The following is a 230,686-nucleotide window of genomic DNA, read 5'->3' as shown; positions in this document are numbered from 1 at the left end:
AGGCCGGTTCAAAAATCCGGTCAAGTTGCCAGTGTGAAGACACTGTCTCAAGGTCGGGCCAGACTCCGCACGCGAGGCCGGCGAGATAGGCTGCGCCCAGTGCGGTGGTTTCGGTCACCTTGGGACGAAACACGGGCAGGCCAGAGAAGTCGGCCTGCATCTGCATCAGCAGATTGTTCCGTGATGCCCCGCCGTCAACTCGAAGCTGCGTGATGGGCTGTCTGGAGTCCGCGCTCATGGCCTGCAGTACATCATTGACCTGCAGTGCTATCGATTCCAGCGCAGCACGCGCGATATGGGCTCGTTCTGTCCCCCGTGTCATGCCGATCATCAGTCCGCGCGCATTGGCGTCCCAATACGGGGCACCCAGACCAGTCAGGGCTGGCACCAGGAACAGATCATCGGTGCTCGTCACGCTTGCGGCCAGCGGCTCGATATCCTCGGTACGGGTAAACAAGCCCAGACCATCTCGTAGCCACTGAACGGTCGCACCAGCCATAAAAATAGAACCCTCCAGGCAGTAGGAAACGGGTGACTTCGGGCCCATTTGCCATCCGATCGTGGTCAGCATGCGATTGTTGCTGGTCACAGCGATATCGCCTGTATTTAGCAACAGAAAGCACCCTGTACCGTATGTATTCTTGACCATGCCTGTCTCAAAACAGGTCTGTCCGAACGTTGCTGCTTGCTGATCCCCCACCATAGAGCCAATCGGAATCGGGTGTCCAAAGATCTCCGCCTCGCTGTGACCAACCACCATCGAACTCGGACATACAACGGGTAAAAGACTGCGGGGAATGTCAAATAGCTCCAGCATTTCATCGTCCCACTGCAGGGTGTGAATATTAAAAAGTAATGTTCTGCTGGCATTGCTGACGTCCGTGACGTGGGCAGCACCCCCCGTCAGTTTGTAGACCAGCCAGCTGTCGATGGTTCCGAATGCCAGTTCGCCTCGATCTGCACGTGATCGTGCGTTCGGTATGTTGTCGAGTAGCCAGCGGAGCTTGGACGCTGAAAAATAGGCGTCCGGTAACAAGCCCGTCGCCGCATGAATTCTGTCGGCATAACCTCGTTCGGTCAGCTCTGCGCAGAACGCGGCTGCTCTTCTGTCCTGCCAGACAATGGCGTTGGCCAATGGTTCACCTGTGCGACGATCCCAGAGAACAGTCGTTTCACGCTGGTTGGTCAGCCCGATTGCCGCGATACTGTCTGCTGGAATTCGACTTTCTTTCAGCACCTGTCGCGATACCTGGACCTGGTCGTCCCATATCGCCCGCGGATCATGTTCAACATACCCACTGTTTGGGAAATATTGCTGGAGTTCCTTCTGGGCGACGCCAACGATTTGACCACTGGCATCAAACAGAATGGCACGGGAACTGGTCGTTCCCTGATCGAGAGCGAGGACGTAGGTCATCTGTGGCGTCTATTGTTTGTTTTAGTGAAAGCCAAGCATAACCGTCCCTCTGAAACGGTGGCAATTTATCCGTTCGAGACCATCATAAATTCTCTTTGTGACCCCGATAAGACAGCGCGCCAAGCTCACCTGTCTTGCCATGGGACAACTTCGTAGCCAAAACCCCTGCGGTTGACATATCCTAGGGGTTTGTCCGTACGATCGGGCGCTCACAAATCAACGGATCTCACCCATCATGGATATCCAGACATTCAACTCGGTTCAACGTAAACCTGTCATGGCACGCAACATGGTTGCGTCTTCCCAGCCGCTCGCTGCTCAGGCGGGTACTTCAGCCTTCGCTAAAGGCGGCAACGCGATTGATGCGGCCCTCGCCACAGCCATCACCCTGACTGTCGTCGAACCGACTATGAATGGACTTGGTGGTGATGCGTTTGCAATTTTGTGGGATGGTGAGAAGCTGCACGGGATGAACGGATCAGGACGTGCCCCTGCAGGTTGGACGCCAGCTCGCTTCAAAGGCCGACAGGCAATGGACGCGCGTGGCTGGGAAACCGTGACAGTTCCAGGTCAGGTTGCGGCCTGGGCTGATCTTTCCGACCGGTTTGGTGACTTGCCGTTCGAGGAGTTGTTTGAAGATGCCATTCGTCACGCGATGGACGGGTTTCCTGTCAGTCCGGTGATCGCCAGGCAATGGGATACTGCGGCAAAGGAGTTGCATTCGATTCCCGGCTTTGAGGCTTTCATGCCGCGTGGGAGAGCACCGCGTGCGGGGGAGATCTGGCGTTTTGCGGACCAGGCGGTCACCTTGCGTGAAATCGCGAGAACCCATGGCCGATCGTTTTACGAAGGGCGCCTGGCGCATCGCATTACAGCCTTTGCTGCCGAGCATGGTGCTGCGCTCTCGATGGACGATCTCGCCGCACATCGTACCGAGTGGGTCGAGCCGATTTCCCAGTCATTCGGTCCCGTTCACGTTCACGAAATTCCACCTAACGGACAGGGAATTGCTGCTTTGATCGCACTGGGCATTCTGGAACACCTGCCGTATGGCGAGACACAGCCAGGTAGCGCGGCCAGAGCTCACCTGGAAATTGAAGCGATGCGTGCAGCCTTCGCCGACTTGCATGCGCACATCACCGATCCAGCCCATATGCGAGTCAAGGCCTCGGATCTGCTTGATCCCGCTTATCTCAAGCATCGTGCCTCACTGATCGATCCGACCAGAGCGGGACAGTACGATCCCGGGCAACCCGAGACCGGCGGAACCATCTATCTCTGTGCGGCAGATGCGCAGGGGCGGATGATTTCCTACATCCAGTCAAACTTCAATGGCTTTGGGTCTGGAGTGGTGGTGCCTGGTACTGGAATCTCCTTGCACAATAGGGGTAAGAGTTTCTCGCTGGACCCGCAGCATCCCAATATCGTGGCACCTGGAAAGAAGACCATGCACACGATCATCCCGGCTTTCATGACGCAGGATGGCAGGCCAGTCATGGCGTTCGGGGTGATGGGTGCCAACATGCAGGCACAAGGGCACGTGCAGATGACGCTCAGAATGGTTGCCGAGGGGCTGAATCCGCAGGCAGCCTCGGACGTGCCGCGCTGGCGCGTCAACGACGTGGGCGAGCTGATCATGGAAGCTGAATGGCCGGAGTCTGTCATTCGTGAACTGGAGGCGATGGGTCATACGCCCCGGGTTGAACCGCGAGACAGTCTGGAGTTTGGCAGTGCGCAACTGATTGCCCGCTTGCCGCAACAGCCTGATACAGAGCCAGGTGAGACTGTCGCTTATATTGGTGGGTCTGATACACGTCGTGATGGACAGGTGATCGGGTACTGAATCCGGTTTGCCCTGCAGGGCAAACGTCTTATCGTCGGTCAGAGGAATCCACGACATGATCGCGAATCATGCCGTAGACCTCATATGCCGGCAAACTAAAGTAATTGGGAGAGTAGGAAATGAAACTTGTGCGTTACGGTTCGCCTGGAGCGGAAAAGCCCGGTCTGATTGATGGACAGGGTGCACTGCGCGACCTGAGCCACGTCGTTCCAGATCTGGGGCCGGCACAATTGAGCCCTGATTCTCTGGCTCAACTGGCCAAGCTGGATATGTCGAGACTGCCATTGGTCGAGGGCACACCTCGCATAGGATGTCCGGTTGCAAATGTTGGCAAGTTTCTGGCCATTGGCCTGAACTATAGCGATCACGCTGAAGAGACAGGGTCCCCCATTCCAAAAGAGCCTATTGTCTTCACCAAGGCGATCAGCTGCATTCAGGGACCTGATGATGATGTCATGCTGCCCAGAGACTCCGTCAAGACTGACTGGGAAGTCGAGCTGGCCATCGTGATGGGTTCGAAGGCTTCTTACGTGGACGAGGCGCAAGCGCTCAACTACGTGGCGGGATATTGCCTGGCCAATGATGTCAGCGAGCGAGAGTATCAGCTGGAGCGTGGAGGTACATGGGACAAAGGAAAAGGCTGCGACACATTCGGACCGCTTGGCCCGTGGCTGGTGACGCGTGATGAGGTCGCAGATCCCCAGAACCTCGACCTCTGGCTGGATGTGAATGGCAAGCGCATGCAGACTGGCAACACCAGCAAGATGATTTTCAACGTGGTGCAGATTGTCAGCTACGTCAGCCGGTTTGTGACACTCATGCCTGGTGATGTGATCGTGACAGGTACACCGCCCGGTGTCGGTCTTGGTATGAAGCCGCCTGTGTTCCTGAAGGCAGGCGACACGATGACGCTTGGCTGCGAATTGCTGGGTACCCAGACCCAGAAAGTGGTGCAATGGAAAGCTGGCTAATCCAGTCGTGACTCGCCGTGCATGGATGGGGATGCCATCACAGAGTGCGGCGTGTAGACAAAAGGGGCTCCTTTCCGGGGCCTCTTTTGATATGCATCCAGATCCAGGCTGTAGAGGATTTGGCGAGTGCAATGCTCAGGCCGGGTTTCGTAAAAAGCACTCATCGCATATAGTGGAAACTTAAAATGATTCAGGATCTCAGGTGTTTCCAGATTCGCCTGACTCCAGATATGTAACCGGGAGGAACGCATGACACTGGAACCGTCGATTCGAAAGTACGTCACATATGCTGAGGAAATACTGCAAGAGCGAGGCGAAGAACTCGGGTCGCCCGTCAGACGGGCCTGGGCTGCCGCAGTAATAGAGGTCGCGGACAAGCGCATTAACCAGATGGGAACACTGTCGGATCTGGGCGAGATGCTGGGTCAGAAACTTGGGGAGATGGCTCTGTCCCGACTCGGTCAGCCAGATGGTGCTCCCATCGCGTATGGCAAGAGCGCCATCATCGGCTCGCATTGCGAGATTGAGCATGGTGCGGCTCTCCTGCATCCGAAACTTGGAAAGCCATTACGTGCGCTTATTGGGCAGGGAAAGGCGTTGATCCCGTCTTCGGTCAAGCGAGGTGGACCCGGGCGGTCGATTGATGTGCCTTTGCATGGCGCAGACAACGAATGGGATTTCACGATGCTCGATGCGATTGAGGCAATGATCCCGGATGCACCGCGAGATGGTGAGGTGGTTGTCGTGGTTGCTCTGGCGGTCGGCGGGCGTGCCGGGGCTGTGATTGGGAAGTAGCAAGCGCCAGAGACTTTACTGGCGATGATTTGTTCTCGTTGGTACAGTGAGCAACACTGACCGGTGTGTTCTTTTGCCAGGTCAGGATAGTTAGTTCATTGCCAGGAGGCGGTCTTCGCCGTCGGGCATCGGTTTATTGTCAACTTCCACAAAAGAACTTACCGGAGAGATTCGCCATGATGAAGCTCTATTGCTCATCGAATTCACCCTACGCACGAAAGGTGCGTGTGATTGCCCATGAACTGGGGATCATTGACCAGATCGAGATGATCAACACGGACCCCCGGGATCCGGACAACGGGTTTCCAGACATCAATCCGGTGACCAAGATACCTGCCCTGATTGCCAGCAATGGTGACCTCATTATCGATTCGCCTGTTATCTGCGAGTATCTGAACGATGTTTACGGACAGGGTCAGCTGCTTGCCGAACATTCAGACAAAGCCTGGAAAATGCGGTCGCTGGTGGGTCTGTCTGATGGGACGCTGGATTCCGGCATGGCTGTCCGGGTCGAGGGTATGCGCCCGCAGGAACTTCAGTCTGAGCAATGGGTAGAGCGCCAGTTCGCCAATGTAAAGCGCGGGGTTGCGCGTCTGGAACAGGAGCTTGATGCCTTTTCAGAGGGCGTCAATCTCGTCGCAATCAGTGTGGCCTGTACGCTAGGCTGGTTGATGTTTCGGTTTGGTCATATCGACTGGCTGGCTCCACATCCAGCGCTTGCGGCCTGGTTCAAGTCGTTTGAGACTCGCGACTCAATGCAGCAGACAGCACCAGGCCAGCCTCTTTAACGGTTACTTTCTGCAACTCCCTGAAGACGAGTCTGGCTCGCCGTCAGGGTTCCGCAGGTCTGCCTGCATTCGTAGACGATTATCTTCTAAAAGCACCGTTTGCTGGCCTTGACCGAAGAACGAATGCTGCTGTCGCCCTGAATGCGAGCGATATGCAAGGTTTTGGTCACGTTTCTGACAATGGCTCGCTTCGTACAGACTGGTCGGTGAGTTTACATGGGTAGGCAAACAAGGGATGCCGCACGGTTTTTCTTGCAGGTTGAGTTGGTTTGTCGTTTCGTTGTTGTGTGGATTCGTCGCAGTCAGTCTCTACGCTGCGATGAAATGGACCTTTCTGATGCGCAGTGGGCCAGATATGGACCAGAGTATCGCGCGAGCGGCTGTTGTCGTGACTGGAGACAGTCGACGGATCCGGTTTGCACTTGATCAGATGGAACAAGGACGTTTTGATCGGTTGCTGATTGCCGGTGCCGGGCTCGATCAAGGTCGCTTTGTGCATCAGTTTGCCCTCTCTGAGCGTTTGCTGCAGGCCATGGAGCGGGGCGAGATCGAACTGGCAGACAGGTCAACCAGTACCCTGGAAAACGCAATTGAGGCGTTTTGCTGGCTCACACGCAATCCATCAATCTCCGAAATCACTCTGATCACATCGCAGTCTCACATGGCTCGTGCTTCGCTGGCGTTTGATCGGGCGCTTGGTCCATACTACCGAGTATCGCGAATGGTGTCGGACGAGCGCAAGGATAGACGTCGTCCGTTAGTTCATACCCCAGAATGGCATAAATTTCTGGCTACCTGGATCATCACGCTGGCTCCGCAGTCAATGTGGGTGACGGGAAGCATCAAACCGTGTACCCGTCTGGGCGATCTGATGGGCTCGAAGTTCTGGGAGCGGTTGCCCTGACCGGGGCGCTCGCCTATGCTGGGCTCTGGTGTCCGGTCTGGGCCGATACCGCGGAATCTGAAAACGGGAGTGTGCCGGATGCATCTCATTCATGCATGTATAAGTTCAGGTCGTTGCCGGTGGCAGCCTGAGTTGAGATCGGTGCGACAGAGTGGACTTGGAAGCCTGATAGATGTCTGTCTTCTGGCTACGCTGTTGTCGGTTGTCGTGTTACTGAGTGCAGATGCGGCGCTTGCGCAGGGTTCCAGGCGCGATTCGAATGCACCCTTCAAGGACGCCTACGATGTGCTGTACGGAGCGGATCTGGTGGGAACCTGGAAGGGTACGGTTCGAGGGAGCTCTTTATCCCAGCGCGATGGTGTGATGTCAGGTCAGGCTGTCTTTCCGCGGCGTGGCTACGAGAACAGAAACACGTTCGGAATCATTTTGCATGACCATCGCCATCGGAAAGGACTGGAATTCTCGCAGGTCCTGATTGGCGATCTGCCCTGTGGACCAAAAGGGCAGATGACGCCCGTGGCTCACGGACTGGAGTTGCAAGGTGGTCGTGCAGGCTTCGGCTCGGTCATGTTCGAGAACTGGCTGGCTGATACGCAGCGTGACGACATGAGCGTCTACCGGAATTATGGTGCGCTCCGTAAGAATCCTGGCGTGGTTCAAACTGAGTGGACATCGGATACCTTCACCTTGCGGCTGACAAGCACCATGGTAGCTGGCGTCGCGCCAGTAAAGAACCACACCTTTGATTATGAACGCCAGAAAGAAGGCTACTTGGATAGCCTGAATATCGATCTCGAATTCACGCTGCGAAAGACTCCCCGGACTCAGGCCATATTTGACTGGACGCAGTGTGATCAGACGGAATTTGAACCCATGCAGGTGGTTGAAACCACGCCGGAGCACGGCCGGGAGAATGTTCTGCTGGAAGGGTCAGAGTTTCTGATCGAGCTTGATGCGCCGCTCTATGCGGGATCGCTGGATGAAACAACGGTGATACTTTCCACGCGAGATCAGGCCAATGGGTATGTATTTGTCGCGACTGATGTTTCTCTGGATGCCCCCGACCGGATTCGGGTTGTGCCGAAAGAGACTTTGTTGCCGGGCACGATCTACGAGATTGAGCTTGTATCTGGCGAAGATGGTGTGCGTGGACGGGATTCAGAAGTGTTGCCCGCCGACTTCAGATTGGCATTTTCGACCGTCGTGGATCCAGATCGTGTTCAGGTTGATCTCTACCAGGTCTCACAGAATGCTGCGATGGTGTACGGGAAACCTGCAGTGGCCCGAGTCGCCACGCAATGGAAAGAACGAGACGATATCCACTCGGCCTGGCAGGTTCTGAGCTATCCGATCCGGATCGAGATCAAAGATGAGTACGAAAAGTCCTTCTTTCCTGAGAAAAAGGGACGTGTGAAGCGCCCTGACTTGCTTGACAAGGAAGAAATTCGGCTAGGCAAGAAGACGCTCGATGTCTACGGATGGAGTCCCTCGTCTGGCCGTTCCCCGACGACTGCCGTTGCGCTAGTGTATCCGGATGAACCGTATCCTGAAGACATTGAGCCCGTGCCGGCTATTGCGGAACAATCGATTGATTATGCGTCACGCCAGGTTGACCGTCTGACGTTCGACTACTACATCGCCGAGCATTCCGAGTGGTTGGAACGAGGTGCCGATCCAGATATGACCAATGCGATTCACGTTGCCGCAATGCGTGACAGGTTGTTCGCAAATCAGATATTTCCTGTAGTTAGCGTCATTGGACGGTTTCAGGGGCGATTCAATGTCCAGGACACGATCTGCAGTGTGCCTGGCGCCAAGTCCTGGATGGTGTGCAAAGAGGGCTTCAACTCCTGGAGCGATCCGAGGCATGCGGCTGCCAATAACGACTTTGGGCCTTTTTTTGAGCTGATGCATGAACAGATTGCTGCACAGTCGTCTGCCGATATTCTGGTGGCTTATCACCCGCCAAGTCTTCAGGGTGGAGGCCAGGCGACCAGTCCTTTTGAGCAGCCACAGTCGCTGACGCGACCTGGTGACGAGCCATACTGGTTTGGCGAGCCAGACTCGCCCGTGATGGAGCGCCTGCATGGAGATCGAACCGGACGCAACATGGTCATCATGACGACATTGACCCGGGGCAATCAGTTCGTTCCGTCCATCATGCTCACTCCTTTAGTCGCGCATGAGTTTGGTCATATTTTCGGGTTGCCCCATACGCCGTATGCCGAAAGTGAAGAGCACCGCGGTCAGGTTTGTCAGAAACACTACAAGACCATCGCTGCCGGTATTGAAGGCATGCGTGTGTCGCTCGACGGGGCATCAGGATGGCAGAAGTCGAGTAAGGACGGAAATGCGCAAAGCAGCGAGCCGTTGCTGAACCTGATGTTTCCCTGTCTGTATGAAACCCGGAACAAGTACTGGATCGATCCGAATCAGTATGACTGGTTGCTCGAGAACATGCCAACCATGGTAAGTCACAGCCGAGCCCGAATGGCTCGCATTGACTCCAGTTCAATCGCACACGTAGAGAGTGCCCGTTCGGTCCGGGATAGTATGCAAGGGCAGACACGGTGGCATGAAATGATGCAGAGCGTCGAGCAAACGGATCACTCAGCGCAAGTGCAGCGGTGGCTACTCATCAGTGGATGGAATGATGGTGAGTCAGGTGGTTTGTTGCCGGCAGTGACGGTAGCAGGGCCGAGGCCGGATCTGACTGAGGTGGACGCCCCGGATGCAGCGCTACAAGTGAGGGTGCTGGGTCTTGATGGGGTGGTGCTGGCGAGTGACCTGGTGGCATCAGGTCATCCAGATAAAGGGGCGAAGCCTTTTGCCCGAACATTCGCGATCCGGGGCGAGCCGGGCAGGATCCAGTTGATGCGCGGTGAGCACGTTCTTGCTGAACGCAAAGTCGTGCCGGGGTTAAAACCCTCAACATTCGTTTCGCACGAGGATGGCGATGTTTTTACAGCAGGTGAAGAACTGGTCTGGCACAACGATCACCAGGGGTCAGGACTGACTCACGCGCTGCGTTACTCTGCAGACGGTGAGCAATGGCGCACACTTGCAATTCTGCTGCCAGGCCAGTCCTTCACCCCGGAAATGTCCAGCCTGACTCCCGGAGACTCCGTCGCATTTGAGCTTGTGACTAGTGATGGTGTCAGATCGTTTGTCACACGTTTGCCTGTCAAACTGTCAGTACCGTTCGCGCCGGTTGCGATGTGGCCGACAGGGCATCCGCAACGTGATGCTGCGGCATTTGCCGGATACGGGTCCGCAACCGTGTTATTGAATGCGCCGATTCAGGTGGATACGCTGGATGCAGTACGCCTGCTGTCAGAAGGGAAGGTCGTTGCGCATGAGGTCATGCTTGATGATACCGGGGCGCAACTGACAGTTGCGCCATCTGATCCCGACCACGAACGTGAATATATGCTGATCGTTGACCCTGGGTTGCAGTCGATCTATGGAGATTCGCTCGTTGCCCAGATACAAATTCAGTTCACCGGAGTAGATGTGCAGGAAGACCCCAGTGTGCTGGCCTGGCCTGCACGGCGCCATGACAAGGCGAGCAAGACCACTGTGGGTTCCACGAAATCACCGGCATCAGAGTCGTACTCGGGGCAATCAGGTCAGGGTGATATCACATTGTCGCTTGGTCAGTCTGTCACGCTCAATATTCAAGTACTGGATTGTCTGCACAATCTGGAGATGCTGGAGTCTGTCCGGATTGAGTTTCAGATCCCTGGTGCCGATTCGATTCAGATCGAAATGACAAGAGAGCAGGGCAACCTTATCTCTGCGAAGGCGTCTCATGGGCCACGTGCAACGGGTGCTGACGGTCAAGACTGGGCGCTTCAGTGGGACGGGGGACAGGTATTTGCCAGAGGGATGCTCGGCGATGACCGGCAAGCGACAGCCTTTGAGTTCAGAGGAACATGTCCTTCGTGAGGGAGTGAAGCTGACGTCGCCAGCCGGTAAACCGGTTCAGATTCGCATGTGGTGTAATTTGAACCAGATTCCTTCAACAACTTCGGGTGCAGCTATGTCGCATTACGGGCAATACTCACCAGGAGCGGCAAATGCGGGGCCGCGATTGCACTCGAAGGCTTCAGCCCGAAAGGCGGCCGGCTGATCGCCACCCATCCCGAAAGTCGCGAGTCTCTGCCACAGCGTTCCGATGGAGTCATCCAGTAGATTGCCCCACCGATAGGCAGCCTCGATGCCAAGGTCTTGTCCCAGATTGGATTCAATCACGGCCTCGATGCTCCAGTCAGGTTGTGCAGGCGCTCCCGCAGGACTATCTGTTTCGATACTGTCGACTTCTCCCAGCAGCTGATTGATGGCGATCACAGGAGAAACCATTTGTTGCGAACCTGTCACGAGCGGAGTGTCAGGCCAGGTCTCGACCGGCTGCATGTCACTCCAGGGCGCCGCATTATCAATGACGGAGGCGACGCCCATGCAAGGGGATCCCAGACACATTTCGTTTTGAGCAGCCTGGTCATCTATCTCTGTGCGACCCGCTGACATGATCATGGCGCGATTGCCCATGACCGGTTGTGTCACAAAGCGCCAGGACGTGTTTGGACCAACACCAAATGCCTCGGCATTAGCGACGTTCTCCTTACCCAGACTATCTATGAGGCCTTCCCGGATAGCCGGACCGATATTGAATCGTGCAACCTCGACGTAACTGACCGGTACAGGTCCGCCCGCACTGCCTTCAGGGGGTGCTACCCAGTTAATGCCGTATCTCACCCGGTATCGTGTGCGTTCCAGAGCGGGCTCAAGTGCGTCAAGTGCAACGACTGATAGCGGAATAGGGCCCAGTTCGGCGCCAGGTTGAAACAGGCTGTCGGCCTTCGCGCGCAGTGCGTTGTTGACTTGCTGCCATACGGTGTCTGCGTCAACGGGCTGATAACCTGACTCACTGACAAACCGGGTGGCTGGGTTAGCTGATACAGATGTTGCTACGCTCATTCCCATCAATAGTGCTGCAGCGCCACTCAGGACCTGTCGCTTAGAAGATTGCCGCATCTTGGTCTCTCCGCAAACGTTGTGGTTCAAGTCCTAAGCTTAGCCGAGAAGATGGTTGACGATACGGATTCTGGTCTGTCAGGCTATGCTGCGTCACTGTTCAGTTGAACGTTGGGAGCAAGAATGGGTTGGTTGTCTGGGTGGTTGACGAGGTCGGGTGATGACCAGTCGCTACACGCAGAGGCGCTTCGCTACGACGCGTCGAGCAGAACACGTATTCGTAAGTGGGTAAACCAGTTTTCCCCTTGGGAAATGGTGGCTGATGCATTCTGGAATACCGTTCAACAACAACGTCTGGAGAGCGGACAGGCTCCTGGCGCTCAGGAGGTGTTGACAGCCCTGCTCAACGAGCGTCGACAATCCGGGTGGGACCAGGGACAGTTGGGCTGGTACCGCAATGACACGCTCGGCTTGTGCAAGTTGGCCGCCCAGAATAATGATCACCGGCCTTGCCTGTCTCTTGCGACGATTGTCTTGATCCTGGATGCCTGCGGTGCAAACAACGATGGCTGGCATGCTCAGACAGGGCCTTTCCGCTCAGGCGCGGCATTTGTCTCCACCAGCGCATTGTTGCTGTTTGCACGATCTGCACGTCATCTTGGATATGACGCCGAGCGCCTGCACACGATATTCGTTGAAGCAGCCGAATCCATCCTGACCCCGCTCGGGTCGGCCAGGCCAGATGTCAGCCATGGCGATCTCTGGAAACTTGTCAGAGTCGATTTGACCAGAGAGCTCAAGTCGCGGTTTACGGAAAGAGCGGTGCCCTCGGTTTGCGAGCCTGTTCTATGAGCGGGATAAGCGATCCAGGATGGCAAGCGATCATAAAATCACAGAAGCTGACAGCGCAGAGGCAGAATCGGAGCAAAAGCGTTTGTGCATGCAGCATCTTCGCACCGGCTAATACCCCCAGGAGGGATAGACTCGGTAGAATTGAGGGGCCTCTATTCAAGATCGATTAGGCTAACAAAAACATGAGAGCCTGATGAGCGAAACGCTGAACCTGAAAGTTCTCTACGCGCTACCCCCTGACGGTGAACCCGTCTGGAGTGCTGCTCTTGCAGATCGTCTCGTCTCTGCCGCGTACGACGACCTCGCTACGACGTGCACCGAGGCTCAGGTTCAGGCCAGCCTGCATCAATTGTGCCGTCTCGGAATGGCGATCAGGCTTGAAGATGGCCGGTTCGTTCGCGCTGATGTTGCGTCAGCTGATACCGGTCCAGACCAGGCCGCATCCCTCGCGGAGTTGATGGCGCAGATTGCCACCACGTTGATTAACAACGACCCGAGAAACGTTGGTCAGTACATTACAAGTGCGTTAGAGCGTGTCACGACATTCACTGGGGCTGACCGCGGCTACGTGTTTGATTACGATCTCGAAGCTGGATTGGCGCATTACCGTTATGAGTGGTGCGCACCAGGAATCAGTCCGCAAATTGAACGATACCCCTCGATCCCGTTGGCGGATCTGGATGAGAGTGACTGGGTCGCACCTCATCGAGAAGGTCGATCGGTCGTCATCGACGATGTCCAGTCGCTTTCCAATTCCAGATTGCGCACGTGGCTCGAATTGCAGGATATTCAAAGTGTCGTAGTGGTACCGATCATGGCCGATGGCGTTTGCCTGGGGTTCATCGGGTTTGACTCGGTCCGGCAGCACAGACATTATGGTCAGGAGGAGGTCCGTCTTCTCGAAACCTTGGCAAGGATGCTTGCCAACCTTCACTGGAAGGAGGTCGATCGACGGGCTCTCGATCGTGCGCATGACAATCTTGACATCATTGTCGAAGGAACACAGGTTGGTACTTGGATCTGGTGGTTGCGTGCAGGCCATCTGGAGATCAACGAGAACTGGGCCTCCATGCTTGGATACACCAGGCGTGAACTTGATCCTGTCACAATTGAAACCTGGGAGAGGCTTTGCCATCCGGATGATCTGGCGCGTGCCAAGGAATTGATCGCCCAGAATATGGACGGGACGCTAACTTATTACGATGCCTTGATCCGGATGCGTCACAAGGATGGACACTGGGTCCTGGTGCAGACCCGGGGACGGCTCATGCAACGTGATCCGAGTGAAGGCATGGTTGCAGTGGGTATTCACCAGGACGTGACCGAGCGTGAGCATGCCAATCATGATTTGAAAATGCTCTCGGACATCATCAGCCGCTCTCCGGTGGTTGCGTTCAGGTGGGCGAATCTGCAAGGCTGGCCTGTCGTATATGTCAGTCCAACAGTCGAGATTCTGGGCTACAAGGCGTCGGACTTCACCGACGGTCGCCGTGTATTCCTGGACCTCATACACCCCGATGATTCGGAGCGGATCGCGCGCGAAGTGTCTCATTACATTGCGCATGGTCCCGACATGTACAAGCAGATCTACCGTTTGCGTCATGGTACGGGTAGCTGGATCTGGGTGGATGACTTTACCTGGCTGACACGTGACAGTACAGGCAATGTTGTCGAGATCAACGGGGTTTTGCAGGACATATCCGGGCGCAAGCAACTTGAGAGGGAACTGCGTTTGTATGCAACGCTGATCGACAACTCTGTCGATGTGGTTGTACTGAGGGATCGTGATCTGCGGTACCGGACTGCAAATAGTGGCTTTATGAGGCTGGCTGGCAAGTCGCTGGATGATGTGATCGGTCGTACGGATGCCGAGGTGTTTGCAGGGCTGATCGATCCCGCCTCCATTGAAACGTATCAGGACAATGCCAGACGCGCATTGAGTCTCGCGCGCGGTGATAGCTTTGTCGTGGAGGATCAGATTGTTGACAAAGCTGGCGAGCTTCACGAGTTTCGTTCGCGACACTTTCCTGTGTTTGATGAAGAGACGAACGATCTATTAGGGGCAGCCACAATCTCGATCGAGATTACAGATCTCAAGCGCACTCAGGTCGCCCTGGAAAACAGTGGGCACCGGTTCAGGGCGCTCTTCGAGAGGTCGCCTGTCGGTATCATGATTCATGACCCTGACACAGGGGATGTGCTTGATGCAAACAACCAGGCATTGAGTTCCTACCAGGTGCAGGACATTGCACAATTGAAAGCGATGCGGGTATGGGGTCAGCCTGCACCCTTCAGTCCGGCTGACGCTCAGACATGGGTGAGGCAGGCTGTGCAGTCTGGTCGCCAGCACTTCGAATGGCGATCGATCAACCCCCAAGGTAAAGTTGTCTGGGAGTCTGTGACGCTTGAGCCGATCCGGGTCGATGGTGCCTTGCGAGTGATGTCAATCAGTATTGATATCACTGAGAAGGTCATCGCCCAGCAGGCGCTGGCTCAGAGCGAAGCCCGCTTCAGAGGGCTTCTGGAACATTTGCCGAATGTTGCCGTTCAGGGATATGACAGGAACAAGCAGGTCATTTTCTGGAACAAAGGAAGTGAGTCGATCTACGGGTACACGGCCAGACAGGCGATGGGGCAGCCAATGAACAGCTTGATCGTTCCGGCGGCCGTGCAGAAGGATCTTTCGGAGAAGATCGACCGATGGCTGGACGGGGGCGAGGCGATTGCGCCGAGCGAGATGGATCTGGTCGACAAGGATGGGGCGACCAAGGTGGTATTTTCGAGCAAAGTGTTGCGGGATTCATCTGATGGGGAACCAGAGCTTTATTGCATCGATGTGGACCTGACTGAACACAGGCAGGCACAAAAGCGGCTCGAACTATTGGCTCGTGTGTTCAGCCATTCCTACGACGGTGTTGTGATTACGGACAGTACCGCCTCGATCATCGAGGTAAACGACCGCTACTGCGAGATGACGGGATATAGCCGTAAAGAGCTGATTGGACAAAATCCTTCCATTCTTCATTCTGGTAGGCAGGACAGAGCATTCTACGAGTCGATGTGGCGTCATCTCAATGAGCATGGCTTCTGGGTCGGTCAGATCTGGAACCGGTCCAGATCGGGTGAGCAATATGCGATCGAAACCCGGATTACCACGCTCAAGAGCACCGACGGTGAAGTCGTCAACTTCATCGCAAACGTCACGGATATCACCGAACGCTTGGATTATGAAGATCGGCTCAAGCGCGTTGCTTTCTATGACCAACTGACGGGCCTGCCAAACCGGGCATCGGTGTCAGATGCGTTGAGGCAGGCTCTTGCCCGACACAAGATGCTGGATTTGCCGCTTGCGGTGGTCTTTATTGATCTTGACGAATTCAAGTTGATCAATGATAGCCATGATCATGAAACCGGTGATCGCTACCTTCAGAATATTGCCAGACGTCTGGAATCGATCATCCGTAAAGGTGATATTGCTGCGAGGTTTGGAGGAGATGAGTTTGTACTTGTCATCCAGAACATGGAACAGGCCTCTGCCGAGCACCCTGTTTTCAGGAGGCTGCTCGATGCCTTGCGTGATCCAGTGGTGCTGGACGGCAAAACGTTGCGCCTGACCGCGAGCTTTGGCGTGACTTTTTATCCTCAGGATGGTGCTGTTGACGCTGACCAGCTTTTACGTCAGGCCGATCAGGCGATGTATTCTGCCAAGCAGCACGGAAAGAACCAGATTGTGTTCTTTGACTCCGCGTTTGAACGGTCCATCATTGAGCGCAATGCTCGCACCGAACAGTTGCGCCGCGCAATCGAGAATGGCGAGATGGTTTTGCACTACCAGCCTCAGGTCGATATGGCGGCGGGAACTGTGTTCGGTGTTGAGGCGCTGGTGCGATGGAATCATCCTTCTGAAGGGCTACTGTATCCCGACAAGTTTCTGGACTTGATCCAGGGGCATGAAAGGCTTGGGTTAATGTTGACCCGGTGGGTGCTAGCACAGGCGTTCACGGATCTGGAAGACTTGCTGGCAAAAGGTCACCGGATTGGGATGAGCGTCAATATCATCATTGCGGCGCGTGAGAGTCTGCGGATCTCGTTTATGAATGAGTTGCGTGATCTGCTTCACCGACATCCGGGCATTTCTCCTGATTTGCTGACGCTGGAAGTGGTGGAGAACATCCTGATCGATGACCTCTCGCTTGCCACCAAAACCATTCAGGAGATACAGAATCTGGGCGTTCAGATCTCCCTGGATGATTTTGGAACGGGGTTTTCTTCGTTGTCCTACTTGAAACACCTCTCATTTAATGAGCTTAAGATCGATCAGGGTTTTGTACGTGACATGCTCGCAGATCGAGAGGATATGACAATCGTGCAGGCCGTTGTCAGCCTTTCGAAGTCGTTCAATGTACCTGTGATCGCAGAAGGGGTGGAAACCAGTCGTCATGCCCTGATGTTGTTACGTCTTGGTTGTCAGCGTGCACAGGGATATGCAATTTCCCGTCCGATGCCGGTCTCGGCATTGATCCCTTGGCTTGAGCAGTGGCAGCCCGATTCCTCCTGGAGAGGTGTCAGACCCATTCCCACAAGCTTTTATCCTGTCGCGTTAATGATGGCAGCCCATGAAGGGTGGGTGGATGCACTGGAGCTTTACTTGCAAGGTGAGCGGTCAGATCCACCGGTGCTCGATTCCCGCTCTTGTGGGTTTGGCGAGCTTGTTTGTCAGTATGCGTCGTCAGACCAGATCTGCGTGATTGTCAGGCAGGCCCAGCAGCACCATATTGCCCTGCACGATGCCGGAAAGGATGCGATCATTGCGTATCAGAAGGGCGATGTCAGTCAGGCGTGGGTGCACTTTTCGAGGGTGCGAGAACAGTCAAAAAGCATGAATTCGATGGTCTGGCAGTGTCTGGAGCAAAGCAGCCAAGCTGGCTGATGGTTTATCCTGCCTGGTGCGTATCCAGGCAGGATAAACTTCCCTTGACGTGCGCCGCCACGGTCATTGCCTCGCGCTGGGCGCTGGCCGATGGTTGTAAGGATAGAGGCGCTGGCTGCACGAAATCCAACTGCTCCCAGAGTGGCTTACCGAAAAAGCCTGCGCTTGATGCCGCTTGAGCCGGGGAACTCACCGCGATCAAGGGCCGGCGGCGTCCCTTCCTCGCGGGCGCAATCCAGCATGCATGCCAGGCTGCCGTCAATCGACAACGCGGGCAGCCTCAGGCAAAACAAGCAACTCTTGACCGATTCAACGCAGAAGCCGCATGTTTCCATTTATCCCGGCTATAAGATTAGTTGCTTTGACCGAGGCAAGCGGCTGCGTCAAGGCTGGTTCGAGTTCCGACGGCAACTGGAGTATAAGCAGGCATGGCGAGGCGGTCAGGTGGTGGCGGTCATTCCACGCAACACCAGCCGTACCTGCTCGTGCTGCGGTCATGTGTCGGCGCAGAACCGCCAGACGCAAGTCCGCTTTGCTTGTGTCGACTGTGGATTCGAGGAAAACGCCGATCTCGTCGGCGCGATCAATATCTTAGCGGCAGGACATGCCGTGTTGGCCTGTGGAGGAACGGTGCAGTCGGGCCGTCCGACGAAGCAGGAACCCGCCGAAGCGACTACGCAGGAGCTTGCTCTTGTTTAGCGCCGTAGGAATCGCCTTTCTTCAGGTGGGCGAGGATGTCAAATGCGATGCAACTGCTTTCAGCAAGTACGGCCATGGTTACGCCAAGCCCTTTTTGCCTTTAGGTAATCTATTGCGAACGGGATATTTGGTTCGTGCTGATAGCGTTCCTGACTTCTGCCAACTTTATTAAGAAAAATTGAGAATTGAAAAATAGTTGTTATTTTTCAATTCCTTGCAATTTCCCAGAAGACGTAAACACGTACTAAATGCTATCTTTTCGCTCATGCGAGGAGATCTCACCGTCAGAAAGACCCGGACCAAATCAGGCGCGACCGCCGTTCAGGTGGTGCGATACAAGGCATCGCGCTGTGAGGTCGTCAAACACATGGGCAGTGCGCACGATGACAGCACCCTCCAAACCCTGCTGGCCGAGGCCCATCGCTACGCAGAGGCACATTGCGTGCAGCCCAGTCTCTTTGCCGAGGAGCTGGCACCACCCCCAGCGGTTGACATGCGTCACGCCAGTGTCATCGGCGTCACCCATCAGTTTGCCCGTTCGGCATTGCTGGCCTGTGCCAAACGTTGCGGTTTGAGCGAACTGCACGAGCTATACCTCGATCTGGCCCTCATGCGGATCATTGAGCCAGCTTCCAAGCTGCGCACTCTACAACGACTACAGGAACACTTTGACGTGCGCTATGCGGAGCGCACCGTCTACCGCTTGTTGCCTCGACTCGTTGAGCAGCAACCGCATATCGAGTCAGCCGCCATTGCCCTGGTGCAGAATGAGCTCAAGGAGCCGTTGAACCTGGTTCTCTATGATGTCACGACGCTGTACTTCGAGTCGTTCAAGGAATATGACTTTCAACGACCCGGTTTCTCCAAAGACAACAAACCCCAGCAACCTCAGATCGTCATCGGTCTGATCACCACCACGTCAGGCTTTCCCGTCATGCACGAAGTCTTCGAGGGCAATACCTTCGAAGGTCACACGATGCTGGACATTCTCAGGCGCTTTGAGCAACGTGTCGGATCGGCTTGCAAACCCGTCATCGTGGCCGATGCTGCCATGCTTTCGACGGAGAACATGCACCAGTTACAGCAACAAGGCTATCGATACATCGTAGGGGCTCGACTGGCCAACCACAGCAAGGCATTCATTGATCAGATCGACGCAAAAATGCCACGCATTGACAAAGCTGTGCGCCGGTTCTCTCACACACTCAGGAATAGCAAAGTTCAAGTTGACGTCAGTATCGTGTGCCAGTTCTCGGACGCACGCTACAAGAAAGACAAGCGAGAGCTCGAAAAACAGGTCAGCCGTGCGCGAGCACTGCTCGATCGCGACGAGCCAGGCAGAAGGGCTCGATTCATCAAGAAGTCCAACAGCAAGGGCCAGTTCGAGTTCAACGATGAACTCAACGAAAAGGCGCAGACGCTGCTTGGCATCAAGGGTTACGTGACCAATATCTCACCACAGGATTTGTCTGATGAGGACGTGGTGCGCCATTATCACGACCTCTGGCATGTCGAACAGGCATTCCGGATCAGCAAGTCAGATTTGCAGGCACGGCCCATTTATCATCGTACGCAGGACGCGATTCGTTCGCACATCGTCACCTGCTTCATGGCCTTGATGATGGCGAAGTATCTGGAAATCAAAACCAGTGTGTCGATCAGGCGAATTCGAGATGAGTTGTGGAAAGTGCATGATGTCCGGATTCGTGACGACCGCACCGGGTTCGTCCACCCCCTGAGGATGCAATCGGAATCCGCCGTGATCAAAAAGCTGACCGAGCTGTTGAAACTCGAAAACACGTACTAAATGGCAGAACTCGGGAGTCCCGGCCTTGGTTACGCCAAGCCCTTTTTGCCTTTAGGTAATCTATTGCGAACGGGATATTTGGTTCGTGCTGATAGCGTTGGAGGTCTGGCAGAGAGGATTGGAATAGATTCCAGTGTGCTGGAGGAGACCATATCGAATTACAACACTCACGCCCAGCGAGGCGAGGATCCCGAGTTCGGCAAGGGCAAGGACCTCTACTGCCATTATCTAGGCGACCCGGGCAATAGCTACAACCCGAATGTGGCCCCTCTTGACAAAGGCCCATATTATGCAGTCTGGATGTACGCCGGTGATATCGGCAATTTTGCTGGTATTCGTACCGACGAACATGCTCGGGTGTTAAGAACCGACTCAAGCGTTATTCCTGGACTTTTTGCGGTTGGCAATGATATGGCCAGCGTGTTTCGAGGTAGTTATCCAGGCGGTGGCTCATTGATTGGGCCAGCAATGACATTCGGCTTCACTGCCGCGCGCTGTCTGGCCAAACAAGAAGGAAACTGAGTTGGCCGAGTAGAACGTTTCGACCATACCGTTGCACACTAAGCTGGCCCGAGATCAGATTGAGCCACGATCCGTGTCTGGGTGTGCCCTGGTTTCACCCTGTCGTCATAAGCTTCTGGCGTGTGAGGTATTTGGTAACTGGCTCACCACGATCAGCGTCATGATTGTGGTTGCAGCCATGAGTGTGAGCAGGCTGGTAAATCCTGCTGTCTTTACAATCGGACCGATCAGCCAGACCGCGAGCGAGCTGCCACCGAAGGCAACTGCTAGGCGCATGCCTGTGACTCGAGATCGCATCGAATCATCTACAAAACGCACAATCATCGCGTCAGTGAAGGGGATGGCACCAAAGATGGCCGCCATGAAAGCGACCTGCAGGATATAGAAAACCCATCCATCCGAGGTCGCAGCAGCGATAAGGGCCACGAACTGAAGGGCGACAATCGATTGGTACAACCTTTTCAAGGGGAATCGGTCCAACAGTTTTCCAACCAGCAGTTGGGTGAAGGACGCGATGACATAGACCAGTGCAAGCATGGCGCCCAGAACGGCTGGATCCTGAAAGATGTTGTTGATCCGGCTGGATAACAGTTCATAGTTACTGTTAACGGAAAAGTTGAACACCATGCTTGCGCTGGTAGCGGCGATCGTCATGATGATCAGTAGCTTTGTCATGGACAGGCCGTGACGAGATCCGGATGCGGTGGACTTCTTCTTTGCGGGTGAGAGTTGGTTTTTGGGGGATAGCAATGTGAAAGCAATGCCACAGGCGATGCTTATGATCCCGGGTACGATAAACGCCGCTCGCCAGTCAAAGAACTTGACGAAGAATCCGGTAACGACCGCAGCTGCCGCCAACCCGAGATTGCCGGCCAGTCCGTTCACGCCAATTGCCCAGCCGGGACGCGTCTCGCCTTCGACCAGCATGGGAATGCCAACAGGATGGTAAATGGACGCTGCACATCCTAGCAAGGCTAGCGCAAATGCCAGTTGCCATGGCGAATTCGAAAATCCCACCAGAATGGATGCGACGCCAAGACTGAAAAAGAACAGGATCATCATGGGTCGACGACCCCAGAGGTCGCCAAGACGGCCTGATGGTATGGATCCTAGTCCGAAGAAAAAGAACGCTCCAACACTGTAGGGCATCAGGTCCTCCCAGCTTTGAAGCCCAAATTCCGATGTGATCGAAACAACCGCAGTCGCAAAGATCAGCAGCATCATGTGGTCCAAGGCGTGGCCGATGTTTAGTAATAGGCGTGTTGCAAAGTTATGTTTGCTGATTTGTGTATCCATCATTCCGGGGCTCGAGACAGTGTCACTCTTGATGCGGTGATTCAAGCAGTTTGATCTAGAGTATGATGGCCTTGTTGTCATGAATCGCCAATAATGATTCCAAAACCGCCATCTCCCTCGCTCGCGTTGCAAACCTTAAGTCATCACCCCGATGCAAAGTCAGCCAACGCGGTTCCTCGCGCAGTCGTCGCATTCGCCAGAACGGATCGAGCTGGTCATGTTATCGCGCGCCATAGTCATGAACGTGACCAGCTTGTTTACGCGATCAAGGGGGTCATGAGCATCGAGGCGCTCAACACGGTGTGGACGATCCCCCCAAGCTATGGCCTCTGGATTCCAGCAACTGTGGAGCATTCGGTTCGTATGGATACGGAAGTGGAAATGCGAACACTGTATATTTCTAGTGGAGTCGTTCCGTTCCCGGATAACGAGTGCCAGGTCCGGGCGATCTCACCTCTGCTTCGTGAATTGATCATACGCGCCGTGACCATTTCACCGCTATATGACGAGTATGGTCCGGATGGCCGACTCATGCAGGTCATCGTGGATGAAATCGCTCAGCAAGTCAGCGCTCCGCTCGGGCTGAGGTTCCCGTCAGACAAGCGCTTGGCCGAGCTCTGCCAGCACGTGCTTGACCATCTTGGTGAGTCAGAGCCTATCGGTCGGCTGGGTAGCCGGGTAGGTTTGTCCGAGAGAAGTGTCATGCGCCTGTTTCCTCAACAGACTGGCATGACGTTTCATGCATGGCGCCAGCAAGCCCGCCTCATGCGTGCGTTCTCCCTGGCCGAGCAGAATCGACCATTGGGCCTGATTGCTTCCGAGTTGGGTTACAGTTCTTCGGCAGCCTTTGCGAAGATGTTCAGAAGGGTTTTTGGTGCCTCGCCTCGCATCCTGCTCAGAGCAACGCAGGGCGCAAGCGTAGGGTCATGGAAAGGTCGACCTTGGGATGATCAGCACCAAGGTGGCGTTTAGCGATCAGATCACTCGCTCCGAAGTCGGGTTGACGCCCAGACGAAACCGTAACGCGTAAAGCGCAGGGACAAATCGAAAGGTAATCGCGATTCCACCCACAACTACCGCTGACCAGTGCGTTGGCGAGAGGCCCCAGGAAGCTGTCTGATTACGCGGAACAAGGGCCAGGACAGCAGTCAGAGCAGTCAGTATGACCGACCGGGGACGATGTTATGGTCCTTCAGGGACATTAGCTTGCTGTGTATAACCGGGGCCCTTTTGAGTGCGGCGGTCGCTTCGGCTACGCGTAAAAGTGAAGCGTAAAAGCTGAGAACCCCGTATAAAAGTCAGCTACGATGAAACGGGCGATGATGAGGGCGTTTTCATGAGACGATCAACTGAAATGATGTGCGATCGGCGCACACCGATTGCAGGTTTGCTGGTGTCGGTGTTTCTGGTTGGCGGTTGTTCTACGACCGGTCCGGATGGAGAGTACCGACCTTTACGTGCCCAGCATGGCAAGGATGTGATGTGGGTGCCGACGCCCGATAAGCTTGTGGACAACATGCTTGAGATGGCCCAGGTCGGACCGGATGATCTTGTGTACGATCTTGGCGCGGGAGACGGAAAAATTGCGATTGAAGCTGCCCGAAAATTTGGTGCGACCGCAGTGGGGATTGAGTACAACCCGGATATGGCTGAGTTTGCCAGGCAGAAGGTCAGGGCTGCCGGTGTCGAGGACAAGGTGACGATCGTGACCGGGGACATCTTCGAAGCGATCTTCTCGAAAGCCGACGTTCTGACGCTCTATTTGCTTGAACGCTTGAACATCCAGTTAAAGCCCCAGATCCTGGCGATGAAACCTGGGACACGGGTGGTGTCGAACACATTCAGAATGGGAGCATGGCAACCGGACGACACCACATCTGTCGAGGATGGCTGGAGTGCCTATTTATGGATTGTTCCAGCAAAGGTTGAGGGTAAATGGCAGTTCTCGGGCGTCCCCGGAATGCCCGACGGTGTGCTGGATATCAGGCAGTCATTTCAGAATGTCACTGGTACCTATACGCCATCGTCTGGCACGGCGCTGCCAGTTCAGGGTCGCTTGGATGGCGCAACTCTGGCACTCGAACCCCAAACCGGTTTCGCGGATGGCATGGGGCGGTCGGTACAGTTCGTGGTTGACGGGCAACAGTGGCGTTTTCCGGGCAGTGAGCGGGCCATCGTCGCGAGAAAAGTGCCCTAATTGGTCACTACCGCGCGTAAGGCGCACAGGATTTGTTGCCCCGCAGTTTTGCTTGTGCGGGGGCTTTCGCGTGGAGCCAGCCTTCCGTTCGCTGGAATCCTGCTTAGAGTGCAAGCCGACCCGAGTCTGCCCCATGATAAGCTCAGGCTCACTAAGCGAGGTGAGTTGGATCGCCGTCTGGCGCAATGGCAATCGCGCTGCGGCGATGGGCGTCGATCTACAAGCTTTAATAATGAACAGGGAGTAGTCATGGCAGTTTCTTTCCATCTTGATGTATTCAAAAAGTCTCTTGTTGGCGCGACTGCTGCGCTAGCCTTGAGTGGCCTGCCAGCCCAGGCGTCTGATGCAACAGACTATCCTGATAGTCCCATTCGTATTGTTGTTCCCTTTGCGGCTGGTGGACCAGCCGATCTGGCTGGCCGTGCATTTGGTCAATATCTCGGCGATGAGCTCAATGGATCAGCCGTGGTTGATAACCGCGGTGGCGGCGGCGGTGTCGTGGCGATCAACTCGGTTGCAGGCGCGAATCCGGACGGTCATACTCTGCTGTTTGCGGCTTCGGGTAACGTCACTGTACAGCCACTGCGAACCAATCCACCCATGCAGATCGATGAGTTGCTACGACCCATCTCCCAGGCGACGTCAAGTCCGCACGGGCTTTTCATTTCTGCGAAGCTACCTGTCGATACGCTTGAGGAGTTCATTGCCTACGCCAAAGAGAATCCGGGCAAACTGAACTTTGCAACACCAGGTGTGGGAGGTCTTGGCCATCTCGGTATTGAATACTTCAAGAATGCTGCCGGTATCGATGCGCAGACCATTCACTACAAGGGATCATCGCAAGCCGTTAAAGACATGATTTCCGGGGAGGTCCATGCCATGCTGAGCAGCCCGGCATCATTGCAGGGCCTGGTGGATCAGGGCATGCTGAAGATGGTTGGCCTGACAGGTCCGACCCAATCCCAAGCCATGAAGGATGTGCCAATGGTCTCGCGTGCCGTCCCGGGATTCGAATACAACACCTGGTATGGTTTTTACGCTCCCAAGGACACACCTGACGCCGTGATTGAAAAAATCACACAAGCTCTCTCGAATATCGATAGTCAGAGCGAGCTTGTCAAGAATCTTCAGGCGCAGGGCGTCGATGTCGTGATCACCAATCCCGCCAAGCTCGATCAGCTTGCCAAGGACGACACGCAGAAGTGGCAGAAGGTAATCAGTGATGCCGGCATCAGCTTTAATTGATCTGGCTACGAGTTGAGGTAGAGAAACATGCAGAAGAGTCTGGTAATTGACTGTCATGGTCACTACACCACCGCACCTAAGCAGCTCAACGAGTTTCGTCAGAAGCAGCTGGCGCGATTTGAGTCGGAAGGGACCTATCTTGATCCACAGGTCAATATCACCGATGATGAAATTCGTGAAAGCCTGGAGAACAATCAGCTAAAGATTCAGGCGGAACGAGGTGTTGATCTGACGATCTTTTCACCGACGGCGGGTGCCATGGCACACCACCACGGAGATGCTCGTATTAGTGCCGACTGGTCAAGGGCGTGCAATGACTTGATTCATCGCGCTGTTTCTCTCTACCCCAGCAGACTGGCAGGTGTTTGTCAGTTGCCGCAGTCGCCTGGTGTCAGTCCAGGCAACTGTGTTGCTGAGCTCACCCGGTGTGTGGAGGAACTCGGGTTCGTGGGTTGCAACCTGAATCCGGATCCTTCCGATGGTTACTGGACGGATCCCCCTCTTACAGCGCGACACTGGTATCCCTTGTTCGAGAAACTGGTGGAACTTGACGTGCCGGCGATGATTCATGTCAGTTGCTCTTGCAACCCGAATTTTCATCACACAGGCGCGCACTATCTTAATGGTGATACGACTGCCTTCATGCAGTTCATTCAGGGCGATGTTTTCAAAGACTTTCCGACACTGCGGTTCATCATTCCCCATGGCGGAGGTGCAGTTCCCTACCATTGGGGCCGATATCGTGGGCTTGCTCAGAACCTCGGTCGGCCTCCGCTGCAGGAACTGCTGAACAATGTCTTTTTTGATACGTGCGTCTACCATCAGCCTGGTGTTGACCTTTTGTTAAACGTCATTCCTGCCGAGAATATCCTTTTTGCATCTGAGATTGTCGGGGCGGTCAAGGGCATTGATCCTACAACTGGCCACTTCTACGATGATACCAAGCGGTATATCGATGCTGTTGCGCATCTATCTGCAGATGATCGCAACAAAATCATGAGTGGCAATGCATTGAGGGTGTATCCAAGGTTGCGCGCACAACTGGAAAAGCACAACGTGTTGTAGAAATCTGGTTGAGACGATTTGCTGATCACTCTGCAATGAGGTTTCAGCGATGAATGCTTGAGCGCACGAGAAGCTCGTAGCAGGAGGTTGTTCGGAGGGCGTCGAGTTGTCCATACCCGAAAACCAGGAGGTCTGATCTGGACTCAACGCCCGTTGGGTCCAATGCCATTGAAGGTGGGAGATTGTCGCACTCCGCTTCGGCTTGATGACACATCCGTGACAGCCTGGTCAGGGTCAGGTGAGCACTGTTACAAATACCGCCAGCATGGGCGGTATCTCAATGAGAAATATGGGACTGCGAACGACAAAAAATCTGAAATCTGATTGATTTGCAGGTTGTTACGTGTCTTTAACCCGAACGTTTCATAAACCGGGCCTGAGTGCTGCGACTTCCCTGGTTCTTCCTGATTTCTGCACCCTTTGACGTTTCCGTTGCGCGTGCCATGCAGATTGGAGAGTGGATTTTGCCAACTTCTTACCTGCTTTCGCCGATTTCGGCCTGAACGGGTCAGCAACAAGCGTGCATCAACCTCCGATGTCTCGGTTTTGAATTTTTAAAGGGTTGTCTGATCGCGTGTCTGCGCTCAGGCCGGTGCGGGTGGCCGCTGTGTCTGGTAGAGCAGTTCGGTCACCCGCTCCAGAATCCCTTTCACCGGACACCCTGTGGGCAAGGACAGACGAATCCGGTCTTTGTACTGCACGACCCGCACGGCGAGCTTGAACAGCTTGAGGATGATGGTCCCGGGCTGCGCTCTGGCCAGCTCCGTGTGTGCCAGCGTATTCTCACGCAGGCTGTGGATCAGCACATACGCTGCACAGGCATAGAACATCCGCATGTGGTTGGCAAGGAAGGTGTGGTCAGAGGTGCGATCGCTGGCCCGATCGTTCTTGATGGCCTTGATGTAGTTCTCGTCCTGGCCGCGAGCGCAGTACAGCTCGCGATAGAGCAACTCGGCTGTGGGCTCGTTCAGTGAGCTCACCACAAACCGGGGGTTCTCGCCCAGCGCCATCACCTCAGCCTTGAGCACGACCCGATAGGCCTTGGGCCAGGTGCCGGCCTGATAGGACAGGTCGTCATACAGGCGGGTTGCACCCGGGGCAGGCAAGCCGAGATGGCGGGCGCTTTCGCAGCGCGACTGGTAATGGGACTTTGCTCGCTCAAGCAACGGTTGCGCCAGGGGTAGCAGCACCTTGTTGCCCGCCAGTCCAAAGATGAAGTCCATTGCGGGGTCCTGCTCACATAACGCCATGAGTTCCGGGTTGGAGAAATGGCCATCACCGCGCAAGATGATGTGGGTGTCGGGCCAGGCCTGGCGCAGCGCGCGCACCACACGCGCGATGATGGCGGCATTTTCCCGACCTGTGGGGCGCTTGCCCGGGCGCAGGATGGCCGTGATCAGCTTGCCCGAGAGTCCCTCGAACAGAAACAACGGCATGTAGCAGTGGTGGCGGTAATGGTGGTTGTAAAAGGCGAGTTCCTGCTGGCCGTGAGTGGGATCCTCGAAGTGATCCATGTCGAGCACGATCAAGGCCGGGGCCTGGGCATAGCTGTCGATAAAGGCGTGGACAAAGCTTTTGGCAAGACGATAGATATCACGACGAGTCAGATTGTTCTCCAGCCGTGACAGCGTCGGGCCTGAGGCGAGGTCGGTGTCTGCGTCCAGCGGTGCACGGCCCGCGGCGAGCTTGAACATCGGGTCTGCACGCAAGGCGTTGGCGTCATTGCCATCGGCATATCCGCATGCGCTCTGGAACACGCGCTGGCGCAGCAGATCGGTCATGGAATGCGAGATATACGACGGATGGCGTTTGTCATGGATTGCGCCAGCCAGACGCGAGATCAGCCCGGTTTGCAGATCCGTACCCCGAAGCAGGATGGCGCCGAAATCGCTCGACAGGGCACCACCATCAAACTGTGCACGCACGGTGAAACCAGCACTGGCAGGAAAGCGAAGCTGGGTTGGGATAGAATCATTCATGGGCGGTTTTGTTTAAGCTTCTTACGAAGCGTTATTGGCGTAATCCCAATTGTATCAATGGGTTAAACAAATACCGCCCATTTCCGTGAAAAATCCGGGCTAGGGAAATCTGAAGAGCGAAAGTACTTGAAGGTGAGTGACGGGCAGGCTACCGTCAATGTGAATCCTTTCTTCATCATGTACGGACCAGTACCGGAAAGAATCTAGGCATCCCGATCACGCAGATCGCACTGTCTTTGACTTGACAAGGAAGAAGACTGTGAGCTGTGGACGCCCTCTGTCCGCCTGGTCAATCCGCAGTAGCCTGGCTGAGCAGCCATCATCGAGTGTAGGTCTCGCTCCTGAAAAGAGGTTGGGGTATCGCCCTTGTCGGGAAGGAAGGTCGAGGATCGACCGGAATACTCACTAGTAGATCGTTTCAACAATACAGTTACAAATCATGAAAGCCCGAGGTCGAACTTGTTCCAGCGAAACACCACGGGCAGCTGATTCATCTCCTCGACTCCTTTCATGATTCTGGTTTTCAACTCTTCGATCGAATCGACCCGAATGTGACGCAAGAAGGTTCTTGCCATCTTCGAGAATGCACATTCGATCAGGTTGAGCCACGATCCATGTTTGGGTGTGTGGACGTACTCGAACCGACCGGGGCACGTGGCCAGATAAGCCATGGTCTCTTTTGAGATGTGCGAAGAGTGATTGTCCAGAACCAGCCGTATGACTGACTCGGGTGGATAGTACGCATCAATTTCCTTGAGCAGAGCAATGAATTCGACACTTCGGTGGCGATCCTCGGTGCGCGCAAAGATATGACCGGAGTGCAAGTCAATGCCGGCCAGAATGGAAACCGTGCCATGGCGGACATACTCGTAGTCGCGCGACACTGTTGCGGCCTTGCCGGGGACCGGCGGTAAATCGGGTGCAGTCAGGCCCAGCGCCTGCACCCCCGGTTTCTCATCCACGCTGACGGTGTAGACCGGGTTTGTGGCAGACTTCCGGGTGTGGCAGTTCTGATAGAGCGAGACCCCCGATAGACAAGCAGCACCTCTTGCATCTTGCGATCAAACTCCGGATCTCGGCGCTCGGGGTAGTACCGAATCTTGTGTGGCTTGATTGCGTTCTCGTTCAGAATTCGCCAGATGGTGCTCTTGCCGGCCTCGGCGAGTCTGGTGTGCCCCACCTCGAGAGCATGCTTGCGGATATGAGCCGCCAGTGCCGAGATGGTCCAGAGCTCCGCAGACAAACCCAGATCTTTCGGCTTGACGCAGGCGATACTCACCACCCACGCTTTTGCTTCGTCAGAGATTTCTGGCTCGTGTGGACGGTGATAGGAGTCTTTCAAGCCTGCGCTGGCCCCGGCAGCCAGTGCCTTGTCAATGCACTTGTAAATCATGGGTCGGCCCACACCGATCTGGCGCATCAAGTCGCTGATCGAAGCCCCATCGGCGTAACCCAAGAGTATCTTGGCCCGTTCAACCTCGCGAATCGGTGCGGTTCGAGAGCCCGCAAGCTGCGTGAGCATTGCGCGCTGTTCTGCTGTCAACACCAGTGCGGCGCGACTGGTTTTTCTGGCCATGATGGTTTCCCTCCAGGAAACATAAAAGTATCATGGCCGTTATACTCTATTTTGTAACTATATTGATGGAACGATCTACTAGTCACTCACGGGCAACCGGCACGGCCGTAGCCGTTCTCGCCACGGCTCGCCCATAGATGGCGCACAGTAGCGTTCGGACGTAAAAATACCGCCAGGTGGCGGTCGTCCGCCTTGAGTAGTTCGGGGTTCCAAGCCCGACTGCTTTTGTCTCAGCAGTGCGGCTTTTACGCGGCATACCTTGAAAATATGCAACATAGGTGTATACGCATGGCGCTTGATAGCGATTGCAAAAGTGTCCCCCATGGGTTACATTTTCGCTATGTATTCGATTCGCACAACTGAATGCTTCGATGACTGGTTTATGGGGCTGCGTGATATCCGCGCTCGGGTACGCATTCAGACTCGTATTGATCGCCTTGAAATGGGCAACCCTGGTGACAGCAAGTCTGTCGGGGGTGGAATTGTTGAATTGCGCATCAACTACGGACCTGGCTACAGGGTGTATTACGTTCAACGTGGTGAGGTGCTTGTAGTGCTGCTTTGTGGTGGGGATAAATCCAGCCAGCAGAACGACATAGCGCGTGCCAAAGAAATTTCCAGCGCTCTTGATTTGGAGTGAGCCATGAAAAAAACACAGACCCGGCCCTGGGATTCTGCCTTTCACCTTCGCACCGAAGAAGAAATTGCCGCCTATCTTGATGCCGCACTTGAGGAGGCTGGCGACGATCCGAAGTTCATTGCCCATGCGCTCGGGGTCATCGCCCGTGCGCACGGGATGAGCCAGCTTGCGAAGGAAAGCGGAATTAAGCGGGAGAGTCTTTACCGTGCTCTCTCGGGAGAAGGAAACCCTGAGTTTGCAACCATCTGGAAAGTGATTAGAGCCTTGGGTATTCGCTTGCACGCTCAGCCTGCTTGATCGAGGTCCGTCAATAGTCGCCATGGTTTCGGTCATCATTGCAGTATCCTCCCGCCTTGATCGCCCCCCGTGCCTCGATGGCTTTAACGCAATCCCGCACATGGGCCGCTGTGAGAGCATCTGCCGGGATGCTGCCAAGTGCCGGAAATGCGTCTAGCTCGAGTCTGCGCCATACCTGCTCCCATCTTGTAGCTGCCGCAAGGCGGTGTGGCGGTCGCTGGAAGATCTGCGGATCAGCTCTGCGGTTTGTTTCATGGCCTGACTCGCCGATGGCCTGGGTGCACCGGGGCGTGTAGTTCTTTAGAGGTCAGTGTTGCTCAGTTCCGGTGTTTCGCAATTGCGAAGAATCCGGGATTTGTGGGCTCGTCCGTTGTTCGTGCAAACACGACTGTGCAGGCTGACCTCAACGGATGGGTAACTCGGCATCTTGTCGCTATTCTCAGGGTGTCCTTCGGGGCACCCTGTTTTGGGTTGACTAGGCGGGACGTGAGGCATCGTCGCCCGTGCCAGCATGCAATGCTGTCTTGTTGTAACAGATGGTACTCTGGCCGATATTAGGTTCTGCTTATGGTCTTTTATGGCGCACCCATCCACTCCAACTAGCGTATTTCGAACAGCCCGTTTAGCATTTACTTACTTTTTTGTGCTGTTGCTCTCGGTACTACTGATCTTTTGGCCGGGGTACAGGTTCGTATGTTGAGCATGCTGCCTCTAACGAGACGGGTTGTTGTTTCCGCACCGGATCAGCACAGAGCCAAGGCTGAGCTAGGTGCCCACTTGTTGCGAGCTGTTGATAGCTTTAACTTTTATAGTCAGCTCAGAATTCTTGACTCAGCAGGGTATGAGATTGTTCGCATCAATCGTGTGGAAGACACCAATGGTGCACAGGCTGGTGCCCAAAAGAGTTCTGTCCGTAGAGCAGGTCTTGATGTCGCGAAAGTTCCTGACGCCGAGCTGCAATTCAAAGATGAAACAGACTACTTCAAAATTGCGATGCGCTTGAAGCCTGGCGAGATCTACGTTTCTGAAATCGATCTGAATGAAGAAAACGGTCGCATCCAGGAGCCTTTGGTTACCACCCTCAGAATCGCCTCTCCGATCACCGACGCACAAGGATCACTGCTGGGAATTGTCGTTGCGAATCTGGATGGTCAACGGATCTTTAACTGGGCTAGAGCCCTGATACAGGGTGGCGCACCGAATTCAATCGATTTCTCCTTGTTAAATCAAAGCGGTTACTGGCTAACAACCGACACACACCGGTCAACCTGGGGCTGGCTGCTTGGACAACCGGATCAAACTCTGGCGCGGCAGGACCCATCACTTTGGCATGTGCTTAAAGCATCTGACAGCAGTGTGGTGCAGGTTAGCGACGGTCTTTATCTGTCCGAGGCAATTTATCCCTTGCAGGCATTTGCTGACGCCCCGTTTCAGGCTGTAACAACAGCACCTTCACAGTCACTGTCGCAAGAACTTACGCGTGATGCCCAGGCACAGCGGTGGATTTCACTCCTGTACCTTCCAGAGTCTGTGTGGCTTGGTGGAACTTTGCTTTACCAGAATTGGGTGCAGCTGCTATTGGCCTTGCTCGTTTTATTCGTTGCGTTCGTAAGCTGGGCTGTCGCAAAGCAGCGGCTGTTGCGTCAGCATATGATGCGTGTGCAAAGCGATCACGCGAAAGAACTCTCGGATCTTTACGAGAACGCGCCTTGCGGTTACCAGTCAGTCGATGGGCAAGGGGTCTATGTCCGAATCAACGACACAGCGCTTGAATGGATCGGCTACGGCCGTGACGAGTTGGTCGGGAAAATGCACTTCTCACAGATACTGGTGCCAGATCCTTCGCGCCCACAAACGCCGTCGGATCAAACTCACCTGGAGATACTCAAGTCCAGAGGTGCAATCGTCGACTATCCGATGCGGATGTGTCGCAAGGACGGTTCAAGCTTTCCAGTGTCGCTCACTGCGAAAGCGGTCTACAGCGAGCAGGGTGAGTTTCTCATGACGCGGACAACGCTATTGGATGTGACTCAGCGTCGGTTGTTAGAGGATCAGTTGCGCGAGCAAGCATTCACAGATCCGTTGACTGGTGCCTTCAATCGCAGAAATTTCTTTTTGCTTGCTGAGCAAGAACTGAGGCATTTGCCGCGATCCGGACAGATCTGCGCGTTGCTTTGTCTGGATATTGATCATTTCAAGCAAATCAACGACAGATTTGGACATGCCGCTGGTGACCTTGTGCTCAAGGCGTTTGCTCAGGCGTGCCAGCAATCAGTTCGAACCGGAGATATTGTCGCGAGGATGGGCGGTGAAGAGCTTGCGATCTTGCTTCGGACCGCAACGCGGCAGGACGCAAAAGAGATTGCCGAACGCATCAGGATGGCGGTGGAGAATCTGGCGATTCAGGCAAGTGAAAGATCGGTGAACGACGGTGGTGTTATTCGACTGACAGTGTCGATTGGTCTTGTGTGTATTGATCCGCACTCTGAGGGGCTGGATCAGGCATTGTCTCGCGCAGATGAGCTACTTTATGAAGCCAAGCGATCTGGCCGAAATCGCGTTGTTTGTGAGCCAGATTGAGACGAAGAAAAGACGGTTTTTCAGGTTACTCTGATAACGACCATCACCCCATGCGTCGAACTGCACGGAGCTGAACTCAGTGTGTTGCAGCCCTTCCAAACGGTGCGGTGGGTTGTCCCATCGAGCTTTGCCGCTATTCTGGCCTGAATCTCCATTGTGATACTGGTCTGAACACCAGGGTCCATTATTGTGAAGTTTTCTACAACTGCGTCATGCTGACTCGTAAACGAAGCTCACAATGCTCGATTCAATGCGGGTGAGCATTGAAGTCAGCATTTGATGCGTTTAATGCTCGCCTCATGCACACATAGTGTCTGGAAACACGACAAGCGAGAGCGATGCGGTCATTGGCAAGAGCTCTGCGAGGTCAGTAGGTGCGAACCGTTATGGTGCCGGTCACGATCGACGGGAATACCCCGTTTCACCTGGTTTCAGCCGGAAAGTTCGATGAGAAGGCGGTCGGAGCCGCGGGCCGTGCAGACGTTGGGAAGGTTCGATACTTCTGCGTAGACGTGATAGTCGTGGTCGGCCTGCTCGACCCGCTGCACCTTGAAGTCAGGGAGGTTCAGGATGTTCGCAGGTATGGCTAAACTTCGCCAAGTTCGTAGTTCGACGCTCTTTCCGGTAAACCGTTATCTGGTGCGGCTTTGCGCAGTGTGTGGCCAATCATTGCCACATTCTGAAGAGCCTGTTCGGTAATGCTTTCAGCGCGCATCTACTGCTCTGCCATATCCGCCAACATGCCCGTCGTGGCAGCGACGACCGGCCCATGTGTTCAGTGCAGAGCACTTTGTCGCCGCCCTTGTGGCGCACACCCGAAATCAGAACCATTGTCTAGCGCCACACCGGCAATCGCCTGCACCTGCTGATACAGCACAGCACCGGCAGATCACCTTGAATTGTATTTCAGACGATTTCCATGTCCACCTTGTCGTAGCCATGCGAGAGGCGATTGCACATGGTGTACAGGACCCGCCAAGGAATATGGTAGTGTTGCGCGGCGAACGCTGGGTCAACTGGGTCAACGCGCTGTATGTTGTTCGATGCCTTCGCCAATGATCTCGATGTTGCGGATCACTGCGTCCTGGACAAGCTCGCTGTTCAGGAATGCCACCTCGTCCATGTCTGCCGTATAGCGGTCGATACGCTCGACGGCCTTGAGGATGTGACTGAGGTGGTCCGAGACGCGCATCGCCCTGGACATACCGGCACCGCCTCAGAGAGAACCCGGCTGCGGAAAGCGTCGGGCAAGGCCCTGGGCGTGAGTACATCGACCGACACCCCAAGCAGGCGCTCCAGTTCTACCTGAATCGCGGCCACATCCATCAGCGTCGTTTCCGGCGTCGGGTCTATGAGGATGTCGAGGTCGCTGCTGTCGGTGTCCTGGCCACACAGCACGGAGCCGAAGACCCGCGCATTGCGCGACTGATGCGTCTGGGCAGAACCTGTCCGGATCTGGATGCCGCCCTGCTGTTTGAAAAGGACGAATGGCAGGCCGCATACATCCTTAACCGCAAGAAGGTTCCGAAGTCACTCCCTAAACTCAATGAAGTGATCCTTCTGATTGCCGTGCTCGGTGGCTTCCTGGGTCGCAAAGATGATGGTGAGCCTGGCGTCAAAACGATCTGGCTCGGATTACAGCGGGTGGTCGACTTTGCAGCCGGACTGAAATTTGCCCGGAAACTGCAGGACGAATGACTTGTGTGTAATGACATGGGCCAAGGGTCCTTTGCAGGGCGCATAGGGCGCACAGAGATTTGTCAGTTTGAGGCATGAGGTCGATGCGACACTCGACTCCAGGAAGCCGTTTCTTGTATAGCGCGGGCGCTGAACTGGCGGTGTGCTCGGGTGTCGAGTGACGGCGCCCGCAGAAATCCATGTCATTTGAAGCCGGAGTGCAGTCGGACCTGTCAAGGTGTAGGTCTGGTGACTGTCGATCCTGTCATAGCGGCTCACGTGGATTCGAGAACCGGGCCTTTACAGGTAACTGCGCTATGCTGCCTTGTAATGGAGTTCGTGTTGTGATGATGTGGTCAAGGTGTTCGGAGGGTTCAATTGCGCAGGTGATGACGGCATGGTCACGATTAGACAGATAGGCTCCAAGCACCGGGGCGCACTTGCCCACTCTTTTCCTTGTCAAGTCAAAATCAGGCCGTGAATTTGCAGGGCCTGCTCTGTCGATAATGTGTGCTCAAACATTGCTCGACATGCTCTTCTTGCCGTACAGGTCTGCGGACATCAGATTCTTGCGCTCAGTTCATGTGCAAGCAATTTCAACACCCTTGTGCACGCGCATGAGCGGTGCTGCTGTTTTGTACAACCACTTTGATGCCAGATCAGTTGTCACGTGGGTGTGCTTTGCACCTGCCCTGGCTGTGACATATGTTGTGATTGCCAGGGGCACGCCACATCAGACAGTTTTTGTTTCCCGTATGCCGTTTGGCTTGGTACATCCAAGAGTGCAGCCAGTATTGGCTATATGTCCATCCATTGCTGTATATACACGGGGGCGCAAAAAAACTCGCAGAAGGAGTGTTTATGCGGGTTTAGTCCATTGTCGGGAATGGTTGTGTACAGGTTGCTGGCGGAGAGGGTGGGATTCGAACCCACGGTACGGGAAAACCGTACGCCTGATTTCGAGTCAGGTACATTCGACCACTCTGCCACCTCTCCCAGCAAGCCAACGATTCTAACAGATTCTGGATCAGAAAACATCTGGCTCCTTGAGCTTCCGGTTACTGCCGATTTCCATCAGGAAACCTTTACACTTGAGATGTAAAAGGTATCCATACGGAGTGGTTCGACCATGCTCTTTTTGCTCTCACCTGCAAAGAAACTTGACTATGACTCGCCACTGGCGACTAGCCTGCATTCCGATCCGTTGTTCGTCGATGAGTCCAAAGGATTGATTGAGGTCCTTAAAGCAAAATCCGCTGACGAGGTTGCCGGTCTCATGTCACTAAGCCAGTCCCTGGCGGAAATGAATGTCGAGCGCTATCAGCAGTGGACACCAAGGTTTTCCTTGCACAATGCAAGGCCGGCTGCTCTTGCCTTTAACGGTGATGTGTACGAGGGTCTTCAGGCCAGTGACCTGTCTGACAAAGATTTGCAATGGGCGCAGGAACATGTGGCGATACTGAGTGGTCTTTACGGCGTGCTGAGACCGTTGGATCTGATGCAGCCATATCGGCTTGAGATGGGCACACGTCTTGAAAACTCAAAGGGCAAGAATCTTTATGAGTACTGGAAGGACGTGGTTTCTCCGTATTTGAACAGCCGTCTTGCGAAAGAGAAAGATCCTGTCATCATTAATCTGGCCTCTGACGAGTACTTCAAGGTGGTCGATCTCAAGACACTCAATGCCCGTGTCATCCAGTGTGTTTTCCAGGACCAGAAAGCAGGGCAGTGGAAGATCATTAGCTTCTACGCAAAGAGAGCGCGTGGACTGATGGCGCGATATGCCATCAAGCATCGCGTTAACAGACCAGAGCAACTGCAAAGCTTTGACAGTGAGGGGTATGTTTTCGCTCCGGATCTTTCCTCGCAAGACAAGTTGGTATTTCGTCGACCAGAAAATTGGGAGTCCCAGTCATGATTAATTCTAGATACGCGAAGAAGATTCAGGAGTACCCCAAAGTTGCCCTGGTGCTTCAAGGAGGTGGTGCACTCGGCTCCTATCAGGCGGGTGTTTATGAAGGACTTGCCCATGCCGGCATTCACCCTAACTGGGTTGCAGGGATTTCAATTGGCGCACTCAATTGCGCGATCATTGCGGGCAATCCCCCGGAGAAACGTGTTGAACGCCTGCATGAATTCTGGGACACCATTTGCAGCCCACCTATGTGTCCGGTCAACTGGATGGAGGGCTTGTTCGGCGGTGTCAGATCCGATGCGGACAAGGCAACCGCCAACCCCTTTGCGAGCATGTTTAGTGTGCACTCCCCGGTGGCGAGCCCTTGGGCCAGCTGGTTTGACGGCGCTGCGCAGACGATGCTTGGTTCTATGTCTGCGATGAGCTCCATCATTAACGGGCAACACGGGTTTTTCAAACCCAGAGTGATGGCGCCGGGTAGCGGATCGCCTGATGTTGCAAGTTTCTACGACACATCTCCGATCATCGAGACACTTGAAAGACTGGCGGATTTTGACCGCATCAATAGCGGCGAGACCAGGGTGTCGCTCGGTGCAACCAATGTTGCGAGTGGCAACTTCGTTTATTTCGATTCCGAAAAGATCAAACTTACTCCCAAACACTTCGTGGCGTCCGGGTCTTTGCCGCCAGGCTTTCCCGCGACAGAAATTGACGGTGAGTTTTACTGGGACGGTGGCTGCGTCTCGAATACGCCGCTGGAGTACGTTCTTGGCAGCTCGCCCCGCAAAGACACGCTGGTATTTCAAGTCGACCTCTGGAGTGCCCAGGGCTCGTTGCCCACGGACATTTTCCAGGTCAATGAGCGGCTCAAGGATATTCAGTACTCAAGTCGTACTCGTACGGTCACCAACGTTGTGCATCTGGCACAGCAGATGCGAAAGGTTCTGATCGATACGGTAGACCGCATCCCGCAAGAAGTGCGTGATAATGACCCCTGGTTTGACGAGATGGTCCGTCGCATGATGGGGGCACGATATAACGTGATTCATCTCATTTATCAGAACAAGTCTACAGAGGGTCACTACAAGGATTACCAGTTCAGTCACGAAACCATGCGTATGCACTGGCAGACCGGTCAGCATGATATGAACGAAACTCTCGAGTACCCGGATTGCCTGGACATGCCTGCAGAAGGTGAGAACTTTGTGACGTTTGACGTTCACACACGCAAGCGCAGCTCGAGTCAGTTTCACGGTAGACCTGGCTCGTCAGAGTCTCGCGGATCAGGAGCTCAGACCCGTAGTGCTGCGGCTGATCATGCGCAAGTTGGTGTGTCGAAGGTGGATGATGAAGAAAATGCGGTCGAACCGGGCTCGAAGGGTGGACGCGCAACACGTGCTGTGAAGGCGGCTGCGCCTGCAAAGGCTGTACGAAAGACAGCGGGTGCAAAAGGCGCCACGACCAGGTCGGCCACTCGGTCAGCTGCAAAGAAGGCTACAAAATCAGCAAGCGAGACCGAGGGCGCCAAGGTAGCAAAGGTGTCTAGTGCAACCCAGGCGGTTACCGATACTGACGTTACGCCTTCAGATAGTCGTACGCCACCTCCCCAAGCCCCAGAGTAAGGTCACAAACAAGGTGCTTGGCCCCGATAATCTCCAGCACTGGGAGGTCTGCGACGGGGGCAAGCGCATGCTTGAAGAGCTCAAGTTGCACCGGACCTGTCCAGGCGCCTTTGACCTTCACGTCTTGCAGGTAGAACCGGACCAGTTCGCAAATCCGGGGCGAACCGTCAACGTGCGGAATGATCTTGAGCAGATAGTTCGGACTCTCTGACATTGCTTTTTGCTGCGCAGCAGCGTCGAGCTCCTCGTACTTGTAACCCATGGTCCCCGTTGCGACCCGGATAGGACCGTAATCAAGTGTGCCGATGAGTGTGTCAGACTCTACTCGCAAAGTTGGGTTTGCCAGCTTTTTGGGGAAGCCCCACAGCTCGCGTCCACCAGCAATCGGTGCCTCATCATCGAGGTACATCATGTGTGTATATCCGCCTTTGCGACCCTGTTCGTCAACGACGGCAATCACTTGTCCGGTTTCGGTGTAGTCTCCAAAACCTGATGAGTCCGGCATACGGATGAACTCATAGTTCACAATCGGCTCTTCAATGCGCAGCGGTTCAGGCACCACGGCACGCAACGCGTCCGGATCGGTGCGATAAGAAATAATGAAGAACTCGCGATTGATGAACTTGTAGGGACCTTTCGGGTACGAAGGGTTGGCGAATGGCATCGAATACGCATTGGCGCGAATGTCAGCGATTTTCAATGTGATCTCCTGATTACGGTTGTAGAAGTGGGCGGTGAATGTTGAAAGACCAAGCGCGCGACCGATGCAAGCGGCTGCCTGCGTGTTTATCAGCCAGTCTTTGAACGAAAGTGGCACTATGGCAGCATTCACCAGATTTGTCGTTTACAAATATCTGAGACGTGCGGTTTTCATATTGGTTCGCCATGGCTATCCGTCTATCCGTTCTCGTCGTGATCCTGATGAATAACATCCCTGAGAGTTGAACGCGATGAATGCACCGCATCAAGATTAACTGAGGCAGGCCTTTGAGGCAATTAGAGCCAGGGTGGTCTGTATGCCCAGGAAAGGATGGTGCGGTGAGTGTGTTGCGCAGGTAACGCAGGTAACGCAAGTAACGCAAGAAACGCACAATACTCGCAATCTATGCTCAGGCGTTCGCAGGCTCTGCCCGAATTGCCATTGATTCGCGGATGATGTTCTGTACAGCACGCTGCAACTGACCAAGAGGGAAGTACCAGTCTGCCGGCTCCGTTTCTGCTGAACGGTTGAGCAGGCTTTGACTGATCTGCTCGAGGGCCCGGTTCTCGAGCGCGGCGTCGATCTGTTTAAGCGAGTCGACCAGTGGGGCCACTTCTGTGCCGGGAAGACTGGAAGCCGTGATCAAGGTACTGATTTGCGCTGCCATGATGTGACTCTGAATCAGAAGATTGTTGAATTCGGATACACAGCGTTGTTGCGAAGCCGGCTCACCCATCATCCGGTAGAAGGCTTGTGCGAAATTGCTGAACGCAACAAGCGCATTTTTTCTGGCAAGTGGCAGGCCGTACTGTTGATAACGATCCCGGCCCGGGTCATCACCAGGCAACTCAAGTAATCGAATCGCGCTGCGCAGATACTCCTGATTCGCACGGATGGCTGCACGGGCAAGCGAAGGCAGGGAATTCGCTTCCCACCAGGGCAGGAAGTAGCTGCAGGCAAACGCGATGATCGAGCCAAGTACTGTATCGAGTGCTCGCTCGGCAACCAGATCATAAGACGAGGGTAACAGGAAGTGCAGGGCGATCAGCAGGGTGACCGTCATAAAAACAGACGCGACCAGGTAGTTGATGATCGTGAAGCTGAATCCGATGATGATGGAGGCGACCATGATCAGGATCAGGGTCCGGGTGTCATCGGTCAGAAAGAAAACTACGAAAGCGATCACGCAGCCGAGCAGTGTGCCAGTCAGTCGTGCGGTGTTGCGCTGCTTGGTCAGTGCAAACGCAGGTTTCATGATGATGATCACGGTCAACACGATCCAGTAACCGTGTGGTCCGAGTTGTGGAAAGACAATGCCTAGCATCAGTGCGATTGCAACCCCCAGGCTGACCCTGAGCGAAAACCTGAAGGTGGGTGAGTCTTTGCGAAGATTGCTCGTGAGCAGACCTGGCCGGAACGACTGTCGTGACAGAAATTCGACCAGGGATGTTTCAAGTTGATCAATGTTAAGCGGCTTCTCATCGCGTGGCATGCTGGTTTGTGCCAGCATGTGTTCGATCAGGCGATTGGAGTTTCGCAGCCTGCGCAGGACTTGAACGCAAATGGCATACGTCTGTGCTTCTTCCTTCTGAAAACCACTACGTTTCATCTGTTCAAGTTCGTACTCAAGCGCTCGTAATTCTGCCTTGACGCTATTGCGGCGATGAACCCGTTTTTCACGGGTGACGGCCTGGGCGATACGTTCAAGCTCGGATGACATTTTCAGGAGTGCATCGCGCATGAAAATGATGGTGTCGGACTCACCGAGTTTTCTGTGCAGCAGTGTGTAGTCAGTATGAGTCGCCACCAGCATCTCGAGCATGTTCACCATGTCGATGTAGATGTTCCATATCATGATCTTTCGAGGAGACTCGACCAGTGCCTCTTTAGACAATCGCCGCATGATCATGTCACGGGCAGACTGGTGCTGGTCGCTCATGACCGCCTGGCTGGCTAGCAGTTTGCGATAGGCTTCATCGATATCAGTGCCCGGGTCGTACATCTCCCCGCGAGCATAGACGTAGTTGGCAGTTGCAAAGAGCGCTACTGACAGAGCCTGCTCTTCTTCACGTACTGACAGTGGGAGACTTGCCAGGGAACTGAACAAGAGATAGAACAGCCCTCCTCCCAGGGTGATGAGTGTGTGCTCAAGCACCTCGTCAGGTGTGAGCGGCGTATGCATGGTCGTTACCGTTACGATGAGACAGCCAAGTCCGATGATCGCACCGCGTTTGCCAAATACCGCAAACATTGAGAAAGCGAAGGTCTGACCGACAACCGATATCAGTAGCAAAAAGGGATGGCTGGATGCGAAGCCGGTCAGACTGACGGCAAGAACGCCCAGAAAGAGTCCACCCGTCATTTCCCTGATGCGTTGCGACAAGGGTCCGGGCTGATCGATGATGCCGACGCAAAGTGCGCCGAGTGCGGCAATCATGCCTGCGTTTGGATTGCCGAGAAGTGCGCTCGCTACGACGAATGCAAGGATGACTCCCGAGCCACGTCTGGCCCCACTGACAAAGTGGTGGCTGTAGATGAAACGTTGCAGGCGAGAAAGTCGGGACTCGGTCATGCTCGAACTCTACCTGATTTTGGGCGAGCTGTTGTGTCTGGTGTGGCAGGTGCGTGTACCGATGTCAGTCAGGTCTGCACTGCCTCGTTTGTGTGTCTTCACGGCAACAGGCGGGGTGGGTGATTTGCGCTGCACTGCGGAAAAAGTTAAATTGGTAGATTCTGCAGAATTATGTACCTCTAATTCTTCCAGTCTCTGTGCCAGGATCAGATGACCTGTCTGACACCGGCATAGTCAATTTTTGCCAAAATTCCCGCCACGAGCGGTGAACCAGGCATCCGTTTCAATCCAATGCGCCAATGGGGCGCGTGCCGAACCGAACGGTGAAGGTGCGTCGGGTTTGTTGTGTGGGTGGGCGGCCAGGCTCCGTGAGTCTGAAAGCGTCAGTCATGTGACAGATGCCAGCGTAGCTTCCATGTGAACTAACCCTGACGGTCAGTCACATATCCGGAAAGGTGAAGCGGGTCATGAAAGGATTTACAACATGGAACTGACAGGCGCCGAAATCGTCGTGCGCTGTCTGGCTGAAGAAGGCGTTGATCACGTCTTTGGGTATCCAGGCGGAGCGGTGCTCTACATCTACGACGCAATTTTCAAACAAAAGAATTTCAAGCACATCCTCGTTCGACACGAGCAGGCTGCTGTTCATGCGGCTGATGCGTATTCGCGTTCGTCTGAGCGGGTTGGTGTGTGTCTGGTGACCAGCGGACCTGGCGTTACCAATGCGGTGACAGGCATTGCGACGGCCTATATGGATTCGATCCCGATGGTCATCATCAGTGGCCAGGTGCCAACTCACGCGATCGGGGAAGATGCTTTCCAGGAGTGCGATACGGTTGGCATCACTCGGCCCTGTGTCAAGCATAACTTCCTGGTCCGAAACGTCAAAGAGCTGGCTGATGTCATGCGCAAGGCCTTCTTTATTGCCAAGTCCGGAAGACCAGGTCCGGTTCTGGTTGATATTCCGAAAGATATTACCGTTGCCAGGACCAAGTACGCGCCACCAGCTTCAGATGTGGTGATGCGCTCCTATGCGCCGGTGGTCAAAGGACATCAAGGCCAGATCAAGAAAGCCGTGCAGATGTTGCTGCAGGCTGAGCGTCCGATGATTTACTCGGGCGGTGGCGTGATCTTGTCGAATGCATCGGAGCAGTTGCGTGCCTTGGTGCGACTACTGGGTGCGCCTTGTACCAATACGCTGATGGGACTCGGTGCCTATCCATCAACTGATCAGCAGTTTGTAGGTATGCCTGGCATGCATGGAACCTACGAGGCCAATATGGCCATGCAGCATTGCGATGTACTGCTTGCGATCGGGGCCAGGTTTGATGACCGGGTCATCGGCAACCCGAAACATTTTGCACAGCATCCTCGCAAGATCATCCACATTGACGTGGATCCTTCTTCGATTTCAAAGCGAGTCAAGGTCGATGTGCCGATCGTCGGGAACGTCAAGGACGTCCTGAATGAGATGATCGCTCAGATTGAGGCTGCGCCCAAGGACGCTGGTTTTGGCGCTGAAGGGATCAAGAAATGGTGGGATCAGATTGAGGTCTGGCGCTCGCGTCAGTGTCTGAAGTATGCTCCCTCGGATGAGCTGATCAAGCCTCAGTTTGTCGTAGAAAAACTCTGGGAAATCACCGAAGGACAGGCGTTCGTGACATCGGATGTTGGACAGCATCAGATGTGGGCTGCGCAGTATTACGGATTTGATGAGCCACGCCGCTGGATCAATTCCGGTGGACTCGGAACGATGGGTGTCGGTCTGCCGTACGCCATGGGTGTCCAGATGGCCAACCCGGATGCGACGGTTGCCTGCATTACTGGTGAAGGCTCTATCCAGATGAACATCCAGGAATTCTCGACCTGCCGTCAGTACGGTCTGACGCCGAAGATTCTTTGTCTGAATAACCGGTATCTTGGCATGGTTCGCCAATGGCAGCAGATTGACTACGGCTCACGTTATTCCGAGTCCTACATGGACGCATTGCCTGATTTTGTTGCACTGGCCGAGGCCTATGGCCACGTCGGGATGCGCATTGACAAGCCAGCGGATGTGGAAGGTGCGCTCAGAGAGGCTTTCGCCAGGAAAGATCGCCTGGTGTTCCTTGACTTCATCACTGATCAGTCCGAGAACGTCTGGCCGATGGTGAAGGCGGGTAAAGGTTTGACCGAGATGCTTCTCGGTTCCGAAGATCTGTAGGAGTGGCGCCATGAAACACATGATTTCTGTCCTCATGGAGAATGAACCTGGTGCGCTGTCGCGTGTAGTGGGTCTGTTTTCCGCCAGGGGATACAACATTGAAACGCTGAGCGTCGCGCCGACTGAGGATCCCACCCTGTCCAGGCTAACCCTCACGACGATTGGTTCAGATGCAATCATCGAGCAGATCACCAAGCACCTGAACAGGTTGATCGATGTGGTCAAGCTCGTGGACCTTTCCGATGGTCCGCACATTGAGCGCGAGCTCATGCTGATCAAGGTTCGTGCGGTCGGTAAAGAACGCGAGGAAATCAAGCGCCTGGCTGACATCTTCCGGGGTCATATTGTGGATGTCACCGACAAGACTTACACCGTCGAGCTCACTGGTGATCAGGAGAAAATGCAGGCGTTCATCAGTTCGCTGGATCGCACTTCAATCCTGGAAACCGTTCGTACGGGGTCTTGTGGTGTCGGACGCGGAGAACGAATCCTCAAATTGTGATGGCGGCTTTGCACGGCCAGCATGGCTACGCAAGTTGTTCGATACACGTATTTTGCAACCAATCCTGTAGCAAAACAAAAATTCGACTGGAGTTGATATGAAGGTTTTTTACGACAAAGATTGTGACCTTTCCCTGATCAAAGGCAAAACAGTTGCCATTATTGGTTACGGCTCGCAAGGCCACGCACACGCTTTGAACCTGCACGAGTCAGGTGTCAATGTTGTGGTGGGTCTGCGCAAGGGCGGTGCGTCATGGTCCAAGGCCGAAAACGCCGGACTCAAAGTGGCCGAAGTGGCCGAAGCCGCCAAGATGGCCGATCTGGTCATGATGCTTCTGCCTGACGAGAACATTGCCCAAGTCTATCGTGACAGCATCCACAGCAACATCAAATCGGGCGCTGCGCTGGCCTTCGCGCACGGTTTCAACGTGCATTACGGTCAAGTTGTGCCTCGCGAAGATGTGGACGTGATCATGGTTGCTCCCAAGGCGCCTGGCCACACCGTGCGTGGCACCTATTCCCAGGGAGGCGGGGTGCCGGCATTGGTGGCTGTGCATCAGGATAACTCCGGTGCTGCCCGTGATGTTGCGCTGTCGTACGCTTGCGCAATTGGTAGCGGCCGCGCTGGCATCATCGAAACCAACTTCCGTGAAGAGACCGAAACCGATCTGTTCGGTGAGCAGGCTGTCCTGTGCGGTGGTACCGTTGAGCTGATCAAGGCCGGCTTTGAAACGCTGGTGGAGGCTGGTTATGCACCTGAGATGGCTTACTTCGAATGCTTGCACGAGCTCAAGTTGATCGTGGATTTGATCTATGAAGGCGGCATTGCCAACATGAACTACTCGATCTCGAACAACGCCGAGTATGGTGAGTACGTGACAGGACCACGCATTGTGACCGACGAGACTCGAGAAGCGATGCGTCAGGCCCTGCGCGACATCCAGACTGGCGAATATGCCAAGAGCTTTATCCTGGAAAATCAGGCTGGTGCACCGACGCTGACATCGCGTCGTCGTATCAATGCAGAGTCACAGATCGAACAGGTCGGTGGCAAACTGCGTGCGATGATGCCCTGGATTGCAGCCAACAAGCTGGTAGACAAGAGCAAGAACTGATCAGATTTGAATCAGATTTGATGGTTTAGTCTACTAAACTGTCTTCAAACGCCCTTCGGGGCGTTTTTTTTCGGTTAACCTTCGGCTTGTTAACCAGTGACCTAATATGAATAAACCGCATTATCCGCATCCCATTATCGCGCGAGAGGGCTGGCCGTTTCTGGCTATTGCAATCGTGATCGCGCTGGCCGTGACCTACTTGTCACCAGGTATCTCAATCATCTTCTGGATCATTGCGCTTTTTGTGCTGCAGTTTTTCAGAGATCCGCCACGTGAAGGCAGTAGTGAGCCAAGAGCCGTCTTGAGTCCGGCCGACGGTCGAATTGTCATGATCGCCGAAGTGGACGATCCATATGCCGAACGCAAGGCACTCAAGATCAGTGTTTTCATGAACGTGTTCAATGTTCACAGTAACCGCAGCCCGGTTGATGGTACTGTGAGGAAAGTAACTTACTTCCCAGGCAAGTTTTTCAACGCTGCTCTGGACAAGGCGTCGCTGGAGAATGAGCGCAATGCAATGGTGATTCACACGCCGGACGGGCATGTAGTCACTGCTGTGCAGGTGGCTGGTTTGGTAGCCAAGCGTATTCTTTGCTACGCTAAAGAGGATCAGACTCTGGCACGTGGTGAGCGATACGGTTTTATACGTTTCGGATCTCGCGTCGATGTCTATCTGCCGATTGGATCGCGACCTCGTGTAGCCATCGGCGACAAAGTCAGCGCGACCAGTACTGTACTGGCGCAATTGCCAAACTGAAGTCAAGGAATATGCCAGAATCCCAGTCTTCGCACGAACAGACCGATCTCGAGAAACGGCGTCGCGCAATCTACCTGTTGCCCAATGCATTCACGACAGCTGCCCTGTTTGCAGGTTTTTTTGCCGTCGTCAAAGCAATGAGTGGCCAGTTCGAGCTGGCGGCGATTGCTATTTTCTGCGCGCTGGTACTTGATGGAATGGATGGTCGGGTTGCTCGCCTGACCAACACCCAGTCAGCATTCGGTGAGCAATATGATTCGCTATCGGACATGACCTCATTTGGCGTTGCACCGGCTTTGGTCGCGTATCAGTTCGCCATGAATGATCTGGGACGATGGGGCTGGCTTGCTGCTTTTGTCTATGTTGCCGGGGCTGCATTGCGACTGGCCCGTTTCAATACCAATATCGGGGTTATCGACAAGCGATTCTTTCAAGGTTTGCCCAGTCCTGCTGCAGCCGCGCTGGTGGCTGGCTTCGTCTGGTTGGTCCAGGACAATCGCCTCGCAGTCGACGAGTCAAGTCTGGCCTGGATCACGTTTGCCATTACGATATACGCCGGTGTGACTATGGTCAGCAATGCGCCGTTTTATAGTGGTAAAACGTTTGCACTGGGAAAAAGTGTGCCTTTCTGGGCCATGTTGGTGTTTGTTGCCATTTTTGTGTTTATCACCAGTAATCCACCTATCGTCCTGTTTGGGCTGTTCGTTGTCTACGGACTGTCCGGGTGGGTAGTGTGGCTCTGGAAAGTCAGGCGTGCGCGAAGTCTGAGCTGGGGCCGAAAGTCCGATCCGGAAGGTTGAGTCATAGGCTGCCAGGAACAACGTTGAAAGAAAAAGGCCTGACGAGTCAGGCCTTTTTCTTTCAACGTTGTTCGATCAGAGTCGAGGGAACGGGTTGTCCTGTTCGAACATCGGGTCAGGTCCTGCGTTGTACTTGAGCACACGGTCTGCGTTCAGGGGAAGTAGATATACATTAGCGAGTACCAGACCCCATTCTGCCGATAGCGATAAGACCAGACCTTGGTTCGGACAGCTGGTAATCCGACTTCATCAATGATGGCTGGCGGGCCGAATGCACAACGTACGTCTTCGGCTGTCCAGATGCCGCGCTGGAGTCGATTGAAGGACTCGTCGGTGAGGACCTGAACCATTTCACCCGTGTCACCTTCCGGCGAAATATCGGTTGCCCAGGCGAAATGGCCGTACGGTTGCTGAGACCAGATGGCGCGCGTTCCACCTGACGGCAATGGGCATGTCAATGTGGGCTTGCCGAACTGGGACTCCACCTCGGTGAACGAACTCCCGGGCGGGACGTTCTTGACTTGTGCACAACCGGCCAGGATCAAGCCAAGCATACTGGCTATCACGGCTTTTCCGGCTCGACCGGTTTTCTTATCCTTCATGTGCGACATTTTGGGTTTGCTCCGGTTTACTGGCTACCGGCCAACAGATTCATTTCTGGATCAGGGCCAATTGAATAGTTGACCACCTGATTGGTGGCCCGGTCAAAGGAAATGAAGAGCATCATGAACTCATTGTCTGCACCACCCATGAATCGATACTCCCAGACGATGCGTCCGGGGCTGTCAGGGAAGGACTGAATCTGCGCTGGCGGACCATAGGCGCAACGGACCTTTGCTGCATCCCAGCTGCCCTCGTTGAGTTGATCGAACATGTTGGGCGCCATGACCTGCTCAAATGAGCTGATGCGGCGGTCACTTCCGACGGTTGTTGCCCAAACCTGTTCGCCCAGTGGCTCTTGAGACCAGATCATTCGTGTGCGCCCGTCAGGCAGTGGGCAGGACACTGCCGGATTGCCAAACTCTTTGACTACCTCGTCATAGCTGGTGCCAGCAGGAACTTCGGAGATGGATGCACAACCGCTCATGATCAGTGCGCCCGCAATCGCTGTGAGTGAGTATCTCGAGAGGTGAAAGAATTTCATGATTTTGCCTACAAGAAAGATGTTGAGCCTGTTTGGGGCGTGAAGATTGATCCGGACAGGGCGCTAACTCCTGAGGGGACTCTGAGTGTATAATTTACGCCTCAAGCCGGTGTTGATCAAACACAAATGCAGCTTTCCCGTGATCATCACGGGTCAGTTTGCGGTAAATCATCCCTTTCTGTCAGTCCGCTTTGGCTTAACTGCGTTCTGATGGGGATGTTGCCGAGTGTCGGATTGCCCGGTGTCTGTTGACCCCTTGGCGGTCTTTTAACCATCACGCTGTTCCTCCTCAGGTTCAGCGCCAGTTTATAGAGGAATTAACATGTCCGTTGCTGACATCAAGAAAGCCGATATCGTTTCACAATTTCAGCGGGCTGCTGGGGACACAGGTTCTCCAGAAGTTCAGGTTGCTCTGTTGACAGCACGCATCAATGAATTGACAGGGCATTTCAAGGCTCACAAGAAAGACCATCACTCACGTCGCGGTCTGCTGCGTATGGTGAGCCGTCGTCGCAAGCTGCTCGATTATCTGAAAGGCCGTAATCCAGACGCCTATCGTGATCTGATCGTGAAGCTTGGCCTGCGCAAGTGATCCAGATTTCAGGGTCATCAAACGCATGAGCGAGCCGTGGTTCTAGCGACAGTAGTCGCAGGAGCCACGGTTTTTAATTTGTAAGGAATCAATTGCAATGTTCAATAAAGTGACACAAACGTTTCAGTATGGTCAGCACACGGTCACGCTGGAAACGGGTGAGATCGCCCGACAGGCATCGGGTGCCGTGGTTGTCTCAGTGGAAGATACTGTGATTCTGGCGACTGTGGTCGGTGCCAAACAGGCCAGATCAGGCCAGGATTTCTTCCCGCTGACTGTTGATTATGTCGAGAAGACATACGCTGCCGGACGGATTCCCGGTGGCTTTTTCAAGCGTGAAGGACGTCTGTCCGAGAAAGAGACATTGACGTCTCGTCTGATCGATCGTCCGTTGCGTCCTCTGTTTCCTGAGGGTTTCTACAACGAAGTTCAGGTCATCATCCATGTTCTGTCGGTCAATCCAGAGATTGAGCCCGACATCCCTGCGATGATCGGCGCATCGGCTGCGTTGGCGATTTCAGGTATTCCTTTCAATGGCCCGATCGGCGCTGCCCGCGTGGGTTATGCAGATGGCCAGTACATTCTGAACCCGACTGCTACCCAGCTCAAGACCTCACAGATGGATCTGGTCGTGGCTGGTACAGAAGCTGCCGTGCTGATGGTAGAGTCCGAAGCCAAGCAACTCTCCGAAGAGCTCATGCTCGGCGGTGTGGTGTTTGGTCATGAGGCCATGCAGGCTGCGATTGGTGCCATCAATGAGCTCGTCCGTCAGGCTGGCAAGCCCGAGTGGGACTGGAAGCCTGCCGCCAAGAATGAAGCGTTAATCGCTGAAGTGACAGCTGCTGGCGAAGCAGGTCTGAAAGAGGCTTATCAGATCCGTCAAAAGCAGGAGCGGACAACTCGTCTGCGTGAAGTCTACGCTTCGGTCAAAGATGCGCTGGCATCTCAGGCTGCCGCCCGTGATGAAGCGGCGCCAGATGCCGTTGCCATCGAAAACATTCTGTTTGATCTCGAGTCCCGGATTGTGCGTCAGCAGATCCTGAGTGGCGAGCCACGTATTGATGGGCGTGACACACGTACAGTGCGTCCGATAGAGATTCGCCTAGGCGTTCTTCCTCGTGCCCACGGTAGTGCGCTCTTTACACGGGGTGAAACCCAGGCATTGGTTGTTGCCACACTTGGTACCAAGCAGGACGAGCAGATCATTGATTCGATCACGGGCGAGTACCGTGACCGTTTCTTGATGCACTACAACATGCCGCCATTCGCGACAGGTGAGGCAGGCCGCTTTGGTGCGCCAAAGCGTCGCGAGATTGGCCACGGCCGACTGGCCAAGCGTGCGCTCATGCCATTGCTGCCGGAGCATTCAAACTTCCAATACACTATTCGTCTCGTATCCGAGATCACTGAATCCAACGGTTCTTCATCGATGGCGTCAGTTTGTGGTGGCGCACTCGCGATGATGGACGCAGGTGTTCCGCTGCAGGATCATGTTGCTGGTGTCGCAATGGGCCTGATTCTGGACGACGGCAAGTTTGCCGTACTGACAGATATTCTGGGTGATGAGGACCATCTGGGCGATATGGACTTCAAGGTTGCTGGTACCGAAAAGGGTATCACCGCCTTGCAGATGGATATCAAGATTCAGGGTATCACCAAGGAAATCATGCAGGTTGCACTGGCTCAGGCCCGTGAAGGTCGTCTGCACATCCTCGGCAAGATGCGTGATTCGATTGATGGTTCACGCACTGAGCTTTCCGAGTTCGCGCCGCGCATGCTGACCATGAAGATCAACCCCGAGAAAATCCGTGATGTCATCGGCAAGGGTGGCGCGACGATTCGTGGTCTGACCGAGGAAACCGGTGCGCAGATTGATATCTCTGAAGACGGTACTATCGTTATTTCGAGCGCTGATCTGGATCGCGCCCGTGAAGCGGAGCGTCGTATCACTGAACTGACAGCGGATGTGGAAGTGGGTCAGGTCTATGAAGGCAGTGTTCTGCGTCTGCTGGACTTCGGTGCCATCGTTCAGGTTTTGCCCGGTCGTGATGGATTACTGCACATTTCCGAGATTGCCAACTATCGCATCGCGAACATCAATGATGTCTTGAAGGTTGGTCAGATGGTTCGTGTCAAAGTCATCGAAGCTGACGACAAGGGCCGTCTGCGCTTGTCGGTCAAGGCAATCGGCGGGATCGAAGAGCAACATCCGGAGCTCGCCAAAAAGCCTGAGTAACGACCACGGATTGCAGGCCAGGTCTGCGCCTGCAATCCGCAGTAGTGAAGTCACTGCTCAGAGCGACTTGCAAGAGTCCTTTCCTGTTCGGGATCGGGCTCTTTTTTATTTTTTGGTGCTCGGGGATTCCGCAGAAGCCGATCCTGGCTTGCGATCATCAGGGCGTGTTTGCACAGGCTGAGTGATCTGTTACTTGCTCTGAGCCAGACGACTGAGCCTATACAGCCTTTCCCGCTTTAAAAATGCCTGTAATGGCTCCGGTTGCCGTCTACCTTGATGAATCAACTCGTCAACTGTTTCCTGCAGGCGGTGCGCGAGATGTGCCTGATTTCTTTGCCACCATTGAGACAGCAATTTATCAGGGTCCAGCACACCAATGCCAAGCCGTTTGAGTTCGGTTTTCTGGAAATCCTTCAGGTTCCAGGTAAGAATGCTGACCTCAGGATGGACTGTCCGACCCAGGCATGCTGTGTGAATGACGTGCCAGTCCTTGGCGTCGCTATAGCGAAGTGGAGGAGGCTTCCAGTCCGGTCGAGTATTCGCCGGGCTGGAAAGGTTTGCGTGTGGGTGCGCAGTTTCCATGTCCAGCCAGGCTTGATCCAGCTTCTCAGGATCGACTGGCCAGATGCGGACGGCGTTACGCTTCCACTCATTTGAGATCTTGTCTGACCAGAGCGGTGTAAACCACCCGTCTCTTGCCAGTGACAGTAACAAGGGGCGTAGAACCCCTGACATCAACACACAGGCGTCAAGAACCAGTGCGGGCCGCACAGGCAATGTGTTCAGCACTGATGCCGAAATAGTCGCGCAAGGCGACACGGGTGTCACTACGTCCAAAGTCATCTGTTCCAAGTGTTACGAAGCGGCGATGCCCCGGCATATGCTGTCTGATCGACTCCGGGAGCGTACGCACATAATCACACGCAGCCACGATGGGGCCATTCCCATTCTCAACCAGCGAACGGGTCCAGCCATTCTGGTCTCGAGCAAGTTCGCTCCAGCTAGTCACACTGATCACGTCAACCGAGTAGCCTTCAGATGCCAGCAAGTCAGCTGCACTGAGCGCCTCGTTCAGGATTGCTCCAGATGCCATGAGGGTGATGGGGTCTTTTCCGGATTGGCCATTGAGTGAACGAAACCTGTACCCGCCCCGAATAACACCCTCTCGCTGTGTCTGATCAACGCTAGGCTGGGCGTAATTTTCGTTCATCATCGTGACGTAGTAGAACACATCCTGCTGTTGCTCCATCATCTCTTTCATGCCGTGATCGATGATGATCGCAAGCTCACCAGCGAAGGCAGGGTCGTATGCCTTGCAGTTCGGGATGGTACTGGCGATCAGGTGACTGGTGCCATCCTGGTGCTGAAGGCCTTCACCGCCGAGGGTCGAACGTCCGGCTGTTGCACCAATGAGAAATCCTCGGGTGCGCTGATCGGCAGCTGCCCAGATCTGGTCGCCCACCCGTTGAAATCCGAACATGGAGTAATAAATGTAGAAAGGCAGCATCGCAAATCCGTGAACACTGTAGCTGGTTGCGGCCGCAGTCCAGCTCGCGAGTGCCCCCGCTTCCGAAATGCCCTCCTCAAGAATCTGGCCATCGTGCGCTTCTCGATAACTCAGAACTGAGCCGATGTCTTCTGGCGCATATCGCTGACCCACACTTGAGTAGATTCCGACCTGCTTGAACAGGTTGGCCATGCCGAAGGTTCTCGCCTCGTCCGCAACGATGGGCACGATGCGAGGACCGAGAGTGGAATCCTTGAGCAGGTTGCCAAGCATCCTCACGAATGCCATGGTGGTGCTCATTTCCTTGCCCTCTGCCTCGAGAGAAAACTTTGCGTATTTTTCAATGGAGGGGCACATCACGGGAACGCAGACCGATTCGCGAGCTGGAAGGTAACCCCCCAGGGCCTTTCTTTTAGCGTGGAGATACTGCATTTCTGGGCTGCTGTCTGCCGGTTTGTAGAAAGCCAGCGACTTTGCCTGCTCATCGGTAAACGGCAGATTGAAGTGGTTGCGAAAGGAAATCAGAGCGTCATGGTCGAGCTTTTTCTGACTGTGTGTCGTCATGCGACCTTGACCCGCTGTTCCCATACCAAAACCTTTTTTGGTCTGTGCAAGGATGACAGTGGGCTGGCCTTTGTGTGAGGCTGCCCGAGAGAACGCTGCATGGATCTTGACGAGATCGTGGCCGCCGCGGCGCAGTCGGTCGATTTGCTCGTCTGTCATGCCCTGCGCAAGACGGCGCAGGGCATCATTCTGCCCAAAAAAGTGTTCTCGATTGTACTGACCATCCTTTGCAGCGAAGGTTTGCATCTGACCATCCACTGTGTGAGCAAATGCCTTGACCAGTGCTCCTTCGGTGTCTCTGGCAAACAGTCCGTCCCAGTCACTTCCCCATACCAGTTTGATTACGTTCCAGCCAGCGCCCTTGAACAGCCTTTCCAGTTCATCAATAATCCGGCCGTTGCCACGAACCGGACCATCAAGCCTTTGCAGATTGCAGTTCACGATCCAGACGAGATTGTCCAGGTTCTCACGGGCGGCCAGCGTCAATGCGCTCATCGACTCTGGTTCGTCCATTTCTCCATCACCAAACATACCCCAGACTTTTCTGTCTTTGCAGTCGAGCAGGTTCCGGTCAGTGAGGTAACGCATGAAGCGTGCGTGATAGATCGAGCTGATTGGACCAATTCCCATGGATCCAGTCGGGAACTGCCAGAAATCTGGCATCAACATCGGGTGTGGGTAACTCGACAACCCCTTGGCTCCCGCCTCCTTTGCAGTGATCTCACGCCGGAAATGCTCCAGGTCTTGTTCGGTAAGTCGCCCTTCAAGAAATGCACGGGCGTAAACGCCTGGTGCGCTGTGTGGCTGCAGGAAAACCAGATCACCTCTATGCTGGCCTTCTTCAAGCCCTTCGCGGGCATGAAAAAAATGATTGAATCCGGTTTCGAAGAGATCCGCGCCACTGGTGTAGCTGGCAATGTGCCCGCCGAGCTCACCGTAGGCGTTGTTTGCCCGCACCACCATGGCCAGTGCATTCCAGCGCATGATGGATGCCAGGCGTTCTTCGATGGCGAGATCGCCCGGGAATGGCACCTGCTCGTCAACATGAATCGTGTTGACGTAGGGCGTGATCAGCTCGGGTTGCCATCCGACATGGTGTGCCTGAGCAACGCGCGTGAGTTCGTCCAGAATCTGGCGTGCGCGTTGTGAGCCAGAGTGCTGCAACACTGACACGAACGCCTCCCGCCATTCCTGAGTTTCTTGCGGGTCGTGATCTTCCTGCTCAAGAAACAGAGCACTCATGCGGGGGTCAATTGGAGCATTCATGGCACACTCGAAATCAGTTTGAACAATCTGTCATTCTAGGATCTGTCAGACAGAATTTGATTGTTTTCTTGTGACCTTATTGGATTGTTTGAAGCATATAATGCTGAGAAAATATCAGGATTCGAAATAAATGGAACTTGATGCTATTGATCTTAGAATTTTGAGAGAATTGCAAGCTGACGGTGGACTGACCAATGTCGAACTGGCCCGCAGGGTCCATCTAAGCCCCTCGCCTTGTTTGGCCAGGGTCAGGGCTCTCGAGGCGAGTGGCGTCATAGACAGGTACGTGGCGATTGCCAACCCCAAGGCGCTCGGACTGGATTTGAACGTTTTTATCAGCATTAGCCTAAAAAGTCAGAGCAAAGAGGCACTTGCGGACTTCGAGAAACGAATTGGCGAGCATGACCAGGTTATGGAGTGCTACTTGATGACCGGCGACAGCGACTATTTGATCAGAGTGGCCGTTACCAATATCGCCGCTCTGGAGCGTTTCATCCTTGAGCAGCTCACACCGATCCCCGGTATTGAAAAAATCCGCTCGGCGTTCGCGCTCAAGCGTGTCCGGTACAAGACCGCATTGCCTCTGCCAGGCGACTCACGCTGAGAGGCTCAGGCAAGTGCGAGCTGGTTCTTGCCTGAGCACTTTGCCTTGTAGAGAGCCTGGTCTGCCCGATGCAGCAGACTCTCTGGCGTTTCCCCATGACTCCGTATCGCGGAAATGCCAATGCTGCCACCGCACTCAGGGGGGAGTACCTCCTGGATTCCCACGAGAACTCGCTGAGCGGTCAACTTTGCAGCATCAATATCCGTATCGGTAAGTAGGACAGCAAACTCGTCTCCACCAAACCTGGCAACAAAATCTGTACTGCGAACACAGGATTGAATCTGCTCGACAACGCTCCGGAGTACCTGGTCGCCATGCAGGTGTCCTTGCCGGTCATTGATTGCCTTGAAGTTGTCGAGGTCGATCATCAACAGACTTAGTGGGTGGCTATAGCGTACCGAACGTGGGATCTCACGTCTGAGTTCCTGGAAAAGTGATGCCTTGTTCAGTGCGCCGGTCAGATCGTCATGGCGAATCATCTGGTTGAGTCGATGGACCAGTTTATCTGACCCCATGAGTATGAATGCAAGTGTCGCGAGAGGGATCAGAACGCTTGGTAGTACCAGCAAAATGAGTTGATATGAAGATGCGTCAAACAATGACTCTGATGTCTGGACGCCGATGAACGCGGCAATCAACTTGATTGCACGAACGACCAGCAGGGCAATGATTGATGTGCCCAGGATCTTCACGCCCACTCCCTGGTGACGATACCGGTATAGCACGCTGATCATGTCAACCAGTACGATCGAGCCCCCCAGCATGTAAACGACGTTACGCCCATCTAAACTCGGATAGATCCACGTGAATGTAACAGCGCAACCGATGAAGGTAGCGATAAACAATAGTAGTGTGAGTGGCGAGTACGGGCCTGGCTCGTCAAAGAAGCGCCGTACCCCGTGATTGGCAATCATGATTGCAATGAGGACCAGCGACTGAGCGATGACCACGCTGAGCATAACGCCAACGGTACTTCTGGCGATAAACGCAATGATGATTGTTGCCGAGGTCAAAAGCAGGCCGGCACCCCATTCAGACATACCGCGGACGTAGTTGTTGTGGTCGCGAGCAAGAAACACCATGAGCAACCCCATTGAACCGATTGTCAGTGCAGAAAACAGCAAGACAACTTGTGGGGCGGTCAGCATGGTGAGTTAGGGAGCTCAGTCCCGCAAAGGAGGCGTCTGCTGTGGTGGAGGATGGCGACTCTCTGTTGGCTGCCCGGGAAAATTCTATACACCGGATTTGATGGATGTGATCCGGATTGTATACGCGCGACACGTGCGGATATCATTTACGAGTTCTGATTGACGATGTTTCAGGGCGACACAATGACAGGCGCCTACCATGGGTCTAGAGTGTGAGGAGCAGGTTACATTAGGTTGCTCAGGGATAAAACTAAAACTAAAGCTAACAGTGAGGGTGTTATGGCATCTGCTTTGAAGTCGTTGCTGGGAATGGAGCTGCCGATCATTCAGGCACCCATGGCGGGCGTTCAGGATAGCGCTTTGTCCCTGGCAGTATCGAACGTGGGAGGAATGGGGACGCTGCCATGCGCAATGCTGGATGCGCGGCAGTGTGAAGAGCAGCTAAAGGAGTTGAGTGCTGGAACGGATCGACCTTATGGTGTGAACTTTTTTGCGCATAAGGCAAGTGATCCTGATTCTGAGCAGGTGCGAATCTGGCGCGATCAGTTTGATGCATATTATCGCGAGTTCGAACTCGAAGCGCCGCAGCTACCGGTTAGTGCATCGCGCAAGCCATTCGACGCTGGCATGGCAACCTTGATCGAGCAGTTCAAGCCACCGGTCGTCAGCTTTCATTTTGGGCTCCCGCCAGTATCCTTGTTGGATAGGGTTCGTAAAACCGGCGCGAAGATCTTGTCGAGCGCCACGACGCTTGAAGAAGCCATCTGGCTTGAGCGCCAGGGGGTTGATGGGATCATTGCGCAGGGATACGAAGCTGGCGGTCATAGAGGTATGTTTCTCACCGATGATTTGAACACGCAGATCGGTACACTGGCACTCGTATCGCAAATTGTGAAGTCGGTGCGCGTGCCAGTGATCGCTGCCGGGGGAATCGCAGATGCAGCAGGTGTACGTGCCGTTCTGGCGCTTGGTGCCGTTGCTGCACAGATCGGGACGACCTATCTGCTGTGTCCGGAGTCGCGAGCTAGCACTGTTCATCGAAAGGCGCTGGCTGAGGCGAGTGAACGCAATACGGCGATCACCAATGTATTTACAGGTCGTCCAGCGCGCGGACTGGTCAATCGAATCATTCGAGAGCAAGGGCCCATGAGTATGACGGCACCGTCGTTTCCGCATGCAACGTTCGCGTCGGCTGGCTTGCGTAGCCGGGCGGAGTCGAATGGTCGTGAGGACTTTTCTCCGTTGTGGTCCGGCCAGAATGCAACAGGTTGCAAGGAAATTGCGGCGGCAGATCTCACCAGAGAGCTTGCAGGGCTGTGAATGTGACTGTCTGCTTCGCTGTCAAAACCTGTTCATTCCGCCCTTTCGCATAATGAGTCGAGCCAGACGAACAGTGGGGAGAATGTGCATCAAGCCTGATGACCGATTCGAGTCGTGTCAACAAGGTTGTTCGGTAGGGGCGTTGGAAGTGGCACGAAGTTTGCTTGCTTTTCATTCAGATGATTGCGAGTAAAAGGAAACAGGAAACGAATGATGAGTTCAGTCGAAAACAAACCTGTGGTTCATGTGCTGACCATGGGGGGAACAATTGCCGGTGTGGCAGAGTCTGCTGTGAGTGCGAGTTATCAGGCTGGTGCACGACCTGGCGCGGATCTGCTGGCATCGATTCCTGGCCTCGAAAACCTGGCAGATGTGCACGTCCAGGACGTTGTTGCCAAGGATAGCTCGGATCTGGAACTTTTCGACTGGACGCAACTATTGCACGCAGTCGAAAAAGCAGTGCAGAGAGAGCAAGTGGCGGGCGTCGTGATTACGCACGGTACTGATACGATGGAAGAGACTGCCTTCTTTCTGAGTCTACTGCTCAGGTCTGACAAGCCGGTCATCCTGGTGGGGGCTATGCGTCCGGCCACAGCACTCAGTGCTGACGGACCGCTGAATCTTTACAACGCGATTGCTGTGGCAGTCGATCCGGCATCCAGATGCCGCGGTGTCCAGATCGTCATGAATGACCGGATCATGCCTGCCCGTCGTGTCACCAAGGGGCATACAACCGCGGTGGAATCTTTTGCGATGCCTGGTCATGGTGGGTTCGGGGCGGGCGACGGAACCGTCACCATGGGTCTGGTCAAGTATTTTGAGACCCCCTGCACTCAGGGATTGCCTGAGGATATTCAATTGACTTGGCCATCCAGTGAGGGGACGGTCACGTATCCTCGCGTCGACATTCTGTATCAGCATGTCGGCATGATGGTTCCGGAAATTGAACAGTTTTTGGGTGGCGGTCCGAACCTTCTGCGAGGTCTGGTTATTGCCGGGACCGGGGCAGGCAACGTGGCTGCCTGTCTGAAGCCTTTGATTGATGGTTTGCGAGCTAAGGATGTCGTTATTGTTCGATCCACGCGAGTCTGGGCCGGAGGTGTCATCGATGACTATCAGCGTCTGGACTCTGAGTGGGGACTGGTTGGCGCGGGAGAATTGAGCGCTCACAAGGCTAGAACGCTACTGATGCTTTTGCTACGACAGGGATATGGTCTGGATGACGTCAGGCGATGCTTTAAGCGCTTCTAGTGGATCTGGGGCGAGTTCTGCTTTTCTCGTGTGCGGGAGTGTATCGCTGCTACCGGAGTTCACCCGTCAACCTGCGTGTTGCTTCAGGCAGGGCAGGGTACGTTGAAAGAGCCAGGGCGGGTAATGGAAACAGGTTTCATGTCCCTTCTCCGATGACCGGTTTGGGGGGTGATTTTCCAGAGATATCCAGTATTTGAAGCAATGATGAGAAACCCGTCTTCCAGCCAAGCATCTACAGCACCTGGGACCGAGAACTTGCGTCGGATGCTGGTGCCTGACTTGACCAGATGAACCGTCTCTTTCTCTGGACAGATTTCTTCAATCAACCATGATGTGTTCATGCCCGAATTGTATTCGTTTTGCTGTTTGTTCATACAGTAAAAGTACGAAAGCGGGCTGTTTTCGGCCTGAATCTGACGAACTTTGTTGTGAACTTGCAACAAAGTGTTACATCAAAGGTTTAGGGACAGTACATCTCCTTCAGTACTTCAATGATGCGTTCCACTTTGCTGTCTCCAATCCTGTAGAAAATCATTTGTGAAACACGGCGGGTATTGACCAAGCCTTCTTCGCGCATCTTTGCGAGATGCTGGGACAGGGCTGACTGACTCAAGGGAACGTGATCAAGCAGTTGACTGACTGATAACTCCTGGTGTTCGAGCAGAAGACAGAGTACGTGAAGACGCTGTTCATTTCCGAGCATTCTGAGAAAAAGCGCGGCCTGTTCTGCTGCCTGCGCCATGGAGTGGGCTGGCGACGTCACAGAATCTGATGGCGCAGTCGACATGGTTAAAAAGTCCTTGCAATGGGTAAATGGGTGGACAAGTGAATGAACTTCATGGGTCAATGGTGGAACCGTAGCGGATTACGCGGTCTTGAAATGCATTTGCCAGGCAGAAATCGGACCATGTATCCGAGTTATAAAAGGCGCAAATGAGAATGATGTCAGATTACGGTCATTTTTGCAGGCTTTTCATTTTGCAGGGGTCGGATTTGTCCTGTGAGCGGACATCGATTTCTGCGCGTCAGACTCAACCTGCCATGGATTCACGCCGGGAATAACGCCTGGAAAATGAGGGAGTACTAATAGATAAGGCTCCGTGAGGAGCCTTATCTATTAGTGATTTTGATCAACCGGGTCGTTAACCGTTTGCGCCATTGAGCTGCAACGATCAAGACTGCGATTTGCCGATGTCGTCCTCTTTCAGTTCAAACCACATTGCGTTCAGTACCGCAAAAGTTGCGGCAACCCCCAAGCCAAGGATCCAGGCGAAGTACCACATGTTGTTCTCCTTTGAATCAGTATGAGTGAGTGTGACTATTGGTGATGTCACGTTCGGTGACTTTGCCCCACAAGACTCGGTATACCCAGGTCGTGTAGGCCAAAATGATGGGTATGAAGATGACGGTCACGACCAGCATGATGAAAAGTGTCAGATGACTGGAGGATGCATCCCAGACCGCAAGGCTTGCTTCCGGATTGACCGAGGAGGGCAGGATGATCGGGAACATCGATGCCCCCACACTGCTGATGATTCCAGTAATCGACAACGCGCTTGCGGTAAATGCGAGGGCAGGACGATTGGCAACCAGTGCAAAGCAAGCCAGTACTGACGCACCGAGCCCCAGGGCAGGCGCAACAATTGTCCAAGGATGGCTTATATAATTGTCAAACCATGCCCCGCTGGCCAGGTCGACTGACTTGCCCAAGGGGTTGGATGGTCCGGTCACGTCAATCGCGCTGGTGATTCGGTAGCCATCAACGAAACCCCACAAGACGTATCCAGCCAGTGTAAACAGGGCAAGTGTCAGCAAAGATGCAGCGATTCCGGTCATACGGGCTCGACCAGCAATCGGATCCTCGGTCTTGATCATCAGCCAGGACGCGCCATGCATGACCAACATGCTGACGCTCACCAGTCCGCATAACATGGCGAATGGCGAGAGCAGCTCAAAGAATGTACCCTCGTAAAAGATGCGTAGATCCTGGTCCAGGCGGAAAGGCACTCCGAGTAGCACATTGCCGATTGCAACACCGAAGATCAGACCTGGAACAAGTCCCCCGATGAAGAGTGCAATATCCCAGTTCCGACGCCAGGCCGGATCATCGCGTTTGCTTCGATACTTGAAGCCGACAGGCCTGAGGATCAAGGCAAACAGGATGGCAAACATAGCCAGATAGAATCCCGAGAACGAGACAGCGTACAGTTGTGGCCACGCGGCAAAAATCGCACCCCCAGCAAGAATGAGCCAGACCTGGTTTCCTTCCCACACCGGTCCGACTGTATTGATGATGATGCGACGTTCGATGTCCTTCTTTCCAATAAATGGCAGCATCATTGCAGTGCCCAGGTCAAATCCGTCGGTAAGTGCAAAACCAATCAACAACACACCGAGCAGGGCCCACCAGATGACCCTGAGAACGTCATAATCAATGAGTGTATGAAGAACCATGATGTTATTGCTCCGATGGAATGAGACGTTGTGACAGACGGGGGGTTGTCAGGGGCGCTTCGGGCGAATCATCTGGTTCCGGACCCTTGCGAATGGCTCTCAGCATTAGCTTCATCTCGATGATGAGAAGAATCGTGTAGATCGCCACAAACCCGGCAATTGTGCCAAGAACTGTCCGGATGCCCAGATTGGAAACGGCGGCGGCAGTGGGCAGAACACCTTCTATGATCCAGGGCTGACGGCCAAACTCCGCGACGAACCATCCCATTTCTGAGGCGAGAAACGGCAGCGGAATCGAGAAGACGGCTATTTTCAATAACCATGGATGGTTTTCGTATCGCCTTCTGGCCGAGAGGATGAAGAAAGTTGCCATCAGCAGTATGAAGAGGAACCCTAGGCCGACCATGATCCGGAAAGCCCAGAAAAGCGGTGCGACCATGGGTACAGTGTCCCAGGCGGCCTGCTGAATCTGCTCTTGCGTCGCAATGCGGGGGTCGTCCACATAGCGCTTGAGGAGCAGCGCGTATCCCAGGTTGTTGCCATGTTCCTCGAATCGGGCCCTGTCCTCCTGGACAATGGCTGAATCCGATCCAGCCTGGCGGATGCCTTGCAAGGCATCGAAAGCGATGATGCCGCTGTGGATACGGTCTTGAGCGTTTTCCACTAGCTGGTCGATTCCAGGAATCTCCTCATCGAGTGAGCGTGTTCCGATCAGACCCATGACCCAGGGGATGTGAATGGCGTAATGGGTTTCGCGCGCTTCTTGGTCAGGCCAGCCGACAACCGTGAAGCTTGCAGGCGCAGGCTCGGTTTCCCACATGCCCTCTATTGCTGCGAGTTTCATTTTCTGATGCTCAGATGACAGGTAACCGCTTTCGTCACCAAGCACGACTACAGATAGCGCAGCTGCAAGGCCAAATGACGAAGCAATGGCGATTGATCGTTTGGCAATATCAGTGTGCTGTCCCTTAAGCAGATACCAGGCCGATACGCCGAGCACGAAGATTGCTGCGGTGACGTATCCGGCAGATACGGTGTGGACAAACTTGGCCTGAGCAACCGGATTGAGCAGTACCTGTGCAAAATCCGTGACTTCCATGCGCATGGTTTCAGGGTTGAATGCAGATCCGACCGGATACTGCATCCAGCCGTTGGCAATCAGGATCCACAGCGCTGACAGGTTGGATCCCAGCGCGACTGCCCAGGTTGCTGCCAGGTGTCCAACTTTTGATAATTTGTCCCATCCGAAGAAAAACAGGCCGACGAAGGTGGCCTCAAGGAAGAAGGCCATCAGGCCTTCGATGGCTAGTGGTGCACCGAAGATGTCTCCGACGTAGTGGCTGTAGTAACTCCAGTTCATGCCGAACTGGAACTCCATCACGATTCCAGTGGCCACGCCAAGCACAAAGTTGATTCCGAACAGGGTGCCCCAGAACTTTGTCATCTGACGCCAGATCAGTCGTCCGGTCATGACGTAGACCGTTTCCATGATGGCAATGATGATCGACAGACCAATCGTCAGTGGAACAAACAGAAAGTGATACATCGCGGTCAGGGCGAACTGTATTCGGGATAGGGAAACAATATCGAGTTCCATAGGGCGCTCTCAGTCAGGTCTTAAAGTGGAAAGAAGGTGTTGAAACCGCGGGGATGCACGCTCTGCACTGGCAGTGATCTGGCCGTGCCGGATCTCGATGATCCGGTCCGCATGCCGGGCCTCACGATGTAGATGGGTTGCTACGACGATGGTCTGTCCCGACGCGCTTTTGAAAAGTCGATCCAGAATGTCGTTGGCAAGCGGACCGTCTAGCCCTTCGGTTGGCTCGTCAAGCAGCCATGTGGATCGGTTCAGCAGCAGTAGCCTGGCCAGTGCGAGGCGACGTTTCTGTCCGGCCGAAAGTCCAAGTCCCGTTTCACCGAGCATCGTGTTGAGCCCGTCAGGCTGTTGACGGATATCTTGGGCGAGTCCAGCTGCTCTGAGCGCACACCAAAGACTCTCATCGGTTGCTTGCGGTGCTGCAATGCGAAGATTCTCGGCAACGGTATCGTTAAAGAGTTGAGGAAGCTGGCGTAATAAAGTGCACGTATGGCAGGCGGCAGTACCTGAGCTCGGGGACAACTCACCGGCCAGAAGCTCAAGCAGGCTGGATTTGCCACTTCCACTTGGGCCAGTGATTGCAACTTTCTCACCGCTGCGAATCGTCAGGTTCAAATTCTTGAGGGTCGGATGTGTGCTGCCCTCGTATTGATGTGACAGGTTGTCGCACAAGATGGCGATGTTTTGTGCAGTGGGCTTGGCAGCGATACTAGACCGGGTGTTACAAGCAACAGGACTCTCGTATCCGGTGAGTTCAGACGTGGCCACAGATTTTTGATCGAGTGCAGAACGTCCAGCCACATCCGGCTCCGCAGGCGCTACCGCTGCAGCCAGACGCTTGACCGCAATGGCCGTACGGGCTGACTCAGACAACGCTCTCCGGAGCGAGACGAGCGGTTCATTGACGGCCAGACTGGCCAGTACGGCCAGTACACCCCACGGCAGGCCAAAGTCTCCTCGCCCGATTCCTGCGACAACAAGTAGCAGGGTGGCAGCAGTCAGCAGCGCAGTGCTCAGGGACTGCCAGATCGCGTAAAGGGAATCTATCTGTGCGAGCTTGATCTCCTGCGCCTCGATACGTCTGGCCGTTCTCGCCAGTGAGCGTTGCTGGTGTTCGAAACGTTGGGTCATGATCAATTCCGTCTGACCACTGATGAAATCGATCGCCTGGGATCGGTGACGTTCGATTAGGACTGTCTTCAACAGGGAAGGTCTGAGACCTTTCCTTACCTGTCCAGAACAGAGTGCCGCGCTGGTTGCAATGATCCAGACGGCGGATGCGACTCCGGCCAGGATATTCAGGTTTGCAATTAGGAAGGATGTCAGCAGAGTGGATGTCGCTGCAACAAAAGCGGGAACAGCGATGCGCAGATAGATACCATCAAGGGCGTCGACATCTGTACTGAGTCGAAACAGCAGCTTTGCAGGGTGGGTTGCGAGCGATCGGGCCAGACGCGGCGTTGACCATGCTTTGAACAGACGCGCACGTAGCTCTGCCAGTGCGGCCAGTGTGGCATCGTGTGTGAACAGGCGCTCACCGTATCGTGATGCGGTACGTGCCAGAGCCAGTAAGCGAATGCTTGCGGAGGGCACAAAGACATTGAAAGCAAGCGCCGTCGTGGTTGTCAGGCCCGCAATCGCGGTTGCCGTGATAAACCAGCCAGATATCGCGAGAAGCGTAATGGCGAGCAATGAAGTGCATGCTGCAAGTAGGGCGCCTGTCAATGCCGGCTTGCGATGCTGTCCATTGAGCAGAATACGCAGCAGCTCTATTGATTGACGAGTACGATGCCGCATGAGGGCGTTCAGCATGGGCTTGCCTCCTCCTCCAGGCGTATCCTGTGATGATTGTTCCGTAATCGGATCTCTGTGATTGCGTGTGCCCGGAGGCGGACGGTACGGTCCGCCCGGGCACATAGCATCGGATCGTGTGTGACCACGATCATTGTTTTTCCGTGCGCCGCGTTGAACAGGTGTTCACTTACGTTCCTCGCTGTGCCTGCATCAAGATGGGCTGTTGGCTCATCAACCAGCAACAGGCTGGCATGCTGGTCTGCGAGCGCACGGGCAATTGACAGGCGAACCAGTTCGCCTCCAGACATTCCGGCACCGCCTTCCGCAAGATCTGCTCTGCTGCGGTCAAGCGTGAAAGATTGCAAGTCGGCATGTGCGACAGCGTGATCGAGCTCCTCAGGACTGAGCCGGCGACCAAGCGTGATATTTCGGGTGGCAGATCCCTTGAAAATGTGTGGCTTTTGACCGATCCATGCCATTTTGGTCCGCAGACTGTGTGCATTCGCATCCGACATGCTGACAGTCCCGATCTTGATCTCGCCAGAATCCGGTTTGATTAATCCGGCAATCAGGCCGAGTAGTGTGGATTTACCTCCTCCGCTAGGCGCCATGATCGCGATGTGTTCACCAGGCATGACTTTCAGGTTCAAACCATCAAAAACGTGAGACCCTGCGCCAGGATGTGATGTTATCTGGGTGTGAGCAGGTGAATTCGGGTGCCTGTAGCTCAACGTCACGTCGCGTAATTCGACAGACGGCGCGACAGACAGTTGTTGAAGTTCGTGTGTCGTTTGTTCCACATTTGCCGAGTCGCGGTCGATCTCCTGATCCTCTTTACGACTGAACTCGCCGACCCCGTGCAGTGGTGATCGACACAGCGATTCAAGTTGCGCGATGGCCGCTTGTCCGCTTGCGCGGTCATGCCAAGCTGCCGCCAGCTCACGCAATGGTTCATAGAAGGCAGGCGACAGCAGCAAGACGAACAATGCCTGTGTCAGGGACATCTTCTGCCCCCATGCGCCAAATGGCAGATCTCCGAGCAGATGAAATCCGACATATACCGCGACTAGCGCCACGCCAAGCGCCGAGAAGAGTTCTAGCACCGCAGAAGACAAGAATGCCACCTTGAGGACAGCCATGATCCTGCGCTGCAGATTGCGCGCACGCTCAAGTACGGTGGCAGATGTTGCCTCGACTGCGCCGAGTGACCGGATGGTCTGCATTCCGCGTAACCGGTCGAGCATGTACGCGTTCATATCGTAGAGTTCAACAAGTTGAGCCTGGCTGATTGAACGCGCCTTCAAGCCGACAAGGACCATGAATAGCGGAATCATGGGAGCACTGAGTAGCAGAATCAATGCTGCCACCCAGGAAATTGGGGTTATGGCAATCAGGATTGCAATAGGGACCCACAGGGATTTTGTGCGGGCAGGTAGAAATCTTGCGCGGTAGGGCAGAATGTTGCCAGCCTGTTCGGTGACAGTGCTGGCAAATCCGCCTGCAGCCGGGCGATTTCTGTCAAATGGTGATAACTGACCGATTTCCCGGACTGCATTGATGCGGGCTGCAGTGACGGACCTGGCGGCCTGCCGGATTGTGCGAAGAATGATGCCGTTCTCGAGGACAGATCGCACCACGCTTAATGCCAGGAAGCCACTAATCAACAGAATCGCATCCGTATGTGACAGAGTTTCCTCGGCCAGGCCTCCGGCGACAAGCGCAAGACACGCAGCCTGACCGATCCAGATCGACGGACCCACAATATGCAAGAGTGACCCTGCCTTGCCGTCTTCAATTGTTACGGCCTGGCGAGATCTACGAGGCTTCGCACGCTTCAAAGTGGTCATGTCGATGGTGTGAAATAGAGTTTCGGAGCTGAGCCATTAACCTACATAATTATGTAATTTAATATTTAATAAAAAAACATAATAAATAATTATAGTGTTTTCTGTTTTGAGGAAAATCAATCAAATTGCTGAGTGAGATGGTTTTTGCACCAGAATGGTGCGTTTTCTTGTGTCTGTCGTTAACTAGTGGTGCGCAGGCGTGGCGTCGTGACCTCTGAAAGGATTCGATTCCCCAAGATCTGTGGGCGAGATCTCTACCCCGCTTGACCTGCGTGACAAAGGATCTGCTCTCTGGTGAGAATTGTTCAGGAAAGTCACCTTCACTGTCCTATAATCTGACTCGAGCAGACGTGTGACAGTCAGATGCATTTAAAGGTTGCGTAACGTTGCTTCTTCCATCTCCCACGTACTCGAAAGATCGGCAGTGCACTCTTTGCTGACAGCCCGTTTTGTGGACAGGCGTTTTACCTTCCTGGGTTTTTGCTTTTTAGGTCCTTCATTTTTTCCGATCTCGACTTTGTGCTGTTCACGTCGCTCGGTCGGAAGCATTCTTCATGTGAATTTGTTGTGTGACTTTATGTCCAGCGAATGGCACTTCTACGCAGAGTGATTGGAATTCAAACGGATGCAATTCTCGGACATCATGTCTTTTCTGATTGACAGGCTCTTTTTTATGACAGTTTCGCTTGCCCGGCTTTCTTTGGCCGTGTGGCCTGTCTGATCCGCGTATCACACATATCCGCACGGCAATCCATTTTCTCAACGCCGCCATAGACCCGCAGGGTAGAGGCTTGGCACGACTGTCACGCACACTCGCCAATCCCGTTTGCCACTAAAAGAAACCTTGATGGCAGGGGACAGATGCGTCAGGCCAGCACAGGCGGGACACAAGCCAGACAGAGTGCTCCGTATCCGGCGTGAGCACAAAATCGTCTGAACGAAAGTATCAGTCAAGACGGAATTTGCGCGAGACTGCCATAGTGGTGATTGTGGTGGAGAGTCGGCAGCAGATGCAACAACGAGCCGATGCGCAGGTCAGCACACAGGAAGGGCATTTACATGGAACTCGATATCAACAAGAAGTTTGTCAAAGCCAAACGGCCATGTGCTGACGGCTTTCGCTGGTTCATCAAGCATTATTCGCAAGGCGGTGACTACCAGGAACTGCTTGACGCGCTAGTGGCAGATGGCCGATTCGGTGATGCGTGCTGGTTGCTCGACCAGTTCGGTCCGACGCACGCCGTGCGTGTTGTGGATCAGCTTGATGCCGAGGCAATGGTTTTTGCGGGAACGCTCAAGGTGTTGGGAGATGTTTCGGTAGACCAGTTGTTACGTGTCGGAGGCCAGTTGCATGTGGAGGCAGGTGCGCGTATCGGTCATCATGCCCCACAAGGTACGCAGGCCGGATTGTTCGTCGGGGATCAGGTCAGAATCGGTGGCGGCCTTCATGTACGAGGCGAGATACGGGTGGCGGGAGATTTGAGGGTTGGATGGGGAGTTCTTGCCGAAGGTCCGGTGACTTGCACGGGTGACCTCCTCGCCGGGTGGGAACTTGAATGTACAGATCGCCTTGAGGTTCACGGGAATCTCAAGCCTGGCCAGTCCCTGGTCGTTCAGGACGATCTGGTCTGCGGCAGGTCGATCCAGGCGCAGGGGTCGATTGATGTGGATGGGCAGATGGAGGTGCGCAATGGCCTGATTGCGGATGGCGACATTCGATGTGGACTCCATCTTGAGGCAGGCTGGGGAGTGCGTGCACAGGGTAATATTGAGGTGCAGGGTAGCCTACGTGCGGGCGAAGGGGTATGTGCTGGCGGGCGAATCCAGACAGGTGAGGGTTACGGGATTTATGCTGGGCTATCCGTGCATGGGGAGAGCTGGGAAACAGCAGCTCAGGTTTCTGCACTTGAGCGACCAGAGCGGTTGAGGAGCGGGTACTGGGTCGGAGAAGATCTGTCGCATGACAATTGAGAACCAGATATAAAGCGAGTGATACGGAGGACATTCCTGAGATGGCCACCGGGATGTTCGATGCAAATAATAAGTTAAGCTAACGTTTATTTAGCATGTCTTTGTCTAGTCTCCGGTCCCAGGTGGTTGAATGAACCGGATATTCGATTGGAAAATTCGACAGGATTGGCCGACTGATCAGCGGTCTGGTTGACTGCCTGGACTGACATGCACATGACAACCGGATTGGCAGATGTGTTCGCGCGTGGCTTTGGGAGCTAGCGTCGCTGAAATGCCATTCGGCTTTTTGTGGCTGATATTCTGGAACTCTCACAATGTCTCAGAGCCCGTTAGCGCTTGGCCCTGCCATTTCGAACCCTCTGCAAGTCATCCTGCAGAAGTTCCTCCGCTTGTACCTGTTCGTTGCCATTCCTGCGGTGTTCTGGATCGGTGTAGCGGGTCTGCTCGGAGCGCTCCGGCTTGGGAGGACTGCTGACACAGGCTATGTGTTTATGTCGCCAGGTGTTGCAGGGCTCCTGGTTTGCACCGCCGCCTGTCTGCATAGGGCAAGGTCAACTCGAAGGCATACGCGACCTTGGGTATTGGCGGCTGCGACTTTGTTGCTATCAGCATGGCTGGCTGATCATCAGGTGGCGAACTGGCACGGGGAGCGGGACGCATTTCTGGGCATCGCGTTGATCGTGGGTGGCTTCGCCGTGCTGCTTGCGTCCAGATTCAAGCCCGAGCAGGGCGGTGAACTCACCCCCACATACGGACGCGCCAGTATCGCTCTGACTCTGGTGGGCACCTTTGCAAGTGTGATGGGTTCTTATCTGATGGTCGAGCGTGACCTGGTTCAGGGGCAGCATTACGTGCAGGCCAGAGCAGAATTTGTCGGCCATACGCTGAAGATCTCGTTCGATCAGCCTATCGGTTCGATTCAGCGCATGGCTGACCGCTGGAAATCGATGGGGGGACGTTCAGCAGATAAATTCGTCCGGCAGGAGTTCAGAAGTCATATCCGGGACATGCCGTCCATCGTGCGTTTCAGTTTGATCGGAGAGGATGGGGGAGTTGGTACGAACGTCCATGTTGACACCTTGGGCGATGATCTGGAGTCATTGCTCAAGTCAGAAATGGCATTCTGGGCTTTTCTCGATTCAGTGCATAAATCAGGTGAAGCGGGAATGTCGGCCCCAGGACTCGTACCAGGCAAACCACAGATCGCTTTTGTGGCGGCACCACTCGGCAATCCTGATGCAGATTGGTCAGGGGCTGTCGTCGCGACCGTGGATCTGACTGTCCTTGTCGAAGATGCCTTCACTGATGAACCGCCGTGCTGCTTCGTGGCCAACGGCAATAATGTTCCGTTTTTTCGGTCAGCCAACACCATAGGTACGCCTGCGGTTGCGATCGCACGCGACAGTTTTCAGTTTCCGAGAGTGTTTCCATTTGAAGTCACTTTCTGGAAGGAGAAACTACCGGGAGAGGTGGGGATGTCCAGCTACCCGGTCTGGGTGCTTGTCATCGGGCTGCTGTTCACATTCTTCTCTAATGCCAGTCAACGACTGGCACAACTCGCGCTTCACCGTGCGAGACTGTTGCAGGAGCGTGCGCTCCAGGATCCGTTGACGGGCCTGCCCAACAGACGAAAGTTGCGCCGAATGTTGCAAGTCGCATTCAATGAGATGGATTCAGAATGTGATCTGGCCCCTGCCCAGACTCGTCATACCCGCCTTCAAACCCACCCTCAGACTCAAGATTCGCCGGGTGCTGTGGTGGATTTGCGCCCATCGTTGGTGTTTATCGACATGCAAGGGCTTAGATTGATCAATGATTCGCTCGGCCATGAACTGGGCGACCGCCTGATTGTGAAGGTGGCTGCTCGCTTGAAGCGGCTTCTGGATGAGTCTTATGAGCAGATGGGATTGGCGCAGCCCCCGCTGCTCGCCCGGGTGGATGCAGGCGAGTTTGTAGTTTTTCTGCGTAAGACGAATGACGAGGTTCTGACTATTCTGGCCGAAGCCATAATGAATGTGCTTGCAACGCCTGTCAGTGTTGACGGTCACGAGCTGACTGTTTCTGCTTCCATCGGAATCAGCAGTGCCCAAGGCAGGCTCTCGGATCCCATGCAACTCGTGCGTGAGGCTGATCTTGCCTTGCTCGCTGCCAAGCAGCGCGGTACGCGCGCCTGGGCTCAGTACAACGAGGCGATGGGAGCGCAGGCTGCGCTCAGGATGGAGTTGGCGCATAGGCTCAAAAGCGCCCTGGTTGAGGGCGAGCTTTCCATGGTGTACCAACCCCTCATTGATGTCCGTAGCGGTCAGATCAAGGGCATGGAGGCCCTGGTCCGCTGGAAACACCCGGAGTATGGTTTCATCTCGCCGGCACAGTTCATTCCGATGGCAGAGGAGTCAGGTCAGATCGTCGAATTGACCAACTGGACGTTATGGCAGGCTTGTTCAGTTTCTCCTGGCATGCGTGCGGATGGCGGGTCAGCCATTGTGCCGGTTGCGGTCAATATTTCGCCTGTGTATTTTCAGCGCGATGATTTCGTAGACCAGATCAGGCACGTTCTGAAGAAGACCGGTGTTGACCCTGACCAGTTACAAATCGAGATCACAGAAGGTGTGTTGCTCAAAGAACAGCAGCAAGCTGTTACTAAACTGACCGAGCTTCGAAGAATGGGGGTCGTGATTTCTCTAGATGATTTTGGAACCGGATATTCCAGCTTGAGTTACCTCAAGAATCTTCCCATCGACAAGGTAAAGCTTGACCGGTCATTTGTAGTGGATGTCACTACCAGCGAAGCGGATGCCGAGTTGGTACGCGGTGTCATCGAAATTGTGCACAACTTGAATATGGTTGTTGTGATTGAGGGTGTGGAAACAGCGGAGCAGGCAAGTCTGCTCAGTTTGCTCGGGAGTGACCTGTTCCAGGGGTATCTGTTTTCCAGGCCACTGACAGCGTGTGATATGCAGGCACTGATCAGGAATTGTTGCGATTTCCGTCAAGTGTTCGATCACTGATGACGCATGAGTCTATTGAGTTCGAGATATTTTTGTTCCGTAATCTGTCTTGCTTCGGATACTCTCGCTGAATCAAGCCTGCTTGTCGTCGTCCTTGAGCAGGATGAAATTCTCGATCAGTCTAATCACAGAATCCTTTTGTGCGGGCGGGCTCTCAGCAATCAGCAGTGCGATTGCCACAAGCGCGTTGTCCTTGATCAATTGCTCGACGGGTCTGGCAAACAGTGCCTGGTTGCGCCGTAGACACCATAGGAAAAGAAATGAACCGCAGCGTTTGTTGCCGTCGGCCAGTGGGTGATTCTTGATCACGAATTAGAGCAGGTGGGCAGATCTACTCGCAATGTTCGGATTCGAAAGTTCGCCGCCGAATCCTTGTTCTATCGTTCCCAGCGTCGAGGCGAGCCCGTTGCCACGAACCTGCGCGAAGAGATCCGTGGCTTTCTCTTTCGCCATCAATGCGCGCTTGAGTTCATTCATGCCAGTGAGTGCTTCATCCAGCTCAATTGCTCGCATGCCGGATTGCACAGTGTTTATTGAGGACAGTGCCTGTTCATCATATGCCTGTAGCAAATCCCAGGATCGTGCGAAGTCCTGAATCAATCGGGTGACGCAACCCGGTTGGAAATCGCCGGTGGATCGATTTCTCTGTTCCTGAAACATGTACTTCCATCATCCTGTCGAGCCTAACGTAAGCCAAGGAGGTAATGCATCGAATTCTTCAGGATGGTGCCCGGGGCCAGAATCAAAAGCCGCATGAAAAAGGGTTTTAGGGTGTTTGAGGAAAATTTTGCCTTTCCCCATAAAAACAACAGTGTGGTGGCAGACGGGTCTGAAAGGCGTGGTCGGGAAAGAGGGGTTGTCTTGTGGCACCGAAGTATCGTCAGAGGCGATGGGATGAATTCGCTGCCCCGACTTATGGCTACGAGAATCGTTCGGAATGGGTGCCGCTCCGTACAAATACTACTAGGCCGTGTTTGCTTGTGTCATCAAGGCTGTATATCAGCAGAAAGTCGCCACCTACGTGGCACACTCCCGATAGCCAGCCCAATCCCCCGTCAGGGCGTGATCCAGCCACTCAGGCGGTAGACGGCCATTGTTGGCTGTCAATAATCCCATGACCTCTTTCAGTCGGTTCATGTCGTACCGACCAGAGTGTGATAACCGTTTCCAGTCCTTCAGAAAACGCTTTGGTGTAATCCGACGCGTGTGGAAGACTGGTTCGCTTACTTGCGGCTGGCTTTCTCGAGGTCATCAATCAGGGATTCAGGGTTATTGAAGCGGGCACGACGGGTCTTGATGATTTCCCCTGCTTCGGCCATTGCCGCACGGCTACGAGCATTTGGGGCCTTGACCGCGAATGGTAGCTCTTTGTCGGCGACAACCCTGGTCAGGAAGACGCGGATAGCATTAGACACGGTCAAACCCATCGAGGATAGCGTTTCCGTGGTCTGAGCCTTGATCTTTTCGTCTACACGCACATGCACCATTGTGGTGGTTGCCATAAAGGTCTCCAACTGAGCGTGATTGAGATACATCGTATCGCAAATCGGTGGCGCGTCGCTACGTTTGCCAACGGTGTCAGCAGGGCGCAACAGGGACAATCGGGAAAAGCAGGTTAGATTGGTTTTGTATACCAATTTTCAGGATTCTTTATTGGGACCTGTTTCTTACTCAAGGAGGTGTCGCAAGCGTGGCAAAACCTTCGTTGGTAAGAGGCAGGCGCTAACAGGGTTCCTGTCGTAACCGACGTATATCTTCGATCAAATCAGGTAATGCCATTTGAACCGTATCCCAGACCACATCGAGATTGATATCGAAGTATCCATGAGCAATGCGATTGCGCATTCCACGCATGCTGCGCCAAGGCACCTGATTGTGCTGCGCAACAAATTCAGGAAATCCATCCATAATTTTAGTTGAGGCTTCTCCGACGATGATCAGACTCATGATCACAGCCTGCTGCGTTCGCTTGTCCTCAATAAAGTCGTCTTTGCTCAGACCCCCGATAAAGATACAAACGTCTGAGACGCCGCATGCTGTATGTGCTCGAGGTAATCTCCCAGCCGGTTTTGGTTCATATCAGTTGGGCTTTTGAGAGTACTTTCGCTCTGAACTTGGCAGGCAAATCGGCTGGCGTTAAAAGATCAACTCGAGCACTTAACACTGTCTCTAACTCGTCCTGTGGGCCACCGAGATCAAACAGTGTGGCGCCCGGCAAAGCATCAACCAACAAGTCGATGTCACTTCCCTCCTTGTCGGTTCCGTGCATCATCGACCCAAAGACTCTTGGGTTAGTTGTGCGATAGCGCATGACTGTTGCCCGGATTAGGCTGCGCTTAGCGTTCAGGATGTCCGACGGTTTCATGAGGATCTGTTGATGTTTGATGGTATCCAGTCCATTGACCCCATGATTGCGGGTTGATCGTGCCTGGTGGGATCATGTGGCTGACATTTTTCAGCATCAGACACATGACACAGCACGATCCGACCGGATGGCGAACCCACCTGCAACTCATCAAAGAAGAAACGATCCGCACCAGGGTTTGTGCGCGACGTGGAGTTACGGATCTTCAGGCGCTTACACGGGCGCAGCAAATGCACAGCCCGTTCGAAGAAGTCAAACTACGTCCGGACTCGTTGCTGACTGTTTGTCAACGCACTGTCTGTTATGCCGATGATTCCCGTGCGACCAGATTCATGGCGAGATCCTCGTCATGAATATTCCACGGCCAACGCTTCGTAGTCATCGGCGTTCTGAGCCAGGGGCAATCGCTCGAGCATGTAGCACAACCATGCATAAGGCTCTTTGCCGTTGGCTTTGGCTGACTCAACGAGCGAATAAAGCAACGCACTGGCTTTGGCACCGGCTGGTTGTTCAGTGATACCCAGGCTGGTGCGCACGCCAGTGCTCTGATCTATTCCCTGGTCGAGACGGCCAAAGGTTGTGGACACGAACCCTACCTGTGGTTGTGCTACGTCCTGCGCAGACTGGCGCTGGCTCAGAATGTCGACGATTATGAGGCCTTGATGCCGTGGAATCTTCATCCACAGAATTTAATCAGTCAGACTGAAAGTTGACCAGCCCCATGTTTATGGAGCGGGTACGAATCAGGAAAAGCAGCTGACTTTTTCTCCGTCTGATCCAATCCCCAAGTTAATGCAGTGGCCAGTGCCACTTCACTGTCAGGGCTTTGTGCAGCTACCGCTTCTATCAGCGAACAGAGTTCGCGTATGATGCAAATCGTTTTTATGCCTAAGAACTCGGCCGGAGCATTTTGGATGAGTCGCTACACAGTTCATGGTGATGAGGGTGAGTTTCAACCTGGTTCACATGGTTTGGTTTTACGCAACAGGGTCGGCATTGTTTCTCTTGATGAGATGAATGAGCTGGAATTCGAATTACTGGCCCAACTCTACGAAAGCATACTTCTTACAGATTTTCCAAATCGTGTTCTATCAATCGAAGATATCAAATCCTGGCACCTACGTTGGTTAGGTAACGTTTATGACTGGGCTGGACAAGAGCGATCGGTCAACATGTACAAAGGGGGCTTTGCATTCGCTGCGGCAGGACAAATTCCAACATTGTTGGCGCAATTTCAGAGAGATTGCCTTGAGCGTTGGACCCCATGCGTTAGCTCGTCCAGCGAACATTTAGTCGAAGCGATTGCTGTGACCCACGTGGAGCTGATACTGATCCACCCTATCCGGGAGGGTAACGGTCGCCTCTCTCGTTTATTGGCAGATGTAATGGCTGTGCAAGCTGGCCTTGAACCCTTGGATTACAGCTATTGGGAGGCCAACAAAGATGGCTACATTAGTGCGATTCACCAGGGCATAGCAATGAACTATGAACCGATGAAAAAATGTGTGAGGTTAGCTATGCGTTAGAGTTCGACGGCAACTACATAGCCAACTTGATGTTTATAAAACGACGCTTGGTAGGATCTTTCAATTTTTGCTCGAGCGCTTGAACGTTCTGTCCGGTTTCAACAGCAGTAGAGCTAGCAACGGCACGACGAACCGAGGCAAGGCTTGGCTTCTTATGAGTTGAAATAGACTTTTTTCCTGATTCCATAGGTAAGAGTGTACCGAATATTTTGGATCCAGCGGTAATCCTATATCAAATCACCGGCTGAGCCGGCTTCGCTTTGAGTGGATCACTCACGCCAATCAAACTGAAATTTAACTAAAAAACCTCAATAAAATCAAGTGTTTGAAAGCCATGGTGCCCGGGACCGGAATCGAACCGGTACGACCGTTTTAGGGTCGGAAGATTTTAAGTCTTCTGTGTCTACCAATTTCACCACCCGGGCACAGGCTCACATTCTACGACAATCGGCGAGCTCGCGTCGTGGGCAATTCGTCAACGTCAACACGGTGCGCAAGCTGTATTGGAATCGGGCATACTCTCACAGGTTGTCGTCAAGTCAGAGTGTGGGTTCCCAGAATCTGTTTTCTTGGCGTCGCTCAAGAGATCAAGACAGGTGAGTACGTGAATCCAGAACAATCCATCGATCAGGCCGCCCATCTATTGCAATCTGGTAAGCCCGGGAAAGCTGCGCAGATCCTCAAGCGAGTCATTCAGAAAGTGCCTTCCCATGCTCATGCTCACCACCTGTATGGACTTTCACTGTTTCAGGAGCGTCAGTTCACAATGGCCGCTCGATCCGTAGGCAAGGCGATCGCGCTTGAGCCTGGCAATCCCGTATTCCGGAATAATCTTGGATTGATTCTGATCGCTGACGGTCAGGCAGACAAGGCAATTGATACCCACACCGAGGCCATCAACCTTGATCCGTCTCGTCCTGATTCCTACTTTCACCGAGCCAATGTGTATCGGCACGAGGGAGACTTCGTGCGTGCCGTAGAAGATTACGAACAGGTTCTGAAGTGGGATCCATATGCGGTCGAGGCAATGAGTAATCTGGCTAGTGTGCTGATTTCTCTGTTCGAGTACGAGAGGGCAGGAAAGCTGCTGGACGATGCGCTGGTGATTCGCCCCGGATTTGCGCATGCGTGGAACAACCTTGGTCTGCTCAGGCAGCAAACAGACCAGCCCGATGAGGCTGAGAGTGCGTTCAGCAAAGCGATCGAATGTGCGGCTGATTTCCTGGAGGCACACGTCAACCTAGGCAGCTTGCTGATGCGGTTGAATCGTTATGCGCAAGCGGTGCAGGTGTTCCAGAAGGTCCTGAAGCTCAATCCTGCACAAGCATTTATTTATGGAAATCTGGCTTACTGCCAGTCGATGCTTTGTGACTGGAGTCAGTATCGGCAGGTCTGGTCTCGCATAGAAGAGCAAACTCGTCGAGGTGGCCTGGCCTGCGGTCCGATCATCTTTCTGAATGGATCGGATGACCCCGTACTTGCGCGCAAGCTGGCGCTTGCATACACCAGATTTTTTGTGCCGGATCTTGCAATGGCGCCGTTTGTGCACAGACCGCGTCAGTCGACAAAGCTTCGAATCGGTTACTTCTCGACAGATTATCGTGAGCATCCAGTGGCCACTTTGATTGTTGGGGTGCTCGAGCAACATGATCGGGAACAGTTCGAGATTTATGGCTATGCGCTTAACAAGGATGATGGCAGCGCGATGCGTAAACGCATGCACCAGGCCTTCGATCAGTTCATAGATATCAGTGGAATGGCTGATGAGAAGGTTGTCGAGATGACGCGAGAGCATCAACTGGACATTGCGGTCGACCTGAATGGGTATACGGAAGGATGTCGCCCGGCCATTTTCGGGACACGCGTTGCACCAGTCCAGCTGAGTTATCTCGGGTTTCCGGGTACATCAGGGGCAGCACACTTTGATTACACGGTGGCGGACCGTCATATCATCCCGCAAGACAGTCAGGCGTTCTACACCGAGCAACTGCTCTACATGCCAGAGTGTTTTCAACCGAACGATGACAGTCGAACCCTCTCAACCGACAAGCTGACTCGAGGCGAGTTTGGGTTGCCCGAGGATGCTGTTGTCTTTTGTTGCTTCAACAAGCTCTATAAGCTCAATCCCGAGGTGTTCACGAGCTGGATGCAGATCTTGCAGCAGGTGAAGGGCAGTGTCTTGTGGCTCTACACTGAGGACGAAACAGCGCGTCAAAATCTCCGTCGCGAAGCGACAAAGACGGGTGTATCGCCTGAGAGACTGGTGTTCGCAGGCAGAACAGAGAAGTACGAGCATCACCTGGCGCGTTACCGTCTGGCAGACTTGTTTCTTGATACCTTTCCTTATACGGCCCATACGACTGCGAGTGATGCCATGTGGGCTGGCTTGCCAGTGTTGACGAGAAGCGGCCAGTCGCTAGCCTCACGAGTCGGAGAGAGTTTGCTGATGACGCTCGGCATGGATGAACTGGTGACAAGAACGATTCCCGAATTCATCAACAAAGCTGTCGAACTGGCGAACGAAGGCGAACCTGGCAGTCGTCAAGGCTTCGAGCGTCTGAAGTCGATGCTGGGCAAGGCCAGGCAAGACAGTTCGCTTTATGACACAAAACAGTATGCGCGCTGGCTGGAACTTGGTTACAGAATGGTGCACGCAAGAGCATCAGAGGGACTGTCGCCGCAGACCCTGTCGGTTCCGCGGTAAATGACGTTGACAAATGGAAGCAATGAGTAACGTAATCAAAGTGTTTGTAGCCGGTCACAGAGGGATGGTCGGGTCTGCCATCGTACGCCAGCTTGAAGGGCGGCCGGATGTGGTCTTGCTGACCCGGTCCAGTACAGAACTAGATTTGCGGAACCAGGCTCAGGTCATGGCGTTCTTTGAAGAACACCGGCCAGATCAGGTCTATCTTGCTGCAGCCAAGGTTGGAGGCATTCTTGCTAATCGCAACTATCCGGCAGATTTTCTGTATGACAATCTGCTGATCGAGGCCAACGTGATTGAGGCGGCGCGCCAGACGGGTACGGCAAGACTGCTTTTCATGGCTTCAAGTTGCGTCTATCCGACACAGGCAGAACAGCCGATTGCCGAGGAGGCTCTTTTGACGGGGCCGCTCGATCCCAACACGGAACCCTACGCGATCGCCAAGATCGCAGGCCTCAAGCTGTGCGAATCCTATGAGCGTCAGTATGGCATTGTGCACGCGACGGATTTCAGATGTGTAGTGCCGTCAAACGTCTATGGTCCGGGAGACAATTATCACCCGGATAACTCGCATGTTGTGGCGGCGTTGTTGCGTCGCTGCCATATCGCGAAAGTCCAGCAGCAGCCCGTGCTGACAATCTGGGGCAGTGGAAAGCCTGCGCGCGAGTTCTTGCATGTAGATGATCTGGCCCTGGCTTGTGTGAAAGTCATGCAGGCTGATCGCAGCGAGTACGATACATGTACCACCCCCAGGCGTCGGTATCTGAATGCGGGTGCGGGCACTGATCTGCCCATCGCAACTCTTGCCCAGGCCATTGCCAAGGTTGTTGGATACGCCGGAAAGTTCGAGTTTGATTTGAGTAAACCGGACGGAACAATGCGAAAGCTGCTTGACTCAACGCGACTGCGCTCGCTTGGATGGTCGCCTGAACTGAGTTTTGAATCTGGATTGCGCGGTATGTACGAGGACTATCTCGCCCGATATGGGGCGAGCGACAAGGAGTTTGCATGAGCCAGACACCACCTGCTCAGCCGTCCGGGCAGCAGACAGGGACAGACTGTCCGTTTGATATCGCCGTGGTGGGGCTAGGTTATGTCGGACTCACGCTTGCGACAGTACTGGCTGAAGTCGGATTCAGAGTGCTGGGTGTTGAAAAGCGCGCAGATGTTGTGAACATGACCAATCAGGCCATGCCGCATTTCTCGGAGATCGGACTGGCTGATGCACTGGCTCGAGTCAGGGATGCCGGACGGCTTGAGGCCGTGGTCGCCTTTCCACAACAGACGCAGGCGAGTGTTTACATCATTACCGTAGGTACACCGCTGGACGCAAACGGAAAGGTCCGGCTCGACATGATTGAGGCAGCGTCCAGAGAAGTCGCCAGGAACATGCAGGATGACGCACTGGTAATTTTGCGCTCCACTGTACATGTCGGAACGGCTCGTAACGTTGTCTCGCGGATTCTCAACGAATCTGGCAAGCGCTTCGAGATCGCGGTCTGCCCGGAACGAACGCTCGAAGGCAAGGCTCTTCTGGAGTTGCGCCAGTTGCCTCAGATCGTGGGCGCGGATGATCAGTCCGTGCGAGAGCGTGCCGAAAGAGTGTTTCGCCGGCTGACCAAGTCAATTGTCCAGGTCACTACGCTTGAGTCGGCTGAAATCATCAAACTCGTTGACAACACCTATCGGGACTTGCAGTTCGCGTTTGCCAACGAAGTGGCACGCGTGTGTGAGGCCTGGGATGTCAATGCTCACGAGGTGATTGCGTCGGGCAAACTTGGCTACGAACGAACCAATGTCGCGCTGCCTGGTCTGGTTGGAGGACCGTGTCTCGAGAAGGACCCTCACATCTTTCGGCAAAGTGCTCAGGCCCGCGGAATTGACCTCGAAATTACAGCAGCCAGTCGCCTGGTCAATGAGCGCCAACCACTGGAGACCGTAACCTTCATCGTGAAACAGTTGCAGAGCCGGGCTATCCAGGGCAGGGTTAGGGTTGCGTTGCTGGGTATGGCTTTCAAGGGGCGTCCGGCGACGGATGATTTGCGCGGTTCCATGTCGTTAAGGGTCCTGCAGTTGTTGAAGCTGGCGCTGCCGGACGCCGAGATCGTTGTCTATGATCCGGTTGTCGCCTTGGAAACATTACGTTCGCAGGTCAAGGACGTGCTGGTTGCAGCCTCCATCAGCGAGGCCATCAGCCAGGCACATGTAACTGTCATTGCCAACAATCATCCCGCACTTGGAATGCAGTCACCGATCGCGCTACAGCGGCTTATGCACCCAGATGCCTTCATCTATGACTACTGGAATCATTTCAGTGACCTGTCTGACGCCGAACTGGGGCATTCGTACTTCGCGGTTGGCAATTTGAGTGGAAGGGCTTGATGATGCGTAAAGTGGTGGTGACAGGCGGTAGCGGATTCATTGGTGCTCACCTGGTTCGTGCGTTGGTGACAGCCGGAGATGCGGTCGTTGTAATCGATAATCAACTCAGGGGTGACGCGAACAGACTGCATGACATACGTGCAGAACTGGATATGCGTGAAATCGATGTCCGGGATGAAGACGCCGTGACCGAGGCAGTAAGAGGTGCTGATGTCGTGATGCACCTCGCTGCGGTCAATGGGACAGAGAACTTTTACCAACAGCCTGAACTCGTGCTGGATGTCGGCATTCGCGGGGCTCTCGCTGTTGTCAATGCTTGTCGACGGGCAGATGTGCCAGACCTTGTCGTGGCTTCTTCAGCGGAAGCGTATCAGACACCAACTGTGATTCCGACACCCGAAACGGTCCCGCTGATGCTGCCCGATAGCCTGAATCCTCGGTACTCCTACGGTGGCTCCAAAATCATTTCCGAGCTGATTGCCATGAATTACGGGCGCGATCACTTCAGAAAGCTGCAGGTTTTCAGGCCGCACAATGTCTACGGCCCCCGGATGGGTACCAAACATGTGATTCCGCAGTTGACGCTCAGGATAAAGGAACTGATGCAACAGGTAGGGCAGGGTACTGTGATTGATCTTCCAATACAGGGCACCGGACAGGAAACCCGTGCATTCTGCTACGTGAGTGATGCGGTTCAGGGGATACTGACGATGTATGAGCATGGCGGGCACAGAGAGATCTATCACATCGGCAACGATGAGGAAGTCACCATTGAACAGCTGGCGAATCGTATCGGTCGTGCGATGGGGGTCGCCATCAAGACGCACGGCTCTGATGCCCCGGCAGGTGAAACCTCGCGCCGATGTCCCGACATCAGCAAGATGCGCAAGATCGGGTATGCCCCCGAAGTGATGCTTGAAGAAGGGGTGGCTCTGACTGTGACGGACTACCTTTCAGAAGATTCCCGGCCTCACCAGACCTACCACAACCCGTTGTTGTAGGCGCGTCTGGGCCGACGAGTTTTCCGTGTTGCAGAAACCCTGCTGAGATACCTGAGGTTTCCAGGATTTGCGCCAGCTTCTTGTTCTGGATCAAATGTAAGGGGTGATGAGCTGCGCTACGACGATTCCGTTGGGTATATCTTGTTAGCATGCACACGACACATATCACCCCTCTGGAGTTTGACTCCGAACTGGTTAGCCGTCACGACGGGCATGGACCCCGGTATACGTCCTATCCGACCGCAGACCGATTTGCACCGCATCCTGTGACCGATGCCTACGTTGCTGCGATCAAGGCGCGAAACGCCGGTGCCAGTGCGAGTCCGTTGTCGCTGTATGTTCACATTCCGTTCTGCGACACCGTCTGCTATTACTGCGCCTGTAACAAGATTGCGACGCGCCATAAGAGTCGCGCTGATGACTATCTCGATGATCTTGAGCGCGAAATAGCGATGATCAGACGTTTGTTTGCGGACAAGCCAGTTGTTAGCCAGTTGCACTTTGGTGGAGGCACACCGACCTTCCTGACCAACGACCAGATGTGTCGGTTGCTGGACATGTTGCACGACGCGTTTGACTTTGCTTCAGATGCTGAGTGCTCGATCGAAATTGATCCACGCAGATTGCAGGAAGGCGCTTTGGCCCTGTTGCGAGAGTATGGTTTCAACAGGATGAGCATCGGTGTTCAAGACGTCGATGAGCGGGTCCAGAAGGCGATCAATCGTATCCAGCCCACTGAGGTGACGCACGGAGTGCTGGAGCAGGCGCGCGAGCTTGGTTTCAGATCCATCAACATGGATCTGATCTATGGACTGCCCTATCAGGATACGGTCACGATGGCACGTACGCTGGAAACAGTCGTCAACTGGCGTCCAGACCGGATCGCACTCTACAGCTACGCGCATCTGCCTGAGCGATTCATGCCGCAGCGCCGCATTGATACTCAGAAAATGCCCGGTCCGAAAGAGAAACTGGCGATGCTCAAGCTGGCAGTCACCACGCTACTGGATGCTGGCTACGTGTACATCGGTATGGATCACTTTGCTCTGCCGGATGATGAGCTGGCACAGGCGCTGGACCAAGGGACTTTGCAGCGTAACTTTCAGGGTTATTCCACACGCGCTGACTGTGACCTGATCGCGCTAGGTGTTTCGGCCATCAGCCGGGTGGGGCATGTCTATGCCCAGAATGCTCGCACAGTCGAAGAGTATGCACAATCGCTTGATCGTGGAGAGCTTCCACTGATTCGGGGTCTGGTCATGAACCGTGACGACGAAGTTCGTCGCGATGCGATTCATTCCTTGCTGTGTCAGTCAGAGCTTGATCTTCAGGCGATGAGTCACAGATGGGAGATTGATGCCGGCGCGTACTTCGCCACTGAAATTGAGTCTCTGGCCGATCTGGAACGCGACGGGTTGGTGACTGTTTCCGACGAGCTGATTCAGGTCACACCCAAAGGCAGGTTTCTTGCGAGGGTCGTGGCCATGCGATTTGACAAGTACTTGCGTGCCGGTACGCCCATGGTTCGTTATTCAAAGGTCATCTGACATGGACATGCAGCTTGAGCACACGGATCTTCTCCCATCTTTGCCTGTCTTTGATGGGGTCGGTCGGGTTCATCTAGCCTGGCTGGCCAGCGTTGCCAGGCGGCTAAGTCTCAAGCGTGGCGAGACTCTCTTCGAGAAAGGCCAACCAGTCCAGTTTCTCTATATTCTGCTCAACGGCCATATCAAGCTGGCGGTCCCGGCCGGCCATGGACAGGAGAAGATCCTGGAGTTTTTGAAACCAGGTGACGCGTTTGGTGAGTCTGTACTGCTACCTGACCATCGCTGGATTGCCACGGCTCAGGCATTGTTTCCATGCAAACTCCTGGCGTTGAGCCTGTCTGATCTCGCGACAGCTGTCGAGCGTTCACCTGCTTTCGGGCTGCGTTTGCTGGCCAACGTCAGCCAGCGGGTCGAAACACAGTTCATGGATCAAGAATCTGGCGCCTTGCGCAACGCTGTTCAGCGCGTGGCTGAGTACGTGCTCAGGCAGCCTAAAGTGGGCAATCAGGCCCGGTTTCTTTATCACAAGCGGGCCATCGCTTCCAGACTGGGTTTGCAACCAGAAACGTTTTCCCGATCACTCAAACAACTGGTGACGGATGGTCTGATCACAGTGCAAGGTGCGCGCATCGTCATTCATGACGAGGACGCCCTGCAGGCCATGGTAGCTTAGGATGTTCGCGACAGGTGAGTTTACGGACTGTTACGTCGCCACTCACCCGATTTTCCGCCTCGTTTTTCCTCGAGCTGGACCGACCCGATGACCATGGCACGGTCAACGGCTTTGAGCATGTCATAAATCGTGAGCAAAGCCACGCTGACTGCGGTCATGGCCTCCATTTCAACACCGGTCTGTCCAACGGTTTGAGTCGTTGCGGTGCATCGGATCTGGCGTTTCGCATCATCGAGCTCGAACTCGACTGCCACTCGAGTCAGTCCAATCGGATGACAAAGTGGGATCAGTTGTCCGGTTTGCTTGGCTGCCATGATCCCTGCGATACGGGCAATTCCCAGGACATCCCCCTTTTTGCTGTCACCCTGAACAACTTTCTCGAAAGAAACCTGTGACAAACTGATAATGCCGGATGCAACAGCCATTCTCGCAGTACTTGGCTTGTTGCCCACGTCGACCATATGGGCCTGACCGCTGGCATCGAAGTGTGTCAGATGCCCCTTCATGATCGAGTCCTTTCCTCGGAGTGGTCGCAGCACTGATCGGGCTGTTGCCAACGCTTGAGAGCACTATTGTCAGACTCACGGCTTTTGACCCAGCGAGAACCATCTGGTGTCTGTTCTTTCTTCCAGAAGGTTGCTTGAGTTTTGAGATGATCCATGATGAAAGCACAGGCATCGAGCGCCGCATGTCGATGGGCGCTGGCAGTGAGCACCATGACGATGTTCTCTCCTGGGTTGAGCTTGCCAACCCGGTGTACAACCCTCGCGGCCGTGATCGGCCACCTCTGTTTTGCCTGCTCAAGAACTTGCAACATGACCTTCTCGGTCATGCCAGGGTAGTGCTCGAGTTCCAGCGCCTTGACAGCAGCGCCTGAGTTGTAATCCCGAACTCGCCCGACAAACGTGGCCACTGCGCCGTCTGATGTGTCGCCTAAAAGGAAGTCTTCATACTCCTGGCCAACCTGAAACGGCACTTGCTGTACCCGTGCCTCAAATGCCTCGCGTGTCTTGGTCATCAGCTTGCTCACCCTCCGGTCACTGGGCGAAAGAGTGCTACCTCAGCATTGGCGGGAATCTCTGCGTCTCGCCTGGCCATCTCCTGGTTGATTGCAATCCTGAGGGGCTCATCTGATGCGAGTGCGGACGACCACGGATCGCCTTTCTCGATCAGTTTTGAAAGCAGTCCATCGACCGTCAGGTGATCGGTTGCGATATCCATGGTTTCGTTTGCGAGGCTGATCTGCTCTCGAAGTTCGCCGAAGTAAAGTATCGTTACTGACATGACTAACCCTCAATCAGATCGGACAGGGGCAAGTATGACACGGTGTCACCTGCCCGGATGGTTGAGCCAGCCGGTATGTCGACCAGGCCATCAGCCCATGCAACACTGCTCATGACGCCAGATCCCTGGTTGGGCCAGTGTTCAAGCACGACTGCTCCCTGGCTGACGCGGCGGCGACGGACCCTGATGAACTCGCGGCGGCGGTCGGGTTTGGGCCAGTCAAACCCGGCAATCATGGGCTGAGGTGCCAGTACAGGTGCGGCCATGCCGAGTTTTGCCCTAAGGAATGGCAACGCCATCAACACGAATGTCACATAGGCACTAACCGGATTTCCGGGAAGCCCCAGAAAATCAGTCTCATGTACTTTTCCGTAAGCCAGTGGCTTGCCTGGCTTCATTGCAATCTGCCATAGATCGATGTGACCCATGGATTCGACAGCGGCACGGACGTGATCTTCCTCTCCGACCGATACCCCACCGCATGTAATGATAAGGTCGGCTTGTTCACTTGCCGTGTGCAGTGCGACTTTAGTGTCATGTGGGGTATCAGGGACGATACCGGGGTCCATGACGTCACAGCCAAGTTGAGTGAGCAATGCCTGTAGCCAGTAGCGATTGCTGTTGTAAATCTGTCCCGGACCAAGAGGCTGTCCAGGCTCGATCAGTTCGTCTCCGGTCAAAAGCAAAGCGACTTTGAGTCGCCGACGAACGGTAAGCGTCGTGATGCCGACTGAAGCGGCAAGCGCCAGATGCGCAGGTTTGAGCACACTCCCGGCAGTCAGGATGTCACTGCCTATGGCGATGTCTTCGCCCTGAGCGCGTACAAACTCTCCTTCGGGCACTGCTTTGTCGATCTGTACCGATCCATCTTCAAGGAGCTGCACATTCTCTTGCGCAATGACTGCATAGGTATTTTCTGGAACGGGGGCGCCGGTGAATATCCTGGCCGCCTGACCGGGTTGTAGCGCCGTTCCTTGTGATCCTGCAGCAATCCGTTGCGTCACCTGAAGTTTCATCGGAACTGTTGTCGGGCTGGCTGGGCATATGGCGTAACCGTCCATTGCACTGTTAGCAAAGCCGGGTACATCCATTGGCGAAGGGACCGCTTGGGCAAGCACACGGCCATTGGCCTGAAGCAGCGAGACTTCCTCTGCCTGGGCAATTACGCGTGCAAAAGAAAGTAACCTCTCGCGAGCGAGGTCGAAATCCATCAACGGCGCACGGGTGGATCTGGGTTGATTCATGGCTTGAAACGTCTATAAACAGTTGATTGTCTGGAAACCCGGCTCAGCCACCGGTCTGGGACATGAAACGCACGATTTTTTCGGGGGTCTCCAGAAAGTTGTGGCGCTCCGGTTTGAGTTCGATGCCAGACTGTAGTGCCTGGACTATTACCTCATCGTCTTCAGGGTGAGCACGAAGCAGGTCGCGCATCTCGATGCGTTCTTCCTGACCAAGACACAAATAGATCGTCCCGTCCACGGCGAGCCGAATTCTGTTACAGGTCGCACAGAAATGCTGACTGATCGGCGTGATGACACCGATTGTCGTGCGAGCGTCCTGAGTTTGCCAGTATCTGGCCGGTCCGCCACCTAGTTCACCGATCACCGGGATCAGATCGTGCTCGAGTTTGAGTCGCTCGAGAACGGGTTGCAGCGAGGCTGTGCCAGTCTGACGTGCAGTGTCTCCCATAGGCATCGTTTCGATCATGCGTAACATCAGCCCCCGGTCTCGACAGAAGCGAAACATGTCATCCACCTCCGTGTCGTTGACACCAGGCATCAGAACCATGTTGATTTTGACAGGATGCAAGTCAGCTTCGCAGGCAGCGTCAATACCGGCGATGATCTGGTCGAGCACGTTTCGGCCGCAGATTTCCTCAATCTTGCGAGCATGCAAACTGTCCAGGCTGATGTTGACCCGGCTGAGTCCGGCCTGCTTCAGGTCATTTGCGAAGCGTGGCAACCTGACAGCATTGGTCGATAGCGAAATGTCCTGAATGCCAGCCTCGTGGCGGATTCGGTGGACCAGGTCTGGCAGATTCTTGCGAAGCAGAGGTTCACCACCTGTCAGACGGATTCGACGAGTTCCGTTTTGTCCGAGGATGCGGGTCAGGCGCGTGATCTCGTCAAAAGTCAGCCAGCCTGCGGGCTCCCGGTAGTCTTTGAAACCCTTGGGCATACAGTAGGCGCAGCGCAAATCGCATCTGTCCGTGACGCTGATGCGTACGTACTCGATCGTGCGTCCATAGCGATCTGTCAGTCGGTTTTTCAGTTCGTTGCTCAATCTGTTGCTCAATGACTCAATCTGGTTTGTCTTGGTGATCAATCCACCCGAAGTGATCAGTTGTAGTTTACGCACGCTGCCGCCGTTGCTTTGAGCAGTCGGGCGTCGCGCAGTCACTATTTTCAGGGGGCTGATGATTCAAAATATCGCCCCATCTGTTCTTAGCATAGCGTTGTAAGCGGGGTCAGGTCCTGCAAATCCCCTAAACCTCCATGGTGAGCAAATGGTACGACAGTGATTTACCGTGCATGTCGAGATTGAGTGAGTCATTTACGCCGCCGTCAAGGACATCGTCGATAACGAAGTTCATCGCATGTAGTCGAGGCAGAACATGCCGCGTGACCCGGGTTGGGTGTCGATACGCGAAATGTTCTGCCACGCGCTGCTCCGTGACCTGACGCACGAGTCGCTCAAACTCTTCACTTTTGTACGCAATGACACTGATATTGATACGGTTACCTTTGTCTCCCGTGCGGGCATGAGCGAAGTGATACAGCGCTCTCGTGCTCAGTGCGTTCTGATCCATACTCCTTCCTCTGTGTCTTGATCCTCGGTGGGCTTGTTTTTCGCTGGTTGTCTCTATCGACTGATTGATGCTGCGGGTCAGATGATCTCGAACCTGGCCGGGAGCTTGTTGCGATCAATCAGGCAAGAACTTGTCGAGAGACGCTGTCGTTTGTTCACTCTGGCGCCTCCACCACCGGCCGGTCCGCAGGTCCAAAGCGCAGTGACCTCTCTTAGCAATCGCTCAATGACTGTCAGGTCCATATGTTGTGCCGACACTCTGAGGCGAATATCCATTGGCACTGCGAAGGCAACAGGCCAGCGTTGTTCTATATCAGTCGCTTTGTCATCTGCGGCAGCATCTGGATGACTCGAAGCCTCGAGTCTGGTCAGGCTCTGGTCGAGCATTTCGCTGCCGTCATCGTTGAAGATGCTTGTTAGACCAATCAGATCGAATCGCATTCTGAAGAGATGACCCAGGCGCTTTTGCAGGATGTCTCGTGCCAGTCTCGCTCTGGCCAGTGCATTCGGGCCGGCATAAGAAATTTCCCCTTCACCAAACCAGCCACCGTCAAAGAACACATTCGCCTTCAGTGTGCTGGTCCGAGGGTGTCCCTTGACGCCAGTCAGTCTGACCTGGTCCGGGCCCACTTCGGCCACCTGTGCATCCGAGATATCCGCGACAACGTCAGGTGTGATGTAGGCGCCAGGGTCGTGTACTTCATACAGCAATTGTTCCTTGACGGTTCGTACGCTGACTCGACCGCCTGTCTGGTCAGCCTTGGAAATGATGCAACTGCCGTCTTCGAATATCTCTGCAATCGGGAATCCGACCTGATCCATCTCTGGAATGTCCTTGTACCCCGGATCCGCAAAATACCCGCCGGTGACTTGTGCGCCACATTCGAGCAGGTGGCCAGCCATGGATGCGCCGGCGAGGAAGTCCCATTCATCATCCTGCCATCCGTAGTGAGCCATGACCGGACCAAGGGTCAGGCAGGGGTCTGCGACCCGGCCGGTCACTACGATCTGTGCGCCTGCCAGAATGGCGTCGGCAATCTCACGGGACCCTTGGTAAGCATTGGCACAGACAAACCGCTCACGATCAAACTCGGAACCGAGCCTTTCCTCGAGCAATGACAACCCGGTTTGCCCGGACAGGTCATCACCGGTGACGACCGCGATACGTGGTCGCTCAAGGCTCATTTCGGCGGCCATGGCTATGATTTTGCGTGCCGCGGCGTGCGGATTTGCCGCACCAAAGTTGCTGACAATCGTGACGCCATGCTGCAGACATAACCCCAGGATGGGACGGATCTCGAGTTCCAGGAGTGGCTCATAACCCAGGTCAGGATTGCTGCGCCTGGTGATCTGCTGCTGGGCGAGTGTGCGCTCAGCCAGGTTCTCGAAGATGATAGCCGAAGGCGCTCCACGTCTTATCAAGGTCTGGACGACAGGCAGGGCCACATCGACACGATCACCCGAAAATCCTGCAGCGCAGCCAACCAGAATGGATTGAGTCAAAACAGCCTCCTCGTCGATAGAGCCTGACCTGGTGGTCGATGCGATCAGGTCACTCTGGATGCCGGGCACGAGTTGTACGGTGACAGCCAACACCAAAAACCGGATCTTTCACGATGACTGTACCTGAATGGCGTCCTCATGCAACGGATTCACCAAATGGCCCGCATCAGTCTATTCCTTATGGGTTGTTTGAGGACTTCAGGTGCTGTCGGAGTGCGGGTATGAACTCGACGATAAAAAGAATCAGGGCATAGAGGCCAATTGCTCCCAGTAGTCCATACCGAACATATGCAAGGGTCAGGATGGCACCCGTAACGGCGAGTACCATGACCGGCTTGAGGGTTGCACCAATTGCAAAGCAATAGAGAAAATAAGCCAGCAAACCAAGCCCCCACCAACTGGCATGAAAGTACGCCATGCTTGTCAGGAATGTGACGAGCATGACTTCAAGGCTGCCGATCAAAACGCCGATGAGATAAATCCTGTTCATGTTGCGTGTTGAGATTCCGGTTTTTTGGGTTACGGTAGCGTCTGGCACATTGGATGTGTGAGAGCCGACTCGATCTGGCTAGTGTTCGCGTGGATGGGACACTGGTTTACTCCAGAAGCCCGTCAGCATACCGCACCACAGACACGGGGGCTTGTCTGAAAGGCAATCCCCCGGAACGAGTGCCTGGGTCTGGCGCGCGAACCGGTGAGTATGGAATGTCTTTTTGGAAATCCTGCTATAAAGCGAACCTGAGTTTTTATTGAGAGTTGATATGAGTCATTCGTTAGTTAGCAGGGTGGTACTGTGTGGTTCACTGGTGTTGATTGCTGGTTGCTCCTCGATCGTGCCGAGTTTTCTGCGAGGTGGATCCTCGGATACGAATCCTTGCAAGGTCAACCCACAATCCTGCATCTATAGAGGGCAGTATGAACCGGGTGAGCGTGAATATGCAGAGCGTGAGGCAAGGCGATTGAATTACCAGTCTATGGAGCGCCTGAATCAGCAGGTCAGGGCGGCCGGCATCTGAAACGGACTGGTGCTGGAATGGGCGCCTTTTGAAACACGCTTTCCGAAAAAATTGCCAAAAGACTTTAAGCCAAAGACAAAAAACCCATGATTTTCATGGGTTTTTTGTCTTTGGCTTAATCTCGGTCCCATCTTTCAGGGAGCGGTGGCGGAAGCGGTGAGATTCGAACTCACGGAGGGCGCAAACCCTCGCCGGTTTTCAAGACCGGTGCCTTAAACCACTCGGCCACGCTTCCTGACAGAAACAAACAAGTGCAGAAGTAACAACCGCGTGCAAATGTGTATGCCTGCGCCCGGCACCTCTCCACTATTGGGAAACTATGAAGTGCCATGTCCCCTTAATATGGGAAACTGCCTTCCGGCGAAGCGGGCTTCGATTGATGCGCGTTAAAACGACTCAATTTGCGCTCACCAAGCGAAACCAGAAGCATCAGTCTGCAACGTGAAACTGGCTGTGCCAGTGTTGTCAACACTGAAGTTTGTTTCGATAGGTTGCATAATAGCCGATTTACGAGAATCACGTGGGGAGAAGAATGATGAGAGTGATAGAAATTCGTGAACCGGGTGCGCCTGAAGTGCTGGTGCCAGGAGAGCGTCCCATGCCCGAACCCGGTCCGCGTGAAGTGCTGATCAAGGTCCAGGCTGCCGGTATTAACCGTCCAGATGTGTTTCAGCGCCAGGGTAACTATGCACCGCCTCCAGGTGCGTCAGATATTCCTGGCCTCGAAGTCGCTGGAGAAATCGTGTCTGGCGATGTTGCGGACTCCGGCTTCAAAATTGGCGACGCTGTCTGTGCCCTTGTTGCTGGCGGCGGTTATGCCGAGTACTGTGTTGCGCCGATCGAGCAGTGCATGGCGATCCCGGCAGGGCTGTCGATGATCGAAGCGGCAGGGCTACCTGAGACCTATTTCACCGTCTGGTCAAACGTGTTTGACCGGGGCGGTCTTGCAGAAGGGGAAATTCTGCTGGTGCATGGTGGTGCCAGTGGTATAGGTACCACTGCAATCCAGATTGCCACAGCGATGGGCAATGACGTCTACGCGACAGTGGGCAGCGATGAGCGGGTCAAAGCGGTTGAATCACTCGGTGCAAAGCAGGGTATCAACTACAAGACACAAGATTTTGTGGAAGAGATCAAGGCTGCCACCGGCGGGCGTGGCGTTGATGTGATCCTGGATATGGTTGCTGGTGATTACATTGGTCGTGATATCAAAGCTTTGGCTGATGATGGCCGGATCGTGATCATCGCAACACTGGGCGGTAGCAAATCAGGATTTAACGCTAATGAGCTCATGCGTAGACGGCTGACGATTACAGGCTCGACATTGCGTCCACGCCCTGTGTCATTCAAGGATGCAATTGCGAGGAATCTGCAGGAACGTGTCTGGCCTTTGCTTTCAGCGGGCAAGATCAAGCCCATCATCCATACCACCATGCCGCTTGAAGACGCTTCCAAAGGACACGCCATGATGGAAGCGGGTGAACAAATTGGGAAGATCATTCTGACTGTTTGATGAAACGGGCTTTCCAGGCGTTACAATGCCGGGTTGCAGTAAAAAAGCGCCCGGTAGTCTCGCGCCTTTCAGTCGTAGATGATGCTTCAGATGTTCAGATCTGTTTGCTTTAAAGCCTCTGTATGGCGAGGTTTGCAGACTCCGCGGATCTGTACTTTCGGGGCGAGTATGCAAGGGTAAGCGCGGTGCTCTCAAAGTTGGTCGCGCGTGGCGTAATGACGTAATGACGTAACTATCTTTGTGCCCCTTGGCCGTTTTTATTCATGTCGTGTTCCCTGATTGAATGCGGTGTTTGCTTCTGATTGGCCGGTGTCAATCAGATCCTGATGACAACTTGATTTGATTTGATATGACAACCTCTGCTTCAAACGTGCAATTTGCCAGCTCAGCGCCCGTAGTTTCGCGTCAAAAGCGTGTCGTGATGGGAAACTGGAAGATGAACGGCTCTTTGTCGTCGAACTCGGAGTTGATCGCCGGAATTGCGCAGAGGATGTCGCAGATTGGTGGCGCGACGGACGTCGCAGTATGCGTGCCTTTTCCGTATCTCTCGCAGGCTGCCGACTTGTTGAAAGACTCGGGTGTGTCTTGGGGGGCGCAGGACGTAAGTGCGCGTGAATCGGGCGCCTATACGGGGGAGGTTTCAGCGCCGATGCTTGCAGAGTTCGGTTGCCGCTGGGTTCTGGTTGGGCACTCTGAGCGTCGCTCTCTCCATGGTGAGTCTGATGCCGAGGTGGCAGATAAGGCCGCAGCGGCGCTCTCGAAAGGAATTACCCCTGTTGTCTGTGTGGGCGAGTCTCTGGAAGAGCGTGATGCGGGTCAGGTTCAGGCTGTCATCGAAAGACAGCTCAAGCCAGTTTTGGCGCTGGGGGATGATGCAGTTGCTCGTCTGGTTATTGCTTACGAGCCAGTGTGGGCGATTGGAACTGGCAGGAGTGCAACGCCAGAGCAGGCGCAGGAAGTGCACGCGTTTGTGCGTGGCCTTTTGCCTGCTGGAGCGAAAGGTATCCCGCTGTTGTATGGCGGTAGCGTGAAGCCGGACAATGCCCAGGTGTTGTTTGGTATGCAAGATATTGATGGAGCGCTTGTCGGTGGCGCATCACTGGTTTCTAAAGACTTCATGGCGATTGCCGAGCACGGTTCGGCGAGTCGTTGATGCAGGGTGTCCCGGATTGTTCGGGATGCTGTCAGGAATTCTCTAACTGGGTATAGTTTGAATCATGTCTACTGAATTTACGATTCTGCTGGTCGTGCAGATCATTTCATCGTTTTCTATCATTGTCCTCGTGCTGTTGCAGCAAGGTAAGGGCGCTGATATGGGTTCTGCTTTTGGTAGCGGTTCGGCTGGAAGTCTCTTCGGTGCGACGGGTGCGGCGAATTTTTTATCGCGTGCGACCAAATGGGCGGCTGTTGTTTTCTTTGTTGCGACAATCGGTTTGGCCTACCTTGGAAATCTAAGTAACTCAAGTCCTGATGCGGGCATCATGGATGGCTTTGCGCCCAACTCGTCGGTTCCAACCGTTCCTGCTGCGCCAAGCTCTTCAGTGCCTTCTGGCGTCTCTGGCAATTCGGTTCCTTCCTCGTCCGAAGCAGCAAATTGAAATAAGTGATAGACTTCTGTTCTCTTGATTTTGCCGACGTGGTGGAATTGGTAGACACGCTATCTTGAGGGGGTAGTGGCGAAAGCTGTGCGAGTTCGAGTCTCGCCGTCGGCACCAAGCAAACACCAAAAATAAAGTACAGCACAATAAGCGCTTCTAGTGCCCTCCAGTAAAGGAATTGGTCGATAGCAGGAAGTGCTGTAATTTATTAAAAAGTACCTGTCTTTAATTTCGACTCTTAAAACTGTTATTGGTCGCTGTATCTGATGATCAAATAGTTTTCAGTCAGGTTCGAGGAATAAAAAACCGCGCAGCGCACAAATGCTGGAGCGGTTTTTTTGTGTCTGATTCCTTCGTCAGGGTTGTAGGTGCGTAATCGAGTGCCCTTTTTCGCACATTGCACATCCATCAGGCTTGCTTTTCCTCTAAGCGCTATGGCGTAGTTCCCTGTTTGGTCTCTTGCCGCGCAGTCGACGTGGCGCGATCAAGCAGCCGCTAATGCTGTTGTGGGTGCGTTGAGCGAGTGCTTCCGTTTTCACCTGTCGCACAAACAACACTGCGTTAACTGGCTGATGGGGCGCGTCTACCTCTTGTTCCAATGTATTTCGTATTCGGGGTTACGCCTGTCCAGAGAAGGCGTTGCGCTAATCGTTATATGGATGCTCTGGTTCGTATCAAAGAAGGTCGGGCACCCAGTTGCTGATATGAAACTGGCCAAAGGCGAAGGGCTGAGTGCGGATGGCCGTATGCCCTGTCATGAGCGTGCCCGGTTAATAACTGAGGTTGGCGGGGGGGAATACTGGTCTCTGATTGGAGGAAAGCGGGATGGCAGGTTGAGCGCCTCGCCTGAAGACTGGGGGGTGTCGTTGCCATGGAAAGTGGCGTGCCGCTTACACAAGGTGACGCCAGGTGAGAGTGAATATGTCGGGGCGATAAAGAAGCGTGGTTCCTCTGGGCAAGGGCGGTAGAACAAAGGGCTGGGTCTTGCCAGGCTCTGGGTGTGTCAGGCGAAGCCACATCGCCCTGCAGGTGTGTTCGCTGCTCCCTTTCAGTGCATCGGTGCAGTAACCATGTGTTGTTTTGACCCCACAGAAAACATGCAAATCAGGCCTGTGGGAGGCGCATATGGTTAAAAGGTGCCGGAGTTGCTAGGCCGGATCAGGCTTGGTGATGTAAATTTCATTTCAGAGCAGGTGTGTACAAAGGTTGTGCCACCAAACGAAGCTCAAAGCACTAATAGCCCGAAGTGTTGCGTTACCCCAACGATTTTGTGTTGAATTTCATGAAACGGGGCGGCTTTCCTAGCCAGACCCAAAGAAATTTGATGCAATAGCAACAACTTCCCTTAGCGGAGTTAGGGGGGCGCAGACAACTTAGGTTGAATGTTGCTCTTGTCACTCAAAATCAACGGAGATTTCTTAAATGAAAAAGACTCTGCTCGCTGCCGCCCTGCTAACCGGCTTTGCTGGCGCCGCTTCGGCACAATCGTCTGTCACCCTGTACGGTGTGATCGACATGGGTATCCAGTACCAGAACATCAAGTCCAAGAGCATCCACTACCCGATCGGTAGCGGTACAGCTGATCCTGCAACCAAGACTTCCATGACCAACGTTGGCTTGACTTCTGGTGTTCAGAACGGCTCGCGCTGGGGTTTGAAGGGTGTTGAGGATCTGGGTAACGGCCTGAAAGCCAACTTCGTTTACGAAAGCGGCATTAACGCAACCAACGGTTCCGGTAACAACGGCTTTACCCGTCAGTCGACAGTTGGTCTGAGCAGCAACTCATGGGGTGCTCTGGACCTGGGCCGTCGTACATCGCCCGGTACCTACGCTTTCTCCGGTATTGACCCATTCGGCGCAGCATTTGGTACGGCGGCTCTCGACAGCTCGTTCGGTACCCAGTTTATTCGCTACTCCAACATGGTCATGTACACGACCCCGAACATGAGTGGTTTCACTGGTTCGGTCGGTTACTCGTTTGACGCAGATCTGGCTGGTTTTGCTCCGACCGGAACTGGCACGACGTTGCCAATCGGTGCTGCTCCTTTTGCTTACGAAACCAACAACAAGACGCGCGTTATCTCGGTTGGTCTGCGCTACGCAAATGGCCCTCTGCTCTTGGGTGCAGCATTCGACCAGGTTAACGCTCCTTCGAGCCTGAACCTGAACCAGGACAAAGTGACCGCATGGATGATCGGTGGTACGTATGACCTGAAAGCAGTCAAGCTTCACGCTGCTTACGGTCAGCAGAACGGCGGTATCATTGAAGGTGCTGGAACACTCAGAAGCTCGCAGTTTGGTGGTGACACCAACGCCCGCGGTGGTGTTCTGTTTGCAAACGGCGCAAAGACTCAGTCTTGGATGTTCGGTTTGAGCGCTCCTGTTGGTGGTGCAACGCGCGTATTCGCTTCGGTTCAGCAGATGCTCCCAGGTGGATCATTTGATGGTCCTGGCGTTGCGACCAACAACCAGACGGTTGCTTCGATCGGTGCTACGTATGACCTGTCCAAGCGTACCAACCTGTACGGCTACTACTCGTACACCGACAACTACCAGATGCTCCGTGGTGTTTCGACAAACACGGTCACCGTGGGTATTCGTCACCGCTTCTAAAGCTCTGCCTCTCAGAGGCTAGCTTTATCAAGCAGCAAAAAAGCCTCTTAGGGGGCTTTTTTGCGTTCCCCAGTCAGATACTATTTTTTATTCCCTTAGGGGAGCAGTTGTGAGTGTGTCTCACATCGTTGTTCGGGCGCCCGAATACTGATCTGGCAAGCGTCAATCACGAGATAGTCTTGTTCGGTATGAGCATCGGACCAATCGCGCGCAGTTTGAATGCGTTCATCAGAATAATCTTCTGCATAGCCTTGAGACCGCGAGTCGAGCGCGTCAAATCCACCATGTCCACCGGATTTCAGCGAGTCCTCCAGTTCCTCTGCTCTACCCACCGCAGGGCTCGATTCGGGTAGGGTCGACCTAGCGAAAAGAGTGTGGTTTGCTATTCACGATTGTCCGATTGCGCTTTGGACTGTCATGTGTTGTTCGTGCTAGAGATCAGAAACCCGCGTCAGAATCGCAGTCCGAATATGAGGGATCACTGCAGTCTGGGGGACTTTCGGATGGTTTCAATGGCTGATCGGGCTGTTCATCTGTATAGCCAGGTTCTCGAAAGGCGAATCAAAGTAGGGATTTCTCGAGGAAGGGCATCGACAGAGTCAGTAGCGAGGTGTTGAGCGAGGCATCAATCTGCAGGTTCCTTTTTTGCAATGGCGATCGGTACATAGACCAGGCCAGCGCACCAGATCTGCACCTTTACTACTCCTATAAGGCGTTCCAACAGATTTATCCCATCGAAAGTACACAAACATCAAGCATTCAGTTTCAGATCGCCACCATACAGAATCGTCTACGAAGCCGCATCAATGCAGAGGGGGCGGGTAAAACTTTTACCGGTTTGACTGGGCGGCAGTGATGAGGGATCTGAGGTAGGGCTTTGTCGAGCTATGTACATTCGCCCCGGACTGCGTTTCTTGCCGCTTCTTATCCGGATGCGCCCGTGGTCGGGTTTCGCTTCAGCTGCTAAGGGCTTGCCGCATTTTCCAGGAGCCGGGATGATCGGTGGCCTGTTCGTCCCAGCCTGGCTTCTCGATCTGAGTATGGATGAGAGGGCGCTGACCGGCTTGGTCGGGATGTCGTTTCCCTTCGTAGAGCGAATGCCACCCTCGGACTCCCTCAGAATCGACCTGAGCAGTGCGTGATCCGGGTGGGATGCCACGCAGTTCCATACCTGATCTCTTGAACAATTGACTTGGGGCTGTGATTGAGCATGGCGATTCAGATGGCAAACGCGGGGCTGTTGACAATGGCGGCTTTCAAGAATGTCACATGATCAGCAAAACGATCACTGCCATCGCATTCCAGAATGCATTGCTTGACCCGAACGCACACTTGTTCAAGAATTAAATTCGTCAGCACCGGAATTCTGAATCAGGACGCTCAAGGTTGAGTGACATCCATATCCGCGTTAGTAACTGAGGAGTGGATACGACAATGTACGTAATGGATGGCTGGATTTTCCCGCTTTGATTGGCTGGAAAGTAGGTGTTCTTCCATTCATGTGGTTCTCGTCACCCACAAGTGTCGAAGATCTGCTCATGCGTTGTATCAATGCCGGGAAATGAAACCGACAACGTTCCTTGCTGCAGATGTCTGTGGGAATGCATGGCACGTTTTGAATCGTATCCCGACGGGGCATTCATCACGGTGTACAGAGTTCGGCCACCCGAAGCTAGTCAGAAGCTGGATATTGGTTGTTTACAGGTTGTGCGTAAGTAATTGCGGAAGAAGATTCTTGGTCTCCGTGTGCTGCCTGACGCATCTGTCCTGAGCCTTCTGGCCCTGTCTCGGGGAAAATCAACACGCGTGTGTTCTGCATAGTGCGCGCACACGCTGCCCGAGATAGTGCATGCTAGTCCTGCTGTTCTGAGATGAGGTTCGTTAGGCAGAACGTCACGTGTTGAGTTGCTGTGGCAGGCCGTGCCAATAAGGGTGTGCTGAGCGGTTACACTGGAAGGATCAATGGATCACTAAATTTTTACGGAGAAGTGCAGTTTTTCCGCACCAGATTGGGCCAACGCAGGTGGTACAATCCGGGGGTTTGTACTGACTTCGAGATCAAGCGATGAACCTGGAACAGTATTTCCCCGTCCTGCTATTCATTATTGTCGGTACGGTGATTGGCTTTGCCCTCATTACGGCCGGTTCGCTGATCGGGCCCAACAGACCTGATGAGCAGAAACTCTCGCCGTATGAGTGTGGTTTTGAGGCATTTGGTGACGCGCGCATGAAGTTTGATGTGCGTTACTACCTCGTGGCCATTCTATTTATTCTCTTCGACCTTGAGATTGCATTTCTGTTCCCATGGGCCATTTCCAGTGGCGCGGTCGGAATCGTTGGATTCAGTACAGTCATGATTTTTCTGCTGATCCTGACTGTGGGATTTCTGTATGAATGGAAGAAGGGCGCCCTCGATTGGGAATGATGTTTCCCACGTGTGGTCGAGTCTGCGTGCAGACGCACTTTTTTGATGGATGGTTGTTGAGACGATGGCAATTGATGGCGTATTGAAACAAGGTTTCGTGACCACCAGTGCTGACAAGGTGATCAACTGGGCCAAGACAGGTTCGATGTGGCCGATGACATTCGGGCTCGCTTGCTGTGCGGTCGAGATGATGCATGCTGGTGCTGCACGGTATGATATGGACCAGTTTGGCATCATCTTCCGCCCAAGTCCCCGTCAGTCGGACTTGATGATTGTGGCGGGAACGTTGTGCAACAAGATGGCACCTGCTCTGCGAAAGGTTTATGACCAGATGCCTGAGCCACGCTGGGTCGTGTCAATGGGATCCTGTGCGAATGGAGGTGGTTATTACCACTACTCGTACTCAGTGGTTCGTGGCTGTGACAGGATTGTTCCTGTCGATATCTACGTGCCTGGATGCCCTCCGACCGCAGAAGCGTTGGTTTACGGTTTGTTGCAGATGCAGAACAAGATCCGTCTCACCAATACGATCGCTCGATAGTCCGAAGTTGTAAGGAGCCGTTGTCACACAGGCTGTGACCAGACGGTTCGTTGGCGGTTGGCTCCGCGAACAATTGACAGGTTGAAATATGTCCAGGTTATCTTCGTTGCAGCAGGCATTGGTTTCCAGGTTTGGAGAGAATGCCGACCTCAAGCTTGAGTACGACGAACTGACACTGACGGTTGCTCCCGAGGAATGGGAAGCTGTCGCGCTACAGTTGCGTGATTTACCAGAATTCAGTTTTGAGACGTGTGTTGACTTGTGTGGGGTCGATTACTTGACCTATGCGAGAGGCAAGGAAGGTGGTGAAGAGCACCCGCAACCCACGTTTCCAGGTCGTTATGCAGTTGTCATGCATCTGCTATCAATCAAGCACAATTGTCGTCTGCGGGTACGTACATTTGCCGTCGCGTCAGAGTTTCCAGTTGTCGCATCGCTGGTGAATGTCTGGTCCAGCGTGAACTGGTATGAGCGCGAAGCATATGATCTGCTGGGCATTGTGTTTGAGGGTCATCCGGACCTGCGTCGGATTCTGACGGACTACGGCTTTATCGGGCATCCGTTTCGCAAGGATTTTCCTGTTTATGGTCACGTGGAGATGCGTTTCGATCCAGAGCAAGGTCGGGTTATCTATCAGCCAGTCACAATTGAACCTCGAGAAGTGGTGGCACGTGTGGTGCGCGAGGACGGATATGGGGTGGGTCGTTAATCATGGCTGAGATCAAAAGCTATACCCTGAACTTTGGGCCACAGCACCCGGCAGCGCACGGTGTATTGCGTCTGATTCTGGAACTCGACGGCGAAGTTATCCAGCGTGCAGATCCGCACATTGGCCTTTTGCATCGCGCAACGGAAAAGCTTGCCGAACACAGAACATTCCTGCAGGCACTGCCGTACATGGACCGGCTTGATTATGTCTCCATGATGTGCAACGAGCACGCTTATGTGATGGCAATCGAGAAGCTGATGGGGGTGACTCCGCCCATCCGTGCCCAATATATCCGTGTTCTGTTTGACGAGATCACTCGTATTTTGAACCATTTGATGTCGTTGGGATCGCATGCGCTGGATGTGGGCGCCATGGCCGTGTTTTTGTACGCGTTTCGCGAGCGTGAAGATCTGATGGACTGCTATGAGGCGGTCTCCGGTGCTCGAATGCACGCAGCCTATTACCGTCCGGGCGGTGTCTATCGTGATCTGCCCGATGCGATGCCAAAGTTCGCCAGCGACAGTCCTTACCGATCCCAGAAGGATCTTAAGGCGATCAACGAGGCGCGATCAGGCTCACTGCTCGATTTCATTGAAGACTTCACCAACCGGTTTCCAGCCTGTGTGGACGAGTACGAAACGCTGCTGACTGACAACCGGATATGGAAGCAACGTCTGGTTGGTATCGGTGTAGTTGATCCCGAGCGTGCCAAGGCACTCGGATTTACCGGGCCAATGTTGAGAGGATCCGGTGTCGAATGGGATCTGCGCAAGACGCAACCCTACGAAGTGTATGACCGCATGGAGTTTGATATTCCTGTCGGTGTCAATGGCGACTCATATGATCGTTATCTCTGCCGCGTCGCTGAGATGCGTGAGAGCAACCGGATCATCCGTCAATGTGTCGAGTGGCTCAGGAACAATCCGGGCCCTGTCATGCTGGACAACCATAAGGTTAGCCCTCCGCATCGCACCGGGATGAAGTCCAACATGGAAGAGTTGATTCACCACTTCAAACTCTTTACGGAAGGGTTTCATGTGCCGGAAGGCCAGGCCTACAGCGCAATCGAGCATCCAAAAGGGGAGTTCGGTATCTATCTGGTCTCGGATGGTGCGAACAAGCCCTACCGTCTGAAGATTCGTGCGCCGGGCTTTGCGCATCTGCAAGCCCTGGACGAAATGTCGCGTGGTCACATGCTGGCTGACGCAGTCACGATCATCGGTACGCAGGACATCGTGTTCGGCGAAATCGACCGCTGATGGTGCAAAAGGATCACACGGATAACCAATACTATGCTGCTTTCTGAACAGTCCTACCAGAAGATAGATCGGGAGCTCGCCAAGTTTCCTTCCGAGAAAAAGCAATCCGCCATCATGGCCGCGCTTGCGATCGCTCAGGATGAAATCGGCTGGGTGTCCCCGGAAGTGATAGAGGATGTCGCGCGCTATCTTGAACAGCCTCCTATTCAGGTGCAGGAGGTTGCGACCTTCTACAACATGTTTGACGTCAAGCCAGTCGGCCGAGTCAAAGTCACGGTATGTACGAACCTGCCCTGTGCCTTGCGCGATGGTGAGAAGACGGCTGATTACATCAAGCAGAAGCTTGGCATCGGATTTGGCGAGACAACGTCGGATGGGCAGTTCACACTCATGGAAGGTGAGTGCATGGGAGCATGTGGTGACTCTCCGGTTCTGCTGGTCAACAACAAGCACATGTGTGTGCGCATGTCGGCACAGAGAATTGACGAGATGCTCGCAGACCTCTCGACTGTGAAGGAGGCCTGATAAATGACGATGGCTGCTGTTCTTCAGAAATACTCACAGGGGCTGGACCCCGCACCGTTTGGTGACTTGCCTGCATCGATGGCGTTGCATGGTCGTCACGTTTCGCCCCAGATCATGGCCGGTCTCGATGGTCAGAACTGGCGTCTGGACGAGTACGTCAAGCGGGGCGGGTATGAGGCGCTCAGGAAGGTCCTCACGCAGGGCATGAGCCCGGAGGACGTGATTGCCGAAGTGAAAGCGTCTGGTCTGCGTGGGCGTGGTGGCGCTGGGTTTCCGACCGGTCTCAAGTGGAGCTTCATGCCACGCACGTTTCCTGGGCAGAAGTATCTGGTCTGTAATTCAGACGAAGGAGAGCCGGGTACGTTCAAAGACCGTGATATCCTGCGTCTCAATCCGCATATCGTGATCGAAGGAATGGCGATTGCCGCTTATGCGATGGGCATTTCCGTCGGATACAACTATATCCACGGTGAAATCTTCGAGGTCTATCAGCGCTTCGAGGAGGCGCTCGAAGAGGCATGCGCAGCTGGTTTTCTGGGTGACAGGATTCTCGGCTCAGACTTCAGCTTCAACCTGCATGCGTTTCATGGGTATGGTGCCTACATCTGCGGTGAGGAGACGGCCTTGCTTGAATCAATCGAGGGCAAGAAAGGCCAGCCTCGTTTCAAGCCGCCATTTCCAGCCAGTTTCGGGATATATGGCAAACCGACTACGATCAACAACACCGAGACGTTCGCGGCAGTTCCATGGATTATCCGCAATGGCGGTCCTGCTTACCTCGAAGTCGGGAAACCCAACAATGGTGGAACCAAGTTGTTCTCGATTTCTGGTGATGTCGAGCGCCCTGGTAACTACGAGATTCCCATGGGGACTCCGTTTTCCAAGTTGCTGGAACTTGCTGGTGGAATGCGTAACGGCAAGAAGCTCAAGGCTGTCATTCCAGGTGGATCGAGCGCGCCCGTGATTCCCGGTGACACGATGATGGATATCACCATGGATTACGATGCGATCGCCAAGGCGGGCTCCATGCTGGGTTCCGGTGCTGTGATCGTGATGGATGAAACCCGTTGCATGGTCAAGTCTCTGCTGCGACTTTCATACTTCTACTACGAAGAAAGTTGCGGTCAGTGCACACCATGCCGTGAAGGCACTGGCTGGCTCTATCGCATGGTCGATCGGATCGAACATGGCAAGGGACGCCAGGAAGATCTGGATCTGCTCGATTCAGTTGCTGGAAACATCATGGGCCGCACAATCTGCGCGCTCGGTGATGCAGCAGCCATGCCGGTACGCGGTTTCCTCAAGCATTATCGTGATGAATTTGCGTATCACATCGAAAACAAGCGATGTGTTGTCGCTCCTTACCTTTAAGTTGGATTCAATATGGTTGAGTTGACCATCGACGGCAAGATTGTGGAGGTGCCTGAGGGCAGCATGGTGATGCATGCAGCTCACAAGCTTGGCGTATACGTTCCACACTTTTGCTATCACAAGAAGCTCTCGATCGCTGCGAATTGCCGCATGTGTCTGGTCGAAGTCGAAAAAGCGCCCAAGGCATTGCCTGCCTGTGCGACGCCAGCGACAAATGGAATGGTTGTGCACACCTGCTCCGAGCGTGCTGTCGCCGCTCAGAAGAGTGTGATGGAGTTCTTGCTGATCAACCATCCGCTCGACTGCCCTATCTGTGACCAGGGGGGAGAGTGCCAGTTGCAGGATCTTGCAGTCGGATATGGTGGCTCCACTTCTCGCTACAACGAAGAGAAGCGGGTTGTGTTTCACAAGTCGTTCGGTCCTCTGATCTCTGCTGAGGAAATGACCCGCTGCATTCACTGCACCCGCTGTGTGCGGTTTGGTCAGGAGATTGCAGGCGTCATGGAGCTTGGCATGCTCAACCGTGGCGAACACTCGGAGATCACGACATTCGTTGGTCGCTCCGTCGAGTCAGAGCTCTCCGGGAACATGATCGATATTTGTCCGGTCGGTGCCTTGACCTCCAAGCCGTTCCGCTATCAAGCCAGAACGTGGGAGCTGGCTCGTCGCCGTTCGGTATCGCCGCATGACAGCCTGGGTGCGAACATCGTTGTTCAAGTCAAACTCGACGAGGTTATGCGAGTTGTGCCCTTCGAAAATGAAGAGGTAAATGAGTGCTGGATCAGCGATCGTGATCGTTTCTCCTATGAGGGCCTTCGCATCGATCGTCTCGAGTCCCCCATGATCAAGGGCGATGATGGTGTGTGGCGCGAAGCAAACTGGGCTGATGCGCTGCAGGCCGCCGTTCAAGGGTTGATGGCCGTACGCGATCAGGACGGGGCGGACAAACTGGGCGCAATCGCGACCGAGATGGCCACGCTTGAAGAGATGAATCTGCTGGCACGTCTTGCCCGAGGCCTGGGTTCAGAGAACGTCGACGTCCGGACACGACTCGCTGACCCTGAGTTTGACGCCAGCCTGAATGGCGCGCCTTGGCTTGGAATGAGTATTGGTGATGTCAGTTCACTGGACCGTGCATTGATCGTCGGCTCTTTCATGCGTGCGGATCACCCATTGATCACACAACGCCTGCGTCAGATTGTCAAACATGGTGCTCAGGTGAGCAGCATCGATGTGGCGGCTGATGATCCGCTGTTGCTGCTCCATGGGCGCATGACGGTTCGTCCGTCACAACTCGCTGATGCGCTGGCGGAAGTCGCCGTTGCTGTTGCCGCGCTCAAATCCATTGCAGTGCCGGACGAGTTTGCGGGTGTACAGGCCGGAGAGCAGGCGCAGAAAATCGCCCAGAGTCTTGTTTCGGGTGAGAAGAGGGCGGTTCTGCTGGGCAATGTTGTGTCTCATGCCACGGATGCCTCACGCATAGCGGCCAATGCACAATGGATCGCACAGCAGGTTGATGCGAATTTTGGGTTCCTGACTGCGGGTGCGAACACCGTGGGAGCCTACCTTGCCAACGCAGTTCCGGGGCGTGGTGCTAAGACCGCCCAGGCGATGCTTGAAGACGGGCAACAAGGCTACATCACCCTGAACCTGGAGCCCGCACTCGATACAAATCTTGGCCAGCGGGCCGTTGAAACGCTGCAAAATGCCAGATTCGTCGTTGCGCTGACAACGTACAAATCGTCTGCTCAGGATTGGGCAAGAGTGATGCTCCCGGTTGGTCCGTTTACTGAAACTTCGGGTACCTACGTGAATGCTGCCGGTCAGGCGCAAAGTTTTAAAGGGACCGTTGCTGGGTTTGCGCAAAGCCGTCCAGCGTGGAAAGTATTGCGCGTGATGGGCAACCTTCTGAACCTGAAGGACTTTGAGGAAGAGTCGTCTGAATCAGTACGGGATACGGTGCTCGCTGCAGGTGCTGGTTCAAGATTAAGCAACACGATCAGTGCCGGAATCGGACGCAGTCTTGTCAGCAAAACAGATGCATTGGAGCGGGTTGCCGATCTGCCTATTTATCGTAGTGATGCGATTGTTCGCCGCTCCGAGCCATTGCAAGAAATGTCGGTTTCAAAACTGACCGCGGCCAGGGTTCATCCTGAAACGCTTCAGGCACATAGTCTTTCAGATGGCGATATGGTGCGAATCAAGACTGAAGCAGGAGAAGTCTCGATTCCGGTCAAAGCCGATCAAACGGTCCCGGTTGCTGCAATTCGCCTGAGTGCGGGATTTAACGAGACCGCACAACTGGGTTCTGTTCACAGTCAACTGCACATGGAGCGTGTCTGAGATGGAGTGGCTCAATTCTCTCGAGAGTTTCGGTGTCGGGCTGATCGGTGCCACCCCATGGCTGGTGATCTGGACCCTGGTCAAGATCCTTGTCATTGCTGTTCCCATCATCCTGTGTGTCGCGTACCTCACATATTGGGAACGCAAGATGATTGGTTTCATGCATGTTCGTCTTGGTCCGAACCGGGTTGGTTTCAGAGGTCTGCTGCAGCCGTTTGCAGACGTTTTGAAGTTGCTGACCAAGGAAGTGATCGTACCCAGTCAGGCGAACAAAGTGCTGTTCGTGCTGGCACCAGTCGTGACACTGATGCCGGCACTGGCTGCGTGGGCAGTGGTGCCGTTCGGACCTGATGTTGTGCTCGCGAACGTTAACGCCGGGTTGCTGTATGTCATGGCCATTACGTCTATTGGTGTGTACGGTGTCATCGTGGCTGGATGGGCTTCAAACTCCAAGTATGCGTTTCTCGCGGCCATGCGTGCTTCGGCGCAGATGATTTCCTATGAACTTGCGATTAGCTTCGTGTTGGTGACGGTGCTTCTTGTTTCAGGCAGCCTCAACATGTCTGAGATTGTTCATGGCCAGAATCGCGGGATGTTCGCTGACATGGGGCTGACGTTCCTGTCCTGGAACTGGTTGCCGCTGTTGCCGTTGTTTGTGATTTATGTCATCTCTGCTGTCGCGGAAACAAACCGTCACCCGTTTGATGTGGTTGAAGGCGAGTCGGAGATTGTCGCCGGGCACATGGTCGAATATTCGGGTATGGCGTTTGCACTGTTCTTCCTCGGTGAATACGCCAACATGATCTTCCTGTCGTGCATGGCTGCGATCATGTTCCTGGGAGGATGGGCTGCACCGCTCGATATTGCCATCCTGAACTGGATTCCGGGCTGGATCTGGCTGGGACTCAAGACGTTTGTAGTGGTTTCCATGTTCGTTTGGTTCCGGGCATCTTTTCCACGTTACCGCTATGACCAGATCATGCGTCTGGGATGGAAAGTGTTTATTCCGCTGACCGGCGTCTGGCTGGTTGTCGTGGCGATCTGGATGCAGACGCCCTGGAATATCTGGAACTGAGCGCGAACCGTAAGCATATAAGGGCTAGCAATGGAAGCGATCAAGGATTTTTTTGGTAGTTTGATGCTCCTCGAGTTATTGAAGGGGATGCGATTGACCGGGAAGTATTTTTTCAAGAGGAAGATAACCCTGCGTTATCCCCACGAGAAAACGCCCATGTCACCGCGTTTCAGAGGTTTGCATGCGTTGCGTCGCTATCCCAACGGGGAAGAGCGATGCATTGCTTGCAAACTGTGTGAGGCGGTGTGTCCGGCTATGGCGATTTCGATTGAATCGGATCTGCGTGAGGACGGCACTCGCCGCACGACCCGCTACGACATCGACCTGACCAAGTGCATATTTTGTGGTTTTTGCGAAGAGAGCTGTCCCGTCGATTCAATTGTCGAGACGCACATTCATGAGTACCACGGCGAGAAACGCGGTGACTTGTATTTCACCAAGGACATGCTGCTTGCGGTCGGTGACCGTTACGAAGAGCAGATCGCCCGTAACCGTGCCGAAGATGCACCTTATCGCTAACGCTTAGTGACGACGACATGACATTCACGACAGTCCTCTTCTATATACTGGCCACCGTCCTGGTGGTGGCCGCATTCAGGGTTATCACAGCGAAAAGTCCTGTGACCGCTGTTTTGTTCCTGATTCTCGCGTTTGCCAACGCTTCAATGATCTGGATGCTGCTTGGCGCCGAGTTTCTGGCACTTCTTCTGGTGCTTGTCTACGTCGGTGCAGTGATGGTGCTGTTTCTGTTCGTTGTCATGATGCTGGACGTCAAGATGGAAGTGCTGCGAGCCGGCGCAAGGACCTATCTGCCACTGGGGTTGCTGATTGGCCTGGTCATGGTCGTCGAGATGGCTTTCGTACTGAACCAGACTTGGGGTAATGCGGGACCGGCAGTGCAGATGGCTGACGACTTCAACAATACCCGCGCACTGGGTGAACTCATGTACACCGAATATGTTTACGCGGTCGAGATCGGTGCTGTGTTGTTGCTTGTCGGTATGGTGGCTGCCATTTCCCTGACGTTGCGTCGTCGCAAGGATGTTCGTTACAACAATCCCGGCGCTGCAGTCAGAGTCCGTGCCAAGGACCGTATGCGTCTGGTAAGCATCCCGTCCGAACCGCGTGTGGACAGCAAGACCGAGGAGAAGCAATGATGGAACTCACGTTGTCCCACTTTCTGGTGCTAGGCGCCATTCTGTTCGCGATCGGCGTGTTCGGTATCTTTCTGAACAGACGCAACCTGATCGTGTTGCTCATGTCGATCGAACTCATTCTGCTTTCGGCCAACATGAACTTCGTGGCGTTTTCGAGCTGGTCCGGCGATCTCGCAGGCCAGGTGTTCGTGTTCTTCATTCTGACTGTTGCAGCAGCTGAAGCGGCGATTGGCCTGGCCATTCTCGTTTTGCTGTTCCGTAACATGAACACGATCAATGTTGAAGACCTTGATCACCTCAAAGGCTGACCGGAAGATACCCACTCATGTCTAGCGTACCTTTCATTTATTTGATCATCGCATTTGCACCGTTGTTAGGTGCAGTGCTTGCGGGGCTGTTCGGCACTGGCTTTCTTGGCCGGCCTGTCAGTCGATTCATGGCGCACAGGATCACCATCGCTTTGGTGGCACTGTCGGCAATCTGTTCCTACATCGTGCTGTTTGACGTGCTTGGAGGAACCCGATTTGACGGCACCTTGTATGTCTGGAGCATGATCGGTGACATCACCCTTGAAATCGGTTTCCTGATTGATCCCTTGACCGCACTGATGATGGTGGTGGTGACCTCGGTTTCACTGATGGTTCACATCTACAGTATCGGGTATATGGCTGAGGATGAGGGCTACGAAAGATTTTTTGCCTACATCTCCCTGTTCACCTTCTCGATGCTCATGCTGGTCATGGCCAACAACATGCTGCAGTTGTTTTTTGGCTGGGAAGCGGTGGGCCTGGTTTCCTATCTGTTGATCGGTTTCTATTACGAGCGTCCGACAGCGATCTTCGCCAATATGAAGGCGTTCCTCATCAACCGCGTGGGTGACTTCGGCTTTGTGCTTGGCATTGGCCTGCTGTTCGCGTACACCGGTACGCTGAATTACGGCGAGGTGTTTGAGAAAGCAGATTACCTTGCCGGGCTCACATTGCCAGGCACGGACTGGATGTTGCTGACCGTTGCATGTATCTGTCTCTTTGTCGGTGCAATGGGTAAATCGGCTCAGGTTCCGCTGCACTCATGGCTGCCAGACTCCATGGAAGGTCCGACACCAATTTCTGCGCTGATCCACGCAGCAACCATGGTGACCGCAGGTATCTTTATGGTGTCTCGATTCTCGCCACTGTTTGAGTTCTCGAATACTGCGCTGTCGCTCATCATCATCGTGGGTGCGCTCGGTGCATTGTTCCTCGGGATCCTGGGGGTTGTTCAGAACGATATCAAGCGTGTGATTGCCTATTCCACGCTGTCTCAACTTGGTTATATGACTGTCGCGCTTGGTGCGTCAGTCTACTCAGTTGCGATCTTTCACATGATGACCCACGCATTCTTCAAGGCGTTGCTGTTCCTTGCCGCGGGTTCGGTCATCATGGCCGTTCATCACAATCAGGACATCCGGTATATGGGAGGTTTGCGCAAATACATGCCGATCACCTATGTCACGTTCCTGCTTGGCGGACTTTCGCTCTCGGCATTTCCGTTTTTCGCCGGCTTTTACTCGAAGGAACATATCATTGAAGCGGCAGGTGCGGCCGGCGTCTGGGGCGCACAATTTGCCTACGTCTGCGTTTTGCTCGGCGCTTTTGTGACGGCACTATATACATTCCGGGTCTTCTTTGTGGTCTTTCACGGGGAAGAGCGCTATGACCAGGCACCGCGTGATGAACATGGTCACGATGATCATCACCATGATCCGCATGCCAAGCCGCATGAGACGCCTTGGGTAGTGACGCTGCCGCTAGTCATGCTGGCGGTGCCCTCCGTGATCGCCGGTGCGCTTTTTGTGGATCCGCTTCTGTTCGGGAACTACTTTGATTACCTCAATACAGTCCAGCATGACGGGCATGATGCAATGCGCACGCTTGCCGACAAATGGCACGGATGGTTCGCCTATGGTTTGCATGCATTCGTGACCTTGCCGTTTTATCTGGCGCTCGCCGGCGGTTTGGTGGCCTGGTACTGCTACGTGATCAATCCCAAAGCCTCCGAGTCGATCAAGAAAGCGTTCTCCTGGCTGTATCCGTTGCTGGACAACAAGTTCTACTTCGACTGGCTCAATGAAAAAGTCATTTCACGTGCAGCGCGCTGCCTGGGCACCGTACTCTGGAAGCGCTCCGACGAGGGTCTGATCGACGGCATGCTCGTCAACGGATCGGCAAAGGTGGTTGGTGCAATTTCTGCTGTGAGCCGACATTTGCAGTCGGGTTACATCTATCACTACGCGTTTGCGATGATTATTGGCCTGATGGGTCTGATCACTTTCATTATCCTGGTATATAAATAATGGCTGGCGAGATGGCATCTTCTTCTATTCCGTGGCTCACGCTTGCGATTTTCGTTCCGATTGTCTTTGGTCTGATTGTTCTGGCCATTGGTCGTGACGATAATCCCGGGTTTACTCGCTGGCTCGCACTCGCTGGTGCATTGATCAGTTTTGCGGTGACGCTTCCGCTCTACATGGGGTTTGACTCGAGCACTGCGTCAATGCAGTTCGTTGAGAAAACTCTCTGGATCGAAGCCTTCCCAGTCTTCTACCATCTCGGGGTAGACGGGATTTCCCTCTGGTTCGTGTTGCTCACGGCCTTCGTGACGGTGCTCGTTGTCATGGCTGGCTGGGAAGTCATTACTTACCGGGTCGCCCAGTACATGGCAGCATTCCTGATCATGTCTGGCTTGATGGTGGGTGTCTTTGCTGCACTGGACGGGTTGTTGTTCTACATTTTCTTTGAGGCTACGCTGATCCCGATGTACATCATCATCGGTGTGTGGGGTGGTCCCAACCGTGTGTACGCAGCGTTCAAGTTCTTCCTTTACACGCTGCTGGGGTCTTTGCTGACGCTGGTTGCTTTCATCTATCTCTGGCAAGCGTCCGGCACGTTCGAGATTCTTGCGTGGCATCAGTTGAAGATTGGTTATGAGGCGCAGGTACTGATCTTCCTGGCTCTGCTGGCAGCGTTTGCCGTCAAGGTTCCGATGTGGCCGGTGCATACGTGGTTGCCGGATGCTCACCCGGAAGCACCGACCGGCGGTTCGATGGTTCTTGCCGCGATCATGCTCAAACTCGGGGCCTACGGCTTCCTGCGGTTTTCATTGCCTATCGCTCCGGATGCGTCGATCGGATTGTCGGATCTGATGATTACGCTTTCACTCATCGCAGTGATCTACATTGGATTCGTTGCAATGGTCCAGAAGGATATGAAAAAGCTGGTCGCTTATTCCTCGATCGCACACATGGGATTTGTGACCCTGGGCTTTTTCATCTTCAATCTGGTTGGGCTTGAAGGCGGCATCATTCAGATGGTTTCCCACGGCTTCGTTTCAGCAGCGATGTTCTATTGTATCGGTGTGCTGTATGACAGAATGCACACGCACGTCATTGCAGACTTCGGCGGCGTAATCAACCGCATGCCCAAGTTCGTCACATTTTTCGTGCTGTTTTCCATGGCCAACGCCGGTCTTCCGGCGACCAGCGGGTTTATCGGGGAGTTCATGGTCATCCTGGGTGCTGTCCAGTTCAACTTCTGGATTGGTATGCTCGCAGCCACAGCATTGATTCTGGGTGCGGCTTATTCGCTCTGGATGGTCAAGCGCGTCGCCTTCGGTCCGGTTGCTAACGAAGAGGTCGGCAAACTTCAGGACATCAATAACCGGGAGTTCCTGATTCTCGGCGTGATGGCTATCGCCGTGCTGTTCATGGGGATCTACCCCAAACCCTTCACTGATGTGATGCATGTCTCGGTTCAGGCACTGCTTGATCACGTTGCAATCTCAAAACTGTAAGCCGACATGATGCTAAACGAATTCAACTTTGCGCTTGCCCTACCTGAGATCGTGTTGCTGGTTGCAGCGATGCTGATCTTGCTGATCGATGCATTCAGCATGGAATCCCGGCGGACCCTGGCCTATATTCTCAGCAATGTGACACTGGTACTTCTGTTTATGATCACCTGGAGTCAGTGGGCGTCCGGTGCAGAAGGTACGACGTTCCACGGCCAGTTCGTTGCCGACGACCTTTCTCATCTGCTCAAACTGGTGTCGTACGCAGCGGTGTTTGCCACCCTTGTCTACGGGCGAGAGTACGTACAGAGTCGTGACATGCTTCGCGGTGGGGAGCTTTATGTTCTCGTTCTGCTTGCGCTGCTTGGTCAAATGGTGCTGATCTCGGCGAACAATCTGCTGACTGTGTATCTCGGACTCGAGCTGATGTCGCTGGCACTTTATGCGCTGGTCGCCATTCGCAGAGACCACTCGCCTGCGACTGAATCAGCCATGAAGTACTTTGTCCTGGGTTCACTGGCTTCCGGCTTCATGCTTTATGGCATGTCAATGCTGTATGGCGCAACTGGATCGCTTGATCTCCAGGATATCGGTGACACCATTGTTTCCGGAAGTGACATGCAACTGGCCCTGGTGTTCGGTCTGGTATTTCTGGTTGCAGGGATTGCGTTCAAGCTTGGTGCGGTTCCATTCCATATGTGGGTGCCTGACGTTTACACCGGCGCGCCGACGGCTATCACGCTCGCGATCGCAGCGGCCCCAAAGCTGGCTGCATTTGCAATGACGCTGCGCATTCTGGTGACAGGTCTTGGTGACCTGACATTCGACTGGCAGCCAATGCTGATGATCATGGCGGTTCTCTCGCTCGCGATTGGTAACTTGACCGCGATAATGCAGACGAGCTTCAAACGGATGCTGGCATACTCGACCATCTCGCACATGGGTTTCGTGCTGCTGGGCCTGATGAGTGGGTCAGCGGAGGGTCTGGTGAACGTGAATGCTTCGGCATATGGCTCCTCCCTGTTCTATATCATCACCTATGTTCTCACTACGCTGGGTACCTTCGGTGTGATCATGCTGCTGTCTCATGCAGGGTATGAGTGTGAGACGATTGATGATCTCAAAGGGTTGAACAAACGTAGTCCTGCGCTCGCTGGCGTCTTGCTGGTGCTGATGTTCTCTCTCGCCGGTATTCCGCCGCTGGTTGGCTTTTACGCGAAGCTGGTTGTTCTGCAAGCAGTGATTCAAGCAGGAATGGTCTGGCTTGCAGTTGTTGCTGTCATCTTTTCTCTGATCGGGGCGTTCTATTACCTGCGTGTGGTGAAGGTGATGTATTTCGATGAGCCGTCTGCCGAGCGAGTTGTGGTGTCGGTGCCCGGTCCTGCTGGCACGGTACTCGGCATCAACACTGGCATTATTCTGTTGTTGGGAATCTTGCCGGGTGGGCTGATGACTGCCTGCATCCAGGCGATTGCTGCTTCGCTTTAAGCTTAGGGGTCGTTGATTTTGAATCAGACGCTTGCAGTCTGGATATTGATAGTGTTTTCAGTGGCGGCAGCCAACCTGCCGTTCCTGAGCGACAAGGTGTTTGGTGTTCTAAAAACCAGCAATCCGGCTGGAAAGTCCGGTTTTCTCGTGTGCGCAGAGCTACTTGTGATGTACTTTGTGGCCGGGTTATTGGGGTTTGCATTTGAAAGTGCACTTTCAAACCCGTTCCTGCTTGGCTGGGAGTTTTACGCGATCACGCTTTGTATCTTTCTGGTGCTTGGATTTCCGGGGTTTGTATACCGGTATCTTTTGAAGTAGATCGCCCCTGATGATGCCTGTCTTCGCAGACAGGCATGGTAGATGTAGATCCCCCAATAAAGGAGAACTCGTCTTAACAGGTCGGCTGGCGGGTTGTTGTTTTGGAAAGGACGCATCACCTTGCCCTCAATGTGTTGAGGGCGTGCGAGTAAGTGTCCTGAGTTATGACGTGTCTCAGTTACTTCCGTCAGTGAACCAGTGAAGGATGGCATCTAGCGGGCTGACGTTTAGTGCATATCGTGCTTGCTCGCGCACAACAGGCTTCGCTCTGTACGCGACAGCGTAGCCTGCCATACCTAGCATCTTCAGATCGTTGGCACCATCTCCGATTGCAATAATCTGCTCTGGCTTGGCTGAATGCCTGGCTGCAAATTCCGCTAGTAAGTCAGCTTTGCCTTGGGCATCAACGATTCTGCCTTCAACTCTTCCCGTCAGGCGATTGTTGCCATCCACCTCAAGAGTATTTGCAAATGCGGCATCAAGCTCCAGTCTCTGTTTTAGACGGTCTGTAAAGAATGTAAATCCACCCGAGACAAGCAGTGTCTTGATTCCTTTACTCCGGGCTACTCGAATCAGGTTTTCCGCTCCAGGATTCAGTTCGAGGCGTTGTTGATACACTTGCTCCAGCACTTCGGCGTCCAGGCCTTCAAGATAACCGACCCGAAGGCGCAGACTGTCGCTGAATTCAGTAATCTCACCGCGCATTGAACGTTCGGTAATTGCGGCAACTTCGGCCTTTAGTCCTGCAAATGCAGCGATTTCGTCAATACACTCGATATTGATCAGCGTAGAATCCATGTCCATCGCAAGCACACGGCAATCTGCCAGGCGAGCCGTTGCGTCAACAAACGCGACATCGGCTCCGTTGGTGTCGCACCATGTTCGGATGGAACGGATATCCGAATCGCTCACATCAACCGCATACAAGCGTGCGGCGGTCTTGGAAATCCAGTTCACTCCGTTTGCCTGTGCCTGAGCGGCGATCTGTTCGATCATGGGTTTATCCAGGGCAGGGGACTGCACAATGAGGTCTGTGGGGGCCATGTAAGTCCTTCTATGGGGGTAGTGTCAAACCATCGCACGAAGCAACGTGCGAATGATTTCATAGCGTTTCTTGATGTCATCAGACTCGATCTCAGCGCGCAAGCGGTCTGGACCAGAAAACTTGACGTTCTTACGCTGCTGGACCAGGTCGATCAGCTTGAGTGGATCAATTGGTGGATCTGGTTTGAACAGAAAGAGCGTTTGCTCATCGTTACTATCTATTTTCTGGATGCCCAGTTCTGTCGCCTCGATCCTGAGGCGATGAGATAGTACGAGGGCCTGCGTTTCTGGAGGAAGCTTACCAAACCGGTCAATCAGCTCTTCTTGCGTGGCGATGAGGTCATCAACCTGTTTGGCGTTTGAGAGGCGCTTGTAGATGCTCAGTCTTGCATGAATATCCGGGCAATAGGCGCTTGGCAGTAGCGTTGGCGTATGGAGGTTGACTTCACAGCCCGGGTTCCCAGTCGACTCCAGGTCAGGCTCTTCACCTGCCTTCAGTGCGCGAATTGCTTCGTTGAGCATGTCGTTGTACATCGAAAAGCCGATTTCCTGGATATTGCCTGACTGGGACTCGCCAAGGACTTCACCTGTGCCGCGAATTTCAAGATCATGCATCGCCAGAAAGAAGCCGGAACCGAGTTCTTCCATCGCCTGGATCGCCTCGAGCCGTTTCTTTGCCTGCTTCGTCATGGCGTCTTCGCCTGGCGTCAAAAGGTAGGCGTATGCCTGGTGGTGGGAGCGTCCAACCCGACCACGTAACTGGTGTAACTGTGCCAGTCCGAAACGATCCGCACGATGAATAATGATCGTGTTTGCAGTTGGCACATCAATGCCGGTCTCGATAATGGTGGTGCACAGCAGCACGTTAAATCGCTGCTGATAAAACCCCTTCATGACCTGCTCGAGATCACGCTCACCCATCTGTCCATGCGCGATCGCAATCCGGGCTTCTGGAACCAGTTCCTGCAGGCGGGCCAGCCGGTTCTGGATGGTATCGACTTCGTTATGCAGAAAATACGCCTGCCCACCTCGTTTGAGTTCCCTGAGCAAGGCTTCGCGAATCGAGCTGTTGTCTTCACGGCGCACAAATGTCTTGATAGCAAGACGCTTCTGCGGCGCAGTCGCTATCACGGAGAAATCCCGAATTCCTTCGAGTGACATGCCAAGTGTTCTCGGAATGGGCGTTGCGGTCAAGGTGAGCACATCGACCTCTGCTCGCAGTGCTTTGAGGGCCTCTTTCTGTCGCACGCCAAAACGATGTTCTTCGTCGATAATGATCAGGCCCAGGCGCTTGAAACGCACATCTTTGGACAGGATCTTGTGTGTACCGATCACGATGTCAGCCGTACCATCCGTGATGCCAGCGACTGCTTTGGCTACTTCCTTGGCCGAGCGAAACCGGGACAGTTCGACAACGTTGACCGGCCAGTCTGCAAATCGGTCAGAGAAGGTCTGAGCGTGCTGTTCGGCCAGCAAAGTGGTTGGACAGAGCAGGGCGACCTGCATGCCGTTGGCGACCGCCACAAACGCAGCTCTGAGTGCGACTTCTGTCTTTCCGAAACCGACGTCGCCACAAACGAGTCTATCCATCGGCCGCCCGCTTGTCATGTCCTGAATGACAGCCTGAATGGCATTGGACTGGTCGGCTGTTTCCTCAAAACCGAAACCCTCGGTGAACATTTCATAGTCACCCATCGGTAGCTTGAACGCCTTGCCTTCACGTGCAGCTCTGCGCGCGTAGAGATCGAGCAGCTCGGCCGCAGTGTCCCGCACCTGTCTGGCCGCCTTTCTGCGGGCTTTGTCCCATTGACCAGAACCAAGCTGATGCAGCGGGGCTGCCTCAGGATCGGTTCCGCTATAACGGGCAATGACGTGCAACTGTGAAACCGGTACGTACAGTTTGTTGTGCCCAGCATACTCCAGGTGAAGAAATTCCATCATTCCATCACCGAGATCCATGTTGATGAGACCAAGATAACGACCAATGCCATGTTGTACGTGGGCGATCGGATCTCCTTCGCGTAACTCGGCAAGATCTCGAATCATCGATTCGACATCCGAGACACGCGTCCTGTCACGTCCGGAGCGACGTCCCTTGGTCGCATGACCGGGGTACAGGTCATTCTCGGTCAGTAGCGTCAGCTTGTCACCAACCGAGACAAAACCACTCGTGAACGGAGCGACCAGTACATTGAATCGCGCTTTGGCCTGGCGTGCATCCTGTAATGACTCGACATTCGCGTCAGGCCTGATGCCGTGCTCTGCCAGCATCTGGATGATGGTTTCACGACGACCGTGCGAATCCGTACACAGTAAGATCTTGCAGTCCTCAGGCGTGGTCGATATCAGCGCACGCAGTTTAGAGAGTGGATCTTCACTCTTGCGGCTGACTGCGACTTCAGGTGCCGGGCGATAGGCATCGTGGACACTTTCCTGACTCAGCGCCAGCCGAGAAAATGGCTGAAGAAACCCGAAGACAGTGTCCGCCTTCAAGAACAGCATCTCGGGTTCAAGAATGGGACGCTCGCGATCACTCTTGAGAAACTGATAGCGACTTTGTGTATCAGCGATGAACTGGTTCATCGCTGTTTCGAGTTCTCCGTGGGTGACTACAAGACTCTCGGCAGGAATATAGTCAAACAGCGTGGCTGTCTCTTCAAAGAACAGCGGGAGATAGTACTCAACCCCTGCAAATGCGATCCCGTTACCAATATCGCGGTAGGGCAGGGCCCTCGATGGATCACCTTCGAACTCTTCTCTGAAGCGCGAGCGAAACTGGTTCCTCGCATCTTCATCCAGCGGGAATTCTCGTCCCGGCAGTAACTGTACTTCAGGCACGGGGTACAGGCTGCGTTGCGTATCGACGTCAAATGCCCTGATAGATTCGATCTCGTCGTCGAACATATCGAGTCGGTAGGGCACTGCAGATCCCATCGGGAACAGGTCAATCAGCCCCCGCGAATGCTGAACTCCCCCGGGGCCGTTACTTGCGTGACGTGGCTGTAGTTGGCCAGCACCATTTGATCTCGCAGCGCCGCTTCATTCAAGCGTTCCTTCTGCTTGAAGGAGAATGTGTACGCAGCCAGAAACGAAGGTGGGGCGAGACGATACTGAACGGTTGTGATTGGCACGGTCAGAACATCCACTTCGCCGTGCATCAACGCATGCAGGGTCCGCAGTCGCTCGGAAACAAGATCCTGGTGGGGTGAGAAGCTGTCGTAGGGTAAGGTCTCCCAGTCTGGCAACATGCGTACCCGCAAATCGGGCTCGACCAGCGCGATCTCCTGAGCCAGGCGCTGGGCCTGCAATGGAAGGGCGGTCATGATAACCAGCGTCTTTCCCGCTTTCCTGGCCAGTGCCGCCAGCATCCAGGCGTCCCCTGAGCCTGGAGGGCATGCCAGACTGGTTCTCTGGGACGGTTTGAGCCGGGAAAGTAGTTCAGATGATGCTGGATTGTCGGTGATGGACATGGCAAACTGGTTCGGTGAAACAGTGATTATAAAATCCCCGCATGACAAGCAACTCGACGGCCCCTCTTGACGTGCACAATACCCAGGATCCGGGGGGTGATGTGAACACACTCCAGCCGGAACCGCGGATCGTGGCGATTGTGCCTGCCGGCGGAGTAGGGCAGCGTGCGAGTAGTGGACTTGAAACTCCTGTTCCCAAGCAGTACCGGACCATACGAGAACACCCGATGCTCAGAGTGAGCGTTCAGGCGCTGCTTGGTGATTCGCAGATCAGCCAGGTCTACGTGAGTGTGCAGGCAGATGACGGGTACGCCCAGTCGGCAATCTGCGGCCTGGACCGCGTGCGTGTGACCCGTACTGCGGGCCAGACGCGTGCCCTGACTGTTCTCAACACGATTGATATGCTACTGGAACACAAACTGGTGCGGGATGTTGACTGGGTGCTGGTGCACGACGCTGCGCGACCCGGTTTGCCACTGGATGCACTGAGAAGGCTCGTATCTGCCTGTCTGGAAAGTGGCTGGGGGGGATTGTTGGCACTGCCTGCAACTGACACGGTTAAACTCGCCGCTCCTCAAAGCACGGTAGCGTCGCGGCAATTGATTCAGACGACCATTGATCGAAATCGCGTCTGGCTGGCGCAGACGCCCCAGATGTATCGTGCACGTGTCTTGCAGCAAGCGCTCGCTGGCGCGATCGCCTCAGGATTCGACGTGACTGACGAGTCAAGTGCGATCGAATGGGCTGGGCAGCCGTCGCAACTGGTGCGAGGCGATGTTGCGAACTTCAAGGTCACCTGGCCTGAGGATTTTGAGATGATAGAGAGGTATGTCAAGTGAGCCCATGGGATTTAAGGGTAGGACAGGGGTTTGACGTTCACGCACTGGTGCCGGACCGGCCGTTGATACTTGGCGGGGTTCGCATTGAGCACACGCATGGCTTGAAAGGGCATTCCGACGCAGACGCCTTGTTGCATGCGATAACCGATGCCATTCTGGGTGGGTCCGGTCTGGGCGACATCGGACGACATTTTCCGGACTCGGATCCCGCATACAAGGGGGCTGATAGCAGGGAGTTACTACGGCAGTCCATGCGTCTGGTTCGCACGCATGGGTGGGAGGTCATCAACGTCGACGCAACCATTCATGCACAGGCACCCAAGATCGCTCCGCATGCCGCCGGAATGGTTGCCAACATAGCGGATGATCTGGGAGTTGATCCCGATCGTGTCAACATCAAGGGCAAGACCAATGAGGAGCTCGGTCATATCGGTCGCCGGGAGGGAATTTCGGTGACAGCAGTTGCTCTGCTGGCTCGTCGCGGCTGATCTTTGCGCTTTGGTAGCAGAGGCTCTTGTGTATCTCAGCCTGCATTCGGCTCTGTGCCGTCCTGGCTGGCTTCCTGTGTGCCTTTTGGTCGCCGGCTGCGAGGTAACTCTATGCGGGCCGTGAGTCCACCCCCTTTTCTTGGCATCAGCCTGAGCGAACCGCCCGCCCATCCGAGAAGTCTTTCAACAATGGAAAGCCCTAGTCCGGCGCCAGTCCCACCGGTCCTCGCCGCTTCACCCCTGGAAAATGGTCGCATGACCCTGGCAATATCCTTTGGATCGATGCCCGGTCCCCGGTCGCTAAGATCGATCTGGATCCGGTCGCCCCGTGACTGCATGACAATTTCGACTTCCGCCCGACTTCCATTGAGTGCGCCGTAACGCCTCGCGTTCTCCAGGAGATTGATGATGCAGCGACTGAAGTCGTGTGGATCGATCAGGCAATATGCATCGCCCTTCCATGAAAACTCAAGACTGCCTCCCGCTTGTTCGAAGCGGGCTTTCTCCTGATTGATCAGGTCAGACGTCAGCTCGGCCAGATTGACTGGCGACTCAGGTGGTTTGCGTGCGGGTCGAGCGTACTCAAGCAGCTGACCAATCGTACGATCCACCTGGGAGAGGTCTTGATCAATGGCATGGCGCTGCTCTTCTCCGATTGGACTCATTTCAATTTCGAGGCGCATGCGTGCAAGTGGAGTTCTCAGGTCGTGGGAGATGCCTGCGAGCATCAGATTGCGATCGTTCTCCGCCTGACGCAGCTCTGAAACCATGCGATTAAAGCTGCCATTCAGTTCCCTGATTTCCATGGCACCTTGTTCTGGCAAAGGTTCGGGGGCTTCGCCCCGAGACACTTGCTGCGCAGCACGAGCGAGTCTGGCCAGAGGCCGATTCATGTAACCGACGGCGACTGCGGCACCAACCAGTGATAACAGAGCGGCTGCGATCATCCAGCTGAACCATTCAACACCGGTGACCGGCTGGGACCGGTCAATGTCCAAGCCAAGCCAGTAGGTTTCCTCCTTCAGAGGCAGGGCGACCCAGACCAGCGATTCGTCAATCGAGGAGCGTAGTAATTCGGTGCTTGGCCCTAGCACTCGTCGAACCTGTTCCTGCAGACCCAGCCAGTACTCGGTTTGTGGCAGCTCGGGCAACACTTCTTTTGGGCGGGCAGCGCGCAGGTCCAGTCCACTTTGCGCATTCACAGCCTGCTTGATGAGTGTCGCCATGTCGTGGTCAGGGATCTCGAGCAAGCTGCGTGTCAGCGTTGCTGCATTGACCAGGTGCGTGGCAGTTCGCTCTGCCCTTGGTTCTGAGTCCAGCGTGAAGAGCACGTGTATCCATGCCCCGAGGCTGGCCAGCATGAGGAGCGCCAGTAGCAGGAATGTTCTTGCGAACAGGCCAAGGTGCAGTTCAGGCTTCACCATCGGGTACAAACACGTAACCCAGGCCCCAGACAGTCTGAATATACTGGGGCTTGCCTGGGTTGGGCTCTATCAGTTTTCTGAGTCGCGAGATCTGGACATCAAGACTGCGATCAAAGGCCTCGTATTCTCTGCCACGCGCCATCTCCATCAGCCGGTCCCGTGACAGAGGGACCTTGGGATGGCGAACCAGCACTTTGAGCAAGGCGAATTCCCCGCTGGTGATGGGCACATCTTCTCCACCGTTGGTCAGAGATCGCTTGGCCAGATTCAACTTGTAGGGACCGAAGCTCACGAGCTCAGCTTCGTGGCTTGGGCCAGCAGGGTGTTCACCAGACTGTTTGCGTCGCAATACAGCGTTGATTCTCGCCAGTAGTTCACGCGGATTGAATGGCTTGGAGACGTAATCATCCGCTCCTAGCTCCAGGCCGAGAATGCGGTCAACATCTTCTGCCTTGGCGGTCAGCATGATGACTGGTGTGTCATCTTTTGCGGTGCGCAGCTTTCGACAGATGGTCAGACCATCTTCACCTGGCATCATCACGTCCAGAACGATGAGGTCAAAATTCTCTTTCAGACGCACCTGCTGCATGTCCACCCCATCCTGCGCCACCTCTACCAGAAACCCTTGCTCTGTCAGGTAGCGACGCAACAAGTCGCGAAGTCTAGGGTCATCGTCAACCACGAGAATCTTCTTGCGAGATGCGGTGTTGGATGTATTACGTGAGTTTGTTGTCATCATGCGAGTTGTTTGAATGGGTTCTGGCCTGAGTTCAGACCCGTCAGTCACGGAAAGGTTCAGAATGCCACACTTCATGGTACTAAAGATCTCATTGTTCGTCCTGAGGCCGGAAAAGGAGATCAGAAATGATGTGGATGTATCAATCTCATTCCAATCCAGGCTCAGTCCGCTCACGAAGGAGGTTGACTTCATTACAATCCGCACATGCATCCGATCCTAGCCCTCGAAACTTCGACCGCCACGTGTGGGGTGGCCATTTACAGTCGATCTGAATCGTCCGAGTCACTTGACTTCAAGGAACTCAGCGGTGTCTCTGGTCATGCCCCGAACATTCTGCCGCTGGTTGATGATGTGATGCGGCAAGCGGGGCTGACGCGACACGACCTGGCCGCGATCGCCTTTGGACAGGGTCCCGGAGCTTTCACCGGTGTCCGTCTTGCCTGCAGCGTGGCTCAGGGCATGAGCTTTGCCTTGCAGATTCCTGTCGTACCCGTTGGGGCCTTGCCTGCGCTGGCATCGGGTCTGATGCACGCATTGCCACCGACTCTGCTTCCGGGCATTTGTCTCGTGGCCCTGGATGCGAGAATGAACGAAGTCTATCTGGCTGCCTATGTACGGCGTGATGCTCAGGCGAACATCGCAAACTCGGATAGTATGCCGGGTTATTTCGAGTTGCAGTCTCCCGTTCTCATTCGTGTGGATGATTGTCCGGCTTTTATTGCAGAACGACTCCCTTACTGGCTCAAGACCTTTGCCGGTCTGCACACGCTGGTGCTGGCAGGAGACGGATGGCAACTGATTCACAGGAAAGAGCTGGCAGCGGAGGTTGACAAGACATGTGCCGATCATCAACTGGTCTGGCACGATTTGTCTGCAGATTTTGGCACTGTTTCGGTCAAGGATGTTGCGCGACTTGGCTGGGATCTGTTTCATCGTGGCAGACGGGTCGAGCCAGAACAGGCCTTGCCTCTCTATCTGCGCGACAAAGTGGCCTTTACGACGGCCGAACGTGCCCTGGGACAAGGTGGTAATCCTCAGGCAATGCAGTCAGCGACCGCCATGGTGTTGCCCATGTCTCTTGCAGACTTGAGAGACGTGATCGAGCTGGAACGTCAGAGTCAGGCGTTTCCGTGGTCCGAGGGGCACTTCAGGGATGCGCTGGCAGCTGGTTATTCCGGGTGGGTGCTTCGTCAGGCTGGCGTACTGGTCGGGTTCTGTATGGCAATGCCTGCGCCAGACGAGGTTCATCTGCTGGTGATTGCGGTGAGTCCAGATTGTCGGCGTCAAGGTTTCGGTGCATTGTTGCTCGAGCAGGTTTACATGTTTGGACGCCAGCAGTGCGCATCAAGGGTCTTGCTGGAGGTGCGTCCCTCCAACGCCAGTGCGATCGCTTTTTACCGACGTTTGCAGTTTGAACAGATCGGGACTCGCCGGGGGTATTACCCAGCTGCCAAAGGCCAGCGCGAAGACGCACTGGTCATGGCAAGGAGTTTGCATGGTGAGCAAGTCTCTCATGACTGAGCGCAAGGATCGGTCCAAGGCTATCAGGCTGCCCGCGCTGCAACACGCGAGTCTGCAGGCAATGGGCCTGTCGGTTCCCTGGATTGTGAGTACAGACCCTGGTCACGTGGAGAGTGCCAACGGTGACCACTCAGGGCGGTCCGATGCTGCTGGTACTCCTGTGACCCATATACAAGCCGGCGAGGGGGTTGAGAAGAAGCACACCCGGTCTGCTCCGATGGGTCGTACTCCATTAAGCGAAACGGATTCCGCCTTCGGTTCAGGTGGGGGCGTGAAGCCTGCCCCGGTCATCACTGGTGTGCAGTCCCCGGAGCCGGCTGCGTGTGCCTCAGTGCCTTCTGCTGATGAACTGCTCGCAAGAGAGCAGAAGATCCGGGTGATGAGCCTGGATGATGTGAGCCGAGCAATCGAATCGTGTGAAGTATGTCGGGATCTGTGTCGAAATCGCAAGCACCCCGTACCTGGGCAGGGAATAACCAATCCCAGGTTGATGATCATCGGCGAGGCGCCTGGCGAAATGGAGGACCTGAAGGGATTGCCATTTGTCGGACGATCGGGCGAGCTCCTTGACAACATGCTGGTTGCCATTGGTCTGAGCAGGACTGATTCAGTATTTGTTGCAAACACGATCAAGTGCCGTCCGCCAGCAAACCGCAATCCTCGCCCTGAAGAGGTCTCTGCATGCAAACCCTATCTGCAACGTCAGATCGAATTGCTTGAACCGCAAGTGATACTGGTAGTTGGCCTGTTTGCTTCGCAGACGTTGCTTGGTTCGACCGAGGGTGTTCAGGCTCTGCGACAACGGGATCATTTTCTGGAAATTGGTCAGCGCAAGATCCCCGTAGTGGTTACATTCCACCCGGCCTATCTGCTCAGACGTCCGGAAGACAAGTTCATGGCCTGGCAGGATCTCAAGCAAGTTTGGTCCTTGCTACGTGAACCGCGGACAAACTGACCGAGCAGACGGCCGCCTCCATAAGCCAGGCAGACCGTCAGAGCGCAGTGCCGTGGCCGTGGCGGCCGATCTCATCGAGAAGCCTGGGATTGGCCCTGATGTTGGCTTTTTTCCAGAGCATAATCACAAACATCAGTACGGCAACAAGCAAGCCGAAGATCACAATAATGACATTGATGGGCAGCTTGAGCCACAGCAGTAGCGTATAGATCGCCACCATTAGCAGGATATTCAGTTGTTCGTTGAAGTTCTGAACGGCGATCGAGTGTCCCGCTGATAACAACAAGTGGCCGCGGTGCTGTAACAAAGCATTCATGGGTACCACAAAAAACCCCGATGTACATCCGATCAGCACGAGCAGGCCATAGACTTCCCAGGTCTCCTTGACCAGCGGCATCAACAGGACGATCACCCCCATCAAGATTCCCATGGGCAGGACGGAAAGCGCTTTGGGGAGCGGAACCTTGCTCGCGAAGATGGCCCCAAAAATTGTTCCGAAGGCGGTCACCCCCATCAGGATGGATGCCTGATCAAGACGGTAGCCGAGGTGGCTAGCACCCCATTCGATCACGATCAGCTGGAGGGTCGCACCAGCGCCCCAGAAGAGCGTGGTGACTGCCAGAGAAATCTGCCCGATCCGATCGTGCCAGAGAATCTTGACGTAGCCCCAGAAAGATCTGATCAGCTTCACAGGGTCTTTCTGTTGTCTGGGGTACTGAATACCTGTTCTCGGAATGAGCAGATTGCAGATTGCGGCCGCTACATAGACAAACGCGATACAGAGAATGGCCGCTTCAGCGGGTGTGTGAACAATGTGGCGGATCGCATCGTGACTGAGCAGAAATTTTGACACCGTGGGTGAGATCAGGACACCACCGAGCACGGTTCCAAGAATGATCGAGATGACAGTCAGCCCTTCGATCCAGCTGTTGCCCTTGACCAGATCAAGCGGTCGCAGCATCTCCGTGACGATTCCGTACTTGGCAGGAGAGTATGCTGCAGCACCCACACCAACCAGCGCGAATGCGAAGCAGACCAGGTAGGTCTGTCCGGTGGCTGACAGTCCGAACAGGGCGTACCAGAACATCAGCATGCATCCAACGGTCTTCAGGGCATTGGTTGCAAACATGACCCGTCCTTTCGGGTAGCTATCAGCAATCGCTCCCACAAAGGCAGATAGCAAGACGTATGTGGCGGCGAACCACCACTTCATCATGGGCGCCATCCAGTCCGGTCCATCTAGCTGCTGGATCAGTGCGATTGCGGCGATGAACAATGCGTTGTCTGCCAGCGAAGACAATGCTTGCGCTGCCATCACTAGATAGAAACCTTTGCTCAAGAGACGGTCCTCTGTGGGATGTAGCGCACGAGTATAGCCGGTGCGATGCACTCGCGTGGGGTATCATTTCGCGAACAGACTCACTCACTGACAGACGGTCCTGTGCGCCTTACCCACATCAAACTTGCCGGTTTCAAATCATTTGCTGATCCCACCGTGATTCCCACGCCGAGTCAGCTAGTTGGCGTGGTCGGTCCAAACGGGTGCGGCAAGTCAAATATCATCGATGCTACGCGTTGGGTGCTGGGAGAGACCCGGGCAGCAGAATTGCGTGGTGAGTCGATGCAGGACGTCATCTTTAGTGGATCAGGCGACCGAAAGCCAGCAGGTCGGGCTTCGGTCGAGCTGGTGTTTGACAATAGTGATGGCCGAGCAGTCGGTCAGTGGAGTACCTATTCCGAGATATCGGTACGCAGGGTTCTGACGCGAGACGGAACAAGTAGCTACTTTATCAACAACCAGCAGGTTCGCCGCCGTGACGTGCATGACATCTTTCTAGGTACGGGCCTGGGTACACGTGGTTACGCCATCATTGGTCAGGGAATGATCAATCGCCTGCTTGAGGCTCGTCCAGAGGAGCTTCGAGTCTACCTGGAAGAGGCAGCAGGTGTCTCCCGGTACAAGGAGCGTCGACGTGAAACAGAAAATCGTTTGCAGGACACGCGGGAGAGTCTCACCCGGGTTGACGATATTTTGCGGGAGCTGACCGCGCAACAGTCCAGACTGGAAGTCCAGGCTGAGGTGGCCGCCCGCTTCAGGGCATTGCAGCGGGACGTGCAGACCAAGCAGCATGCGCTCTGGTATTTGCGGGAACAGGTTGCCAAGCAAGATCAGCAAAGATTGACCGTTCGGATTGAACAGGCGCAGATCGCTCTGGAAGAATCGACTGCAGCGCTCAGAAGCGCGCAGGCTGATCTCGAGCGCCGCCGCCAGGCCCATTACGACGCAAGTGATGCTGTTCACAAGGCGCAGGCGTCTTTGTATGAGGTCAACGCCCAGGTGAGCAGTCTGGAGGCACAGATCAGACATGTCGCCGATACGCGTGCACGACTTCAGGCCCGCCAGCAGCAGTTGCGTGTACAGATAGAGCAGTGGCATGCGCAGATTTCCCACTGCACTGAGCAGATCGACCAGGAACAACAGGTACTCGAGCAGCGCGAGATGGCCATGGAGCAAGCCCAGGCACTCGCACAGGAGGCAGCAGATCAGTTGCCTGAGATTGAAAGTCGTGTGCTTGAGGCCGGCGCTCGCCGTGATGCGATGCGAGCAACGCTCGCCACAGTCGAGCAGAAACTGGCGCTGACTGCCCAGCGCCGCGGGGATGTGCAACGCCAGCTCGACAGCCTGGAGCAACGGCGCCAGCGTCTGAGCCTTGAACGCGGTTCCATCCAGGTTCCGGATGCTCAAGAGGCTGAAAGACTGGCCGGCGATGCACAGGCGGCGCAGGCGCAGCTTGAGCAAGCGCAGGCGATCTTGATTGAGCTGGAGGAAAGGGTGCCGCAGGCAGAGGCGACACGAGCGCAGGCGCAGCAAGAGGCGCAGCAACAGGCGGGGATACTTGCCAAGCTTGAGGCCAGGTTGGCAGCGCTGGTGCGACTTCAGGAAGATGTCCAGTCTTCCGGGACGCTGGACCCATGGATCCGGTCTCATGAGCTCGCGAACCTTCCCCGGTTGCTGGAGAAGCTCAAAGTCAATCCTGGATGGGAGAGTGCGATTGAATCCGCGCTTCAGGAAAGGCTCAATGGCTTGCAGGTCTCTTCTCTGGATCGAGTGCGCGGACTTGATCGCAATGCACCACCGGGCAGACTTGCCTTCTACCAGATGCCGCAAGTCAGCCCCATCACCCAGAGTCCTGCTGGATTGACCAGTCTTGCCAACCATGTGCAGACTGGCGATCCTTCTCTCAAGCTACTAATCAGCGACTGGCTTGGTTCGTTCTATGTGGCACAGTCTCTGACGCAGGCGCTCGACAGCCTTGAACAGCTTCCTCCCGGGGCTATCTGGATCGTCCAGGCAGGGCACCTGATTGACCGGCACAGTGTGCGGTTTTATGCGCCAGAATCGGAGCAGGCCGGCATGCTTGCGCGACAGCAGGAGATCGAGAATCTGCGTCGCGAAGTCAAGGCGCAGCAGTTGATTGCTGAACAGACCCGCGCTGCGGCGGCTCAGGCCCAGGCGCAATGGCAGCAGGCTTCTCAGGCCGTTGGCCCAGCGCGTCAGCGCCTGACCGAGATGACACAGCGACTGCACGGGTTGCAGCTTGCCTATAATCGGGTGCAGCAAGAGCTCTCACAAAGTCAGGCCAGAGCAGGAAGGCTTGATCAGGATCTCGAAGAGTTGATGAGCCAGGTACAGGTTCTCACAGAGGAGTTCGACCAGATCGAAAGTACGTTCGAGTCCCTGGATGAGGAGCTGGCGAAGCATCAGGACGTGTTCAGTGATCTCGAAATGGCGTGCGAGTCGCTGGCCGGACAGGCCCGAACGATGCGCGACAAGGTCCGCGAGACCGAGCGGCGTCAGCAGGAAGCACTTTTTGCACAACGCACGACCCGGGCGCGCATCGAAGAACTCGAGCGCAATCTGTCACTGGCATCCGAGCAGCATGAGAAGGCTCAGGTCGAGGCCGAGGCGCTGCTGGCTGAAACCGAGGAGCTAGATGCTGAAGTGGCACGCGAAGGATTGCAGCACGCGCTCGAGATTCGCTCAGAACGCGAAGCTGTGCTGGGTAGGCTCAGGATCGAGATGGAAACGCTTGCGTCACAAATGCGTGAAGCAGACGAGCAGCGCGTGCGGCTTGAGCGTTCGATGCAGCCTCAGCGCGACTCGATCATGGAACTGCAGCTTCAGGAACAGGCCGCGCGACTGGCCGTTGAACAGTATGCCCAACAGCTTCAAGAAAATGAGGTTGATCGGGCAGCGTTGATTGCCCATCTGGAGACGCAGACAGAGGACTGGAAGAAACTCACCTGGCTGCAATCTGAAGTTCAGCGAGGAAATCGCGAGATGGACAGTCTGGGGCCAGTCAACCTGGCAGCTCTGGAGGAATTGACCGCCGCGAAAGAGCGGGCGACGTTTCTTCAGTCACAATATACTGACCTACAGTCAGCAATCGAGACACTTGAAGATGCGATCAGGAAGATTGACCGGGAAACACGGGAACTCTTGCAGACCACATTTGACGAAGTGAATCGGCACTTTGGGGAACTGTTTCCCAAGCTGTTTGGTGGTGGAGAGGCCAAGCTGGTAATGACCGGGGATCAGATTCTGGATTCCGGCGTCCAGGTCATGGCTCAGCCGCCAGGCAAGCGCAATACCACTATCCATTTACTTTCGGGTGGTGAGAAAGCTTTGACAGCGACAGCGCTTGTATTTGCGCTGTTCAAACTGAATCCTGCTCCGTTTTGTCTGCTTGACGAGGTTGATGCCCCGCTTGATGATGCCAATACGGAGCGTTACGCAAATCTGGTGAGTGGTATGAGTGATCAGACACAGTTCCTGTTTATTTCACATAACAAGATCGCCATGCAGATGGCCAGGCACCTGATCGGTGTGACAATGCAGGAGCAGGGCGTATCGCGTATTGTTGCGGTTGATATCGACTCTGCGCTGCAACTCGCAGCAGAAGCGGCTTGAGAAGGGGCACGGTATGAGTGAACTACAGGTCAGTCTGATTGTTCTGGGTGTACTAGTCATCCTGGGAGTGGTCGTCTACAACTGGTGGCAGGACCGTCGCGTCAGCCAGAAGATGCAGAAACATATGCCGGTGGTCGATGATGACCCGTTATTGCGTGAGTCAGGATCCTCCGACAGCCGCAAGGAGCCAGATCTGACGCATTTCGGGCTTGCAAACGAGCCTGATAACCTGGCCTCGAACAGTCACCCGCAAGGAGAAACAGTCGATGAGGCAGAGCGGATCGAGGAGCCCGATCCGGTGATTGAAGAAGTGATTGAAATAGTGTTCACGTCACCCAAATTGGGCGAGGAATTGTCCGCTTCATTGAAGGATGTCCGCTCGCTGGGGCCCAGGCCAGTTCGAATGTTTGCGCAGACGGATCAAGGCGTACTTGCAACCCGAGTCAATCCAACCGAGAAGTATATGGCGTTACACCTTGCGGTCTTGCTCGCGAACCGCGCAGGGCCGCTGTCAGCGATTGAATGGTCACAATTGTGGGGCAAGGTGGGCGCGTTGGCAGAAGAGCTTGAAGCTCGGGTGGAGGGCCGTGATCAGAACGAAGTGATAGAAAAGGCACAGACCCTTGATGGCGTGTGTGCGGATCTTGACATGCAGGTTGGTCTGAATCTGTTGCTCGAGGAGGCAAGAGACACAGAGGACTTTATCCAGTGCGCAATGGGTATGGGTTTCATCGAGCATGAGGGCGAGCTGGCCTGGGTCGGTGAGCATGGGCTTGCCTGCTTCACCCTGAACCGGTTTGATGGCCATCCTTTCGAGGCAGGTGCACTGATCGACAAGCTTAGCCTGTTGCTGGATGTGCCGCGCAGTCCGGCCGCGGAGGCTTCTTTTGCTCGCATGGTGGATGTTGGTACCGAACTTGCGAGACGACTTGGTGCAGTCCTGGTTGATGATCAGGGCAAACCACTTGCCCAGGGTGCCGAAGCTGCCATTGATGAGCGTCTGCGAGAGTTGTACGGTCAGCTCGAGGCAGCAGGACTCACGGCCGGTGGCGAGCGGGCCAGGCGAGTGTTTGCCTGATTTCTGACCAGAAAATAAATAACCAGATGACAGCACCTGATATTCTTGAGCGCGTGCGTACGCTGCGCGATCAGATTGAACAGCATAACCGTGCGTATTATTTACAGGACTCACCGACCGTTTCAGATGCCGAGTACGACAATCTGATGCGTGAACTGGAATCGCTGGAAGTGCAGCATCCTGAGCTGGTGACACCAGATTCGCCCACCCAGCGTGTCGGTGTCAAACCCTCTGAGCGGTTTGCGACCGTCGTCCATCAGGTACCGATGCTTTCCCTGGGTAATGCGTTTGAACAGCAGGAAGTGATTGCGTTCGACAAACGGGTGTCAGATACATTGCGTCAAGCGGGTCTGATTCATCCAGGGCAGGATGTAGAGTATTTTTGTGAACTCAAACTCGATGGCCTTGCGATCAGTTTGCGGTACGAGAACGGATTGCTGGTGCAAGCCGCAACCAGAGGGGATGGCCAGACTGGCGAGGACGTCACTGCAAACGTCAAGACGATCAAGTCCATCCCATTACGCCTAAAGTCTGAACCGAATGGTCCGAACTCAGTGGGTGTGCCCGAGATACTGGAGGTGCGTGGCGAAGTCTTCATGAATCTGGCGGACTTTCGGCGTCTGAATGAGCGGCAGGCGGAACGCTCGGAGAAGGTGTTTGTCAACCCTCGCAACGCTGCTGCGGGTAGTCTGCGTCAACTTGATCCCGCAGTGACCGCACGCAGGCCATTGAGGTTTTTTGCGTATGGCTGGGGCGAGGTCAGTGAAGCGCTCCCAGAAAGACACGAAGATATTCTCAACTGGTTTGTTCAGCTCGGGCTACCGGTGAATGTGTCAGAACACCAGTGTGTACGTTCAGCCAAAGGGCTGATGGCCTTTTACGAGCAAGTAGGGGGTAAGCGGGAGCGATTGCTCTACGACATCGACGGTGTGGTTTACAAGGTTAATGCTCTCGCGGCACAACGAACCCTGGGGTACGTTGCCCGTGCACCTCGGTTTGCGTTGGCGCACAAGTTTCCGGCTCAGGAAGTGACGACCCGACTGCTTGATATTCAGTTTCAGGTTGGACGTACTGGCGCGATTACACCAGTTGCACGACTCGAACCAGTGTTCGTCGGTGGCGTCACCGTGACCAGTGCTACCCTGCACAATGAGGACGAGATTCGCAGAAAGGATGTGCGTGTTGGCGATATGGTGGTCGTTCGACGTGCGGGCGATGTCATTCCGGAGGTGCTCGGACCCGTTCTGGAGAAGCGTTCCGAAGGCGCGACTCCCTTCGAGATGATCAATGCGTGTCCCGTATGTGGATCTGCGATTGAGAGACCTGAGGGTGAGGCTGTCGCGCGTTGTACCGGCGGGCTGGTCTGCCAGGCCCAGCGCAAGCAAAGCCTGATACACGCAGTTAGTCGCAAGGCGCTTGATATTGATGGTCTTGGAGACAAGCTGGTCGAGCAGCTGGTGGATACCGGGCGTGTCCGGACGCTGGCAGATGTCTTTACATTGAAGGTGGAGGAACTTGAAGCCCTTGACAGAATGGGCAGCAAATCAGCTCAGAATCTGGTCAACGCAATCAATGCGGCAGCACAACCAACATTGGCCAGGTTTATTTATGCATTGGGCATACGCCATGTCGGAGAGACCACTGCCCGGGATCTGGCCCAAAGTTTTGGGTGCATACAGGCACTCATGGATGCTGATGAAGATGCGTTGCTGGCCGTTTCTGATGTTGGTCCTGTCGTGGCAAAGTCGATCCAGCATTTTTTTGCGGAGCCGCATAATCGGGAGGTTGTCGCGGATCTGCTTGCGCACGGAGTTGTTCCGCAACAAGCTGCACAATCAACTGCACAGTCGGATCAGCTTGCTGGCAAGACGTTTGTGCTGACTGGAACGCTACCTGGCTGGACAAGGGAAGAAGCCACACAGGCAATTCTCGAGGCGGGTGGAAAGGTCACGGGCTCAGTCTCGAAGAAAACGAGCTATGTCGTGGCTGGTTCGGAAGCAGGCTCGAAGCTTGAAAAGGCCAGGCAACTGGGTGTCATCATTCTTGATGAAGATCAGCTCAAGTCCTTGCTCGCCAGGTCTGGCTGACCAGAGCCAAACAGAACCAGACTAACAAAAGCCCCACCTGGTATCAGATGGGGCTTTTGTTCTGGTGAGACTATGCTATGAAGTCAGACTCACTCACTCTTCGATTTTTGCGTCTGCTCTGAGCTTTTGCTGGTACTTGGCGAGTTCTTCTTCACGCATCATTTCCTGAAGCTGAGTGCTGACTTGATCGAATGAAGGGAATTCGATCGGGCGCTCATCAATGACTTCAACGATGTGCCATCCGAACTGGCTCTGGACGGGCTTGTCGGCCATCTGGCCCTTGGGTGTTGACTTGACAGCTTCTGCAAAGGGGGCGACGTAATTCTCGGCCTGAGCCCATCCGAGACTGCCTCCTTCTGCTGCGCTACCGGGATCCTTGGAGTGTTCCTTTGCAAGCTCTTCAAAGCTCGCCTTTTTGTCCTTGATCTGTTTTAACAGGTCATTGGCCAGGCTCTCTTCTTCAACAAGGATATGGCGAACCTGATACTCGACATCCTGGCCATGCTCAGCCTTCAGCTTGTCATACTCCGCCTGGATCTTTTCCTGTGTGACAGGATTCTTCTCGAGATATTCTGACATCAGAGCACGTACCAGAATTCCCTGACGAGTCAGCTCCAGCTCGGTATGAACGGCCGGGTCATCGGAGACGCCTGCCTTCTCAGCGGCCTGGACCATGATCACGCGATTGATCATCTCTTCTTTGACCTGCTCGCGTAGTTGCGGGGTGTCCGGAGCACCCTGGCTGACCAGAAGCTGGATGAACTGGTCATAGCTTTTCTGGGTGATGGGCTCTCCGTTCACGACTGCGAGATTCTGGGCATAGACGGGCACTGCAAAAGCGACAGCGGCGAGGGTCATAGCAAAACGTTTCATTGATTTCCTTTGGTTGGTGCAGATGTTGAATGAGAGAGTTTGAGGGAAAGTGCGTGTATGGGATGTGGCATCAGGTCTTTGACCAGATCGTAAACAAGACGATGCTGTTCGACCTTTGACATTCCTTCGAATTGTTTGGTTGCAATGTGAGCTTCAAAATGGCTGGCCCCGGACTGGTTTCCTGCGTGTCCTGCATGCAGGTGAGATTGGTCCACGATCTGGAGGTACTCAGGGTCTAGCGCCGCCAGACGTTCCCGTAACAGAGTTTCATGAGGATTGGTCATTCTTGGAATTCTCCGTTTGTAGGTCTGCGGCTTCGGTCATGTGTCGGCCAAGCCAGAGTGACTGGAGGATCACGAACACAACAAGCAGCCCCATGAGGCCGAAGACCTTGAAATTAACCCAGGCGGACTCGCTAAAAAATCCGGAGAAGGCAACAAACAGGTTCAACGCACCAGCCCCCAGAAAAAACAACGACCAACTCATGTTCAGGCCATTCCACCCGGACGGGGTAAGCGAAACTTTTTCTGCGAGTAGCTTTTGCAGGAGATTGCGCTTGAGCAGAATCTGCGAGCCTAGCAGTATGGCACCAAACATCCAGTAGAGGACGGTTGGCTTCCACTTGATGAAAACGTCATTCTGTAGCCAGAGTGTTGCGCCGCCGAACACCACAATCACTGCAAAATTTATCCAGTGCATGGGCTCGACAGGCTTGCCAGATAGCCTGATATACGCAATCTGTCCTACTGCGGCGATCACGGCAACGCCGGTTGCCACGTAAATGTCAGCCACCCTGTAGGCAATGAAGAACAGGATGAGGGGAAAGAGGTCGAAGAGAAATTTCTTCATTCGTCTACGGCCTCAAACGTGAGTGATAGCGAGTTGATGCAGTATCGCAGTCCGGTTGGGGGCGGCCCGTCCGGAAACACGTGACCGAGATGGGCGTCACAAATATTGCATAGAATCTCGGTACGAACCATGCCATGACTGTGGTCCGCCTCCTCGCGCACATTCTCCGGGTTGAGAGGCGCAAAGTAACTTGGCCAGCCACAACCAGCATCAAACTTTGTGTCTGACGCAAACAGAGGCGTTGAACAGCACACACAGCGGTATATACCGGTTGCGCGATGGTCCCAGAACTCGCCAGTGAAGGCGCGTTCCGTGCCTTTCTGTCGTGTCACGTAGTACGCTTCGGGTGAGAGTTCTTCACGCCATTCGGCGTCTGGTTTCTGGATTTTTTGCATATGGCAGCTTCGACATCCAATTTAATAAAAAGTTCTTTAGCTAGACGGTTCTGGCCGGTTCCTACATGTTAGTCGAGTTCGATGACGTCGAGTTCCAGCGAGACTCAGTGGAAATACTAAAGGGTTTGAATCTGACCATCATGCAATCCCGCGTCGGCATCATTGGTCCAAACGGTGCCGGAAAAAGTAGCCTGATCCGACTCGTAAACGGATTACTTGCACCGTTTTCGGGACAGGTCAGAGTCGATGGACTGGATGTGCAGAAGCATCAAAAGATAGTCAGACGGCAGGTCGGCTTTCTTTTTCAGAACCCGGATAATCAAATCGTGTTCCCAGTTGTTCGCGAGGATATGGATTTCGGTTTGAAAGTGCATATCAAGAATGCGGAGCAGCGAAGTCAGCGAATCGAGTCGACTCTCGCCCGGCTCGATATTCTGGAACTTGCGGACAGACCCGTTCACACCTTGTCTGGTGGTCAGAAGCAACTGGTTGCGCTTGCAACGGTTCTGTGTGTCGAGCCCCGTTTGCTGATTCTGGATGAGCCTACCACGCAGCTTGACCTTCGCTACCGGAACCGCCTGATTTCCATCCTGAGCGAGATTGAACAGCCAGCCTGGGTGGTCACGCACGATCTACCGATGTTGCAGACTTTTGATCGAGTGCTGGTGGTCGCAGATGGGGGGATTGTCCACGACGGAGCGCCGGATAAGGTTGTACCGTGGTATGTCCGGATGTACGGGTGACGTGAGACAGGGTGAGATTGAATGACGATTGGAAAAGAACGTGAAAGCTGCTCAGGCGGCATGGGTTCAGAAACGCCGTTGCTGCGGTTTTTCCGTATGTGCCCAGCTGGCCTGAAGTTGCTCCTCCTCCTGCTTGCCAGCACTGTGCTTGTTGCTTTGGAAAGCCCGTACTGGCTAACAGGGAGTGCTGTGATCAGTGTGTTGTTCTGGCTGCTGCTCGGCCGTGGCCCATCACAGTCCGGGCCTCTTCAGCCAGCGCAATCGGGGCTTTTGTGGTTTGGTTTCATGATCCTGGCTCTTGGTGCGTACAGCGCATGGCTAGAGGGTCCTGGCGCGGCAGTTGCAACGATTGCAAGGCTGATCGCTCTGATTACGTTGGCGATGATTGTGATGCGTACTACGCCAGTCACGGCGATGATGAGTGCCATCGAACGGTTCTTGATGCCGCTTGGCAAACTGGGTTGGGTCAACCCTTCCAAGGTTGCGCTTGCCTTCGGGATGATGGTGCGGTTCCTGCCAGTTTTGCGTGAGCAATGGGATGAGATTCAGCAGGCCCAAACGGCACGAGGTTTGCGCGCGCGCCCTCATGCCTTGCTCGTTCCCATGCTTGCAAGGACCTTGAGCAGGGCCCAGGAAGTTGCCGAGACGCTGGATGCAAGAGGCCTCTCGGACTGATACACTTCGCTCCATCTTTGCTCACGCCGGTTTTTGAAAGAGCCTTATGACTTCGACATTCTCAACTCGCAGCCTGGTTTATGTATCGCTCTTCGCTGCCCTGATTGCTGCTTTTGCGCTGGTCCCTCCGATTCCGGTGCCAGTCGTGCCTGTTCCGATCACCCTGCAAACGTTGGGTGTGATGCTCGCAGGTCTTGTGCTTGGACCACGCCTGGGGGCGCTGGCGGTCCTGCTTTATGTCGGTCTGGCCGTGCTCGGTCTGCCGATTCTCCCCGGAGGACGAGGAGGACTTGCGGTTTTGGCGGGCCCGACAGGCGGGTTCCTGCTCGGATTTGTGCTGGGTGCGTGGATTATCGGGCTGGTTGCAAGACGGGCTAACACAGATTCAGATGTGCTGTTGTTGGCGCGATATTTCATGGCTTGTGTCTTTGGAGGCATCCTGGCTGTCTACGCTGTCGGTATTCCATGGCTTTCAGGGGTGGCGGGGATGTCGCTTGCTCAGGCTGCAATGGCAGTCCTGGTGTTTGTACCTGGTGACATGATTAAAGCCGCACTGGCTGCGTTTGTCGCCTGGAGGCTGTCCAGACTGCAGCTTATGAGTCGCTAAATGCCATGTGCCAGCATGGGTGGTTCAGAAACCAACTCGCGCTGAGCCGAACCAGATCCAGACAGCAGTTCAGTTCAGGTGCTCAATCCCCAGGTTTACAAGCGACTCGGACTGGTGATCAGCGGGTTTGCATGACGTCCAGAACGTTTGCCCAGATTTCGCTTGGATGGTTCACCGTCCGGTCAGCCTGCCATGTTGTAATCGGGTGTTCAACTCCGCAATAACCGTAAGCAGCAGCGATCGACGCCATGCTGGCAGCCTTGGCCGCCTGTATGTCCCGAAGATCGTCTCCGACGTAGATGCAACGCTCTGGTTCAAAACCGGCTTGTTTCGCAGCATGCTGCAGAGGTAAAGGGTGGGGTTTGGCGTAGGCGGTCGTATCACCACAGACCAGAACAGCGCAATCTGGCACATTTAACCACTCGACGATAGGCATTGCATAACGGGTGATCTTGTTGGTTACGATTCCCCATTGCATGTTCGCACCGCGAATCTTCTCCAACAATTCATCGATACCTTCGAATATCTGTGTTTGATCAGTACTGTTGGCTTCGTAGTCAGCCAGGAAATCATGCTTGGCCTGCTCGAACTCTGGATGGTCTGGATCCAGGTCAAGAGATGCCTTGACCATGCCACGTGCCCCCATCGATACAAATGGTCTCAAAGATCCAACTGGTAATGGCGCGAGACCGCGTTTGACGCGCTGCCGGTTTGCGGCCGCTGCCATGTCTGGTGCCGTGTCGGCAAATGTTCCGTCGAAATCAAATAGAACCAGTATGCTCATGCTTCCCCTGCCAGATTGTGTCTATGATCGTGCGATTGTACGGCCCAGCGTTTCATTTGTTGATATCAGGTTGGTTCGGTAAGTTGGCCAGCACATGTGTGGGGGCGAGAACAACCGCTTCAGGTGATGGAATAGTCACTGATCACGTCGAGCAGAGAATGTGCATGAAGGGGGAGAGTCTGGCGTGATGATGAGATCGGATCGTGGTTGTATCCGAGGCATCTGGCGCAAGGAGGTTCGCGGATGGACGAGGGTGAGGAGAGTCCAGAGGGCCTGGATGACGACCCTCTGGAATGATCGCTTCGATTAGGTGAAAGATGCAGAAGGTGTCTGAGGATTGACTGTTGCTTCAGAGAGGTAGGCTCTGAGTGCGTTGACGACAATACTGTTCAGAGACGTACGTTCTTGCTCAGCCCGGAGCGCGGCGGACTTGTGAAGGTCCGGGGTGACCCGAACATTGAACTGACCTCGAAAAGGGCGTTCAGGCACCTTGTTGGTAGCCAGACAACGGGCCAGATAATCATCAATTGCGTTTTCGAAGGCTTTACGAATGCCATCAAGAGTCTGGGATTGATAGCACACATCTTCGTGGATGAAGAGAACGCGACCCTTGAGATGTTTTTCGCGCAGTGACGGCTCGACTGAGCCGTGGTATCCCTTATAGGTCAACAAGTTGGATTTCATGGTGGGTTAGAAACATCCTGCTACTGGTTACTAAGGAGAATTAAGTATACCTTTATTTTGCAGGAAAATTCCGGTCAATGTGTCAGATGCGGCGCGTTGCCATCAGGTAGTTGACACTAGTATCCGGGCCTAGTTTGTATACCTCGGTGACCGGATTGTAAGTCATGCCTTTTATTTCCTGGATCTCCAGTCCGCTGGAACGGGCTGAGCCGCTCAACTCGCTTGGTTTGATGAACGCATCCCACTGATGGGTTCCGCGTGGCAGCAGGTTGAGTACATACTCTGCGCCAATAATGGCAAACAGGAATGACTTCGGATTACGGTTGATTGTTGAAAAGAAAACCCAACCGCCCGGTTTGACCAGTTTTGCACAAGCCTGGACGATCGAACCTGGTTCTGGAACATGCTCAAGCATCTCCATGCAGGTAACAACGTCGTATTGTTCTGGCTCCTGCAAGGCAAGGTCTTCAACGGCAACGGTCTGGTAATCGACCTCGACACCAGACTCCAGGCTGTGCAACCTTGCCACCGTGAGTGACTTCTGTGCCAGGTCGATGCCTTTGACTTTAGCACCTTCGCGGGCCATTGCTTCGGCCAGAATGCCTCCACCACATCCAACGTCAAGGCAGCGGAGTCCAGCCATTGGCGATTCGTCCGAACTTCTCCCTCTTTGGCTGGAGTCTCCGGACAGAAACTGCTTGATCCATTCAAGCCGCAGAGGATTGATTGCATGCAGGGGCTTGAATTCGCTGTTTGGATCCCACCACTTGGATGCCAGGGCACTGAACTTGTCGATCTCTGCCTGGCTCACATTTGTCGACTGATGTGTTGTCGGAGCTGAGGGTTGTTCAGTTTGCGTCATGAATGACTCGCAGAAGAAAGCGGCCAGGCCGTTGAATTGCCGGAGCCGGGTAAAAGGGAGGGCATTTGGTCAAGCACAAATACCTGATGAGCGTGAGATGTGTTTGCTTGATCAATTGCTATTGTAGGGGAGTCGATTCACGCATCCTGAAAAGGCTTATCTCCGTGTTGGGGCTTGCGGTAATGACTGCGGTAGTGACAGGGGAGCAGGCGACTGCGATCCTTGCGGTGTTAAACAGCCCTTCTGGACCGTACTCTGTGGTGATTGTGCTGTTATCTTCCCAAACAAAAAAGACCTCCCGAAGGAGGTCTCTCTCAAAACGAGGGTGCGGGCAATCAGTTCTTGCGCGTACCAACGATTTCGATCTCGACGCGACGGTTCTTGGCGCGACCAGCTGCGGTTGCGTTTGAAGCAATCGGGTCGGCCTCGCCCTTGCCTTCCGTGTAAATACGGTTGGCAGGAACGCCTTTGGAAACCAGATAGGCTTTCACAGCGTTAGCACGACGCTCGGACAGGCCAAGGTTGTACTTTTCGGTACCGATGGAGTCGGTGTAGCCGACAGCAATAACGGTTTCGAGGTTGATGTTGTTGACTTGCTGTGCAACCTGATCAAGCAACTGACGGCCTTCCGGCTTGAGGTTGTACTTGTCAAAGTCAAAGAACGTATCGGCGTTAAAAACAACCTTGCTCGAGACAGGTGCCGACTTCTTCTCTACGCAGGACGGATCGGCGGTAGCCGGTGTCCAGAAGTTGTCTTGCCAGCAAAGGCCATAGTTGCTACGCCATACATCGCCAAAGTTGCTGCGCCAGTTGTCGTTGGTCTGCGCGGAAGCCGCACCTGATGCCGTCACGGCAGCAACAGCGAGTGCCAGAGCGAATTTGGAGGGTTTGTTCATGTTTCTCCTCGTTGAGCTTAAAGCTGGATAAATGACTCGCAGCGAACCCCCGCCGCAATTCAGGAAACGGGGCCAGTATAACAACGCTAAGAGCTGATTAAAAAGGTTTACACACTGGGTTTCCTGCGTGTTGAGTTGAATGTTAAGCCATTTACGTTCTTTTTCTAGCCCTGTAACCGCAACGAGGCGACCCAAGAAGCAAAATTGTGGGATTCACGACTGTTCTTGTTGGATTTTGGCAACAAATGTAACAAGAGTGCCTCAACCCTCTTGCCGACTGACCATAAATCCTGTTTGAAGTTCCGCACTGCGTCATCAAAGGGTCGAGGGTGTAGAATCTACCGTTTGTTCTAGTCTCGCGCGGCCCCTCTGTTTCGGGTCGTCGGTCAACACAGTATTTGGGCCTGATCTTTATGGATTCCTTTGCAAAGGAAACGCTTCCGATTTCTCTGGAAGACGAAATGCGTCGCAGTTATCTCGATTACGCGATGAGCGTGATTGTGGGGCGTGCGCTTCCGGATGTCCGGGATGGTCTCAAGCCCGTGCACAGGCGAGTTCTTTTCGCCATGCACGAGCTCAACAACGACTGGAACCGGGCTTACAAGAAGTCGGCACGTATTGTTGGTGACGTGATCGGTAAGTATCACCCGCACGGGGACCAGGCGGTCTACGACACGATTGTTCGTATGGCCCAGGACTTTTCATTACGTTACATGCTGGTTGACGGCCAGGGTAACTTTGGCTCGATCGATGGCGACAGCGCAGCGGCGATGCGTTATACCGAAATCCGTCTCGCCAAGATTGCGCATGAGTTGCTGGCCGATATCGACCAGGAAACGGTCGATTTTGGACCAAACTATGACGGCAGTGAACATGAGCCGCTCCTTCTGCCGTCCCGGCTTCCCAATTTGCTGGTCAACGGCAGTTCCGGTATCGCGGTCGGCATGGCTACCAACATTCCTCCTCACAACCTGGGCGAGGTGGTCGATGCCTGCCTGCATTCACTGAGGCATCCTGAATGTTCGATTGATGAGCTGATCGAGTTCATCCGGGCGCCCGATTTTCCGACGGGTGGCATCATCTACGGGATGAGTGGCGTTCGTGAGGGCTACAGAACCGGACGTGGACGCGTGATCATGCGCGCCAAGACACACTTCGAGGAAATGGATCGCGGTAACCGCGAATCCATCGTCGTTGATGAGTTGCCCTATCAGGTGAACAAGAAGTCGCTGCAAGAGCGGATTGCCGAACTTGTCAACGAGAAAAAGATTGAGGGAATCTCCGACATCCGTGACGAGTCCGACAAGGATGGCATGCGTCTGGTGATTGAGTTACGCAGAGGCGAGTCCCCGGATATCGTCCTGAACAATCTATTCAAGAATACGCAGTTGCAGGACACCTTCGGCATGAACATGGTGGCCCTGGTTGACGGCCAGCCGCGCCTGTTAAATCTCAAGCAGATGGTTGACTACTTTTTGTCGCATCGGCGTGAAGTGGTTACACGTCGAACGGTGTTCCAACTCAGGAAGGCCCGCGAAAGGGGGCACGTTCTTGAAGGTCTTGCAGTCGCGCTGGCAAATATCGACGACTTTATTGCCATCATCAAAGCGGCGCCGACTCCTGTGGTCGCGCGTCAGGAGCTGATGACCCGCCGCTGGGACTCGTCTTTGGTCCGTGAAATGCTGAGCCGGGCCGACAATCAGGCCACAGGTGGTCGGGAGGCTTACCGGCCCGACGGGTTGCTGGCGGAATTCGGATTGCAGTCAGACGGCCTTTACCGGTTGAGCGAAGTCCAGGCGCAGGAAATTCTGAACATGCGCCTGCAGCGTTTGACCGGGCTTGAGCAGGACAAGGTCCTGAACGAGTATCGTTCAGTGATGGATACCATCTCGGATCTGCTGGATATTCTTGCTCGTCCTGAGCGCATCACCGCAATCATTGCTGACGAGCTTGAAACGATCCGTCTCGAGTTTGCGACCAATGCCAAGGATGCACGCCGCTCTTCAATCGAGCACAACGCAACCGAGCTCGACACCGAGGATCTGATTACGCCCACCGACATGGTGGTCACACTTTCGCACACTGGCTACATCAAGAGTCAGCCGCTGTCGGAATACCGGGCGCAGCGCCGCGGTGGCCGTGGCAAGCAGGCGACAGCAACCAAAGATGATGATTGGGTCGACCAGCTCTTTATCGCCAACACGCACGACTTTTTGCTGTGCTTCTCGAATCATGGCCGTGTTTACTGGCTCAAGGTATGGGAGGTTCCGCAGGGGTCACGGACATCGCGTGGACGTCCGATCGTGAACATGTTCCCGCTGCAGGATGGCGAAAAGGTGACCGTGGTGTTGCCTGTCAAGGCCTTCAGCGACGAGTACACGGTCTTCATGGCAACATCCCGGGGTACGGTCAAGAAAACACCTCTTTCGGATTTTTCGAATCCCAGAAAAGCTGGAATTATCGCCGTATCTCTGGACGAGGGCGACTACCTGATCGGCGCGGAACTGACCGATGGCCAGCACGATGTCATGCTGTTCTCGAATGCAGGCAAGGCTGTCCGGTTTGATGAGAATGACGTCAGGCCAATGGGGCGCACCGCCCGTGGTGTACGCGGCATGTCGCTTGAGTCGGGTCAGGAAGTCATTGCGATGATCGTGTCGAGCGCAGAGCAGGGGACTGTTCTGACGGCCACCGAGAACGGCTATGGCAAGCGTACCCCGGTCTCGGACTACACTCGCCACGGACGCGGAACCAAGGGCATGATTGCGATTCAGTCTTCTGAACGTAATGGCCAGCTGGTGAGTGCCGTGCTGGTGTCAGAGTCTGACGAGATCATGTTGATCACAAACGGTGGGGTGTTGGTGCGTACTCGTGTGTCCGAGATCCGGGAGATGGGGCGTGCGACGCAGGGTGTCACGCTGATCAGTGTTGGCGATGGGTCGAGATTGACAGGTGTTCGGCGTGTTGTCGAGAGTGATGTCGACGATGCTGGTGACGAAGACTTGCAAGATACTGATCCGTCCGACGAACAGGATGGCCAACAGTCTCCTGAGTCTGGTCAGCCATCTGATGATGTAGACAAGACCCAGGATCCGGGAGAAGTGTGATGGCGCGGCTTTGGAACTTTTCGGCGGGGCCTTCCGCATTGCCTGAATCAGTACTGCAACAGGCGGCCCAGGAGATGCTGGACTGGAACGGCAGCGGGATGTCCGTCATGGAGATGAGCCACCGTGGCCCGGAGTTCACCCGGATCTGCGACGAAGCCGAGGACGATCTGCGCGAGTTGCTAGGTATCGGTGACGAGTTCGCTGTCCTTTTCATGCAGGGAGGAGCGACTGCCGAGAACGCGATCGTTCCCATGAACCTGATAGGACTCCGTGATGGTCATAAGGCGGATTTCGTGCTGAGCGGGATCTGGTCAAGAAAGTCCGCGACTGAAGCTCGCAAGTACGGTGATGTGAGCGTTGTTGCTTCGAGTGAGTCTGAACTGAATCAGGATGGGCGAACCTGGCAGCCGTGGGCCTGGTTTCCAGCAGTCGATCAATGGCAGGTTCGTCCGGATGCGTCTTTCCTGCATATCTGCAGCAATGAGACCATTGGCGGAGTCGAGTTCATGGACTGGCCAGATGCCCGGCGCATGCGAGCGCTTGGCGCGGGGGATGTTGAGTTGGTGGTGGACGCTTCTTCGCATTTTCTGTCCAGATCGATGCCGTTAGACCGGGTTGGGATGCTATATGCAGGTGCGCAGAAGAATGCGGGACCGGCTGGTGTCACTATTGTGGTCGTGCGCCGTGATCTGCTGGGCCACGCCTTGCCGATATGCCCGTCTGCGTTTGATTACGCAAATGTCGCAAAAGAGCGCTCCCGATTCAACACGCCGCCAGCCTACTCGATCTATATCGCGGGGCTTGTGTTCAAGTGGTTGCTCAAGCAGGGTGGGCTTGATGCGATCGAGAAGGTCAATCAGGAAAAATCCCGACGCCTCTATCAGTTCTTTGATCGGTCGGATTTTTATCAGCTGCCGGTGCATCCGCAGTTTCGCTCTCGCATGAATGTGCCGTTTTTTCTGCCTGACACCACGCTCGATGGTATCTTTCTGGATGGCGCACGGGAGCGCGGTCTGGCGCAACTCAAGGGTCACAAGAGTGTAGGCGGGATGAGAGCCTCCATTTATAACGCCATGCCTCTGGAGGGTGTGATGGCATTGATTGAATATCTCGAATCGTTTGAGCGGACCCATGGATAAAGAGTTGCAAGTGAAGTTGCTGCCCCTGCGAAACAGGATTGATTCGCTGGATAGCCAGATCCTCGAGTTGATCAATGAGCGTGCCAGAACTGCGCAAGCGGTGGGCGACATCAAACATGCTCACAACGAACAAGGCCCGGTGTTCCGGCCCGAGCGGGAGGCGCAAGTGATACGCGCCTTGCAGGGCCAGAATAAAGGGCCGATTTCAGAAGAGTCCGTCGAAGCAATCTGGTCACAGATTATCTCGGTGTGCAGAGGTCTGGAGCAGGAGATCCGGGTAGCCTATCTGGGACCAGCAGGCTCGTTTTCCGAGCAGGCTGCGTTTGAATTCATGGGAAGTGCGATTGTCGGAGTGCCCTGTCCGAACTTTGATGAGGTTTTCAGGACCGTCGAAGCTGGCGGAGCCAACATCGGTATTGTTCCGGTAGAGAATTCCACCGAAGGGGCGGTTAATCGGACGCTCGATCTGCTATTGCACTCTCCGTTGAGTATCATTGGTGAGCATTCAATCCTGATACGGCACTGTCTACTGACCCAGTCCGGAACGACAGAGGGTGTGACCCGGGTATTGGCTCATCCTCAGGCGCTGGCTCAGTGCCAGCACTGGCTTGGCATGAATCAGCCGGCGCTCAATCGGGAGCCCGTGGCAAGCAACGCAGAAGCGGCCAGAATTGCAGCATCCGATCCGGGCGTTGCAGCGATCGCAAGCGATATTGCCGCTCGCGCATGGGGGCTTTCCATCGTCGCAGAGGGTATTCAGGACGACCCGTTGAACCGGACGCGATTTCTGGCAATCGGGCAGATCGACACCTTGCCGAGTGGGCGCGACAAAACCAGTCTGATCCTGGCTGTTCCCAATGAAGCAGGTGCTGTCTACAAGATGCTCGCACCGCTTTCAGAAAATGGTGTATCGATGTCTCGCTTCGAGTCAAGGCCCGCGCGCACCGGGCAGTGGGAATATTATTTTTACGTTGACATCGAAGGGCATCAGCACGATCCTGCGGTTGTAACCGCACTGGAACAATTGCAGCATCGTTGTGCCTACTTCAAGGTTCTTGGTTCCTATCCAAGGCAATAGCATCTGACCTAACAGCAAGAGCGTCAAGCAATGAGTCAAACGAAACGTGAGTTGGCCGCGCCATCACATATCACTGCTATTCAACCCTACATTCCGGGCAAGCCAATCGACGATCTGGTGCGTGAGTTTGGGCTCAGCCCAGACGCTGTCGTCAAACTGGCGTCAAACGAGAACCCGCTTGGCATGCCTGACTCGGCCCGACAGGCAATTGCTGATGCAGTGAGCGGCCTTGGTCGCTATCCCGATCCGGGGGGGTATGAGCTCAAGCAGCTGATATCGACCAGACTCAGAGTTCCGGCAAGCTGGATCACACTCGGTAACGGATCGAACGACATCCTCGAGATGGTCGGCATGGCGTTGCTGGATCACGAAAGTTCAGCCGTCTATTCGGAATACTCCTTCGTGGTTTACCGGCTTGCGACACAGGCGCGCGGCGCCCGCCACATCATGATCAAAGCAAAGGATTACGGCCATGATCTGCCGGCCATGCTTGAGGCTATTGACCAGACAACCAAGGTCGTTTTCATTGCCAACCCGAACAATCCGACAGGGACGTTTCTGACTAAAGAGTCGATTGCCTGGTTTCTTGCAGAGATTGAGAAGCGGCATGGCAACCGGGTTGTGGTTGTGCTTGACGAAGCCTACAACGAGTACTTGCTGCCCGAGTTGAGAGTCGATAGTGTGGAACTGGTCAGGCAGTACAGTAATCTGTTGGTTTCACGCAGCTTTTCAAAGGCTTATGGGCTGGCGGGATTGCGTGTAGGCTATGCCTTGGCGCAGCCCGCTTTGACCGAGTTGCTGGCACGGGTGCGTCAGCCTTTCAATGTCAACACGCTCGCACAAGCAGCTGCCATGGCTGCCTTTCAGGACGAGGCTTTCCTCGCAGAAAGCGCAAGGGTCAATGCAAGTGGCAAGAACCAGCTTGAGACTGCATTCGCACAGTTAGACCTGGAGTTTGTTCCGAGTTATGCCAATTTTGTGCTGGTCAGAGTCGGGGATGCAGCTATGGTTAATCAGGAACTACTCAAGCGTGGCGTAATCGTGCGTCCGGTTGCATCAGATGGCTTGCCGGAGTGGTTGCGGGTGTCGATCGGACTGGAGCAGGAGAACGCCCGGTTTATCGAGGCGCTCAAGGATATTATGGCGACACATGGCAAGGGGAACTAATGGCGCAGGAACTGAAGATAGGAACTCTTGCGGTCATAGGCGTGGGTCTTATCGGCGGATCGTTTGCCCTTGGACTCAGAAAGGCTGGTGTCGTGGAGCGGGTACTTGGAGTGGGACGAAGGCCCGAAACACTTGAGCAGGCCAGAGAACTTGGAATCATCGATGAGGCCGTTTCATCGAGACAGGCAGCCGAGCAGGCTGACCTGATCATGGTGGCTGCACCCGTTTGTGCGTTTGAGTCAGTGTTCCGGGAACTTGCAGATCACTTGTCTGATCGTGTCGTCATCACAGACGGTGGCAGTACGAAGGGAAATGTTGTGTCAGCTGCCCGGGCAACGCTGGGAAACCGGATAGGGCAGTTTGTTCCGGCACATCCCATGGCTGGTTCTCACATGTTCGGACCACAGGCGGCGTACGCCGACCTTTACCGGAATCGTAATGTGATTGTGTGCCCTCTCGAGGAGAATGCACAAGATACCGTCAGTTACGTTGAGTCAGCCTGGCGAACCTGTGGTGCCCGATTGCATCGGCTGGATGTGCATCAACACGACGAGGTCGTTGCAGCGATCAGTCATCTGCCTCATTGGCTTGCCAGCCTTTATGTTCTGCAAGTTGCGCGTGACGTGAACGCGGATGTTGACTTCAAGATGGCGGGTGCAGGTTTTGCTGATTTTTCACGGATCGCTCAGGGTTCGGAGGAAATGTGGCGTGATATTTTTGTCGCCAATCGGCCGGCGATGCTGCATCAGATTGACAGTTTGCACGCACTCTTGTCCGAGGCAAAAGATGCTCTCGCGAAGGGAGATTTTGACTGGATCGAGCAAATGTTACGTGAGAGTGCAGAGCGCCGACGCCAGTGGGAGCAGGAGAGGTCATGAATCGAAGCGAGTCACTGGTGCTGGCTCCAGTGCGCAACGCGTGTGGGCACGTGACGCTGCCAGGCTCAAAAAGTATTTCCAACCGGGTGTTGCTACTTGCGGCGCTGTCTGAGGGGCGGACCCGGATTGAAGGATTGCTGGACTCGGATGACACACGGGTGATGCTGGCCGCACTCAAGCAATTAGGAGTGCAAGTGCAGCAAGAGGCGGCGGATGTTGTCTGTGTGGACGGACAGCCAGGTCTGGGGGCGGTCACTGCCAATCTGTTTCTCGGCAATGCAGGTACTGCTTTCAGGCCGTTGACCGCTGCACTGGCTTTCGCCGGTGGTGACTACCGGCTATCTGGCGTTCCGCGCATGCACGAGCGTCCGATTGGTGACTTGGTTGATGCGTTGCGTTCGCTGGGAGCAAAGGTAGACTATATCGGTCAGACTGGCTATCCACCGCTGCACATTCAGGCAGGTTCGATCGCTGGGCAGCGAGTTCAGGTCAAAGGATCAGTCTCAAGTCAGTTCCTGACGTCGCTTTTGATGGCAGCACCGCTTGTTACCGCCAGGACTGGTGAGGATCTGATCATTGAAGTCGAGGGCCAACTGATTTCGCAGCCCTATATCGATATTACCCTGAACATGATGAGTCGTTTCGGGGTCGTTGTTGCCCGTCAGGTGCAGCAAGATGGCTCACCCTCCTACCGTATCAGTCGTGATGCCCGGTACCAGTCTCCCGGACTTATGCGCGTTGAAGGCGACGCATCCTCAGCTTCCTATTTCTTTGGGCTCGGTCTGCTCGGAGGGGGGCTGTCACCGTTCACGGTATCGGCCGGAGCAGTATTCAGGGTGATGTGAAATTCGCGCACCACGTGCAGGCTATGGGGGCGACAGTGGAGCTGGGGGAACAGTCGATTCAGGTGACCGGGCCGCGTGTCGCCGAGGGTGAGCGCTTGAGAGCGTTCGACGCAGATTTCAACCTGATTCCCGATGCCGCCATGACCGCTGCTGTACTGGCAATTTATGCGGATGGTCCGTGCTGGCTGCGTAATATTGCAAGCTGGAGAGTCAAGGAAACTGACAGGATTGAAGCGATGCGAAACGAGCTGAGCAAGCTTGGTGCCCGTGTCGAGGCTGGAGATGACTGGTTGATGGTTGAGCCGATTGCCGCCGATGCGTGGCGATCTGCCTCCATCCACACCTACGACGATCATCGCATGGCGATGTGCTTTTCATTAGCAGCCTTCGGTCCGGTTCCCCTGACAATTGAAGATCCGGACTGTGTATCGAAGACCTTTCCTGGTTACTTTGATGTGTACAAATCTCTGGTAAGTTGAAATGCTTTCGAACACCTGTGCTCCCGTTATTGCCCTGGATGGTCCGACGGCGTCAGGCAAGGGTACAGTGGCCTTGCGTGTCGCGGCGGTTCTTGGTTGGCATGTGTTAGACAGCGGGGCAATCTACCGTCTCGCTGCGCTGACTGTGATGAACCATGATGTCGTACTCACGGACTTGACTCGAATCAGCGATCTCGCCAGGGAGATGCGTATCCATTTTGAACAGGGTCGGATATTGCTCGATGGTGTTGATGTCACTTCCAGTATTCGTCATGAGAATGTTGGCAATCTGGCATCAGAGCTAGCCAAGGAGCCCGTCTTGAGGCAGGGGCTGCTGGAGCGACAAAGAGCGTTTCGCACCTGGCCTGGCCTGGTCGCTGACGGCCGTGATATGGGAACAGTGGTGTTTCCAGATGCACCGCTCAAGATATTTCTCTTGGCTGATGTCGATGCCAGGGCGCACAGGCGTTACCGCCAGTTGGTCGAGAAAGGTGAATCGGCCGACTACGAAATCATCCTCGCTGACCTGAAGGCACGGGATGAGCGTGACATGAACCGGTTGGTGGCTCCGCTCAAACCTGCTGAGGATGCATATGTCATCGACTCATCAGCGCTGACGGTCGAGCAAACGGTCGAGCGTGTTCTGGCGCTGTGGCGTCAATGTCCTGACTCGGCTCTGTTGTAACAGACAGCGCCGGGGAGTCCTTGCGGCAAGGTTGGGAGCAGGCCCGCGTTTTGGCTGGGCCTGCTTGGCGGGTGAGTCTGGTTATGTCATCTGCCTGTATTTGTCTTGTTACCCTGACGACATTTCAGGACAGATTTCTCAGAGAACCGTATGCTGTGCGCGATCTAAGAGCTTGATCAAAAAAAGAAAATCTGCTAAATTTCTGAGTTCACTCTGAAATCGGAGAATTGTAAGCTCTGGCAGGAACAGTTTTTGGTTCTTCCCTGATGCTCCGGGATGCCCGGTTTGACACAGTTCCTTTGTTCTTGGCAGAGTGCAGGGATACCCTTTCAGGTTGCGCCGATTCTCGGGATCTGTGAGCGTGAAAGCGGTCTTGATTATTAACACCGCCCTCGTTTTAGGGGGCGTGATTTCCAGCCCTATGGGCAATTCGGATATTCCTTACATGTCAACTCAACCCATTATCGAGAACTTGACAGGCGGCGAAAGTTTCGCAGACCTGTTTGCTGAAAGCATTAAAGACCAGGATATGAAATCAGGCGAGGTGATCTCGGCTGAAGTCATCCGCGTTGATCACAACTTCGTGGTTGTGAACGCGGGCCTGAAGTCAGAAGCGCTGATCCCTCTTGAAGAGTTCCTGAACGACCAGGGTGAACTCGAAGTATCTGAAGGTGATTTCGTTTCCGTCGCGATTGACTCGCTTGAAAACGGCTACGGAGATACCATTCTTTCGCGTGATCGCGCCAAGCGCTTGTCAGCTTGGCTGTCGCTTGAGCAGGCTCTAGAGAACAACGAACTCGTTTCTGGAACCATCACAGGCAAGGTCAAGGGCGGCCTGACCGTGATGACCAACGGTATTCGTGCATTCCTTCCGGGTTCGCTGGTGGATACCCGTCCTGTCAAGGACACGACCCCGTACGAAGGCAAGACGCTCGAGTTCAAGGTTATCAAGCTTGATCGCAAGCGCAACAACGTCGTCTTGTCACGTCGTGCAGTGCTTGAAGCGAACATGGGTGAGGAGCGTCAGAAGCTTCTCGAGACGCTGGAAGAGGGTATCGTCATCAAGGGTATCGTCAAGAACATCACCGATTACGGTGCGTTCGTAGACCTTGGTGGTATCGATGGCTTGTTGCACATTACCGACATGGCCTGGCGCCGTGTCCGTCATCCTTCGGAAGTTCTGTCGGTTGGTCAGGAAATCGAAGCGAAAGTGCTCAAGTTCGACCAGGAAAAGAGCCGTGTCTCTCTGGGCGTGAAGCAGCTTGGCGAAGATCCATGGATCGGCCTCTCGCGTCGCTACCCACAGGGAACCCGTCTGTTCGGCAAGGTTACCAACCTGACCGATTACGGTTCATTCGTTGAAGTTGAAGCCGGTATCGAAGGTCTGGTTCACGTTTCAGAAATGGACTGGACCAACAAGAACGTGGATCCACGCAAGGTCGTGACGCTCGGAGAGGAAGTCGAGGTCATGGTTCTGGAGATCGACGAAGACCGTCGCCGCATCTCGCTGGGCATGAAGCAGTGTCGTCCCAACCCATGGGAAGACTTTGCAACCAACTTCAAGCGTGGCGACAAGGTTAGCGGTGCAATCAAGTCGATCACTGACTTTGGTGTCTTCGTTGGTCTGCCTGGCGGTATCGACGGACTGGTTCACCTGTCAGACCTCTCCTGGTCCGAATCGGGCGAAGAGGCTGTTCGTAACTTCAAGAAGGGTGACGAGATCGAAGCAGTTGTTCTCGCCATTGACACCGACAAAGAGCGTATCTCGCTTGGTGTCAAGCAACTCGAAGGCGATCCGTTTAACAATTTCGTTTCGACACATGACAAGGGCGCTGTTGTTCAGGGTACGGTCAAGGCAGTTGATGCTAAAGGTGCTGTCGTCACGCTGTCAGTGGATGTTGAAGGCTACCTGCGTGCATCCGAGATGGGTGCAGGCCGCGTAGACGATGCAACAACAGTCATGAAAGAAGGCGACAGTGTGGATGCAATGATCGTCAACGTTGACCGTAAGAGTCGCTCGATTCAATTGTCAATCAAGGCACGTGACAATGCGGAGACTGCCGAAACACTGCAGCGGATGTCTGAAGCGGGAGCAACAAGCGGAACGACGAACCTTGGTGCGTTGCTCAAGGCCAAGCTCGATCAGGCCAGAGACGGCGAATAAGTTGGTTTGACCGTGACAAAATCGGAACTGATCACGGCACTCGCGGAGAGTCATCCACAACTCTCCGCGGCAGATGCCGACATCGCTGTCAAGACGATCATCGATGCGATGGTTCGTTCGCTCGCGAATGGGCAACGTATCGAGATTCGGGGTTTTGGGAGTTTTTCCCTCTCGGAGCGCGCTCCGAGAGTTGGACGTAATCCCAAGACAGGCGAGCAGGTATTGGTGCCAGGTAAAAAAGTGCCGCACTTCAAGGCGGGTAAGCAGTTGCGCGAGCAGGTAGATAGTTCGCTTCAGCGCTGATCGTTTTCTGGGGCTGATGGGCGAACGGTACATTTCGTCCGTTTTCGACGAGTGGCGGTTCTGAGTCGTGGTTCTGTGTTGCACGTACAGTTTTCTGTACGTGCATTTTCTATTGTGCGCCCAGCATGGGCGCACACCTGCGGGTGCAAGTCCCGCTGCGAGCTGGTCACAGTGAGCAAAGTGAAGCGCAACTGCGAAAGGGTGACCGATCGTGGAAAGGAAGCGTGGAGCGTAAGTTGCGAGCCGACGAACAGAAATCGCATACAAGGAACTGGAACGGCGAGGCCATCGGTTCGCCCGATATGCCGATGACTGCAATGTGTACGTCGCAAGTCGTCGCGCGGGTGAGCGGGTGATGGCCGTGCTGCGAAAGCTTTACACAAAGCTGCGGCTCAAGGTCAACGAGACCAAAAGTGCGGTGGCCAGTGTGTTCAGTCAGCGCAAGTTCCTTGGGTACAGTCTCTGGCGGGCTCCGAGAGGGGTCGTCAAGCGCAAGGTGGCGACAAAAGCTCTGGACAAGTTCAAACATCAGATCCGGAGTCTGACCCGTCGCAGTGCCGGACAAAGCATGCAGCAGATCGTCGATCGGCTACGCCCGTACATTCTTGGCTGGAAGGCCTACTTCCAACTGGCGCAAACTCCAGGAGTCTGGCGAGAGCTGGATCAATGGATACGTCACCGGCTGCGGGCCATCAAGCGCAGGCAATGCAAGCGTGGCAAGACCATGTACCGGGAACTCATCGCCATGGGGGCCAGTCATGTGCAAGCGCACAGGATTGCCGCAAACTCACGGCGATGGTGGCGCAACAGCGGTAAGCGTCCGGGCAAGACAGGTTGACAGAGCTCAAACTGTCGGTGCGGTCCAGTTGTGAGGCAGCAGTTCTTCAATCCGACTGTTCGGATGAGTGGGCAGTCGCGTGAAGATGTCTTTCAAATAGACGTAAGGATCATGCCCGTTCAGGCGAGCACTCTGGATCAGACTCATCACCGCTGCGGCACGCTTTCCTGCGCGCAAGGATCCGGCGAATTGCCAATTGGAGCGGCCCACGGCAACTGGACGAATTTCGGACTCAGCTGAATTATTGTCTATCGGCAGCTGACCGTCCTCCAGATAGCGAACCAATGCCGGCCAATGCTTCAGGCTATAGTCGATCGCCTTGGCCAACTGCGTGCCATCTGTTGCGAGCAGTCGCTGGGATACCAGCCAGGCACGATATCTTTCCATGATCGGTTTGCTGCGAGTTTGCCTGATTCGCCATCGCGCCTGAGTATCAAGATCCTTGCAATCCCGTTCGATGTTGTAGAGCTCCCGGATGATCACCAGCGCCTGATCAGCCACATCACTACCCGTTGCCTTGTGCAAGTCGAAGAAATATCTTCTGGCATGCGCCATGCAACCAATGTGCGTCACACCCTCGGCCATCAGACCGTGGTAACCACCATAGGCGTCGCAAACCAACTGACCTTTCCAGCCTGCCAGAAACGACTCGGGATTGACTTTGCCCCGATTGTCATGGAACTCGTAAATGACAGCTTTGAGCTGCTCGAACCGACCCGAGACGTATGTCCAGATAAACGAGCGATGGGTCTTGCCCGAACCGGGTTTGAGCATCGGCACGTGGGTTTCATCGGCATGCAACACTGGCAGCTTTAGCATGCACTGGCGTAATGCATCAACCAGGGGTTGCAAGCGCACACCACAGACACCGACCCATTGCGACAATGTCGAACGCGGAATCTCCAGGCCAGCTCGTCCGAAGATGCGCTCCTGACGGTACAAAGGCAGATGGTCCTGATACTTGGCCACCATGACATGGGCTAGCAGACCGGGGGTCGGGATGCCCTTGTCGATGATGTGTGGGGGCACCGGTGCCTGGGTTAGCGTCTGGCAAGCGGCACAAGCCCACTTGCCGCGGATGTGACGTTCCACCGTAAACACGCCCGGCGTGTAGTCCAGCTTCTCGCTGACATCTTCGCCAATACGCTTGAGCGCACAGCCACATCCACAGGTGGTGGTCTCAGGCTCGTGATGGAACTCGGTGCGAGGCAGTTCCGGCGGAAATGTGTTGCGCCTGGGTTTGTCCTTGGGTGCAGCCGGTTTGTCGTTCTTGGGCAACAAAGCGGCCAGTTCAGCCTGCATGGCAGCCAGGTCCGCATCGATGTCTTCGTCAAACAGGCTGCGTTGCGCGCCCTTGAAGGCTTCGCTGCGCTTGTCAAAGCGCCAGCGTCGATACACTGCAATCTCCTGGGTGAGGCGAGCGATCTTGAGATCCTTCTCGTTGATCAACTGATCACGCTCACGCAGTACCCGTTCGTGCTCGGCCAGCACCTGGGATTGTGCACCGACAGTCGACATGAGTTCTTGCGCCAGGCGCCTGAGGGCCTGCTCGTCCAAGTGCTCCAATGCGGTGGTGTCAGTGATCATGGGAAACAGTATTACATGCGCGAAAGTATCTCGCCATTGGCACAATTGCCAATTGATTTATATAGAGAAATTCGGTCAAATCTGAGTCGTGAAATCGCTACGCATAGCGTACGATCTCGCCCTTCGACACCCGCTGCCAAGGCAGCCCGAGCACCAGTGCATCGAACTGACTTTGGGTCATCTCCAACCGGCTACTACCCGTCGATTGCGTCCAGGTAAACCCACCATCATGCAACCGTCGTGCGGCCACCCAGACCCCAAACCCATCGGTGATCAGAACCTTGATCCGGTTGCCTCGTCGATTGGTAAACAAATAGGCGTGATGAGCCTGGGCTGCACCAAACACCGACACGACCTTGCCCAGCATGGTTTCCATGCCTGCGCGCATATCGATCGGGTCGCGCGCGAGCCAGTATTGTTCGATGCGCATCATCGCAGCCACTCCCGCAAGAACTCGGCACATTGCTGGCCATCACTCACCGGCCATTCGATCCTCACTTGTTGATTGCCACGTGAGCAACTCACACGAATAGGCTCACGATGCATTTGTGGCGGCGAACTCAAAGCCTGATCCGGGATCGGCTCGCGCTCTGAAGGTGACCAGAGGACAAACGCGGGCTTGTCCTGCGCCAACTGCCGTCGGTGGCGATTGACCCAGTGACCGAGCATCTTGTAGTTGATGCCGAGTTGCCTGGCGACGTGGGCGATGACCGCACCGGGAGCCAGACAGGCCTGGACAGCATCGGATTTGAATTGCGCGCTATATCGGCGACGCGACGTTGGTGGGTTCACCGCAGAGTGGAGCTCGGTCATGGGCATGTCCTGAAGAGTTACATGCCAACATGATCGGCCATCCTGGATTTGCCCTCAATATGTGTTCACCGTTCGCTTACCAACAGCGCGAAGACCCTCAATGGCGTTCTGATGATTGCGTACTTTGACCGGCTGGGTCTACCCCGACTCTCATGACCTCAACTTCTCGAACCGCCCGGTGCGGGCCCGCATGCCGGGAGGTGTGGCAGGGGTGTAGCCTACGGGCTACCCCCTATGCCGATTTGGTGACCTGTCAGACCCAAAGTGAGGGGAGTATGGCTTTCTTGAGCCGGATGCTTGCCAACACGGTTATACAATGTCCAATTAGCTCCTTCTACGACTGTTTCCGTACCCTGACACCCTGGAGTGATCGTCATGAGATATGTGGTCTGGACCATTCGCCTCGTTATTTTTATAGCGGTTCTCTTTTTTGCATTCAAGAACATCACGCCGGTGGACGTAATTTTCTATGACGGATACCGTCTGGCAGATGTCCCACTGATTGTGGTCATCCTGCTGGCATTTGTAGCGGGAACTGCTTTTGGCGCAGTATTGATGTTGCCCGGAAGATGGAAACGCTGGCGTGAATCTGGCCGCTTGCGCAAGGATCTTGCGCGCGCGAGTACCAAGCCTGGCAACCCGACAGGGGAATCGTCAGCGAGCGTAGTCTCACCGACATCACCATCAGGCACAACGCCTCTTTGAATAGCGATAGAAAATGGACTTTGAATCCTGGTGGCTTATTTTCATGCCGCTGTTATTCGGATTGGGCTGGCTTGCAGCCCGGTTCGACTTGCGTCATATGCTCAATGAAAGCAGAAACCTGCCTGATTCATATTTCAGAGGATTGAACTTTCTTTTAAACGAGCAACCGGACAGGGCAATTGACGCTTTCGTCGAGGTTGCGAAGCTTGACCCTGAGACGACTGAGTTGCACTTTGCGCTTGGTAGCTTGTTCCGCAGACGCGGTGAGATGGAACGGGCGATTCGAGTTCATCAAAGTCTGTTGTCTCGCTCTGATCTGCCTGCTCGTGACCGTGAACACGCCCTTCACGAGATTGCACAGGACTTTCTGAAAGCTGGCATGCTTGACAGGGCAGAAATGGCGTACAAGGAGTTACAGGACACAGCCTTTAACGAACAGGCAGTCAGGGCGCTCGTGCGTATCTATGAGTCCGAGCATGACTGGCCCCGGGCGATCGAGGCGGTCAGTAAACTTGGAAGACTGACGGGCGAACCGATTGCCCAGAGTGTTCACTATCACTGCGAAATGGCCGAGATTGCTTTAAGCAGTAATCCACCTGGTCTGGACGATGCGATGGGAGCTATCCGTCTGGCCGAGCAGGCTGTAAAGTCCGAACAGACGCCGACCAGTGCATCGAAAGCCCGGATACTCATGATTCTGGCAGAGATCGCCGGAAGAAACGGTGACACGAAAGCGCAACGCAAATCTTTGCTCGAAATCCTCAGTGATGCCCCCGAGTATGCCAGTCTGGTGGCGGAAAGCCTTGAAGCCAGTTTTCAGCGGACCGGTGAGTGTGAGCTACTGCTGAACCGGTTGCTTGAACACTATCGCAAATTTCCATCTCTGGACCTTGCCAGCGTCGTGTTCAGAATGTTGCATCATCTGCACGGAAGCCAGGCCGCCTGGGAGTTCATGCGTTCGGCGCTGACAAGTCATCCAAGTTTGCTGGCACTGGATCGCGCCCTCGGGGTCGAAGCAAAGCAGGACGGTGCTGTGGCTGTCAGCAAGGGTGAGGATTTTTCTCTTGAACCCGCGCTCGTACATCAGCTTGTCAATCGACACACCAAAAGACTGGACAGATACGCATGCCGTGTGTGCGGTTTTCAGGCACGCCAGTATTATTGGCAGTGTCCGGGATGTCATGGCTGGGAAACATACCCTCCTCGACGGCTTGAAGAGTTGTCTTCACTCACTTCACCTTAAGAAAGGAACATGCTGCAGAGCGAATCAGTTTCTTCCTCTGCCGATTGGTTTCGTGGTCGGTGGCTTTGCTGTTGGACAACTGTGAATATTTTGTCTGAGGGTGGAGCCCGGAGACTCAACTCCTGGCTTTCTCGATCCAGACAGCTACGGGAAAGTTTCCGCAACAAGAAGATAGCAATATTGAATGGAGATGCGGGATCAAGAGGGCACGTGATTCGTGCTGCGCTATCCCTGCCCCGGCATCAAGGCCGGGGTTTCCCGCGCAAGATGATGAACAAGTTTCCGCGTGAACAGATCCGTGAAGCACGCATTCTGGTCGTGGGTGACATCATGCTGGACCGATATTGGTTCGGAGAAGTTGAACGGATCTCACCCGAGGCACCTGTTCCGGTTGTGCATGTCGCACGTAGAGAGGACCGCCTGGGAGGCGCAGCAAACGTAGCAAGAAACGCGCGCGCACTGGGTGCTCAAGTCACGCTGATCGGAATTGTTGGTCGTGATGAGGCTGGTGAAAAAGTTCAGAAGCTGTTGGACGAGGATGGAGTCACTCATGCGCTGGTCGAGGACGACTCGTTTCCAACCATCGTCAAGATGCGGGTCATCGCCCGTCAGCAGCAGATGGTCCGGGTGGATTTTGAGCAGGCACCAACATCAGATTGTGTTGCCAGATTGAATCAGATTGCGAGGGCCCAACTTGACAGTGCAGATGTTCTGATTCTGTCTGACTATGCAAAAGGCGCCCTTGGTCGAGTGCAGGAACTTATCGTTGCAGCTCAGGAGGCCGGTGTGCTCGTGCTTGTCGATCCCAAAGGATCGGATTACACACGTTATCGTGGTGCTGGCCTTGTCACACCAAATCGACTCGAGATGCAGCAGGCGGTCGGTTCCTGGACTGATGAGGATGAGCTTGAGAGAAAGGCGCAGGCGCTCAGAAAATTGCTCTCGCTTGAAGCTTTGCTCGTCACACGCTCCGAACAAGGCATGACGCTCTTTACAGAGGATAGTAGAGATCATGTCGACGCGCTGGCGCACGAAGTCTTCGATGTGTCGGGAGCGGGTGACACCGTGCTGGCGACCCTTGCTGTGATGAAGGCGGTAGGCGCATCCTGGGACACAGCCATGCGATGGGCCAACCGCGCAGGAGGCATCGTAGTCGGCAAATTAGGAACATCGACCGTTACAGCGGAGGAAATGGAATGATTATCGTGACTGGGGCAGCGGGGTTTATCGGGTCCAATCTGGTACGGGGACTCAATGCCCGCGGGTACAGAAATATTCTGGCGGTCGACGACCTGACGGACGGAGACAAGTTTGTGAATCTGGTTGGCTGTCAGGTGGCAGATTACCTTCACAAGGACGAGTTTCGACGTCTCGTCACTGAGAATGCACTGAGTAAGGTAGAGGCTGTCTTCCACCAGGGAGCGTGCTCGGATACGACGGAGCGCAACGGTCAATACATGATGGACAACAACTACCGCGTCACCCGCGAGTTGTTCGAATGGGCTCAGTCGCGGCGAGTCCCTTTCATTTATGCATCGTCTGCAGCTGTCTATGGCGCCGGACCGAACTATGTCGAGGCGCTGGCCAATGAGAAGCCACTGAACGTCTATGGATATTCAAAATTCCTGTTTGATCAGGTCGTTCGCGGTCGGTCCGACAGGCTCGCAGCGCAGGCTGTCGGACTACGATACTTTAATGTGTATGGGCCGCACGAGCAGCATAAGGGTCGGATGGCTTCTGTGGCGTTCCACAATATGAACCAGTTTCTGACCTCTGGTAGTGTCAGATTGTTTGCTGGCTGGGATGGATACGATGACGGTGGACAGATGCGGGACTTCATTTCAGTTGATGATGTCGTATCGGTCAATCTGCATTTTCTGGAACACCCGGAAATCAACGGGATCTTCAATTGCGGGACAGGGCGTGCCCAGCCTTTCAATGACGTGGCGTCTTCGGTGGTGAATACCCTGAGAGAGTTGAGGGGGCAGGAAAAGCTATCGCTAGGCGATCTGGTGAACGAGGGCTTGATCCAGTACGTTCCTTTTCCTGACGATCTCAAAGGACGTTACCAGAGCTACACCCAGGCAGACATGAGTGCCTTGAGGGCAAGCGGATACACAGCAGAATTCAAAAGCGTACAGTCAGGTGTTGCGGACTACATTCGGTACCAGGTCAGCAATGGACATCTGATGCTCGATTCTGCAGCATGAATCACAGTGGATAAAGGCGGACAACACGACTGATCGATATGCGCTCGGGGTGGAAGAATTGGCATCTCTTGATTGCGATGACACTCTTCTATGCTCAGCTTACATAATCAGGCCGCCGCTTCATTTTTTAAGGGTAAGGGTGGCATTGGCTATCTGTGGAAACGGCTTTTGTGGCTGTCTCTACGAACAATTGGTTGCGATGGTCTTGTCGGCCAGGCGAACAGAGGATTCGCATCGAGACTTGGCAGAGCAGTGGCCAGCGTGTTGCTTTTAGCGACTGTGCAGGGAACCTCATTGAATGCCTGGTCGAGCGCAAGGTCGAAAGATGATGCGGTCATTCAAACTCAGGCAGGAGCGCATTCGACTGTTCTGATAGCCAGACAGTCACACTCCGCGCCTGCGCGAGAGTCTGCTGCAGGCAGGGGAGCGAGTGCTTGCCGGTATCGCTCCGGAGTTCGCCGTGGGCGAAGACAGGCCAAGAGGCAATTTAGTACTTCCACGGAGTTTGGCTACGGCGAAACGGGAAATCCAGGCCGTCTCGAAGAATGTGGCAAACGACACTCAAAGCGGCGTACGCGTTCGCGCCGATTGACATCAGGCAGGCGCGACCAGGCCAGACCTGACAAGGCAAGGGCGCGAGGTGAGCGCAAGGTTACCCCTGCGTTGATTGACCTTCCGTAAAAAGTGCTAGAGTCGACGGAAGTGTACATTTTGCTGGTGGCAATCAGCGACAGACGTGTCATTGCCACTAGAATTTCGACTACGTGTGCTGGAAGGACAGTTGTGGTGTTTCCGGCGCGAATATTGATGTTAAGAACCTCCCGGATCTCTGATGAACGATTTTTCGCAATACCCAACGATTGAGCAGACTGTCGGCAAGACGCCACTGATCCGCTTGCAACGGCTTCCTGGAGACCTTGGTGAAGCCCGTGGAAATGTCATTCTGGCCAAGATGGAAGGCAACAATCCGGCTGGATCGGTCAAGGACCGTCCGGCACTATCCATGATCGTCGAAGCTGAAAAGCGCGGGGAGATCAAGCCAGGCGATACGCTGATCGAGGCAACCAGTGGCAATACAGGCATTGCACTGGCAATGGTGGCTGCGATGCGTGGCTACAAGATGATACTGATCATGCCTGACAACCTCTCGCTTGAGCGTCGTGCGTCTATGACTGCCTATGGCGCGGAGTTGATATTGACGCCAGCAGAGAAAGGTGGGATGGAGTTTGCCCGTGATCTTGCTGCGCAAATGGAGAAAGAAGGCAAGGGCAAGGTTCTGGATCAGTTCGCTAACCCGGACAATCCATTGGCTCACTTCAAGACGACAGGACCGGAGATCTGGAACCAGACTAGTGGACAGGTCACGCATTTTGTAAGTGCCATGGGAACCACCGGAACCATCATGGGCACGTCTCGTTATCTCAAGTCTCGCAACGCCGATATACAGATTGTGGGCGCGCAACCGGCCGAGGGCTCACAGATACCCGGAATCCGGGCGTGGCCAGAGGCGTACCTCCCGAAGATCTATGATCGATCAAAAGTAGATCAGTTCGAAATCATTGAGCAACTAGAAGCGGAAGACATGACCAGACAGCTCGCCGCGATTGAAGGGATTTGCGCAGGTGTTTCAGCAGCCGGTGCTTTGGTTGCAGCACTGCGCGTCGCTTCACGCGTCAGAAACTCGACTATTGTGTTTATCGTTTGTGATCGCGGCGACCGGTACCTCTCAACAGGGATCTTCAATCAGCAGCTCTGACGCCAGGTTTCTGAACATACAGCCGGTCCGATGTGGCGTCCGACTCCGGGCTCAGGCGTCATGCTGGCTCGGCTATCTCTATTGCGAGATGGCTTGGGCCAGTTCAGCAACCGACGTTGCGTAGAAATAGCTGCGGTTGTAATGCGTCAGCGCAAAAAAGTTGGGTGTGGCAACACGGTATTCCACCTGTCCGGTTCTGGCGGTTGGAAGGTCAATCACCCTAGTGGCAGATGGGCCCAGGACTGAGCACTAGCGCCAGGGTTGAGTCTGGCTCCCTCCTTGAGCAGCTGAGCCCAAGTCGTGTTTGGCGAAAGACCCCCGTCAACTAGATGGCTCGCATCAGTTGGCAGCCTTGCGGGAGCAAACACGGGGGCACCAGGCACCCATCCATGCCGACGTAAAAAATTCGCAACTGACAGAATGGCATCGTCAACGTTGTACTCAAGGTTGACACGTTGTTGCGGATTGGTTGAAACCGCATACTCCTTGATGCTGGTCGGCATGAATTGAGGAATGCCGATTGCCCCGGCAAACGATCCAAGCTGCTTGTTCGCATCGAGTCGGCCGTCGACGTGCAGTTCAATCAGATCCGAAAGCTGATTTCGAAACAGATTCACCCGCTCATCCCGGCGCGGGTGCTCAGGATAGTTGAAAGCCAGTGTTGTGATGGAATCCAGAACCCGAAAGTTACCCATGTGACTGCCGTATAGCGTCTCGACTCCTATGATCGCAGCAATGATGCTGGCCGGTACGCCGTACCTGTTTTCTGCGACCTTGAGCTGATCGTGGTACTGCTGCATGAACGCAATACCGCGTTCGATGCGCACAGGTTCCACGAACCGTTTCCTGTAAGTAGGCCAGTCCCGCACAATCCGTCCGCCTCCTGCAGCACGAGGTGTCATGAGGCGAACCGTTGTTGGCTGAAACTGGGCGTTCGCGAGTAGGTCAGCAACAGACTGCGCAGGCAGATCACGCTCCGAGATCAGTTTTCTGTAGAAAGCTTGCACATCCGAGCGAGCCATGAATCCGGACAGGGGTTGTGAAAGTACCTCGTCAGCGGATGGTCCGTCCAAAGTGGGTCGGCCTGTTGAGTGCTTCGTATCGGTCAGGGAAACTTCGGCAGGGGCTGCTGCATAGTCCGCGTTGGGTGTAGACTCCTGAGAAACGGAGGTTGCACATCCAGCTGACAGGAGTATTGCAGGAACCAGTTGCAATATTCTTAGAGTGGGCGACATAATCATTCCATGCTGACACTCTACATTACACACTCAACGTGCAAGATGCACGAAATGGGCCCGGGACACCCCGAATGTCCGGAGCGTCTTGACGCCATTTCTGACCAGATGCTGGCCAGTGGTCTCATCAATTACGTCCAGGAGATGGAGGTTCCGGCTCCGGTTGATGACGAGACCCTGATTCGGGTGCATGCTCGAGATTATATTGATCGGCTGCAACGCATGGTTCCCCAGCAAGGTCTGGCTGAAGTGGATCCCGATACGATGCTCAATCCTTATTCTCTCACAGCTGCCAGACATGCAGCGGCCAGTGGTGTACTGGCCGTTGAAGAGATCCTGGGTGGACGGGCCTCGACGGCCTTTTGTGCTGTGCGCCCGCCCGGACATCATGCTGAGCGCGCAAAAAGCATGGGATTCTGTTTCTTCAATAACGTTGCCGTGGCGGCGGCGCACGCACTGGACCGCCATGGTCTCGAGCGCGTTGCCATCATCGACTTCGACGTGCATCACGGCAACGGGACGGAGAATATCTTTGGCGGGGATTCGAGGGTTCTGATGTGCAGCTTCTTTCAGCATCCGCTATACCCGAACTCAGGTGTGGAGAATGTTGCTGACAACATGGTCAATATTCCAGTGCCTGCCTATTCCAGAGGTGATGTAATCAGAAAGCTGGTCGAGGAGCACTGGCTGCCCAGGCTGGATGCATTCATGCCACAGATGATTTTTATATCAGCAGGGTTTGATGCGCATCGGGAGGACGATCTGGCCCAGCTAGGCTTGGTTGAGGATGACTATGCATGGCTCACCAACCGGTTGCTCAAGGTGGCTCAGACTCATAGCGCAGGTCGGATTGTGAGTATGCTTGAAGGAGGATATAACCTCTCTGCTTTAGGGCGCAGCGTGGTTGCTCATGTCAAGGCTCTCGCAAAGTTGTAAAATCTCCGGACAATTAGACAGAAAATCAACGTTCCAGCTATCTGGCCGGTCAAAATGATCGCAGGTGATAATTACGGTATAGCAGTTATTTTTTGCCCGCATGCTGGTCCGTTTTCGGGGAATTCACATTGTCGGACGTGCTTGGCACGGATTTGTGCTGTCTCTCAGTTTCTGTTGATAAATCTCTGGAGAACCATAGATGAAGGTGTTGGTGCCGGTAAAGCGCGTTGTGGACTACAACGTCAAAGTGCGAGTTAAGTCGGATCAGTCAGGCGTGGATATCGCTAGCGTCAAGATGTCCATGAACCCGTTTGACGAGATCGCTGTTGAAGAGGCCACCCGCCTGAAAGAAAAGGGTGTCGTAAGCGAGATCGTTGCTGTGTCCTGCGGTGTCGCCCAGTGCCAGGAAACCCTGCGCACTGCAATGGCGATTGGTGCGGATCGTGGAATTCTGGTTCAGACTGATGCTGAATTGCAGCCCCTGGCCGTCGCCAAGCTGCTCAAGGAACTCGCAGCGAAAGAAGAGCCTTCCCTGATTATTCTGGGCAAGCAGGCGATTGATGATGATGCAAACCAGACCGGGCAGATGCTCGCAGCCATGCTCGACTGGCCGCAGGCAACGTTTGCCAGCAAGGTTGAAGTTGCAGACGGCAAGGCTGTCGTGACGCGTGAGGTTGACGGTGGCCTGGAGACCATCGAGCTGACGCTTCCGGCGATCGTGACGACCGATCTTCGTCTGAACGAGCCTCGTTATGTCACGCTTCCCAACATCATGAAGGCAAAGAAGAAGCCGCTCGAGACGGTTTCCCCTGCAGATCTGGGCGTTGATGTCGAGCCCCGTCTGAAGACCCTCAAGGTGGTCGAGCCTGCTGGCCGTTCGGCTGGTGTTGTGGTGCCGGATGTTGCCGCACTGGTCGATAAACTCAAGAATGAAGCAAAGGTGGTGTAACTATGTCCGTACTTGTTATTGCTGAACACGACAATGCCCAGCTCAAGGGCGTGACCTTGAACCTGGTGGCTGCCGCAGTCAAGATCGACTCGGACGTCCACGTTCTGGTTGCAGGTTCCGGAGCGCAGGCTGTTGCCGATGCAGCGGCCAAGATCGCTGGCGTGCAGAAGGTCTTGCTTGCAGACGGAGACTCGCTCAAAGATGGTCTGGCAGAGAACCTGGCAGTTCAGGTTCTGGCAGTTGCCTCTGCGTACTCCCATATCCTGTTTCCCTCAACGGCTTCCGGAAAGAATGTTTCGCCACGAGTTGCTGCCAAACTCGACGTTGCACAGATCTCTGATATCACTGCAGTTGAGTCGGCTGACACGTTCCAGCGTCCCATCTATGCTGGTAACGCGATTGCCACCGTGCAGTCGTCCGATGCGACCAAAATCATCACTGTGCGTTCAACATCATTCGACGCGGTTGCAGCTGAAGGCGGAAGCGCTCAGGTGGAGTCTGTCGAAGTAGTAGCAGACAGCGGCAAATCGAAGTTTGTCGGTCGTGAGGTTGCCAAGAGCGATCGTCCCGAACTAGCAGGTGCCAGTGTTGTGGTGTCTGGTGGTCGCGGAATGGGTAGTGCCGAGAATTTCAAGATTCTCGATCCGCTGGCAGACAAGCTTGGTGCTGCTTTGGGCGCATCACGCGCTGCGGTTGATGCCGGCTATGCACCGAATGACTGGCAGGTTGGTCAGACTGGCAAGATCGTTGCCCCTCAGTTGTACGTCGCAGTGGGCATCTCGGGTGCGATCCAGCATTTGGCGGGTATGAAAGATTCCAAAGTGATCGTTGCGATCAACAAGGATGCCGAAGCACCTATCTTTGGTGTAGCTGACTATGGCTTGGTTGCTGATTTGTTTGAAGCTGTTCCCGAGTTTGCAAATAGCCTGTAATTACATGCATCAGTGATTTTCAGGTCACTGAAGTATCTTTTTGCTAATGAGCTACCCGACTTATGTCGGGTAGCTCATTTTTTTAGTCTCTGCTGCGCCATGATCTCCTGCTCAGTTCATCTTGTTTCATTGCAGATCAGGTATCTTTTAAAGAAAGATGAGTCGTAGACTGTGCGAGGATCTGTTCAATGGGTGGCGGGTTCGCATCAGGAGGCAGAAATGAGGATGTCATGGGTTTACGATGTGATTCAGCTTGCCAGGCGAGCCGGAGAGGAGACGCTTGTCTTTCATCCCAAACATAACGTTGCGAACAAAGCCCCAACCCCGATGGATGTACGCAGCAAGTCTGACAACAGTCCGGTCACGCTTGCGGATTTGGCTGCTAATCGAATGATTGTTCAGGGCTTGAGGGCGATGACGCCAGACATCCCGGTGGTCTCGGAGGAATTGCCTGAGTCTGAGGCTCTCCGATGCAGTGCAATACAGTTCTGGCTCGTCGATCCTCTTGATGGAACCCGGGAGTTTGTATCGGGTGGAGATGACTTTACGGTCAATATCGCCCTGATTGACCATGGGGTGCCGGTCTGGGGTGTTGTTTATGCGCCTGTGATTGACTTGATGTATTGGGGAGGCATCCAGACAGGAAGCTTTCGACAGAAAGGTGGTAAAACAATCTCTTTGCGTGTACGTTCGCTCGCAAAGAGACATTCTGCCGGACAGGTTTTGAGAGTAGTTGCCAGTAAAAGTCATCTGAACAGTGCGACCCGGATATTTCTCGAGAAGCTGGGTGACGGCGTGGAGCTGCTGCAGGCTGGCAGCTCACTCAAATTCTGTTTGATTGCCCAGGCTGATGCCGATCTGTACCCTCGCCTGGGGGATACGTGCGAGTGGGACACCGCCGCTGCCCAGGCAGTACTCGAGGGTGCTGGAGGCGTGGTGTGCGACCTTGCAGGAAATCGTCTGGTGTACGGTAAACCCGTGGTGCTGAATCCACATTTCATTGCAGCGGCATCCCACCCGCAGCACTGGCTGTCAGGGTGGGATGCATTGAGAATCAACCTCTGACTAGACTTCCTGCCGGTGTCGAGAACACCCATGCATCTAGCAGGCGTTCTGGCGGAACCCGCCAGAAACTATCATGACTCAGATCCAGTTCAAACCAGTCCGCACGCTGTCCTTTTGCGAACCCTTTGAGCGGCAGCCCACTCGCTGCGGCGCCGCCTTGCAAAGCTTTCTCAAACAATACCTGTGCAGTTGAAGGCTCAGGGTTGCTACTTGACGCAACGACGTTTGACGCGATGTTGCGTTGCCTGCGTGTCAGGCGCTGACTGTATTCGAGTAGCCTTAATTCCTCGCTAACATCCCGATTGACGTGGCTGTCAGTGCCTATGCTCCAGGTTAGATTCGATGCGAGTGCAGTTGGCAGGTCAAACACACCATCACCTAGATTGGCCTCGGTAGTCGGGCAGATCACGACACTCGCACTACAGCGAGCAAGCCCTTGAAGTTCGGCTTGTGTTGTGTGGGTTGCGTGAACAAGGTGCCAGTTCTCGTTGAGATCGACGTTGTCCAGCAGCCATTCAATGGGTCGGGCGCCGAGATGTGCCACACAGTCGTCTACCTCCCTGGTCTGTTCGGCCACATGAATGTGTAGTGGTGAACGGCCCAGACCTTCGGCCAGTTCCCGGACTGACGCAGGGTCAACCGCGCGTAGCGAATGGATCGCTGCACCGGCACGAATCTGGTGCTCAAGATCATGTTCTTTCGCGTAGCGCGAAATCCGGTCATGAAGATCGAGAATGAACTCGGGTGTCCCGGCAAAGCGTCGCTGGTCGCTTTGCAGTCCTGGCTGACCAAATCCTCTGTGCATATAGAGCGTGGGAAGCAACGTCAGCCCGATACCTGTCTCACGCGCTGCATCCACTAACGCCCAGCACATCTGCGCAGGATCTGCATAGGCCACACCATCAGGATCACGATGAACATAGTGAAACTCACATACGTGTGAGTACCCACCTCGCAACAGTTCACGGTACAGCTGAATGGCAATCTCACGCAGGTCATCCGGAGATATTGTCAGGGCGATCTGGTACATAGTCTGACGCCAGCGCCAGAAATTGTCGCCATTCTTACTCCCGCGTTCAGTCAGGCAGGCCATTGCCCGTTGAAATGCGTGGCTGTGCGCATCAGTTATTCCGGGGATGAGTACTGATTTTCTTTGAGCATCAACTGGTGCAGTGACATTCGCCTTGACCGAATCCCAAAGTCCATTTGAATTTGCTTCGAGTAGTACATCCTGAGCCCAGGTGCCATTCACCCAAGCCTGTCTGGCAAAAAGCTTCATCTTAAATCCTTTGCAGTAACACCAGAATGGCTGACTCTGATGTAAGACTGGTTTGCTCAATGCGTGTGGCGATAGCACGGTCAGACCAGATCCACTGGTCGGCGGCGATCTGGTCGATATTATTGTTGTACATGATCTTGCTCGAGCTGACCGAGAACATCCCGATGAGTGTGCAACGGTTCAGTTCATCTGTCGACAGACAGAGAAGCTCGCTCAATGGTTTGAAATCCTGGCTGGAAATCCGGTAGACACGAGTTCGATATGCCGCACCTCTTGTCATCGTGTTCAAGGCAAGCGCAGGGCCTTCGATCAGTTTGCATGTGCAACTGACACCGCCATCGAAAGAGAAAGGCTCGGACTTGGCGTCCAGTGTCACCGAGCTCTGGTCTATCGTGAGTGCTAGCTTGCCTTTCAGGATGGTGTGCCAGCGTTCTGTACCAGGTAAGACTGAATACGGTGCATTCTGGGCAATGTGCGCGATCGAAACACGTATCACCCAGTCATCACGTTGTGGCCAGGTCATCACTTCTTGCGTGAGTCCGAATCCGTTTGCCCAGGGCAGTGCGGGGCAATCTTCGAGCGTGGTTTTAATCCAGTAATTCATTCTTCTACTGCTCCACCCATATAATCTGGTCAACAGGAATGCCCATCTTGCGTGCCTGGGTCAGCAGCTCTGTCTTGACCAGAGGGTCAATCGATTTGTCTCGTGAGAGAATCCAGAAGTACTTCAGGTCAGGCCCAACAACCATGGCCCATTGATAGTTCTCCTGATCCAGTGCAGTGATGAAGTATCCGCCGTAGAACGGTCCGAAGAAGCTGACTTTTAGTGCGCCTGTGTTCGTCCCTTCGAGGAACTTGGCGCGTCCGACCGCTTCGTCCCATTCCTGAGTCCGAGTGTCAAAACCCCGGTTCACGACCCGTATGCTGCCCTCCTCACCGCTCAGTGAATAGATCGCGCTGACTTTGATCATGTCGCGCTCGAAAGAATGATCCAGGCGAGCGATTTCGTACCACTGTCCGAGATAGCGATTGATGTCAAACGGACTAACCACATCGATATTCTGTGGGACAGTGACCGTACATCCGGAAATAGCCACTACAGCAAGTGCGGTCACTGCTCGGGTGATCCATTTGCTCGTCCAACCCGCTCCAGTGCGTCTGAAAGATTGCCAGACAGACATGGCGCCCGAGCGAACTGCTGCAACTTGATATTCGTGACCGGACGACTCACCATGGCAGGGGCGGCTACGCTTGAAGACCCAATGTACATACATCCCATTCACCTGTAAATTCACGTGACGCCGAATCATACAGCGCGTAACTAGGCGCGATGAACGCGACCGTCCATCGGGCGCGCACTGGACGTCCGAGGCATTGGCCCGTGTCAGCCATCATCCCTGAAGGAATATCAAGAGACAGTACAGGGATGCCGGATTCGTTGATGTCATCGATCATCGTCTGCCATGGTTGGCCTAACTGTTTGTTCAGGCCGATTCCGAATAAGCCGTCAATCACCAAGTCGGGCCTTTTGGGGGCGTTGTCACCATCCATTCGCGGTAAGGTTGTCTGTGTTGACTGACCTATGCGACTCCATTGCTTCAGTGCATTCCGTGCATCATTTGCTTGAGCCGCAGGTTCGGCTGGCATGATGGCTGTAACAGTCAAGCCTGCATTGAGCAGGTGTGCGCCAGCGGTGAGTGCGTCGCCGCCGTTGTTGCCAGGACCGACGAGCAGCCATACGTCATGACATGGCTGGCAGTACCGGAGCGCAAGCCCGGCTGCACACTGTCCCGCCCGGCTCATCAGCGGTAATCCTTGATCAAGACCTTGTTTCTCTAGTGCACGTATCTCGGACAGAGAAAGCGGGTGGGGACGTCGTGCAGGATCCATGCTCGGGTGCTCGGGTGATGTGGCCGTTACCGCAACCGGTGTGACGAATAGATGTCCTTTTAAAGGACTCTCCCTTTGTGCGGCACTTGGAGTGAGGAGTATTTTTCTTGTTGCTAATGCAATCAGAATACTCCTCATTTCAAGGCAATGGAATCGTGGTCTGGTGTTCGAATCGGCTGAGATTCTTGCTTTGATGTTGCGGGCCAGGTCTACGGCAACCGAGTGTGTCTGCAGCTGGGTATCTCCAAAAGCTCTGGTTTGGCAATCACAGACTCGCTGTGGGTGCGCAGCGGTACTATCAAACCATCCGCCTTATTGAACGTATGGGTGTGATTGTCTGACTGCCATCTGATCACAAGGTTTTCAGTTGCCTGTGTCAAGGAGCTTCGAAAGTTTCATGGTGCACGGTTAACCAGGTGCATTTATGATGGAGATGCGGTTGGCAGTTTCATACATAACAGCAGGAGATTGATGCATGACGCAAGAGAAGATCCGGCCAGAAGACCTTCCTCTCATGGAAGATATCCGGTTGCTTGGGCGACTGCTCGGCGATGTGATTCGAGAGCAGACAGGCAAGACAGCGTTTGAGCTTGTCGAGCGTGTTCGTCAGTTGTCAGTGGCGTTTCGGCGTCACGAAGATCCACGCATTGATCAAAAGCTGAAACGCATGTTGAGAGGGCTCAGTGACGATCAGGCGGTCAGTGTGATTCGCGCCTTCACGTACTTCAGTCACTTGGCCAATCTGGCAGAGGATCGCCATCATGTTCGTCGCCGTATCGTGCACGAACGTGCCGGCCGGGCACGCTCTGGTTCGCTTGCCACGGCATTCAAACGTTTGCAGGAAAATGGAGTCACTCCTCGGAAAGTCGCCAAAATGCTGGCTACCAGTCAGGTTGTGCCGGTTCTGACTGCGCACCCGACCGAGGTGCAGCGCAAGAGCATTCTGGATGCGGAGCGAGCGATTGCACTTTTGCTAGAAGAGCGTGATCGCATACGTGATCGAGGGGCAGATGTGTTGCAGGAGCGTGATCTGCACAACAATGAGATGCGCCTCAAAGCCCGGGTTGTGCAATTATGGCAAACCCGTTTGCTACGCTTCACGAAGTTGACTGTCATAGACGAGATTGAGAATGCGCTGAGCTACTACCAGTCCACATTCTTGACGGAAATCCCGAGACTCTATGCGGATCTCGAAGAGTGGCTTGGCAAGCAACCTGTTCATCCTTTTCTCAAGATGGGACAGTGGATTGGCGGGGACCGTGACGGCAACCCGAACGTCAATGCAGACACTTTGCGTGAGGCGCTGAGGCGTCAGTCGGAGATGGTACTTCGCCATCACCTCACGTCCCTGCATTTGCTCGGTGCCGAGCTGTCCATGTCAGCCCTGCTGGTTCCTGTGGGGCCCGATATGCAGGCTCTTGCAGACCGATCCCCCGATACGGATGCACATCGAGCGGACGAACCATACAGACGAGCGTTGACAGGTATGTATGCGCGTCTGGCTGCCACGCTCAAAGTGCTGGCCCATGCTGATGCTGCGCGACATGCCGTCGCTCCCCAGGATCCGTACCAGCATCCGGGTGAATTGTTGCGAGATCTCAAGACCATGCGCGAGTCACTGATCCAGAATCATGCGCAGGAGCTGGTTAAGGAGCGCCTGGATCGAGTGATCCGGGCGGTTGAGGTGTTTGGGTTTCACCTGGCCAGTGTCGATTTACGACAGAGCTCCGACCAGCATGAGGCGGTCGTCTCAGAGCTGTTGGCAATCGCAGGAGTTCAGAATGATTACTCGGAGTTGAGCGAATCGGAGAAGGTTCGATTGCTGACTCGGCTGCTGAAGGATCCACGCGCGCTGACCGTCCCCGGTGCCCGTTACAGTGACCTCACGAACAAAGAGCTGGGTGTGTTCAGGGCCACGGCTCAGGTCAGACAAGTATACGGTGAGCAGGCTGTTGTTCAGTACATTGTCAGTCACACCGAAACAGCCAGCGATCTGCTGGAAGTCTATTTGCTGCAGAAAGAAACAGGACTTATGAGAGGTCCACTTGGTGGAACGCTTGCTGGCCATGAGGACGAGCCCACCCGGGCTGCACTGATGGTTGTCCCCTTGTTCGAAACGATTGAAGACCTGCAGTTGGCGCCTCAGATCATGCGCGAGTTTTTTGCAGTGCCTGGCATGCTGGCACTGCTCAGACGCAGCCACGTCGTCCAGGAAGTCATGCTTGGCTACTCGGATAGCAACAAGGATGGCGGCATTTTTACCAGTACATGGGAGTTGTACCGTGCCGAGATTGCGCTGGTGGAGGTGTTCAACTCATTGCCCAAGGACAAGGCCGTTTCCATGCGATTGTTCCATGGTCGAGGTGGCACTGTTGGTCGAGGGGGTGGGCCGAGCTACGACGCCATCCTGGCTCAGCCTCCAGGTACTGTACAGGGCAGAATCCGTTTGACTGAGCAGGGCGAAGTGATTGGCTCAAAGTACGCGAACCCGGATATCGGACGACGTAATCTCGAGACACTGGTCGCCGCGACCCTCGAAGCCACTTTGTTGCAGGCGCCTGACATGGTGAATCCTCAGTTTCTGGAGGTGGCACAGCGGCTTTCGGACGACAGTTTTGTGGCCTACCGCTCACTGGTTTACGAAACCCCGGGGTTTGCTCAGTACTTTTTTGAGTCAACGCCTATTCGCGAGATCGCTCAACTTAATATCGGATCACGTCCTGCGGCCCGACCGAAGGCGGGTGGTGCAGCAGCTCAGCGGATTGAGGATTTGCGTGCCATTCCGTGGGGATTTAGCTGGGGGCAGTGTCGTCTGACTTTGCCGGGTTGGTTAGGGTTTGGTGTGGCGGTCGACAAGTTTCTGAATCATCCGCCGAAGGGGGTGTCTCGTGAGCAGGCAGTCAACCTTCTGAAGCGAATGTATGAAGAATGGCCGTTTTTCAAGGCCTTGATCTCGAACATGGATATGGTGATGGCCAAGAGCGATCTGGCGTTGGCCTCGCGCTATGCAAGTCTGGTGGAGAATCGCAAGATCCGTGAGACCGTTTTCAAAGAGATAGAGCGGCAGTGGCACCAAACGCACGAAGCACTGACTCTGATCACCGGAACGCCGGATTTTCTGGCGACCAACCCTGCGCTAGCTCGTTCAATACAACACCGCTTCCCGTATATTGATCCATTGCACCATCTTCAGGTTGAGTTGATCCGACGTTTCCGCAAGGCGGCAGACGATCATGAGGAAGTGGGTGAACGAGGCAAGCGGGGTATCCATATCGCCATCAACGGGATTGCAGCTGGTGTGCGCAACACGGGTTGATGCGGTCGGCATTGACTTGAGGGCCGTTCGTATCTGGAACGGGTAGTCGGTTTGAACAGGGCGGGCTAACAAGTAAGGATTGGGCTGTTTTACAAAGATAAAAAAATAGTGCTATACTTCTTTTCTCTCAGCGCCCGTAGCTCAGTTGGATAGAGTACTTGGCTACGAACCAAGGGGTCGTGGGTTCGAATCCTGCCGGGCGCGCCAGTATTATCAAGGGGTTACAGTTCAAAAGACTGTAGCCCCTTTTGACGTCTGGCGTTTTTGCCCCATGTTTTGCCCCATGACTTTCAAAATCACTCTGAGCGAGGGAAGTTCCGGCTCCTGGGGTATGTATCCAGATGTTCTGGGATGAAAGCCATGTTGGCCCACCGTGTCTGCGGACTCATATCAAAGAAGTGGTTACCATCGTTCAGCAGGTGAGTGCTAAAACAAGCCCAAAACATGCATAGGCGGTTCTGATCTCTGTGCAGAGTAATGCACATTGACCTACACCAGCCCTAACTCTCCGGGCAAACGGGATGTGCTGGGTAGGTTGCTCTTTGCCATCCTGGCGGGTCACCGGCGGTATGCGTACATGACCGTGGTGCATGGCGATCAGGTGGCGATGAAGTCTTTGGGCATGAGCAAGATTTTCAGTGAGGAGTCCTTGCGCAGGGCACTAGCCCGGATGGACGAGCAAGCAGTCCAGGCATGGTTGCGCCCTGCGCTCATGTCTCACTGGATCGGAACTGGATACTGGAACATTGATGCGAGCGTCAAACCGTTGTGAGGCAAACAAAAATGGGCGTTGAAGGGCTACAACCCACGCAAGCCCGGCCGACCCGGTCATGTCCTGCACACTTAATTGGTGAGTCCGCTGCGACAGGTTCTGGATTCGCAGCTGACGGGGGTAACCAGCGTGCGAGCGCTCTTGCTCAAGCAGGCCTGGAGCAATTGTTGGACGATCTGGGCGATAAGGCTCCTGCGCTGGTGCGAGGTGACAGTGGCGATGGCAACGATGGAACTCTGGTGACGTTCGAGCAACGCCAGTAGCCCTATCTGTTGGGTCTTCGCCAGATCAGCAACGTCCAGCGCTTGGTGCGACGCCAGTTTGACTGTCTGGACTGAAGTCGTACTGATTCGCAAGGGCTTCGGCTGCTCAGGACTAGGTCAAGATCGCGGACGGGCTGGCGCCAGTCACGACGGGTGGTGATTGTGCATCGTCGGATACGCGAAGGGATTGCCCGGGAGACGATGGACGACCATGGTCAGCTGCGTCCGCACTTTGCCGATCATCAAATCCTGGATGCGGTCCGGATGTGGGAGTACACCTTGCTGGTGCCCACTGCTCACTTTCCCTCGTAATCGATTGCCCAGATGTCTCGGGAACGCTGTGATTGCGAGAACAGCTTTGATGAACTGAAGAATCAGTGGGGACTCTCGGGCTTCACCGCGCAGGATCTCAATCGCTGTCATACGACTGCGTGTGCCGGAGCCCTCATCTAGTACTGGTGGAGTTGGTGCTGTCGGGCCGCCCATCCAGTTGGCTGTGTCGAAGCCATCAAGAATCGCCCGCTGTTGCTCGCGGTGGTGGTCAAGGTCGCGAGCCATTCCAGTCAGACGACCTTGTATCCGACATCCATCCATGCCAGAACCGACACGATCAACCAGCTGCTACGCAACATTCGTGCGGCTTTGCAGCATATCAGACTGATTGCGGAGCAGTTGAAGGGTGTTGACCGATGGGGCACGAGTGCAATGAAGTGGACCTAATCCGCATTCGCCAAGCATTTTCTGCATACACATTTCTGCAGTTTTTCAAATTCATACGCATCTCTGCCAGGATCAGCATGGCGACCCTTACTGGCTCGAAATCTATATCGATCAATTGCTTGACTTACATTTGTCAAGACTATCCCCGATATGATGTGTTCATTATTCCCTGTCCAATCAGGTAAGTTCTGAAGTTCGATAATCTCGTGATCTGTTAGGTGGTTAACCAATTCTTTCACGGGAATCCATTCATCTTCAACGTAAAGCCGCTTGTGGCGACTACTGTCCCATTGCACAATTCTGCCATTGAGCCGAATTGCTGCTCGACCGGATCGGTGAAGCATAAACGTTTCAGCCAAATCTTCGCTGTCAATCTCTGATCTATCGATTTTTGGGGATTCCATAGTGATACGCCTTCTGAATTAGGTTGCAAGGTTTATGAAAAATCGATTGCGAATGTGCATGTTTAAACAAACATGGGAAATCCCCCGGCTATGCCGGGGTGGCAGTAGAAGTTTGACATTTAGGGGAGTCCATCGATGAAACTATCCGAGTGAGCCGCCAAGCACACTCGAGAAAAGGAGTTTCACGATGGACGAGTATGAAAGCCTAAGCCATAGCCGTTGGGAGTGCAAATACCATGTGGTGTTTATTCCCAAGTGTCGAAGAAAGACGTTGTATGTCAGTTTGAGAAAGCACCTGGGTGAGGTGTTCAGGCAGTTAGCCCGTCGTAGGGAGAGCGAGATTCTGGAGGGTCACTTGATGCCTGATCATGTACACATGCTGATCGCGATTCCGCCAAAGTACGCGGTCTCTCAGGTGGTTGGGTACATAAAGGGCAAAAGTGCCATTCACATTGCCCGGGTGTATGGTGAGAGGAGGCGAAATTTCGTCGGGCAGCACTTTTGGGCCAGAGGGTATTTTGTTTCGACGGTTGGGCGTGACGAAGAGGTCATTAGACGTTACATCCAGGACCAGGAAAAAGAGGACTCTCGATTGGAGCAATTGAATCTGCTCTGAATCTGGCCACCGAACGGTGGCACAAGATACGGAGCCGCGTTAGCGTCTCCGGATAGCCGCTTTGAGCGGCTCACAAATGAAGGCCCCCGGCTTTGCCGGGGGATTGTTACTTTAATTGCGAATCGATTCATTTAAATAATATCGGAAACTATACTGCCATGCAAACAGCTATTGGTATTTCTCGAATATAAGGTGGACCCTGTTGTCAAGACAGAATCTGTTGCGGTTTAAGCTAAGTCCATTTCTTCAACCGCAGCGGTACAGCGCTGCCCTGTTTGCTCCCGGGGTGAATCCCCCGTGGAGCGTAGCGAAACGGGGGATTCACCCCTCGTGTCTCTGAAGTGATCCGGGATGCTCGCGCCACCGCCTTCGCAGGTGGCATAGACCTCATCGGGCTTTTTGTAGCCCAGCCCTTGATGGGGTCGTTCAGTGTTGTAAAACGCAAAGTACTCGGCCAGACCTACGGTCAGCTCGGCCATGCTGCTGTAGCCCCTGAGGTACAGGTCTTCGTACTTCACGTTGCGCCAGAGCCGTTCCACGAAGATGTTATCCAGTGCACGGCCACGACCATCCATACTGATCCGTATCTCTAAAGTGGACCCCAGTTTTCAGACACCGGTTTAAGCTAATGTCCCTGGAGGGCAATAGCATGACGGAAGGTAAGAAACGCAAGGTTCACAGTGCCGACTTCAAAGCCAAAGTGGCATTGGAAGCCGTACGCAACGAGATGACGATCAACGAGATCGCACAGAAGTTTGAGGTGCATCCGATGATGGTTCGGCAGTGGAAAAAGGAGTTCCTGGACAATGCAGGCAGCGTCTTTGCCAACAAGCGTGGCCCCAAGCCAGTCGAGCACGCCAAGGAGGACGCCTTGTATGGCGAGATTGGTCGGCTCAAGATGGAGCTGGATTGGCTTAAAAAAAAGTCCGGACTATGAGCCTGGAGACGAGAATGGGCTGGATTGATCCGTCGAATAGTCTCTCGCTGGTCAGGCAATGTGCGCTGGCGGGTGTTTCCCGTGCGACCTGGTACAGCCACCAGAGCCTCAAACCCGCGAGTGGCGATGATTTGCAAGTGTGCCACCTGATTGATCAGGCGTACACGCAGCGTCCCTTTTATGGCAGCCGCCGCATGGTGCGCTGTCTGAAAGATCGTGGTCTGACGGTCAACCGCAAGCGGGTACAGCGCCTGATGGCGAGCATGGGGCTGGCTGGGATGGCTCCCGGGCCAAACACTAGCAGGAAGCACCCGCAGAACAGGATCTACCCATACCTCTTGCGTGGTTTGCAGGTCGTCAGGCCGAACCAGGTGTGGAGCACGGACATCACGTACGTTCGTCTGGCACGAGGGTTCGCCTATCTGGTGGCCATCATCGACTGGTACTCACGCAAAGTGCTCTCCTGGCGCATCAGTAACAGCATGGACTCTGCATTCTGCGTTGACTGCCTGGAAGATGCCCTGGCAACTCACGGCAAGCCTGAGATCTTCAACAGTGACCAGGGCTCCCAGTTCACGAGCACGACATTCACCGACATTCTGAAGCGTGAAGAGTAAGGTGGACCCTGTTGTCAAGACAGAATCTGTTGCGGTTTAAGCTAAGTCCATTTCTTCAACCGCAGCGGTACAGCGCTGCCCTGTTTGCTCCCGGGGTGAATCCCCCGTGGAGCGTAGCGAAACGGGGGATTCACCCCTCGTGTCTCTGAAGTGATCCGGGATGCTCGCGCCACCGCCTTCGCAGGTGGCATAGACCTCATCGGGCTTTTTGTAGCCCAGCCCTTGATGGGGTCGTTCAGTGTTGTAAAACGCAAAGTACTCGGCCAGACCTACGGTCAGCTCGGCCATGCTGCTGTAGCCCCTGAGGTACAGGTCTTCGTACTTCACGTTGCGCCAGAGCCGTTCCACGAAGATGTTATCCAGTGCACGGCCACGACCATCCATACTGATCCGTATCTCTTCACGCTTCAGAATGTCGGTGAATGTCGTGCTCGTGAACTGGGAGCCCTGGTCACTGTTGAAGATCTCAGGCTTGCCGTGAGTTGCCAGGGCATCTTCCAGGCAGTCAACGCAGAATGCAGAGTCCATGCTGTTACTGATGCGCCAGGAGAGCACTTTGCGTGAGTACCAGTCGATGATGGCCACCAGATAGGCGAACCCTCGTGCCAGACGAACGTACGTGATGTCCGTGCTCCACACCTGGTTCGGCCTGACGACCTGCAAACCACGCAAGAGGTATGGGTAGATCCTGTTCTGCGGGTGCTTCCTGCTAGTGTTTGGCCCGGGAGCCATCCCAGCCAGCCCCATGCTCGCCATCAGGCGCTGTACCCGCTTGCGGTTGACCGTCAGACCACGATCTTTCAGACAGCGCACCATGCGGCGGCTGCCATAAAAGGGACGCTGCGTGTACGCCTGATCAATCAGGTGGCACACTTGCAAATCATCGCCACTCGCGGGTTTGAGGCTCTGGTGGCTGTACCAGGTCGCACGGGAAACACCCGCCAGCGCACATTGCCTGACCAGCGAGAGACTATTCGACGGATCAATCCAGCCCATTCTCGTCTCCAGGCTCATAGTCCGGACTTTTTTTTAAGCCAATCCAGCTCCATCTTGAGCCGACCAATCTCGCCATACAAGGCGTCCTCCTTGGCGTGCTCGACTGGCTTGGGGCCACGCTTGTTGGCAAAGACGCTGCCTGCATTGTCCAGGAACTCCTTTTTCCACTGCCGAACCATCATCGGATGCACCTCAAACTTCTGTGCGATCTCGTTGATCGTCATCTCGTTGCGTACGGCTTCCAATGCCACTTTGGCTTTGAAGTCGGCACTGTGAACCTTGCGTTTCTTACCTTCCGTCATGCTATTGCCCTCCAGGGACATTAGCTTAAACCGGTGTCTGAAAACTGGGGTCCACTTTACATTCGATGCGACTGCGGGTTCTACTGCTTCTGATTTTCGCCTTTGATGGCATGCCATGCGCCGAAATTTCACGCGTGAAATTTGGGATCTATCCATAATCCCTCATCCATCAGGGCGCTCGATATCTTGCGCTTACGCATCGGCCGATCATGGCGGATGCTTATAGGGATGGCGCCTCAATAAAAATTGAGCAAACACTACATAGTCGTCCATGTTGTTTAATTAAGATATTGAATTTATAGGGAAAATAGTAAATATTGGTATAATATACTCTCAATTTTTAATTGCCCAGAGATCGATTTCTAGGAGTTTTTTGAGAGTCACCGATGGCCATAGACGACTTTTTCCTCAGCCGCATCAATCAGATGATCGGCCTCCGACATCCGCTGGCCGTGCTGACCTCTCACATGCTCTGGCAGGAAATCGAAGCGTTTCTGGCCCATCACTTTGCGCATAAGGTTCGTGCGGGCAAAGTGATCGAAGTCGACGATTTGTTTGTTTGGATCCCACACGGCAGTGGTCTGTGGTGGAGTCTCCAATGCAGGCCGTCCCAGACTGCCGATCCGTTTGATGGTCTCGTTGCTGAATCTCAAGACGCCTTCAACGAAAGCGACGAAGGGGTCGTTGAGCGTTGGTCTGAAACGACCACCTCGCGGTATTTTTCTGGCATGGATTGCTCTGAACAACGCCTCCACGGTTCAACCCAAAGCAGTGGTCCATCCGACCGATAGCCGGTTGCTGGATACAGTCCGCAAGAAACTCGTTGATCAGGCCAAAGCAGTCGGTATTGTGCTCAAGCAGACTGTTGCCAAAGAAGACAAGCAGTTGACCCGTCAGGCGGATCGCTACGCGCGTGCCAGACAGTTTCGCCGTTTCAAGAAACTGCTCAAACAATGGAATGGACGCCCCGACCTGAGGCTACGGCATCAGAGTGCCTTAAATTATGGGTGTCAAAACCATTACCTGACAGGAGGGCGTCCACCATGAAGATTACAACCATTGGCATTGATCTGGCAAAGAACGTTCTGCAGATTCACGGCGCTGATGAGCGCGGCAAGCCCGTGGTGCGCAAGCAACTCAAACGCGACAAGGTGATGGCGTTCTTCGCCAACATGGAGCCTTGCGTGATTGGCATGGAGGCCTGTGGCAGCGCACATCACTGGGCCCGTCAGTTGCAGAGCCTGGGGCACGAGGTCAGGCTGATCTCGCCACAGTTTGTCAAACCCTTTGTGAAGACCAACAAACATGATGTGGCCGATGCTGAAGCTGGGTATTCCGGTCGATCGTGACCGGGAATTCCGGGATCGTGACCACCTATTCTGCTGATCGTGACCAGCATTCCGGCGATCGTGACCACCTTCGGGTCATCGGTTGGGTCATGCGTGTGGGAGATTGTACTGGCAGACGCGATGCCGGCATCACGCCTTCGCGCTGGATACGCGCTACACCCTACGAAATCCTGCGCTTTATCGGGCGCGGCACCTCCTTGCGCGACTACCAGCGTCTGAAAGCGGCGCTCGACCGGCTGCAATCGACCAGCGTGGCAACGTCCATCCGCGAAACCACGGGGCGGCGGCTGCATCGGTTTTCGTGGATCAACGAGTGGAAGGAACTGGCCGACGCCGGCGGCAAGCCGCTGGGCATCGAACTGATCTTGCCGGACTGGTTCTATGCGGGCGTGCTCGATGCAGCCCTGGTGCTGACCATCGACCCGGCGTACTTCCGGCTCACGGGCGGTATCGAACGCTGGCTGTACCGCCTAGTGCGCAAGCACGGCGGCAAGCAGCCGGAGGGCTGGCAATTCGATTTCCGTTACCTGCACCAGAAGTCCGGCAGTACCGCCAAGCCCGCCGACTTTGCCTGCGATCTGCGCACCCTGGTCGCCAAGCAATCATTGCCCGGCTACGTGTTGGGGATCGAGCTGCTGCCGAACGAAGGCCGCGAACGGCTGACCTTCCGACCGGTGCCGCCCACAGCACGGGGATAAGTCTGTGGAAAAGCTGTGAATATCCTGTGAATAGTGTCGTGCTATCAGGCGTGTCCGGTATCGTGCTATCGGGCGTGGGACTATCGTGCTATCAGGCGTGCCAATCGGCTGCAAAGCCTTGCCAACACTGGGTTTGCGCGCCCCTTAACTTATCTAACTTAATTACTCTAACGATTGATAAAGACTCGCCACCACGATGGATAGATTCTGAAAAGGGAAACACCCGGCAGTTTGAAGGACGTAATCAGCCGAAGAACCAAACCCGTTTGGCAAGGCAAAAACAGCCCGGTTTTCCTGGTGGGAGGGCTGCGCCATGATCGTTGCCTTGCTCAATCAGAAAGGAGGCGTGGGCAAGACCACGCTGGCCACCCACATCGCCGGAGAACTCGCGCTGCGCGGTCAGCAGGTCATTCTGCTGGATGCCGACCCGCAGGGGTCTTCACTGGACTGGACACAGCGCAGAAGCCAGCAAGGCTTGCCACGGCTGTTCAGTGCCGTGGTCCTGGCACGTGAAACGCTGCATCAGGAAGCGCCGGAACTCGCCAGGCGGGCCGATCACGTGGTCATTGATGGCCCGCCCAGAATCGCCGCCTTGGCGCGCTCCGCGCTGCTGGCAGCCGATTACGTGCTGATTCCTGTGCAACCCAGCCCCTATGACTTGTGGGCCAGCGCCGAGATGGTGGCGCTGGTCCGCGAGGCCCAGGTGTTCCGGCCTGCGTTGCAAGCGGCCTTTGTCATCAACCGGCGGGTCAGCACCACGGTGATCGGACGCGAAGCCCGTCGGGCGCTGGCCGAGCAGCCGCTGCCGGCGCTGCGCGCCGAGGTTCGCCAGCGGATCGTCTTTGCCGACAGCGTGGCCGCCGGGCGGCTGGCACGTGAAACGGCGCCCGATAGCGCGGCGGCGCGTGAGATCACCGCGCTGGTCGATGAACTGTTGCGGTGGCCGACATGACAGCCAAGCTGCCACTGAACAGCAAACGTCCAGCCAAGCGCGTGGGCATTGGTGCGCGTCCGCCCGCGAACCCGCACGCTGAAGCGTGGATTCGTCAGGGCGACGCTGAAGCGCTGAACAAGGGTGATCTCTACACCGCTCGTCTGACGCTGGACATTACCCCCGCCCTGCGGGCGCGCATCAAGGTATCGGCCTTCACGCAAGGCGTGACTGTGGCCGAGCTGCTGCGCGGTCTGCTGGAAAGGGAGTTTCCAGATCCTCGCAAAAAGGACACGCCATGAATCGCTTTGTTTCGCCTGCTGGTGCGGCCACGGCGGCATCACTGCCGCCCTCCGCCGCGCTTGCCCTTCACGCTAACCGCGCACCGTTGACGCGGGTGGCACTGGCCACAATCGAACCCCATTTCAATCTTTACCTGCGTTTTGGTGAACCGGCACACACGCTGCGGTTGGACCGCTGGCGGCGCTGGGCGGTGTTTCTGCCGGGCGCGGTGCTGTGCCGTATTCGCTGGCAAGCCAATGACTACGGCACGGTGCGCTGGCAGCTGATGGTGATGCAGGCTTGCACACCGCTGGACGCGGCGCAGCGCATCCCCGGCGTGCAGCCGGGTGCGCGCCTGTTGCTGCACGTTGAAGGCCATCATTCCGTCCGTTCTGTGCTGCAACGCATGGATGCCATCGAGTTACTGGGTATTGCTCCCGCCGCCGTCTCGCCCGCGTACTGGCGCACGCTCGCCAATCGGCTGGCGGCGCGTCAGCCGTTGCCCGATTACACCGCCGAACGGCACGCCGCCTGGCTGGTCGGGAGAAGCTTTTCATGACACCGATTACCATGCTCAATCAGGCTGCTGGGGCCAGGCGGCATCCTCGTTCGCGCTTGCGCGCCCGCATCGTGCTGGCGGGCTTCGCCGCCGTCGGCCTCGCGGCGCTGGCCTGGACGGCTTTTGTGCCGTCGCTGCCGCGCCTGATCTACAATCCGTCCGACAGTGTGGCGGTCGGCTGGTATCGCGTGCAGCCGCTTGAACAAGGGGCCACCTCACTGCCACGTTCCTTGTCCGTGGGCAGCATCGTCCTGACCCGATTGCCTGCCGACGCCGCTGCACTGGCCGCGCAGCGCGGCTATCTGCCCGCACACATTCCGCTGCTCAAACGTGTGGGCGCGGTCGCGCCGCAACACGTCTGCATCGTGGCCGGTCAGGTGCGCATCGACGGCGTGCCGGTGGCCGCCGTGCTGTCTGCCGACCGGCTGGGGCGTCCGTTGCCGTTCTGGCCGCAGTGCCGGCCATTGATGGCGGCCGAACTGTTCCTGTTGAGCGCTACGAATCCGGCCTCATTCGACAGCCGCTATTTTGGCCCGGTCAGCGTAGCCGCCGTGATCGGCATCGCGCACCCGGTCTGGCATGAGGTGCAGCCATGAAGGCCGCCGACTCAATGCACGTCGCGCTGCATGTCATCGTGCTATCAGGCGTGTCTTCCTTGGGGCTGCCGGCGCGTCGTTGCGTCTGCCGTGCTGAGGCCAATCCTATGCAATGGACTTTGCACACAGCAAGGCGTCCCGCTCAGCCGTCCCACGTGCAGGAGCCGTGCCTCGAACGTGCTTGGCCTGCGGCCTCTGGCGCGTCCATCGGCGCGCTCGCCGGTGCGCTGACTGCCCATGCTGCAGTGCCACCGGGCCGCCGACGCCGGGAGCGAAAGCGACAGGTAAAGGCGGAAGGCAAGACAAAAGGGGGCGGCACCCAGACGCCCGCAAAGCCAGTCTGCACATGGGGGTGGCGCGGCACGATGCGGCGTTGCCGCCGTGCCGCTGGGGGCGTGATTCCCGCGCCAAGACGGGGCTGGCCGCGTGCTCCACACGACCGGCTACGCCACAACTGCATTCAGAACTTATAGAGAGCGTAGCCATGAGCGACCGCCGCGATGATGCTTTCCGGGTGCGTCCCAGCGCCCCGAAGAACCGGGGCAAGGGTCAAGGCCAAGGTTTTATTTCCAAGGTGCTCAAGCAGACCAGCAAGGCCAGCGGCGGCAAGTCCTTCATGCGCCATTCCGCCGCCGGTGGCCGCAGCGCGCGCGCTGGCCAGCGTCCCGGCGCACGTCTGGGGCGCGGCCATACGGCGGCGCGTTTCGCAGGGGCGAACCTCACGCCATTCTCGCGACGGGTGGCCATCAAGACGCTGCTGGTGAATCAGCAACGTGCCAGCCCCCAGTCGCTTGCCAAGCACCTACGCTACATCGAGCGTGACGGCGCGGGCCGCGATGGCGAGCCAGGCCAAGCCTATGGGCCACAGACGGACGTCGCCGATCTGGATGCCTTCAAGGAACGCTGCGCCGAGGATAGACACCATTTCCGCTTCATCGTTTCCCCAGAGGACGGTGCTGAACTGGATGACTTGCGCACCTACACCCGGCATCTGGTGAACCGCATGGAAGCTGACCTTGGCACGCGCCTGGACTGGGTGGCGGTGGATCACTGGAATACCGACAATCCCCATACCCACCTGATCGTGCGCGGACGTGACGACACCGGCCAAGACCTGATCATCGCGGGCGATTACATCGCCCAGGGTTTGCGTCATCGCGCATCTGAACTGGCGACCGAATGGCTGGGGCCACGCACCGAGCTGGAGATCCAGCAGACCATGCAACGCGAAGTGGAACAGGAACGGTGGACGAGCCTGGACCGCACCCTGCAACGTGAGATCGGCGAGGATGGCCGGGTGCATATCCAGCGCTTTAATGCGCCGACTTTGCAACGCCAGCGCCTGCTGCTGATCGGTCGCCTGCAACGCTTGCAGCACCTGGGGCTGGCCGACGAAATACAGCCCGGCACCTGGGTCATGCACACCGACGCCGAAAAAACCTTGCACGCCCTGGGCGAGCGGGGCGACATCATCCGCACCATGCAGCGGGCCATGAGCGGAAAACAACGCGAACTTGCCGTGTTCGAGCCGGGCCAAGGTGGCGATGGAGGTGGCCGCACCATCGTCGGGCGCGTGGCCGCGAAGGGGCTGGATGATGAGCTGCACGACCGGGGCTATCTGGTGATCGACGGCGTGGATGGCAAAGCGTACTATGTTGCGCTCAATGCGCGTGACGAACCGGCCAACTATCCGACCGGTGCGGTGGTGGAAGTGAAGGGTTCCGCTGATATCCGGGCTGCCGACCGCAACATCGCGACACTGGCAAGCGATGGCTTGTACCGCACGGATCATCATCTGGCGATTGAACAAGGCCGAGCCAAGGCGGGACGCTACCCTCAGGAAGTGGTCGCATCTCACGTTCGCCGGCTGGAAGCCTTGCGCCGAGCTGGCATCGTGGAACGCGTTGCCGAAGGACTATGGAAAGTGCCGGGCGATCTGCCCGAACAAGGTCGCCAGTACGACGTGCAACGATTGGGTGGTGTGGCGGTGGAACTGAAATCGCACCTGCCGATTGAACGGCAGGCCCGCGTCATCGGGGCCACCTGGCTTGACCAGCAATTGATCGGCGGCGGCAAGGGGTTGGGCGATGTGGGCTTTGGTGGCGAGGCCAAACAAGCCATGCAGCAGCGCGCTGATTTCCTTGAAGAACAGGGGCTGGCTCAGCGGCGCGGGCAACGTGTGATCCTCTCCCGGGACCTGCTGGGGACGCTACGTAATCGGGAACTGGCGCAGGTGGCCAAGGACATCGCCGCTGACACTGGCTTGGAGCACCGACCGACGGCAGACGGACAACGCGTGGCTGGCATCTACCGGCGCTCTGTCATGCTTGCCAGCGGACGCTATGCGATGCTGGACGACGGCATGGGCTTCTCGCTGGTGCCGTGGCGACCGGTGATCGAGCAGCGGCTGGGCCAGCAGGTCGCTGCAACAGTGAATGGCGGTAGGGTGTCATGGGAGATTGGGCGACAGCGAAGCCCTTCCGTTTGAAGTTTACTTTGTGATTAGTCATCCGCCTCAGTGATTAACCATTCCCTGAATGCCGCTAATCTGGGCAGATTGGCGCATTCGGGCCTGTAAACGATGTAATAAGACACATTCAACGCAAAGCTGATGTCAGGGAATAGCCTCACCAGGCGCCCGCTCGACAGATCGTCGCGGGCCATGATACTGCGTGCGAGCGCGATGCCATGCCCCTCAATAGCTGCCTGCAGCACGGCTGCAGAATTATTGATCTGCATGCCGCGACGGATCGTTGCTGTGTCACTAACTCCGGCTTTCTTCATCCACTCCTCCCAGGTCGGGAAGCCCGAATGGCCGGCCATCGTCAAGTCATGGATAAGTGTTTCGCGAATTAGATCACCTGGCTTTCGTAGTTGCCTGCGCTGACGCAGCAGCTCAGGGGAGCATACGGGAAAAGCCTCTTCATCCATGAGCTTGTCGGCCTTCAGGCCCGGCCAGTCCCCCATGCCGTAGCGCACGCCGATATCGATGCGCTGGGCTATGAAGTCCACCGATTTGTGATTGGTGTCCAAGCGCACGTCGATGTCCGGACAAGCTGTCTGGAATCGATCTATCCGCGGCAGCAGCCACTTAGCGGCGAATGCCGGGCTGACCGTCACGGTGAGCACCTCGCTGGTTGATCCCTCTTGTAGCCGTTCCATGCCTAGCGCCAGCCGGTCGAAACCGGCCCGGATGTCTGGCAACGCACGTTCAGCCATCTCGGTCGGGCTCAGCCGAGCCCTCCCGCTGTTGACCCGCACGAACAGCGGCGTACCCAGCCAGTCTTCCAGCGTGCGCACGAGTTGGCCCACGGCTGCCGGCGTGACGTTCAGTTCAGCCGCTGCTGCGGAAAAGCTTTGGTGGCGGGCGCTGGCTTCAAATGCCCGCAAGGCGTTCAGGTGGACAGGCGACTTCATAGCGATAAAGTTTGGGTATACGGATTTAATGGTTGATGGGGCACCTTCACCCCATCAATCTGATACCACCCTCAGATGGTTGATAGATCGACTCCGTAGTTGAGTTCCTCTGCGAAGTCCGGCAGTCCGTAACCGATGGTTTTCTTGTAGAAAGGAGAGACCTTCGCAGTCGGTGCCTTCTTCTTGTGCTTCGTGGTGTAGAGCATTCGTGCCCGCATCACCTCGAAGGAGTAACCGCGCCCTTCACGGTTCTTGTCCTTGGCCAGTCGGTTGATGGACTCCGTGTAAGCGTTGGTGACGGGCATGTCCGTCTCGAAGTAGGTCATGGTCTCTTCGCGCCAGTTTCCCACTGCCCTGACCAGATCGCTCCAGACTTCCTTTTGGCCCTTCGGGATGGTGGCTATCCACTCGTCCAGGGCGGCTTCTGCCTGGAGCCGTGTGGTGGCGTCCCAGATGCCGTAGAAGCGCTCCTTGTGCTCGTAGGCGGCCAGCAGTTGCGGGAACGCGCCTGTCCAGGTCTCCATGATGAGGCGCTCCCGGTCTGAGACTTCGTGAGCGCGTTTCAGCAGGATTTTCCGGTCTCCCTTGAGAGTCCGGCTCTGGGACGGTTTCAGCTCCTTTCTGAGGCCCTTGCGCACTCTCTCTAGGGCATCGTTGGCCATGCGCACCACATGGAACTTATCGACCACGATACGGGCCTGGGGCAGCACAGCCTTGACCGCTGCCCGGTAGGGGTTCCACATGTCCATGCTGACGATCTCGACCTTCTGCCGGTCTTTCAGCTTCATCAGGTAGTTGGTCACCACGTCCTGGCGGCGGGTGGCCAGCAGGTCGAGCAGGGTTCGCTCCTCAATGTTGGTCAGAATGCAGCGGTAGCGCTTGTTCAGGTATAGCTCGTCAATGCCCAGGATGCGGGGCGTCTCGAAGCGGTGCCAGCGCCCCAGGAACTCGGCGCGGGCGTTGAAGATGTCGCGCACCGTCTTCTCGTCCAGGCCGGTCTGTGCCGCCACAAAGGTGTAGGGGTGGTTGAAGGATTCCTTCTCCACGTACTCATGCAGCCGCAGTGTCATACGGAATCCGTCCACCATCTCCGGTAGCTGGGGCCTGAATGTTGTCTTGCAGGCCCGGCAGGTGTATCGGCGGCGGACCACCCAGAGAGTGACCCGCTTGCCGTGGATGGGCAGATCACGATAGGGAACGTCACGCTTGCCGAACCGTACGAACTCACCCTGCACGACGCATTCCTCGCAGGCGATGGGATCGGGCACGTCCACCTGGAAGTGCATTTCGTCGTCGGTTGATTTGCAGCCCAGTACTTGGTATTGCGGCAGGTGAAGGATGTTGCCGGGAAGTTCGGTCATGGTGTTGTATAGGCGTAGGTGTCAGTCAGATCCATCCGGCTCGGCATTGGTGTTTGCTTTTTTACCCAACAAGCTGCTGGAAACGAAAAGTAAGGCACCGAGGACAATTGCAATATCAGCCAGGTTGAAGGCCGGCCAATGCCAGTCTCGCCAATAGAAATCAAAGGAATCCACAACATAGCCGCGAAAGACCCGGTCAATCAGATTGCCCATGGCGCCACCGAGGATAAGACTGTAAGCGATGGCTTCTCCTTTATGACGATTTTCAAGGATCAGCTTGATCAGAAAAATCGAGACCACTACCGCGATTCCGATAAAAAAGTAGCGCTGCCAGCCTCCACCATTCGCAAAAAGACTGAATGCGGCACCGGTGTTCCATAGGTGCACCCAGTTAAAGAACGGGGTCACCGAAACATACTCGCCATAGGCCATTGATTGCTGCACCAGCCACTTTACAGCCTGATCAGACGCTGCCAGCAGGCCCGATATGGACAATAGGGCATACGGCGAGAGCTTTTTGCCAATAATGAGCATTATTTAACCCTTCAACGCCAAAATGCGTCTGGCACCGTTAAGTACAATGCCCCCCGCGATGGTGCCGATAATCAGATCCGGATAATTGGAACCGGTCCACGCGACCAGGGCGCCGGCGGTGATGACCCCCAGGTTGATCACCACGTCGTTGGCCGAGAATATCCAGCTTGCCTTCATGTGCGCCCCGCCTTCCCGATGTTTGGATATGAGCAGCAGACAACTGGTATTGGCAATCAATGCGACGAATGCGATAGCCATCATCACCAGCGATTCAGGCTCACTACCGAATACAAAGCGTCTCACCACCTCTACGAGCACGCCCACAGCCAAGATCAGTTGCAGTACACCAGCAAGATGCGCGGCACGTACCTGCATTTTCACGCTATGTCCAACCGCATAAAGGGCAAGCCCGTACACCGCCGCATCGGCAAAATTGTCCAGGGATTCTCCAATCAGGCCGGTGGACTGGGCGATCAGACCGGCAGTCATTTCCACCACGAACAGAAGTGCATTGATGCCGAGCAACCAGCGCAGGGTCCCGGATTCTTGCTTAGCAGAAGCTGCCGAAAACTCGGCGGCCTTGATGGTCTCCGGATTTGCAGCGACGGTTTCCTGAAGCGAGGCGCCTAGCCCCAAGGTCTTCAGTTTCGAGGTGACGGGCTCGACCTCGCCGTCATGCACGACCTTCAGCCGGCGGTTCGACAAGTCGAAGGACAGCGCCCGAATCTCCTCAAAGCCGTTCAGGGCTAGGCGAATCATTCGTTCTTCTGATGGACAGTCCATCTTCGGCACGGCATAAACACTGACCCATCTCCCTGGCGCCTCGGAGGAGGCCTGTATATCGGTATCCGCTGCGGACGTTGCATCACCGCCACAGGCGCCACCACAGGATTTGCTCATGATACGACTCCACTTGAACAATGTTGTGGTACCATTTAGAACTATAAAGCTACTATAAGGTCAATAGAGTAAAGAATCCGTTGGGGAGGAGGCTGATGCGCATTGGTCAGTTGGCGCAGTTGGTAGGGGTCGAAACACAGACGATCCGCTTCTATGAACAGCAGGGCTTGTTGCCGCCGCCTGATCGGCAGGACAACGGTTACCGTGTCTATACCGAGAAGCATGGTGAGGGGCTGGCCTTCATCCGTCGCTGCAGAATCCTGGGCCTGTCACTGGCTGAGATTCACGAACTACAGAGCTATCAGGACGACCCTCATCAGCCTTGTACCGCCGTCAACGCCTTGCTCGATGATCACATCTCTCATGTGCGGTCGCAGATAACCGCTCTGCAAGCGCTTGAGAAACAACTCGTTTCACTGAGAGCGAGTTGCAACGATGACCGGGAAGTTGAGGCGTGCGGGGTTCTTGCTGGAATTAGCGAAGGAAACATGCACCAGCAGTAGGTGAAGCATCAACCAGATAATCCGATGAGATGCCGGTCTGTCTCACTCTCATGCAAAGGTAAGATCAACCATTTAATCCGCTTACCCTAAAGTTTTTCTTTCAATGAGTGATACTTTATCTCATTTGCCCTCTATGCGGAATATGCCAACAATATGGCTCTAAGGTTTACTGGGAAGTGCATTCATGACGCTCACACGTCGTTCTTTTTTGGCCGGGACTTTGCTGGCAGGCGGTTCGCTGTGGGCGGCTTCATCTTTATGGAGGCCATCTGCTGCCGCAGAGTCAAGGCAATTGAAAATTCCCGAACTGATTGATGCTCGCGACAAAAGTCAGTCGGTAGTCCTTAAAGCGCAGATTGGCAAAACATCCTTTTTCCCTGGACGAGAGAGCGTGACGCTAGGCTACAACGGCAGCTATCTTGGCCCGACGCTGCGTGTCCATCGTGGCGACGACGTCGAGATGGTGGTCACGAATGCTTTGGGCGAGGATACGACGGTCCACTGGCATGGCCTGCTCATTCCGGGAGAGCTTGACGGCGGTCCTCATCAGACCATCCGTTCGGGCTCGACGTGGCGACCGGTGCTTCCCATTCGTCAACCGGCGGCGACGCTCTGGTATCACTCGCATGCGCACGGTCGCACGGGAGAGCAAGTCTATGCCGGACTGGCTGGCCTGCTGATTGTTAGCGACGACGATGAGAGGGCGCTTGGACTACCGTCTGAATATGGCGTCGATGACCTGCCCTTGATACTGCAGGATCGACAATTCGAGAACGGTACTCTCGTACTGCCTCAGGGCATGATGTCGGTCATGCATGGACGTCGAGGCGACACGCTGATGGTCAATGGAACCGTCAACCCGACAGCCCGCGTGCCTCGTGGCCTGGTTCGCTTACGCTTGGTGAACGGCTCCAATGCCAGGGAATACGATCTCGCATTCGCGGATGATCGGCCCTTTCACTGGATTGCTTCCGAAGGTGGTTTGCTCGACAAGCCGGTCGAGCTTCGCACCCTACGACTTGCGCCGGGAGAGCGTGCGGAAATTCTGGCTGACTTTTCGGATGGCCGGCCAGCGACACTTGAAACCGGTCCGGACGGCAACCTTCCAATGATGATGGGCATGATGACCGCTGCCGCAAACCTGGGGAGAATTGGACGGGAGACGGTTGTTCGATTCGAACCTCAGGGCAAGCCGGCGCTTGAATCCAAAGTGCCTGACAGATTGCATGCTTATGAGCGGCTGGATGAGGTCAAGGCGGTTCGGCGGCGACGTTTTGTCATGAACATGGGCATGGGAGGGATGATGCGCGGCGGGCCTTCCATGGGAGGCATGATGCGGGGGGGAATGGGAATGCTCGGCATCAATGGCCGTACTTTCGACATGGGTCGGGTTGACGAACAGGTCCGCCTTGGCGACATCGAGGTTTGGGAGGTTTCTGGCGACATGATGGCACATCCGTTCCACATCCATGGCGTTCACTTCGAGGTGTTAAGCCGTAATGGTTCGGCCCCCGGGATTCGTGATCAGGGACTGAGGGACACCGTCGTCGCCCAGGGGCCGGTCGAACTTCTGGTGAAGTTCACGCAGACGGCGATGGCATCTCCCTTCATGTACCACTGCCATATCCTTGAACACGAAGACAACGGGATGATGGGGCAATTTTCTGTAAGTTGATGCTCATGGACATGCGCTTGTCCTAAGGCCCCCGCCCGGCAAACAAGCCCAGAAGAGACGTTTCGTTAGGCTTCAACACGTTTGCGCGGGCAGTCGCACCTCGAAGGCAGTCTCTTGCTCGGTTGAAGTCGCTGTAATTCGGCCTGCATGTGCCTCGAATATGGATTTGGCAATCGCCAATCCCAGGCCGGCTCCTTCCGAAGAACGCTGACGTGAGGCGTCGGGGCGATAGAAACGCTCGAAAATGTGAGGCAAGTGCTCCGGCGGGATCTGGGGGCCGGGGTTCACTATCCGAACCTTCACAGATTTCCCATTGCCTTCAAGGTGAACCGAGATGGTCCTTCCCTGCGGTGTATAGCGGATGGCGTTAGACAGCAAGTTGCTCAAAGCGCGCCGGATCATAAGCGTGTCACCTAGCGTGCATACTCGCTCGCTGATCAATTCCAGAGAGACCCCACGTTCTTCGGCCCACGCGCCGAAGTAATCGAAAAGCGTGCGTATCTCTGCGTCGAGATCGATTGTGACAAGTTCGGGTTTAAGTAAATGATTGTCGGCTTGCGCCAGGAAGAGCAAGTCGCCTACCATCTTGGCCATGCGCTCATACTCTTCCAGGTTGGAATACAAGATTTCCCGGTATTGATCGACACTGCGCGCTTGCGAAAGCGCTACTTCGGTCTGTGTCTTTATATTGGTGATTGGCGTGCGCAACTCGTGCGCAATGTCTCCCGAAAATTCCGATAAGCGCTTGAAGACCTCTTCAAGGCGGTGGAGCATTTCATTGAAAGACAGTGTCAATTCAACCAATTCGGCGGGAACGCCGTCGGGGTCCAGGCGTATGTGCAACTGATCTGACTTGATTCTTCCCATCTCGCGGCTGATCCGCCGTATTGGTGCGTGGCCTTGATACACCGCTATCCAGGTAGCCAAAATGGCAATCAAGCAGGCGCCGATAATGATAAGTCGAAGATAGCCGCGAAAGCTTTCCAGGTAGTGCAAATGGAAATTGACGCCGGTTGCCACGGCAATGGTCAGCGGCCCGATCTTGGGCAAGGTTTCGGACTCCATTCTTAACAGAGCACCCCTGAATGTTTCGCCCTGATCCTGCCATGTGCCGACGGTGTCAATGGAAATTCGCTCGACGGGGCGCGCAATGCCTGCAAATCTCGCCAGGTCTGAGCCGGGTGTCGAATAAATGACCGAGCCGGTGGACGTTGAAATCCGGTACTGTGCGTTGTGGTGGCCCGAGACGGCATTCGCCAAACGATCCCGAAATGCTTCAGGGCTTTCGTTGGCCGGGGCGGTGGCGAGCGTGTGCTTCAACGCTTGAACCACTGCGTTCAACTCGTCTACATCCTGCTGAATGAAATGGTTATTGATAGACCGCTCGATCATCCAGCCGAAGCAGAGCAGAACGATCGTGATCACTGCCCCAATAGAGACCGTCAGCCGTAAAGCGAGAGACGCGGGTCGTCGCTTCATCGTCAAGCAGAAGGTGTGACGTCCAGCATATAACCCATGCCTCGGACGGTATGAATCAGCTTGGGCTCGTAATCGTCATCGATCTTGGCCCTCAGTCGGCGGATGGCAACGTCAATGACGTTGGTGTCGCTATCAAAGTTCATATCCCACACCTGCGATGCAATCAAAGAGCGCGGCAGCACTTCGCTTTGGCGTCGTACCAACAGCTCCAGTAGCGCAAATTCCTTATTGGTCAAATCAATGCGTACGCCATCACGCTGGGCTCGCCGACGAGGAATGTCGAGCGTCAGATTAGCTACCTGGAGCTGGTCGTTAAATACCGGTGCAGCGCCGCGCCGCAACAAAGTCCGCACACGAGCCAACAGTTCAGAAAAGGCAAATGGCTTTACCAGGTAGTCGTCAGCGCCCAGCTCCAGGCCTTTGACGCGATCCTCTACGCTGTCGCGCGCTGTAAGAAAGAGGACAGGCGTCGCAGACTTTGCCTCTCGCAATGCCTGAACAATACGCCAGCCTTCAACATCGGGCAGCATGACATCTAGAATGATCAAGTCGTAGGATCCGGTCAAAGCCAAGTGATGGCCGTCCAACCCATTGCGCGCAAGGTCGACGATAAATCCGGACTCGGTCAGGCCTTGTTTAACGTAATCGCCGGTCTTGACTTCGTCTTCAACGACAAGCAGTTTCATGGCTGTCTTCTTCAGGTTCCCGCTCGTGGTTCGTGGAAAAAATCGCTGTGGACTTCACCGCTTTGCAGTCGCAATATTCGTCTCCATCGGAAAGGCTAGCGAATCACCGTCCTGGAACCTTTGCACGACTCCCTGTGTCTCGTCTCTTATGGCGTCCATGAGGACGGCGCGTTCGACCGGTGCCATTCGCGTGAAGGCCGGCACGGACGTGGCTGCTCCGACTATTGACATGTCGACGAACCGCTTGGCGTCTGGCAAACGGATCTCCAGCGCTGATGTCCGTACTTCGACATCCTGAAACCCGACGAACTCAAGTAATCGGTACAGCTCGTCGGAGTCCGATAGCGAGAAAGCGATGTCTACATCAGCGACGGCGATATCGAGATGGCGTGCAGTTGCCATGAATAGAGCCTCATACAAAGGATGCCGATGCAGAGACTGCCAGACGCTGATGCCAACTCTTCCGGAATGGCGCAGAACACGGCACATTCCGTGCAGCGCGCCAACTTGATCGGAAAAGAACTGGAGTCCTTGTTGGCAAAGCACGAGATCAAACTCTCGCTCTGGAAGCTCGAGGCTTGTTGCATCGCCCTCGCGCCAGTCTATGGTGCCGCCTTGTGGCGCAGGTTGCGCCATGCCGACGGCTAACATTTCGGCGTTTACATCCAATGCAACTACGTGCCCGCTTTCGCCGACGAGCGGGGCAACTTGTCGTGCAACACTGCCCGTTCCGCAGGCGAGATCCAATACGCGCTCCCCTGATTGAGGCGAAGCATGCGCCAGCAGCACGCGTGTCCATGGATCCGCAATGTTACGGCCAAGATAATGCTCATAAGTTTCTGCTGGGCTAAGGGCGCGCTGAAGGCTCATAGTGATAAAGCAGTGAATTATTGGGTGGAAGAAGCGCACAGTCTAGAGTACGCTTGCCGACAACTACATGACGCGAAGATTACAAATATGTAATGGTTAAATTGTTGCAGCTTGTTGGAATAGCGGTGACGCAGCTAAAGATGCCGCTGGGGCCTAGGGGTTGCTGGTTCTCGTGTGGCGGCGTGATGCCGCCTCACGATTCACCTTAAATTTTCATTCCAATGGAGATAAATATGGCCCATGAAAAATTTCAATCATGCATCGACGCATGTTATGCCTGCGCGACAGAGTGCGACCATTGCGCGGTCTCGTGCCTACAGGAACAAGACGTAAAAAGCATGGCCCGGTGCATAAAGCTGGACATGGATTGTGCACAGATTTGTCGCGTGGCAGCCAGCTACATGGCACGAGGCAGTGAATTCGCCCAGGTGATTTGTCGAGTGTGCGCAGAGATCTGCGAAGCATGCGGCGAAGAATGTGCAAAACATTCAATGGATCATTGCCAACGTTGCGCGGAAGCTTGCCGTAGGTGCGCCGAAGAATGCAGGCGGATGGCCCAGATGGCCTGAGGAATCCGTGAATCGCTGCGGTTGCTCTTCAAAGATAGCGCAACCGCAGCCGGTAAGATCAGAACGCGTTAATGCGCTGCCGCTGCTATGGCTGGCGCTCGGGGGTGTAACCGGCCTCACGGATGGCGCGCTCGACCGCGTCTATGTCTGTAACGCCTTCTACGGCTACTCGACGTGCGGAGAGGTCCACCTCAATGTCCGCCTGCGGAGCGGCGGTGGTTATTGCGGCTCGTATAACGCCCGCACAGTGACCGCAAGTCATGTCATTTACCTGAAAATTGACCATTGACGTTCCTTCTCTTGGTTCGTGATTGAATACCTGTACGATAAACCTTCCCACCATGGTAAGGTCAACACAAGAGGTACTCGTATTCTCCGGGCATTGTAAAAATTCCGACTCGTCTCCGATTGGGACGCGTCCACCGCAAGCACTGGCAACCTTGCCGAGCACACGGATACAAACTATTTCATTCGTCCGCGCCTCGCGATAGATGACAAATATGTAATCGGCCTGCAACGCGTCCGACAGGGTCACCCCGCTACAGTTCTTCTAATGGTCGCACAACGTCGGCCATGCTGAGAGTTCAGCGCAGCTCGCACAAGGAGAACACTATGAAATGCGATATCAAGATGATGCTGAAAGCGGGGGCCGGCCTGGCCGCTGTGGTAGCCGTTGCCTACGCCACCTTTCCCGCCGCCCGTGAATTGATCACTGCCTGGGCGCCAGCATTGTTCTTCCTGATTTGTCCCGTGATGATGTTCTTCATGATGAAAGGCATGCAGTCTTGCCACAAAGAACAAGACATCAGGAAGCCCGAAGCACGACCGGTGCCGCTACCCGATACGAAAAACATTCTTGATGAGCGGCGTTGACGAGGCCAGTTCGACGACTGTTGTTCAACAGCGTCCAACATGCATTTGGGCCGTCTCTTCCCCCAAAACCACCTGCTTCAATTCTGGAGATTAAAATGTAGAAGTTCCGCGTTAGCTTGATTACAGCTGTTCTCGCCGCCACCATAGGAGTTGCGAATGCAGCTTCGCTAGCCAATGGAGTCGTTTATAGCGCTAATGAGGGCGATGGGTCCATCAGCGTGATCACACTAAGTTCGGGCGAAGTCCGTACGGTGGATATTCCCGTCGTGCCTCATAACGTACAAATATCGCCCAATGGCAAACTTCTCCTAGCCGTTGGCACGTCTTCCAGTGGCCATGGAGGCCATGGTGGCGAGAAGAGCGAGCCAACGACTTCAGCCGCCACGCACGGCCATGGCAGTCAGGCGGGCCTGGTGCTTTTGGATGCAGGCAAGCCAGGGGAATTAATCGCGACGCTGCCCTCCGGCGACCATCCTGCCCATGTCGTCACCAGCAAGAGCGGCGACTTCGCCTATATAACCAATGCTGATACGAATCAGGTAACGGTAGTCGATATCAGCCGGAAAGCCGTTGTCGCCGAAATTCCTACCGGCAGTTATCCCCATGGTTTGCGTCTCAGCCCGGATGGGCGTGAACTATACGTAGCGAACGTTACTGACAATAGCGTGTCAGTAATCGACGCGGAGAATCTGAAAGAATCTGCACGTATCCCTGTGGGTAAAGCGCCGGTTCAGGTGGCTTTTACACCCGATGGGGCACAGGTCTATGTGTCTCTGCGCGACGAGAACAGTGTTGCGGTCATCGATACGAGCACTCGGAAAGTCGCCGGTAATATCCAAGTGGGGCGCAACCCGATCCAGCTTTTTTCCACGCCAGACGGCAGCAGAATGTATGTGGCCAATCAAGGCAGTGACAGCAATCCCGATAATACGGTGTCTGTAATTGATATCGGGACGCAGCGCGTTGTCGATACTGTAACGACGGATATGGGCGCGCACGGGGTGGTGGCGAGTGATGATGGCAAATTGGTGTTCATTACGAACAACAAGGCCGATACCGTGAGCGCCATCGACACGAGCACGCAGGCAGTAGTCGGGACCTATAAGGTCGGCCCCGCTCCAAACGGCATCACTTATCGCGCGCTTCCATAAGGTGTTGCCTGCATGGGCAGCTACTGCGGGACGTCGGTAGCTGACCTGCGGGCCAGGTCAGCCTGCTGTTTTCGCGCGTGTTCGATGCTCTCGGAGACCACCTTTGCTGCATCCGAATCAGGTGGAAGCACTTCCAGTAGTTTACCCCAGTAATTAATGGCGGCAGGATAGTCTTCACGTTGCATGGCTGCCGCGCCAGCAAGTGTTAGGGGCATCGGTGACCCAGGGCTGAGCGACAATGCGCGCTCAAGCAACCGGGTCGGTTCTCCCTCAAAGCCCGAGCTTCGTGTTCGTGCTAGTGTCTCCGCATATTCTGCCAATGCCAATGGATCGGTCTGGACGAGATTCGTGGCATTTGAGAATGCGTTGGCGGCTTCTTCGTATCGTCCAAAATGTCGATAAGAACGAGCCAACATGAGCCAGCCTGCCGGATCGTCGGGATTCTGTTTCAGTCGCCCCTCCAGAGAAGCTACCATGGCCTGCACATCCGCTTGCGTGATCACACTGGTGCCTGGAGCCGACGACGGGCTTATCGCGGCAGGATTTCCTAAGTACAGATAGGTCAGCGTCGCCGCGATAGGCAGCACAATGGCAAGCGCTATGGCGGCGTGCCTGCTTCCGGCGTTGGTAGCTGAACCCGCTTTCGATGATTCCGCTTCGTCCAAAGCGCGTCGTTGCAAGTCGGCTCTGGCCTCAGCCAAATCATTGGCCGAAATAGTGCCATGGGCGTGGTCCCGCTCAAGCTCGGCCCATTGGTCGCGCAGCACGGCGGTATTCACGCCGCCGTGCTCTACGCGGTTCACCTGCTTAGGACCTCGCCAAAGGACCGCACAGAGCCACAGAGTGGCACCGCCGATTAGCAAGGCTGCGATGATGATAAAGGGAAAATTCATAGTCAATCCGGGATATTGTTGAGCTTCAGCAGCGCCTCGGCCCGTTTGCGTTCTTCGTCGCTTAGTAATCTGTCAGTCATGCTGCGCATGCGGTGTCGTAGTGTCAGTGTGAGCACAAGTAAGCCGAATACAAGAAGCAGCAAGGGCCCGAACCAAAGCAGTATTGTTGTGGCCTGCAATGGCGGTCGATAGAGGATGAAATCACCGTAACGATCAACCATATATGCCCTGATTTCCTGATCAGTTTGACCCGCGTGGATTTGTTCGCGTATTTGTTGGCGTAAGTCCACGGCAAGATCGGCGCGGGAGGCGGCGATAGACTCGTTCTGGCATACCAGGCATCGCAACTCTGAGGCAATGTTAAGCATTCGCTCTTCCGCCGCGCGGTCCGCTGCCCAGACTGGTGCGGAGATCACAGCGCACAACAGGATAAGCCACCATCGTTTCATCGGTTGAGCTCCCGTATCAGCGGTAAAAGCGTATCGCGTGCAGTCTTTTCATCCACAGCGCCAATATGCTTGTAGCGAATGAATCCGGCCTTATCGATGACGAAGGTTTCCGGAACCCCGTACACGCCGTAGTTGATGCCTACGCGTCCGTCTGTATCCGATGCAGAGACGATATATCCGTTTCCATAGCGATCAAGCCAAGCAATCGCTTCGTCGCGTTTATCCTTGTAATTGAGGCCGACAATTGGGACGCTTTGCGCCAGATTCGTGATAACGGGGTGCTCTTGAAGGCAGGCATAACACCACGAGGCCCAGATGTTCAACAGCCAGACCTGGCCTTTCATCTCTTCCGGGGAGAATGTCTCCTCCGGTGCAGCGAGCTGGGGCAAAGTAAAACCGGGCGCGGGCTTGTCGATAAAGGGTGATGGTACTTCGCTCGGTTTCAGAGTCAGGCCGAAAGCCAGAAAGCCGACCAGCACAAGAAACCCAAGAAGAGGCCATAAGAAACGATTCATGACGATGTCCTCTGTGATGGCGCGGAAGTTCGTGGATTACGCCGCTTGAGTCGATAACGGCGATCACTAATGGCCAACAATCCGCCGAGAGCCATCAGGATGCATCCAACCCAAATCCAATCTACGAAAGGCTTGTAGTAAACGCGCACACTCCAGGCGCCGTCGCCAAGCGGTTCTCCTAGTGCTGCATATACGTGGCGCAACCCGTTCGCATCAATGGCCGCTTCGGTCATCGGCATCGGCGATGACGCGTACGTTCTCTTCTCAGGATGCAAGGTGCGTAGCACCTGGCCGTTTCGTGCAAGCTCGATGTCGCCCACTTCTGCCATGTAGTTAGGACCTTGGGCGTTTCGGACCCCCAAGAAAGTGAGGTCATAGCCACCTGCGCTTACGGAGTCTCCCGGCATCATGCGAACGTCCTGTTCGGTCTCGTAGCCTGTGACAAGCGTGACGCCAACGACGAATACGGCGATGCCCAGATGTGCCATGTGCATGCCGAGCCAGCTGCGCGGCTGCGCCAGTAAACCGCTACGCGTGGCACGCATGCGATCAAGAACGCCCGTAAGCACTGAGGCAGCGATCCATGCCGCCAGCGTAATGCCAATTGCAATGAAGATCGACCAGCGACCCAGTAGAAATGGGGTGACCAAGCCCACCGCGAGTGCAACGACTGCTGGAAGGCGTAGGTGCTTGGCCATTGCGCCGAGTTTTGCTGTCTTCCAGTTGGCGACTGGGCCAACGGCTATTAAGATCAGCGCAGGTATCATCAATGGGATGAAGACCGCATTGAAGTATGGTGGCCCCACAGAGAGCTTGCCCAGGCCCAGCGCGTCAATGAACAGCGGATACAGGGTTCCGAGAAGGACAGCGCCGGTGGCAACGGCGAGTACTACGTTATTCACCAGTAGCAACGATTCTCTGGATATTGCCGCGAACCGCCCCCCCATCCCAACTTTCGGAGCGCGTAGCGCGAATAGAAATAGGGAGGAGCCTACGACCACAGCAAACAGCATTAGTATGAATACGCCTCGGCGGGGATCGGTGGCAAAAGTGTGTACCGATGTCAATACGCCCGAGCGCACCAGGAAAGCACCCAGCAACGAGAACGAAAACGTGCTGATAGCAAGCAACACCGTCCAGTTCTTGAAGCTTGCCCGTTTTTCAGTCACCGCCAAAGAATGAATCAGGGCTGTGCCGACCAACCAGGGGATAAACGAAGAGTTTTCGACAGGGTCCCAGAACCACCATCCACCCCAACCTAGCTCGTAATAGGCCCACCAGCTTCCGAGCGCTATCCCCAGTGTTAAGAACAGCCATGCTGCGGTGGCCCAAGGGCGGGACCAACGCGCCCATGTTGAATCGAGCTGCCCCGCCAGCAACGCGGCGATGGCAAACGCGAAGGCTACCGAGAAACCGACGTATCCCATATAGAGTAATGGCGGGTGGAAGATCAGGCCGACATCCTGTAAAAGGGGGTTCAAGTCCAAACCGTCGATAGGGGCTGGCGTGAGTCGTTCGAACGGGTTGGAAGTCAGTAGCACAAACAACAAGAATCCGACGGTAACTAATCCGAGGACGCCCAGTACGCGGGCGACCATAGCGTCAGGCAGCTGTCTTGAAAATCGACTGACCGCGTAAGCCCAGCCTGTTTGCATCAGCATCCAGAGCAAGAGTGAGCCTTCATGACCGCCCCAGACGGCCGATATCCTGTACATCAGCGGCAGCCGCGAATTGGAGTTCTCTGCGACGTAAGCCACAGAGAAGTCCTTCGCAATAAACGCCCAAGTCAGGCTTGCGAAGCTTACGACCACCAACAGGAACTGGGCACGCGCGGCGGGCCGTGCAAAGGCGATCCAGGCAGCATGACCTTGCGCTGCTCCAACGAGGGCTAAGCCGCCTTGAGCGAGCGCGATGAATAGGGTTGCAATCAGGGAAAAGTGGCCAATTTCTGGAATCATTTTTCGTCAAGGCCTCATATTCATGGTCTTGCCAGCCTGGTCCAATGCATGTTGCGCTTCAGACGGCATATAGTTCTCGTCGTGCTTAGCAAGAACTTCTTCGGCACGGAACAGTCCGTTTTTGTCGAGCTTCCCCTGTGCCACGACCCCTTTGCCTTCGCTGAACAGATCGGGCAGGATGCCAGAGTAGGTCACGGGAATCGTCTTGGCGGTGTCAGTGACGACGAACTGCACGGTGAGTCCGTCGCTTTGACGCTGCACGCTACCTGTCTGCACCATGCCTCCGACACGGAACGTACGCGCCTCGGGCGCCTCGCCCGCACTGACTTGCGTGGGAGTGAAAAAGAAAACCAGATTGCTTTGAAACGCGTTAAGTACGAGTGCGGTAGCAATGCCAAATGCGGCCAAGCCGCCTGTAATGAGGGCGATTCGCCTATGTCGAGGTTTCATCTGAATGCTCCTTTCGCAAAGTTACTTCGCGCTTCACGTGCAATAGCGCTGCTTTGCGGCGCCCGCGAAGAAAAAGCCATTCGGCACAAAGCGCGGCCGCGCTGACCAGGACCGATCCCCAGACATATGTGCTATAGCCACCCATGGCAAAGAATTCTCCAGGACTTGCCCAGTTCATCGTTTCACCTCTTTCAATTGATACAGCCAGTCGGCATGATGCTCGCGTTCAAGGATGATGCAGCGGACTCGCGCCAATGTGATGGCCATTGAATACAGCCAGGCAGCGAAGACCATGAGCAGCATGCCCACGAGCATGATCGTCGCCATGGAAGGCGCTTTGGTCAGCGAGACGGAAGCTCCTTGATGCAGCGTGTTCCACCATTGCACCGAGAAGTAAATGATTGGAATATTGACTACGCCGACGAGTGCGAGCACGGCCCCCGCCTTGTCTGCGCGGCGCGGCTCGTCAATCGCAGATTGGAGCGCCATAAACCCAATGTATAAAAAGAGAAGAATGAGTTCGGACGTTAGACGCGCATCCCATACCCACCAGGTTCCCCACATTGGCTTGCCCCACAATGCGCCTGTCCAGAGCGACAGAAAGGTAAATATCGCGCCTGTAGGTGCGAGCGCCGATGCCATCATGGCTGAAAGCCGGCTATTGAACACCAATCCGATTGCAGCCCAGAAAGCCATGGCCAGGTAGATCAACATGGACATCCACGAGACGGGCACATGAAAAAAGATAATGCGGTAGCCCTCGCCTTGCTGTGCATCAGTAGGCGCCACGAAAAAGCCCACATACATCCCTGCAATCGCCAGCATGGTTGCCATCGCGGCAAGCCAGGGAATGAGCTTTCCCGCAAATGGGTAAAATGTTTTGGGTGACGAGAATTTGAACCAGTTAATCATTCGTTCGCTCAATATTCCAAGGCAACGCGTAGCGCGGCCGTCGCCGCCCACGGTGCGAAAAAGCCGGCTAGAACCAGGAGAGCAGCCAGTATGGAAAGGTGTGCCGACGCGCCGAGACCCGAGGCAATTGCCTCGACTGACCCTGCGCCAAAAATCAGGACAGGCACGTAAAGCGGAAGCACGAGTACGGCTACGAGAACACCACCTCCGCGAATACCGAGCGTCAATCCCGCACCAATTGCGCCAATAAGGCTGAGTACGGGAGTGCCAATGGCCAGCGACAGCGACAGGATCAGTAGCGACGGCATAGGAAGATCAAACTGCAATGCCAATACCGGGGCTATTACAGTCAGGGGCAAACCAGACAGCAGCCAATGCGCTAATACCTTTCCAACGACCAGCATGCTTAATGGGGTCGGTGAAAGAGCCATCTGTTCGAGCGTGCCATCGGCGTGATCCTGTTCAAACAGCCTGTTGAGCGATAGCATGCTCGCCAGCAGCGCCGAAACCCAGAGAATTCCGGGCGCAATCTGGCGCAGTGTTTCGCGTTCAGCGCCCACACCCAATGGGATCAAACTGACCACGATGACAAAGAAGAAGAGAGGCGTGAGGGTGTCAGACTTGCGTCGTAGGGCGAGTTTCAAATCTCGGTGTACCACCACATACATGGGATGGCGATTAAACGGGCTTTTCATGCGCCCATCCTGATGCTGTGGCTCGTGCCCGCCAACGACAGATGCTGGTGGCTCGTGAGAACGACCAGCCCACCATCTAGCAAATGTCGATCAATCACATTAACCAGCCATTGACAGCCGGCCGTATCCAATGCGGTCAACGGTTCGTCGAGGATCCAGAGGCTGCTTTGTTGGAGCAGCAGCCGAGCCAAGCCAGCCCGGCGCTTTTGGCCCTGGGACAATCCTCGTACTGAAAGGCTTTCTCGCCCCGCTAAACCAACTTCTTTCAAAGCGTCGGACACAAGAGCAGGGGTTGTCGATATGCCGGCCAACGCAGCGCTGATCAATAGGTTTTCCATGGTACTCAGGTCTTCTTTCAGACCCAGGCCGTGACCGCAATACAACATATCGCGCTGATACTCGCCCAGTTGCTCGTCGAGGAGGCGGCCCTTCCAGCGAATAGCGCCTTCAGCTGATGCAGTCAGTCCGGCCAGCATGCGTAGGAGGGTGGTTTTGCCGCTGCCGTTTTCACCTTGCACGAGCAGGCACTCGCCTGCCCGAACCTGAAAACTCAAGCGGTTAAACAGACGGCGCTCTCCGCGCACGCCCACGAGATTAATTGCTTCAAGCACTGGATACCGTTGCTCGCTCTAATGTTGATTGCCACGGGCGCCGGGGCACCCTGGAATAGCGCTGATCGATCAAATTCCTTCGACCGATGGATGAAGCGCTGCTTTAGAGACTGACTGCGAGCACGCTGGACGTAACGCGATCTGGCGTAGTTAAGCCGGATGGAGCAAGAGAAAACCGAATAGCGGCGAGTCAGCTCAAATGAGCGAAAGCCATTGAGGCCGTTCAGGCCGTTCGGCAAGGATAGGCAGGCTTAGCTGCGCCTCATGGGAGCGAAGCGCAAGATCGGAAGTCGATGGCGGAACCAGGTGTTGAGCGGATGAAGTAAGCGTGGTAGCGGTCTGGCCATTACAAGAATGATCAGACTGATCCATAACCTTGGGCGTTTGAGTGGCAGATTCTTGCCGCTCTATGGCCGGAATGGACGACTCTTCTTTGTCGTTATCACAGTCGATCCCAACGCATACCTGCTCCACTTGCTGGCAATAAATCCCGACTACGCCCCAGGACGCCTGGAGCGGCAGTATGGCCAGCAGAATAAGGAGGAGGAACTTTTTCATCGCAGCAGCATTGTATCGAACTCGCCTGCATCTCGCAAAATGCTCAGAAGTTTCTTACCACAGCTGCGGCCTACAAGCACTGCAGGCTTCGTCGCATGACAAAAATGTAATCTCTAGGTAATGCGACTGACAGCATGTGCAGCCTATATTGATTAGTTTCCATTAACCCGTATGGTTGGTAGCTGGTGAAAGCAGTTCGTTTATTAGCAGCGTTCCTTACGTTGTTTCTGGCAGGGCTAACTGGCTTTAGCCACGCCTATGCCGCCGGCTCGGTTGCAACAGCTTCAGACGCTCCAATCCTAGTCGCCGCTTCATCAGGTGGTGTATTGGATTCATTGCGTGGAATTTTTGGCGGCGCAACTAAAGAGCAAGTATTACTGCCGCCAGAAGAAGCATTTCAGGTTGCCGTTTCCGCGCAGAACCGCGATACCTTGGTTGCCACATTAACAGCCGCTGAGGGCTATTATCTATACCGCGATCGTATCGCGTTCCATATTGAGGACTCCGCAGATGTGGCGATTGCGGAAGTATCGCTGCCCCCAGGGAAACTCAAAGACGACCCCACGTTCGGGCCGGTCGAGGTTTATTACGGCGCGATAGAGGCTTTGATCGCATTGAATCGACCGGCAGGTGATGCTTCCACGTCGTTGCGTTTGCGCGCATCTTTCCAGGGCTGCAACGATCCAACGGGTGTTTGCTACCCGCCAATGGAGCAAACCCTCACGATTTCGCTGGCAAATTCGGCTGCGCCCGCAGTTTCGATTCATCCTGCCGTTGAGCAACAGTCGATTGACGAAAGTGGAACGGCGTCCAGTCAAGCTGCCAGGAAGCCGGTTTCTGACACAAGTTTGGTGCGGGATCTGTTCGCGCAAGGCAACACTTGGGCGTTGCTCGCGGCATTCTTCGGTTTTGGCCTGGTTCTAGCTTTTACCCCGTGCATGCTACCCATGATTCCCATCCTGTCGGGCATGATCATTGGTCAGGGGGGCAAGCTGAGCCGTCGCCACGCATTCGGCCTTTCACTGGTGTACGTCTTAGCGATGGCAGTGACATACGCCCTAGCCGGCGTGGCGGCCGGCATGGCCGGTACCATGCTGGCGGCCTATCTGCAAAACCCGTGGGTTCTGGGAAGTTTTGCGGCCGTCTTCGTGCTGCTCGCACTTTCGATGTTCGGGTTTTACCAGTTGCAGATGCCTGCTTCCATACAGACTCGATTGGCCGGCGCGGCAAATCGCCGGGGCGGAGGTAAGGTCGTAAGCGTGTTTTTGATGGGTGTGCTCTCGGCCATCATCGTGGGGCCGTGCGTCGCAGCGCCGCTTGCGGGGGCATTGCTTTACATCGGACAAACCGAAGATGTGGTGTTGGGCGGTTTAGCTCTATTCACGATGGCCATTGGGATGGGTGTACCCCTCTTGATCTTTGGGACGACAGCAGGGGCACTGTTGCCCAAAGCGGGTCCATGGATGAAGTCGGTACAGCATTTCTTTGGCGTAACCATGCTCGCTGTCGCCATTTACCTCGTTTCCCCGGTAATCCCAGCCGTCGTCCATATGATTTTGTGGGCCGTCTTGCTTATCATTTCGGCCATGTACTTGAAGGCGCTGGACCCGCTGCCCGCAACCTCGCCCGGGGTTGTTCGCTTTGGAAAGGGTGTCGGAATAATCGCTTTGACGCTGGGTTTGGCAATTCTTGTCGGCGCATTATCGGGAAGCCGCGACATCCTGCAGCCCTTGAGCGCCTTTGCGAGTTCCAGCGCGTCAATCGACCAGGAAAGTTCTGATGGCACGCTTCAGTTTCAGAAAATCACAAGCCTTGCTGAACTTGATGCGCAATTGCAAGCTGCCAATGGTCGCTATGTGATGCTGGACTTCTGGGCGGATTGGTGCGTTTCGTGCAAGGAAATGGAGCTATTTACGTTCACCGATTCGAAAGTTAGGGCCAGGCTGAAAGATGTCATTTTGCTCAAGGCTGATGTGACGGCCAATAATACGGCCGATCAAGCGCTGCTCAAGCGTTTTGGGCTTTTCGGCCCGCCTGGGATTATCTTCTTCGACAGGCAGGGCGAGGAAATCGACTTTCAAGTTGTCGGCTTTCAGTCAGCAAAGAAGTTTCTGCGCTCATTGGATACAGCAATTCCGCTGTGAGGGACCTGCGCTATGTCCGTTGATTACAAAAAAGTAATTCTGCCGTCACGCGCCGGACAGTCGCACTTGATTAAAGTTAAGAAATAGTTCGTTGCGTACCTATCGGAACGTTAAGAAAAGCCCGAATAACAATTTGACCTCAAAAGGATTGCCTTGCGTGAAACGCTGCACTACGCTCGCTGTTCCCGTACCACTTATGCCCCGTCGCCGCTTTGTTCAAGGGTTGGCTGCTGGCGGTGTGCTTCTTGGTCTGTCGCCTTATGCCCGAGCCCTGGGAATGCAGTCAAACCCAACGAGCACGGGTTCCGCGCAGATCCTGACTGGAACCGAATTTAATCTGGAAATCGGCGAGTCCCCCGTCAACTTCACGGGTAGTCCCCGCATGGCAACTACCGTGAATGGCTCGCTTCCTGCACCGACCCTACGGTGGCGCGAGGGCGACACGGTAACCATCAGGGTGAAGAACCGCCTGAAAGAGGCTACCTCCATCCATTGGCACGGCATCATCCTGCCCTTTGAAATGGACGGTGTGCCAGGAATCAGCTTTACGGGCATACCGCCTGGGGAAACCTTCACCTACCGCTTCAAGGTGCAGCAGAATGGCACCTATTGGTACCACTCGCATTCGGGCATGCAGGAAGCCACCGGCGTTTACGGGGCAATCATCATCGATCCTGCGGAAACGGACCCCATACGCGCCGACCGCGAGTATGTTGTCCAGCTGTCCGATTGGACCGACGAAGACCCTATGCGCGTGCTCGCCAAACTGAAGATGCAAGGCGACTATTACAACTATAACCAGCCCACGGCAGTGGATTTCTTCCGAGATGTCTCTGACATGGGGCTGAAAGCGGCCGTGGACAAGCGCAAGATGTGGAATGAAATGCGCATGAGTCCCACGGACCTTGCCGACCTGTCGGCCGATGTCCTCACTTACCTGATGAACGGCACCACGCCGGCCGGGAACTGGACGGGGCTGTTTCGGCCTGGCGAGCGCGTCCGCCTTCGGTTCATCAATGGGGCGGCGAACACCTTCTACGACGTGCGGATTCCAGGCCTTGGCTTAACGGTCGTGCAAGCCGACGGCGTCAATATCGAGCCAGTCACCGTCGATGAGTTCCGTTTCGGGCCCGGCGAAACCTATGACGTATTGGTGCAGCCCAAAGACGATGCTTACACAGTTTATGCGCAAGCGATGGATCGTACAGGCTATGCGCGCGGCACCTTAGCCACGCATGCCGGCCTGGAGGCGCCCGTACCGGCGTTAGACCCCGTGCAATGGCTGGACATGGCTGACATGATGGGGGCAATGGGCGGCGGCATGGCGGGCATGAGTCATGGCGCAGCGGGCCATGCCTCCATGGGTGGTATGAATCACGGCAGCGGCATGGGCCATGGCAGTATGCCCGGGATGAGCCATGGAAATATGACCGGAATGAACCATGGCGACATGCAAGGGATGAACCACGCAAGCATGGCTGGCGCGGGGCACGGCGCAATGGGCGCAGGCAGTGCCAGCACCCAAGTGCGTCATGCCCGAACCGAGTACGGCGCCAGCACCGACATGCGGGTCGATATGCCGCGCACCAATCTGGACGATCCCGGTATCGGCTTACGCAATAGCGGACGGCGCGTCCTCACGCTGGCGGATTTGCACACGATGGGCGGGCCGATGGATCCACGCGGTGCAGAGCGTGAAATCGAGCTTCATCTGACAGGGAATATGGAACGTTACACGTGGTCATTCGATGGCGTGGAGTTCGGTCAATCGACACCGGTTCACTTTCGTTACGGAGAGCGGGTCAGGGTCATTTTGCACAACGACACCATGATGACGCATCCCATGCACTTACACGGGATGTGGAGCGAACTCGAAACGCCTGACGGACAGTTTCAAGCGCGTCGCCACACGATTCCCGTGCAGCCCGCCCAGCGTATCAGTTTTCTCGTGACAGCCGACGCTCTCGGACGATGGGCCTGGCACTGCCATCTGATGTTGCACATGGATATGGGGATGTTTCGCGAAGTGGTGGTGGCATGAACTCAATAAACGAGAAAAAGGGAATTCTGGCCGTGAATACTCGTATAAGAAAACGTATTCTTGGGGTCGCCATCGCAACGCTCGGTGCAACGCCGCTTTTTGCCAACGCCCAAGCGCATGATGCTCATAGCAGCCATACCGCCATGCCGGCCAGCTCGGCTCCTGCCGGTGCAGCAAACATGCCTGGCATGGCTCACAGCAAAATGAATATGCCTGGCATGGGCCATGACACGATGAAAATGAAGTCAACCGCTGCGCCTAAGCCAGCAGATGGCATGCCCGGTATGAACCATGGCCAAGCTAACACAGCGCCAACTGCTCCTGCTCACGATATGGGAGCAATGGATATGGGCGGTGGTGAAATGGACCATGGCGACATGCAAATGCAAGGCGGATCGGCGCCACCCGATGCCCGCGATCCGAATGCCTACTCGGATGGCTACGTGCGTAATGCGGGCAAGTATGCCTTGCCGCCGTCAGAGGCGCTGATTATGTCGGACGCGCATAACTTTGGTTCCGTTTACTTTGACCGCCTGGAGTACGTCAAGGCGCGGGGGGAGGAATGGGCGGCCTATGAGGGCGAAGCATGGTATGGCAGCACCTATAACCGCGCGGTGATCAAGGCAGAGGGTGAAATCGCGAGTGGCAAACTGCAGGAATCCAAGACGCAGTTACTTTGGCGTCATGCGGTGTCAACCTTTTGGGATACGGAATTGGGCGTGCGTTTCGATCATGGCCACGGTGCGCCGAACCGGGAATGGTTGGCATTTGGTGTTAAAGGGCTTGCGCCTTACTGGTTTGATGTAGACGCCACCGCTTATGTGGGCCCCAGTGGACGTACTGCTTTGTGGTTGAAGGCGGAGTACGACATCTTGCTTACCCAGAAGCTCTACCTTCAGCCGAGCGTAGAGGTTAATTTCTATGGCAAGAACGACGAACGCCGGGGTATCGGCAGCGGTCTGTCGGACGGCACGGCGGGCTTGCGCCTAAAGTACGAAGTCACTCGTCAGTTTGTACCCTACATTGGCGTAGAGTGGTCCAGCAAATTCGGGAAGACGGCGGATTACGCGCGTGCAGAAGGCGCAGCCAAGCAAGAAACCCGTTTTGTCGCGGGGTTGAGTTTCCGGTTTTGAAGCCGGCTTTTTCTCACATAGGTGGCCGGAAACCGCTGCCACACACAATTTAAATGAGTCCTTTTGATGAAGAAATCCCTATCCATTTTGGCTTTGAGCGTGCTACCCACCATCGCATTAGCGGCAGGCAACCATGGCGGTGGTCATGGCATGCCCTCGCACGGCATGCCAGGCCATGATATGTCCACAATGTCGAATGCACCTTCCCCTATTGGCCAACCCGGTGACCCGGCCAAGGTGACTCGCACGATCGAACTGACGATGGACGATACCATGCGATTTACACCCAGTGATATCAAGGTTAATGCAGGCGAGACGGTTCGTTTCTTCATTAAAAACACTGGGAAAATTTCGCACGAAATGGTGATTGGGTCGCTTGCCGATTTAAAGGCTCACGCTGCCGAGATGCAAAAGATGCCAGGGATGAAGCATGCGGAACCGAACATGATTACGCTTGCACCGGGTAAGATTGGTGGCTTGGTGTGGCAGTTCGACCAGGCTGGCACTGTTGATTTTGCTTGCTTGATCCCAGGGCATATGGAGGCCGGGATGGTTGGCAAGGTAAAGGTCGATTAACACAGCGCCGATATGTCAAAAAAGCGGTTCATCCTTGGGGCTGTCGGCGTCTTGGTCGCAGGGGCTGCTGCCTTGTTGTATTACGGGGGCGCGATGCGGGGCCGGCATTTATCGATCCTGCTGATCATATGCTCGTGGTGACGGGCAAGGCGATCTACGCGAATAATTGCGCCGCATGCCACGGGGAGGCGCTGCAAGGGCAGCCGAATTGGCGCCAGCGCCTTCCCAATGGAAGGCTGCCTGCGCCGCCTCACGACAAGACCGGCCATACGTGGCACCACCCGGATGCGATGCTCTTTGATATGGTCAAGAATGGCTTGGTGCCAGGTAAAACGGCGCCTCCGGGCTATGAGAGCGACATGCCTGCATATGCGGGAATCCTGACCGATGAGGAGATCGTTGCTGTACTGGCCTATATCAAAAGCGATTGGCCGCCTAAAGTGCTGCAGGCACAAAAAGAAGTGACGTTGCAGCGGCGCCAATAGCGCTAGCGGCCGTCGCCCTGCGTCCGACGCTAGTTTTATATGGAGTTTTTTATGCGAGTTTTGTTTGCTGCGGTCGCCCTCGTGACCGCAACTTCGTTTTCCCACGCCGCTGGGAATGCCATTACCGTTTACCAGGATCCGAATTGTGGGTGTTGCTCCGGCTGGGTCGATCATATGCGTGATGCCGGCTTTGAAGTCAACGCCATCAAGACGGGTAGTATGGTTTCAATCAAGCAGAAGCTGGGCGTACCCATGACGCTAAGTTCATGCCACACCGCCGTAGTCGAGGGTACAGGTCAGATTATCGAGGGTCATGTGCCGGTGAGCGCGGTGAACAAGCTGTTGGCAGACTCATCAGTGAGAGGTGTTTCGGCACCGGGCATGCCTTTGAATGCGCCAGGGATGGGCGAGCTTGATGGAAACCTTGTTACGGTTGACTTCGCCGGCAAGCCTTTCTCCAGAGATTAGGTGTCGCCCGATACGGGGTCTGTGGCGGATGTCGTTTTTTCAGTAGAAAAAGGCTGACCGTTCTCTCCCTTCGCCAGCTTGCGGTATAGGAGCCGCAGGCAAAAAAGTATCTTTAAGAGAAACATTTGAATTATGCCGCAGCGTAAAATTTCATCCTTTATTCCTGGGTATAAACTGAAAAACTCGTTTCGAATTGTCGGCATGATCGTCTTTTCGATGGCTTCACTTGCCGTCTTCAACGTAAAGGCAGAGGCATCGAGTTTCTCCATTATTGCTGAACAGTTTAAGCTTCCCGCTGTATCAGGCACGATTGCCAAAACGCCCAGACTAGAGAAGTTGCGTGAAGCGTTTTTCTCTGAGCCAATTAGTGCGGCGAAGGCCAAGGTCAGTTCTCCCTTTGGGTTGCGCTTTCATCCCGCTCAAAGCAAACAGAAGCATCACGATGGCATCGATTATTCGGCTCCGAAAGGAACACCGATCCGAGCAGCCGCTGACGGTACTGTAGCGTTTGTTGGCCGCAAGAACGGTTACGGAAAGGTTGTCATCATTGAACACTCGGCGGGTTTCTCAACGCTTTACGCGCATCAGAGTCGATTCGCCCGAAATCTGAAGAAGGGATCGGTGGTTCCTCAGGGAGAGACGGTCGGCTATGTGGGTGCGACCGGAACAGCCACTGGCAACCATTTACACTACGAGGTTTGGCTGAACAATGAACCGATCGACCCGTCAAGTGCAAACCAGCTGTACGCTGGCAATGATCCGATTTACGGCACAGACGTTCAGCGACAGTTGTTGCTTACGCAGGCGGAATTTCCACCCATTGAACGAGTGTTAGTCGGCAAGGATTAACACTCGTTCAATTCATACCGATGTTCGTAGCCGGAGGGTGTTGAAGACCACTGCCGCTGACCCCAAACTCATTGCCAGTGCCGAAAATATTGGCGAAAGCAAAAGCCCGGTGAACGGGTACAGCACTCCTGTTGCAAGCGGTATGCCGAGCGCGTTGTAGCCGAGTGACAGGGTACTACTGAGTTTTATTCCACGCTTCTCGGGCAGGCGCGGTGAGTTCTTACCAGCTCTAAGGTAGCCTCAAAGCGGGGCTATCGGCAGCAACTTCGAAAACTTTCAACATCTGCGACAGACCTGACTCTTCTGCTGCGGACAGCGGCGCAAAGTCGCGTGTACGCTCGATAGCGTACGCGATCTCTCGGATGCGGGCTGGATTGTCACGGGCCAGCAACTGGGGAAGGGTCACAATTGCGGCCACCTCGTCAAGCCGCATGATGTTGGCTTGGCGGCGCACCGTATGACGGAAAGAAGCCATGTCAAAGCCACGGTGGCAGTCTGGCTGATGTAGTTCGAGCATCAGGTTCGCGCGCCGCTCATCGATCGAACTACAAAAGCGGTGAATATAAATCAGGGCTCGGATGCCTGCCTCGACCGCGCCGCCTTCGGCGAGCTCGGCACGTAGCTTTGCGAGCTTCTGCTGAACCAAGGTATCGTGATCAACTGAAGTGCAAGGCACCGCGCGGGCTGGCTCATCACTACCTGTCTGTCCAGCGAGAATGCGCATCCAGGGCGAGTCGTAAATCCATTCAAAAGCCCGCTCATAGCCCGAATCCCGCATATCTCGCCACTGGTCGAGCGTCTGGGTAATGGCTTTCGACACAATCCGCTGCATCTGGAGAAAAGGATTGTCCTCATCAATCGTTACGCGCTGCTCGCGAACTTTGATTGCTGCTTCAGCAATTTGTGGTGCCAACGGATTGTGGTCCGACCACCATTCGTAAGAGACCCTCAACGGATGCATGGCCTGTAACCACTGCGCCGCCTGCGGCGTAAATGTGTGACGTACCCATGGTTGCAAAAATTGGCGGTACAGCCCTAAATTTATCTTCGAGAGTTGCGCCACAGCGTTGAAGCGCCGGTCGCTCTCTGGATCCGGCTGAACAATCTCACGCACACTGGCCACATTAGTTGGCTCAATTGATAGCTCAAAGTTATTGATAGGTGCCACAACATTTCTCTGTGCGGGCTCTGTGATCGTTGCGCGATATATGCCTGCGGGTAACACGTCGATCAAGTCAATATTGGTAGTGAATTTGTGATGTTCTTTACGGCTGACCGCGCCGGACACGAATATGCCCAGATGGCCGACGCTCTCATGCGTGGCATAGATAATGGTTTGGTCGTGGGTTAATACGTCTTCATCGTCACCGTATAAGTCAGTAATCCAACCTAAAGCCTGTGGTGGCGGTGTGATGTTGTCACCATAGGAGCAGAAGACTACGATCGGCGAGCGAATGTTGCGTAGATCGATGCGTACACCATCCGAGGTATGCAGCTCAGCGGTGGCGAGACGGTTGCCGATGAAAAGATTGTCAACGATGTACTGCATTTCAACATCATTGAGGTAGACGTATCCACCCCAGTATTTCTCGAAGTCCAGGTAGCGAGGCGCCTCTGTGTCGACGTTTGCGTACAGATGGTGTTGCTTGTTCCAGAGCGTATTGGCTGGATTGAGATTCTCGAAGTTCTGCACCAACCACGCGCCGTCGAAGCGGCCGGCGCCCATGTCGCTAGACATTGCAGTTAGCCAGCTGCCACCAAGCAGCCCGGCGGTATAGCGCATGGGGTCACGGCCGCGCCAGCCCGCCCAGTAGGAAAGCGGTGCTCCGGCGACAATGATCGGTCCGAACAGCTCTGGTCGAATGGACGCGGTCATCAGAATTTGCCATCCGGCTTGGCAATTGCCAATGACGGCTGGCTTGCCTTCTGGGCACGGGTGCAATTCAATTATTCTTTCAAGGAAGGCCGCTTCGGCCTGCATCACGTCTTCGATCGTTTGCCCCTCTATGGGGTCGGGCAGAAAGCCAATGAAATAGCAAGGGTGACCAGCGTCTATTATCACGCCGATCTCGCTATCGACTTTGAAGCCTCCGATGCCCGGACCGTGGCCAGCGCGAGGATCAATCACGACGAAGGGTCGTTTCATATGATCTGCCGGCTTGTCGTGAGGCGGCACTATCCGTACCAGCCAATAGTTCACTGGGCGAGGCAAGTCTTTGCCGGACATCACCACTTCGGAAAGGAAATTCAGAACATTTGGAACGCGCTCAGCCAGATGCGCTTGATACTGGTTGCCGCGTTGGCGTATGACGTCTGCGTAAAGGATACCGCGTTGCCAGGTGTCAACTGCATACTCTGCCAGAGTAGCAAGGTGTGGCAGTTTGGCAGTATCGGTTTTTGGCTTGGCCGTGTCGCGGCCTTTACCCTGCGAGTTGTTCCGTGTTTCCGCGTTCATATTGGCTCCCTCCCGTGCGCCAGCGCAGTTTGTTAACAGAAAGCCGCGATTATGGGGAAGTAGTGGTTGCTGCGGGCATTCTGTCCATCATCATTTGCATCATGGCCTGCATCATGTCCATCCGCTTCAGCATCATCTCGTGATCTGCGCCGGACGGTGCTGCCGACGGGCTTTTCGCAGCTTGAGAGTGAGCGTTTCCCATCATTCCCGTACCATGCATGCCAGCCGATGCCATACCCATTAGCTGCATGCCTTCTTTCATCAAATCGAGGTGCTCGGACATGAGGGCACTACGTTCTTCAGGTGTGGCTTTCTGAATATTTTCATGAAAGGCGTGCATGGCCTTCATATGGGTATCCATTTTCTGCTTCAGAAGCGCCGGATCTGCCACTATCGATTTTTCAGAAACCGAAGTTTCATTGTTGCCTGCTCCCGCTGGGTGGTGTGCGTTATGCCCGTCCGTCGTTTGAGCCCACGACAGCGCGCTGGCCGAACTCAGAATAATGGTGGACGCAACTAAACGGATCCTTCTCATGATGACGCTCCTTATGTGAAAGTGACCACGAGCATGGTCATTGCATTCACTATACTGAGGAGGAACTGTCGAAACGATGTCGCGGACATTACAAAACAGCAATGTCTGCGACGCTCAAGCATTATTCAAGTGTTGGCACCGTCGCGACTGGTGGTCAGACGGACTTGCGCAGTCTTAGTGCGTTGAAGACCACCGACGCTGAACTCAAACTCATTGCCAGTGCCGCAAACATTGGCGAAAGTAGCAGCCCCGTGAGGGGATAGAGCACGCCGGCGGCCAACGGTACTCCGAGCGCGTTGTAGACGAACGCGAAACCTAGATTTTGCTTCATGTTCGCAATCGTTTTCTCGGACAGATCACGGGCGATTGAAATGCCGCGCAAGTCGCCCTTGACCAAAGTCACTTGGGCGCTGTTCATCGCTACATCGGTGCCGGTGCCCATTGCAATGCCCACATCGGCTTTCGCCAATGCCGGTGCATCGTTAATGCCGTCTCCCGCCATGGCGACGACGCGTCCTTCGGCCTGAAGCCTGGTCACCAAGTCCAGCTTGTCGGCCGGCTTTACTTCTCCGTGTACTTCATCAATGCCCAGCTGCTTGGCAACGGAGTGGGCTGTAGCGATGCCGTCGCCAGTTGCCATGATGACCCGAATGCCGGCGTGCTGAAGATCGCGTACTGCCTGTGGCGTGCTTTGCTTGATTGGGTCGGAGACCGCCAGCAGACCTGTCAATTTTCCCTCTGCGGCCAGGAACATGACGCTCGCGCCCTTTGCGCGCAATTGCTCCGCCGTTTGCGTCATGACTGAGACATCAACACCTTCTTGTTGCATCAAGGCGGTGTTACCCAGGACGAGCCGCTTTCCATCAACGTGGCCGCGAACGCCAATGCCGCTACCCGATTCGAAATCTTCAACTGCACTGAGTGTTAAGCCGCGCTCATGTGCAGCCTGGACAATGGCGTGAGCAAGCGGATGTTCGCTGCCTTGATCCAGGCTGGCCGCCAAGTGCAGCACTTCATCTGCAGTTGCTTCATTCGCTGGCACTGCTTGTTCGAACGTCGGGCGGCCTTCGGTCAAAGTGCCTGTTTTGTCGACGATCAGGGTATCGACCTTGCGGAAATTCTCGATGGCTGCCGCATCACGAAACAGCACACCCTGTGTAGCACCGCGTCCTGTCGCCACCATGATGGACATGGGTGTAGCCAACCCCAGTGCACATGGGCAAGCGATGATCAGCACGGCAACCGCGTTGATCAAGCCGTACACCCAACTTGGTTGCGGCCCGATCAGGCCCCAAGTGATCAATGTGGTGACTGCGATGATGACCACCGCTACCACGAAGTAGCCGGCAACGACGTCGGCCATCCGTTGCATAGGCGCCCGCGAGCGCTGGGCTTGTGCCACAAGTTGAACGATTTGCGAAAGAACCGTCGCCGAGCCCACTTTTTCGGCGCGGATCACGAGTGAGCCGGAAGTGTTCATTGTCGCGCCGATCACCTTGTCACCGGGGCGTTTGCTTACGGGCAGCGGTTCACCCGTCAGCATCGACTCGTCCAGCGAGCTGCTGCCCTCTTCGACAGTGCCGTCAACCGGTACTTTCTCGCCGGGCCGCACGCGAAGGCGATCACCCTCGTGGACATGGGTCAACGGCACATCTTCTTCGGAGCCATCGGCGTTGATGCGCCGTGCCGTCTTGGGTGCCAGGCCAAGCAGCGACTTGATGGCCGCCGACGTTTGCGAGCGCGCCCGCAGCTCAAGAATCTGACCAAACAGCGTCAACGAGATGATGACGACCGCCGCTTCAAAGTAGACGGCAATCCGTCCCATGGACATGAAGGTGTCTGGGAAGACGTCGGGTGTCACCGTGGCCACAACGCTATAGACGTATGCAGCTGCCGTTCCGAGGCCAATGAGCGTCCACATGTTGGGGCTGCGGTTGATAACCGACTGCCAACCGCGAATGAAGAAAGGTTGGCCGGCCCAGAGCACAACGGGTGTCGATAGCACCAGTTCGATCCATGTTTGTGCCGACATGCTGAACCACCCGAGTTGTGGTCCGAACATGGCGAGAACCGTAACGATAATGGTGAAGGGCAACGTCCACCAGAATCTACGCGAGAAATCCCTGAGCTCCGGGTTATCGTCATCGAGACTAGGCAGTAACGGCTCAAGCGCCATGCCGCATTTGGGGCAACTGCCCGGACGATTCTGGCGAATTTCAGGATGCATGGGACATGTATATATAGTTCCCGGTGCAACGCTCTGTTCAAGGTCTTTATCGTCTCGGCCCGATGCGGGCGTCAGAAACTGTTCTGGTGCTTTATTGAATGTGCCCATGCATTTGGCACTACAAAAATGAAAGTGCCTTCGCTTGTATTCGACGTGATAGGGCGAGTCTTTTGACACTTGCATACCACACACGGGATCTGTAAGGGCAGCGTTGTGACTGGGCGGATGCGCATCGTTGTGCTCGTGTTCGGGAGACAGATTTTTATTGCTCATGATGCCAATGCCTTCTGTTGCGAGATGAAATTATGGAACGCAGCGTCCAGGGATCAAGCTTATGCAATTTCATCATGCCATAGTCGGGTCTCTTTCCCCTGACATTCTGATTACTAGTCCATTACATTTGTGTAATCTTTATGTAAAGGAATTATCTTCTGGTAATTTGCAAGGAAATCACATCAATCAGTAGTACTCGTCATCTATATCGGAAGCGGTTTTGCCGATAAATGCGAGAGGGGGCGACTGTGACTTTTCCTGTTAGAGGATGTGCTAATGGTACACGGCAGCATTTTTTGTTTCTAATACTAGCCCGAACGTTTCATAAACCGGGCCTGAGTGCTGCGACTTCCCTGGTTCTTCCTGATTTCTGCACCCTTTGACGTTTCCGTTGCGCGTGCCATGCAGATTGGAGAGTGGATTTTGCCAACTTCTTACCTGCTTTCGCCGATTTCGGCCTGAACGGGTCAGCAACAAGCGTGCATCAACCTCCGATGTCTCGGTTTTGAATTTTTAAAGGGTTGTCTGATCGCGTGTCTGCGCTCAGGCCGGTGCGGGTGGCCGCTGTGTCTGGTAGAGCAGTTCGGTCACCCGCTCCAGAATCCCTTTCACCGGACACCCTGTGGGCAAGGACAGACGAATCCGGTCTTTGTACTGCACGACCCGCACGGCGAGCTTGAACAGCTTGAGGATGATGGTCCCGGGCTGCGCTCTGGCCAGCTCCGTGTGTGCCAGCGTATTCTCACGCAGGCTGTGGATCAGCACATACGCTGCACAGGCATAGAACATCCGCATGTGGTTGGCAAGGAAGGTGTGGTCAGAGGTGCGATCGCTGGCCAGATCGTTCTTGATGGCCTTGATGTAGTTCTCGTCCTGGCCGCGAGCGCAGTACAGCTCGCGATAGAGCAACTCGGCTGTGGGCTCGTTCAGTGAGCTCACCACAAACCGGGGGTTCTCGCCCAGCGCCATCACCTCAGCCTTGAGCACGACCCGATAGGCCTTGGGCCAGGTGCCGGCCTGATAGGACAGGTCGTCATACAGGCGGGTTGCACCCGGGGCAGGCAAGCCGAGATGGCGGGCGCTTTCGCAGCGCGACTGGTAATGGGACTTTGCTCGCTCAAGCAACGGTTGCGCCAGGGGTAGCAGCACCTTGTTGCCTGCCAGTCCAAAGATGAAGTCCATTGCGGGGTCCTGCTCACATAACGCCATGAGTTCCGGGTTGGAGAAATGGCCATCACCGCGCAAGATGATGTGGGTGTCGGGCCAGGCCTGGCGCAGCGCGCGCACCACACGCGCGATGATGGCGGCATTTTCCCGACCTGTGGGGCGCTTGCCCGGGCGCAGGATGGCCGTGATCAGCTTGCCCGAGAGTCCCTCGAACAGAAACAACGGCATGTAGCAGTGGTGGCGGTAATGGTGGTTGTAAAAGGCGAGTTCCTGCTGGCCGTGAGTGGGATCCTCGGAGTGATCCATGTCGAGCACGATCAAGGCCGGGGCCTGGGCATAGCTGTCGATAAAGGCGTGGACAAAGCTTTTGGCAAGACGATAGATATCACGACGAGTCAGACTGTTCTCCAGCCGTGACAGCGTCGGGCCTGAGGCGAGGTCGGTGTCTGCGTCCAGCGGTGCACGGCCCGCGGCGAGCTTGAACATCGGGTCTGCACGCAAGGCGTTGGCGTCATTGCCATCGGCATATCCGCATGCGCTCTGGAACACGCGCTGGCGCAGCAGATCGGTCATGGAATGCGAGATATACGACGGATGGCGTTTGTCATGGATTGCGCCAGCCAGACGCGAGATCAGCCCGGTTTGCAGATCCGTACCCCGAAGCAGGATGGCGCCGAAATCGCTCGACAGGGCACCACCATCAAACTGTGCACGCACGGTGAAACCAGCACTGGCAGGAAAGCGAAGCTGGGTTGGGATAGAATCATTCATGGGCGGTTTTGTTTAAGCTTCTTACGAAGCGTTATTGGCGTAATCCCAATTGTATCAATGGGTTAAACAAATACCGCCCATTTCCGTGAAAAATCCGGGCTAGGAGCCTGTCGGACTTGAGGCCCAGAACTGCAAGTTGAACGCGGCCAATTTCACAATGCGGGAGATTGACCGCGTTTTTGGGGCCAGGAACGCCATTTTCAGCTAAAAAACGGACTTCTCCCAGCCATTTCCCTCACCGCAGACGCAATTGGGCCATGCGTTTCAGATTCCACGCCAGGCAAGCCAGCGTCCATTCGTTGCGCACGTTGTCCAGCCCGCGCATCAGAAACTGACGCATTCCCATCACGGACTTCATGATGCCAAACACCGGTTCGACCGTTTGCTTGCGCAATGAGTAGATGGCTCGACCTGCCTGCGTCTTGAGCGCGTGCTTCATCTGCTCAAGCGGTGTGGCCGGCAACGCGATCGGCTCAGGCTCCTCGACCCGTGTGCGCCAGCCTGGATGATGGGCATCTCGTCCAACAGCAATCAAGGGTTCGATCCCTGACTGGCGGCAGCGATCCACATTCCCTTTGCTGAAATATCCCGTGTCAGCCAGCAACCGCTCAGGCTGGCTCAACCCCTCGGGCAAGGCAGCCACCTGCTCCAGAATCGGTTCGACCTGCTGTTTGTCATTGACGGCCTGGGTGACGTGCGGCGTCATGATCAGCATGGACTCGGCATCCACCAGCGCCTGAGCGTTGTAGCACTGATCAAAGCCACCACCAGCGACCTTCATGATGCGGGAGTCTTCGTCCGTCAGGTTGACCTGATCCTTGTCCCGGGGGCCCGACTCGGGTGGCCTGGGTCCTTTGCCACGAGGCTTCTTGCCGCTGGCCTGATGCCGGGCCTGGCGATCGGCCAGCTTTTGCTCGTGCTCGGCTTGCTCACGCTCAAACCGCTCCTGGGCACGTGCTTCAATCTTCGCTTTGGCTGCTGCAATCGCCGCCAGTCGATCCTCACGCCGTGCGATCTCGCCAGGCAGATCCAGATTGTCTGGCAGTGCACCCTGATCAGCCGACTCCGCCAGATCGAGCAACTCCTGCACCTCGGCCTTGAGTTGTGCCTCGATCTTGCTGGCGTGCCCGTAGGACAGCGCCCGGTGCCGGCTGGCATTGGCACGAATCCTGGTGCCATCCAGGCTGACCGTGCCAAAGCGCGAGAGCTGGTTCTCACGGGCAACCTGAAGGACCTGTACAAAGGCTTTGGAGAACTGCTCGCCGAACCGGCGACGAAACGTGGCAAGCGTGTCATGGTCCGGGTGCTGATCACAGGCAATGAATCGAAACGCCAGCGAGTCATACGTGGCCCGTTCGGTCTTGCGGCTCGAATGGATGCCCGTGGCATAACCATAGATCAGCAGGGATAAAAGCATGGCCGGATGGTAGGCATCGCTGCCCCGACCCGCGTAGGCACGTTCCAGTTCTGACAGGTCCAGACTCTCGACCACATCCACCACGTAACGGGCCAGATGAGACTCTGGCAACCAGTCCTGCACCGATGGGGGCAACTGGAAGTCTGTCTGGCGATCAATCGGGCGAAAGCGGCTCATAAACTCGGTTCCAAAAGCGTTACGCCATTTTACCGAGCGGCAAAGTCCGTCAGGCTCCTAGTGGGCGCTTCTTTCCATTGCTTTTCGGGATGTAGATGCGGTGCAGCGGTCGTGGTCGATACCCCCGGTTTGTCAATGCCAGCGTTGCCTTCATCTTCGCCGTAACATGATCCAGATCTTGCCATCCACGCCTGAGGTTCTTTTGCCCTGATTCTCAGTCACTCGTTTGACGGCAAGTAACTTGCCTCTGGCCGAGCGGGTCAGTAGGCGTTGCAAGGCCTGAACCTTGCTCCATCTGCCAACCTTGACTGCCTTGGCGATACGCATCTGCAGACGCGTGACCTCATTGGTGAACTGAGACCAGTTGATCTGATCCCAGGCAACACCCGAGGCTGGAGGCGCACCAGTGTCATCATGCGCAGCATTCGCCTTGCCTGATAGCTCTGTCATCTGTCTTCCTCCTGATTGCAGTTTCTCAAACTCTCTCGCCATGAAAGACCTCGAGGAAGTGGGCTCGCTTTCGCGCCGGGTCATGTTGCAACCCGTATCTGATCCATCTTGCGCCCGATCTCGCGGTGCACTCGCCCTACACGGGTTCTGAGAGCGCGAAGCGTCTTCTTCATCTTGCGGTACGGCTTCGCGGTTGTAGTTCTGGCGCAAGGCCATGCCGTGATCCTCAGCCAGCTTCACTAGGTGCTGGCGGCTCTTCTCCAGCAAGCGACTGTCCGTAAGATGCGCAATCGCCTTGGGCATCACCGTGGTATCCACAATCACACGATCGACACGGGAGATTCTCATCATGCCGATCTTGCGAGCTGCCTCGATCGGTTACGTTCGATAATCAATGTCAGTCAATATTTTTCAATAAAAATCAATATAAGTGACTTTATTGCTATCAGTCGTGCTCTTGGCTCTCCAGAGCGGGTCATCAGGAATTGATTTTTATTGCTTAAAAAGCAATTTTCGTCAATATCAATGCTTGGCGTGATGTTGATTTAAATTGATCTTTATTGCATTTCCGGCACTGATAGTCAGTATCGGTTAATCAGGCGTTGGTATCAGACGGTCGGGATCAGACCAATGAAGTGGGTGGCAAAAAAAATTATCCTTTTTTGCTTGTTTTCATTTGAAATTTACTTTTCACCCCGATAGCATTTATTCAGGCTTTCTTCAATGAGGATCTGAAAATGAATCGTGAGGTGATGACTTCTCAAGAGCTAGCGGCGTCGCCAGGCATAAGTAAAAACACCCTGTACAACCTGGCCAGCAAGAGCAAGAACGGAAAAACAAGTACGTCCTGCGTACCTCCCCGGTTAATTGTTGGGCGCTGTTGCCTGTGGCATGCACGGTCACCTGGGTCTCCCATCTATTCTCTGATGAAACTACCTATCCTGCAGGTGACGATATGAATGCGAAAGATGACTCCGAGGTGTTCGACATGCATGACGAATCCTTGAGAAAGGCGGTCCAGAAGGGCCAGGAGCGATTGAATAATCAGCTTGCCGTCGCGCAACTCAGTCTGAGGCGCGCTCGAGCTCGGAAGGTTGACCATGACAAGATGATGCACGCGGCGTTGGGCGTGATTTTGATGGCATGGGCGAGAGAGGATGCACGAATTGCACAAGCACTACTCGCTCGCATCGGCAAACTCACCTCGGTGCCCAGGAAGGACCAGTACGCTCATACGGCTATTACGCGCGAGCTTGAATCGCTTCTTGACCCTGAGTTGATTACCAACCCGGCGCGCACTTAGCATCATCGTTGATTATTCAGAGGGCAATGCAATGACCGCTCGCAAGCGAAATACTCCGGCCAGTGCCTCAAACTTCCACTTGACTTTAAAAGCATCGTCAGCTTCTGGTGTCAATAAAGCGCCCGCTAGCGCACTGAGGAAAGTGGTGTACGACCTTGGCTTAGACTCAGTTGATACAAAGAAGGGGGCCAGAGTAGCTGTTGTCTATTTCCATGTTCCCGAAAACATTTCTTTGCCATCGATTAACCCTCTGAAACTGGCGCAACAGTGTGAGTTTAGGTCGACAATGAATAAAAAGGCCAATGGCAGAACTGGGCAAATGTTGCATCTGGAGGTCGCTCTTCCTGATTTTCTTGAAGCTGATGATCTCATCCCTCTTGGTGAAATCATTCAAAAAACGTTTTCTGAGCACTTTGGTGCGCCAGCTTTTGGTGCCCTTCATGTCGATGATGGCAACCCACATCTTCATTCGTCGATCCCGCTGTACGAGGTGGTTCCACGTGGGGGCGATTACATACTGGGTGATAGGATATCGCACGCTTTGCGTCCAGCGCAGAGACAGGCTCTCGGTTTAAAAAAGGACAAGCGATCTGAATTGATTGCTTTCAGAAAGGATGTTGCCAATCTCATAGGGAATGCTGTTGTTTCCCATCAACTCAGATTCAATCATTATCTTGATTTTGATGCGCTTCATGTTAGCGAGCGCTGGCGTCAGGGATATTGCACACTTGCGCAGCAAGTCCAGCATGCAGCGAAACGTGGGGATGTTCTGTTTGTTTGTGAAAACGCCACCCGAGCCCCCACCCGAAAAAATGGTCCAGCGCGAAAGTATCTGTCGCAGGGGGAATCTGTGGTCAGTAAAGAAGCAGTCATGGACAGTCTGGACTTTAGGCTTTGTACGGAGGTCGCAGTGAATCAGGTTTTGGGCATCGCCGAGCAATACAAGATTGATCGACCCAATTGGTTGCGCCATCTAATGTACTCACATGGCGTCGAGATGGATTTTGTCACCTCAGAAAATCAGCGAGCAAAAGGGGTTACGTTTGGCTTTTTACATGGCCCGAGTTTTTCCGGAAGTGAACTCGGAGTTCCTCTTGGCACACTAAAAAACGCTTTCAATGGACATCCATTCCAAGCGGCTCAAGTCAAATCACTCCGGAGACTGAGCCTGATCCAGCGTACATTAAAAAGGTTAGGAAGGCCGGTATCAAGTGTAAAGACTTGTTTCTGGAATCTGTACAGTATGTTGATCGGTGGGCGCGTAGATTAATTGCTCAAGCAATCGAGAACAGAAAAGTGATGCTCGAAAAGTTCAGACCGTCTCATTCTGACATATTAGACCTGGATCAAACCGATGATGGTTGTCTGAAAAGTGGTCAGGTATCCCGTCCTCAAAGGCAGGCTGCAGTTCCTGCAATCTCAGAGAGGCCGCGCATGTGACCGGGTGCTGCCTTGCCCTTGGTTTTCGCCCAAATCTAGGGGTTAGTGTCAGAACACCGTTTTTCGTGTTTCAGTTGATTCGGGCCTGGACTTGGCATTTCACTGGTTGCGGGACCATACGTCAACTAGAACGCTGTATCGCAGGAAAAAGATTCCGGCGCGAGACAGTATTTTGGATCGTCTTGCTGATAGAAATAGCGTTTTCGTACTTGCCTGGCATTCGAAACTCTCCTATCTGTGCTCTCGGAAATCGCTGACTTAGTGTATCGAGAATTTCCTAACATTGATTCTCTAGTGGTTGACATATTTTTTAACGATCCGAGATTATTTATCGATGGCAAATTAACATTGAATCTCTTTTACATCTAAAAGGATTGCATCATGTCTGATTCAAACCAACAACATGTTGTGTACGGTTTTATTTCGGCGATTGAACAGCGCGAACAGGCGGAAAGACTAATGAACGCAGCACTCTTGAGAGAAAAAAATCACCTGAAAGGACAGGCTGCCATGGGCGCCGCGTTAGCACGGTTTGCCATTAGTAGTGCAGACAATGCTGACACAGTATTAAAGTTCGCCGCTCAACTTGATTTAATGCCGAATGAGAAGAAAGCTGCTTATCCTTTGCTGAAGGAAATTGCAGACCTTGCTGCAATGCAGACTACCAAATCTACACTCCAATAGACGTATGAGCGATGTTGGGCGAGGGCGAGCAATACCGTTGCAGTGTCTCTTTTGTGATGCCTGATCCTCGCTCGATATCTCCAGTAGGTCAGCAAGAAATAGGCGTTTCCTGATTTTTCCCAATAATGACGGTAGCACGCCACACCCATCACTTCTTGGGCGGGTGTGGCTTTTAATCACTGACTAAGGCAGAAGCTTCTCCTCAATGCAGTTTCTCACCAGACTTAATCGCGGGGTTACCCAATAGGTCGGTTACAGCAAAGCGCATTTCCCTGGGCGACAGCCCTTCCAGTATCTCACGCTCTGCAGGTGTGAGCGTGATGGTTCCTTTGGGCAGATTCCACGCCTTCTCCAGATCACGGGTTACGCCCTGGATCAGAATTGGGGCATGCTCGGGGCCCGGTTTTGGAAAATACACAGGGCGCAGCCGACTCTTGAGTGGTGCAGACAGTCGAGCTAGAGAGTTGCTTGTCAGGATGTACAGGCAGTGCGACAGGTCACAAGATGCCATCAGATAAATGTCCTGATACCGTGCGGCATTGCCGGGTTCCAGCAAATCGAGAAGCGCTTCTTGCGGATCGCCACCAGTACCGAGTCGTCCGGTTTTGTCGACCTCATCGAGGAGCACGATTGGATTGGGTACGCTTGTCTGCAGGATGAACTCCACAATCCGCGAGGGTCGGGCGCTCGCCCATCCCCGGGTGACACCCTTCAAGGTTTTGACATCCGACATGCCGGCGAGATTGAGCACCAGGCTAGGACTTTGCAGAAGGTCGCCCATTCGTTGGGCGAACCGGGTCTTGCCGCATCCAGGCACTCCGACCAGTAGAATGGGCATCATGCCCAGACGCCGCGCACCATGCAACTTTCGGGCCATCAAGTCACTCATGATGGTCGTGACCGCCTCGGTTGCCCAAGGGAATTCGGTCAACAATTGTTGCCAGATCGACTGAATCTGGTCCAGCGAGGGCAGCTCGGCGAATGGCAGAGGTCGTCGCAGCTTCTCATATTGTTCCAGGATCACGCGGTCTTCCCTATCATTGGAAACAGCGATCGGACTGGTCACCACAACCAGTTGATCAACGACGCTGGACCAACTTGCCTCGAGTCGATCCTGCTCCTGTCTCCTTGCTGATTCGCTCACCGATCCTTGCTTGAACTGCGTCTCAGATGTTGACGCAGAGTTGCAACCCGCTTCGCGTTGCAGTCTCGAGATGACAACGTATTGCTGTGTGCGCAATGCCCGTAGTTCTTTATCAACGCCGGCGCAGCGATGTTGGGTCAGTTTCGATGGCATGGCATCAAGCAAACCATCCCAGAGTGGTTTGATCCAGTTCAGGTCATCAAATCGCTTTTCCCACTCGCCGGTCGTCTTTTGAGATCCGATCTTGGACCGACCCAGTTGCCGGAACTCCGGAACGATGGAAAGGTAGTTTGCAATGGCGGCGAGGCAACTGCGGAACTCAAGGGGGCTCCAGGAGGCAAACTGTTCTTGGGCTGCTGCTGCAATCATCCGAATGGCATTGAGCCACTCTTCCACAACCGGTCCGTGCAGGTATCGTGGCTCTTTCCCATCGGTTGACACCAGCCTTGGCATTGGGTCACTCTCCACGTTGCACTCGACTTTCAGGTTGCGTTCCTGGAGCAGACTGTTGGCATGAAGAAGTGAACCAACAGGATTGCCCAGATCCCCTGACAGTCTGAACCATTCGTTTTCACCATCAATGGCAAGGGTAAAGGTGGTATGGCCCTCCTCATCCAGAGGGATAGCCACTTCGTGGCTGTTGACGAAGTTGCCGATGGTCAGCGCAGCCTGAGCGCGATCCGACGGAGCTTGTGCTTCGTCGATTGCGATGTTCAAAGCGTGCCGAATCGATTCGATTTCCGCGGGTAGTCGGTGAGGACTCAGGTAGATCAGCGCCAGCATCCGGTTGCCCCAGAAGTTATTGAATGGCAGCTTTGGCATGGGCGGACGTGACGGTGCTTCTTCTGTGGCAAGGGCTGGCTTACGTTTGTTGGTGACTTGGGTGAGCGCGTTGAGAAAATCGTTTTCATCCATGATGAGATTCATCCTTTGCTGTTCATTTCCATTAGTTCTGATGTCGAAGCCGCTTCATCCGATTCCGGTGATAAACATGAAGCGGCTTTGACGATTGAGTCGGCATTGACAAAGTGATAGGGTGAGGAGGCTGTTGCATTGGTCAAGGGCCATCCGTGATGCTCTACACGCGTGACCGGCACCTGTTGCCATACAAGTCATCGCCGCCTTTGTTCAGCTGCGGTGCAGGGCGGACACCGGACTCTCCACCAACCTGATCGGTTTCCGGATGTGCCGGGTCGACCGCAGATTTCGCAGACTGATGTGCTGGCGTCACAGGCTGCATCTACAGCCTCGCGCACCGCCTCATGGGTGGTTTCACTGGCGTTTGAGAGTTGGTAATAAAAGCGTAACTCGCCAAATTTTTCCTTGATCTGGCTGATGCGCATCGTTGCGTCAGGATCCGATTCCAGGATGGTATTGATACGTGCGGCAAGTAGCGAGAGCAACTGTGCCCATCCGGCGGCATGTTCAAAAGCAACGGGTTCAGTTCCAAAGACACGAGGGAACTGTTGGGGCAAATTCAACAGACGTGACTTATCCTCGGACGTCATGATCGTCTCCGATAATATGAGGGGTAGTGAACGGATTGTCAGCAGCGGCGGTGCTGCGAGAATGATGCCTTGAGGTGTCTAAATCAGCCTGATATTCGTAATAGAAGAAGCACGGTGTTGTGCATGGTGAACTCCGGTGGTTGGTTCAAAAGTTGCGGAGCCGAAAAACAAAAACCCCGCGGCGATGGCGGGGTCTATGGACTGGTCAAAACGAAAAAATCAGTCAATCGCCCCTCCGCGAACGCGTGCATTCACCGCTAACGATATCGTTAACTTGGTGGCAGGCTTTCTTGTGCGGTGCGACTGGTTCATCTCGTAATCCATGAAAGGATTGGTGGCGTCAGGCATTTAGCTCGACTTTTAACAAGGCTATCAAACCCAAGGTTTCATTTCAAGAGGGTTTTGAAAGTGGTGGTTCTCATTTTGCGGAATTGAACTGTCAAGGTTGTGCGTGGCGGGTATCTATGGCGGATACTTAAGTTGATGCCTGTACGCTGTCAGCAGCACCGCATGCGGCAATGGCTTTGTCTCGAATCAGTCGTGCGGCAGGATCGTTAGCTGATCTGTTCTTTGACGCTACCCGATTACAGCAAGAACTCGGCTGCCGGCATGCCGTCAAGCGGGCATTTCTTGTGCCTTTTGAAAGCTTGGCATGAGCCACTTGGCCATTCGTCGTAAATTTTGCGTAGTCGCCGCCAGCAAGAACTCATCTTGTGCCCCGGAGAGTCCCCGTAGTCGCAAGCGATCCAGTTTCAAGATGCGTTTTAGATGAGCAAACAGCATCTCAACCTTCTTTCGCTCGCAGCGTGATTGTTGATACTCTGGCGTTGCGGCGATGGCCCGGGCCACATTGCGCTCGGCTTCATGGATGCTGCGAGCGATTTTGCGCGTTGGCGTGTTAGGGCAGCATTGGTCTTTCTGCGAGCAGCTAGTGCAGTCAGATTGGCTAGGTCGGTAGATAACCGTGTCTGCTTTGGTGATGCGTGCGCGCGGACTCTTGAACACACGCCTGTCTCTGCGTAACGCATGTCCTTGTGGGCAACGGTGCTCGTTTGCCTGCTCATCCCAAGCGAAGTCAATGGTTGAGAAAGCGCCATCCTTGCGCTCGGTTTTATCCCAAACGGGAACGTGCGGCTCAATACCTTTTTCCTGGACCATCCATCCGAGCATGGGGCCCGTTCCATAGGCCGTATCGCCTACCAACCGGCGAGGTCTCAGATTGAAGCGTTGTGCGACCCGGTCAACCATAATCTTGGTCGACTCTACTTCTTGGGATCGATAGGCCGGCGTGGCTTGCACATCCACGATAATGCCCGCCTGTAGATCGATCAGGTAGTTGGTCGAATAGGCGTAGAAAGCCGGACCGCCTGGCGCTGCCGTCCAGCGTGCTGCCGGATCGGTCAACGAAATATTCTTGGGTGGTGTTGTCGACTCTGTCGATGCGGGGATGTCGTCGTCGGTGGGATTATTCTCCTCCAACGCTTCGATGTACTCGCGCACCGCACGGCTTTGCCACTCGCCTTGACTCCAGTCGATGGTTTCAACTCCGGAAACGCCACGTGCCCGGCTGGCATCAGCTTTGATGACACTGGCATCAATAGCGAACCCTTCGCCTGCCACAAGGCCTTCGATCATGCACCGGCGCAAGACTGATTCGAACACATGGCGTAAGGCCTCACTATCGCTAAAGCGGCCGTGTCGATTCTTGGAAAAGGTTGAATGGTCAGGCACTGCATCGTCCAGCCCCAGGCGACAGAACCAACGATATGCCAAGTTTAGATGGACTTCTTCGCACAGCCGGCGCTTAGAGCGAATGCCAAAGCAGTAACCAACGATCAGCATACGCACCATCAATTCCGGATCAATTGAGGGCCGGCCAGTGTGGCTACAGAAAGGAGCGAGATGCTTGCGCAAATCACCCAGATCAAAAAAGCGATCAACACTACGCAACAAGTGAGACCGAGGTACGTGATCATCAAGGTTGAAGGAATAAAACAGCTTATCCTGCACGCCCGTTTGTTGACCCATCATCACGGCACCCACCCGTTTATCGACTAAACGTTAGGATATCCAAAACGCGTGCATTTCGGGGAGTTTTTCAACACAATATGCCAAGAGCGGGCTTTGGGCGAGCCCTTTGAAAGTAGGTGTTCGGGAAACGGTCGATCGCATGCAATACGCCATTACAATGGAGTATAAGTTGGTCTCGGGCTGCTGAATACTTGCTAAATAAGAATGCAAGCCAGCGCTGGGAGAAATCCGAGGTTGGAATACCTCGCAAGTTGCGCTTCGTCCCGCAGGTTCACCAAATTACAAACAAGGAGGCAATGTGCTGCCTAAAGAAGAGAACGATCTTAGCTTTGATGAAGGTGGTGATGAGGAGGTACAAATTGCGCCAGAAGATAATCGAATTCACACCTCCAGCGGAGATCTAGAAATTGAATCTCTTCTTAATAAGAAGAAGCGTGGAAAGTTGATCTTACAGCCGGATTTTCAACGACAGTACGTATGGGATGCTGCAAAAGCAAGCAAGCTAATTGAGTCTGCAATTCTTCATATTCCGCTACCAATTATATACCTGTCAGAAGAAAAAGACGGAAAAGAGTACGTCATTGACGGACAGCAGAGATTAACGTCATTTTTCAGTTTCATTGACGGGCATTTTCCAGATGGAAAGATATTTAAGTTGAGCAGCTTGAATGTATGCTCAGATCTGAATGGCAAGAAATTCAGCGACTTGTCTGATGAGTTGCAAGACAGGGTTCGCTATTACAAGATTCGCGCTATCACGTTTCAGAAAGAGTCAAGCGAGAATCTTAAATTCGAAATATTCGAGCGACTGAATACAGGTTCGGTTCAGTTGAATGATCAAGAGTTGAGAAACTGCCTGTATCGGGGCAAATTCAATATCGCATTCAAAGAAATGGCAGAAGATCCGGATTTTATGTTCATCTGCGGGATTAAGGCACCCGACAAACGCATGAAAGATATAGAGCTGGTTCTGCGATTCAGTGCTTTCTATCATAAGACCTATCTCAACTATAAAGCGCCTATGCGCAACTTCCTAAACTCCGAGGCTAGAGAAAAAAGGGACATTTCAGACAAGGAGATCGTGGAGCTAAAGTCGGCATTTAAAAATGCATGTCAAATAATACGATCTGCATTTGGCAAAAATTCATTTAAACGATTCTATAAGGGTACGGACGGGCAGCCAAACGGATATTGGGAGCCAAAGAAATTCAATACTTCCTTGTACGACATCCTGATGTACTCATTCGCAAGAGAGGATAAAAACAAGGTGTATCAGAACTTGGACTCTGTGAAAGAAGCCTTAGTTTTTCTGATGACGGAAGATCAAGAATTCATAGACTCCATAGAGCTGTCCACCAGCTCTGTGCAAGCGGTAACTTTGCGCTTTGACAAATGGAGGGCATCGTTACAGTCCATTCTTGGCATTAGTCAGAAGGAACCGCGCTGTTTCACCTTCAAATTGAAGGAAGAAATGATGGCTGTCGATCCAACTTGCGCAATTTGTAAGCAGCACATTCAATCTACAGACGACGCCGCGCTTGATCACATTAAGCAGTATTGGGTTGGTGGTAGAACCGTGCCAGCAAACGCTAGACTGACGCATCGTTACTGCAATTGGGCTCGGCCAAGAAGTGATACGGCTGATGTCTAGGAGCTCTCTAGCTGGCCGAGCGATGTCCCGGAAGGCCAAGCATGGATATCTTCAGTAGCCAATTTCTTTGCGCTGACCGCTGTCCCGGGAAGCTGTTTCTTTGAAGAGGTGCACAGGATCGTTGCGCAAAAGGAATTAAAAGGCGGTATACCTTTACATGCGGTACAAAAGCTGGTTGGGCTTTTTGGTATCGATTGCAGATGAGATGCAGAATGGACTGTTGCGTAAAGGAGAGTACATTTTAGTGGCTTCAACTTTTGACGACTTCCTTATTCACGCGAACGATTTTCATCGAGTCGGCAAGAAGACGGAGTCATCCGTTTTGTGCAGCGCGGTATTCGAGGATGCAGTTCGCAAGTTAGCCGAAAAAGTAAGCGTGCCGCAAGCTGGCAAATCGCTCGGTTCTGTACTCGATGATCTCGCAGAGCAGGGAGCGACAACTCCGGTCAAGTCAAGGCGATGGAAGGGCTATACAGCAGTACGCAACAAGGCACTACACGCCCAGTGGGATGAGTTTGACCTTCGCGACATCGAGGAAATGCTAACCGGCACCCGCCCGCGAGATTGTTGACTTGCTTAGGGCACCTCGATTAACAGTCGATTTTCGCCAAACCGACCGCGTCAGCACGATTCCTGACCGTCAACACATCTGGAGTATTGTTGGATCGGGGGAGTTGCCGGCGCCGCTAGTCAATGTGAAACAGCGACTCGAAAATCACCAAAATCTCCGTAAGAAATTCGATTGGTACTCGGGGCGCCTGTACATGGTGCACAGGCTTGCTGAGAGGGAAGATGACGATTTGTACAAGAAGGCTGTGCTACCACAACCCTGATGTGGAGCAAAAGTGATGATCTGCCCTTTTATGGGATACAAAACCAAGGGCAAAAAATCTGGCCCATACGTGGTTCAAGAGGGAGCCCATAGCCTGACTCTCGATTGGTCAGATGCTCC

197 protein-coding genes, 5 tRNA genes and 15 pseudogenes (1 of these 217 only partly in view) are annotated in these 230,686 nt (G+C 54.7%); 123 read left to right on the top strand and 94 right to left on the bottom strand.

All coding sequences use genetic code 11. The features are described 5' to 3' along the window. On the bottom strand, window positions 1–1,417 hold the 5' portion of the coding sequence (glpK, locus tag DBV39_RS11005) for a glycerol kinase GlpK (RefSeq protein WP_108621563.1). It extends 101 nt beyond the left edge of the window; only the first 1,417 of its 1,518 coding nucleotides appear in the window; it begins with the start codon at window positions 1,415–1,417; its stop codon lies beyond the left edge, outside the window. Window positions 1,418–1,652: 235 nt separating this feature from the next. Between glpK and DBV39_RS11000 the strand changes: the two genes are divergently transcribed. From DBV39_RS11000 to DBV39_RS10975, 6 genes are all read left to right on the top strand, one after another. Continuing rightward, window positions 1,653–3,260 carry a gamma-glutamyltransferase family protein gene (locus DBV39_RS11000; RefSeq protein WP_108621562.1) on the top strand — a complete coding sequence of 536 codons (1,608 nt, stop codon included), beginning with the start codon at window positions 1,653–1,655 and terminating at the stop codon, window positions 3,258–3,260. 119 nt (window positions 3,261–3,379) lie between these two features. Then, on the top strand, window positions 3,380–4,231 hold the full coding sequence (locus DBV39_RS10995) for a fumarylacetoacetate hydrolase family protein (RefSeq protein WP_108621561.1): 852 nt from the start codon (window positions 3,380–3,382) through the stop codon (window positions 4,229–4,231). 249 nt (window positions 4,232–4,480) lie between these two features. Continuing rightward, on the top strand, window positions 4,481–5,026 hold the full coding sequence (locus DBV39_RS10990) for an amino acid synthesis family protein (protein WP_108621560.1): 546 nt from the start codon (window positions 4,481–4,483) through the stop codon (window positions 5,024–5,026). 176 nt (window positions 5,027–5,202) lie between these two features. Next, window positions 5,203–5,814: a glutathione S-transferase family protein gene (locus DBV39_RS10985; protein ID WP_108621559.1), complete on the top strand. Its 612-nt coding sequence runs from the start codon at window positions 5,203–5,205 to the stop codon at window positions 5,812–5,814. Between the two features lie 235 nt (window positions 5,815–6,049). Continuing rightward, on the top strand, window positions 6,050–6,718 hold the full coding sequence (locus DBV39_RS10980) for a YdcF family protein (protein ID WP_108621558.1): 669 nt from the start codon (window positions 6,050–6,052) through the stop codon (window positions 6,716–6,718). A gap of 141 nt (window positions 6,719–6,859) precedes the next feature. Continuing rightward, window positions 6,860–10,666, top strand: a complete 3,807-nt coding sequence (locus DBV39_RS10975) for an Ig-like domain-containing protein (protein WP_108621557.1) — start codon at window positions 6,860–6,862, stop codon at window positions 10,664–10,666. A 102-nt stretch (window positions 10,667–10,768) separates the two neighbouring features. Here the strand turns inward: DBV39_RS10975 and DBV39_RS10970 are convergent, their stop codons facing one another. Next, window positions 10,769–11,755: a hypothetical protein gene (locus tag DBV39_RS10970; RefSeq protein ID WP_159078909.1), complete on the bottom strand. Its 987-nt coding sequence runs from the start codon at window positions 11,753–11,755 to the stop codon at window positions 10,769–10,771. A gap of 123 nt (window positions 11,756–11,878) precedes the next feature. On the opposite strand from DBV39_RS10970, the gene DBV39_RS10965 reads away from it, so the two are divergent. From DBV39_RS10965 to DBV39_RS10940, 5 genes and pseudogenes are all read left to right on the top strand, one after another. Further along, a complete protein-coding gene (locus DBV39_RS10965; protein ID WP_159078908.1) occupies window positions 11,879–12,547 on the top strand; it encodes a hypothetical protein in 669 nt (222 codons plus the stop codon). A 193-nt stretch (window positions 12,548–12,740) separates the two neighbouring features. Continuing rightward, the gene (locus tag DBV39_RS10960; protein WP_108621554.1) at window positions 12,741–17,477 is read left to right on the top strand and encodes a PAS domain S-box protein; all 4,737 of its coding nucleotides are present in this window, start codon (window positions 12,741–12,743) and stop codon (window positions 17,475–17,477) included. Between the two features lie 378 nt (window positions 17,478–17,855). Continuing rightward, window positions 17,856–18,176, top strand: a pseudogene (locus DBV39_RS10955) (RNA-guided endonuclease InsQ/TnpB family protein); the annotation flags it as partial. Window positions 18,177–18,441: 265 nt separating this feature from the next. Continuing rightward, window positions 18,442–19,983, top strand: a complete 1,542-nt coding sequence (locus DBV39_RS10945; protein ID WP_227870591.1) for an IS1634 family transposase — start codon at window positions 18,442–18,444, stop codon at window positions 19,981–19,983. Next, the gene (locus DBV39_RS10940; protein ID WP_108621552.1) at window positions 19,984–20,505 is read left to right on the top strand and encodes an FAD-binding protein; all 522 of its coding nucleotides are present in this window, start codon (window positions 19,984–19,986) and stop codon (window positions 20,503–20,505) included. It abuts the gene before it with no gap. A 105-nt stretch (window positions 20,506–20,610) separates the two neighbouring features. Here the strand turns inward: DBV39_RS10940 and DBV39_RS10935 are convergent, their stop codons facing one another. Continuing rightward, entirely contained in the window at window positions 20,611–21,804 is a 1,194-nt protein-coding gene (locus DBV39_RS10935; RefSeq protein ID WP_227870590.1) for an MFS transporter, read from the bottom strand. Between the two features lie 90 nt (window positions 21,805–21,894). Between DBV39_RS10935 and DBV39_RS10930 the strand changes: the two genes are divergently transcribed. The 4 genes from DBV39_RS10930 to DBV39_RS10915 all read left to right on the top strand — a co-directional run bounded on the left by DBV39_RS10930 (window position 21,895) and on the right by DBV39_RS10915 (window position 26,308). After that, window positions 21,895–22,773, top strand: coding sequence for an AraC family transcriptional regulator (locus DBV39_RS10930; RefSeq protein WP_108621551.1), 879 nt, complete (start codon window positions 21,895–21,897; stop codon window positions 22,771–22,773). 364 nt (window positions 22,774–23,137) lie between these two features. Next, the gene (locus tag DBV39_RS10925) at window positions 23,138–23,998 is read left to right on the top strand and encodes a methyltransferase domain-containing protein (RefSeq protein ID WP_108621550.1); all 861 of its coding nucleotides are present in this window, start codon (window positions 23,138–23,140) and stop codon (window positions 23,996–23,998) included. 249 nt (window positions 23,999–24,247) lie between these two features. Further along, window positions 24,248–25,243: a Bug family tripartite tricarboxylate transporter substrate binding protein gene (locus tag DBV39_RS10920; RefSeq protein WP_108621549.1), complete on the top strand. Its 996-nt coding sequence runs from the start codon at window positions 24,248–24,250 to the stop codon at window positions 25,241–25,243. A gap of 39 nt (window positions 25,244–25,282) precedes the next feature. Further along, window positions 25,283–26,308: an amidohydrolase family protein gene (locus DBV39_RS10915; RefSeq protein ID WP_108623230.1), complete on the top strand. Its 1,026-nt coding sequence runs from the start codon at window positions 25,283–25,285 to the stop codon at window positions 26,306–26,308. 584 nt (window positions 26,309–26,892) lie between these two features. Here DBV39_RS10915 and DBV39_RS10910 read toward each other — a convergent pair. Together DBV39_RS10910 and DBV39_RS10905 are read right to left on the bottom strand one after the other, a co-directional pair. Continuing rightward, the gene (locus tag DBV39_RS10910; protein ID WP_108621548.1) at window positions 26,893–28,287 is read right to left on the bottom strand and encodes an IS1380 family transposase; all 1,395 of its coding nucleotides are present in this window, start codon (window positions 28,285–28,287) and stop codon (window positions 26,893–26,895) included. Between the two features lie 437 nt (window positions 28,288–28,724). Continuing rightward, window positions 28,725–29,863 (bottom strand): annotated as a pseudogene (locus tag DBV39_RS10905) (IS630 family transposase). Window positions 29,864–30,185: 322 nt separating this feature from the next. Between DBV39_RS10905 and DBV39_RS10900 the strand changes: the two are divergent. Next, the gene (locus DBV39_RS10900; RefSeq protein WP_407669184.1) at window positions 30,186–30,503 is read left to right on the top strand and encodes a type II toxin-antitoxin system RelE/ParE family toxin; all 318 of its coding nucleotides are present in this window, start codon (window positions 30,186–30,188) and stop codon (window positions 30,501–30,503) included. 3 nt (window positions 30,504–30,506) lie between these two features. Then, complete coding sequence (locus DBV39_RS10895; RefSeq protein WP_108621547.1) at window positions 30,507–30,800, top strand: addiction module antidote protein; 294 nt, start codon at window positions 30,507–30,509, stop codon at window positions 30,798–30,800. A 10-nt stretch (window positions 30,801–30,810) separates the two neighbouring features. On the opposite strand, the gene DBV39_RS20640 is transcribed toward DBV39_RS10895, so the two are convergent. After that, on the bottom strand, window positions 30,811–31,026 hold the full coding sequence (locus tag DBV39_RS20640) for a phage integrase central domain-containing protein (protein WP_407669287.1): 216 nt from the start codon (window positions 31,024–31,026) through the stop codon (window positions 30,811–30,813). 476 nt (window positions 31,027–31,502) lie between these two features. Here DBV39_RS20640 and DBV39_RS10890 point away from each other — a divergent pair, with 476 nt between their 5' ends. Both DBV39_RS10890 and DBV39_RS19515 read left to right on the top strand, forming a co-directional pair. Further along, a complete protein-coding gene (locus DBV39_RS10890; RefSeq protein WP_159078907.1) occupies window positions 31,503–33,380 on the top strand; it encodes a diguanylate cyclase in 1,878 nt (625 codons plus the stop codon). Window positions 33,381–33,754: 374 nt separating this feature from the next. Then, window positions 33,755–33,970 carry a hypothetical protein gene (locus tag DBV39_RS19515; protein WP_159078906.1) on the top strand — a complete coding sequence of 72 codons (216 nt, stop codon included), beginning with the start codon at window positions 33,755–33,757 and terminating at the stop codon, window positions 33,968–33,970. 316 nt (window positions 33,971–34,286) lie between these two features. On the opposite strand, the gene DBV39_RS20445 is transcribed toward DBV39_RS19515, so the two are convergent. The 3 genes and pseudogenes from DBV39_RS20445 to DBV39_RS10880 form a co-directional block, all read right to left on the bottom strand. Continuing rightward, window positions 34,287–34,436 (bottom strand): HepT-like ribonuclease domain-containing protein, encoded by a 150-nt coding sequence (locus DBV39_RS20445; protein ID WP_322348712.1) that lies wholly within the window; start codon window positions 34,434–34,436, stop codon window positions 34,287–34,289. Then, a complete protein-coding gene (locus DBV39_RS20440; protein WP_322348711.1) occupies window positions 34,402–34,584 on the bottom strand; it encodes a HepT-like ribonuclease domain-containing protein in 183 nt (60 codons plus the stop codon). Before DBV39_RS20440 ends, DBV39_RS20445 begins: the two co-directional genes overlap by 35 nt. After that, window positions 34,584–34,841 (bottom strand): annotated as a pseudogene (locus DBV39_RS10880) (nucleotidyltransferase family protein); the annotation flags it as partial. The gene DBV39_RS20440 and the pseudogene DBV39_RS10880, both read right to left, overlap by 1 nt. On the opposite strand from DBV39_RS10880, the pseudogene DBV39_RS19975 reads away from it, so the two are divergent. Beyond that, a pseudogene (locus DBV39_RS19975) lies at window positions 34,794–35,078 on the top strand (IS4 family transposase); the annotation flags it as partial. The pseudogenes DBV39_RS10880 and DBV39_RS19975 overlap by 48 nt on opposite strands. 884 nt (window positions 35,079–35,962) lie before the next feature. Here DBV39_RS19975 and DBV39_RS10870 read toward each other — a convergent pair. Continuing rightward, a tRNA-Ser gene (locus DBV39_RS10870) sits at window positions 35,963–36,053 on the bottom strand. A 133-nt stretch (window positions 36,054–36,186) separates the two neighbouring features. Here DBV39_RS10870 and yaaA point away from each other — a divergent pair. Both yaaA and DBV39_RS20635 read left to right on the top strand, forming a co-directional pair. Then, complete coding sequence (gene yaaA, locus DBV39_RS10865) at window positions 36,187–36,975, top strand: peroxide stress protein YaaA (RefSeq protein ID WP_108621544.1); 789 nt, start codon at window positions 36,187–36,189, stop codon at window positions 36,973–36,975. Continuing rightward, window positions 36,972–38,594 carry a DUF3734 domain-containing protein gene (locus DBV39_RS20635; protein ID WP_108621543.1) on the top strand — a complete coding sequence of 541 codons (1,623 nt, stop codon included), beginning with the start codon at window positions 36,972–36,974 and terminating at the stop codon, window positions 38,592–38,594. The genes yaaA and DBV39_RS20635 overlap by 4 nt, the downstream gene beginning before the upstream one ends. Here the strand turns inward: DBV39_RS20635 and DBV39_RS10855 are convergent. Next, window positions 38,548–39,294 carry an acetoacetate decarboxylase gene (locus DBV39_RS10855; RefSeq protein WP_108623228.1) on the bottom strand — a complete coding sequence of 249 codons (747 nt, stop codon included), beginning with the start codon at window positions 39,292–39,294 and terminating at the stop codon, window positions 38,548–38,550. The two genes, DBV39_RS20635 and DBV39_RS10855, sit on opposite strands and share 47 nt — an antisense overlap. A 409-nt stretch (window positions 39,295–39,703) precedes the next feature. After that, window positions 39,704–41,866: an FUSC family protein gene (locus DBV39_RS10850; protein ID WP_108621542.1), complete on the bottom strand. Its 2,163-nt coding sequence runs from the start codon at window positions 41,864–41,866 to the stop codon at window positions 39,704–39,706. 484 nt (window positions 41,867–42,350) lie between these two features. Between DBV39_RS10850 and DBV39_RS10845 the strand changes: the two genes are divergently transcribed. The 5 genes from DBV39_RS10845 (at window position 42,351) to pssA (ending at window position 47,242) form a co-directional block, all read left to right on the top strand. Then, window positions 42,351–44,069: an acetolactate synthase 3 catalytic subunit gene (locus tag DBV39_RS10845; RefSeq protein ID WP_108621541.1), complete on the top strand. Its 1,719-nt coding sequence runs from the start codon at window positions 42,351–42,353 to the stop codon at window positions 44,067–44,069. A 10-nt stretch (window positions 44,070–44,079) separates the two neighbouring features. After that, window positions 44,080–44,571, top strand: a complete 492-nt coding sequence (ilvN, locus tag DBV39_RS10840) for an acetolactate synthase small subunit (RefSeq protein ID WP_108621540.1) — start codon at window positions 44,080–44,082, stop codon at window positions 44,569–44,571. 97 nt (window positions 44,572–44,668) lie between these two features. Next, the gene (ilvC, locus tag DBV39_RS10835) at window positions 44,669–45,685 is read left to right on the top strand and encodes a ketol-acid reductoisomerase (protein WP_108621539.1); all 1,017 of its coding nucleotides are present in this window, start codon (window positions 44,669–44,671) and stop codon (window positions 45,683–45,685) included. A 106-nt stretch (window positions 45,686–45,791) separates the two neighbouring features. After that, on the top strand, window positions 45,792–46,442 hold the full coding sequence (locus DBV39_RS10830; RefSeq protein ID WP_108621538.1) for a phosphatidylserine decarboxylase: 651 nt from the start codon (window positions 45,792–45,794) through the stop codon (window positions 46,440–46,442). Between the two features lie 11 nt (window positions 46,443–46,453). Beyond that, window positions 46,454–47,242 carry a CDP-diacylglycerol--serine O-phosphatidyltransferase gene (gene pssA / locus DBV39_RS10825; RefSeq protein ID WP_108621537.1) on the top strand — a complete coding sequence of 263 codons (789 nt, stop codon included), beginning with the start codon at window positions 46,454–46,456 and terminating at the stop codon, window positions 47,240–47,242. 152 nt (window positions 47,243–47,394) lie between these two features. On the opposite strand, the gene DBV39_RS10820 is transcribed toward pssA, so the two are convergent. Both DBV39_RS10820 and DBV39_RS10815 read right to left on the bottom strand, forming a co-directional pair. After that, window positions 47,395–47,844 carry a hypothetical protein gene (locus DBV39_RS10820; RefSeq protein ID WP_227870589.1) on the bottom strand — a complete coding sequence of 150 codons (450 nt, stop codon included), beginning with the start codon at window positions 47,842–47,844 and terminating at the stop codon, window positions 47,395–47,397. Between the two features lie 26 nt (window positions 47,845–47,870). Further along, the gene (locus DBV39_RS10815; RefSeq protein WP_108621536.1) at window positions 47,871–48,386 is read right to left on the bottom strand and encodes a hypothetical protein; all 516 of its coding nucleotides are present in this window, start codon (window positions 48,384–48,386) and stop codon (window positions 47,871–47,873) included. A gap of 322 nt (window positions 48,387–48,708) precedes the next feature. On the opposite strand from DBV39_RS10815, the gene rpsO reads away from it, so the two are divergent. Together rpsO and pnp are read left to right on the top strand one after the other, a co-directional pair. Then, a complete protein-coding gene (gene rpsO, locus DBV39_RS10810; protein WP_108621535.1) occupies window positions 48,709–48,978 on the top strand; it encodes a 30S ribosomal protein S15 in 270 nt (89 codons plus the stop codon). 97 nt (window positions 48,979–49,075) lie between these two features. Further along, complete coding sequence (gene pnp, locus DBV39_RS10805; RefSeq protein WP_108621534.1) at window positions 49,076–51,214, top strand: polyribonucleotide nucleotidyltransferase; 2,139 nt, start codon at window positions 49,076–49,078, stop codon at window positions 51,212–51,214. A gap of 189 nt (window positions 51,215–51,403) precedes the next feature. Here pnp and DBV39_RS10800 read toward each other — a convergent pair whose 3' ends face one another. Then, window positions 51,404–51,949, bottom strand: a complete 546-nt coding sequence (locus DBV39_RS10800; RefSeq protein ID WP_265415995.1) for a PIN domain-containing protein — start codon at window positions 51,947–51,949, stop codon at window positions 51,404–51,406. A 13-nt stretch (window positions 51,950–51,962) separates the two neighbouring features. Next, a complete protein-coding gene (gene aceE / locus DBV39_RS10795; RefSeq protein ID WP_108621532.1) occupies window positions 51,963–54,551 on the bottom strand; it encodes a pyruvate dehydrogenase (acetyl-transferring), homodimeric type in 2,589 nt (862 codons plus the stop codon). Window positions 54,552–54,681: 130 nt separating this feature from the next. Here aceE and DBV39_RS10790 point away from each other — a divergent pair, with 130 nt between their 5' ends. After that, window positions 54,682–55,155 (top strand): Lrp/AsnC family transcriptional regulator, encoded by a 474-nt coding sequence (locus DBV39_RS10790; RefSeq protein ID WP_108621531.1) that lies wholly within the window; start codon window positions 54,682–54,684, stop codon window positions 55,153–55,155. Window positions 55,156–55,160: 5 nt separating this feature from the next. On the opposite strand, the gene DBV39_RS10785 is transcribed toward DBV39_RS10790, so the two are convergent. After that, window positions 55,161–56,303, bottom strand: coding sequence for a GGDEF domain-containing protein (locus tag DBV39_RS10785; RefSeq protein ID WP_108621530.1), 1,143 nt, complete (start codon window positions 56,301–56,303; stop codon window positions 55,161–55,163). A 279-nt stretch (window positions 56,304–56,582) separates the two neighbouring features. On the opposite strand from DBV39_RS10785, the gene DBV39_RS10780 reads away from it, so the two are divergent. After that, the gene (locus DBV39_RS10780; RefSeq protein ID WP_108621529.1) at window positions 56,583–57,623 is read left to right on the top strand and encodes an NAD(P)H-dependent flavin oxidoreductase; all 1,041 of its coding nucleotides are present in this window, start codon (window positions 56,583–56,585) and stop codon (window positions 57,621–57,623) included. 210 nt (window positions 57,624–57,833) lie between these two features. Further along, complete coding sequence (locus DBV39_RS10775) at window positions 57,834–58,874, top strand: asparaginase (RefSeq protein WP_108621528.1); 1,041 nt, start codon at window positions 57,834–57,836, stop codon at window positions 58,872–58,874. A gap of 460 nt (window positions 58,875–59,334) precedes the next feature. On the opposite strand, the gene DBV39_RS10765 is transcribed toward DBV39_RS10775, so the two are convergent. From DBV39_RS10765 to cydD, 6 genes are all read right to left on the bottom strand, one after another. After that, the gene (locus DBV39_RS10765) at window positions 59,335–59,661 is read right to left on the bottom strand and encodes an ArsR/SmtB family transcription factor (RefSeq protein WP_322348710.1); all 327 of its coding nucleotides are present in this window, start codon (window positions 59,659–59,661) and stop codon (window positions 59,335–59,337) included. A 385-nt stretch (window positions 59,662–60,046) separates the two neighbouring features. Then, on the bottom strand, window positions 60,047–60,157 hold the full coding sequence (gene cydX, locus DBV39_RS10760; protein ID WP_108621526.1) for a cytochrome bd-I oxidase subunit CydX: 111 nt from the start codon (window positions 60,155–60,157) through the stop codon (window positions 60,047–60,049). A gap of 16 nt (window positions 60,158–60,173) precedes the next feature. After that, window positions 60,174–61,328 (bottom strand): cytochrome d ubiquinol oxidase subunit II, encoded by a 1,155-nt coding sequence (gene cydB, locus DBV39_RS10755; RefSeq protein ID WP_108621525.1) that lies wholly within the window; start codon window positions 61,326–61,328, stop codon window positions 60,174–60,176. 4 nt (window positions 61,329–61,332) lie between these two features. Next, window positions 61,333–62,925, bottom strand: a complete 1,593-nt coding sequence (locus DBV39_RS10750; RefSeq protein ID WP_108621524.1) for a cytochrome ubiquinol oxidase subunit I — start codon at window positions 62,923–62,925, stop codon at window positions 61,333–61,335. A 9-nt stretch (window positions 62,926–62,934) separates the two neighbouring features. Continuing rightward, a complete protein-coding gene (locus DBV39_RS10745) occupies window positions 62,935–64,737 on the bottom strand; it encodes an amino acid ABC transporter ATP-binding/permease protein (protein ID WP_159078905.1) in 1,803 nt (600 codons plus the stop codon). Then, a complete protein-coding gene (cydD, locus tag DBV39_RS10740) occupies window positions 64,731–66,566 on the bottom strand; it encodes a thiol reductant ABC exporter subunit CydD (protein ID WP_108621522.1) in 1,836 nt (611 codons plus the stop codon). The genes DBV39_RS10745 and cydD overlap by 7 nt, the downstream gene beginning before the upstream one ends. Before the next feature lie 1,059 nt (window positions 66,567–67,625). On the opposite strand from cydD, the gene DBV39_RS10730 reads away from it, so the two are divergent. Together DBV39_RS10730 and DBV39_RS10725 are read left to right on the top strand one after the other, a co-directional pair. Beyond that, window positions 67,626–68,537 carry a hypothetical protein gene (locus tag DBV39_RS10730; RefSeq protein ID WP_108621520.1) on the top strand — a complete coding sequence of 304 codons (912 nt, stop codon included), beginning with the start codon at window positions 67,626–67,628 and terminating at the stop codon, window positions 68,535–68,537. 314 nt (window positions 68,538–68,851) lie between these two features. Next, a complete protein-coding gene (locus tag DBV39_RS10725; RefSeq protein WP_108621519.1) occupies window positions 68,852–71,545 on the top strand; it encodes a bifunctional diguanylate cyclase/phosphodiesterase in 2,694 nt (897 codons plus the stop codon). 72 nt (window positions 71,546–71,617) lie between these two features. On the opposite strand, the gene DBV39_RS19730 is transcribed toward DBV39_RS10725, so the two are convergent. The 7 genes and pseudogenes from DBV39_RS19730 to DBV39_RS19955 form a co-directional block, all read right to left on the bottom strand. Next, a complete protein-coding gene (locus DBV39_RS19730; protein ID WP_193853023.1) occupies window positions 71,618–71,854 on the bottom strand; it encodes a hypothetical protein in 237 nt (78 codons plus the stop codon). Window positions 71,855–71,857: 3 nt separating this feature from the next. Then, a complete protein-coding gene (locus tag DBV39_RS19725) occupies window positions 71,858–72,058 on the bottom strand; it encodes a hypothetical protein (protein WP_193853022.1) in 201 nt (66 codons plus the stop codon). Window positions 72,059–72,562: 504 nt separating this feature from the next. Next, the gene (locus tag DBV39_RS19960; protein WP_265415994.1) at window positions 72,563–72,682 is read right to left on the bottom strand and encodes a type II toxin-antitoxin system YafQ family toxin; all 120 of its coding nucleotides are present in this window, start codon (window positions 72,680–72,682) and stop codon (window positions 72,563–72,565) included. A gap of 86 nt (window positions 72,683–72,768) precedes the next feature. Beyond that, window positions 72,769–73,047, bottom strand: a complete 279-nt coding sequence (locus DBV39_RS10710; protein WP_108621518.1) for a type II toxin-antitoxin system RelB/DinJ family antitoxin — start codon at window positions 73,045–73,047, stop codon at window positions 72,769–72,771. 220 nt (window positions 73,048–73,267) lie between these two features. After that, the gene (locus tag DBV39_RS10705; protein WP_456093831.1) at window positions 73,268–73,525 is read right to left on the bottom strand and encodes a HepT-like ribonuclease domain-containing protein; all 258 of its coding nucleotides are present in this window, start codon (window positions 73,523–73,525) and stop codon (window positions 73,268–73,270) included. Window positions 73,526–73,619: 94 nt separating this feature from the next. After that, window positions 73,620–73,910: a nucleotidyltransferase family protein gene (locus tag DBV39_RS10700; RefSeq protein WP_108621517.1), complete on the bottom strand. Its 291-nt coding sequence runs from the start codon at window positions 73,908–73,910 to the stop codon at window positions 73,620–73,622. A 347-nt stretch (window positions 73,911–74,257) separates the two neighbouring features. Next, window positions 74,258–74,410: pseudogene (locus tag DBV39_RS19955) on the bottom strand (transposase domain-containing protein); the annotation flags it as partial. A 3-nt stretch (window positions 74,411–74,413) separates the two neighbouring features. Between DBV39_RS19955 and DBV39_RS19510 the strand changes: the two are divergent. Continuing rightward, window positions 74,414–74,623: pseudogene (locus DBV39_RS19510) on the top strand (transposase domain-containing protein); the annotation flags it as partial. Window positions 74,624–74,776: 153 nt separating this feature from the next. Further along, window positions 74,777–75,436 carry a Fic/DOC family protein gene (locus tag DBV39_RS10685; RefSeq protein ID WP_227870588.1) on the top strand — a complete coding sequence of 220 codons (660 nt, stop codon included), beginning with the start codon at window positions 74,777–74,779 and terminating at the stop codon, window positions 75,434–75,436. 335 nt (window positions 75,437–75,771) lie between these two features. Here the strand turns inward: DBV39_RS10685 and DBV39_RS10680 are convergent. Then, window positions 75,772–75,861 (bottom strand) — tRNA-Leu (locus DBV39_RS10680). Between the two features lie 179 nt (window positions 75,862–76,040). On the opposite strand from DBV39_RS10680, the gene DBV39_RS10675 reads away from it, so the two are divergent. The 6 genes from DBV39_RS10675 (at window position 76,041) to DBV39_RS10650 (ending at window position 83,743) form a co-directional block, all read left to right on the top strand. Further along, the gene (locus DBV39_RS10675; protein ID WP_159078904.1) at window positions 76,041–78,140 is read left to right on the top strand and encodes a tetratricopeptide repeat protein; all 2,100 of its coding nucleotides are present in this window, start codon (window positions 76,041–76,043) and stop codon (window positions 78,138–78,140) included. Between the two features lie 22 nt (window positions 78,141–78,162). Then, window positions 78,163–79,152, top strand: coding sequence for a GDP-L-fucose synthase family protein (locus tag DBV39_RS10670; RefSeq protein ID WP_108623225.1), 990 nt, complete (start codon window positions 78,163–78,165; stop codon window positions 79,150–79,152). Next, a complete protein-coding gene (locus DBV39_RS10665; protein WP_108621513.1) occupies window positions 79,149–80,522 on the top strand; it encodes a nucleotide sugar dehydrogenase in 1,374 nt (457 codons plus the stop codon). The genes DBV39_RS10670 and DBV39_RS10665 overlap by 4 nt, the downstream gene beginning before the upstream one ends. After that, a complete protein-coding gene (locus DBV39_RS10660) occupies window positions 80,522–81,523 on the top strand; it encodes an NAD-dependent epimerase/dehydratase family protein (protein WP_227870587.1) in 1,002 nt (333 codons plus the stop codon). Before DBV39_RS10665 ends, DBV39_RS10660 begins: the two co-directional genes overlap by 1 nt. Before the next feature lie 149 nt (window positions 81,524–81,672). Continuing rightward, window positions 81,673–83,070 carry an oxygen-independent coproporphyrinogen III oxidase gene (gene hemN, locus DBV39_RS10655; protein ID WP_108621512.1) on the top strand — a complete coding sequence of 466 codons (1,398 nt, stop codon included), beginning with the start codon at window positions 81,673–81,675 and terminating at the stop codon, window positions 83,068–83,070. Window position 83,071: 1 nt separating this feature from the next. After that, a complete protein-coding gene (locus tag DBV39_RS10650) occupies window positions 83,072–83,743 on the top strand; it encodes a Crp/Fnr family transcriptional regulator (RefSeq protein WP_108621511.1) in 672 nt (223 codons plus the stop codon). A 20-nt stretch (window positions 83,744–83,763) separates the two neighbouring features. Here the strand turns inward: DBV39_RS10650 and moaC are convergent, their stop codons facing one another. The 8 genes from moaC to DBV39_RS10610 all read right to left on the bottom strand — a co-directional run bounded on the left by moaC (window position 83,764) and on the right by DBV39_RS10610 (window position 89,831). Continuing rightward, window positions 83,764–84,249 (bottom strand): cyclic pyranopterin monophosphate synthase MoaC, encoded by a 486-nt coding sequence (gene moaC, locus DBV39_RS10645; protein ID WP_108621510.1) that lies wholly within the window; start codon window positions 84,247–84,249, stop codon window positions 83,764–83,766. Further along, window positions 84,246–84,761 (bottom strand): molybdopterin synthase catalytic subunit MoaE, encoded by a 516-nt coding sequence (gene moaE / locus DBV39_RS10640; RefSeq protein WP_108623223.1) that lies wholly within the window; start codon window positions 84,759–84,761, stop codon window positions 84,246–84,248. Before moaE ends, moaC begins: the two co-directional genes overlap by 4 nt. Before the next feature lie 8 nt (window positions 84,762–84,769). Next, the gene (locus DBV39_RS10635; protein WP_108621509.1) at window positions 84,770–85,027 is read right to left on the bottom strand and encodes a MoaD/ThiS family protein; all 258 of its coding nucleotides are present in this window, start codon (window positions 85,025–85,027) and stop codon (window positions 84,770–84,772) included. Window positions 85,028–85,029: 2 nt separating this feature from the next. Beyond that, the gene (locus tag DBV39_RS10630) at window positions 85,030–86,271 is read right to left on the bottom strand and encodes a molybdopterin molybdotransferase MoeA (RefSeq protein WP_108621508.1); all 1,242 of its coding nucleotides are present in this window, start codon (window positions 86,269–86,271) and stop codon (window positions 85,030–85,032) included. 43 nt (window positions 86,272–86,314) lie between these two features. Then, entirely contained in the window at window positions 86,315–87,313 is a 999-nt protein-coding gene (gene moaA / locus DBV39_RS10625) for a GTP 3',8-cyclase MoaA (protein WP_227870586.1), read from the bottom strand. 202 nt (window positions 87,314–87,515) lie between these two features. Continuing rightward, window positions 87,516–87,839, bottom strand: coding sequence for an AtuA-related protein (locus DBV39_RS10620; RefSeq protein ID WP_108621507.1), 324 nt, complete (start codon window positions 87,837–87,839; stop codon window positions 87,516–87,518). Window positions 87,840–87,916: 77 nt separating this feature from the next. Then, window positions 87,917–89,341 (bottom strand): acyclic terpene utilization AtuA family protein, encoded by a 1,425-nt coding sequence (locus tag DBV39_RS10615; protein WP_108623221.1) that lies wholly within the window; start codon window positions 89,339–89,341, stop codon window positions 87,917–87,919. 178 nt (window positions 89,342–89,519) lie between these two features. Continuing rightward, a complete protein-coding gene (locus tag DBV39_RS10610) occupies window positions 89,520–89,831 on the bottom strand; it encodes a hypothetical protein (RefSeq protein ID WP_108621506.1) in 312 nt (103 codons plus the stop codon). Between the two features lie 271 nt (window positions 89,832–90,102). Here DBV39_RS10610 and DBV39_RS10605 point away from each other — a divergent pair, with 271 nt between their 5' ends. Next, complete coding sequence (locus DBV39_RS10605; RefSeq protein WP_159078903.1) at window positions 90,103–90,357, top strand: hypothetical protein; 255 nt, start codon at window positions 90,103–90,105, stop codon at window positions 90,355–90,357. Between the two features lie 145 nt (window positions 90,358–90,502). Here DBV39_RS10605 and DBV39_RS10600 read toward each other — a convergent pair. Next, window positions 90,503–90,592, bottom strand: a tRNA-Ser gene (locus DBV39_RS10600). A gap of 300 nt (window positions 90,593–90,892) precedes the next feature. Here DBV39_RS10600 and DBV39_RS10595 point away from each other — a divergent pair. The 21 genes from DBV39_RS10595 to DBV39_RS10490 all read left to right on the top strand — a co-directional run bounded on the left by DBV39_RS10595 (window position 90,893) and on the right by DBV39_RS10490 (window position 113,120). After that, entirely contained in the window at window positions 90,893–91,870 is a 978-nt protein-coding gene (locus DBV39_RS10595) for an NAD(P)H-quinone oxidoreductase (RefSeq protein WP_108623220.1), read from the top strand. Window positions 91,871–92,306: 436 nt separating this feature from the next. After that, window positions 92,307–93,023, top strand: a complete 717-nt coding sequence (tpiA, locus tag DBV39_RS10590; protein ID WP_322348709.1) for a triose-phosphate isomerase — start codon at window positions 92,307–92,309, stop codon at window positions 93,021–93,023. Between the two features lie 64 nt (window positions 93,024–93,087). Continuing rightward, window positions 93,088–93,468, top strand: coding sequence for a preprotein translocase subunit SecG (gene secG, locus DBV39_RS10585; protein ID WP_108621503.1), 381 nt, complete (start codon window positions 93,088–93,090; stop codon window positions 93,466–93,468). A gap of 32 nt (window positions 93,469–93,500) precedes the next feature. Then, window positions 93,501–93,585, top strand: a tRNA-Leu gene (locus DBV39_RS10580). A gap of 1,305 nt (window positions 93,586–94,890) precedes the next feature. Then, a complete protein-coding gene (locus tag DBV39_RS10570) occupies window positions 94,891–96,081 on the top strand; it encodes a porin (protein WP_108621501.1) in 1,191 nt (396 codons plus the stop codon). Window positions 96,082–97,076: 995 nt separating this feature from the next. After that, window positions 97,077–97,223, top strand: a complete 147-nt coding sequence (locus DBV39_RS19505; RefSeq protein WP_159078902.1) for a hypothetical protein — start codon at window positions 97,077–97,079, stop codon at window positions 97,221–97,223. Window positions 97,224–98,146: 923 nt separating this feature from the next. Beyond that, window positions 98,147–98,506 carry an NADH-quinone oxidoreductase subunit A gene (locus tag DBV39_RS10560; RefSeq protein WP_108621499.1) on the top strand — a complete coding sequence of 120 codons (360 nt, stop codon included), beginning with the start codon at window positions 98,147–98,149 and terminating at the stop codon, window positions 98,504–98,506. Window positions 98,507–98,570: 64 nt separating this feature from the next. Next, on the top strand, window positions 98,571–99,047 hold the full coding sequence (locus tag DBV39_RS10555) for a NuoB/complex I 20 kDa subunit family protein (RefSeq protein ID WP_108623219.1): 477 nt from the start codon (window positions 98,571–98,573) through the stop codon (window positions 99,045–99,047). 88 nt (window positions 99,048–99,135) lie between these two features. Then, the gene (locus DBV39_RS10550) at window positions 99,136–99,756 is read left to right on the top strand and encodes an NADH-quinone oxidoreductase subunit C (protein WP_108621498.1); all 621 of its coding nucleotides are present in this window, start codon (window positions 99,136–99,138) and stop codon (window positions 99,754–99,756) included. Window positions 99,757–99,758: 2 nt separating this feature from the next. Next, entirely contained in the window at window positions 99,759–101,015 is a 1,257-nt protein-coding gene (locus DBV39_RS10545) for an NADH-quinone oxidoreductase subunit D (protein WP_108621497.1), read from the top strand. Window positions 101,016–101,048: 33 nt separating this feature from the next. After that, complete coding sequence (gene nuoE / locus DBV39_RS10540; protein WP_108621496.1) at window positions 101,049–101,540, top strand: NADH-quinone oxidoreductase subunit NuoE; 492 nt, start codon at window positions 101,049–101,051, stop codon at window positions 101,538–101,540. 9 nt (window positions 101,541–101,549) lie between these two features. Further along, entirely contained in the window at window positions 101,550–102,911 is a 1,362-nt protein-coding gene (gene nuoF, locus DBV39_RS10535) for an NADH-quinone oxidoreductase subunit NuoF (protein ID WP_407669286.1), read from the top strand. 12 nt (window positions 102,912–102,923) lie between these two features. Continuing rightward, window positions 102,924–105,254, top strand: a complete 2,331-nt coding sequence (nuoG, locus tag DBV39_RS10530) for an NADH-quinone oxidoreductase subunit NuoG (protein ID WP_108621494.1) — start codon at window positions 102,924–102,926, stop codon at window positions 105,252–105,254. Between the two features lies 1 nt (window position 105,255). Beyond that, entirely contained in the window at window positions 105,256–106,329 is a 1,074-nt protein-coding gene (gene nuoH, locus DBV39_RS10525; RefSeq protein ID WP_108621493.1) for an NADH-quinone oxidoreductase subunit NuoH, read from the top strand. Between the two features lie 30 nt (window positions 106,330–106,359). Continuing rightward, a complete protein-coding gene (gene nuoI / locus DBV39_RS10520; RefSeq protein WP_108621492.1) occupies window positions 106,360–106,848 on the top strand; it encodes an NADH-quinone oxidoreductase subunit NuoI in 489 nt (162 codons plus the stop codon). Between the two features lie 17 nt (window positions 106,849–106,865). Continuing rightward, window positions 106,866–107,486, top strand: a complete 621-nt coding sequence (locus DBV39_RS10515; RefSeq protein WP_108621491.1) for an NADH-quinone oxidoreductase subunit J — start codon at window positions 106,866–106,868, stop codon at window positions 107,484–107,486. Then, a complete protein-coding gene (nuoK, locus tag DBV39_RS10510) occupies window positions 107,486–107,794 on the top strand; it encodes an NADH-quinone oxidoreductase subunit NuoK (RefSeq protein WP_108621490.1) in 309 nt (102 codons plus the stop codon). The genes DBV39_RS10515 and nuoK overlap by 1 nt, the downstream gene beginning before the upstream one ends. A 17-nt stretch (window positions 107,795–107,811) precedes the next feature. After that, a complete protein-coding gene (gene nuoL / locus DBV39_RS10505) occupies window positions 107,812–109,821 on the top strand; it encodes an NADH-quinone oxidoreductase subunit L (protein ID WP_108621489.1) in 2,010 nt (669 codons plus the stop codon). Between the two features lie 11 nt (window positions 109,822–109,832). Beyond that, on the top strand, window positions 109,833–111,317 hold the full coding sequence (locus DBV39_RS10500) for an NADH-quinone oxidoreductase subunit M (protein WP_193853021.1): 1,485 nt from the start codon (window positions 109,833–109,835) through the stop codon (window positions 111,315–111,317). 6 nt (window positions 111,318–111,323) lie between these two features. Further along, window positions 111,324–112,802, top strand: coding sequence for an NADH-quinone oxidoreductase subunit NuoN (gene nuoN / locus DBV39_RS10495; protein WP_108621487.1), 1,479 nt, complete (start codon window positions 111,324–111,326; stop codon window positions 112,800–112,802). Between the two features lie 18 nt (window positions 112,803–112,820). Continuing rightward, on the top strand, window positions 112,821–113,120 hold the full coding sequence (locus DBV39_RS10490) for a DUF2818 family protein (protein ID WP_108623218.1): 300 nt from the start codon (window positions 112,821–112,823) through the stop codon (window positions 113,118–113,120). Window positions 113,121–113,294: 174 nt separating this feature from the next. Here DBV39_RS10490 and serB read toward each other — a convergent pair whose 3' ends face one another. Continuing rightward, complete coding sequence (serB, locus tag DBV39_RS10485; protein ID WP_108621486.1) at window positions 113,295–114,164, bottom strand: phosphoserine phosphatase SerB; 870 nt, start codon at window positions 114,162–114,164, stop codon at window positions 113,295–113,297. A gap of 24 nt (window positions 114,165–114,188) precedes the next feature. Continuing rightward, window positions 114,189–117,634: pseudogene (gene mfd, locus DBV39_RS10480) on the bottom strand (transcription-repair coupling factor). Window positions 117,635–117,675: 41 nt separating this feature from the next. Here mfd and DBV39_RS10475 point away from each other — a divergent pair. Then, a complete protein-coding gene (locus DBV39_RS10475; RefSeq protein ID WP_108621485.1) occupies window positions 117,676–118,473 on the top strand; it encodes an IspD/TarI family cytidylyltransferase in 798 nt (265 codons plus the stop codon). Next, window positions 118,470–118,961 (top strand): 2-C-methyl-D-erythritol 2,4-cyclodiphosphate synthase, encoded by a 492-nt coding sequence (gene ispF / locus DBV39_RS10470; RefSeq protein ID WP_108621484.1) that lies wholly within the window; start codon window positions 118,470–118,472, stop codon window positions 118,959–118,961. Before DBV39_RS10475 ends, ispF begins: the two co-directional genes overlap by 4 nt. Window positions 118,962–118,996: 35 nt before the next feature. On the opposite strand, the gene DBV39_RS10465 is transcribed toward ispF, so the two are convergent. Beyond that, on the bottom strand, window positions 118,997–120,385 hold the full coding sequence (locus DBV39_RS10465) for an ATP-binding protein (protein ID WP_108621483.1): 1,389 nt from the start codon (window positions 120,383–120,385) through the stop codon (window positions 118,997–118,999). Next, window positions 120,372–121,124, bottom strand: a complete 753-nt coding sequence (gene ompR / locus DBV39_RS10460) for an osmolarity response regulator transcription factor OmpR (RefSeq protein ID WP_322348708.1) — start codon at window positions 121,122–121,124, stop codon at window positions 120,372–120,374. The genes DBV39_RS10465 and ompR overlap by 14 nt, the downstream gene beginning before the upstream one ends. A 204-nt stretch (window positions 121,125–121,328) precedes the next feature. Between ompR and tsaB the strand changes: the two genes are divergently transcribed. Further along, window positions 121,329–122,645, top strand: a complete 1,317-nt coding sequence (tsaB, locus tag DBV39_RS10455) for a tRNA (adenosine(37)-N6)-threonylcarbamoyltransferase complex dimerization subunit type 1 TsaB (RefSeq protein ID WP_108621482.1) — start codon at window positions 121,329–121,331, stop codon at window positions 122,643–122,645. Beyond that, window positions 122,620–123,600: a uracil-DNA glycosylase gene (locus DBV39_RS10450; RefSeq protein WP_227870585.1), complete on the top strand. Its 981-nt coding sequence runs from the start codon at window positions 122,620–122,622 to the stop codon at window positions 123,598–123,600. The genes tsaB and DBV39_RS10450 overlap by 26 nt, the downstream gene beginning before the upstream one ends. Window positions 123,601–123,637: 37 nt before the next feature. Here DBV39_RS10450 and lplT read toward each other — a convergent pair whose 3' ends face one another. Then, window positions 123,638–124,939, bottom strand: coding sequence for a lysophospholipid transporter LplT (gene lplT, locus DBV39_RS10445; protein ID WP_108623215.1), 1,302 nt, complete (start codon window positions 124,937–124,939; stop codon window positions 123,638–123,640). A 102-nt stretch (window positions 124,940–125,041) separates the two neighbouring features. Here lplT and smc point away from each other — a divergent pair, with 102 nt between their 5' ends. Genes smc through ligA form a run of 3 tightly spaced genes read left to right on the top strand, consistent with a single transcriptional unit; the run spans window position 125,042 to window position 131,737 of the window. Continuing rightward, window positions 125,042–128,572, top strand: coding sequence for a chromosome segregation protein SMC (smc, locus tag DBV39_RS10440; RefSeq protein ID WP_193853020.1), 3,531 nt, complete (start codon window positions 125,042–125,044; stop codon window positions 128,570–128,572). Window positions 128,573–128,585: 13 nt separating this feature from the next. After that, window positions 128,586–129,650 (top strand): cell division protein ZipA C-terminal FtsZ-binding domain-containing protein, encoded by a 1,065-nt coding sequence (locus tag DBV39_RS10435; protein ID WP_108621480.1) that lies wholly within the window; start codon window positions 128,586–128,588, stop codon window positions 129,648–129,650. 26 nt (window positions 129,651–129,676) lie between these two features. After that, the gene (gene ligA, locus DBV39_RS10430; RefSeq protein WP_108621479.1) at window positions 129,677–131,737 is read left to right on the top strand and encodes an NAD-dependent DNA ligase LigA; all 2,061 of its coding nucleotides are present in this window, start codon (window positions 129,677–129,679) and stop codon (window positions 131,735–131,737) included. Between the two features lie 93 nt (window positions 131,738–131,830). Here the strand turns inward: ligA and DBV39_RS10425 are convergent, their stop codons facing one another. From DBV39_RS10425 to msrB, 4 genes are read right to left on the bottom strand one after another with little or no spacing between them, the layout of a single operon-like run. Then, entirely contained in the window at window positions 131,831–132,610 is a 780-nt protein-coding gene (locus tag DBV39_RS10425; protein ID WP_108621478.1) for a peptidylprolyl isomerase, read from the bottom strand. Further along, complete coding sequence (locus DBV39_RS10420; RefSeq protein WP_108621477.1) at window positions 132,607–132,894, bottom strand: BolA family protein; 288 nt, start codon at window positions 132,892–132,894, stop codon at window positions 132,607–132,609. Before DBV39_RS10420 ends, DBV39_RS10425 begins: the two co-directional genes overlap by 4 nt. Further along, window positions 132,878–133,459 (bottom strand): septation protein A, encoded by a 582-nt coding sequence (locus DBV39_RS10415; RefSeq protein WP_108621476.1) that lies wholly within the window; start codon window positions 133,457–133,459, stop codon window positions 132,878–132,880. Before DBV39_RS10415 ends, DBV39_RS10420 begins: the two co-directional genes overlap by 17 nt. Beyond that, the gene (msrB, locus tag DBV39_RS10410; RefSeq protein ID WP_108621475.1) at window positions 133,456–133,854 is read right to left on the bottom strand and encodes a peptide-methionine (R)-S-oxide reductase MsrB; all 399 of its coding nucleotides are present in this window, start codon (window positions 133,852–133,854) and stop codon (window positions 133,456–133,458) included. The genes DBV39_RS10415 and msrB overlap by 4 nt, the downstream gene beginning before the upstream one ends. Window positions 133,855–133,919: 65 nt before the next feature. Here msrB and DBV39_RS10405 point away from each other — a divergent pair, with 65 nt between their 5' ends. The 3 genes from DBV39_RS10405 to DBV39_RS10395 are packed head-to-tail and all read left to right on the top strand — an operon-like array spanning window position 133,920 to window position 135,879. Then, window positions 133,920–134,597 carry an energy-coupling factor ABC transporter ATP-binding protein gene (locus DBV39_RS10405; RefSeq protein WP_108621474.1) on the top strand — a complete coding sequence of 226 codons (678 nt, stop codon included), beginning with the start codon at window positions 133,920–133,922 and terminating at the stop codon, window positions 134,595–134,597. 21 nt (window positions 134,598–134,618) lie between these two features. After that, a complete protein-coding gene (locus tag DBV39_RS10400; protein WP_108621473.1) occupies window positions 134,619–135,272 on the top strand; it encodes an energy-coupling factor transporter transmembrane component T family protein in 654 nt (217 codons plus the stop codon). 46 nt (window positions 135,273–135,318) lie between these two features. Further along, on the top strand, window positions 135,319–135,879 hold the full coding sequence (locus tag DBV39_RS10395) for a biotin transporter BioY (protein ID WP_108621472.1): 561 nt from the start codon (window positions 135,319–135,321) through the stop codon (window positions 135,877–135,879). A gap of 118 nt (window positions 135,880–135,997) precedes the next feature. On the opposite strand, the gene DBV39_RS10390 is transcribed toward DBV39_RS10395, so the two are convergent. The 4 genes from DBV39_RS10390 to ompA form a co-directional block, all read right to left on the bottom strand. Further along, window positions 135,998–136,663 (bottom strand): HAD family hydrolase, encoded by a 666-nt coding sequence (locus DBV39_RS10390; RefSeq protein ID WP_108621471.1) that lies wholly within the window; start codon window positions 136,661–136,663, stop codon window positions 135,998–136,000. 306 nt (window positions 136,664–136,969) lie between these two features. Beyond that, window positions 136,970–137,347: a type II toxin-antitoxin system HicB family antitoxin gene (locus DBV39_RS10385; protein WP_108621470.1), complete on the bottom strand. Its 378-nt coding sequence runs from the start codon at window positions 137,345–137,347 to the stop codon at window positions 136,970–136,972. 82 nt (window positions 137,348–137,429) lie between these two features. Beyond that, window positions 137,430–138,209, bottom strand: coding sequence for a bifunctional 2-polyprenyl-6-hydroxyphenol methylase/3-demethylubiquinol 3-O-methyltransferase UbiG (ubiG, locus tag DBV39_RS10380; protein WP_108621469.1), 780 nt, complete (start codon window positions 138,207–138,209; stop codon window positions 137,430–137,432). 335 nt (window positions 138,210–138,544) lie between these two features. Continuing rightward, complete coding sequence (ompA, locus tag DBV39_RS10375; RefSeq protein ID WP_108621468.1) at window positions 138,545–139,105, bottom strand: outer membrane protein OmpA; 561 nt, start codon at window positions 139,103–139,105, stop codon at window positions 138,545–138,547. A 413-nt stretch (window positions 139,106–139,518) separates the two neighbouring features. Between ompA and gyrA the strand changes: the two genes are divergently transcribed. From gyrA to DBV39_RS10315, 10 genes and pseudogenes are all read left to right on the top strand, one after another. Next, window positions 139,519–142,212: a DNA gyrase subunit A gene (gyrA, locus tag DBV39_RS10370; RefSeq protein ID WP_108621467.1), complete on the top strand. Its 2,694-nt coding sequence runs from the start codon at window positions 139,519–139,521 to the stop codon at window positions 142,210–142,212. Continuing rightward, a complete protein-coding gene (gene serC / locus DBV39_RS10365) occupies window positions 142,212–143,351 on the top strand; it encodes a 3-phosphoserine/phosphohydroxythreonine transaminase (protein ID WP_108621466.1) in 1,140 nt (379 codons plus the stop codon). The genes gyrA and serC overlap by 1 nt, the downstream gene beginning before the upstream one ends. Beyond that, window positions 143,344–144,429: a prephenate dehydratase gene (pheA, locus tag DBV39_RS10360; RefSeq protein WP_108621465.1), complete on the top strand. Its 1,086-nt coding sequence runs from the start codon at window positions 143,344–143,346 to the stop codon at window positions 144,427–144,429. The genes serC and pheA overlap by 8 nt, the downstream gene beginning before the upstream one ends. Before the next feature lie 30 nt (window positions 144,430–144,459). Continuing rightward, window positions 144,460–145,596: a histidinol-phosphate transaminase gene (gene hisC, locus DBV39_RS10355; protein ID WP_108621464.1), complete on the top strand. Its 1,137-nt coding sequence runs from the start codon at window positions 144,460–144,462 to the stop codon at window positions 145,594–145,596. Further along, window positions 145,596–146,474: a prephenate dehydrogenase gene (locus tag DBV39_RS10350; RefSeq protein WP_108621463.1), complete on the top strand. Its 879-nt coding sequence runs from the start codon at window positions 145,596–145,598 to the stop codon at window positions 146,472–146,474. Before hisC ends, DBV39_RS10350 begins: the two co-directional genes overlap by 1 nt. Beyond that, window positions 146,471–147,798 (top strand): annotated as a pseudogene (gene aroA / locus DBV39_RS10345) (3-phosphoshikimate 1-carboxyvinyltransferase). Before DBV39_RS10350 ends, aroA begins: the two are co-directional and overlap by 4 nt. 1 nt (window position 147,799) lies before the next feature. Further along, window positions 147,800–148,483 (top strand): (d)CMP kinase, encoded by a 684-nt coding sequence (gene cmk, locus DBV39_RS10340; protein WP_108621462.1) that lies wholly within the window; start codon window positions 147,800–147,802, stop codon window positions 148,481–148,483. 445 nt (window positions 148,484–148,928) lie between these two features. Continuing rightward, window positions 148,929–150,647, top strand: coding sequence for a 30S ribosomal protein S1 (gene rpsA, locus DBV39_RS10330; protein ID WP_407669183.1), 1,719 nt, complete (start codon window positions 148,929–148,931; stop codon window positions 150,645–150,647). A 12-nt stretch (window positions 150,648–150,659) separates the two neighbouring features. Further along, window positions 150,660–150,950 (top strand): integration host factor subunit beta, encoded by a 291-nt coding sequence (locus tag DBV39_RS10325; protein ID WP_108623214.1) that lies wholly within the window; start codon window positions 150,660–150,662, stop codon window positions 150,948–150,950. A 265-nt stretch (window positions 150,951–151,215) separates the two neighbouring features. Then, window positions 151,216–151,788: pseudogene (locus tag DBV39_RS10315) on the top strand (group II intron maturase-specific domain-containing protein); the annotation flags it as partial. A 6-nt stretch (window positions 151,789–151,794) separates the two neighbouring features. On the opposite strand, the gene tnpC reads toward DBV39_RS10315, so the two are convergent. From tnpC to DBV39_RS10300, 3 genes are all read right to left on the bottom strand, one after another. Then, entirely contained in the window at window positions 151,795–153,372 is a 1,578-nt protein-coding gene (gene tnpC, locus DBV39_RS10310; RefSeq protein WP_407669283.1) for an IS66 family transposase, read from the bottom strand. A 100-nt stretch (window positions 153,373–153,472) separates the two neighbouring features. Next, window positions 153,473–153,808 carry an IS66 family insertion sequence element accessory protein TnpB gene (gene tnpB / locus DBV39_RS10305; RefSeq protein WP_159078864.1) on the bottom strand — a complete coding sequence of 112 codons (336 nt, stop codon included), beginning with the start codon at window positions 153,806–153,808 and terminating at the stop codon, window positions 153,473–153,475. Next, on the bottom strand, window positions 153,805–154,188 hold the full coding sequence (locus tag DBV39_RS10300) for a transposase (protein ID WP_159078865.1): 384 nt from the start codon (window positions 154,186–154,188) through the stop codon (window positions 153,805–153,807). Before DBV39_RS10300 ends, tnpB begins: the two co-directional genes overlap by 4 nt. Before the next feature lie 375 nt (window positions 154,189–154,563). Between DBV39_RS10300 and DBV39_RS10295 the strand changes: the two genes are divergently transcribed. From DBV39_RS10295 to cysM, 5 genes are all read left to right on the top strand, one after another. Beyond that, on the top strand, window positions 154,564–154,893 hold the full coding sequence (locus DBV39_RS10295) for a LapA family protein (protein ID WP_108621458.1): 330 nt from the start codon (window positions 154,564–154,566) through the stop codon (window positions 154,891–154,893). Window positions 154,894–154,906: 13 nt separating this feature from the next. Then, window positions 154,907–156,136 (top strand): lipopolysaccharide assembly protein LapB, encoded by a 1,230-nt coding sequence (lapB, locus tag DBV39_RS10290; RefSeq protein ID WP_108621457.1) that lies wholly within the window; start codon window positions 154,907–154,909, stop codon window positions 156,134–156,136. A gap of 270 nt (window positions 156,137–156,406) precedes the next feature. Continuing rightward, window positions 156,407–157,336, top strand: coding sequence for a D-glycero-beta-D-manno-heptose-7-phosphate kinase (rfaE1, locus tag DBV39_RS10285; RefSeq protein ID WP_108623213.1), 930 nt, complete (start codon window positions 156,407–156,409; stop codon window positions 157,334–157,336). Next, window positions 157,333–158,346 carry an ADP-glyceromanno-heptose 6-epimerase gene (gene rfaD / locus DBV39_RS10280; protein ID WP_108621456.1) on the top strand — a complete coding sequence of 338 codons (1,014 nt, stop codon included), beginning with the start codon at window positions 157,333–157,335 and terminating at the stop codon, window positions 158,344–158,346. The genes rfaE1 and rfaD overlap by 4 nt, the downstream gene beginning before the upstream one ends. An 832-nt stretch (window positions 158,347–159,178) precedes the next feature. Further along, on the top strand, window positions 159,179–160,102 hold the full coding sequence (gene cysM / locus DBV39_RS10270; RefSeq protein WP_108621454.1) for a cysteine synthase CysM: 924 nt from the start codon (window positions 159,179–159,181) through the stop codon (window positions 160,100–160,102). Between the two features lie 78 nt (window positions 160,103–160,180). Here the strand turns inward: cysM and DBV39_RS20300 are convergent, their stop codons facing one another. Then, entirely contained in the window at window positions 160,181–160,288 is a 108-nt protein-coding gene (locus DBV39_RS20300) for a lytic murein transglycosylase (RefSeq protein ID WP_265415992.1), read from the bottom strand. A gap of 29 nt (window positions 160,289–160,317) precedes the next feature. Next, on the bottom strand, window positions 160,318–161,337 hold the full coding sequence (locus DBV39_RS10265; protein ID WP_265415991.1) for a lytic murein transglycosylase: 1,020 nt from the start codon (window positions 161,335–161,337) through the stop codon (window positions 160,318–160,320). A gap of 9 nt (window positions 161,338–161,346) precedes the next feature. Between DBV39_RS10265 and DBV39_RS10260 the strand changes: the two genes are divergently transcribed. The 4 genes from DBV39_RS10260 (at window position 161,347) to cysQ (ending at window position 165,219) form a co-directional block, all read left to right on the top strand. Then, the gene (locus tag DBV39_RS10260) at window positions 161,347–162,273 is read left to right on the top strand and encodes a histone deacetylase family protein (protein WP_108621453.1); all 927 of its coding nucleotides are present in this window, start codon (window positions 161,347–161,349) and stop codon (window positions 162,271–162,273) included. Window positions 162,274–162,472: 199 nt separating this feature from the next. Beyond that, a complete protein-coding gene (locus tag DBV39_RS10255; RefSeq protein ID WP_108621452.1) occupies window positions 162,473–163,222 on the top strand; it encodes an electron transfer flavoprotein subunit beta/FixA family protein in 750 nt (249 codons plus the stop codon). A gap of 2 nt (window positions 163,223–163,224) precedes the next feature. Then, window positions 163,225–164,154, top strand: a complete 930-nt coding sequence (locus tag DBV39_RS10250; RefSeq protein WP_108621451.1) for an electron transfer flavoprotein subunit alpha/FixB family protein — start codon at window positions 163,225–163,227, stop codon at window positions 164,152–164,154. Between the two features lie 219 nt (window positions 164,155–164,373). Further along, on the top strand, window positions 164,374–165,219 hold the full coding sequence (gene cysQ, locus DBV39_RS10245; protein WP_193853019.1) for a 3'(2'),5'-bisphosphate nucleotidase CysQ: 846 nt from the start codon (window positions 164,374–164,376) through the stop codon (window positions 165,217–165,219). Here cysQ and hutF read toward each other — a convergent pair. Genes hutF through DBV39_RS10225 form a run of 4 tightly spaced genes read right to left on the bottom strand, consistent with a single transcriptional unit; the run spans window position 165,209 to window position 168,388 of the window. After that, the gene (gene hutF, locus DBV39_RS10240; RefSeq protein WP_108621450.1) at window positions 165,209–166,498 is read right to left on the bottom strand and encodes a formimidoylglutamate deiminase; all 1,290 of its coding nucleotides are present in this window, start codon (window positions 166,496–166,498) and stop codon (window positions 165,209–165,211) included. The two genes, cysQ and hutF, sit on opposite strands and share 11 nt — an antisense overlap. 1 nt (window position 166,499) lies before the next feature. Beyond that, window positions 166,500–167,102, bottom strand: a complete 603-nt coding sequence (locus DBV39_RS10235; RefSeq protein WP_108621449.1) for a HutD/Ves family protein — start codon at window positions 167,100–167,102, stop codon at window positions 166,500–166,502. 4 nt (window positions 167,103–167,106) lie between these two features. After that, window positions 167,107–167,772: a lipocalin family protein gene (locus DBV39_RS10230; RefSeq protein WP_227870584.1), complete on the bottom strand. Its 666-nt coding sequence runs from the start codon at window positions 167,770–167,772 to the stop codon at window positions 167,107–167,109. Next, window positions 167,744–168,388 carry an NAD(P)H-hydrate epimerase gene (locus DBV39_RS10225; RefSeq protein WP_108621447.1) on the bottom strand — a complete coding sequence of 215 codons (645 nt, stop codon included), beginning with the start codon at window positions 168,386–168,388 and terminating at the stop codon, window positions 167,744–167,746. Before DBV39_RS10225 ends, DBV39_RS10230 begins: the two co-directional genes overlap by 29 nt. Window positions 168,389–168,863: 475 nt before the next feature. On the opposite strand from DBV39_RS10225, the gene ppc reads away from it, so the two are divergent. The 3 genes from ppc (at window position 168,864) to DBV39_RS10210 (ending at window position 172,476) form a co-directional block, all read left to right on the top strand. After that, on the top strand, window positions 168,864–171,704 hold the full coding sequence (ppc, locus tag DBV39_RS10220) for a phosphoenolpyruvate carboxylase (RefSeq protein ID WP_108621446.1): 2,841 nt from the start codon (window positions 168,864–168,866) through the stop codon (window positions 171,702–171,704). A 130-nt stretch (window positions 171,705–171,834) separates the two neighbouring features. Next, window positions 171,835–171,911, top strand: a tRNA-Arg gene (locus DBV39_RS10215). A 277-nt stretch (window positions 171,912–172,188) separates the two neighbouring features. Continuing rightward, window positions 172,189–172,476, top strand: a complete 288-nt coding sequence (locus tag DBV39_RS10210; RefSeq protein WP_159078901.1) for a hypothetical protein — start codon at window positions 172,189–172,191, stop codon at window positions 172,474–172,476. A gap of 407 nt (window positions 172,477–172,883) precedes the next feature. On the opposite strand, the gene DBV39_RS10200 is transcribed toward DBV39_RS10210, so the two are convergent. Beyond that, complete coding sequence (locus DBV39_RS10200; protein ID WP_108621443.1) at window positions 172,884–173,297, bottom strand: hypothetical protein; 414 nt, start codon at window positions 173,295–173,297, stop codon at window positions 172,884–172,886. 158 nt (window positions 173,298–173,455) lie between these two features. Then, window positions 173,456–173,863, bottom strand: coding sequence for a hypothetical protein (locus tag DBV39_RS10190; protein ID WP_108621441.1), 408 nt, complete (start codon window positions 173,861–173,863; stop codon window positions 173,456–173,458). A gap of 187 nt (window positions 173,864–174,050) precedes the next feature. Between DBV39_RS10190 and tnpA the strand changes: the two genes are divergently transcribed. Further along, window positions 174,051–174,479, top strand: coding sequence for an IS200/IS605 family transposase (tnpA, locus tag DBV39_RS10185; protein WP_108619982.1), 429 nt, complete (start codon window positions 174,051–174,053; stop codon window positions 174,477–174,479). A 338-nt stretch (window positions 174,480–174,817) separates the two neighbouring features. Here the strand turns inward: tnpA and DBV39_RS10180 are convergent. Beyond that, window positions 174,818–175,066, bottom strand: a pseudogene (locus DBV39_RS10180) (integrase core domain-containing protein); the annotation flags it as partial. Window positions 175,067–175,128: 62 nt separating this feature from the next. On the opposite strand from DBV39_RS10180, the pseudogene DBV39_RS10170 reads away from it, so the two are divergent. Beyond that, a pseudogene (locus tag DBV39_RS10170) lies at window positions 175,129–176,021 on the top strand (IS3 family transposase); the annotation flags it as partial. A 141-nt stretch (window positions 176,022–176,162) separates the two neighbouring features. Here the strand turns inward: DBV39_RS10170 and DBV39_RS10165 are convergent. Together DBV39_RS10165 and DBV39_RS10160 are read right to left on the bottom strand one after the other, a co-directional pair. Further along, window positions 176,163–177,331: pseudogene (locus DBV39_RS10165) on the bottom strand (IS3 family transposase); the annotation flags it as partial. Between the two features lie 380 nt (window positions 177,332–177,711). Beyond that, window positions 177,712–177,903 (bottom strand): hypothetical protein, encoded by a 192-nt coding sequence (locus tag DBV39_RS10160; protein WP_159078899.1) that lies wholly within the window; start codon window positions 177,901–177,903, stop codon window positions 177,712–177,714. Between the two features lie 112 nt (window positions 177,904–178,015). On the opposite strand from DBV39_RS10160, the gene DBV39_RS10155 reads away from it, so the two are divergent. From DBV39_RS10155 to DBV39_RS10110, 8 genes and pseudogenes are all read left to right on the top strand, one after another. Beyond that, window positions 178,016–178,378 (top strand): hypothetical protein, encoded by a 363-nt coding sequence (locus DBV39_RS10155; RefSeq protein ID WP_159078898.1) that lies wholly within the window; start codon window positions 178,016–178,018, stop codon window positions 178,376–178,378. Then, window positions 178,375–178,659, top strand: a pseudogene (locus DBV39_RS10150) (IS110 family transposase); the annotation flags it as partial. The gene DBV39_RS10155 and the pseudogene DBV39_RS10150, both read left to right, overlap by 4 nt. 137 nt (window positions 178,660–178,796) lie before the next feature. Beyond that, window positions 178,797–179,378 (top strand): annotated as a pseudogene (locus tag DBV39_RS10145) (replication initiator protein A); the annotation flags it as partial. Between the two features lie 313 nt (window positions 179,379–179,691). After that, entirely contained in the window at window positions 179,692–180,330 is a 639-nt protein-coding gene (gene parA, locus DBV39_RS10135; RefSeq protein ID WP_108621435.1) for a ParA family partition ATPase, read from the top strand. Beyond that, window positions 180,327–180,611 (top strand): chromosome partitioning protein ParB, encoded by a 285-nt coding sequence (locus tag DBV39_RS10130; RefSeq protein WP_108621434.1) that lies wholly within the window; start codon window positions 180,327–180,329, stop codon window positions 180,609–180,611. The genes parA and DBV39_RS10130 overlap by 4 nt, the downstream gene beginning before the upstream one ends. Further along, a complete protein-coding gene (locus DBV39_RS10125; protein ID WP_108621433.1) occupies window positions 180,608–181,150 on the top strand; it encodes a DUF2840 domain-containing protein in 543 nt (180 codons plus the stop codon). Before DBV39_RS10130 ends, DBV39_RS10125 begins: the two co-directional genes overlap by 4 nt. Next, window positions 181,147–181,746 (top strand): S26 family signal peptidase, encoded by a 600-nt coding sequence (locus DBV39_RS10120; RefSeq protein ID WP_108621432.1) that lies wholly within the window; start codon window positions 181,147–181,149, stop codon window positions 181,744–181,746. Before DBV39_RS10125 ends, DBV39_RS10120 begins: the two co-directional genes overlap by 4 nt. A gap of 484 nt (window positions 181,747–182,230) precedes the next feature. After that, window positions 182,231–184,234 (top strand): relaxase/mobilization nuclease domain-containing protein, encoded by a 2,004-nt coding sequence (locus DBV39_RS10110; RefSeq protein WP_159078897.1) that lies wholly within the window; start codon window positions 182,231–182,233, stop codon window positions 184,232–184,234. Between the two features lie 14 nt (window positions 184,235–184,248). On the opposite strand, the gene gcvA is transcribed toward DBV39_RS10110, so the two are convergent. The 4 genes from gcvA to DBV39_RS10085 all read right to left on the bottom strand — a co-directional run bounded on the left by gcvA (window position 184,249) and on the right by DBV39_RS10085 (window position 187,958). Continuing rightward, complete coding sequence (gcvA, locus tag DBV39_RS10105; RefSeq protein WP_108621430.1) at window positions 184,249–185,163, bottom strand: transcriptional regulator GcvA; 915 nt, start codon at window positions 185,161–185,163, stop codon at window positions 184,249–184,251. Window positions 185,164–185,234: 71 nt separating this feature from the next. Next, window positions 185,235–186,524: an ISL3-like element ISPpu12 family transposase gene (locus tag DBV39_RS10095; protein WP_013504666.1), complete on the bottom strand. Its 1,290-nt coding sequence runs from the start codon at window positions 186,522–186,524 to the stop codon at window positions 185,235–185,237. A gap of 21 nt (window positions 186,525–186,545) precedes the next feature. Further along, window positions 186,546–187,058 carry a signal peptidase II gene (lspA, locus tag DBV39_RS10090; RefSeq protein WP_004863699.1) on the bottom strand — a complete coding sequence of 171 codons (513 nt, stop codon included), beginning with the start codon at window positions 187,056–187,058 and terminating at the stop codon, window positions 186,546–186,548. Window positions 187,059–187,061: 3 nt separating this feature from the next. After that, complete coding sequence (locus DBV39_RS10085) at window positions 187,062–187,958, bottom strand: cation transporter (protein ID WP_004574643.1); 897 nt, start codon at window positions 187,956–187,958, stop codon at window positions 187,062–187,064. Between the two features lie 95 nt (window positions 187,959–188,053). Between DBV39_RS10085 and cadR the strand changes: the two genes are divergently transcribed. Together cadR and DBV39_RS10075 are read left to right on the top strand one after the other, a co-directional pair. Beyond that, window positions 188,054–188,461 (top strand): Cd(II)/Pb(II)-responsive transcriptional regulator, encoded by a 408-nt coding sequence (gene cadR / locus DBV39_RS10080; protein WP_004364961.1) that lies wholly within the window; start codon window positions 188,054–188,056, stop codon window positions 188,459–188,461. A 292-nt stretch (window positions 188,462–188,753) separates the two neighbouring features. Further along, complete coding sequence (locus tag DBV39_RS10075) at window positions 188,754–190,136, top strand: multicopper oxidase family protein (protein WP_227870583.1); 1,383 nt, start codon at window positions 188,754–188,756, stop codon at window positions 190,134–190,136. A 72-nt stretch (window positions 190,137–190,208) separates the two neighbouring features. Here the strand turns inward: DBV39_RS10075 and DBV39_RS10070 are convergent, their stop codons facing one another. From DBV39_RS10070 to DBV39_RS10060, 3 genes are read right to left on the bottom strand one after another with little or no spacing between them, the layout of a single operon-like run. Beyond that, window positions 190,209–191,615, bottom strand: a complete 1,407-nt coding sequence (locus tag DBV39_RS10070; protein WP_108621428.1) for a Cu(+)/Ag(+) sensor histidine kinase — start codon at window positions 191,613–191,615, stop codon at window positions 190,209–190,211. Between the two features lie 2 nt (window positions 191,616–191,617). Further along, window positions 191,618–192,301, bottom strand: a complete 684-nt coding sequence (locus DBV39_RS10065) for a heavy metal response regulator transcription factor (protein ID WP_108621427.1) — start codon at window positions 192,299–192,301, stop codon at window positions 191,618–191,620. Between the two features lie 54 nt (window positions 192,302–192,355). After that, on the bottom strand, window positions 192,356–193,171 hold the full coding sequence (locus DBV39_RS10060; RefSeq protein ID WP_108621426.1) for a class I SAM-dependent methyltransferase: 816 nt from the start codon (window positions 193,169–193,171) through the stop codon (window positions 192,356–192,358). 233 nt (window positions 193,172–193,404) lie between these two features. Between DBV39_RS10060 and DBV39_RS10055 the strand changes: the two genes are divergently transcribed. Then, window positions 193,405–193,740 (top strand): four-helix bundle copper-binding protein, encoded by a 336-nt coding sequence (locus tag DBV39_RS10055; RefSeq protein ID WP_108621425.1) that lies wholly within the window; start codon window positions 193,405–193,407, stop codon window positions 193,738–193,740. Between the two features lie 85 nt (window positions 193,741–193,825). Here the strand turns inward: DBV39_RS10055 and DBV39_RS10050 are convergent, their stop codons facing one another. Beyond that, complete coding sequence (locus DBV39_RS10050) at window positions 193,826–194,002, bottom strand: heavy-metal-associated domain-containing protein (RefSeq protein ID WP_265415990.1); 177 nt, start codon at window positions 194,000–194,002, stop codon at window positions 193,826–193,828. Window positions 194,003–194,352: 350 nt separating this feature from the next. Here DBV39_RS10050 and DBV39_RS10045 point away from each other — a divergent pair, with 350 nt between their 5' ends. Continuing rightward, window positions 194,353–194,613, top strand: a complete 261-nt coding sequence (locus DBV39_RS10045) for a DUF2933 domain-containing protein (protein WP_159078896.1) — start codon at window positions 194,353–194,355, stop codon at window positions 194,611–194,613. 116 nt (window positions 194,614–194,729) lie between these two features. Then, window positions 194,730–195,764: a YVTN family beta-propeller repeat protein gene (locus DBV39_RS10040; RefSeq protein ID WP_108621422.1), complete on the top strand. Its 1,035-nt coding sequence runs from the start codon at window positions 194,730–194,732 to the stop codon at window positions 195,762–195,764. 20 nt (window positions 195,765–195,784) lie between these two features. Here DBV39_RS10040 and ccmI read toward each other — a convergent pair whose 3' ends face one another. From ccmI to ccmA, 9 genes are all read right to left on the bottom strand, one after another. Continuing rightward, entirely contained in the window at window positions 195,785–196,657 is an 873-nt protein-coding gene (ccmI, locus tag DBV39_RS10035; RefSeq protein ID WP_108621421.1) for a c-type cytochrome biogenesis protein CcmI, read from the bottom strand. A gap of 2 nt (window positions 196,658–196,659) precedes the next feature. Then, the gene (locus DBV39_RS10030; RefSeq protein WP_456093830.1) at window positions 196,660–197,025 is read right to left on the bottom strand and encodes a cytochrome c-type biogenesis protein; all 366 of its coding nucleotides are present in this window, start codon (window positions 197,023–197,025) and stop codon (window positions 196,660–196,662) included. A 77-nt stretch (window positions 197,026–197,102) separates the two neighbouring features. Then, entirely contained in the window at window positions 197,103–197,621 is a 519-nt protein-coding gene (locus tag DBV39_RS10025) for a DsbE family thiol:disulfide interchange protein (RefSeq protein WP_108621419.1), read from the bottom strand. Then, a complete protein-coding gene (locus DBV39_RS10020) occupies window positions 197,618–199,579 on the bottom strand; it encodes a heme lyase CcmF/NrfE family subunit (RefSeq protein ID WP_108621418.1) in 1,962 nt (653 codons plus the stop codon). Before DBV39_RS10020 ends, DBV39_RS10025 begins: the two co-directional genes overlap by 4 nt. Before the next feature lie 6 nt (window positions 199,580–199,585). Continuing rightward, complete coding sequence (gene ccmE / locus DBV39_RS10015; RefSeq protein WP_108621417.1) at window positions 199,586–200,029, bottom strand: cytochrome c maturation protein CcmE; 444 nt, start codon at window positions 200,027–200,029, stop codon at window positions 199,586–199,588. Then, a complete protein-coding gene (ccmD, locus tag DBV39_RS10010) occupies window positions 200,013–200,207 on the bottom strand; it encodes a heme exporter protein CcmD (protein WP_108621416.1) in 195 nt (64 codons plus the stop codon). The genes ccmE and ccmD overlap by 17 nt, the downstream gene beginning before the upstream one ends. Further along, a complete protein-coding gene (locus DBV39_RS10005; RefSeq protein WP_108621415.1) occupies window positions 200,204–200,941 on the bottom strand; it encodes a heme ABC transporter permease in 738 nt (245 codons plus the stop codon). The genes ccmD and DBV39_RS10005 overlap by 4 nt, the downstream gene beginning before the upstream one ends. Before the next feature lie 8 nt (window positions 200,942–200,949). After that, window positions 200,950–201,636, bottom strand: coding sequence for a heme exporter protein CcmB (ccmB, locus tag DBV39_RS10000; RefSeq protein ID WP_108621414.1), 687 nt, complete (start codon window positions 201,634–201,636; stop codon window positions 200,950–200,952). Next, entirely contained in the window at window positions 201,633–202,247 is a 615-nt protein-coding gene (gene ccmA, locus DBV39_RS09995; RefSeq protein ID WP_108621413.1) for a cytochrome c biogenesis heme-transporting ATPase CcmA, read from the bottom strand. The genes ccmB and ccmA overlap by 4 nt, the downstream gene beginning before the upstream one ends. A gap of 743 nt (window positions 202,248–202,990) precedes the next feature. Here ccmA and dsbD point away from each other — a divergent pair. The 7 genes from dsbD (at window position 202,991) to DBV39_RS09955 (ending at window position 210,501) form a co-directional block, all read left to right on the top strand. After that, the gene (dsbD, locus tag DBV39_RS09985; RefSeq protein ID WP_227870582.1) at window positions 202,991–204,949 is read left to right on the top strand and encodes a protein-disulfide reductase DsbD; all 1,959 of its coding nucleotides are present in this window, start codon (window positions 202,991–202,993) and stop codon (window positions 204,947–204,949) included. Window positions 204,950–205,145: 196 nt separating this feature from the next. After that, window positions 205,146–206,990, top strand: a complete 1,845-nt coding sequence (locus tag DBV39_RS09980; RefSeq protein ID WP_108621410.1) for a copper resistance system multicopper oxidase — start codon at window positions 205,146–205,148, stop codon at window positions 206,988–206,990. Further along, window positions 206,987–208,123 carry a copper resistance protein B gene (locus DBV39_RS09975; RefSeq protein WP_193853018.1) on the top strand — a complete coding sequence of 379 codons (1,137 nt, stop codon included), beginning with the start codon at window positions 206,987–206,989 and terminating at the stop codon, window positions 208,121–208,123. Before DBV39_RS09980 ends, DBV39_RS09975 begins: the two co-directional genes overlap by 4 nt. A 66-nt stretch (window positions 208,124–208,189) precedes the next feature. Then, window positions 208,190–208,699 carry a cupredoxin domain-containing protein gene (locus DBV39_RS09970; protein WP_108621409.1) on the top strand — a complete coding sequence of 170 codons (510 nt, stop codon included), beginning with the start codon at window positions 208,190–208,192 and terminating at the stop codon, window positions 208,697–208,699. Window positions 208,700–208,827: 128 nt separating this feature from the next. After that, the gene (locus DBV39_RS09965) at window positions 208,828–209,184 is read left to right on the top strand and encodes a c-type cytochrome (RefSeq protein WP_108621408.1); all 357 of its coding nucleotides are present in this window, start codon (window positions 208,828–208,830) and stop codon (window positions 209,182–209,184) included. A 51-nt stretch (window positions 209,185–209,235) separates the two neighbouring features. Then, window positions 209,236–209,652, top strand: coding sequence for a DUF411 domain-containing protein (locus DBV39_RS09960; protein ID WP_108621407.1), 417 nt, complete (start codon window positions 209,236–209,238; stop codon window positions 209,650–209,652). Between the two features lie 132 nt (window positions 209,653–209,784). Beyond that, entirely contained in the window at window positions 209,785–210,501 is a 717-nt protein-coding gene (locus DBV39_RS09955; protein ID WP_108621406.1) for a M23 family metallopeptidase, read from the top strand. A 229-nt stretch (window positions 210,502–210,730) separates the two neighbouring features. Here DBV39_RS09955 and DBV39_RS09950 read toward each other — a convergent pair whose 3' ends face one another. From DBV39_RS09950 to DBV39_RS19950, 7 genes and pseudogenes are all read right to left on the bottom strand, one after another. Then, a complete protein-coding gene (locus DBV39_RS09950; protein ID WP_108621405.1) occupies window positions 210,731–212,956 on the bottom strand; it encodes a DUF3141 domain-containing protein in 2,226 nt (741 codons plus the stop codon). 49 nt (window positions 212,957–213,005) lie between these two features. Next, on the bottom strand, window positions 213,006–213,491 hold the full coding sequence (locus DBV39_RS09945) for a hypothetical protein (RefSeq protein WP_108621404.1): 486 nt from the start codon (window positions 213,489–213,491) through the stop codon (window positions 213,006–213,008). 154 nt (window positions 213,492–213,645) lie between these two features. Further along, window positions 213,646–215,991: a heavy metal translocating P-type ATPase gene (locus DBV39_RS09940; protein WP_108621403.1), complete on the bottom strand. Its 2,346-nt coding sequence runs from the start codon at window positions 215,989–215,991 to the stop codon at window positions 213,646–213,648. 543 nt (window positions 215,992–216,534) lie between these two features. After that, entirely contained in the window at window positions 216,535–217,929 is a 1,395-nt protein-coding gene (locus DBV39_RS09935) for an IS1380 family transposase (RefSeq protein ID WP_108621402.1), read from the bottom strand. 235 nt (window positions 217,930–218,164) lie between these two features. After that, window positions 218,165–219,523 carry an IS1182 family transposase gene (locus tag DBV39_RS09930; RefSeq protein ID WP_108621401.1) on the bottom strand — a complete coding sequence of 453 codons (1,359 nt, stop codon included), beginning with the start codon at window positions 219,521–219,523 and terminating at the stop codon, window positions 218,165–218,167. A 150-nt stretch (window positions 219,524–219,673) separates the two neighbouring features. Then, window positions 219,674–219,850, bottom strand: a complete 177-nt coding sequence (locus DBV39_RS20295; protein WP_265416058.1) for a reverse transcriptase N-terminal domain-containing protein — start codon at window positions 219,848–219,850, stop codon at window positions 219,674–219,676. Window positions 219,851–220,068: 218 nt separating this feature from the next. Then, window positions 220,069–220,348: pseudogene (locus DBV39_RS19950) on the bottom strand (IS5/IS1182 family transposase); the annotation flags it as partial. A 580-nt stretch (window positions 220,349–220,928) separates the two neighbouring features. Here DBV39_RS19950 and DBV39_RS09920 point away from each other — a divergent pair. From DBV39_RS09920 to DBV39_RS09905, 3 genes are all read left to right on the top strand, one after another. Then, window positions 220,929–221,276, top strand: coding sequence for a hypothetical protein (locus DBV39_RS09920; RefSeq protein ID WP_108621400.1), 348 nt, complete (start codon window positions 220,929–220,931; stop codon window positions 221,274–221,276). A gap of 31 nt (window positions 221,277–221,307) precedes the next feature. Next, the gene (locus DBV39_RS19500) at window positions 221,308–222,546 is read left to right on the top strand and encodes a hypothetical protein (RefSeq protein ID WP_159078895.1); all 1,239 of its coding nucleotides are present in this window, start codon (window positions 221,308–221,310) and stop codon (window positions 222,544–222,546) included. A gap of 551 nt (window positions 222,547–223,097) precedes the next feature. Beyond that, entirely contained in the window at window positions 223,098–223,400 is a 303-nt protein-coding gene (locus tag DBV39_RS09905; protein WP_108621397.1) for a hypothetical protein, read from the top strand. Window positions 223,401–223,602: 202 nt separating this feature from the next. On the opposite strand, the gene DBV39_RS09900 is transcribed toward DBV39_RS09905, so the two are convergent. The 3 genes from DBV39_RS09900 to DBV39_RS09890 all read right to left on the bottom strand — a co-directional run bounded on the left by DBV39_RS09900 (window position 223,603) and on the right by DBV39_RS09890 (window position 228,083). Further along, window positions 223,603–225,459 (bottom strand): AAA family ATPase, encoded by a 1,857-nt coding sequence (locus tag DBV39_RS09900; protein ID WP_159078894.1) that lies wholly within the window; start codon window positions 225,457–225,459, stop codon window positions 223,603–223,605. Window positions 225,460–225,656: 197 nt separating this feature from the next. Next, window positions 225,657–226,052 carry a hypothetical protein gene (locus DBV39_RS09895; protein ID WP_108621395.1) on the bottom strand — a complete coding sequence of 132 codons (396 nt, stop codon included), beginning with the start codon at window positions 226,050–226,052 and terminating at the stop codon, window positions 225,657–225,659. Window positions 226,053–226,667: 615 nt separating this feature from the next. Further along, a complete protein-coding gene (locus DBV39_RS09890) occupies window positions 226,668–228,083 on the bottom strand; it encodes an IS1182 family transposase (protein WP_108623210.1) in 1,416 nt (471 codons plus the stop codon). Between the two features lie 298 nt (window positions 228,084–228,381). Here DBV39_RS09890 and DBV39_RS09885 point away from each other — a divergent pair, with 298 nt between their 5' ends. Next, complete coding sequence (locus tag DBV39_RS09885) at window positions 228,382–229,734, top strand: GmrSD restriction endonuclease domain-containing protein (RefSeq protein ID WP_108621394.1); 1,353 nt, start codon at window positions 228,382–228,384, stop codon at window positions 229,732–229,734. Window positions 229,735–229,978: 244 nt separating this feature from the next. After that, a complete protein-coding gene (locus DBV39_RS09880; RefSeq protein WP_227870579.1) occupies window positions 229,979–230,305 on the top strand; it encodes a hypothetical protein in 327 nt (108 codons plus the stop codon). Window positions 230,306–230,686: the final 381 nt, after the last annotated feature.

Source organism: Orrella marina (assembly GCF_003058465.1).
Classification (GTDB): Bacteria; Pseudomonadota; Gammaproteobacteria; order Burkholderiales; family Burkholderiaceae_B; genus Algicoccus; species Algicoccus marinus.
Note: the sequence above shows the minus strand (reverse complement) of the source record. Positions and strands in the feature narration are given on the sequence as shown.

Bases quoted from the DNA above. Each gene is read 5' to 3' on its own strand.
- DBV39_RS11000 (WP_108621562.1), top strand. From the start codon at position 1,653: ATGGATATCCAGACATTCAACTCGGTTCAACGTAAACCTGTCATGGCA.
- DBV39_RS10995 (WP_108621561.1), top strand. From the start codon at position 3,380: ATGAAACTTGTGCGTTACGGTTCGCCTGGAGCGGAAAAGCCCGGTCTG.
- DBV39_RS10990 (WP_108621560.1), top strand. From the start codon at position 4,481: ATGACACTGGAACCGTCGATTCGAAAGTACGTCACATATGCTGAGGAA.
- DBV39_RS10985 (WP_108621559.1), top strand. From the start codon at position 5,203: ATGATGAAGCTCTATTGCTCATCGAATTCACCCTACGCACGAAAGGTG.
- DBV39_RS10980 (WP_108621558.1), top strand. From the start codon at position 6,050: ATGCCGCACGGTTTTTCTTGCAGGTTGAGTTGGTTTGTCGTTTCGTTG.
- DBV39_RS10970 (WP_159078909.1), bottom strand. From the start codon at position 11,755: ATGCGGCAATCTTCTAAGCGACAGGTCCTGAGTGGCGCTGCAGCACTA.
- DBV39_RS10965 (WP_159078908.1), top strand. From the start codon at position 11,879: ATGGGTTGGTTGTCTGGGTGGTTGACGAGGTCGGGTGATGACCAGTCG.
- DBV39_RS10960 (WP_108621554.1), top strand. From the start codon at position 12,741: ATGAGCGAAACGCTGAACCTGAAAGTTCTCTACGCGCTACCCCCTGAC.
- DBV39_RS10945 (WP_227870591.1), top strand. From the start codon at position 18,442: ATGCGAGGAGATCTCACCGTCAGAAAGACCCGGACCAAATCAGGCGCG.
- DBV39_RS10940 (WP_108621552.1), top strand. From the start codon at position 19,984: ATGGCAGAACTCGGGAGTCCCGGCCTTGGTTACGCCAAGCCCTTTTTG.
- DBV39_RS10935 (WP_227870590.1), bottom strand. From the start codon at position 21,804: ATGATGGATACACAAATCAGCAAACATAACTTTGCAACACGCCTATTA.
- DBV39_RS10930 (WP_108621551.1), top strand. From the start codon at position 21,895: ATGATTCCAAAACCGCCATCTCCCTCGCTCGCGTTGCAAACCTTAAGT.
- DBV39_RS10925 (WP_108621550.1), top strand. From the start codon at position 23,138: ATGAGACGATCAACTGAAATGATGTGCGATCGGCGCACACCGATTGCA.
- DBV39_RS10920 (WP_108621549.1), top strand. From the start codon at position 24,248: ATGGCAGTTTCTTTCCATCTTGATGTATTCAAAAAGTCTCTTGTTGGC.
- DBV39_RS10910 (WP_108621548.1), bottom strand. From the start codon at position 28,287: ATGAATGATTCTATCCCAACCCAGCTTCGCTTTCCTGCCAGTGCTGGT.
- DBV39_RS10900 (WP_407669184.1), top strand. From the start codon at position 30,186: ATGGGTTACATTTTCGCTATGTATTCGATTCGCACAACTGAATGCTTC.
- DBV39_RS10895 (WP_108621547.1), top strand. From the start codon at position 30,507: ATGAAAAAAACACAGACCCGGCCCTGGGATTCTGCCTTTCACCTTCGC.
- DBV39_RS10890 (WP_159078907.1), top strand. From the start codon at position 31,503: ATGCTGCCTCTAACGAGACGGGTTGTTGTTTCCGCACCGGATCAGCAC.
- DBV39_RS20440 (WP_322348711.1), bottom strand. From the start codon at position 34,584: ATGTCCAGGGCGATGCGCGTCTCGGACCACCTCAGTCACATCCTCAAG.
- yaaA (WP_108621544.1), top strand. From the start codon at position 36,187: ATGCTCTTTTTGCTCTCACCTGCAAAGAAACTTGACTATGACTCGCCA.
- DBV39_RS20635 (WP_108621543.1), top strand. From the start codon at position 36,972: ATGATTAATTCTAGATACGCGAAGAAGATTCAGGAGTACCCCAAAGTT.
- DBV39_RS10850 (WP_108621542.1), bottom strand. From the start codon at position 41,866: ATGACCGAGTCCCGACTTTCTCGCCTGCAACGTTTCATCTACAGCCAC.
- DBV39_RS10845 (WP_108621541.1), top strand. From the start codon at position 42,351: ATGGAACTGACAGGCGCCGAAATCGTCGTGCGCTGTCTGGCTGAAGAA.
- ilvN (WP_108621540.1), top strand. From the start codon at position 44,080: ATGAAACACATGATTTCTGTCCTCATGGAGAATGAACCTGGTGCGCTG.
- ilvC (WP_108621539.1), top strand. From the start codon at position 44,669: ATGAAGGTTTTTTACGACAAAGATTGTGACCTTTCCCTGATCAAAGGC.
- DBV39_RS10830 (WP_108621538.1), top strand. From the start codon at position 45,792: ATGAATAAACCGCATTATCCGCATCCCATTATCGCGCGAGAGGGCTGG.
- pssA (WP_108621537.1), top strand. From the start codon at position 46,454: ATGCCAGAATCCCAGTCTTCGCACGAACAGACCGATCTCGAGAAACGG.
- DBV39_RS10820 (WP_227870589.1), bottom strand. From the start codon at position 47,844: ATGAAGGATAAGAAAACCGGTCGAGCCGGAAAAGCCGTGATAGCCAGT.
- DBV39_RS10815 (WP_108621536.1), bottom strand. From the start codon at position 48,386: ATGAAATTCTTTCACCTCTCGAGATACTCACTCACAGCGATTGCGGGC.
- rpsO (WP_108621535.1), top strand. From the start codon at position 48,709: ATGTCCGTTGCTGACATCAAGAAAGCCGATATCGTTTCACAATTTCAG.
- pnp (WP_108621534.1), top strand. From the start codon at position 49,076: ATGTTCAATAAAGTGACACAAACGTTTCAGTATGGTCAGCACACGGTC.
- DBV39_RS10800 (WP_265415995.1), bottom strand. From the start codon at position 51,949: ATGTCAGGGGTTCTACGCCCCTTGTTACTGTCACTGGCAAGAGACGGG.
- aceE (WP_108621532.1), bottom strand. From the start codon at position 54,551: ATGAATGCTCCAATTGACCCCCGCATGAGTGCTCTGTTTCTTGAGCAG.
- DBV39_RS10790 (WP_108621531.1), top strand. From the start codon at position 54,682: ATGGAACTTGATGCTATTGATCTTAGAATTTTGAGAGAATTGCAAGCT.
- DBV39_RS10785 (WP_108621530.1), bottom strand. From the start codon at position 56,303: ATGCTGACCGCCCCACAAGTTGTCTTGCTGTTTTCTGCACTGACAATC.
- DBV39_RS10780 (WP_108621529.1), top strand. From the start codon at position 56,583: ATGGCATCTGCTTTGAAGTCGTTGCTGGGAATGGAGCTGCCGATCATT.
- DBV39_RS10775 (WP_108621528.1), top strand. From the start codon at position 57,834: ATGATGAGTTCAGTCGAAAACAAACCTGTGGTTCATGTGCTGACCATG.
- DBV39_RS10765 (WP_322348710.1), bottom strand. From the start codon at position 59,661: ATGTCGACTGCGCCATCAGATTCTGTGACGTCGCCAGCCCACTCCATG.
- cydX (WP_108621526.1), bottom strand. From the start codon at position 60,157: ATGTGGTACTTCGCCTGGATCCTTGGCTTGGGGGTTGCCGCAACTTTT.
- cydB (WP_108621525.1), bottom strand. From the start codon at position 61,328: ATGGTTCTTCATACACTCATTGATTATGACGTTCTCAGGGTCATCTGG.
- DBV39_RS10750 (WP_108621524.1), bottom strand. From the start codon at position 62,925: ATGGAACTCGATATTGTTTCCCTATCCCGAATACAGTTCGCCCTGACC.
- DBV39_RS10745 (WP_159078905.1), bottom strand. From the start codon at position 64,737: ATGCTGAACGCCCTCATGCGGCATCGTACTCGTCAATCAATAGAGCTG.
- cydD (WP_108621522.1), bottom strand. From the start codon at position 66,566: ATGACCACTTTGAAGCGTGCGAAGCCTCGTAGATCTCGCCAGGCCGTA.
- DBV39_RS10730 (WP_108621520.1), top strand. From the start codon at position 67,626: ATGGAACTCGATATCAACAAGAAGTTTGTCAAAGCCAAACGGCCATGT.
- DBV39_RS10725 (WP_108621519.1), top strand. From the start codon at position 68,852: ATGTCTCAGAGCCCGTTAGCGCTTGGCCCTGCCATTTCGAACCCTCTG.
- DBV39_RS19725 (WP_193853022.1), bottom strand. From the start codon at position 72,058: ATGCGAGCAATTGAGCTGGATGAAGCACTCACTGGCATGAATGAACTC.
- DBV39_RS19960 (WP_265415994.1), bottom strand. From the start codon at position 72,682: ATGAACCGACTGAAAGAGGTCATGGGATTATTGACAGCCAACAATGGC.
- DBV39_RS10710 (WP_108621518.1), bottom strand. From the start codon at position 73,047: ATGGCAACCACCACAATGGTGCATGTGCGTGTAGACGAAAAGATCAAG.
- DBV39_RS10700 (WP_108621517.1), bottom strand. From the start codon at position 73,910: ATGAAACCGTCGGACATCCTGAACGCTAAGCGCAGCCTAATCCGGGCA.
- DBV39_RS10685 (WP_227870588.1), top strand. From the start codon at position 74,777: ATGATGCAAATCGTTTTTATGCCTAAGAACTCGGCCGGAGCATTTTGG.
- DBV39_RS10670 (WP_108623225.1), top strand. From the start codon at position 78,163: ATGAGTAACGTAATCAAAGTGTTTGTAGCCGGTCACAGAGGGATGGTC.
- DBV39_RS10665 (WP_108621513.1), top strand. From the start codon at position 79,149: ATGAGCCAGACACCACCTGCTCAGCCGTCCGGGCAGCAGACAGGGACA.
- DBV39_RS10660 (WP_227870587.1), top strand. From the start codon at position 80,522: ATGATGCGTAAAGTGGTGGTGACAGGCGGTAGCGGATTCATTGGTGCT.
- hemN (WP_108621512.1), top strand. From the start codon at position 81,673: ATGCACACGACACATATCACCCCTCTGGAGTTTGACTCCGAACTGGTT.
- DBV39_RS10650 (WP_108621511.1), top strand. From the start codon at position 83,072: ATGGACATGCAGCTTGAGCACACGGATCTTCTCCCATCTTTGCCTGTC.
- moaC (WP_108621510.1), bottom strand. From the start codon at position 84,249: ATGAAGGGGCATCTGACACACTTCGATGCCAGCGGTCAGGCCCATATG.
- moaE (WP_108623223.1), bottom strand. From the start codon at position 84,761: ATGACCAAGACACGCGAGGCATTTGAGGCACGGGTACAGCAAGTGCCG.
- DBV39_RS10635 (WP_108621509.1), bottom strand. From the start codon at position 85,027: ATGTCAGTAACGATACTTTACTTCGGCGAACTTCGAGAGCAGATCAGC.
- DBV39_RS10630 (WP_108621508.1), bottom strand. From the start codon at position 86,271: ATGAATCAACCCAGATCCACCCGTGCGCCGTTGATGGATTTCGACCTC.
- DBV39_RS10620 (WP_108621507.1), bottom strand. From the start codon at position 87,839: ATGGATCAGAACGCACTGAGCACGAGAGCGCTGTATCACTTCGCTCAT.
- DBV39_RS10610 (WP_108621506.1), bottom strand. From the start codon at position 89,831: ATGAACAGGATTTATCTCATCGGCGTTTTGATCGGCAGCCTTGAAGTC.
- DBV39_RS10605 (WP_159078903.1), top strand. From the start codon at position 90,103: ATGAGTCATTCGTTAGTTAGCAGGGTGGTACTGTGTGGTTCACTGGTG.
- DBV39_RS10595 (WP_108623220.1), top strand. From the start codon at position 90,893: ATGAGAGTGATAGAAATTCGTGAACCGGGTGCGCCTGAAGTGCTGGTG.
- tpiA (WP_322348709.1), top strand. From the start codon at position 92,307: ATGAACGGCTCTTTGTCGTCGAACTCGGAGTTGATCGCCGGAATTGCG.
- secG (WP_108621503.1), top strand. From the start codon at position 93,088: ATGTCTACTGAATTTACGATTCTGCTGGTCGTGCAGATCATTTCATCG.
- DBV39_RS10570 (WP_108621501.1), top strand. From the start codon at position 94,891: ATGAAAAAGACTCTGCTCGCTGCCGCCCTGCTAACCGGCTTTGCTGGC.
- DBV39_RS19505 (WP_159078902.1), top strand. From the start codon at position 97,077: ATGATCGGTGGCCTGTTCGTCCCAGCCTGGCTTCTCGATCTGAGTATG.
- DBV39_RS10560 (WP_108621499.1), top strand. From the start codon at position 98,147: ATGAACCTGGAACAGTATTTCCCCGTCCTGCTATTCATTATTGTCGGT.
- DBV39_RS10555 (WP_108623219.1), top strand. From the start codon at position 98,571: ATGGCAATTGATGGCGTATTGAAACAAGGTTTCGTGACCACCAGTGCT.
- DBV39_RS10550 (WP_108621498.1), top strand. From the start codon at position 99,136: ATGTCCAGGTTATCTTCGTTGCAGCAGGCATTGGTTTCCAGGTTTGGA.
- DBV39_RS10545 (WP_108621497.1), top strand. From the start codon at position 99,759: ATGGCTGAGATCAAAAGCTATACCCTGAACTTTGGGCCACAGCACCCG.
- nuoE (WP_108621496.1), top strand. From the start codon at position 101,049: ATGCTGCTTTCTGAACAGTCCTACCAGAAGATAGATCGGGAGCTCGCC.
- nuoF (WP_407669286.1), top strand. From the start codon at position 101,550: ATGGCTGCTGTTCTTCAGAAATACTCACAGGGGCTGGACCCCGCACCG.
- nuoG (WP_108621494.1), top strand. From the start codon at position 102,924: ATGGTTGAGTTGACCATCGACGGCAAGATTGTGGAGGTGCCTGAGGGC.
- nuoH (WP_108621493.1), top strand. From the start codon at position 105,256: ATGGAGTGGCTCAATTCTCTCGAGAGTTTCGGTGTCGGGCTGATCGGT.
- nuoI (WP_108621492.1), top strand. From the start codon at position 106,360: ATGGAAGCGATCAAGGATTTTTTTGGTAGTTTGATGCTCCTCGAGTTA.
- DBV39_RS10515 (WP_108621491.1), top strand. From the start codon at position 106,866: ATGACATTCACGACAGTCCTCTTCTATATACTGGCCACCGTCCTGGTG.
- nuoK (WP_108621490.1), top strand. From the start codon at position 107,486: ATGGAACTCACGTTGTCCCACTTTCTGGTGCTAGGCGCCATTCTGTTC.
- nuoL (WP_108621489.1), top strand. From the start codon at position 107,812: ATGTCTAGCGTACCTTTCATTTATTTGATCATCGCATTTGCACCGTTG.
- DBV39_RS10500 (WP_193853021.1), top strand. From the start codon at position 109,833: ATGGCATCTTCTTCTATTCCGTGGCTCACGCTTGCGATTTTCGTTCCG.
- nuoN (WP_108621487.1), top strand. From the start codon at position 111,324: ATGATGCTAAACGAATTCAACTTTGCGCTTGCCCTACCTGAGATCGTG.
- serB (WP_108621486.1), bottom strand. From the start codon at position 114,164: ATGGCCCCCACAGACCTCATTGTGCAGTCCCCTGCCCTGGATAAACCC.
- DBV39_RS10475 (WP_108621485.1), top strand. From the start codon at position 117,676: ATGACAAGCAACTCGACGGCCCCTCTTGACGTGCACAATACCCAGGAT.
- DBV39_RS10465 (WP_108621483.1), bottom strand. From the start codon at position 120,385: ATGGTGAAGCCTGAACTGCACCTTGGCCTGTTCGCAAGAACATTCCTG.
- ompR (WP_322348708.1), bottom strand. From the start codon at position 121,124: ATGATGACAACAAACTCACGTAATACATCCAACACCGCATCTCGCAAG.
- tsaB (WP_108621482.1), top strand. From the start codon at position 121,329: ATGCATCCGATCCTAGCCCTCGAAACTTCGACCGCCACGTGTGGGGTG.
- DBV39_RS10450 (WP_227870585.1), top strand. From the start codon at position 122,620: ATGGTGAGCAAGTCTCTCATGACTGAGCGCAAGGATCGGTCCAAGGCT.
- DBV39_RS10435 (WP_108621480.1), top strand. From the start codon at position 128,586: ATGAGTGAACTACAGGTCAGTCTGATTGTTCTGGGTGTACTAGTCATC.
- ligA (WP_108621479.1), top strand. From the start codon at position 129,677: ATGACAGCACCTGATATTCTTGAGCGCGTGCGTACGCTGCGCGATCAG.
- DBV39_RS10425 (WP_108621478.1), bottom strand. From the start codon at position 132,610: ATGAAACGTTTTGCTATGACCCTCGCCGCTGTCGCTTTTGCAGTGCCC.
- DBV39_RS10420 (WP_108621477.1), bottom strand. From the start codon at position 132,894: ATGACCAATCCTCATGAAACTCTGTTACGGGAACGTCTGGCGGCGCTA.
- DBV39_RS10415 (WP_108621476.1), bottom strand. From the start codon at position 133,459: ATGAAGAAATTTCTCTTCGACCTCTTTCCCCTCATCCTGTTCTTCATT.
- msrB (WP_108621475.1), bottom strand. From the start codon at position 133,854: ATGCAAAAAATCCAGAAACCAGACGCCGAATGGCGTGAAGAACTCTCA.
- DBV39_RS10405 (WP_108621474.1), top strand. From the start codon at position 133,920: ATGTTAGTCGAGTTCGATGACGTCGAGTTCCAGCGAGACTCAGTGGAA.
- DBV39_RS10400 (WP_108621473.1), top strand. From the start codon at position 134,619: ATGACGATTGGAAAAGAACGTGAAAGCTGCTCAGGCGGCATGGGTTCA.
- DBV39_RS10395 (WP_108621472.1), top strand. From the start codon at position 135,319: ATGACTTCGACATTCTCAACTCGCAGCCTGGTTTATGTATCGCTCTTC.
- DBV39_RS10390 (WP_108621471.1), bottom strand. From the start codon at position 136,663: ATGAGCATACTGGTTCTATTTGATTTCGACGGAACATTTGCCGACACG.
- DBV39_RS10385 (WP_108621470.1), bottom strand. From the start codon at position 137,347: ATGAAATCCAACTTGTTGACCTATAAGGGATACCACGGCTCAGTCGAG.
- ubiG (WP_108621469.1), bottom strand. From the start codon at position 138,209: ATGACGCAAACTGAACAACCCTCAGCTCCGACAACACATCAGTCGACA.
- ompA (WP_108621468.1), bottom strand. From the start codon at position 139,105: ATGAACAAACCCTCCAAATTCGCTCTGGCACTCGCTGTTGCTGCCGTG.
- gyrA (WP_108621467.1), top strand. From the start codon at position 139,519: ATGGATTCCTTTGCAAAGGAAACGCTTCCGATTTCTCTGGAAGACGAA.
- serC (WP_108621466.1), top strand. From the start codon at position 142,212: ATGGCGCGGCTTTGGAACTTTTCGGCGGGGCCTTCCGCATTGCCTGAA.
- pheA (WP_108621465.1), top strand. From the start codon at position 143,344: ATGGATAAAGAGTTGCAAGTGAAGTTGCTGCCCCTGCGAAACAGGATT.
- hisC (WP_108621464.1), top strand. From the start codon at position 144,460: ATGAGTCAAACGAAACGTGAGTTGGCCGCGCCATCACATATCACTGCT.
- DBV39_RS10350 (WP_108621463.1), top strand. From the start codon at position 145,596: ATGGCGCAGGAACTGAAGATAGGAACTCTTGCGGTCATAGGCGTGGGT.
- cmk (WP_108621462.1), top strand. From the start codon at position 147,800: ATGCTTTCGAACACCTGTGCTCCCGTTATTGCCCTGGATGGTCCGACG.
- rpsA (WP_407669183.1), top strand. From the start codon at position 148,929: ATGTCAACTCAACCCATTATCGAGAACTTGACAGGCGGCGAAAGTTTC.
- tnpB (WP_159078864.1), bottom strand. From the start codon at position 153,808: ATGATGCGCATCGAACAATACTGGCTCGCGCGCGACCCGATCGATATG.
- DBV39_RS10300 (WP_159078865.1), bottom strand. From the start codon at position 154,188: ATGACCGAGCTCCACTCTGCGGTGAACCCACCAACGTCGCGTCGCCGA.
- DBV39_RS10295 (WP_108621458.1), top strand. From the start codon at position 154,564: ATGAGATATGTGGTCTGGACCATTCGCCTCGTTATTTTTATAGCGGTT.
- lapB (WP_108621457.1), top strand. From the start codon at position 154,907: ATGGACTTTGAATCCTGGTGGCTTATTTTCATGCCGCTGTTATTCGGA.
- rfaE1 (WP_108623213.1), top strand. From the start codon at position 156,407: ATGAACAAGTTTCCGCGTGAACAGATCCGTGAAGCACGCATTCTGGTC.
- rfaD (WP_108621456.1), top strand. From the start codon at position 157,333: ATGATTATCGTGACTGGGGCAGCGGGGTTTATCGGGTCCAATCTGGTA.
- cysM (WP_108621454.1), top strand. From the start codon at position 159,179: ATGAACGATTTTTCGCAATACCCAACGATTGAGCAGACTGTCGGCAAG.
- DBV39_RS10265 (WP_265415991.1), bottom strand. From the start codon at position 161,337: ATGTCGCCCACTCTAAGAATATTGCAACTGGTTCCTGCAATACTCCTG.
- DBV39_RS10260 (WP_108621453.1), top strand. From the start codon at position 161,347: ATGCTGACACTCTACATTACACACTCAACGTGCAAGATGCACGAAATG.
- DBV39_RS10255 (WP_108621452.1), top strand. From the start codon at position 162,473: ATGAAGGTGTTGGTGCCGGTAAAGCGCGTTGTGGACTACAACGTCAAA.
- DBV39_RS10250 (WP_108621451.1), top strand. From the start codon at position 163,225: ATGTCCGTACTTGTTATTGCTGAACACGACAATGCCCAGCTCAAGGGC.
- cysQ (WP_193853019.1), top strand. From the start codon at position 164,374: ATGAGGATGTCATGGGTTTACGATGTGATTCAGCTTGCCAGGCGAGCC.
- hutF (WP_108621450.1), bottom strand. From the start codon at position 166,498: ATGAAGCTTTTTGCCAGACAGGCTTGGGTGAATGGCACCTGGGCTCAG.
- DBV39_RS10235 (WP_108621449.1), bottom strand. From the start codon at position 167,102: ATGAATTACTGGATTAAAACCACGCTCGAAGATTGCCCCGCACTGCCC.
- DBV39_RS10230 (WP_227870584.1), bottom strand. From the start codon at position 167,772: ATGTATGTACATTGGGTCTTCAAGCGTAGCCGCCCCTGCCATGGTGAG.
- DBV39_RS10225 (WP_108621447.1), bottom strand. From the start codon at position 168,388: ATGGATCCTGCACGACGTCCCCACCCGCTTTCTCTGTCCGAGATACGT.
- ppc (WP_108621446.1), top strand. From the start codon at position 168,864: ATGACGCAAGAGAAGATCCGGCCAGAAGACCTTCCTCTCATGGAAGAT.
- DBV39_RS10200 (WP_108621443.1), bottom strand. From the start codon at position 173,297: ATGGCTCGCGACCTTGACCACCACCGCGAGCAACAGCGGGCGATTCTT.
- DBV39_RS10190 (WP_108621441.1), bottom strand. From the start codon at position 173,863: ATGGAATCCCCAAAAATCGATAGATCAGAGATTGACAGCGAAGATTTG.
- tnpA (WP_108619982.1), top strand. From the start codon at position 174,051: ATGGACGAGTATGAAAGCCTAAGCCATAGCCGTTGGGAGTGCAAATAC.
- parA (WP_108621435.1), top strand. From the start codon at position 179,692: ATGATCGTTGCCTTGCTCAATCAGAAAGGAGGCGTGGGCAAGACCACG.
- DBV39_RS10130 (WP_108621434.1), top strand. From the start codon at position 180,327: ATGACAGCCAAGCTGCCACTGAACAGCAAACGTCCAGCCAAGCGCGTG.
- DBV39_RS10125 (WP_108621433.1), top strand. From the start codon at position 180,608: ATGAATCGCTTTGTTTCGCCTGCTGGTGCGGCCACGGCGGCATCACTG.
- DBV39_RS10120 (WP_108621432.1), top strand. From the start codon at position 181,147: ATGACACCGATTACCATGCTCAATCAGGCTGCTGGGGCCAGGCGGCAT.
- DBV39_RS10110 (WP_159078897.1), top strand. From the start codon at position 182,231: ATGAGCGACCGCCGCGATGATGCTTTCCGGGTGCGTCCCAGCGCCCCG.
- gcvA (WP_108621430.1), bottom strand. From the start codon at position 185,163: ATGAAGTCGCCTGTCCACCTGAACGCCTTGCGGGCATTTGAAGCCAGC.
- DBV39_RS10095 (WP_013504666.1), bottom strand. From the start codon at position 186,524: ATGACCGAACTTCCCGGCAACATCCTTCACCTGCCGCAATACCAAGTA.
- lspA (WP_004863699.1), bottom strand. From the start codon at position 187,058: ATGCTCATTATTGGCAAAAAGCTCTCGCCGTATGCCCTATTGTCCATA.
- DBV39_RS10085 (WP_004574643.1), bottom strand. From the start codon at position 187,958: ATGAGCAAATCCTGTGGTGGCGCCTGTGGCGGTGATGCAACGTCCGCA.
- cadR (WP_004364961.1), top strand. From the start codon at position 188,054: ATGCGCATTGGTCAGTTGGCGCAGTTGGTAGGGGTCGAAACACAGACG.
- DBV39_RS10070 (WP_108621428.1), bottom strand. From the start codon at position 191,615: ATGAAGCGACGACCCGCGTCTCTCGCTTTACGGCTGACGGTCTCTATT.
- DBV39_RS10065 (WP_108621427.1), bottom strand. From the start codon at position 192,301: ATGAAACTGCTTGTCGTTGAAGACGAAGTCAAGACCGGCGATTACGTT.
- DBV39_RS10060 (WP_108621426.1), bottom strand. From the start codon at position 193,171: ATGAGCCTTCAGCGCGCCCTTAGCCCAGCAGAAACTTATGAGCATTAT.
- DBV39_RS10055 (WP_108621425.1), top strand. From the start codon at position 193,405: ATGGCCCATGAAAAATTTCAATCATGCATCGACGCATGTTATGCCTGC.
- DBV39_RS10050 (WP_265415990.1), bottom strand. From the start codon at position 194,002: ATGACTTGCGGTCACTGTGCGGGCGTTATACGAGCCGCAATAACCACC.
- DBV39_RS10045 (WP_159078896.1), top strand. From the start codon at position 194,353: ATGAAATGCGATATCAAGATGATGCTGAAAGCGGGGGCCGGCCTGGCC.
- ccmI (WP_108621421.1), bottom strand. From the start codon at position 196,657: ATGAATTTTCCCTTTATCATCATCGCAGCCTTGCTAATCGGCGGTGCC.
- DBV39_RS10030 (WP_456093830.1), bottom strand. From the start codon at position 197,025: ATGCTTAACATTGCCTCAGAGTTGCGATGCCTGGTATGCCAGAACGAG.
- DBV39_RS10025 (WP_108621419.1), bottom strand. From the start codon at position 197,621: ATGAATCGTTTCTTATGGCCTCTTCTTGGGTTTCTTGTGCTGGTCGGC.
- DBV39_RS10020 (WP_108621418.1), bottom strand. From the start codon at position 199,579: ATGATTCCAGAAATTGGCCACTTTTCCCTGATTGCAACCCTATTCATC.
- ccmE (WP_108621417.1), bottom strand. From the start codon at position 200,029: ATGAAACCTCGACATAGGCGAATCGCCCTCATTACAGGCGGCTTGGCC.
- ccmD (WP_108621416.1), bottom strand. From the start codon at position 200,207: ATGAACTGGGCAAGTCCTGGAGAATTCTTTGCCATGGGTGGCTATAGC.
- DBV39_RS10005 (WP_108621415.1), bottom strand. From the start codon at position 200,941: ATGATTAACTGGTTCAAATTCTCGTCACCCAAAACATTTTACCCATTT.
- ccmB (WP_108621414.1), bottom strand. From the start codon at position 201,636: ATGAAAAGCCCGTTTAATCGCCATCCCATGTATGTGGTGGTACACCGA.
- DBV39_RS09980 (WP_108621410.1), top strand. From the start codon at position 205,146: ATGCCCCGTCGCCGCTTTGTTCAAGGGTTGGCTGCTGGCGGTGTGCTT.
- DBV39_RS09975 (WP_193853018.1), top strand. From the start codon at position 206,987: ATGAACTCAATAAACGAGAAAAAGGGAATTCTGGCCGTGAATACTCGT.
- DBV39_RS09970 (WP_108621409.1), top strand. From the start codon at position 208,190: ATGAAGAAATCCCTATCCATTTTGGCTTTGAGCGTGCTACCCACCATC.
- DBV39_RS09965 (WP_108621408.1), top strand. From the start codon at position 208,828: ATGCTCGTGGTGACGGGCAAGGCGATCTACGCGAATAATTGCGCCGCA.
- DBV39_RS09960 (WP_108621407.1), top strand. From the start codon at position 209,236: ATGCGAGTTTTGTTTGCTGCGGTCGCCCTCGTGACCGCAACTTCGTTT.
- DBV39_RS09955 (WP_108621406.1), top strand. From the start codon at position 209,785: ATGCCGCAGCGTAAAATTTCATCCTTTATTCCTGGGTATAAACTGAAA.
- DBV39_RS09950 (WP_108621405.1), bottom strand. From the start codon at position 212,956: ATGAACGCGGAAACACGGAACAACTCGCAGGGTAAAGGCCGCGACACG.
- DBV39_RS09945 (WP_108621404.1), bottom strand. From the start codon at position 213,491: ATGAGAAGGATCCGTTTAGTTGCGTCCACCATTATTCTGAGTTCGGCC.
- DBV39_RS09940 (WP_108621403.1), bottom strand. From the start codon at position 215,991: ATGAGCAATAAAAATCTGTCTCCCGAACACGAGCACAACGATGCGCAT.
- DBV39_RS09935 (WP_108621402.1), bottom strand. From the start codon at position 217,929: ATGAATGATTCTATCCCAACCCAGCTTCGCTTTCCTGCCAGTGCTGGT.
- DBV39_RS09930 (WP_108621401.1), bottom strand. From the start codon at position 219,523: ATGAGCCGCTTTCGCCCGATTGATCGCCAGACAGACTTCCAGTTGCCC.
- DBV39_RS20295 (WP_265416058.1), bottom strand. From the start codon at position 219,850: ATGCGTATCGCCAAGGCAGTCAAGGTTGGCAGATGGAGCAAGGTTCAG.
- DBV39_RS09920 (WP_108621400.1), top strand. From the start codon at position 220,929: ATGAATGCGAAAGATGACTCCGAGGTGTTCGACATGCATGACGAATCC.
- DBV39_RS19500 (WP_159078895.1), top strand. From the start codon at position 221,308: ATGACCGCTCGCAAGCGAAATACTCCGGCCAGTGCCTCAAACTTCCAC.
- DBV39_RS09905 (WP_108621397.1), top strand. From the start codon at position 223,098: ATGTCTGATTCAAACCAACAACATGTTGTGTACGGTTTTATTTCGGCG.
- DBV39_RS09900 (WP_159078894.1), bottom strand. From the start codon at position 225,459: ATGGATGAAAACGATTTTCTCAACGCGCTCACCCAAGTCACCAACAAA.
- DBV39_RS09895 (WP_108621395.1), bottom strand. From the start codon at position 226,052: ATGACGTCCGAGGATAAGTCACGTCTGTTGAATTTGCCCCAACAGTTC.
- DBV39_RS09890 (WP_108623210.1), bottom strand. From the start codon at position 228,083: ATGATGGGTCAACAAACGGGCGTGCAGGATAAGCTGTTTTATTCCTTC.